158 protein-coding genes, 1 tRNA gene and 5 pseudogenes (2 of these 164 cut by a window edge) are annotated in these 230,686 nt (G+C 54.0%); 76 read left to right on the forward strand and 88 right to left on the reverse strand.

Annotation, left to right across the window (positions count from 1 at the left end; translation table 11 throughout):
- The 3 genes from FF011L_RS22425 to priA form a co-directional block, all read right to left on the reverse strand.
- Positions 1-2,144: the 5' portion of a DUF6797 domain-containing protein gene (locus tag FF011L_RS22425; protein ID WP_145354200.1), read on the reverse strand. Its footprint begins 1,114 nt before the window's first position; only the first 2,144 of its 3,258 coding nucleotides appear in the window; it begins with the start codon at positions 2,142-2,144; its stop codon lies off the left edge, out of view.
- Between the two features lie 643 nt (positions 2,145-2,787).
- Positions 2,788-4,368, reverse strand: coding sequence for an IS1182 family transposase (locus tag FF011L_RS22430; RefSeq protein WP_145351721.1), 1,581 nt, complete (start codon positions 4,366-4,368; stop codon positions 2,788-2,790).
- A 1,246-nt stretch (positions 4,369-5,614) separates the two neighbouring features.
- Positions 5,615-8,002, reverse strand: coding sequence for a replication restart helicase PriA (gene priA / locus FF011L_RS22435; RefSeq protein ID WP_391560893.1), 2,388 nt, complete (start codon positions 8,000-8,002; stop codon positions 5,615-5,617).
- 256 nt (positions 8,003-8,258) lie between these two features.
- Between priA and nadD the strand changes: the two genes are divergently transcribed.
- Positions 8,259-8,867 carry a nicotinate (nicotinamide) nucleotide adenylyltransferase gene (gene nadD, locus FF011L_RS22440; protein WP_145354202.1) on the forward strand — a complete coding sequence of 203 codons (609 nt, stop codon included), beginning with the start codon at positions 8,259-8,261 and terminating at the stop codon, positions 8,865-8,867.
- Positions 8,868-8,882: 15 nt separating this feature from the next.
- On the opposite strand, the gene dusB is transcribed toward nadD, so the two are convergent.
- Positions 8,883-9,947, reverse strand: a complete 1,065-nt coding sequence (gene dusB / locus FF011L_RS22445; protein WP_145354203.1) for a tRNA dihydrouridine synthase DusB — start codon at positions 9,945-9,947, stop codon at positions 8,883-8,885.
- 35 nt (positions 9,948-9,982) lie between these two features.
- Between dusB and FF011L_RS22450 the strand changes: the two genes are divergently transcribed.
- Positions 9,983-11,926, forward strand: coding sequence for a sulfatase family protein (locus FF011L_RS22450; protein ID WP_145354204.1), 1,944 nt, complete (start codon positions 9,983-9,985; stop codon positions 11,924-11,926).
- Positions 11,927-11,993: 67 nt separating this feature from the next.
- Positions 11,994-13,448: a sulfatase-like hydrolase/transferase gene (locus FF011L_RS22455; RefSeq protein ID WP_145354205.1), complete on the forward strand. Its 1,455-nt coding sequence runs from the start codon at positions 11,994-11,996 to the stop codon at positions 13,446-13,448.
- Between the two features lie 151 nt (positions 13,449-13,599).
- Here FF011L_RS22455 and FF011L_RS22460 read toward each other — a convergent pair whose 3' ends face one another.
- Positions 13,600-14,346 (reverse strand): sulfite exporter TauE/SafE family protein, encoded by a 747-nt coding sequence (locus tag FF011L_RS22460; RefSeq protein ID WP_145354206.1) that lies wholly within the window; start codon positions 14,344-14,346, stop codon positions 13,600-13,602.
- 297 nt (positions 14,347-14,643) lie between these two features.
- On the opposite strand from FF011L_RS22460, the gene FF011L_RS22465 reads away from it, so the two are divergent.
- From FF011L_RS22465 to FF011L_RS22480, 4 genes are all read left to right on the forward strand, one after another.
- Positions 14,644-15,078, forward strand: coding sequence for an AP2/ERF family transcription factor (locus FF011L_RS22465; RefSeq protein ID WP_145354207.1), 435 nt, complete (start codon positions 14,644-14,646; stop codon positions 15,076-15,078).
- An 854-nt stretch (positions 15,079-15,932) separates the two neighbouring features.
- A complete protein-coding gene (locus FF011L_RS22470; RefSeq protein WP_145354208.1) occupies positions 15,933-17,186 on the forward strand; it encodes an efflux RND transporter periplasmic adaptor subunit in 1,254 nt (417 codons plus the stop codon).
- Positions 17,187-17,275: 89 nt separating this feature from the next.
- Positions 17,276-20,713 (forward strand): efflux RND transporter permease subunit, encoded by a 3,438-nt coding sequence (locus tag FF011L_RS22475; protein ID WP_145354209.1) that lies wholly within the window; start codon positions 17,276-17,278, stop codon positions 20,711-20,713.
- 390 nt (positions 20,714-21,103) lie between these two features.
- Positions 21,104-22,888 carry a TolC family protein gene (locus FF011L_RS22480; protein ID WP_145354210.1) on the forward strand — a complete coding sequence of 595 codons (1,785 nt, stop codon included), beginning with the start codon at positions 21,104-21,106 and terminating at the stop codon, positions 22,886-22,888.
- Positions 22,889-23,042: 154 nt separating this feature from the next.
- Here FF011L_RS22480 and FF011L_RS22485 read toward each other — a convergent pair whose 3' ends face one another.
- Positions 23,043-24,596: a DUF7133 domain-containing protein gene (locus FF011L_RS22485; protein ID WP_246109569.1), complete on the reverse strand. Its 1,554-nt coding sequence runs from the start codon at positions 24,594-24,596 to the stop codon at positions 23,043-23,045.
- Entirely contained in the window at positions 24,590-27,004 is a 2,415-nt protein-coding gene (locus tag FF011L_RS22490; RefSeq protein ID WP_145354211.1) for a c-type cytochrome, read from the reverse strand. Before FF011L_RS22490 ends, FF011L_RS22485 begins: the two co-directional genes overlap by 7 nt.
- A gap of 235 nt (positions 27,005-27,239) precedes the next feature.
- On the opposite strand from FF011L_RS22490, the gene FF011L_RS22495 reads away from it, so the two are divergent.
- Entirely contained in the window at positions 27,240-28,760 is a 1,521-nt protein-coding gene (locus FF011L_RS22495) for an OprO/OprP family phosphate-selective porin (protein WP_246109570.1), read from the forward strand.
- A gap of 64 nt (positions 28,761-28,824) precedes the next feature.
- The gene (locus tag FF011L_RS22500) at positions 28,825-29,367 is read left to right on the forward strand and encodes a hypothetical protein (protein ID WP_145354213.1); all 543 of its coding nucleotides are present in this window, start codon (positions 28,825-28,827) and stop codon (positions 29,365-29,367) included.
- 204 nt (positions 29,368-29,571) lie between these two features.
- Here FF011L_RS22500 and FF011L_RS22505 read toward each other — a convergent pair whose 3' ends face one another.
- From FF011L_RS22505 to FF011L_RS22540, 8 genes are all read right to left on the reverse strand, one after another.
- Complete coding sequence (locus FF011L_RS22505) at positions 29,572-30,315, reverse strand: YebC/PmpR family DNA-binding transcriptional regulator (RefSeq protein ID WP_145354214.1); 744 nt, start codon at positions 30,313-30,315, stop codon at positions 29,572-29,574.
- Positions 30,316-30,692: 377 nt separating this feature from the next.
- Complete coding sequence (locus FF011L_RS22510) at positions 30,693-32,384, reverse strand: hypothetical protein (RefSeq protein ID WP_145354215.1); 1,692 nt, start codon at positions 32,382-32,384, stop codon at positions 30,693-30,695.
- Entirely contained in the window at positions 32,377-33,324 is a 948-nt protein-coding gene (locus FF011L_RS22515) for an ABC transporter ATP-binding protein (RefSeq protein WP_145354216.1), read from the reverse strand. The genes FF011L_RS22510 and FF011L_RS22515 overlap by 8 nt, the downstream gene beginning before the upstream one ends.
- Positions 33,321-33,713: a GntR family transcriptional regulator gene (locus FF011L_RS22520; protein ID WP_145354217.1), complete on the reverse strand. Its 393-nt coding sequence runs from the start codon at positions 33,711-33,713 to the stop codon at positions 33,321-33,323. Before FF011L_RS22520 ends, FF011L_RS22515 begins: the two co-directional genes overlap by 4 nt.
- A gap of 318 nt (positions 33,714-34,031) precedes the next feature.
- A complete protein-coding gene (locus FF011L_RS22525) occupies positions 34,032-34,409 on the reverse strand; it encodes a YidH family protein (RefSeq protein WP_145354218.1) in 378 nt (125 codons plus the stop codon).
- Positions 34,399-34,647, reverse strand: coding sequence for a hypothetical protein (locus tag FF011L_RS22530; protein ID WP_246109571.1), 249 nt, complete (start codon positions 34,645-34,647; stop codon positions 34,399-34,401). Before FF011L_RS22530 ends, FF011L_RS22525 begins: the two co-directional genes overlap by 11 nt.
- Positions 34,644-36,095 carry a YeiH family protein gene (locus FF011L_RS22535; RefSeq protein WP_145354219.1) on the reverse strand — a complete coding sequence of 484 codons (1,452 nt, stop codon included), beginning with the start codon at positions 36,093-36,095 and terminating at the stop codon, positions 34,644-34,646. Before FF011L_RS22535 ends, FF011L_RS22530 begins: the two co-directional genes overlap by 4 nt.
- 67 nt (positions 36,096-36,162) lie before the next feature.
- Complete coding sequence (locus tag FF011L_RS22540) at positions 36,163-36,675, reverse strand: MarR family winged helix-turn-helix transcriptional regulator (RefSeq protein ID WP_145354220.1); 513 nt, start codon at positions 36,673-36,675, stop codon at positions 36,163-36,165.
- A gap of 113 nt (positions 36,676-36,788) precedes the next feature.
- Here FF011L_RS22540 and FF011L_RS22545 point away from each other — a divergent pair, with 113 nt between their 5' ends.
- The 4 genes from FF011L_RS22545 (at position 36,789) to FF011L_RS22560 (ending at position 42,159) form a co-directional block, all read left to right on the forward strand.
- The gene (locus FF011L_RS22545) at positions 36,789-38,213 is read left to right on the forward strand and encodes an FAD/NAD(P)-binding protein (protein ID WP_145354221.1); all 1,425 of its coding nucleotides are present in this window, start codon (positions 36,789-36,791) and stop codon (positions 38,211-38,213) included.
- Positions 38,214-38,624: 411 nt separating this feature from the next.
- Positions 38,625-41,099, forward strand: a complete 2,475-nt coding sequence (locus FF011L_RS22550; RefSeq protein ID WP_145354222.1) for a peroxidase family protein — start codon at positions 38,625-38,627, stop codon at positions 41,097-41,099.
- 59 nt (positions 41,100-41,158) lie between these two features.
- Positions 41,159-41,377: a hypothetical protein gene (locus FF011L_RS22555; RefSeq protein ID WP_145354223.1), complete on the forward strand. Its 219-nt coding sequence runs from the start codon at positions 41,159-41,161 to the stop codon at positions 41,375-41,377.
- 176 nt (positions 41,378-41,553) lie between these two features.
- Positions 41,554-42,159, forward strand: a complete 606-nt coding sequence (locus FF011L_RS22560) for a hypothetical protein (protein WP_145354224.1) — start codon at positions 41,554-41,556, stop codon at positions 42,157-42,159.
- A gap of 96 nt (positions 42,160-42,255) precedes the next feature.
- On the opposite strand, the gene FF011L_RS22565 is transcribed toward FF011L_RS22560, so the two are convergent.
- The 3 genes from FF011L_RS22565 to FF011L_RS22575 form a co-directional block, all read right to left on the reverse strand.
- Complete coding sequence (locus FF011L_RS22565; RefSeq protein ID WP_145354225.1) at positions 42,256-44,889, reverse strand: serine/threonine-protein kinase; 2,634 nt, start codon at positions 44,887-44,889, stop codon at positions 42,256-42,258.
- A gap of 116 nt (positions 44,890-45,005) precedes the next feature.
- Positions 45,006-45,719: an EF-hand domain-containing protein gene (locus FF011L_RS22570; protein ID WP_145354226.1), complete on the reverse strand. Its 714-nt coding sequence runs from the start codon at positions 45,717-45,719 to the stop codon at positions 45,006-45,008.
- 119 nt (positions 45,720-45,838) lie between these two features.
- Complete coding sequence (locus FF011L_RS22575; RefSeq protein ID WP_246109572.1) at positions 45,839-46,450, reverse strand: sigma-70 family RNA polymerase sigma factor; 612 nt, start codon at positions 46,448-46,450, stop codon at positions 45,839-45,841.
- A 101-nt stretch (positions 46,451-46,551) separates the two neighbouring features.
- Between FF011L_RS22575 and FF011L_RS22580 the strand changes: the two genes are divergently transcribed.
- Complete coding sequence (locus FF011L_RS22580) at positions 46,552-49,374, forward strand: sulfatase-like hydrolase/transferase (RefSeq protein WP_246109573.1); 2,823 nt, start codon at positions 46,552-46,554, stop codon at positions 49,372-49,374.
- Positions 49,375-49,409: 35 nt separating this feature from the next.
- Here the strand turns inward: FF011L_RS22580 and FF011L_RS22585 are convergent, their stop codons facing one another.
- The 3 genes from FF011L_RS22585 to FF011L_RS22595 form a co-directional block, all read right to left on the reverse strand.
- Entirely contained in the window at positions 49,410-50,474 is a 1,065-nt protein-coding gene (locus tag FF011L_RS22585; protein ID WP_145354228.1) for a hypothetical protein, read from the reverse strand.
- A gap of 130 nt (positions 50,475-50,604) precedes the next feature.
- Positions 50,605-51,987, reverse strand: a complete 1,383-nt coding sequence (locus FF011L_RS22590; RefSeq protein WP_145354229.1) for a DUF1501 domain-containing protein — start codon at positions 51,985-51,987, stop codon at positions 50,605-50,607.
- Between the two features lie 3 nt (positions 51,988-51,990).
- Positions 51,991-54,486: a PSD1 and planctomycete cytochrome C domain-containing protein gene (locus tag FF011L_RS22595; protein WP_145354230.1), complete on the reverse strand. Its 2,496-nt coding sequence runs from the start codon at positions 54,484-54,486 to the stop codon at positions 51,991-51,993.
- A gap of 415 nt (positions 54,487-54,901) precedes the next feature.
- Here FF011L_RS22595 and FF011L_RS22600 point away from each other — a divergent pair, with 415 nt between their 5' ends.
- The gene (locus FF011L_RS22600; RefSeq protein ID WP_145354231.1) at positions 54,902-56,350 is read left to right on the forward strand and encodes a sulfatase-like hydrolase/transferase; all 1,449 of its coding nucleotides are present in this window, start codon (positions 54,902-54,904) and stop codon (positions 56,348-56,350) included.
- A gap of 476 nt (positions 56,351-56,826) precedes the next feature.
- Here the strand turns inward: FF011L_RS22600 and FF011L_RS22605 are convergent, their stop codons facing one another.
- Positions 56,827-59,994 carry a protein kinase domain-containing protein gene (locus FF011L_RS22605; RefSeq protein ID WP_218932815.1) on the reverse strand — a complete coding sequence of 1,056 codons (3,168 nt, stop codon included), beginning with the start codon at positions 59,992-59,994 and terminating at the stop codon, positions 56,827-56,829.
- Between the two features lie 145 nt (positions 59,995-60,139).
- On the opposite strand from FF011L_RS22605, the gene FF011L_RS22610 reads away from it, so the two are divergent.
- Positions 60,140-60,742 (forward strand): RNA polymerase sigma factor, encoded by a 603-nt coding sequence (locus FF011L_RS22610; RefSeq protein WP_145354233.1) that lies wholly within the window; start codon positions 60,140-60,142, stop codon positions 60,740-60,742.
- Positions 60,743-62,187: 1,445 nt separating this feature from the next.
- Here the strand turns inward: FF011L_RS22610 and pgm are convergent.
- From pgm to FF011L_RS22630, 4 genes are all read right to left on the reverse strand, one after another.
- Positions 62,188-63,831, reverse strand: coding sequence for a phosphoglucomutase (alpha-D-glucose-1,6-bisphosphate-dependent) (gene pgm / locus FF011L_RS22615; protein ID WP_145354234.1), 1,644 nt, complete (start codon positions 63,829-63,831; stop codon positions 62,188-62,190).
- A gap of 337 nt (positions 63,832-64,168) precedes the next feature.
- Complete coding sequence (locus tag FF011L_RS22620) at positions 64,169-65,500, reverse strand: outer membrane protein assembly factor BamB family protein (protein ID WP_145354235.1); 1,332 nt, start codon at positions 65,498-65,500, stop codon at positions 64,169-64,171.
- A gap of 153 nt (positions 65,501-65,653) precedes the next feature.
- Entirely contained in the window at positions 65,654-66,178 is a 525-nt protein-coding gene (locus tag FF011L_RS22625) for a DUF1579 domain-containing protein (protein ID WP_218932816.1), read from the reverse strand.
- 225 nt (positions 66,179-66,403) lie between these two features.
- Positions 66,404-67,657 carry an alpha/beta hydrolase gene (locus FF011L_RS22630; RefSeq protein ID WP_246109574.1) on the reverse strand — a complete coding sequence of 418 codons (1,254 nt, stop codon included), beginning with the start codon at positions 67,655-67,657 and terminating at the stop codon, positions 66,404-66,406.
- A 174-nt stretch (positions 67,658-67,831) separates the two neighbouring features.
- On the opposite strand from FF011L_RS22630, the gene FF011L_RS22635 reads away from it, so the two are divergent.
- Complete coding sequence (locus FF011L_RS22635) at positions 67,832-69,580, forward strand: DUF3472 domain-containing protein (protein ID WP_145354237.1); 1,749 nt, start codon at positions 67,832-67,834, stop codon at positions 69,578-69,580.
- Positions 69,581-69,887: 307 nt separating this feature from the next.
- Here FF011L_RS22635 and FF011L_RS22640 read toward each other — a convergent pair whose 3' ends face one another.
- From FF011L_RS22640 to FF011L_RS22655, 4 genes are all read right to left on the reverse strand, one after another.
- Positions 69,888-70,553, reverse strand: a complete 666-nt coding sequence (locus FF011L_RS22640; RefSeq protein ID WP_246109575.1) for a hypothetical protein — start codon at positions 70,551-70,553, stop codon at positions 69,888-69,890.
- A 214-nt stretch (positions 70,554-70,767) separates the two neighbouring features.
- Positions 70,768-72,165 (reverse strand): glutamate decarboxylase, encoded by a 1,398-nt coding sequence (locus FF011L_RS22645; protein ID WP_145354239.1) that lies wholly within the window; start codon positions 72,163-72,165, stop codon positions 70,768-70,770.
- 237 nt (positions 72,166-72,402) lie between these two features.
- Complete coding sequence (locus FF011L_RS22650) at positions 72,403-73,899, reverse strand: mannitol dehydrogenase family protein (protein ID WP_145354240.1); 1,497 nt, start codon at positions 73,897-73,899, stop codon at positions 72,403-72,405.
- Between the two features lie 186 nt (positions 73,900-74,085).
- The gene (locus FF011L_RS22655; protein ID WP_145354241.1) at positions 74,086-75,804 is read right to left on the reverse strand and encodes a purine-cytosine permease family protein; all 1,719 of its coding nucleotides are present in this window, start codon (positions 75,802-75,804) and stop codon (positions 74,086-74,088) included.
- A gap of 475 nt (positions 75,805-76,279) precedes the next feature.
- Between FF011L_RS22655 and FF011L_RS22660 the strand changes: the two genes are divergently transcribed.
- The 9 genes from FF011L_RS22660 (at position 76,280) to FF011L_RS22700 (ending at position 88,298) form a co-directional block, all read left to right on the forward strand.
- Positions 76,280-77,500 carry an FG-GAP-like repeat-containing protein gene (locus FF011L_RS22660; protein ID WP_246109576.1) on the forward strand — a complete coding sequence of 407 codons (1,221 nt, stop codon included), beginning with the start codon at positions 76,280-76,282 and terminating at the stop codon, positions 77,498-77,500.
- 167 nt (positions 77,501-77,667) lie between these two features.
- Entirely contained in the window at positions 77,668-77,862 is a 195-nt protein-coding gene (locus tag FF011L_RS26545) for a hypothetical protein (RefSeq protein WP_218932817.1), read from the forward strand.
- Positions 77,863-77,961: 99 nt separating this feature from the next.
- Positions 77,962-78,546: an EF-hand domain-containing protein gene (locus FF011L_RS22665; protein WP_145354243.1), complete on the forward strand. Its 585-nt coding sequence runs from the start codon at positions 77,962-77,964 to the stop codon at positions 78,544-78,546.
- Positions 78,547-79,343: 797 nt separating this feature from the next.
- A complete protein-coding gene (locus FF011L_RS26930; RefSeq protein ID WP_246109577.1) occupies positions 79,344-79,781 on the forward strand; it encodes a hypothetical protein in 438 nt (145 codons plus the stop codon).
- A 113-nt stretch (positions 79,782-79,894) separates the two neighbouring features.
- Positions 79,895-81,532 (forward strand): prenyltransferase/squalene oxidase repeat-containing protein, encoded by a 1,638-nt coding sequence (locus FF011L_RS22675; protein WP_246109578.1) that lies wholly within the window; start codon positions 79,895-79,897, stop codon positions 81,530-81,532.
- A gap of 274 nt (positions 81,533-81,806) precedes the next feature.
- Complete coding sequence (locus FF011L_RS22685) at positions 81,807-83,546, forward strand: matrixin family metalloprotease (protein WP_145354245.1); 1,740 nt, start codon at positions 81,807-81,809, stop codon at positions 83,544-83,546.
- 263 nt (positions 83,547-83,809) lie between these two features.
- Positions 83,810-84,463, forward strand: a complete 654-nt coding sequence (locus FF011L_RS22690; RefSeq protein ID WP_145354246.1) for a sigma-70 family RNA polymerase sigma factor — start codon at positions 83,810-83,812, stop codon at positions 84,461-84,463.
- Entirely contained in the window at positions 84,463-87,069 is a 2,607-nt protein-coding gene (locus FF011L_RS22695; protein WP_145354247.1) for a protein kinase domain-containing protein, read from the forward strand. Before FF011L_RS22690 ends, FF011L_RS22695 begins: the two co-directional genes overlap by 1 nt.
- Positions 87,066-88,298: a hypothetical protein gene (locus tag FF011L_RS22700; protein WP_145354248.1), complete on the forward strand. Its 1,233-nt coding sequence runs from the start codon at positions 87,066-87,068 to the stop codon at positions 88,296-88,298. Before FF011L_RS22695 ends, FF011L_RS22700 begins: the two co-directional genes overlap by 4 nt.
- Here FF011L_RS22700 and FF011L_RS22705 read toward each other — a convergent pair.
- Positions 88,293-89,681 (reverse strand): sulfatase family protein, encoded by a 1,389-nt coding sequence (locus tag FF011L_RS22705; protein ID WP_145354249.1) that lies wholly within the window; start codon positions 89,679-89,681, stop codon positions 88,293-88,295. The two genes, FF011L_RS22700 and FF011L_RS22705, sit on opposite strands and share 6 nt — an antisense overlap.
- Positions 89,682-89,760: 79 nt before the next feature.
- A complete protein-coding gene (locus tag FF011L_RS22710) occupies positions 89,761-91,233 on the reverse strand; it encodes a sulfatase family protein (RefSeq protein WP_145354250.1) in 1,473 nt (490 codons plus the stop codon).
- 664 nt (positions 91,234-91,897) lie between these two features.
- Between FF011L_RS22710 and FF011L_RS22715 the strand changes: the two genes are divergently transcribed.
- Both FF011L_RS22715 and FF011L_RS22720 read left to right on the forward strand, forming a co-directional pair.
- Positions 91,898-92,488: a histidine phosphatase family protein gene (locus FF011L_RS22715; RefSeq protein WP_145354251.1), complete on the forward strand. Its 591-nt coding sequence runs from the start codon at positions 91,898-91,900 to the stop codon at positions 92,486-92,488.
- Positions 92,489-92,833: 345 nt separating this feature from the next.
- Entirely contained in the window at positions 92,834-93,697 is an 864-nt protein-coding gene (locus FF011L_RS22720; protein WP_145354252.1) for a polysaccharide lyase, read from the forward strand.
- A gap of 102 nt (positions 93,698-93,799) precedes the next feature.
- Here FF011L_RS22720 and FF011L_RS22725 read toward each other — a convergent pair whose 3' ends face one another.
- From FF011L_RS22725 to FF011L_RS22735, 3 genes are all read right to left on the reverse strand, one after another.
- A complete protein-coding gene (locus tag FF011L_RS22725) occupies positions 93,800-94,921 on the reverse strand; it encodes an ABC transporter permease (protein WP_145354253.1) in 1,122 nt (373 codons plus the stop codon).
- The gene (gene rbbA, locus FF011L_RS22730) at positions 94,922-97,699 is read right to left on the reverse strand and encodes a ribosome-associated ATPase/putative transporter RbbA (protein WP_145354254.1); all 2,778 of its coding nucleotides are present in this window, start codon (positions 97,697-97,699) and stop codon (positions 94,922-94,924) included.
- Between the two features lie 73 nt (positions 97,700-97,772).
- Positions 97,773-98,777, reverse strand: coding sequence for an HlyD family secretion protein (locus FF011L_RS22735; protein WP_218932818.1), 1,005 nt, complete (start codon positions 98,775-98,777; stop codon positions 97,773-97,775).
- A gap of 407 nt (positions 98,778-99,184) precedes the next feature.
- Between FF011L_RS22735 and FF011L_RS22740 the strand changes: the two genes are divergently transcribed.
- The 3 genes from FF011L_RS22740 to ppk2 all read left to right on the forward strand — a co-directional run bounded on the left by FF011L_RS22740 (position 99,185) and on the right by ppk2 (position 102,676).
- On the forward strand, positions 99,185-100,231 hold the full coding sequence (locus FF011L_RS22740) for a dihydroorotate dehydrogenase-like protein (protein ID WP_145354256.1): 1,047 nt from the start codon (positions 99,185-99,187) through the stop codon (positions 100,229-100,231).
- 96 nt (positions 100,232-100,327) lie between these two features.
- Entirely contained in the window at positions 100,328-100,918 is a 591-nt protein-coding gene (locus FF011L_RS22745) for a hypothetical protein (protein WP_145354257.1), read from the forward strand.
- A 588-nt stretch (positions 100,919-101,506) separates the two neighbouring features.
- Positions 101,507-102,676: a polyphosphate kinase 2 gene (gene ppk2, locus FF011L_RS22750; RefSeq protein ID WP_145354258.1), complete on the forward strand. Its 1,170-nt coding sequence runs from the start codon at positions 101,507-101,509 to the stop codon at positions 102,674-102,676.
- Between the two features lie 657 nt (positions 102,677-103,333).
- Here ppk2 and FF011L_RS22755 read toward each other — a convergent pair.
- From FF011L_RS22755 to FF011L_RS22770, 4 genes are all read right to left on the reverse strand, one after another.
- The gene (locus FF011L_RS22755) at positions 103,334-104,893 is read right to left on the reverse strand and encodes a DUF1254 domain-containing protein (protein ID WP_218932819.1); all 1,560 of its coding nucleotides are present in this window, start codon (positions 104,891-104,893) and stop codon (positions 103,334-103,336) included.
- A gap of 72 nt (positions 104,894-104,965) precedes the next feature.
- Positions 104,966-106,009 (reverse strand): DUF1214 domain-containing protein, encoded by a 1,044-nt coding sequence (locus tag FF011L_RS22760; protein WP_145354259.1) that lies wholly within the window; start codon positions 106,007-106,009, stop codon positions 104,966-104,968.
- A 97-nt stretch (positions 106,010-106,106) separates the two neighbouring features.
- Positions 106,107-107,549, reverse strand: a complete 1,443-nt coding sequence (locus FF011L_RS22765; RefSeq protein ID WP_145354260.1) for a DUF1254 domain-containing protein — start codon at positions 107,547-107,549, stop codon at positions 106,107-106,109.
- Positions 107,550-107,649: 100 nt separating this feature from the next.
- A complete protein-coding gene (locus tag FF011L_RS22770) occupies positions 107,650-109,236 on the reverse strand; it encodes a DUF1254 domain-containing protein (RefSeq protein WP_246109579.1) in 1,587 nt (528 codons plus the stop codon).
- Between the two features lie 799 nt (positions 109,237-110,035).
- Here FF011L_RS22770 and FF011L_RS22775 point away from each other — a divergent pair.
- Together FF011L_RS22775 and FF011L_RS22780 are read left to right on the forward strand one after the other, a co-directional pair.
- Complete coding sequence (locus FF011L_RS22775; RefSeq protein WP_145354261.1) at positions 110,036-110,512, forward strand: LabA-like NYN domain-containing protein; 477 nt, start codon at positions 110,036-110,038, stop codon at positions 110,510-110,512.
- A gap of 318 nt (positions 110,513-110,830) precedes the next feature.
- Positions 110,831-112,147: an amidohydrolase family protein gene (locus FF011L_RS22780; RefSeq protein WP_218932821.1), complete on the forward strand. Its 1,317-nt coding sequence runs from the start codon at positions 110,831-110,833 to the stop codon at positions 112,145-112,147.
- Between the two features lie 37 nt (positions 112,148-112,184).
- Here FF011L_RS22780 and FF011L_RS22785 read toward each other — a convergent pair whose 3' ends face one another.
- The 4 genes from FF011L_RS22785 to FF011L_RS22795 all read right to left on the reverse strand — a co-directional run bounded on the left by FF011L_RS22785 (position 112,185) and on the right by FF011L_RS22795 (position 117,284).
- Positions 112,185-112,412, reverse strand: coding sequence for a hypothetical protein (locus tag FF011L_RS22785; RefSeq protein ID WP_145354263.1), 228 nt, complete (start codon positions 112,410-112,412; stop codon positions 112,185-112,187).
- Between the two features lie 1,184 nt (positions 112,413-113,596).
- Positions 113,597-114,454 (reverse strand): IS3 family transposase, encoded by an 858-nt coding sequence (locus FF011L_RS22790; protein WP_246109931.1) that lies wholly within the window; start codon positions 114,452-114,454, stop codon positions 113,597-113,599.
- A gap of 5 nt (positions 114,455-114,459) precedes the next feature.
- Positions 114,460-114,744 carry a transposase gene (locus FF011L_RS26935; RefSeq protein ID WP_246109524.1) on the reverse strand — a complete coding sequence of 95 codons (285 nt, stop codon included), beginning with the start codon at positions 114,742-114,744 and terminating at the stop codon, positions 114,460-114,462.
- 2,126 nt (positions 114,745-116,870) lie between these two features.
- Entirely contained in the window at positions 116,871-117,284 is a 414-nt protein-coding gene (locus FF011L_RS22795; RefSeq protein ID WP_145354264.1) for a hypothetical protein, read from the reverse strand.
- 720 nt (positions 117,285-118,004) lie between these two features.
- Between FF011L_RS22795 and FF011L_RS22800 the strand changes: the two genes are divergently transcribed.
- From FF011L_RS22800 to FF011L_RS22885, 17 genes are all read left to right on the forward strand, one after another.
- Positions 118,005-119,051: a polysaccharide biosynthesis/export family protein gene (locus tag FF011L_RS22800; RefSeq protein ID WP_145354265.1), complete on the forward strand. Its 1,047-nt coding sequence runs from the start codon at positions 118,005-118,007 to the stop codon at positions 119,049-119,051.
- A 72-nt stretch (positions 119,052-119,123) separates the two neighbouring features.
- Positions 119,124-119,588, forward strand: a complete 465-nt coding sequence (locus FF011L_RS22805) for a hypothetical protein (RefSeq protein WP_145354266.1) — start codon at positions 119,124-119,126, stop codon at positions 119,586-119,588.
- A gap of 773 nt (positions 119,589-120,361) precedes the next feature.
- A complete protein-coding gene (locus FF011L_RS22810; RefSeq protein WP_218932822.1) occupies positions 120,362-120,976 on the forward strand; it encodes a transcription termination/antitermination NusG family protein in 615 nt (204 codons plus the stop codon).
- A 161-nt stretch (positions 120,977-121,137) separates the two neighbouring features.
- Positions 121,138-121,950: a WecB/TagA/CpsF family glycosyltransferase gene (locus tag FF011L_RS22815; protein WP_246109580.1), complete on the forward strand. Its 813-nt coding sequence runs from the start codon at positions 121,138-121,140 to the stop codon at positions 121,948-121,950.
- A 680-nt stretch (positions 121,951-122,630) separates the two neighbouring features.
- Positions 122,631-123,434, forward strand: a complete 804-nt coding sequence (locus FF011L_RS22820) for a 2OG-Fe(II) oxygenase (RefSeq protein ID WP_218932823.1) — start codon at positions 122,631-122,633, stop codon at positions 123,432-123,434.
- 91 nt (positions 123,435-123,525) lie between these two features.
- Entirely contained in the window at positions 123,526-124,944 is a 1,419-nt protein-coding gene (locus FF011L_RS22825) for an oligosaccharide flippase family protein (RefSeq protein WP_261342577.1), read from the forward strand.
- A gap of 87 nt (positions 124,945-125,031) precedes the next feature.
- Positions 125,032-125,925, forward strand: a complete 894-nt coding sequence (locus FF011L_RS22830; RefSeq protein WP_246109945.1) for a sulfotransferase domain-containing protein — start codon at positions 125,032-125,034, stop codon at positions 125,923-125,925.
- Positions 125,918-126,679 (forward strand): sulfotransferase family protein, encoded by a 762-nt coding sequence (locus FF011L_RS22835; protein WP_145354271.1) that lies wholly within the window; start codon positions 125,918-125,920, stop codon positions 126,677-126,679. The genes FF011L_RS22830 and FF011L_RS22835 overlap by 8 nt, the downstream gene beginning before the upstream one ends.
- An 81-nt stretch (positions 126,680-126,760) precedes the next feature.
- Positions 126,761-128,095, forward strand: coding sequence for a hypothetical protein (locus FF011L_RS22840; RefSeq protein WP_145354272.1), 1,335 nt, complete (start codon positions 126,761-126,763; stop codon positions 128,093-128,095).
- Positions 128,096-128,211: 116 nt separating this feature from the next.
- Entirely contained in the window at positions 128,212-129,546 is a 1,335-nt protein-coding gene (locus FF011L_RS22845; protein ID WP_145354273.1) for a polysaccharide pyruvyl transferase family protein, read from the forward strand.
- Between the two features lie 59 nt (positions 129,547-129,605).
- Positions 129,606-130,655, forward strand: coding sequence for a glycosyltransferase family 2 protein (locus FF011L_RS22850; protein WP_145354274.1), 1,050 nt, complete (start codon positions 129,606-129,608; stop codon positions 130,653-130,655).
- A 28-nt stretch (positions 130,656-130,683) separates the two neighbouring features.
- Positions 130,684-131,583 carry a sulfotransferase domain-containing protein gene (locus FF011L_RS22855; RefSeq protein WP_145354275.1) on the forward strand — a complete coding sequence of 300 codons (900 nt, stop codon included), beginning with the start codon at positions 130,684-130,686 and terminating at the stop codon, positions 131,581-131,583.
- A 21-nt stretch (positions 131,584-131,604) separates the two neighbouring features.
- On the forward strand, positions 131,605-132,582 hold the full coding sequence (locus tag FF011L_RS22860) for a sulfotransferase family protein (RefSeq protein WP_145354276.1): 978 nt from the start codon (positions 131,605-131,607) through the stop codon (positions 132,580-132,582).
- Between the two features lie 670 nt (positions 132,583-133,252).
- Entirely contained in the window at positions 133,253-134,311 is a 1,059-nt protein-coding gene (locus FF011L_RS22870) for a glycosyltransferase (protein WP_145354278.1), read from the forward strand.
- On the forward strand, positions 134,301-135,389 hold the full coding sequence (locus FF011L_RS22875; RefSeq protein WP_145354279.1) for a Gfo/Idh/MocA family protein: 1,089 nt from the start codon (positions 134,301-134,303) through the stop codon (positions 135,387-135,389). The genes FF011L_RS22870 and FF011L_RS22875 overlap by 11 nt, the downstream gene beginning before the upstream one ends.
- Positions 135,386-136,393, forward strand: coding sequence for an NAD-dependent epimerase/dehydratase family protein (locus FF011L_RS22880; protein ID WP_145354280.1), 1,008 nt, complete (start codon positions 135,386-135,388; stop codon positions 136,391-136,393). Before FF011L_RS22875 ends, FF011L_RS22880 begins: the two co-directional genes overlap by 4 nt.
- A 214-nt stretch (positions 136,394-136,607) precedes the next feature.
- Positions 136,608-137,627: a glycosyltransferase family 4 protein gene (locus FF011L_RS22885; protein WP_218932825.1), complete on the forward strand. Its 1,020-nt coding sequence runs from the start codon at positions 136,608-136,610 to the stop codon at positions 137,625-137,627.
- Between the two features lie 396 nt (positions 137,628-138,023).
- Here the strand turns inward: FF011L_RS22885 and FF011L_RS26550 are convergent.
- Positions 138,024-138,268, reverse strand: a pseudogene (locus FF011L_RS26550) (integrase core domain-containing protein); the annotation flags it as partial.
- Positions 138,269-138,364: 96 nt separating this feature from the next.
- Positions 138,365-139,662 (reverse strand): annotated as a pseudogene (locus tag FF011L_RS22895) (IS256 family transposase).
- 992 nt (positions 139,663-140,654) lie between these two features.
- Here FF011L_RS22895 and FF011L_RS26940 point away from each other — a divergent pair.
- The 5 genes from FF011L_RS26940 to FF011L_RS22915 all read left to right on the forward strand — a co-directional run bounded on the left by FF011L_RS26940 (position 140,655) and on the right by FF011L_RS22915 (position 144,558).
- Positions 140,655-141,242, forward strand: a complete 588-nt coding sequence (locus FF011L_RS26940; RefSeq protein ID WP_246109582.1) for a hypothetical protein — start codon at positions 140,655-140,657, stop codon at positions 141,240-141,242.
- Complete coding sequence (locus FF011L_RS26945; protein WP_246109583.1) at positions 141,239-142,042, forward strand: IS4 family transposase; 804 nt, start codon at positions 141,239-141,241, stop codon at positions 142,040-142,042. The genes FF011L_RS26940 and FF011L_RS26945 overlap by 4 nt, the downstream gene beginning before the upstream one ends.
- 25 nt (positions 142,043-142,067) lie before the next feature.
- Positions 142,068-142,274, forward strand: a complete 207-nt coding sequence (locus FF011L_RS27300; RefSeq protein WP_391560945.1) for a glycosyltransferase — start codon at positions 142,068-142,070, stop codon at positions 142,272-142,274.
- Positions 142,275-142,419: 145 nt separating this feature from the next.
- Positions 142,420-143,586 carry a glycosyltransferase family 2 protein gene (locus tag FF011L_RS22910; protein WP_145354284.1) on the forward strand — a complete coding sequence of 389 codons (1,167 nt, stop codon included), beginning with the start codon at positions 142,420-142,422 and terminating at the stop codon, positions 143,584-143,586.
- 84 nt (positions 143,587-143,670) lie between these two features.
- On the forward strand, positions 143,671-144,558 hold the full coding sequence (locus FF011L_RS22915; RefSeq protein WP_145354285.1) for an SDR family oxidoreductase: 888 nt from the start codon (positions 143,671-143,673) through the stop codon (positions 144,556-144,558).
- Positions 144,559-144,955: 397 nt separating this feature from the next.
- Here FF011L_RS22915 and FF011L_RS26950 read toward each other — a convergent pair.
- Positions 144,956-146,290: pseudogene (locus FF011L_RS26950) on the reverse strand (ISAs1 family transposase).
- Between the two features lie 132 nt (positions 146,291-146,422).
- Here FF011L_RS26950 and FF011L_RS22930 point away from each other — a divergent pair.
- The 3 genes and pseudogenes from FF011L_RS22930 to rfbA all read left to right on the forward strand — a co-directional run bounded on the left by FF011L_RS22930 (position 146,423) and on the right by rfbA (position 149,048).
- Positions 146,423-147,553 (forward strand): annotated as a pseudogene (locus FF011L_RS22930) (ISAs1 family transposase).
- A 380-nt stretch (positions 147,554-147,933) separates the two neighbouring features.
- Positions 147,934-148,077: a DapH/DapD/GlmU-related protein gene (locus FF011L_RS27305; protein WP_391560946.1), complete on the forward strand. Its 144-nt coding sequence runs from the start codon at positions 147,934-147,936 to the stop codon at positions 148,075-148,077.
- Between the two features lie 98 nt (positions 148,078-148,175).
- Positions 148,176-149,048, forward strand: coding sequence for a glucose-1-phosphate thymidylyltransferase RfbA (rfbA, locus tag FF011L_RS22940; protein ID WP_145354288.1), 873 nt, complete (start codon positions 148,176-148,178; stop codon positions 149,046-149,048).
- Positions 149,049-149,284: 236 nt separating this feature from the next.
- Here rfbA and FF011L_RS22945 read toward each other — a convergent pair whose 3' ends face one another.
- Positions 149,285-150,502 carry a transposase gene (locus FF011L_RS22945; RefSeq protein WP_246109946.1) on the reverse strand — a complete coding sequence of 406 codons (1,218 nt, stop codon included), beginning with the start codon at positions 150,500-150,502 and terminating at the stop codon, positions 149,285-149,287.
- Between FF011L_RS22945 and FF011L_RS26960 the strand changes: the two genes are divergently transcribed.
- The 4 genes from FF011L_RS26960 to FF011L_RS22960 all read left to right on the forward strand — a co-directional run bounded on the left by FF011L_RS26960 (position 150,425) and on the right by FF011L_RS22960 (position 154,444).
- Positions 150,425-150,739, forward strand: a complete 315-nt coding sequence (locus FF011L_RS26960; protein WP_246109966.1) for a hypothetical protein — start codon at positions 150,425-150,427, stop codon at positions 150,737-150,739. The genes FF011L_RS22945 and FF011L_RS26960 overlap by 78 nt on opposite strands.
- 655 nt (positions 150,740-151,394) lie before the next feature.
- Positions 151,395-151,694, forward strand: a complete 300-nt coding sequence (locus FF011L_RS22950; protein WP_145354289.1) for a hypothetical protein — start codon at positions 151,395-151,397, stop codon at positions 151,692-151,694.
- Positions 151,691-152,896, forward strand: coding sequence for an IS1380 family transposase (locus FF011L_RS22955; protein ID WP_246109947.1), 1,206 nt, complete (start codon positions 151,691-151,693; stop codon positions 152,894-152,896). The genes FF011L_RS22950 and FF011L_RS22955 overlap by 4 nt, the downstream gene beginning before the upstream one ends.
- Positions 152,897-153,349: 453 nt before the next feature.
- Positions 153,350-154,444 (forward strand): acyltransferase family protein, encoded by a 1,095-nt coding sequence (locus tag FF011L_RS22960; protein ID WP_145354291.1) that lies wholly within the window; start codon positions 153,350-153,352, stop codon positions 154,442-154,444.
- A gap of 55 nt (positions 154,445-154,499) precedes the next feature.
- Here the strand turns inward: FF011L_RS22960 and FF011L_RS22965 are convergent, their stop codons facing one another.
- From FF011L_RS22965 to FF011L_RS23025, 14 genes and pseudogenes are all read right to left on the reverse strand, one after another.
- The gene (locus tag FF011L_RS22965; protein WP_315851719.1) at positions 154,500-155,231 is read right to left on the reverse strand and encodes an IS66 family transposase; all 732 of its coding nucleotides are present in this window, start codon (positions 155,229-155,231) and stop codon (positions 154,500-154,502) included.
- A complete protein-coding gene (locus tag FF011L_RS27115; RefSeq protein ID WP_261342553.1) occupies positions 155,232-155,366 on the reverse strand; it encodes a hypothetical protein in 135 nt (44 codons plus the stop codon). It lies immediately after the preceding gene.
- A 30-nt stretch (positions 155,367-155,396) separates the two neighbouring features.
- Positions 155,397-156,233 carry an IS3 family transposase gene (locus tag FF011L_RS22970; protein WP_391560947.1) on the reverse strand — a complete coding sequence of 279 codons (837 nt, stop codon included), beginning with the start codon at positions 156,231-156,233 and terminating at the stop codon, positions 155,397-155,399.
- Between the two features lie 42 nt (positions 156,234-156,275).
- Positions 156,276-156,568: pseudogene (locus FF011L_RS22975) on the reverse strand (transposase); the annotation flags it as partial.
- A gap of 204 nt (positions 156,569-156,772) precedes the next feature.
- Positions 156,773-160,384, reverse strand: coding sequence for a G8 domain-containing protein (locus tag FF011L_RS22980; protein ID WP_145354293.1), 3,612 nt, complete (start codon positions 160,382-160,384; stop codon positions 156,773-156,775).
- Positions 160,385-160,833: 449 nt separating this feature from the next.
- Positions 160,834-161,043 (reverse strand): hypothetical protein, encoded by a 210-nt coding sequence (locus tag FF011L_RS22985; protein ID WP_145354294.1) that lies wholly within the window; start codon positions 161,041-161,043, stop codon positions 160,834-160,836.
- 12 nt (positions 161,044-161,055) lie between these two features.
- A complete protein-coding gene (locus tag FF011L_RS22990; protein WP_145354295.1) occupies positions 161,056-161,598 on the reverse strand; it encodes a hypothetical protein in 543 nt (180 codons plus the stop codon).
- A gap of 100 nt (positions 161,599-161,698) precedes the next feature.
- Positions 161,699-162,103, reverse strand: a complete 405-nt coding sequence (locus FF011L_RS22995; RefSeq protein ID WP_145354296.1) for a hypothetical protein — start codon at positions 162,101-162,103, stop codon at positions 161,699-161,701.
- Between the two features lie 264 nt (positions 162,104-162,367).
- Complete coding sequence (locus FF011L_RS23000) at positions 162,368-164,629, reverse strand: hypothetical protein (protein WP_145354297.1); 2,262 nt, start codon at positions 164,627-164,629, stop codon at positions 162,368-162,370.
- A gap of 1,647 nt (positions 164,630-166,276) precedes the next feature.
- Complete coding sequence (locus FF011L_RS23005) at positions 166,277-166,939, reverse strand: exosortase-associated EpsI family protein (protein ID WP_145354298.1); 663 nt, start codon at positions 166,937-166,939, stop codon at positions 166,277-166,279.
- A 224-nt stretch (positions 166,940-167,163) separates the two neighbouring features.
- A complete protein-coding gene (gene xrt / locus FF011L_RS23010) occupies positions 167,164-172,746 on the reverse strand; it encodes an exosortase (protein ID WP_145354299.1) in 5,583 nt (1,860 codons plus the stop codon).
- A gap of 846 nt (positions 172,747-173,592) precedes the next feature.
- Positions 173,593-174,255, reverse strand: a complete 663-nt coding sequence (locus FF011L_RS23015; protein ID WP_145354300.1) for a hypothetical protein — start codon at positions 174,253-174,255, stop codon at positions 173,593-173,595.
- A 997-nt stretch (positions 174,256-175,252) separates the two neighbouring features.
- Positions 175,253-175,993 (reverse strand): sugar transferase, encoded by a 741-nt coding sequence (locus tag FF011L_RS23020; protein ID WP_145354301.1) that lies wholly within the window; start codon positions 175,991-175,993, stop codon positions 175,253-175,255.
- 1,279 nt (positions 175,994-177,272) lie between these two features.
- On the reverse strand, positions 177,273-178,043 hold the full coding sequence (locus FF011L_RS23025; RefSeq protein WP_145354302.1) for a hypothetical protein: 771 nt from the start codon (positions 178,041-178,043) through the stop codon (positions 177,273-177,275).
- Positions 178,044-179,000: 957 nt separating this feature from the next.
- Between FF011L_RS23025 and FF011L_RS23030 the strand changes: the two genes are divergently transcribed.
- Positions 179,001-180,329: a hypothetical protein gene (locus FF011L_RS23030; protein ID WP_246109584.1), complete on the forward strand. Its 1,329-nt coding sequence runs from the start codon at positions 179,001-179,003 to the stop codon at positions 180,327-180,329.
- Between the two features lie 29 nt (positions 180,330-180,358).
- Here the strand turns inward: FF011L_RS23030 and FF011L_RS23035 are convergent, their stop codons facing one another.
- The 4 genes from FF011L_RS23035 to FF011L_RS23050 form a co-directional block, all read right to left on the reverse strand.
- Complete coding sequence (locus FF011L_RS23035) at positions 180,359-182,494, reverse strand: CehA/McbA family metallohydrolase (protein ID WP_145354303.1); 2,136 nt, start codon at positions 182,492-182,494, stop codon at positions 180,359-180,361.
- Between the two features lie 45 nt (positions 182,495-182,539).
- Positions 182,540-183,712, reverse strand: a complete 1,173-nt coding sequence (locus tag FF011L_RS23040; RefSeq protein WP_145354304.1) for an FG-GAP repeat domain-containing protein — start codon at positions 183,710-183,712, stop codon at positions 182,540-182,542.
- A 455-nt stretch (positions 183,713-184,167) separates the two neighbouring features.
- The gene (locus tag FF011L_RS23045; protein ID WP_145354305.1) at positions 184,168-184,533 is read right to left on the reverse strand and encodes a hypothetical protein; all 366 of its coding nucleotides are present in this window, start codon (positions 184,531-184,533) and stop codon (positions 184,168-184,170) included.
- Positions 184,534-184,640: 107 nt separating this feature from the next.
- Positions 184,641-184,904, reverse strand: a complete 264-nt coding sequence (locus FF011L_RS23050; protein ID WP_145354306.1) for a hypothetical protein — start codon at positions 184,902-184,904, stop codon at positions 184,641-184,643.
- Positions 184,905-185,277: 373 nt separating this feature from the next.
- Here FF011L_RS23050 and FF011L_RS23055 point away from each other — a divergent pair, with 373 nt between their 5' ends.
- The 4 genes from FF011L_RS23055 to FF011L_RS23070 all read left to right on the forward strand — a co-directional run bounded on the left by FF011L_RS23055 (position 185,278) and on the right by FF011L_RS23070 (position 191,213).
- Positions 185,278-188,724: a response regulator gene (locus FF011L_RS23055; RefSeq protein ID WP_145354307.1), complete on the forward strand. Its 3,447-nt coding sequence runs from the start codon at positions 185,278-185,280 to the stop codon at positions 188,722-188,724.
- Between the two features lie 22 nt (positions 188,725-188,746).
- On the forward strand, positions 188,747-190,054 hold the full coding sequence (locus FF011L_RS23060) for a sensor histidine kinase (protein ID WP_218932828.1): 1,308 nt from the start codon (positions 188,747-188,749) through the stop codon (positions 190,052-190,054).
- Positions 190,055-190,357: 303 nt separating this feature from the next.
- Positions 190,358-190,555: a carbon storage regulator gene (locus tag FF011L_RS23065; protein WP_145354309.1), complete on the forward strand. Its 198-nt coding sequence runs from the start codon at positions 190,358-190,360 to the stop codon at positions 190,553-190,555.
- A 379-nt stretch (positions 190,556-190,934) separates the two neighbouring features.
- Positions 190,935-191,213 (forward strand): hypothetical protein, encoded by a 279-nt coding sequence (locus FF011L_RS23070; RefSeq protein ID WP_218932829.1) that lies wholly within the window; start codon positions 190,935-190,937, stop codon positions 191,211-191,213.
- 64 nt (positions 191,214-191,277) lie between these two features.
- Here FF011L_RS23070 and FF011L_RS23075 read toward each other — a convergent pair whose 3' ends face one another.
- The gene (locus FF011L_RS23075; protein WP_145354311.1) at positions 191,278-191,466 is read right to left on the reverse strand and encodes a hypothetical protein; all 189 of its coding nucleotides are present in this window, start codon (positions 191,464-191,466) and stop codon (positions 191,278-191,280) included.
- On the opposite strand from FF011L_RS23075, the gene FF011L_RS23080 reads away from it, so the two are divergent.
- On the forward strand, positions 191,465-191,689 hold the full coding sequence (locus tag FF011L_RS23080) for a hypothetical protein (RefSeq protein WP_145354312.1): 225 nt from the start codon (positions 191,465-191,467) through the stop codon (positions 191,687-191,689). The genes FF011L_RS23075 and FF011L_RS23080 overlap by 2 nt on opposite strands.
- Positions 191,690-192,030: 341 nt before the next feature.
- Entirely contained in the window at positions 192,031-194,412 is a 2,382-nt protein-coding gene (locus tag FF011L_RS23085; RefSeq protein ID WP_145354313.1) for an arylsulfatase, read from the forward strand.
- Between the two features lie 374 nt (positions 194,413-194,786).
- Here FF011L_RS23085 and FF011L_RS23090 read toward each other — a convergent pair whose 3' ends face one another.
- Genes FF011L_RS23090 through FF011L_RS26560 form a run of 3 tightly spaced genes read right to left on the reverse strand, consistent with a single transcriptional unit; the run spans position 194,787 to position 196,855 of the window.
- Positions 194,787-195,005 carry a hypothetical protein gene (locus tag FF011L_RS23090; RefSeq protein WP_145354314.1) on the reverse strand — a complete coding sequence of 73 codons (219 nt, stop codon included), beginning with the start codon at positions 195,003-195,005 and terminating at the stop codon, positions 194,787-194,789.
- Between the two features lie 36 nt (positions 195,006-195,041).
- Complete coding sequence (locus FF011L_RS23095; protein WP_145354315.1) at positions 195,042-196,550, reverse strand: sulfatase family protein; 1,509 nt, start codon at positions 196,548-196,550, stop codon at positions 195,042-195,044.
- Positions 196,547-196,855: a hypothetical protein gene (locus FF011L_RS26560; protein ID WP_218932830.1), complete on the reverse strand. Its 309-nt coding sequence runs from the start codon at positions 196,853-196,855 to the stop codon at positions 196,547-196,549. The genes FF011L_RS23095 and FF011L_RS26560 overlap by 4 nt, the downstream gene beginning before the upstream one ends.
- Before the next feature lie 406 nt (positions 196,856-197,261).
- On the opposite strand from FF011L_RS26560, the gene FF011L_RS26565 reads away from it, so the two are divergent.
- Positions 197,262-199,214 (forward strand): exo-alpha-sialidase, encoded by a 1,953-nt coding sequence (locus FF011L_RS26565; RefSeq protein WP_218932831.1) that lies wholly within the window; start codon positions 197,262-197,264, stop codon positions 199,212-199,214.
- Positions 199,215-199,551: 337 nt separating this feature from the next.
- Here the strand turns inward: FF011L_RS26565 and FF011L_RS23115 are convergent, their stop codons facing one another.
- From FF011L_RS23115 to FF011L_RS23125, 3 genes are read right to left on the reverse strand one after another with little or no spacing between them, the layout of a single operon-like run.
- Positions 199,552-199,890, reverse strand: coding sequence for a hypothetical protein (locus tag FF011L_RS23115; protein ID WP_145354316.1), 339 nt, complete (start codon positions 199,888-199,890; stop codon positions 199,552-199,554).
- Positions 199,859-201,277: a DUF1501 domain-containing protein gene (locus FF011L_RS23120; RefSeq protein ID WP_145354317.1), complete on the reverse strand. Its 1,419-nt coding sequence runs from the start codon at positions 201,275-201,277 to the stop codon at positions 199,859-199,861. The genes FF011L_RS23115 and FF011L_RS23120 overlap by 32 nt, the downstream gene beginning before the upstream one ends.
- Positions 201,274-204,381: a DUF1553 domain-containing protein gene (locus FF011L_RS23125; protein WP_145354318.1), complete on the reverse strand. Its 3,108-nt coding sequence runs from the start codon at positions 204,379-204,381 to the stop codon at positions 201,274-201,276. Before FF011L_RS23125 ends, FF011L_RS23120 begins: the two co-directional genes overlap by 4 nt.
- A gap of 213 nt (positions 204,382-204,594) precedes the next feature.
- On the opposite strand from FF011L_RS23125, the gene FF011L_RS23130 reads away from it, so the two are divergent.
- Both FF011L_RS23130 and FF011L_RS26570 read left to right on the forward strand, forming a co-directional pair.
- A complete protein-coding gene (locus FF011L_RS23130) occupies positions 204,595-205,947 on the forward strand; it encodes a sulfatase-like hydrolase/transferase (protein WP_145354319.1) in 1,353 nt (450 codons plus the stop codon).
- Entirely contained in the window at positions 205,948-206,088 is a 141-nt protein-coding gene (locus FF011L_RS26570) for a hypothetical protein (protein ID WP_218932832.1), read from the forward strand.
- Positions 206,089-206,117: 29 nt separating this feature from the next.
- Here FF011L_RS26570 and FF011L_RS23135 read toward each other — a convergent pair whose 3' ends face one another.
- From FF011L_RS23135 to ispH, 5 genes are all read right to left on the reverse strand, one after another.
- Positions 206,118-206,621, reverse strand: a complete 504-nt coding sequence (locus FF011L_RS23135; RefSeq protein ID WP_145354320.1) for a hypothetical protein — start codon at positions 206,619-206,621, stop codon at positions 206,118-206,120.
- Positions 206,622-206,673: 52 nt separating this feature from the next.
- Entirely contained in the window at positions 206,674-206,895 is a 222-nt protein-coding gene (locus FF011L_RS23140; RefSeq protein ID WP_145354321.1) for a carbon storage regulator, read from the reverse strand.
- 632 nt (positions 206,896-207,527) lie between these two features.
- Positions 207,528-207,601, reverse strand: a tRNA-Arg gene (locus tag FF011L_RS23145).
- A gap of 129 nt (positions 207,602-207,730) precedes the next feature.
- Positions 207,731-208,447, reverse strand: coding sequence for a 3-keto-disaccharide hydrolase (locus tag FF011L_RS23150; RefSeq protein ID WP_145354322.1), 717 nt, complete (start codon positions 208,445-208,447; stop codon positions 207,731-207,733).
- Positions 208,448-208,503: 56 nt separating this feature from the next.
- Entirely contained in the window at positions 208,504-209,436 is a 933-nt protein-coding gene (gene ispH / locus FF011L_RS23155) for a 4-hydroxy-3-methylbut-2-enyl diphosphate reductase (protein WP_145354323.1), read from the reverse strand.
- A gap of 116 nt (positions 209,437-209,552) precedes the next feature.
- Between ispH and hpnC the strand changes: the two genes are divergently transcribed.
- Genes hpnC through hpnE form a run of 3 tightly spaced genes read left to right on the forward strand, consistent with a single transcriptional unit; the run spans position 209,553 to position 212,792 of the window.
- The gene (gene hpnC / locus FF011L_RS23160) at positions 209,553-210,410 is read left to right on the forward strand and encodes a squalene synthase HpnC (protein ID WP_145354324.1); all 858 of its coding nucleotides are present in this window, start codon (positions 209,553-209,555) and stop codon (positions 210,408-210,410) included.
- Entirely contained in the window at positions 210,407-211,402 is a 996-nt protein-coding gene (locus tag FF011L_RS23165; RefSeq protein ID WP_246109585.1) for a phytoene/squalene synthase family protein, read from the forward strand. The genes hpnC and FF011L_RS23165 overlap by 4 nt, the downstream gene beginning before the upstream one ends.
- The gene (hpnE, locus tag FF011L_RS23170) at positions 211,395-212,792 is read left to right on the forward strand and encodes a hydroxysqualene dehydroxylase HpnE (RefSeq protein WP_218932833.1); all 1,398 of its coding nucleotides are present in this window, start codon (positions 211,395-211,397) and stop codon (positions 212,790-212,792) included. Before FF011L_RS23165 ends, hpnE begins: the two co-directional genes overlap by 8 nt.
- 664 nt (positions 212,793-213,456) lie before the next feature.
- Here hpnE and FF011L_RS23175 read toward each other — a convergent pair.
- The 4 genes from FF011L_RS23175 to FF011L_RS23190 all read right to left on the reverse strand — a co-directional run bounded on the left by FF011L_RS23175 (position 213,457) and on the right by FF011L_RS23190 (position 219,667).
- Entirely contained in the window at positions 213,457-213,963 is a 507-nt protein-coding gene (locus FF011L_RS23175; RefSeq protein ID WP_145354327.1) for a hypothetical protein, read from the reverse strand.
- A 1,058-nt stretch (positions 213,964-215,021) separates the two neighbouring features.
- On the reverse strand, positions 215,022-215,681 hold the full coding sequence (locus FF011L_RS23180) for a hypothetical protein (RefSeq protein ID WP_145354328.1): 660 nt from the start codon (positions 215,679-215,681) through the stop codon (positions 215,022-215,024).
- Positions 215,678-217,828 (reverse strand): serine/threonine-protein kinase, encoded by a 2,151-nt coding sequence (locus tag FF011L_RS23185; protein WP_218932834.1) that lies wholly within the window; start codon positions 217,826-217,828, stop codon positions 215,678-215,680. Before FF011L_RS23185 ends, FF011L_RS23180 begins: the two co-directional genes overlap by 4 nt.
- Before the next feature lie 249 nt (positions 217,829-218,077).
- Entirely contained in the window at positions 218,078-219,667 is a 1,590-nt protein-coding gene (locus tag FF011L_RS23190; protein WP_145354330.1) for a 2-isopropylmalate synthase, read from the reverse strand.
- A 421-nt stretch (positions 219,668-220,088) separates the two neighbouring features.
- On the opposite strand from FF011L_RS23190, the gene FF011L_RS23195 reads away from it, so the two are divergent.
- A complete protein-coding gene (locus tag FF011L_RS23195; protein WP_145354331.1) occupies positions 220,089-220,565 on the forward strand; it encodes a M50 family metallopeptidase in 477 nt (158 codons plus the stop codon).
- A gap of 133 nt (positions 220,566-220,698) precedes the next feature.
- Here the strand turns inward: FF011L_RS23195 and FF011L_RS23200 are convergent, their stop codons facing one another.
- The 7 genes from FF011L_RS23200 to FF011L_RS23230 form a co-directional block, all read right to left on the reverse strand.
- The gene (locus FF011L_RS23200; RefSeq protein WP_145354332.1) at positions 220,699-221,541 is read right to left on the reverse strand and encodes a hypothetical protein; all 843 of its coding nucleotides are present in this window, start codon (positions 221,539-221,541) and stop codon (positions 220,699-220,701) included.
- A 268-nt stretch (positions 221,542-221,809) separates the two neighbouring features.
- Positions 221,810-224,092, reverse strand: a complete 2,283-nt coding sequence (locus FF011L_RS23205) for a vWA domain-containing protein (RefSeq protein ID WP_145354333.1) — start codon at positions 224,090-224,092, stop codon at positions 221,810-221,812.
- On the reverse strand, positions 224,089-226,314 hold the full coding sequence (locus FF011L_RS23210; RefSeq protein WP_145354334.1) for a BatA domain-containing protein: 2,226 nt from the start codon (positions 226,312-226,314) through the stop codon (positions 224,089-224,091). Before FF011L_RS23210 ends, FF011L_RS23205 begins: the two co-directional genes overlap by 4 nt.
- Positions 226,307-227,212: a DUF58 domain-containing protein gene (locus FF011L_RS23215; protein ID WP_145354335.1), complete on the reverse strand. Its 906-nt coding sequence runs from the start codon at positions 227,210-227,212 to the stop codon at positions 226,307-226,309. The genes FF011L_RS23210 and FF011L_RS23215 overlap by 8 nt, the downstream gene beginning before the upstream one ends.
- On the reverse strand, positions 227,166-228,287 hold the full coding sequence (locus FF011L_RS23220; protein ID WP_218932835.1) for an AAA family ATPase: 1,122 nt from the start codon (positions 228,285-228,287) through the stop codon (positions 227,166-227,168). The genes FF011L_RS23215 and FF011L_RS23220 overlap by 47 nt, the downstream gene beginning before the upstream one ends.
- A gap of 46 nt (positions 228,288-228,333) precedes the next feature.
- Positions 228,334-230,595, reverse strand: coding sequence for an outer membrane protein assembly factor BamB family protein (locus FF011L_RS23225; protein WP_145354336.1), 2,262 nt, complete (start codon positions 230,593-230,595; stop codon positions 228,334-228,336).
- Positions 230,579-230,686, reverse strand: partial view of a DUF420 domain-containing protein gene (locus FF011L_RS23230; RefSeq protein WP_246109586.1) — the 3' end only. 360 nt of this gene lie beyond the right edge of the window; 108 of the gene's 468 nt are visible here — the last part of the coding sequence; its start codon lies beyond the right edge, outside the window — the gene reads right to left on this strand; it ends in the stop codon at positions 230,579-230,581. Before FF011L_RS23230 ends, FF011L_RS23225 begins: the two co-directional genes overlap by 17 nt.

Below are 230,686 nucleotides of genomic sequence, written 5' to 3' on the forward strand. Positions count from 1 at the left end.
TGCAACCGCGTGATCCGATCTTTACACGTCACGTAGACCTGGCCATCGACAACCTTCAGTCCCATCGGTTCGTACATCCCACCGGCAAAACGCTTCCACTTCAAATCAAGCAACTTCTCGTCGACTCCTGAAACAATCCAGACGTCGCCACCGTACGTGGCAATTGCCATCCGGCCATCGTCAAAGAAATCAACCGCCGAAGTCCGGAACCAAGTGTTCCATGGCGTCTCGCGAGGGATGGCAATCGTGTCTAAGGCGTACGCCCCTTTCTCCAGTCCCAAGGTCCCCGTGGTGTGCAAAACTTCCGGCCACAACAAGGGGCCTCCCTCTGCACAGGACTGAGGATCCACAATTTGGGAAGTCGAGGCATACGTGCTTAGCTGTCGCTGTACCGCTTCGAGGGCTTTTGCTCCTTGCCCACTCGATCGACAGATTTCGATCACTCGGGCTTCTGGGCTGGCAGGGATTTGCAACACGATTCGATTCTGTTCATCGATGGACCAGCCCATGCCTTCAACTTGGCCTAGGACCGTCGCCGCCGTCCAGGACTGCCAATTGCCTTCCTGCCGTTTGCCCAGCACGACTCCAAGGCTGCCCGCTGCCGATTCCAGCAGTTGATCATTTGCTTCCGGCACTTGGGCGACAGCCAACGTCAACGCTTTCCCTGGTTCCACTCGCATCGCATGGCGAATTCCAATGGTTTGCGGGAAATCAGCGATCGCGGGTTCAGCTGTCGGAAGTTCCCAGATCAAACGTCCATCGATCTCGTACCGCAATACAACCTGCTGTCCGAACAAAGAATGTCCGTGGTATCGCAGCCACTCTTTCGGCAACGGTCCGCGAGGCAACAAACCTTTTCGCGAATAATCAAAGGTCCCATCGTGCCCCCACTTCCATCCTGCCAATCCTTGGACCGATGTCCCTGCAGGATTCACGGTGCCTTCGCCACGCCCGCGAGCATGCTGGGTCTGACCGATTTCAACAAATCCACCTGACCAGAAATCGGCTTGGTCCATGCTGTGGGTATCGTAAGCGATTGTCTGATCCCCCAACTGAATCGACAACACGCTGGAAAAATCGCGTCGCAACTGAGACGCCAACGCGGGCCCAAAATCTCGTTCGACGTACGGAACTTCCGTGCCCAATTCCGTCCCTTTAGGCAACCCCGCCAAATACTCGGTGGTTACCTTTTCGTATTCGGAATTACTGGGCCGCATGAAAGCTTCCCGAATGTAATGGACTACCTGATAACGTTCCTTAGGAGTCAAGTGCCCCATCGGAGCCATCAAACCGTTCCCGCGGGTCAGTGTCATGAACATCCGGTAAGGATCCGCACCAAATTTCAACTTTTGAGTTCCAAACGCTCGTGCGGTGGGCAGCGACGGGGTATTTCCGTCCGCTCCATGACACTCCGCACAGTAGCCGTGATAGATCAAACTCCCTTCATTGAAGTCACGCGAACGAAGCCCTTTGACAATTCCAGCATGATCCAAATTCTGCGAATCATCTTTAACCAGCAAAGCTTCCGCAGAGGGTTTTAGGCGAGCCTCTGCCTCGGCACCACCGGCAGCAATAGCAGCGACATAAGCCACCAGATCCAAAAATTCAGATTGGTCGGCCAAGGTTCCAGCCAGCCCTTCAGGCATCATCGACTGAGTTGCCAACTGATGGTCTTCGATATCGTCCTGATCGATCCGAATCTCTTTCTGCAGATCTTTCGCGTCGCGGAGAACCAATTCGTCATCGTTTTCTCGAACGACCAATCCGCTCAACACATTGCCGTCACTGGTAACCACCACATTGGTCTCAAACCCTTTGGCAATTTTCTCAGAGGGTCGCAAAACCGCGTTGACCAAATATTCCAGCGAGGTGTCGGCAGGCAACGCCGAAAGCGAAGGTCCCAGCGGGGACCGGTTCTGATCGGAGGAATGACACTGCACACAGGCGGCGGCCGATTTGTAAAACAACAAGGCACCTCGTTCGGCGTCTCCGCGAAGCCGAACCTGTTCTGCTAGATACGGCACCTCCACCTGACGCAGTTGGGTATCCAACCCTTGCGGATGGCGTAAGGTCTCTGCAGCGCCTCCCAGCAAAGGGCAACTAGCGACCAGATAGAAAGCCAATTGACAAAATTTTCTCGACACTTGAATCACAACGAAAACCAGGCAGGAGGGGCAGTAACAGGTAGGACGCCCCCAGTTTAACCCAGATCAATCCCGACCCGAAGCGCGAGTCCAGAAGTATCACACAGCAGGTGGGGCAAGAACCCCCGTGACTGGGGCAATCGGAATTAAACCTCAGGTGGGAACCAGTTACCAGGCGAAGAAAGCCCGGAGGGCGACAGATACTTGCCGGCGGCGTCAGCCGCCGGAGCAAAAAAAGCGTCTGGCAAAGCCCAGCGGGCGACAGAATTTCCTCCCACCCAATTCTGTCGCCCGCTGGGCTAGACAATGCTCTCGCAGCGATCCGGCGGCTCGCGCCGCCGGCAAGTATTTGCCGCCCGCTGGGCTAAAAAGAACCTGCTCAAGCCCATGCCCCCTGCCGGACGGCTCGCGCCGTTCCGCTAAGAAGTAGAGGGGACGCCCCCTACCGGCCAGGCCTCAGTTACCAGAGCAAAAAAGCCCGGAGGGCGACAAATACTTGCCGGCGGCGTCACGGGCTGTTGATTTATTCATGTCGAATGGAGTTTCTGACAGCCTTCCCCCTTTCCCCCACGTTCGCTGACTGCGCAGCGATTCTAGGGAGAGAGCGACGCGGGTTGGAAGAATGACGGACGGGAAAAATGGGCTACGATGCCGGACACGCCAGCGGCGGATCGGGGTTGCTTTGGATGAGTGCCATCAAGAGGTCTAGGTTCAACGCGGTGGTCAGCCAATGCCATTGCTGACGCACCTTGGAGCGACCTCGCACCGAGAATTGACGGATCCCGAGGTGTTGCTTGATCACTGCGAAAGGACGCTCACCCGGATGACGGCGGCGAGCATATTTTTCCTGTGATGACTCCTCGGCCATCTTTTCGGCATGCTCGATCCGATCGGCTTCGTGCTCTGTGTGACGAATCTTGCGGCGGCCAGTTTTTGCGTCGACGCATTGTTCCAACAACAGGCAACCGCTGCACGACGGGGCGTCGGATTGGTAGTGGTGCCGAATCACTTGGCGGCCGTTTTCGGTTTCCGTCGTCTGACCAGTACGAGATAAAACTTCGCCCTGCGGACAGCGATAGAGATCCTCTGCGGGCACGAACACGAACGCTTCTTTGTCTAACTTGACAACTTTCTTGCCCCCCACGCGAACCGTCCTAGTGGGCAATTTGTCGTGCTCTTCGTTCGGCACCGGTTGGCTCAAGTCCTCGCGAATTGCTGGGTTATCTTGAGCCTTGTTTAAGCTGATCGGTGAGAACAAGTTCACGCCTCGCTCTTTGCAGCCGACGATATTCTCTCCGCTGCTCATTAAGCCATCAGCAAGCACCTCATCGATCGGAGCTGGGAGACCGAACCTTTCCTGCACCGCGTCGATCGACTGAAGCATGTCACGGTCTTCATGGTGCCCGAAGACGACGTCGGCATCGACCACGATCCCGCTGTCAATATCGACCGTGGCGGTGGGCGTGTAATTGGGAGCAAAGCCGCCCTCTTTGTTCGGAGCGACTCGGCTTTGTGGATCGGTAATGGGCAGCCGGGCTGGCTCTTTAAGTCCTCGAGCTTTGATCTCATCGAGTTCAGCGACCGCCGCGTCGACCTTTGCCTTGCGGGCAGCGATGTCCCGAAGCGACTCAGGCAAACGACCTCGGCACCGCTCGCCATACATTTCTGTCTGCTGGGCGTCGGTTTGACGAGCCTGTTCTTCAGCCTTGTCATAGAGTTCAGCAAGTTCTTGCTGTTGCTGCCGCAGTCGTTCGGGGGTGCGAGTTCCAGTGCGTCGATTATTCGCTCGCATTCGGGTCCCATCAAAGCCTAGGGCAGCCAGCGGCAGGTGCCCCATTTGCCGAGCGATCAGGACGATCTGAGTGAAGAGATCTTTGAGCGGCTCTTGATTGTCAACGCGAAAGTTGCAGATCGTGGTGTGATCGAGATTGGTGCCGTGAGCGAGCCAACGAAAATCCAAGCGCACAGTGATCGCTTCTTCGAGGTCTCGGGAGGAATGAGTGCGACGGAGGATCCCGTAGAGAATGACCGAAGCGACGATTCGGGGATGGATCGGCGGCCGCCCTCTCTGCAGTTTGTAACGCCGGGTCCAGGGACTCCAATTGATTCGGCCGAGTAAGTCGTCGAGCAACCGTACGCTATGATCGCGCGGGATGGCTTCATCAAGACGCTCAGGAAAAAGGATCGCCTGCTGCCGGTCCAGTGGTCGTTTCGCAAAACCCATAGAATGCTCGAAAAGAGAAGCCAAAAGTCTATCGCAAAACGCCAAAATCACTAAGTGGAAAAGAGAATAAATCAACAGCCCGGTCAGCCGCCGGAGCATAAAAAGCCGATGGCAAAGCCCAGCGGGCGACAGAATTTCCCCCACCCAATTCTGTCGCCCGCTGGGCTAGACGATGCTCTCGCAGCGATCCGGCGGCTCGCGCCGCCGACAGATATCTACCGCCCGCTGGGCTAAAAAGAACCTGCTCAAGCCCATGACATCTGCCGGACGGCTCGCGCCGTTCCGCTAAGAAGTAGAGGGGACGGCCCCTACCGGCCAGGCCTCAGTTACCAGAGCAAAAAAGCCCGGAGGGCGACAAATACTTGCCGGCGGCGTCAGCCGCCGGAGCATAAAAAGCCGATGGCAAAGCCCAGCGGGCGACAGAATTTCCCCCACCCAATTCTGTCGCCCGCTGGGCTAGACGATGCTCTCGCAGCGATCCGGCGGCTCGCGCCGCCGGCAAATATCTGCCGCCCGCTGGGCTAAAAAGACTTTGCTCAACCCCATTACATCTGCCGGACGGCTTGCGCCGTTCCGATAAGAAGTAGAGGGGACGGTTCCCGCCGGCCAGGCCCCAGTTACCAGAGCAAAAAAGCCCGGAGGGCGACAAATACTTGCCGGCGGCGTCAGCCGCCGGAGCATAAAAAGCCGATGGCAAAGCCCAGCGGGCGACAGAATTTCCCCCACCCAATTCTGTCGCCCAATGGGCTAGACAATGCTCTCGCAGCGATCCGGCGGCTCGCGCCGCCGGCAAATATCTGCCGCCCGCTGGGCTAAAAAGAACCTGCCCAAGCCCATGCCCCCTGCCGGACGGCTCGCGCCGTTCCGCTAAGAAGTAGAGGGGACGCCCCCTACCGGCCAGGCCTCAGTTACCAGAGCAAAAAAAAAAAGCCCGGAGGGCGACAAATACTTGCCGGCGGCGTCAGCCGCCGGAGCATAAAAAGCCGATGGCAAAGCCCAGCGGGCGACAGAATTTCCTCCCACCCAATTCTGTCGCCCGCTGGGCTAGACTATGCTCTCGCAGCGATCCGGCGGCTCGCGCCGCCGGCAAATATCTACCGCCCGCTGGGTTAAAAAGAACCTGCTCAAGCCCATGCCCCCTGCCGGACGGCTCGCGCCGTTCCGCTAACAAGTAGAGGGGACGGCCCCTGCCGGACGGCTTGCGCCGTTCCGATAAGAAGTAGAGGGGACGGTTCCCGCTGGCCCATTACAGCATGTCGATCGGATCGATATCGATGACGAACTGGATTTCGTCTTTTGAATTTGTTTTCAACATCGCGACCGCTCTTCGAATCGTTTCTCCTAACGATGTCGAATCTTTCGCCTGCAACAAGATATGAAAGCGGTACTTCCCACGGATCTTTGCGACGGGAGGCGGTGCAGGTCCCAAGATCCTCACTTCCGCGGCGAGTTTGTCTCGCGTTAATTCCAGTTTTTCTACGATCGTGTCGGCAAACGCTTCGGTCGTTTCTTCCACCGGTCCACGAATGATTATCCGCGCCACGCTACCGAGCGGTGGGTAATCATACTTCCTTCGCTGCAGCATTTCCGTTTCGGCGAATGTCTGATAGTCGTGATGGGACGCTGCCTGAATGGCCGGGTGCTCCGGTGAAAACGTCTGCACGACCACACGGCCTCCGCGATCCCCCCGCCCGGTCCTGCCGGCAACCTGAGTCACCAACTGAAACGTTCGTTCGGAAGCACGGAAATCGGGGAAATGCAACGCGCTGTCCGCGTTGATGACGCCCACCAGCAACACATTTGGAAAATCAAGTCCCTTGGCAATCATCTGGGTTCCCAACAGGATCTGCAGTTCGCCTTCACGGAAGGCTGCCAAGACTCGCTCATGGCTGCCGGGGCGCCGCATCGTATCGCTATCCATCCGAGCGATTTTGGCGCCAGGAAATCGAGCCTTCACCTCGACTTCTAATTTTTGGGTTCCCAGCCCGCTATAGCGGATCCCATCAAACCGACAGGCTGGACACCACGGAGGCGTAGGGATTTGGTAATCGCAGTAATGACAGACCGCCTTGCCGCCATCCCGGTGATGCGTCAACGGCATATCGCATTCGGGACACGCCACCACATGCCCGCAGGAAGGACACTGAATGGTGGTCGCGAACCCTCTTCGATTCAGCAGTAAAATGACCTGCCCATTTTCGGCCAGCGTTTCTTTGACCGCATTCTGCAAGGGACGGCTGATCGCTCCGCCGGTCCGCTCACCTGGAGTCCGCAAATCGACCAACTGCACGTGTGGCATCGGGCGGTCGGCAATACGTTGGTTCAACTGGATTAGAGTCGCGTGCCCCGTGTTGGTTGCGTGCCAGGTTTCCAATGAAGGCGTCGCACTCCCTAACACCAACGGGATTTTTTCGATCTGCGAGCGAACGTAGGCGACTCGGCGGGCATGGTATCGCGGGGCTTTATCCTGCTTGAACGATCCATCATGTTCCTCGTCCAGAACGATTAATCCCAAGCGTGGCAAGGGAGCAAAAATGGCGCTCCGTGCTCCCACCACCACTTGCACTTGGCCGCTGCGAATCCGCTGCCAATGATAATGCCTTTCCACGGCACTCATCTGCGAATGCAAAACCGCCACTTCGGCAAACCGATTCTGAAAACGGTGACGCGTTTGCGGAGTCAAACTGATCTCGGGCACAAGGACAATCGCTTGTTTGCCCTGAGCCACGGCGGCTTCGATCGAACGGATATAGACTTCCGTCTTTCCGCTGCCGGTGACTCCATGCAACACAAACGTATGCTGCTGATCCTTGTGAACCGCATCTCGAATCTGCTCGTACGCTTCCGCCTGCGGGCCGGTCAGATCAGGGATTTCTCCCTTTTGAAAATTTTTGCGGGACGGCGGTGGACCACTGGCCGTCAACACTCTTCGTGTCTCCGCCCGCAAGAACCCCTTCTTTCGCAGTTCCCGAATCGGTCCTTCCGTACACTCGGCAAGGTCCGCAATCTGCACCGCCGTCAACGGTTTATCGGAGATCAACAACTGGCGGATCGCCGACTGTTGTTTGACTGGCAACGCATCGACTTGTGCGTCATCCAAAGCCATCGCAGCGGGGGTAAAAAAGACCTGCTCCCTTGTCCCCGCCCCCGACCGCACCCCAGCGGGAATCAAAGCATCAAACACCTGCCCCGCGGGTGCCTGATAGTAGTGGCTCATCCAAAGAACCAGCTTGATCAAGCGGGCATCACACAGTGGGTCTTCATCGGTAACCGCCAGAATATCTTTTAACGCACGGGCCGGCAGTTCACTTTTTTCCACCCCGATACACCAGCCCACCACGGTTCGATTCCCACGCCCCAGTGGAACTCGAACCCGCAAACCTGGCTGCACGATCCCTTCCAGTGCGGGAGGAATTTTATAATGCAGTGGGCCGTAAGGGTTTTCCGAAAAAACGATCGCGGCCGCTTCAAAATCCTCCTCAGCTTCCAGTTCCCAGGGAGGCGGATCGGTTTCAAAAAGCTCCGCCTGGCGGCTCGGGTCGTCGGACGAGGATGAGGCCGCTGGCATGATCTCGCTGGGCCGCAGAGAGGAAGGGAATTCAGATTGTGGAAATGCAACGCTATCTGACAACATATCCGCCTCGGGGGAAACAAGTGAAGTCCCCCTGATTCTTCGCTCGCTAGCGGACACCTCTGGTCCTCGTTAATGTGGACTTAGCTGCGATCGGAAACTCCGTCCTACATTTCGCTCCTTTCGCGGAAGTGAAAGACGACACCTATTTCACGACCGTTCCTTAAGCCTAGATGCTCTTTGAAGCGGCGTGAACGCGCTTTGAAAAAGAGCAAAGGCTGAAAATACTTGTTCCTTTTCACGCAAAGTGACCACTGACATGCGAATCGGCCTCTTTGGCGGCTCTTTTGACCCGATACATTTAGGACACTTGCTGATCGCGGTGCATGCCTGGGAATCGTTGCGGCTAGATCAATTGCGGCTGGTGCCGGCCGCCCATTCGCCGCTAAAACCGACCGATTCGCATACCGCTGCAGAGCACCGACTAGAAATGCTTCGCTTGGCCGTCGGTGGCACGCCGTTCCTCGAAGTCGATGACCGAGAACTGAAGCGTGGGGGGACCAGCTACACGGTCGATACTTTGCAGTCGATTCACGATGAACAGCCGAAAGCGGACTTGGTCCTGATCATCGGATCCGATTCCCTCGCCTCCTTCCCGCGATGGCACCAACCGGAGCGTCTCTTACAACTAGCAACTCTGGCCGTTGTGGAACGAGGCGGCGAAGCGGAATCCGACTTCTCCGTCCTCAACGACTTCGCGGATTCGGCAACGATCGAAAAATCCCTACAGCATCGTGTTGCGATGCCTCAGATCGAAATTTCCAGCAGCGAGATCCGTCGCCGTGTTGCCGCGAAGCAGACCATCCGCTTTCAAACGCCCCGAGCCGTGGAAGCCTATATCGAAGCCCACAAGCTGTACACGAAGTGATGGTCCCGGTCTTGTTTAGGGCTGCGATTCAAGAGGAAAGAACTCGGTGACGATCGACTGGAACTCTGCTGGCGTACTCGCTTTGGCAACATGGGTCCGGAAGTGCCGTGCCCCTCGTTTCCCCTGCGCGTAACAGCAAGCGTACTTCCGCATTAACAAGGTCCCCTTCTCCGCCCCGAATCGCTCGACCACCAAATCGAAATGGCGGAGCATGCAATCTCGCTGCTCTTCCATCGAGGGATCTTCTGGAATGGGGTCGCCGCGGAGCGCCGCAGCGGCCTGGGCAAACAACCATGGCCTTCCCAAACATGCCCTGGCAATCATGACCCCATCGACGTTGTACTTCTGGAACGCGGTGACCACTTTCTCCGCAGAATCAAGGTCTCCATTGCCGATCAGCGGAATGTTTTTCAAATGAGATTTGATTTCCGAGATCCGTTCCCAATCGGCTGAACCTTTGAAAAAATCCTGAGCCGTCCGCCCGTGAACGGTCAAAGCCGCCGCACCTGCCTGTTCGACAACCGATGCGATTTCATTGCAATTGATGTTGTCGCGTGAACACCCCAAACGGATCTTCGCGGTCACCGGCGTCGGTGCACACGCTTCCACCAACTGCCGAATGATCTCGTGCATCCGGTCGGGATCACGCAGCAGGTAACTTCCGCTGTGGGCTTTCTCCGTCACCTGCCGCACGGGGCAACCGAAATTGATATCGACGACGCTGACGCGGTATTCGTCGACCAGCCGCTTGCCCACTTTGGCCATGACCTCCGGTTGGTTGTCCCAAATCTGGACCGCCAACGGACGCGGTTCGTCGGCGACGCCCCACAACCGATCGGGGTGCTCCGCTTCGTGCTCGTCCATCCAAACAAAACCGCGGGCATTGACCATTTCGGTCGCCTGCAGCCCCGAACCGCCATATTCCCTTACCATTTGCCGGAAGGCGGCATTCGTGAATCCGGCCATCGGAGCTTGTAGAATAGGAGGATCGACAACCACGTCGCCTATTTTCAGCGGTGGAGGCGGCAACGTCCGCACTCCGTCGTCTAGGTGTTGTTTTTCGTTTACTTGACTTGCCATTGGTTTGTGTACCGTTTCCCACAACAACGATTTTTATGATCACTCTTTTCTGCAATGCCAACCGCCCTGCCTGCATTCCTCATCGGCAAATCCATTCAGATCGGCTTCCCGGAAGCCGATTCTGGCCAGTCGGGACCGTGCAAACACTGATTTTTCTGCTATTGGGTCTCTCGGCCTCAGGCATCAAAGCTGCCGATCGTCCTAATGTGGTGTGGATTCTCTCCGAAGACAACTCCAAACACTACCTCCAGCTGTTCGATCCAGCCGGAACGGCCACCCCGAACATAGCCGCGATGGCAAAAGAGGGCGTCCTCTTCCAGCGAGCCTTTTCAAATGCGCCGGTGTGCTCCGTCGCTCGAACAACCCTGCTAACGGGTTGTTACGCTCCGCGAATCGGTACTCAGTACCATCGGCGATCCAAACTGGCCGCGATGCCAACGGACGTCCAGATGTTCCCAGCCTACCTCCGCTCGGCTGGCTACTACACCACCAACAACCGCAAAGAAGACTACAACGCAGTGAAGGCGGACAATGTCTGGGACGATTCGTCACGCAAAGCAAGTTGGAAAAACCGGCCCAGCACGGAGACACCATTTTTCCACATGCAAACCTTTGTTCAGTCGCACGAAGGCTCGCTCCACTTCAGCCGCCAAAAGATGGAATCCGAACCGACAAATCATGCGCCCAACAAAGTAACTCTCGCCCCTTACCACCCCGACACGAAAACCTTGCGGTACACCCACGCTCGCTACCTCGATCGGATTCAGGATATCGATCAATTGGTCGGTGACGTGATTCAACAGCTAGAAGCCGACGGGGTGCTGGAGGAGACCTTTGTTTTCTACTTTGGTGATCACGGAGGCGTCCTGCCACGGAGCAAAGGGTATCCGTACGAAGCGGGACTACATGTCCCTTTGGTTGTCCGGGTTCCCGAAAAGTTCAAGGACCTCTCTCCGTTGCCTCGATCCAGTCAAACCGACGGCTTTGTCGAGTTCGTTGATTTCGGCCCAACGGTTCTCGATTTGGCAGGGGTCGAAATCCCTAGCGGCGTCGATGGCATTCCGTTCATGGGCTCACAGACAACATCCGCTGAATTAGAACAACGCAACGAAGCGTTTGGCTACGCCGACCGCTTTGATGAAAAGTACGACATGATTCGTACCCTCCGCATCGGCGACTGGAAATACATCCGCAACTACGAATCCTTCCTGCCCGCTGGCCTGCAGAACAATTACCGTTACCGCATGTTGGCCTATCAGGAATGGCGCAGCCAGTACCGCCAGGGAACGCTGAATCCAAAGCAGCAGCAGTTCTACCAAGCCAAACCGCTGGAAGGATTGTACAACCTGCAAACCGACCCTCACGAAATCAACAACCTAGCTCAAGACCCGCAGTATCAAGAACGATTGGTAGCGATGCGTACGCGTTTGCAAGAACGGATGCAGGCGATGCCCGATTTAAGCCTGATCCCCGAAAGCCAACTTGTCGCCGAAGGACTCGACAATCCGGTCCAGTACGGGCAGAAAATGAAAAAGCGGATCGCCAAGTATTTACAAACCGTCGACCTGTGTTTATTGCCTATTGATCAAGCGGTACCAGAACTTCGACGTGCTTTATCCTCCAGCGATCCACTGGAACGCATGTGGGCCTGGACCGCCTGCTGCTGCATCGCCGACCAAGTAAGTGAACTGGAGTCCTTAGCCCACAAACAATCGACGCAGGACCCACACCGGTTAACCCGAATCCGTGCCACTCAATTCCTAGCAATCCTGGGAAAAACGGATCCACGACCAGCGATTTACAAAGAACTGGCCAGCACAAAATCGACGGTCGAAGCGTTAGAAATCCTCAACACTGCGGTCTATATCCAAGACCACCTGACTCCCGGATTGAAGATAGATCCGGAACAGTTACAGTTTTCCTTTGACGTCGACCCCAAAGGGGAAGTCGCCCGCCGCGTGCTGTACTTCAGCAACTAAAATGATTACCTCGCGTCCACCTGCAGTGTTCAGTTCCGTCGTTCCCACCAACCATAGAGCCCCCTCCATGCCCCGCCTCCGTGTCACGTTCAGTCTATTTTTCAGCATTGCCTTGGGAAGTCATTTGGCATCTGAATCCGCAACTCGATCCGATGCCGCCGAAACCGAGCGTCCGAACATTGTCCTAGTGATGGCAGACGACCAAGGCTGGGGGGACATGGGGTACAACGGGCATCCTGTCGTTAAGACACCTCATTTCGATCAAGCGGCATCGGAGGGACTGCGATTTGACCGGTTCTACGCCGCCGCTCCGGTCTGCTCGCCAACGCGAGCCAGCGTCATGACCGGGCGCAATCCAAACAGATCGGGCGTTTATAAGTGGGGGTACCCGTTGCGACCTCAGGAAACAACCATCGCCGAAAGACTTCAACAATCCGGTTATGCAACGGCACATTTTGGCAAATGGCATCTCGGTTCAGTACGGAACCAAAGCCCAGCGAACCCGGGCAAACACGGGTTCGATGCCTGGCTGAGCGCTCCCAACTTCTATGACAACGATCCGATCCTTTCCAAGGAAGGGACGGCCGAAAAGATTACAGGCGAAAGCTCGATCGTTGCAGCCGATGCCGCGATTGAATGGATGCGATCCCAGCCCAAAGAGAAACCTTTCTTTGCGGTTGTCTGGTTCGGATCGCCCCACAGCCCTCATCGTGCAGCGGACGAAGATCGTGCCCTCTATGCCGACCAACCTAAAAACCAACAAGACTTCCTCGGGGAAGTCACAGGAATGGACCGAGCCTTCGGAAAAATTCGCAATGAATTGTCGACGCTAGGTATCCGGGATAACACGATCCTCTGGTACTGCAGTGACAACGGCGCTCTACCCCGCGTCGGCAGCACCGGCGGGTTCCGTGGCAACAAAGGAAAAATCTACGAGGGAGGACTTTTGGTCCCCGCGATCTTGGAATGGCCTGCAAAAATCAAACACCCCGTTGCTACCGAGATGCGTTGCACGACCTGCGACATTTTCCCAACCCTCTTAGCGGTCGCGGGCGCGGAACCATCCCCCGCCAATGTCCCTCTCGACGGCATCAATCTGCTCCCCACATTCGCTGACCTTACTTTGAAAACAGAGCGACCAGAAACTCTCGAATTTTGGGATGTCAACAAAAAGGGAATTGGGACTCCTGCGGCAGAATGGATGGCGGAACTTTACGCTGCCCAACAACAAGGGAAGGACCTGCCGCCGCACCCGTCCAGTCAAGATGCCGCCAAGCTTCCATCCCCTGTCGAAACGATCGAAAGCCTAGGAGGGCATTCAGCGATCATTAGTGGCAACTGGAAACTGCACCGAATCGTCAAAGGTGATTCGGTTGAATGGGAACTATACGACCTGAAAACCGATCCGTATGAAAAGACCGACTTAATCGAAAAAGAATCCAGCCAGGCTGACGAACTAAAACCGAAGTTGATGGCTTGGATGGATTCTGTCATCGGCAGCCTCCGCGGCGACGATTACTAATCGAAGATCGGCCCCATTATCAAACGTCACGACGCTCTTCAGAGCGTCGACGATGCAGCCAGCCCACCGACTGGCGACGCAGATACGTTTGCCAGCGCCGCGACGCGGCATGCCAACGTGCTGGCACGTTGGCTGCTTTGGGCAGCGTGCCCTAGAAACCACCCGCAAACAGCAACTTCGTTCCGGTGGCGATCATCACGATTATTAAGAAGGCAAAAATAAGCCGATTGCCTCTTTTAATCGCGAGTTTGGCTCCCGCAATCCCGCCAAGCAAATTTCCTGATGCCATTGCCAGCCCTGGAGCCCACTCCACATACCCCGTGGCTACAAACAGCAGGACGGCGACGAGGGTCACCAAGAATCCAATCCAATTCTTGATAACGTTCGATGCCAACAAGTCACCGGTATTAAGAAAGCTCATTGCCAACAGCAACAAGATCCCCATACCTGCCTGAATAAAACCGACATAGACCCCAATCCCCATAAAAACCGGCCAAATCACTTTCGACGAAAGTTCCTTCTTGCGATCCGATTCAAGCAAACGTTTCGGATTCAATAGCAGCAGCACTGCCATTCCCAAAAACAGCATCCCAAAAACCGGTTGGAATGCCTCTCCGGGTAAATAGATCGCTAACCCGGCTCCGATTGGCACCCCCAAAATTGTTGGCGGCACCAAACGTCGGACCATCGCTGGATCGACCATCCCTTGTCGCTGGAACGTTGCAACCGCGGCCCCGCTGGACAGCAAAATCGCAACGCGGTTCGTCCCGTTTGCAATTTTCGGATCCAATCCGAATAGCATTAATGCGGGAAGGGTCAGAAACGAACCACCCCCTGCAATGGTATTAACAACCCCTGCCACAAAGCCAGCAGCTGCCAACATTAGATACCAGTGCATTTCCCAGTTCCCAAAGAGCTCATCAAATAAATGGTGTGAAGCATTAGCTGCAATACCGAACAAAGCGTTACTTCCGAGGGCGCAAACCACAGAAGTAAGTGAATAAAACTATCTGGGCGGCTTGAATTTACTAAATCGCCACGCATGTTAGACTACCTAGTTCAACGGCGACACCATCGCCGAACAGAGCTAGCCCCCTGACACTGGAGATTCTTCACTTGAAACGAAGCTGTCAGAGGATAACGAAGGGGCAGATTCGATTTTCTTACTTGCATTCACTCCACAGAAACAGCACTCATGCACGCCAACAGGAATATTACACGGATCGATCGAGTCCACAGCGGTGGCTACTTAGTCCGCGTCATGCGACGCAAAAAACTTCATTCTCAATTCTTCTCGGACCTTGATTACGGCGGAAAACGAAAAGCTCTCGCCGCGGCACGCGAACATCGCGATGACCTGGAATCCCGTCTGAAGAGTTTCTCCGCTAAAAAACTAGCTCAACAAACTCGCTCCAATAACACCTCCGGGATCGCTGGCGTTCGTTTAGTCGAAGAAACCGACCATCGCTGGGCTTCGAAACCAACCTACAAATACTGGGTTGCACAGTGGAGTCCATCCAAGGGCGTCCGCAAAACGAAACGATACTCGGTTGAAAAATATGGAAACGACGAAGCCTATCGCTTGGCGGTAAAAGCCCGCAAGAAAGGCGTTGCTTCGATGGAGTCCTAGCCCCCTAAAGGCGACTGCATTAAATAAACCGCCGCTGTTTGCCCACTCTCTCTCAGACGCAACAGCGGCGCGGCGCCCCCCGCCAGTGGCGAATCGCCGCCCCCTCGACCGACATTCCGCGATTCCGGCACCAGGATTTCGCGATCCGATGCATCACAGATGCTTTTCGGTCACTCCCCCCAGTCCCCATTCCTGGCCTTCGCCCCGTCAGTGATTCTTGCACCCGTTCGGGACTGCAAAACATGAGAGCGTTGGCTTCCCCGAAATAAGCCTCCGGGTACGTGCAATGACTTGGTGACGTATCGCCGGTATGTCTACGCGCTGTCGAGTACTATTTACGTGACTGCCGTATCGCGGTGGTTCCTGCGGCACGATTGCCACGACGCCATTAGTCGCGTCGCTGACTTGCAGACCCGCTCAGGAACGGTCACCCATACATTGCACGTCCCAAGAGGCTCCAAATTTCTGCAGGCCTACTTGGACGGTGTCGCTTTGCGTTCCGCAAAAGAAGCGTTGACCAGCACCACTCTCACGGGCGGCGGCATGCTATCCGATGCGCGACCAAATAAAAAAACTCTGGCAACGATTTTACGGCTGCAGAGAGCTCTCCTGAAAAGCCGTCACTCGCTTTGGCTCACTGTTTGCGTTTAGCAAATTCACGAACGGAGAGCCCCTGGCGAAGGCAAAACTTCTGACATCGTGGTTACCAACAGTTTCGCAATGTTTCGACAGTTCGCCCTCGCCGGTAACGTCCGTTTCCTGACCAATCAGCAACGCAACTCATTGCAGACTTCATGCAAACGACTGCAGGCAAGCGAGCTCCGACTCGCAAAGGATATTTAGGAACCCAATCCATGAAAACGCGCCCGCTTCCGTCGATCTTTCTGGCAGCCATTTGTCTGTCTTTCCCTGCCTGTGACCAAGTCGAACAATTCCGTGGCGGAGGGCTCCAAATCGAAGGAGAGCACGGCGGCATTGCAGAGGTAGCCGCACACGAAATCATCCATAGCGAATCGGAACACCACGCAGAGGCACACGGTGAAGGTCACGCAGAAGAAGGACATGGTGAAGGGGAACATGCCGGCGGCGAACACCATCCACAACACAAGGTCCTTGTCACCAGTCCGGTCGCCAAGGACGTGATCAGTACCCAGCGGTACGTCTGCCAAATCCACTCCCGACGTCACATTGAAATTCGTGCACTGGAAGGTGGTTACCTCGAACAAGTCCCCGTCAAAGAAGGGCAGTTCGTGCAGAAAGGGACTCTCATGTTTAAGATCCTGCCGATTCTGTATCAGGCGAAACTTGATTCGGACATCGCCGAGTCCCAAAGGGCCCAAATCGAATACAACAACACGGAAAAACTAGTCCAACAAAACGTTGTCTCTTCCCAGGAATTGGCGCTTGCGAGAGCAAAACTGGCTCAAGCCCAGGCGAAAGTAAAACTGGCTCAGGCAGAACTCGATTTTGCAAATGTGAAAGCCCCCTTCGATGGCATTATGGACCGTCTGCATGAACAGATCGGCAGCCTTGTTGAAGAGGGGGACATCCTCACGACCCTCTCGGACAATGAAGTCATGTGGGTTTACTTTAATGTCCCTGAGGCTCGATACCTTGAATACAAGGCGGCCCTGGATGCCTCCCCAGCCCACGCCGATATTCAAGTTGAATTGATCCTGGCGAACCACGACAAATTCCCACAGCATGGCGAAATTGGTGCCATCGAAGCGGACTTCAACAACGAAACAGGGAACATCGCCTTTCGAGCCGACTTCCCAAATCCCAATGCGCTGTTGCGACATGGTCAAACCGGCACGGTGCTGATCAATCGGCTGTTGAGAAACGCCATCGTCATCCCTCAGCGAGCGACGTTTGAAATCCTCGCCAAACGCTACGCCTACGTAGTCGATGCCGAGAACGTGGTCCACCAGCGAGAGATCGTGATCCAGACCGAAATGGACGACATCTTTGTCATCAAGGACGGCCTTCACGCTGGCGAAAGAATTGTTCTTGAGGGTCTTCGTCAAGTCCGCGATGGCGACAAAGTGAAATACGAATTCATCGATCCTTCCGTGGTTCTTAGCAATCTGAAACATAAAGCAGAATAAAAATCGCTTCGGTCGCAGAAGTCCTCGGAGTTCACTCCATGCCCTCCACCGAAGTCGATTGACTCCGGACACGACAACCTCACAAAACCATGTTTGAAAAATTCCTTCATAGGCCGGCACTGGCCATTGTCATCTCACTGCTCATTCTGTTTACGGGTGGATTGGCGATTAACGCTTTACCGATATCGCAATTCCCTTCGGTCGCTCCACCGAGTGTGCGGGTTTCGGTTTCCTACCCGGGTGCCAGTGCAAAAATTCTGATCGATTCGACGATGGTGATTCTGGAACAAGCCATCAACGGCGTCCCCAACATGCGGTACATGATGGGAGACGCAACCAGTGCCGGGGAAGGAACGATCCAGATCACCTTCGAACCAGGCACCGATCCGAACGTGGCGGTCATGAACGTCAATAACCGGGTCCAAATGGTCAAGAATAACCTCCCCCCGATTGTGGAACGGGAGGGGATCATCGTGATGCAGAACATGACCAGCATGCTGATGTATGTGAACATCTATAGCGAAGATCCGAATGTTGATCAAAACTTCTTATACAACTACGCGACGGTAAACGTCCTAAATGAGATCAAGCGGATTCCCGGTGTCGGCCGTGCCACCATCCTTGGCAACCGTTCTTATGCAATGCGGGTCGAACTGGACCTGGACCGTATGCGGGCCTACAAGGTGGATGCCGAAGATGTGATGAATGCTCTCGATGAACAGAGCATGATTGGTTCCCCTGGACGCCTTGGCCAGGCAACCGGGCAGACCTCGCAAACAATTGAGTACGTGCTGACCTGGATTGGACGCTACAAAACGCCAGAGGAATACGGCAAGATCATCCTGCGGGCGACTCCCGAAGGCGAAATCCTGCGTCTGGAGGATGTCGCAAAAGTGTCGCTGGGTTCATCGTTCTATGACCTCTACTCGGACATCGACGGGCTACCCTCTGCGGCGATTGTGCTTAAGCAGACCCCCGGTTCCAACGCTGCCGACGTGATCGAGAAGGTCAAAGAAAAGGTCGAACAGATCAAGCAAGAATCCTTTCCTCCGGGCATGGACTACGCCGTCACCTACGACGTGTCCAACTTCCTAGACGCTTCGATCGAAAAAGTGCTGCACACCCTATTCGAGGCCTTCATTTTGGTTTCGTTGGTGGTCTATCTGTTCCTCGGTGACTTCCGTAGCACGTTGATCCCTACCTTGGCGGTTCCCGTTTCATTGATCGGTACCTTCTTCTTCATGCTGATGTTTGGGATGTCGATCAACCTGATCACACTGTTCGCGTTGGTGCTTGCGATTGGGGTGGTGGTCGACGATGCGATCGTGGTGGTCGAAGCGGTCCACGAAAAAATGCACACGAAGCATTTAAATCCCTATCAAGCCACCCGAGAAGTCGTCCAGGAAATCAGTGGAGCCATTATTGCGATCACGTTAGTGATGACCGCCGTCTTCATTCCTGTGACTTTCATGACCGGGCCGGTGGGAGTCTTTTACCGTCAATTTGCACTCACCATGGCGATGTCTATCGTGATCTCGGGGATCGTCGCCCTGACGCTTACCCCGGTGCTGTGTGCGATGATTCTCAAGCCGCATACCGGTCACGAGAAACAACGTGGTCTGGTCGGTTTGGCAAACCGATCGATGAACCGAATCGCAGGCACATACGCCCCGATCTTGCGTGGCCTCCTATGCGTGCTGCTGGGGACCGCCGTAGGAGTCGGCGTTTACTATCTACTGCACAACGAATTCGTACACGAACTGGTTTCCGAACAGTTCCCTCTGACGGAACGACGGTCGCAGATCATCGCGGGCGTGTTTGCCCTGTTGGCAATCCTGTCTTTCCGAGCTTCCCTGTCGGGCAGCAACGGGAGTGCAAAGAAACGCAGTCCTCTGGGAATATTCTTGCACGTCTTTGACCGCGGAGTCGAAAAGGTCACCGGCGGTTACGCTGCGATCCTCAAGCGGATCATTTCGCGGCGAGTACTAACGATGGCGGTGATTGCTGCTTTCAGCTATGGAATCTTGGTCGTCAATCAGGTCCTTCCAACCGGATTCATTCCGCTGGAAGACCAAGGCATGATCTATGGAATCGTGCAGACGCCCCCCGGTTCGACCCTTGAATATACGAATTCAAAATGCCACGAACTGCAGGCCATCTGTGAGGGGATGGATGAAATCACTTCGGTATCGTCCATCGCCGGATACGAAGTTCTTACCGAAGGACGAGGATCGAATGCAGGGACCTGTATCATCAACCTGAAACCCTGGGCCGATCGTGAACTGACCTCTAAGCAAATCATTGAAGAGCTTGAGGAAAGAGGCACCGACATTGCTAATGTGAAACTGGAATTCTTTGAACCACCTGCGGTACCGGGGTTTGGTGCCGCCGGGGGTTTCTCGGTGAACTTGTTGGATAAAACCAATAGCGGAGACTACCAAGCCCTTGGTGAAGAGACCGACAAATTCATGGCGGCGTTGGGAAAACGAAAGGAACTGAAAGGCCTATTCACCTTCTTTGCCGCCAACTACCCGCAGTTCGAAGTCGTCATCGACAATGATGCGGCGATGCAAAAGGGAGTATCGATTCGCGACGCGATGGATAACCTCTCGATCGTGGTCGGTAGCACCTGGGAACAGGGGTTTGTTCGGTTTGGCCAGTTCTACAAAGTCTACGTGCAAGCGGCGCCCGAATTCCGCCGGTATCCCGAAGATCTTGACAACATGTTCGTCAAAAATGATCAAGACGAAATGGTCCCCTACTCGGCGTTCATGAAGATCGTCCCGAAGCAAGGGCTTAACGAAATCAGCCGCTACAACTTGTACCCGACCGCCCCCATCCAAGGAGCCCCCGCAGCCGGTTACAGCAGTGGTGAAGCGATCGCGGCCATCAAGGAAGTCGCCGCACAAACACTCCCTCAGGGATTTGACATCGACTGGCGAGGACTGGCCTACGACGAAGCCAAAGCAGGCAATACGGCGATCTATATCTTCCTGGTCGTTGTCGTCTTTGTGTACATGGTTTTAGTCGGCCAGTACGAAAGCTTTATCCTTCCATTGGCGGTCCTGACATCGTTGCCTGTCGGCCTGTTCGGATCTTTTTTATTCCTCAAGTCGATGGGATTGGCCAATGACGTCTACTGTCAAATTGGTTTGGTGATGCTGGTTGGCTTGCTAGGAAAGAATGCGATTCTGATCATCGAATTCGCAGTCCAACGCCATCATGAAGGATTGAGCATCATGGAGGCCGGAATCGAAGGGGGCAAACTTCGGTTCCGTCCTATCTTGATGACCTCATTCGCTTTCATCGCCGGGCTGATCCCACTGGTGCGAGCAACGGGTCCCGGAGCGATCGGCAACCGTACGATTGGCACAACCGCGGTTGGCGGGATGTTGATGGGGACCTTGGTCGGTGTCTTAGTGATCCCGGGCCTGTACTATCTGTTCGCCAAATTGGCGGATGGGCGTAGCTTGATCAAGGACCAACACGATGAACCACTAAGCGAACTGATGGAACGCGAACACTAGGCAACCACACGCTTCGCAAGAATGCCCACCAAAGCATCCCGACGTGACAAAGTCCCCCCAACATTCCAGACCCGCACCACTTGATCATCACATTAACCCGTTATTGACGAAACCTAAATACTCAATGCCATTAACAAGGAAGGATCCCGCTACCATGAACCACTACGCAAATTACCTATTCAGAAAATGGACATCGAAATACAGGAGAATTCGCCGAAAGCACGATAACCCATAAATCGCAATCTATGCTCAGAATACGTAAAAACCGCGTTCTCCATACAGCGAAGCTTACCGGTATTTGTCCGGTCGATTCCTTTTGAGCACGGTACTTCACAACATCAGTCGAACGTTGGCAGGATGCCGACAAACGCAAGCTCATCAGGGACGGATATGAGTACTCACTTCGTAGAATTTGCGAACCGAATTTCGGCCAATCGTGGCCAGGCGGCCATCCTTTTAGCAGGGGCTCTGCTCGCTGCAACCGGCTGCAAAACCCCACCGCTCCAGCAGGCGCAGCCGGGGCCCGTGATGCCGGAATCGTACAGTTCGCCAAGCTCCTTTACCAATCACTACGCCGACTTAAGCAGCGACGATACCGACCAAAGCGAACATGCTAGTAAGCCGGACATTAACGTTCCGGAAAACACGCACAGCAGCAACAAAGTCGTCCCCGCCAACGCCTCTCCAGCCGACGCGGCAGAGGAAGACATTAAATTCGCCAGCTTTATCCAGACGGCCACCGAATTGGATCTTCAGGAGCCAACCGCTCCTCAAGACGTCGTGCTGGAATCCGGCAGCATCACAACGGATGCCGCCCCGACAACCGTTACAACCCCGACGATCGTAAACAACCAATTCGAAAACTCGGCGACGATGTCGCGTTACGAATTCTTTAATGATCCCGACCTGCTTGGTTTGATCGATCAAGCACTTGTCGGCAATCAAGAACTGAAAATCCTGGCCCAGGAAGTACGGATTGCCTGCCTGGAAGTCCAGGCTCGGAGTGGTGAATACCGCCCGTTTGTTACGCTTGGAGCGAGAGCAGGCTTAGAAAAACCAGGACAGTACACACGTGCTGGAGCCGTCGAAGAACAGCTTGAAGTCGTCCCAGGAAGAGAATTCCCCGATCCCCTGCCCGACTTCCTCGTCGGCGCAGATGTCTCCTGGGAACTTGACATTTGGAAAGCCCTGCGGAACGCGCAAAGCGCCGCTGCGATGCGTTACCTCGGCACAAACGATGGACGAAACTATATCGTCACCCGTCTGGTAGCCGAAATCGCCGAAAACTACTACGAACTGTTAGCGTTGGACAACCAATTGGAAACATTGGGAAGGACTATCGAACTCCAGAAACAAAGCCTTGAAGTCGCCAACGCTAAAAAGCAAGCGGGCCGTGGCACCGAACTGGCCGTGCAACGTTTCCAAGCTGAAGTTCGCAAGAACGAAAGTGAACGACTGATCATTCAGCAGCAAATCATCGAAGCTGAAAACCGGATCAACTTTATCGTCGGTCGATACCCGCAACCCATCCAGCGTCCATCGTCGAATTACATTGACCTGAACCTGCAAACCTTGGCTGTCGGCATCCCATCACAGCTTCTTCAGAATCGTGCGGACATCAAACAAGCCGAACGAGAACTTGCCGCAGCCGGCCTGGATGTCAAAGTGGCTCGAGCCCGCTTCTACCCTTCCCTTTCGCTTACCGCCGGGGTTGGCTGGAACGCATTCAGCACCGGCTATCTGTTTAAGACTCCGGAATCGCTGATCTATGGTGTCGCCGGCGAACTGGTTGGCCCGTTGATTAACAAGCGAGCGATCAAGGCCTCCTACCTATCGGCCAATGCACGGCAGTTGCAAGCGATCTATGACTACCAACGCACGATCCTGGAAGCCCATATCGAAGTCGTGAACTACATGACCAAAGTGGACAACTACCGGCAAAGCATCGAAGTCAAAAAGCAGCAACTGGACGCGTTAGAAGCGTCGGTCGACAGTGCATCGAAACTGTTCCAAAGCGCCCGTGTCGAATACGTCGAAGTGCTGCTTGTGCAACGGGAATTCATGGAAGCCAAGATGGGATTGATCGAAACCAAACAGCAACAACTGAATGCAATCGTCAATGCCTACCAAGCACTCGGCGGAGGTGGCGGCGGGCTGCCAAGTTTTACTAACTAGACGTCCTTGCCTCGCACTCCTTTCGGGGAACGTGCAACTTTTAAAATTGCCGCACGCAGCAACTTAAAAGTAAAACAGAGACGCCGCGCGAATTGAACACGAACGGTTCGGGCGGCGTGCACAAGCGATTTATAAGAGTCTCACTTGCAAATCGCTATGGTTTGGGAATCTGATTGAGCGTGTAATAAGCCTGAGGGTGCAGCAACGTGTTGCCCTTCTGATCCTGAACGCCCGCTGCTTCCAAAGCATGCACGTAAAGGGGACGTAAGCCTTTCACGGTCAGGCGAACCGACATCGCGTCCTCGCTCACTTCCGCTTTCGCCACCTCCAGGTCCTGAACGTCGATTTCGTCGCTCCCATACGCTGCATGATACTGATAGGTATGGCTAGCGATTTTGTACGAGCCGATATCGGCCGCGGATTGACGGTCAACAGGCCGAGTAAAAACCAGTTCAAATCCATCTGGCTTGGCTCGCATTTCGAGGATTTCGAAAGGCGTTTTCCCACTCCATTTCATTCGCTGCAATCCGTAGGACGCCTCTCCCAGGCTGCTCCACCCGCGATTCGTTAACCCAAGAAAAACCGACCCATCGGTCCCCTGCTCCATTCGTAACACGGCCGAGGCACATCCTGAACGAAAGGGGAAACAAGCTCCTTGATACTCACCTTCGATCCGTTCGACGAAAACACGCTGAACACCCGCCAAGGTGAATTCACCGACAAATAATTGACCATGGAAAGGACCAAACTTTCCTTCGCTGCGGTCACACATAATGTCGGTTGCCGACTGCCCCATCCGTTTATAGGGAAACCAGACAACGGGAGGGACCAACGCGGGCATCTGCTGGACCGCGACAGGGAAAGGCACACCATTCGGCACTTTTGCAACATCCTTAAGTGGCGATTCCGGTTGCTCGGCGGATGCAAGTGCCTCGGCGTGATGAAAGAACGCTCCATCACGCATGTGGTGCAACGTATTGGTCGCCACCCAGTTCCCTTGCTGATCGGTATAAAACATGTCCCCCTCAAGGTTGCTGCCGATGCCCGAGGGAGAACGCATGCCCGCACAAACAGGCTCCCAGTCTCCGTTTGGAGAAATTCGAATTCCCCAACCGCGCCATATCCCCTGACGATATCCCAGTCGAGAATGCTGCACCGTATGATTCAGTTGATCGCCACGCAATCCGAGACCGATGTTCAAGGTTACCCATAGGTTCCCATTCGCATCCAATTTTGGTCCGTACGCGTATTCATGGTAGTGACCGGTAACACCCCACCCCTTGGCAACGGTTAAGTACTCGTCGGCGACATCATCCCCGTTGGTATCCGCCATTCGGGTCAGTTCGCTACGCTGCGCCGTATACAGCGCCCCTTGGTGCCACAACAGTCCGAGCGGTTCGTGCAATGCCGAAGCGAAGCGATGGTAGCGAACGTTGTTCGGCGGTTCGTCGTAGGCTCCATCGACCAGCCAAACCTCTCCCTTGCGAATCGATACCGCCAACCGCTGATTCGGCAGGACAGCGATCCCACTAACCTCCAGCGGCAACCCATCCGGTGCGGGCTTCCATAATTTTGATCGAGAATCGGTTGCGGTCTGTGACGTGGACACCGACAACAGCGGATAATAATCGGCTTCGGTTCCCTGACCGCATGCCAGCGTTAGCGCGCACAATTGGATGCATAAAAAACCGCTAATTCGAATTACCATTGGTATTTCCACTCCACTTGATTGATCCCGTCAGAACTTGTTTCCTTAACATCCCGCGCCTGTTTCAACGGAGCACCGTCGAAGCTTAATTCACCTTTTGGTGGTTCCGATGCCGCCGTCAAAGGACGCCACTGGATAACGCGGCGAATCCCATTTCCGTCAGGCTGAAAACGGTCACTAACTTCCCAGCCATGCCAGTGCGATAGGAAAGTCGGCACCCCATCGGAATCGATTCGGTACCCTGCAAATTGCGGTGCCGTCGCCTTTATTTCCTCGCCTTCGACCGGTTGCTTCCATTGCAAAGGATAAGGACCCTCAAGCGAGAACTCTTCTTTTCCCAGCGGTTTTGCCAGCGGTGCAAAGCGGACAAACCAGGTCCCCTCAGCATCCAAGAAAGAACCTCGCCAAAAGTAAGCGGGCTTACAAGCCTCCGCGTCATACGCAACGTGCACGCCCTCAGGAAATCCAACCGCAATCGCATGATTGCCGGCGCCTTCCAGAAAAGTTCGCAGCAAGATGGGACGCTCGGTCGGCACCAGTTCATAGTTCGCCGCTCGAGCCGCCTTGATCTTTTCAGGCAGTTCCTGCTTATCGATTGAATTCAGGTATGCCCACATTTCTTCGATCGCCCCGGACGGGACTTGGTTCGGAAAAAATTTCGGCATGCGAGTGCGCGGTTTTAGCTGTGCTGGATCGGTTAAAAACGCCTGGAACCAATCCTGATTCAATCGCCGTCCCGGATTTCCCAAATCGATTCCAACCACTCCTGGCAGCGCTTCGCCACGGACCGGATGACACTGCACACAACCTTGATCAAAGCGATTCCGCCCCGCTTCGGCCGACCATGCTTTCCCGGTTGGCGAATGGGTGTTCAAAACCGTTTCGGTTTCCGTGCTGTCGGATCCTTTAAAGACTTCGGGAATCGCAGCGGTAACCTCCGCTCCGAATACCGGCATCCGTATCTGAAGGTAAGGGCGGAGTTTGCCGGTATCCCCCCGCATCCGTTTTTTCATCCAGTCCAGCTTTAATTTGTAGCCCACGTGATCAAGCGGTGGAGGCAGGCGGCCTTCGTCTCCTAAATCGACATCGCCAACGGTCGCAAAACAAGAGCTTCGGTGCGACTCGATGCCACCGATTTCAGCCCGTTGATGGCAGGCGTAACAGTTCTGACGAAGCAGTTCAAAATGCAGACTTTCGCGAGCGATTTTTTGCGTATCGGATTCCGATTCGGCTGCCAAGCGATCTTTAGCAATCAAGGCGGCTTTTAACCCCGCCTCCTGCTCCGACTTCAGTGAATAGTGAGGCACCTGTGGCACATCGCCCTGCTGACACAGTACCGGGTCCCCTTCACTCCGTTGTCCAAGCGGCTTGGCAAGCGATTGTGTTGCAAGCGGGATCCCAGGAGCGTCATGGCACTGGTTGCAGTGCAATTTAGAAAACCATTCCTTCCCTTCTTGAATCGCTTCCTGTCGCTGACTTGCAGACCATCCAGTCCATGCATGCTGAATCGGCGCCGCTTGAATCGCTTCGGCAGGTCCATTTCGATGCAGATCCGCCTGCAGCAAAAAAGCCGCGATATCGGCTGCCTCGGTAACGGACAACTGAAAATGCGGCATCCTTCCGGCGGGGTGAGACGTCAACGGATTTAAGAGAAAACGGGTAAGCCCTTGGCGATCGTATTTCGCTCCCAGATCCGCGTGGGGAACGGAAGGAAGCTCCGGTTGCTCCGCTGCCAAACCAAGCTCTTCAAGCTCCTCGGGATCCAGTTCCGCTCGCAGCCTTTCCAATGCGGAATCGGCCGTCTCCTCTGCAGCAAACCCAGGCTCGGGCGTATGACACGCGACGCACCCAAAACGATGGTACCCTTCCCTGCCCCTGGCGACATCGCCGAGAGTCCAGAACTGGTACGGAACGGGACTGGCCCCTCCCGCTTTGACTTCCACAAACGGAGTTGCCGCATCGACCAAAAAGGCGGTGATGGCGTCGGCCACTCTTTGACGCTGCGACGGCGCGACTTGCCCCAACATGTCGGGCATGGTTGTCCCCGGTTTCACCGCATGAGGCGTCTGCAAGAATTCCGAAATCCAATCCGCCTGCAAGGCTCTTCCCGCTCGCAGCAAAGAGGGTCCCCGCTTACCGCTAGTCCCGCCCCCAAGATCCTCGCCATGACACTGCGTGCAGCTGAGTTCGCTCCACAGAATCTGCCCGGCAAGCGTGTCTGAATCCTCTTCAAGATGGTGCAGGCGTTCATAACCAATGACCACGGGAGACGGATCGATCTGATCTGCGGCAGCAGCATTACCGACCAGGCAAACCAGCGAGAGGTAAACGAGCCCGACGGACGTTAAACAAAATCTCGGGCGAGAGGCAAATCGATACAAAACAACTCCAATCCAATCAAAACTCAATAAAACGCAAATCATTTGCTCGAAAGCTAGATTTTACTATAGCTGCTGATCGCAACGATTATTCCGGCCGCAACGAATTTGCCACTCTTGATTGTTAAGGTTCCATTTGGATCCACTGGCAGGGTTGTGACGCTAATTCCTGCAACCGATAAAAAGTCAAAGAACAATCATTCGTCCCCGTGCAAGGATGCACCGCGGCGAACCTATTCTCCTCACATACCAACTGAGAGCAAGGATGCGCTACGCCTACTTCAAAGCGGCTGCCGTTCTGGCAGTTTTTTTCGGCTGCAGCCCTGCGTTTGCCGTTGACCCATTTATGCTCGTCGCCCCGCAGATGATCGAAGATGAATCGATCGTCGCGGATGCGGACACCGATTCGGATTCCGATGAAGAGCCCGATGCGTTTGCTCGAATCGCGGAACTTGAAAAGCAACTGGAATCGATGCAAGGCGACTGGAAAGATTTCCAGAAAGATCTCGCAGACGAATCCATAGCCAAAAAGAAAAAGCCCACGATGAAGATCGGTGGACGAATTCATGCCGATTACTGGGGATTCCCCGAATCCGACCCATTGGTCGATGAAATCGAAAGCGGCGCTGGCAATCCAGTACAAGATCCACAGGATCGCGTCCTTTTTCGTCGCCTGCGTTTAGAGATGTCAGGAACCGTTCCAAACAACATGCTCTGGAAAATGCAGCTGGATTTCAACAATCCGCAAACTCCCGAGATGAAAGACGCGTACCTTGGCTGGAGTAACCTTCCTAACAATCAAGTTCTATTGCTAGGGAATCAAAAGAGACCGCTGGGGCTGGACCACTTAAACAGCAGTCGCTTCAACATCTTCGCCGAACGCCCCATGGCCGTAGAAGCTTTTAATGAGGATGCTCGTCGTTTCGGTTTGGCCATGTATGGATATACCGACGACGAAGCAACGGGTTGGGCATACGGTGTCTACAACCTGGAAAACATCAACACCGATGGCCGCTTCATCGGCGACAACCTTCAACTGGGAGCCTACGGTCGATTGTGGGGCAGCCCTTGGTATGACGAAACAAGTGGCGGCCGCGGGTATTGGCACATGGCCGTCTCCGGAGGCATCGCGTCGCCCGATGGCGATGCCGCGTATGACGCGGACACCAACAACAACGACGGCCGCTTCAGGACACGTCCGTCAGCTCGCAGTAGCCAACGCTGGCTCGACACGGGCCGGATTCCGGGCATCAGCAGTTACGAAGTGATTGGCCTGGAATCGATCCTGAACATTGGCTCTTTGCAGATCACAGGGGAATACCTGTTCAATTCGCTCCAACGCGACGGAATCACTCCAGCAGCACTTCCAACCCTTGGGCCTTACGACGCAACAATCGATGACGATTTCTTCTTTCATGGCGGCTATATCTACGCCTCTTACTTCCTGACCGGAGAATTCAATCCTTACAAGCGAACCACGGGTACTCTCAATCGAGTCACACCGTTCGAGAATTTCTTCCTCGTGGATCGCTGCAACGGATGCCGCGGAAACGGCTGGGGAGCCCTGCAAGTGGCGCTTCGATATGACTACCTGGACCTGACCGATGGCGGCATCAACGGAGGCGTCGGGAACCTGGTGACCGCCGGCCTGAACTGGCACTGGACAGCGTACAGCAAACTACAAACAAACATGATCTGGGGAAGTATTGACGACAGCGGACTTGGGACAACGGCAACAAGTGGTGATTTTGCGATCTTCGGCACCCGCTTCATGATCGATTTCTAAATCATCCGCCTGTTCTCGATCTCTAAATACAACCACAAATCAAAAATCACAAGGAAGTCCAAACATGTACCGTATGCTTTCTACGATCGTGCTCGCCGCCGGTTTCTTGCTCACGCCAACGACAACTCAGGCAGGCCATTTTCACAAACAAAAATCGGCTGACTGCTGCTGTGTTTGCCAACAGAAAACTTGCAAATTGAACGTTGACGTCAAAGAGGTCGAAGAGACATGCTTTGAGGTTGAATGCGAAGATGTCTGTATCCCTCCAGTCCGTTTTTGGTGGGAATGTGGCCCATCCAAAAGATGCCCCAAGGTCCGCACGGTTGCCAAACTAGTCACCGAGAAGAAAACGAAAAAGGTTTGCGTTTACGACTGGGAAGTGGTCACGGTCTGCCGAAACTGCTACCAGAATCTACGCAAAGTCCGCTGCCATGAACTGGGGCTGAATCAAGATGCGACCCCAGAACAAATCGGTTTATCGATGCCCGAACCGGTCATTGATCCCAACACACCAACAAGTGACAGCGGGCTAGTAACGGTGAAAGTAACCGCTTACTCAGAACAAAAGAACGCCCCGAAGCCAGCAGAAGGCATCGCCAGCGAATGAGGCGATCTCTTGAAGCGAGGGATGCAGTGAAGAAAGATTGTGGCTTGTCGTCTATCGCTCCGCGAAAGCATGCATTCTGAGGAGCGTTCTTTCGCGGGGGACGTGCGAAAGGCGACATTCCGCCCGACAGTCGCGGCGGGCTTGTAACTGGAAGCTACAAGCTCGCGTGATCTCGCTAGGGTCTTATCTAGCTCCTGCCGCAGCCTATTCGTCGGCCATCATTTCGTCGGTGATGTTTAGATTGGTGCTTACGTTTTGCACATCATCATGATCATCCAATGCTTCCAACAAACGCAGCGCCTGCTTTGCGTCGCCCGGTTCAACATCGACCTGTGTCTGAGCGATCATCGTGACCTCGCTCACTTCCATTTCAAGCTCGGCTGCCTTGAACGCATCAAGCAAAGCTTGAAAACTGTCTGGTTCACAGGTGACCTGCAGTTTGTCGTCCATTGGCTGAACGTCTTCACCGCCATTTTCCAGCGCGATCATCGTCAATTCTTCTTCGTCACATTTTTCAGCGTCGAAGAGGAACAGGCCTTTACGATCAAATAGATAGGCAACGCAGCCGGTGCTTCCCAAGTTTCCGTTGTATTTCGAAAACAAGGATCGCATTTCCGGAGCCGTGCGATTGCGGTTGTCGGTCATGATTTCACAAAGCACGGCAACACCGCCGGGACCATAACCTTCGTACAACAACTCTTCGACAGGTCCCCCACCCAGTTCCCCGGTTCCACGTTTAATGGCCCGGGCAATGTTGTCTTTAGGCATACTGACCGCTTTGGCGTCGTCGATCGCCTTACGAAGCCGAATATTGCCATCGGGATCGCCTCCGCCCATCTGCGCGGAAACAATGATCGCCTTGCTCAATTTGCTCCAGACCTTCGCACGTTGGGTGTCGACCCGACTCTTGCGATGCTGGATATTCGCCCACTTTGAATGGCCTGCCATAAATTCGTATCAACTGAAAATAAGAAAAGGAAAAAGGTGCGGTGAGGCGCCCGATTGTGTATTAAACCCAGGGTTTCGGACCAGTCTTTCAGGGGGAGAACGGCAAAAGCCAATCCCCAAACCGTGTCGGCACGACGCTAGAACAACCAATTCTAACAGCCGTTTACCGATTGTTCCTGGTCTGATCCTCCTATTTTCGCCTCTAGCCTTGGCCAATGTCAACGTATCGACCGATTGCCGGGATATTGGCAGTCCGAACGATAACAATCCGTGTTCGACCACCCGCAGATAGGCGACCCCGCAGGACTTCGCCAAGCCAAATGGCAACTCCTCTTCTGTATGAAAAGGCCTATGCGGGCAAGCTTGTCCCGGCACCGTCACCGATAGCGGTTCAAGAAAACCGCGTACGGCAACATTAGAATCCGCCCCAACGGCACCAGACACAGAGTAACAAGCAAAACCGATCCCAAAAGGATCCGCTGGTCTGGTACCAGCATGAACAGCACTGCCGCCAACGCGACGGTTCCCATCGACCAAACCGAGAGGAACGCAAGCACCGTTCTCACTCGAAGCAAACGCTCCCGAACCACCAAAATCGCCGCGATTGTCGCAAAGACGCCTTTGCATACGACCACCAAAAGTATCAGAGCGGGTACCCAGGTGGCCCAATATTCGAAACTTGCCGTGGCGGTTTCCCAGTCGGCCTGACGCACGAACCAGCCAGCGACCACCGCGGCGGCGGCCAGCAAAATAAAGACCGGCAACACAAAGAATACTAACGCCAGTCGTGATCGCCCGGTTGCCGTCGGCCACGTGCAAGCCAAGCTTCGAGAAACGACCAACACGACGCAAGCGATGAAGCCAACGGCCCCCCAGCGGTAGGCTGCGAATTCGTTTCCTACGCCGGAATTCAGCCCATCCATCCACGACCTCAAAATGACTTGATTTGCTGGCCAGGCAAAAGCCAGCAAAAACGCAAGCGATACCAAGGCGGTGGCAAGAACGGCGCCCGCTACACTCGCAATCCCGCGAGCAAAACCGATCTCGGCACACGTCATAGGGCTGGCTGCCAAATAACTTGGCAACGAAGATCCCGACACTTTGGTCGGTTCCAACATGGCACTACTAGTCATTGTCGGAATTTGCGTCACCAGAAAAATCAAAAACAGGGCTGCACCGACGTGCAACGGCATCAGGGCAATCAAAACGAAAATCGCAACCAACACCCCGGTCAACGCCCAGTTTCCATCACCTGCCATTCCCCGCAGAAGATCATGGCGCACCAACCATCTCAACGGGCCATCGTCACTTCCTCGCTTGCCCGCCAACAGGCTCCGCCCCCCTCCCCAATCCCTCCAGGCAAGAAGACGACTCCCCTTCTTCTCAGGAATAATCCCGTCAGTGTTGGTGCGAGACAGAACGACGGACTGAAAGGCCAACCAGACTCCCCATACCAACAAAAAAAGCGCGAGTGCGAAGGTCCCGGTTTTGAAAGCGAACGGGTACTCCTTCAGCCACGGGATATCGGTCGATTTGTCAAAGTGTGCCGACATCACCAGCATCATCAGCAAATACCAACCGACAAAGGCAACGACCGCCAACGTGACGCGTCGCCACGGCCCTTCAAAGGGTCGCCAAATGACCACGGACACCCAAGCCCCGCCGGCAGCCAGACACAGCAGACCGGTACTAATCGGGAGCCAGATTCCGACCCCAATTCCAAAAAACAGGACCGCCAACAGATAAAGCAATCCGTTCCACACAAACCGAAGCGTCAGAGGAACCAATGCCAGCTTCCAACTGGCGATTGGCATGCGCAAAATCCAGTGACTATACCCACTCTTCCCCGCCATCAGGTCTTCGGTCTGGCTGAAATCAAAGACCCCCAATGAAAACGCAAAAACAGGAAAAGCTAACAAGCACAGCGTCCCGGTTGCATGCCGAGCTCCAAACACCCCTCCGACGACCATCGCAACAAGGGTGCTAAACAACAGCCATACGGCCATTCCGATCAATTGTTTTCGACTAGCGATAAACGCCAAACGCGTTAGTGCAATGGTTTCAGGCATGTTCGGGTTCCTCAACATCATTTAAGACATCCAATGAAGGACTGCGAAGCCCTTCGCTGGCTCGAGCGGTAAACCAACGCATCAGAGAGATCGGCCGCCGTTCGGTAATCGGCAGCCCTTCGATCATCCCCAAATCACCCGCGACCTGTTGGTCGACAACCGCCGACCATTCGTCTCCTGAAGATTTCCAGCCGATAACGCCTGCGATTTTTGGTGGGGAATCCCAATGCGACACCGGGCGGCAGCAGATTTCAACATACCGGTTTTCAAGTTTTTCCACGGTAGTCGATTCCACAATATGCCCCTCCGACATCATGGCAACGCTATCGCAGACACGATCGACCTCGTCCAGCAAATGGCTTGAAAAGAGAACCGTCCTTCCATCTTCGCTGACCGTCCGAATGATCGCTTCCAAAATGTCACTGCGAGCGATCGGATCCAGACCGCTGCTCGGTTCGTCCAAGATCAGCAACTCCGGTCGATGGGCAATCGCAACCAACAACCCGACCCGAGCCCGCTGCCCCTTGGACAGGTCCCGCAGCTTACTGCTGCGAGCCAATCCGAAAAGATCACATAGATGCGTGCCATACGCCTGATCCCATGACGGATACAACGCGCGAAAGAAATCAAGCGTATCCCCCACAGACAACCACTTCGGCAAGGTATCCTCTTCGGTCATATAGCCGATTCGTTTCATCAACGTCTCGGGTGAAAGGACCGGGTCTTGGCCAAGCACACGGACGCTTCCATGTTTGGCCTTCAACAATCCCATCAAGTGGCGGATCAAAGTGGTCTTACCAGCTCCATTCAGGCCAACCAATCCAAACACAGCACCTTTGGGTATTTCTAGATCAACCTCAAAAAGAGCCTGTTTACCACGAAAAGCACGCGAAAGCTTGCGAACCTGAACCGCTAGAATCTCCGCAGTCTGATCGTTCATGATTGCTCCTTAGGGTTAGCGAGTTCGCCATAACGCTTCTGCAACAGGTTTATTAGATCATCCCAATCGATATCCAATTGGCGAGCCGTAATGAGAAGACGGTCGATATCGGGCGAAAGCAATTTGCGTCGCTGAGCAAGACTGAATTGTCGCGGCAACTCAGCGACAAACGTCCCTGTGGTCCGTCGCTTCTCGATCAGCGACTCGTGCTCCAATTCGCGATAGGCTCTCGCCACCGTGTTCGGATTGACTCGCAAACTTTCCGCCAATCCACGTATCGTCGGCATTTCATCGCCAACTTTCAGCTGCCCTGAAACAATCCGAAAGCGGATCTGTTCCACGATCTGCTGATAGATCGGAAGACCTTCCGAAGAAATATGTAAAAGCATTTGACTGAACCCTTGTGTTAATCCAGTGATACAAGGGAACGAGAGTAGTGTCAAGAAGATTTTTTGTTTTCGCCGGGCAAAGCAGGCAGCCGGTTGCCACCGATCCGCAGAAAGGGTGTCGCCTTTCGCTCCGCGAAAGAACGCTCACAAAAAACAAACTTTCGCAGGGGACGCGAAAAGAATAAGTGACGATTTCCGGGTAGGTTGGAACTGTTTGTCTCCGCCGACCTCGCCTCGGTCGGTAGGCTCGGAGGGGCGAGGGAAGCCAGACTTTCGTCACTTATGAACTTCACGTCCCGGGCGAAAGGCGACACTCCCCTATCGGTTCAGAATCAACACGACCGCCAACAGTACTGCCGCCGCAGAGAGGATACTCAAGCAGGCGACGACCCACCGCGACAACGGATACCGCGTCGACTTCTGCCAGTGCTTGGCACCGCGGATGTATCCGCCCAAACCGACCAAGAAGGACATCGCTCCCATGACGACCAGAATGATCCCCAACCCTACCAGGGCCCATCTTGGCTGAGCTTCCGGCATCAATTTCGCGATCGCCAACCCAGTCGCCAGCGATGCTAACCCGGTGCGCAGCCAAGCGGAAAAAGTGCGTTCCTCCGCCATCAAGGTTCGATCAATTGCCGAATCGGCAGGCGTCTGTTCGGCGGATTCATCCAATCCCGGAGAACTATTTCCCACGGCGAAACTCCCTTGCTAATTGCTCGCTACGCTGGCGGGCTAGAATCTCTTCCATGACTTCAAGCTCGGTGTAATACATCGCACTGGGGTCGATTCCCTGATCGTCCAACCACTGCAAATGCTCGCGCATCGCGGGGCGCCGCGCGTACGCGGGCAGCACCACTAACCAGACGCACGCTACCGCGGCCGTCGCAGCCAATAGTGCCACCCACTTCTTTCCATTTCCTGAAAGGATCACGGAGCGATCGCCTCAGCAAAGACAACCTTAAACATCAACCAAGCCATGAAGAGTGTCAGACACAGATTTAACGACTGACCACAAATGTAAAGGATTAGCGGCTTGCCACCTTTCAACTGAGGCAACAATTGCTTGAAGTTCGTCTCCAATCCAATACTGACAAACGCCAAACAGAAGAACCATCCTCGCATTGTTTTCGTCGACCCTTTGATCATCGCATTGATCAATTCAGGCCCTCCGGCCAGGGTTGAATACAAAACGGAAAACAGGATGGACATCGCAACAAAACCGAGAACAAACTTGGGGAACCGGTACCATATTTCCGAAACGCCAACGCCGGGGGCATTCGCATCCCGTTCGACATACGTCACCCAGTAAATGGCGACACAAAACGCGGTCACTCCGATCAGAATATTCTGAATCATCTTGACCGTCGCGGCGACTTGCAGGGCTTCATCCCCAAGCGTTGCCCCAGCCGCCGCTACCGCTCCAGTGGAATCGATCGTTCCGCCCAACCATGCACCGCCCAAAATGGGGTCCATTCCAGTCGCACGAATGATCGCAGGCATTACGACCATCATGATGACCGTAAAGGAGAGCGACATACCAATGGCCAACGAGAGCTCTTCTTTTTTAGCCTTACAGGCACCAGCGGTGGCAATCGCTGCCGAAACTCCACAGACAGACATGTCCGCGGAAACCACCATGTTCAACGACTTGGAGGGGATCTTCAATACTTTTTGACCAAACAGATAGGTCGACACCAAAACAACCGGAGTGACCACCCAGGCGACAAAGATGCCGGGCAATCCCAATGCCAGCAGGCGGCTCATCAAAACTTCGGCCCCCAGCAGCACGAGCCCTGTTTTAATGAAGAATTCGGTCAAAATGGCGGGGCGTAAAAACGCCGGTGTTCCAACCGTATTGCTAATGATCAACCCGACCAATAACGCCCACAATGCGTACTCAAGGTTGTAAGCTTTGACGACCGACTGCCCCGCCAACAGATAGGCAAGGCCTGCTAAAGCAAACACGATCGGAAACGCTTTCAAAAAACCGATCGCCGACTTTCCGCGAATCTGCATGGCTCCGGCAAACAGGATCGCGATCGTGAGGAAAACACCCAAGATCCCGACTCCATTGCCACTCAGTGAATCCAACGGATTTTCCGTCCAGGATCCCGGCTTTGCCAAAAACGACTTAAGCGGACTGACGACCTCGACGGTTTCTCCGGCTTCCAAATTTCCGGCCAGCTCTGCCGGTTGTCCAACCCAGACGGCCGCAAACGCAACGATCAACAAAATCCCTGCGCACCAGATCGCCCACCAGTCTTCGCCGGTGCGCATGTCGACCCACAAACTGGTTCGCTCCGCTGGAACACTTACCGTCGCCTGATCGGGATCAACGGGAGAGGCATAAGGATCGGGATCTTGAGAATCAGAACTCATCGGAGGCAGGCTCTTCGAAAGGTAGGAAAGTGGGAAGGATACAACAGAAGATAGCAGTTTGACTTATTTACAGTCCAGAACTTCGCAAGGATTCCTCCTCCTTCTGCTTAGCGAGACAATGCATACTGTGCCGCACCAGTTGAAGCAATCGAATCAATTCTTTTTGGTCTTTTTGCGTTAAACCTTGCATGACATCCTCTTCTAGGTCACGCAATTGATCACTGGCTGGGACCACCAATTTTCGCCCTTGTTTCGTGATCGCAACATGGACGGTTCTGCGGTCGGCCTCGGAGCGTTCACGCGTCACCAACCCTCGTTTCAATAGACGATCGACCAAAGACGTCACCGCGGGAACCATCTGCACCAACCGATCACCGATCTCACCACAGGTGAGCGGCCGGTCTTCCATATCTAAGATCCGCAGCAAATTGTACTGCGAAAAAGTCAGGTCACGCTGACGGAAGAATCGTGACAACGTGTTATCTAACTGGTCCCCGGTGCGCACCAGACTGACAATCGCCTCTTGGGCCACACTCGCGAACGGCTGGCACCGATGCAATTCGTGACGAAGATTTTCCATTAAGAGAACTCAACGAATACAGATCAAAAAAACAGACCGAAGCAATTGCTCGATCGATATATTATCGATAAAGTATTTTCAGTTCAAGATATTTCCCGAGGAGAAATCACGAAGTGAAAACGACAGCCATCATCGGCGGCGGGTTTAGCGGCACGCTTGCGGCGATCAACCTTGTCCGGTTCGCACAGACTCCACAGCAGGTTGTCATCATCAACAGCGGTCGCCCCTTCGGCAGAGGGACTGCGTACGGCACCACGCGCCGCGAACATCTACTTAACGTCGCGTCCCGGAACATGTCGGCTTTCCCGGACCAACCCGAACATTTCTTTCATTGGCTGCGATCACGATGTGAATTCGATTCGATCCCCGATGACCAGCTTCGCGAAACGTTCATCCCCCGTCAGGTCTATGGCGACTACGTCCGCGGCATGGCGACGCACTACCTCGGCACACACGATCCCCGTTCCATTGTCACCTGCAAGGTTATTGAAGACACCGCGATCGATGTCCAGTCTCGCGGCGAAAACGGCGGGACGGTGATCCTGGAACAAGGATCCCCGATCGAAGCTGAATCGATCGTGCTGGCTACTGGCAATCAACCGCCTGCGGGCCTACCGGGTGCGCGCAAATTGTTAAACGACCGTCGCTACTGCGGGAACCCTTGGAAAGACTGGCACACCAACCTTCCCGCCGATGATCAACACATTGTTATTTTGGGAACGGGTTTAACCGCGGTCGATGTTATCGTCACTTTGCGTAACAAAGGCTGGGGCGGACGGATCACTGCGATTTCTCGCAATGGCATGTTGCCACAACGTCACTTTCGAGGAATCGAATGGCCCAGCATTGTGCCCGACGACGGACAGCACCGCTCGCTGGAGGAACTGTCGAAACTGGTGCGTCAGGATTGCGAACGACTACGCGGAATCAGTCAAAACCCAGCGATCACCGTCGATAAACTCCGCGGGCGAACTCAGCAACTTTGGAAGGGTCTCACGCTGCAGGAAAAGCAACGGTTTCTCAAAGACCACTCCGCTCACTGGAACGTGATTCGCCACCGGATCGCCGGCCCAATCCACGATGCAGTGACCGACGCGTTGGATTGCGGACAGCTGACGATTCTACCGGCGACCATTCAGTCGCTGACCGCTGAAGAAAATTCGATTGAGGTCCAAGTCATCACCTCCGAAGGAGAGTCCCAAACCGTGCACGGGGACATGATCATCAACTGCACAGGCCCCAAAGCTCGCTTCTCGGATTCAGGAATCCCGCTTTACCGCAATCTTTTTGACCACGGCCTTGCTCACCCGGATGCGATGGACATGGGGATTGCCGTCGACGATCATTTCGCGGTCCTTGATCAATCGGACATCCCTTCGAAATTCCTCTACGCGATCGGGCCCATCCTAAAAGGGACATTGTGGGAAACGATCGCGGTTCCAGAACTGCGGCAGCAAGCGATGCAAGTCGCACAAACGGTGCTGGAGCAAAAACCGATTACCATCGCCGAACCGGAGACGATCGAATACTGCATCTAACGCGCAAACCGATGGCGCGAGCCCAATGCTATCTATTTTCTTAGCGGAACGGCGCGAACCGTCCGGCAATCGCATAGAAAACACAAGGAATTTGCGGGTCGGCTTGTGCCGACCGGCAAGGAAATCCGCCCGCAGATGCCAATGTAGGTGACATTGGACGAGTGTCCGGACAATCAGGCGATCGTTTTTGCCCTGCTTCTAAAACGTCTAAACCTGACGAACCAATTCTCATGCCCAGCGATTTGCTGGGATGTGACGACGCTCCCCCCCCTTGCAGCATCTTTTTCTTGCGCAAGATCGTGACATTTCTTTGGCATTTGCCCCCCTTAGTAATGGCTCCCGAACGCGATGGCGCCTTGCCGTCGGCTTTGCGGCCCCCTCCTCTCCTTCTTCTCTACTTCGGGTGAAAACATGGCACGCTACTGGAATCATTGGATCGGACGCCCTAAATCGACCAAACGGGAAACTCGCAAACGGAGCGAAACTCGCCGGCGTCTTAAACCGGAAACACTCGAATCCAGGCAAATGTTGGCCGCAAATATTTTCCATAACGAACTGATTCCCGAAGACGTCAACGAAGACGGTATCGTCACCGCAGTCGATGCGTTGACGATCATCAACCAGATGAACCGCCAATCGCGTGGCACATCTGCTGCAGAAGGAGATGCACAATCCCAGCGGGACCGAGGCCAAATGACCGACGTCAATAACGATGGTCGTGATACGGCCATCGATGCCCTGATGGTCATTAATCGACTTAACCGAGACCGCAGGACCTCGAATGTGCCAACCGACCAGCCTAGTGATCCTGCGGAACAGCCGACCGAAAATCCCAGCACCGATTCCCCGGCAGAAGTGCGTTCGGTCGATGGGACTGGCAATAACTTAGAAAACCCAGAATATGGCTCGACCGGAGTCGAATTTTTGCGAATCGCCGACAATGACTACGCCGATGGAATTTCGGAACCAGCAGGCGAAGATCGTCCGAGTGCTCGCGAGATCAGCAACGCGCTTTCAACGGCGGATAGCGAAGGGACCACAAGTGACCGTGACATGACTTCATTTGTGTATGCCTGGGGTCAGTTCCTCGACCATGACATTACCCTGACGCTGACATCAAGTGACGAAGCCGATTTGTTCGAAATCGAAGTTCCCGAAGGCGACCCCTACTTCGATCCCTTTGGAACCGGTGAAGAAACGATCAGCTTAACGCGATCGTTGATCGCTGACGGCACGGGAACGTCCGTAGAAAATCCTGCTCAGCAAGAGAATGCGATCACCGCCTGGGTCGATGGGTCTCAGGTCTACGGCAGCGACCAAGAAACCTCGGACGCCCTTCGCGAATTCGTTGGCGGGCGGATGTTAATTACCGAAGAAGGTTTATTACCCACGGATGAAAATGGCAGTATTCTTGCCGGAGACATTCGCGCTGCCGAGAACCTCATTCTAACATCCATGCAAACCCTGTTCGTCCGCGAACACAACCGTCTGGCCGATGAAATTTCCGCAGCCAACCCAGACCTTTCAGACGAGGAAATCTACCAGCAGGCTCGTGAGATCGTGATCGCAGAACTGCAATCGATCACCTACAACGAGTACCTGCCTGCACTGCTGGGCGAAGATGCCTTATCCGAATACTCCGGTTACGATTCGAGCGTAAACCCAGGAATCGCCAATGAATTTTCTACCGCCGCATACCGTTTCGGACATTCGACGCTTAATGATGAATTCCGCCAGGTCGGCGATGATGGCCTAGACATTGACGAACCGATTTCACTTGCCGACGCATTCTTCGTACCTGACTTACTGGAAGAAACGGGCATCGAAGTTTTCCTAAAATCCGAAGCATCCACGCTGTCACAAGAGATTGATTTAGAGGTTGTCGACAGCCTTCGCAATTTCTTGTTCGGCCCTCCAGGAGCCGGCGGATTTGATTTGGCATCGCTAAATATTCAACGCGGACGCGATCACGGCTTAGCCGATTACAATTCGACGCGAGCAGCCTACGGACTGGATCCCGTCGAATCGTTCGCGGAGATCACCAGCGATGCTGAGGTTGCCGCGAAACTTGAAGCCCTTTACGGAGACGTCAACGATATCGATCTGTGGGTTGGTTTACTGGCCGAAGATCACACCGAAGACGGATCGCTGGGCGAAACGGCCACGGCGATCATCGCCGACCAATTCGAACGACTGCGTGATGGTGACCGGTTCTACTACGAAAACACGATGACAAACAGTGAGATTCGCGAGATCGAAAACAGTACGCTCGCCGAAATAATCACTCGCAACACGAACCTCACTTCCCTGCAGTCGAACGTATTCTTCTTCACGCCCGAGATCACTGGAACGGTGGTTGCCGAATCCGCAACATCGTCCACAGAGGAAACAACCGACCTCGCACCTACCGAAGAGGGGGAACTGGTTGCCTCCGAAGCGGAATCGACTGCGTTCGCCCAACAACAGGATTCACAACGCCTGCGTTCACAACAACAGGACTCACAACAGTCAGAGAACGAAAGTCTCGGAAATCAACGACTTGGGGATCAAGGTCCAGGGAACCAGCATCTTGGTAACCAGCGTCCTGGAGATCAGCATCCTGGGGATCGAAATGACAAACCGACTCCAGAAAAACGTGACGATCGAATCGTCGCAGCGGAGGGCATCGCGGTCGAATTGCTCGATAGCGATGGAAACGTGATCGACTCGACAGTCACCGACAGCGAAGGAAACTACGCCTTTGATTCGGTTACTCAATCGGGGGCCTACCAAGTTCGTATCGCAGATTCCGACGAATGGGACATTGCTGGAATCGGCACTTGGGATCTGATGATTTCCAACGGAGAAGAAAACCTGGGCGGAATCAACTTCCGTGTCGTGGTCTAACCGAATCGTCATCCCCGACGAACATTCAATCAAACTTCTTTTCGCTTAGATATAAGATCATGCAAAAAACAACCGCGGCGTTAACCGATACTATCCTTGGAGACTCGTTCACACTCGATTCCATTCTTGCTCCATTTGATTTTGGGGAAGCGATTTTCATGGAAAGTGTGACCGAGACCAACAACCAATCGATAGCAAAACATTCACGGCTACAGGTGCCCAAAACCCCCGACATTCAGCGGTCCCGTCCACATCGACTCCCTTGGCTCGGACTGTAAAGACATCTTCGTCGAAACAATCCCTTTTACTTGCGCACGCATCGAGGATGCGTGCAGCATTTTCTACACCGCAAGCATCTTCATCAACGAAAACCGTGGCCCCGCTTCGTGCCAGTCCACGCACTATTAAGAAAAGGCGTTATTCGCCTCCGCCTCATTTACGAAAAGGAATTCCAATGAACCCAATCACTTCAACGCAGGGCGGATCAAGTCCGTACGTGAACCAAGCCGCTAGCGGTAGTCAACGAGCCGGCGGGGGAGATCCCGCCGAACGGCTAGAAAAATCTCTCACCAGTTTCCTGACCGAACAAAAGGTATCCACCGAAGACCAAACCAAAATTCAAACGGAACTGAAAGATGCCGTCGCAGCCCTTGCGAACAGCACAAGCCTGACGCCACAAAAAGTAAAGGACGCACTCAGCGAAGTCCTCACCGAACACGGCATCGATGGTGACAGTTTCGTCAGCCAGCTCGGCACCCCGGCATCACAGGGTTCGCAAACCCAAAGCGGCCAGAGCTCCGCGAGCGGCGAAGGACCACGAGGCGGGGGTGGACCACGGCGTGCTGGCGGTCCACCACCGGGGGGCGGTCCACCGCCAACATCCGACGACACCGAAACGAGTGAAACGACCGAAACATCCGCAGCAAGCGAAATTGACGCATTGCTCGAATGGCTGGAAGAACAGAGCGGTACGAGCAGCACAAGTTCTAGCTCGCGCGTTGACACCTTTCCGGATTCGTTCATCAAACGTGGTGGCGGTAACCTGGATGCCACCACCTAATCCTTCGGAAACTCATATCGACTCGGCGAGAGCCCACCGCCGAGTCGCCCCCCGCTACGACGACCATGCCAATGGTTTCCGATCACCCTGCGCCGATTAGATATCGGGAAGTACCAATTCTTCGATCCGCTGACGCGTTTGCAGCACAAATGGCTGATCTTGGTCAGACGGAGCGATTGCATCGAGGTCGGCAGAGGCGTTTTCGATAGCCGCAAGCTTCCCTTCTGTATCCCCTTGAAGATCACCGATTTCGGCAACCGATCGGTACAATAAGGCTCGCCAACATCGGTGAGTCATATTTTCAGGCGACTCCTCCACCAACTGCGTTTGAATGCGCATCGCATTGTCTAGGTGCTCGGAGGCAAGCGATAGGTCTCCAGCGGAGCGAGCGATATTGGACAACTTGTGCCACACATGTACTTCGGCAACGGCGAAGAGCGTCGTGTCCGGGAATTGACGACGCAAAGGGGCAAGTTCGTCCAGCGATTCTCGCAGTCGCATCCGGGCTTCGTTCCGTTGACGAGGCGTCCGCACTTCACGCCGCAAATTCACCCCTGCCAAGGCTTCCACCAAACGAAAGCGGACGGCGGTATCGTCGGGCGTCGCATCTAGCTGGCGGCGAAAAATTTTGATCGCTTCCGCAAAATGATCTTGTTTGAGGCCCGGACGTTTGGCAAGCCGCGATTCTGCCAGGCGAACCTGAGCTCGCAGAACTTCAAGCAGACTACCCTGCCCCCTCGATTCCTGCACCGTTCCACCCTCTTCAGGCGTTTGGTGCAGTTGTTCCAATATTTCATGGGCAGCATTTAGATGTTCTCTCTGCTGTTGATGAGCCAATTGAACCGACGACGAATCAACACGGCGGCGCTGCGAAGCTGGAGCCCCCAGGGCCACATGAGCACGGGCTAGTTGCAACTGTGCTTCGCGGTCCGATGCGGGAACCTTCATCGCGGCGGTGATCGCTTCGAGGGAAGCGGCTTCGGATTCATCGAATCGCATCGCACTCGCGTTCGCTGCAGCCAATTCGTTGTACAAACTTGCCAACAGCCGTTGCTTTTCATTTTCAGGCAGTGCGGTCATCTCACTTCGCGTCAACAGAACCTGCAGACCGCGATCTAGCGAATCGATCGCAGCGGACGTCTGCCCCAATTGTTGCTGGATCAACGCCAACCGAATACTCGCCCGAATCATCTGCACGATCACATCGGGCCGGCTAGGCGATTGCTGCGAAAGCCGTTCATAAAGCGGCTGAATACTCTCAAGTACCTTCGCCGTATGCGGGGATGGATTCAAGCGGAGAATGGGCGAGCCCGAATTATCAAAGCCCGAATCGTCAAACCCCGTATCGCGGATTCCCGCCGAAGGGGCTGCCACAATATCGACGACGCCATCCAGCGACAGTAAAGCAACGTCTACCGTCTGCTCCGACTGGCGCAGCGCCTCGGCCGTCCGTTGATTCGCTTGCGAAACAATCACCCACCCCGCGGTCGACGCCAACGTTGCCAGGCTTAGCGATGCCAAAGCAATCCCCGCGGACGCTGCAATCCGCGGATTTCGACGGCACCACCGCAGACAACGCGACAGCGGCGAAATACGTCGAGCCTGAATCGGCTGATCCAGCAAGAAACGATTCAGATCGTCCCGCAGACTTGCAGCCGTTTGATATCGGAGCGAAGCCTCCGGATTCATCGCTTTGGAAACAATCGTTTCCAAATCTAACGGAACATCGGGGCGTAAAAGACGAACCGATTTAACACGGTGCTGGCGGACCGATTCCATTAACTGATGAGGATCCGAATCCACAAAGGCAGGCTCACCAGTCAACATCTCATAAAGCGTCAAACCCAGACTATAGATGTCGCTCCGCTCGTCGGACAAACCTTGAAAGCGTTCCGGAGCCATGTAGCGTGGACTGCCACTGAGCGCCTGCGTCATCGTCAGATCATCCTGCCGATTTCGGGCAAGACCAAAATCGGTGATTTGAGCCGTATCGTTTTCATCCAGCAGAATATTGGCCGGTTTTACGTCTCGATGTAACACGCCGCTATGGTGCGCATAATCAAGAGCATCGGCGATCTGCTTGGCAATCAGCGAAGCCCTCCGAAAATCAAACGAGGCACCCGCCTCCGTAATTTTCTTATCCAGCGTCTCTCCCTGGACCAGTTGCATGACAAGGTACGAGGTGCCGTCGGCTTCACCTGTCCCGAAAACGGGAACAATATTCGTATGGTGCATGGCAGCGGCCGTCTTCGCTTCGCGTTGAAAGCGCCGGAGGGCTGCATCATCCAACAAGCTTTGCTTGGGAAGCAATTTAACGGCCACCATCCGTCCAAGCGATTCTTGCATCGCTTCAAAGACGACCCCCATTCCCCCCCGTCCGATTTCTCGAATCAGGCGAAAATCACCCAACTGTTTGGGGGACCGCCCTGCGAGCGTCGCAGTACCATCGCCAGAAACCTGCTGGTCAATTTTGACTTTTTCAACCGACAACACCAGCGGAAACATTTTTTGAATCGCTGCGGCCAATTCGGGATGCCGGCGTACGTATTCGTCGATCGTAGGCCGGTCGCCATCGCGATACCTTGCCAAGAAATCACTAGCAAGGACATCCACGCTGGCGAAAGTATCATCGGGATCCGCATCAAGCATAAATAAAAACCGCCATACGATTTGCCCCATGAAAGTGGCATGGGTTTTCCAGCCCGCCAAAACCATCCGAAATCGGGCCACACTTCCCGTGGAAATCCTTACGCATGATTGTACTCCAACATGCCCCCACCGCCTGTAGGCCAATCGCCCAGTGGTCCGGTCCCGAAGCACTACCTGACGTTTCGCCGAGCAACGCTTTAGTTTCTCCCGGCGGGTCGCCGTCCCTGCGTTGGCGCATTTTTTCTTTCCACGGCTTCACCCTCTGGATTTAAACGGTTGCGACGAAACTGAGCTGCCAAGACCAGTCGTTCCGCTTGGTCTAGTGACCGATCCTTGTTGGCGTCCGCGATTTCAAAGGCCTCGTGCATATGAATGGGCAATTCATCCAGTCCAATCAGGTTGTCTTTGTTCTCGTCAAACTCAAGAAGGTCTTTGGCAAACGCCGCATCGGTTTGTGCCGAATCACCACGCCCTGGCCGTTGCCCTTGTCCTGGCCCCGAATCTTGCCCCGGCCGTTGCCCTGGACCTGGACGTTGTGCTTGACCTTGTCCCGGCCCTCGACTGCGACCATTCTGCATACCAGGACCGCCTCCGGGGTGAAGTTCCTCCGCCGTCAATTGACCATCTTGATTGCGATCCAGTTTGAGCAATGAACTGGATGCCTGGGCGATTTCGGACGCCGACAATTCGCCGTCGCCGTTGGTATCAAAGATTCGCAGCCAAGGAGGCGATTGCTGACTGCCAGCTTGGCCACCACGCGGCCCCCCCATTCCCGGCCGCTCGCCTCCCGGCCGTCCGAAACCCTGCCCCTGCCCCTGACCGGCTCGTCCTGGCGGCTGGGCATTGGCGGAAGGAGACAAAAAGCCAGCAGCAAATGCGAACAGAGCAATCGAAGCGAATACGATTTTCATGATGGGGGCTCGATGGTTTTAAGTAGGGGATGAGGCATCATTAGAAACCCCGATCCAACCGAACATCTACCGAAAAAATAAAAAAGGTTTTGCGATCGACCGGATTCTTTCCGGCAAGGCTATGAAATCTGCGACAGGACCCCACGTAACCGCTCCAGCGCCCGCATGTACCGAATGCTTGCCGCTTTCGGCTGGATGCCAAGTTCGACGGCAACCTCCTGATTCGTCAGCTCTTCGAAGTGCCGCAGCGCCAACACCTCTCGATCGATCTCATTCATCCCTTGCAGCGCTTCGTGGACCTGCCCAATCAGCTCTTGCTTCACCGCCGCTTGGCTGGGTGAAGTCAGGTGTGCGATAAAACGCTGCGAAAGACACATGGAAGTATTCTCCCATGATTTGGCGGCCGACGGATTCGATTCACGAAGCGTCGATCGTGATTGAGTCCCTAGATGCCTGCGATGAACGTCGCTAAGCGTTTGCCCGGCGACCAAACGTAGCCAAAGAAAAAACGAGGGAAAATCACCATCGATGAAATGTTGAAGCCGCTTTTCAGCGTCGATGTATACCTCTTGCAGCACATCATCCGCGTCGACACGGCCGCGAACCTGATCGCTTAAACGAAAGTGAATGATCTGCCAAAGCCGTGGGCGATGATGTACAAAAACTTCAGCGAATCGCGATGCATCGCCCGCTTTCAGTTGCTGCTGGAGGTCTTCGATCAAAGAATTCACAAAACGTTCTAGAAATTCGGTAGATGTTAGAGCTGCGCCGGGTTTACTTACATACACCCCCAACAACTCTTCGACCCCCATTGTATCGCAGGCTTATCCTCATGAAACCATTCTCTCTAATCGGTTCCTCGGCCCTGCTTGTGGCATTCGTTGCGATGGCCGGGCAAGCCAATGCCAACCAGAAAAAAGCGATCGAAGGTCGTTCTTCGATCCAACCGAATATTGTCGTTCTTCTGGCAGACGACCTGGGTTGGGGCGATGTCGGGTTCCATGGTGGATCCGCTGAAACACCCAACATCGATCGCCTGGCGGCAGAAGGTGTCACGCTAAATCGCTTCTATGCCTACCCTGCCTGCAGCCCTGCCCGTGCGGCCATGCTGACCGGCCGATTTCCACACCGGTACGGAATCAGCGGACCGGTCCGAGGGCGAGACGAAGGGTTGCCAACGACCGAACGATTGCTCCCCAAAGACTTTCAGCAAGCTGGCTACCAGACCAGCCTGATCGGCAAATGGCATCTCGGCAACGCATCCCAAGCGGGCACCCATCCAACCCAAAGAGGCTTCGACCACTTTTACGGTTTCACCGATGCGTTTGTCGACTACTTCCAACATACCGCGGCACGAGGTCAAGTCGATTGGCAGCGGAATGGCAAAACGGTCCACGAACCGGGATACTCAACCGATTTGTTAACCGCGGAAGCGGTCCAACAAATCAACGCTCGCGACAAACGCAAACCGTTTCTGATGTTCGTTTCGTTCAATGCACCCCACTCTCCGTTTCAGGCCCCCGAATCGCTCATCGCAAAATATTCCCATCGCCTAAACCAGCGAGAAGCAACCTACGCGGCAATGGTCGATTCGATGGACCAAGGGATCGGTCGCATCCTAAGTGCTCTGGACAAACAACAACTTCGCAACAACACGATCGTTGTCTTCACGTCGGATAACGGAGCCGCTCGAAACGGAACCAATGCTCCGTTTCGCGGGCAAAAACGTCAGGTCCTCGAAGGAGGGATTCACGTTCCCTTTGTTGTTCGCGCCCCCGGCAAACTGAATGCAGGATCGAAAAGCAATCAACTGGCAGCCATTCATGATCTATTGCCGACGCTCGCCGAGGCAGCAGGCGTACGAATCGTCGACCAGAAACCTCTCGATGGCATTAGCCTGTGGGGCAACCTGAAAGCGGAAACCGATCAGTCACGAACACTGGTCATCGCGGAGGAGGATTTTGCAATCATCCGCGATGACTGGAAATTGATCCAATCCGCATCGGGAGAGACGGAACTATATAACCTCCGCAACGATGCGACGGAATCCAACAACCAATCCAGTCAGCAACCGGCAATCGCCGCAAAACTGAAAAGCCAACTGTCTCAGTTTCAAAACCAAGTCGCCCGTGACCTTCCCGCAAACACTGGCTTTGTGCAAACCGCGGCAGTTGCCAACGCTCAAGCGACCGCGCTAACGTCCACGTCTGCAGGCGATCAGCAAGAGGGTGAATCACTGGCGACGGCGACACTTCGCGGCGATGTAACCTATGGCGTCCTTGGTGATCGTCGCGTCGAATCCAATGGATTTGGCATTCGCCTGCTCTCGGCCAAAGACACCGACGGAAATGGACAGTTCGCTGGCGAAGCGACTCTGCCCCAGGCGGTTGCCAACCCCGAACAGCGATGGTACCGCTACACGATTTCAGGCATGGCGCAAGATGACTTTCAAGTCGACGCTGACGAACTGTATCTAAAAGTCGAATTCTTCCAAAAGTCCGGAACCGATTCGTTAGACCTCATCAAGACACGGATCTATCCGCAAGTGCTCCGCGAACGAACCGACCTAAAGGACGAAGCGACAAACCGCAGCCTTGGGAACGGAACATGGCGAACGTATTCGATGGATTTCCGCACGCCGTTTGCTCAGGTCGATCAGCTAAAACTAAGCGTCGGATTTGCGAATGGCAAAGGGTCTGGCAGCCGTTCAGAATTCTGGGTCCGCAGCATGTCGATCGCTCCGATTCCCGTCCCCGCAAACTACCAGCCGCCGTCGTCCCCGTCGGGATTCCCTCAGCCCAACCCCAAGTCGCTTGTCTCGCTGGGTGGCCGCTGGTACTACAATCCGCAAGGCGGTGACCGCACCCCGCCGAAAATGTTTGACCACACCAACGCGGAACAATTGCTGTACAAATCAGGCCGATTTGAAGCTCCCTTTGCGGGCAACATGTCGTCATGGCTACGTGCCGGTTACTTGGACCTTGCTGGCAAACCTGTCGAAGAAGACCAAGAGAGACCGCAATCGCTGATCGTCACGTTCACTGACAAACACCTTGTGATGCGTAGTCGAAACTTGCCCAACCATCCGACGGCGACCTTTCCCGATCGCTGGCGATTGCTCGACGGCAACCCGTCCTACATCCAAGAGCAAGCCAACACATGGTACATCCCGCTAGAGCCGCGTCCTGCGACCGGAGCGATTGCGATGAACGCAAACAATTCGAACGAGGCACTACCCATGGGAGCCATCGGCGTCGCGACCAACGGCGTGATCTTTTTCAACCCGTTCGACCACATCAACGAAACCGACGCCGTCTGGCGACTAGACCGTTGCTGTGGCCATCCAAGCCCCCGAAACCAATACCACTACCACAAGTATCCGGTATGCGTCAAAACGCCATGGAGCGACGAAGGTGAAGATCACTCCAGCCTGATCGGCTTTGCTTTCGACGGATTCCCCGTCTATGGCCCCTACGAAGCGAAGGGTTTACTGGCCAAGGACGATACCCAAAACCGGTTGAATGATTTCAACCTGCATACCGACGATCAACGAGGACCTCACTACCACGTCACTCCCGGTCAGTTCCCGCACATCATCGGTGGGTACTGGGGAGAGGTGGAACCGCTTAACGGTCGACGCCGCAGCCGACCCTAACGAGTGTCGCAAGCAGCAAGAGACAAAGTAAATCCTTACTCTTTGCTCAGTTCTAAATCCGCAAGGTAAACCGCCGTGTACGGTTTACCTTTTTCGTCTTTCTCATGCGTGGAATACCAACTAACCAGCCCGCGACCATCTTTCAGTTCCACAAATCCGGGGTAGGAATTGTCTCCACCGCTGGGTAGCTGAGCGAAAGGAATCAGCGAATTTTCTTTTAGCCAATAGAGAGTTGTCTTAGGCCCCTTGTCCGTCGTTCGACGTCCGCCCACAAGAGTGTGAGGTCCCCATTTCGCCAGCAGCGGCCCACCGATGTGTTCCGGCAAATCGACTCTTGAAAACTCAAGATAAGGAGGGCGGGATCGTCCCAGCACAGCAATATTTGTGCGGCTTCGGCTGACCGACAACATGTTCCCATCCGGTTCGAAGAGGAACGCGGTTTCGTTACCACGATCTTCCTGAAACAGCGTGTGAAATCGCCAATTCAAGCCATCCTCACTTTGCAACATCGCCGATTCGACGATTGCAGTACCGCCGGCTCCCGTTTCGTCTTCGCTGTAATTTCGTTTCCGCCTTCCGCAAAGGTATGCCTTTCCGTCATGACTTGCCGCTCGCCAAATGTAATGACCATAGGTCCCTTCTAGTTGGTGCGGCTCGCTCCATTCCTGACCATCTTCGGTGAAGACGGCATAGCCAAGATGTTTGTTCAGGTCGTATTGATCGCGTGGCAGTTCGCCTTCGCCCGAATACCAGGTCCCGGTATAGATGAAAAGTTTGCCTTGAAACGCAAGGAAGTGAGGATCGCGAACGTCTCGTTTCTCAACCGAAAAACGGTGCTCCAGTTCCCAGGTTTTACCTTCGTCCGCACTGGACATCACGACCACCTTGGAGGTCGGAAAAACCATGTGACCATCGGGACAAGAGCGAAAGGTAAGCCAGATCTTATCTTTCCAGCGAATCAAATCGGTGAAAGCGTTGTGTTCCCCATTGTGGGAAACCTTGCGTACGTTTTGGACTTCGACGTCAGGCAACCGGTCTTCCGCAGTCGCCGACAGCGAAATCAACAGGCAAGCCGACAGAAAGCTGAACAAAATCTTCATGGGTAATCGCCCTCGTTGGTATGGCACGATGAAACGAGGACAAGTTTAACAAGCTCAGCGACGCTGTGCGTGGTTCGATTCTTGCTCGATGCCTTCCCCAATTACAGACGTGCGGCCTGGCGAGTGCTCCCTAAGCGATCAATTCGTGGACGACCTTCGCGGGTTCGACGCCTGTCAGCCGCATGCCCAGTCCCTGAAACGGAAAACTGAATCGGCTGGAATCGATTCCCAGCAGATGCAGCATCGTGGCGTGCAAGTCGCGGACATGAACCACATCCTGGACGGCGTTGTATCCCAGTTCATCGGTCTCTCCGTGACTGATTCCTCCCTTAACTCCGCCTCCGGCCATCCACATCGAAAATCCTTTGATGTGGTGATCACGGCCGGGACCTCCTTTGCCTTGGAACATTGGCGTCCGCCCGAATTCACCGCCCCAAATCACCAACGTATCCTCAAGCATCCCTCGCTCTTTCAGGTCGTTAATCAATGCGGCTGTCGGTTTGTCGGTCAGCCCGCAACAGATGTCCATGTACTTCTGCAAATCGCCATGGTGATCCCAGCCACGGTGGTAAAGCTGGATAAACCGCACGCCCCGCTCGGCCAGTCGGCGTGCCAGCAGGCAATTGGACGCGTAGGTACCGTCCCCTGGCTGGGCGCCATACGCATCCAGGACGTGTTGAGGTTCGCTGGAGATATCCATCAACCCCGGCACCGACGTCTGCATTCGGAACGCCATCTCGTAGGCCGAAAGCCGAGTATCGATATCGGGGTTGGCGACCTGGGCATTGCGTTGTTGGTCCAGTTTGCGAATCGCATCGACCAGCGCCGACTGCTGATTCGCAGAAACGCCCTTCGGATTGCTCACATAATCGACCGGATCGCCCGAAGAATTGAATTCCACTCCCTGGAAACGCCCCGGCAAGAACCCGGCGGACCATTGCCGCGACGCGATCGGTTGTGGGTTACGACCACCTTGACTGGTTAGCACCACAAAACCGGGTAGGTCCTCCGTTTCGGCCCCCAGTCCATATGTGACCCAGGACCCCATCGACGGCCGGCCGCTGATCGCGGTCCCTGTATTCATGAAAGTATGAGCCGGATCATGATTGATTTGCTCGGTCACCATCGAGCGAACGATCGCGATATCATCGGCGATCTTTGCCGTATGTGGCAGATAATCGCTGATCTGCTGACCACTGTTCCCGTAACGCTTGAAGTCAGCCAAGTGCCCCAGAACCTTCAGTGCCTGCCCCTGCAACTGAGCAATCGGCTGGCCTTTGGTGAAGGATTCCGGCATCGGTTTCCCATTCAACTCGTCCAGGGTCGGCTTGTAATCAAACGTCTCTAGATGCGACGGGCCTCCCGCCATGCAAAGAAAGATCACTCGTTTCGCTTTCGCAGCAAAATGAGGAATATCGTTCGAAATCGCACCAGAGGCGAGGGTTGATGCGGCAGCGGAACCGAGACTAATTCCCGTTTGGCCGAGGAAGGTTCGGCGGTTGAATGGATTCATGATCTAGTTCCGAGTAACCGTTTCGTTCAAGTTTAATAGCGCGCGACTAACGGCGGTCCAACTGGCAAGTTCGATTTTGTCCAAGCCATCCGGAATCGGCGCGATGCCGGTCTGCAACAGCAGGTCAGCAGTCGCTGGCTTGCTGACGTACTCTGCCTGCGTCGCTTCCAGAAGAGCCTTCAATACCACTCGCTCCTCTTCATCAGGGGATCGCGACAACACGACTCGGTAGGCAAAATCGATACGTGAGTCAGCCGATTCGCCTCCCTCGATCAGGATCCGTGCTCCTAAGACGCGTGCGGATTCAAGAAACGTTGGATCGTTCAGCAGCACTAGCGCCGCGTTGGGTGTGTTGGATCGCGGGCGTTGTGCAGTGCATTCCTCACGACTGGGAGCGTCCATCGCCTTTAACATCGGATGCAGGAACATGCGTTGCCAGTGCACGTACAACCCTCGACGCCACTGGTTCTGGTTCTCATGAGCCGCGTATTTGCGAGTCGGAAAGTTCAGGTGACGATAGTATCCTGCAGGCTGATACGGTTTGGCGCTTTCGCCTCCTTCTTCACTAATCAATAACCCTGAAACGGCCAAAGCGTTATCACGAATCAGCTCGGCAGGCAAACGATACCGTGATTGGCGAGCGACCAATTGGTTGTGTGGATCGCGTTCAAGCAATTCCGGAGACGCCACGGATGACTGCCGCCAAGCGTGACTTGTGACAATCAAGCGAACCAGTTTCTTCACATCCCAGCCACTCTCGTAAAAACTAACGGCAATCTGATCCAGTAGTTCCGGATTCGCGGGAGGTTCGCCCTGGCCGCCAAAATCAGCCAAGGACCGGGAAATACCGGTCCCAAAAAACAGGTACCAGAATCGATTCGCAAAGACTCTGGCCGTCAGCCCCCCTGCCCCATTTTCTGGATCGACCAGCCAGTTGGCCAAATCCAGTCGGTTGGCACGTTCGCCTGCGGTCGGAGTGACACGCCCCAGAAAACCTGGAACAGCAGGCAGCACCACATCGCCGGTTTCATCTTGCCAGTTACCGCGTGGCAACACCCGCATCACCCGTGGTTCTTCCGCCACGGTGATCATGGTTTGGCGTCCCTGCTTCTCTAAACTTCGGTGTTGCTTCCGCAGTTTTTGAAAAGCGTCCCGCTTCTCTTGCGACGCCAGTTGTGAAATCCGCTGTTCAAGATCCTTCTGTTCTGTGGCCAGCGTATCCTTGGCTTCTTTCGTTTTCGCAGCCTTGATGCGCGCCAGAAGTTTTTGCTGTGCAGACTCCAATGATTCAAGTTGCGTTTGCGTTTCTTCGTCGATCACCAACGCCATCTCTGCCTTCAGTCGAGCAAGTTCCTGCTGCTGTTCTAAGGAGTAGACAGAAATTTCGGGTGGCCGATTAGCAGGCAAAGTGTTCCCGCTAAAACCTCGGTCCGCGATATCTGCAAAGAAGGCTCCCAACGCGTAATGATCCTGGATGGTGTACGGGTCGTACTTGTGATCATGGCATTGAGCACACCCAACGGTCGCCCCCATCCAGACGGCTGAAACATTTCTGACACGGTCCGCATTATAGATCGCGTCGTACTCTTTCAGCTGCAAGCCACCTTCATGAGTCGTCTGAAGCAACCGGTTGTACCCCGAAGCGACTTTTTGGGCGGTCGATGGATTCGGTAGCAGGTCCCCAGCCAATTGCTCACGGGTGAACTGATCAAAAGGCATATTCGCGTTTAGGGCAGCAATCACCCAATCGCGGTAAGGCGAGATATTATGAGTCTGATCGCCATGGTACCCCACCGTATCGGCATATCGAACCAGGTCCAGCCAGTACATCGCCAAGCGTTCGCCAAAGTGAGGCGATTCCAGCAGTTCATCGACGATCGCCGTTAGCTCACGTTCTCCGTTGACAAACGCATCCACCTGCGCGGGCGTCGGAGGCAGCCCCGTCAGATCAAAATACAATCGGCGAATCAGCGTCACCGGATCGGCATCCGGCGCGGGCTGCAATCCCTCAGCCTCCAAGCGAGCCAAGACAAAATGATCGATCCAGTTTTCGGGCCAATCGGTATCGGATACTTCGGGAACCGGATGTCGTTCGGGAGGAACGTAGGCCCAAGGTTCCGAGTATTCCCCACCTTCGGCAATCCAACGTTTCAGCAGTTCGATTTCCGATGGCTTAAGCGATTTGTGTGAATCCAGCGGCGGCATCGGATCGTCCTGGTCAAGGATCCGCAGCACAAACTCACTCTCCTCCAAGTTCCCAGGAACAATCGCTGCGTAGCCGCCCAAATCGGCCAAGGCTCCCTCAGCGGTATCCAGTCGCAGATCCGCCTTGCGTTCATGGGCATCGGGACCATGGCAGAAAAAGCACTTATCCGAGAGGATCGGCCGAATGTCACGATTGAAATCGATGGCATTTTCGGCACCGCGAACGGAAGGAACACAAATTCCCCAGCCGATTGCAAAGAGTCCTAAAAGGGTAACGTCGATGAAGTTGCGCATTTTTACTCGGCTATCTGCGGTTCAAACGATCGGCATGAGTTTGAGTTTAAGTCTAATCGAATAGATTCGATACAGAGAAACGATCATTTTAGCTGCATCCACCGCGACAGTAGCGAGAACGGACGCTACTTTCGCGGTGGACGTGAAGTTTATCAGTGGGCGAAAGTTTGGCTCCCCTCGCCCTAAGCAAGCTCGTTGTAGCGGAAGAAACAATGGCGATTTCAATGCGTCATCCCTGCCTTTTTGTTTGATTTGGCGGAGCTTGTTTTGAGGGCGAGGGGAGCTAGGTTTTCTTTACTTATTACTTTCACGTCCCAAGCGAAAGGCGACACTTTCCCAGTAAAACAACCATAATAAAAAAACCACCCTCTCGATTCCGCTTTCTTCTCCATTCAAATCCCTGCAAAGAATCATCATGCCCCCTGCTCAGCCGACATCCCCGACGGCCGTTGTCCTATTAACGCTATCAGCCGTTTTGATGTCGGTGTCGGCGTTGGCGTCGGATCAGCCCAACATTGTCGTTCTGTTTGCGGATGATTTGGGCTATGGCGAACTTGGTTGCCAGGGCAATCCGGAAATCCCAACGCCTCACATTGATTCGATCGCCCACAATGGCGTTCGTTTCACCGACGGGTATGTCGCCGGGCCCAACTGCAGTCCCTCCCGAGCCGGCTTGCTAACCGGGCGAATCCCGACTCGTTTCGGTTACGAATTCAATCCGACGGGTGCCCTTAATGAGCGTCCGGGTTTTGGACTACCAACGGCAGAAATCACGATTGCAGAAGCGCTTCAGAATGCGGGGTATACCACCGGCCTGATCGGCAAGTGGCATCAAGGTGGCACCGCGGATTATCATCCCTTCCGGCATGGCTTTGACGAATTTTTTGGATTCCTCCAAGAGGGTCACTACTTCGTCCCACCTCCGTATGCCGGAGTGACAACGATGTTGCGCCGCAAAACGCTTCCCTATGGACAAACAGGTCGTTGGGTCGGAAACAAAGGCCTGATCTATACCGACCACATGGGCTACAACGAGCCCGATTACGATGCTGACAATCCGATCATCCGTGGCGGTCAGCCAGTTGTTGAAACGGAGTATTTGACCGACGCGCTGACCCGCGAGGCGGTCGACTTCATCGATCGTCATGATGACAAACCGTTCTTTCTTTACCTCTCCTACAACGCGGTCCATAGTCCTCTTCAAGGGTCCGACCGGTTCATGGAACAATTCGCTTCGATCGAAGACGATCACCGCCGCATTTTTGCCGCAATGTTAGCCAACCTAGATGAGAGTGTCGGTGCCGTCCTGAAGCGATTACAGGATTCGGGACTGGAAGAAAACACGATCGTTTTTTTCCTCAGCGACAATGGAGGCCCCACTCGCGAACTAACGTCTAGCAATCTGCCGCTGCGAGGATCAAAAGGCGACATGTATGAAGGGGCGCTCCGAGTCCCCTTTATGATGCAGTGGAAAGGAAAAATTCCCTCGGGGCAGGTTTACAGAAAACCGGTCAGCTCGTTTGACATCTATGCCACCGCCACAGCAAACATCGCCGCAGCCACCAAACCTAATCAGGTGGAGGGCGTCGACTTGATCCCCTACCTGACAGGTGAAGACGAGGGGACTCCACACAAGACCCTTTTCTGGCGTCAGGGAGGCAGATGCGGTCTCCGTCATGGCGACTGGAAATTGGTTCGCATGGGAGGAAGAAAATCGCCAAACGAAGCGAAGTGGGAACTCTATGATCTGGCGACGGATCTTACCGAGCAGAAAGATCTAGCCAGTTCCCACCCCGACCAGCTTAGCGAGTTAGTGAAAATCTGGGAGCAGATGAACCATGAAATGAGCGAACCGTTGTTCTGATTCAGTATCGCCTTCCGCTCCGCGACTTTATAAGTGGACGGTTTGACAGGGAGAAAAGGCCCCATGCCAGCTTGCCTGGCATGAAGCCAAGATTTGAAATTAGTTCGTACGGCTCCAAAAAAACACATCCGGTTCGGATTGCCGCTTTCAGCGGCAATCCGAACCGGATGCGACAACGTGGGGGGAACCACCTCAAATTTCAAACCTTGCGTTCCTGTCGGGCAAGCAGGCTGTCGATTTAATCGAGTCCGCAGAATCAGTGTCGCCTTTCGCTCCGCGAAAGTAGCGTTTACGGGCGCATACTTTCGCGGGGGACGTGAAAAGAATAAGTGACGATTTCCGAGCAGGTTGCTCCTGTTTGTTTCCGTCGGGCTTGTCCAGGGCAGTACGCGGGCCCGAAGGGTCGACGCTATAAACCATCACTAATAAAATGCACGTCCCCCCCAAAAGGCGACAAGCACTAAATCGAAATCTCGCTAATTGCCAATCACTTCGCCGCCGTCCCGCGTGATCAACTTTTGCAATTTGTCGTTATCGATCGGCTGCATGTCGTGCACGCTGCCGTCGGCCATCAGATAACGCAGGATGTCTCCCTCTAGCGATTCAACATTGGTTTCGGTCAGATCTTCAGGCTTGGTCCAAGGAACACCTTTTTTTGATTCGACCAGAAGGATCGTGCTTGCGAGACCATCGGTGAAATTTCTAAACGACTCGCCATGGGCGTTGCCGAGCGCTCCATGCTCCGTGGCGAATCCCAAAAAATGAGTCTGCCCGACCGGATCATCGTCTGGTGCAAAGGGGCTCTGATACACTTCCGGCATTTTTTCTACAAGCTTAATGTTATTCTCGCTGTCCCATGGTTCATTGAACCGATACTGCTCAAACAAATCTTGCTGCTCGACAAAAGGCAGAATGGCCACCCGCCAACTATACGGGAAAGTTGTATCTCCACTGATTGCTCTCGCTCCTTCACGCACGTTGGCACTACCGGGAAACTTCTGGTACACGTCATGGAAATTGTGAAAACCGATACCAATTTGCTTTAGTGAATACTGGCTAACCAATCGTCGATTGGCAAGCTCCTGATTCTCCAGTGCTTTGATCGCGTTGTCTTCCTCCATTTCGTCTAGTTTTTGACAAAAGTCCAGGCCAACAGAATGCGCGACCGAAAACACTCCAGACCGTACCAGTTCAAGCCTTTCATTATCTCCGGCAGGAAAATCCGACTGCCGGGTTAAGGTGACATGCGACGTACTACCCGGCTTGTGCAAGAGAAATGCGGGGCGAACTTTCAAAGGGAGTAACGACGGTTCAAAATAAAGTATCGCTTGGCCATCCTTGCTTTCCAAAAAACCAGCATGAGGCGCACTAAAAGAAAATTCAGATAGTGCAAACACTTCATTGACCTTGACCACTTGGCCATTAACCACTCCTTCCGTTGAGTTGAACGCATAGCCCCCCATCTGAATCACAGCAGAATTTTCCAAAACGTAATAGCGTCGATTACTAAAAACGATTAAGACGTCCTGCACTTCCTTACCGTTACTTAACAGCACATTCCAGGTTCCTCGAACAGAATACTGTGGCTTGGACGCTGCGTTGGTTCGATCTTCTGCAGTGATGCTGCGGTAAAACTTCAGAATTTCTACCGGCGTGAAGTCTCCAGATATTACACATGCACTGGTTATCGGGGAATTGATCACTGGAGCCATAACCACTGATCCATCGACAACCACAGCAAGTGACTTCCCAAGGTTATCACTGGTGAAGCGACGCATTCGAGGCGTCAAAGCGTCATCAAACGCCAGTTTGATTTCGGGCCTTGTCGCCACGGCGTCAGACTTCTGGTTTCCCAGACCCTGAGATGAAACCGAAGCCTTGACATGCCCACCGGTGCGTTCAAGACGTTGGTCCGCTTTAGGCGATGCCAAAGCGTATCGAATACCATTATGTTCACGAACAATCGGAGCTGTCGCTTGATCGGCAATCGGGATCCAATCACCGTGGTTAACCGAAACAATCATATGGATTGCTGACGGTGGCAGCCCCAACTGCGAGGTGGCAATCTCAAGTTCCTCTTCGGTCAAATCGTCCTTACGAAGCAAGATTCTGAATGCTAATCCAGCCGTGACTGGAGCGGAATCGCTGTTCAGCAATTGCGGGACGGCGTTTCTTTGACCGGCTTTTCCGATAGCCTCTACCACCGAACTGGTAGCGTCCGCCGACTTGGGATTCGTTTCAGCACCGGCCAACTCATCGGATTCCACGGCAATTTCGCTTCCCGGCGGAACGTCTATTTTGGCTTGAGTTCCATCTGGGTATTTGATCGTGATGATGACGCCAAACGCGATCCCGATTAGAAAGCCTAGAAAACCGGTGGCGACCGCGAAGGCAATCGGCACTCTGCGTCGTGTCGATTCCAACGCGGCATTTGCGATTGGGTATGAATCAATCAACGGCTCGCTCGCCGCTGAAAAACCGCTAGCGTGGGCACCGGCAATTAATTTCTGCAGATCACTTCCCTCCGTAAACTTCTCCAATTCCTCGGCGACCTGAACCGCCGATTGCGGACGTTTGGCTAAATCTTTCTGCAACATCGAATCGACCAGGGACACCAAGCCCTTGGGAACGTTTCCGGCTTGATCACTCAACCGCGGCGGCGGAGCGGAAACGTGGGCCGTCATTTTTGCGAATGGCGTTTGGTATTGGTCATCTGCAAACGGAGCTTGTCCGGTCAATAATTTCATCAACGTGCAGCCAAGCGAATAGATGTCGGCACGAACATCGACGCTACGACTGTCAGTCACCTGCTCGGGAGCCATGTAATCGGCCGTTCCCATCGCCTGCCCCGTGCCGGTGATTTCGACTCGATCAGGATCGCCATACTGAAAGCGTGCCAACCCCAAATCCAACAGTTTCACTTCACCGCTGCGGCTGAGCATCACATTGGAGGGCTTGATATCGCGGTGCACAAACCCTTGGTCATGCGTGTAGGCAAGCGCAACACAAACGACTCGCACGATTTCGCACGCGTCGGCTGTCGAGAGCGGACCGACAGCCTGAACCAGTCGGCCAAGATCCAGCCCGTCGATATATTCGGTCACCAGGACCGCCGTTCCCTCAATCTCGCGAGCATCATGTGCAGTAACAATGTTAGGGTGACTCAAACGGCCGATCGCGCGCATCTCCGCTTCAAAACGCTGGTGTACGCGTGCATCGCCCAGTCGATGCGTCGCCAACACTTTGAGGGCAACTTCGCGTCCCAGCTTTCGATGCCGCGCAAGGTAAACGCTTCCCATCCCTCCCGATCCGAGTGGCCGCACGATTTCGTACTCGCCAATTTCTTGCGGCAAGTTGGCGGCGATACCTGAACTGTCGCTAGACAAAGCGAGCGATCCGAGGGCCTTCACAACGGCGACCTGGCAATCAGGCTCTTCACCAAACGATGCTAACGGATCCGGTTTTCGCAAATCCACGATCAACGAATCCTCACCATCGTCGATCGTTTCCAGCTCAGACGTGCACGATTCGCACTGCGAAAGATGTTGATAAACCGCTTCGCTCGCCTCATCGGACAAACGTCCCAGCACAAACGCGTTAAGCTGGTCGGGAGGCGGACATTTCGTGGGGGCGGCGGTCATCATTGCATTTTCCCTTGGTGTAGGCGAAAGTGAAAGCACCCTCAACGAGAATGGATCCACCTGACAATAAGATGAACGCAAACGTCTGACACGAATTGCAAAATTTTCGAAAATGGAGCCCCGGCGGCTCGGGCGATCATTAAAAAACATGTCAAATCCCTCCGCGAATCGCCCCGATCATCCAACGCTATCCACGATGTGGATCGCGGATGCCAAACAGATGGAACCGCAAGCGTGGAGCCGATTAGTGACGGTCTTCGGACCGATCGTCTATCGATGGTGCCGAGTGGCCGGAGTCCCGGCGGGGGACGCACCAGACGTCGTACAAGAAGTGTTTACGTCGGTTGCTAGGGGCATCCAGAATTTTGAAAGGCAAAAATCTTCGGGCAGTTTCCGAAGTTGGCTGGCGACGATCACCCGCAGCCGGGCGACCGACTATTTTCGCCGAGCCGCAAAACAACAGCAGGCCGCTGGCGGAACCGAAGCGATGTATGCGTTGCAACAGCTTGCGGAGAACGTTGAATCGACGATCACGCCAACCAACGTCCAAAGCGATATCTCCAAGCAGTTGCTGCTACAGGTTCAAGCCGAGTTTGAATCGACCACCTGGGACGCCTTTTGGCAAACAACTATCGAAGGCAAATCGGCTTCAGAAGTCGCCGAAGCAACCGGCCTGTCACGAGCAAGCGTCTACCAAGCGAAATCGCGGATTCTTAAATCGCTGCGGAAGCGATTGGCGGAATCGTCTTAGCGTTTTCCGCATGAGACACGGCGTTCGCTTTTTTACCCGCAGCAGAATCTGCAAATCCAGGGTGAAGCAAAACACGCCGCAAATCGGCTGATAAATAATCGGAGCTAGGGGAAGTGCCACTTATCGGGGACGAATATCCGGCGGCTCACGCCGCCGGCAAGTATCTGTCGCCCTCCGGGCTAGCCAAGCTTTGGACTTGTGGAGATCGGTTTGGTCTTAGTCGGTGGAAACCCGTTGTCTGGGGCGACAAAGCTGATCGGACGCCGATAGAAACTGTCGGCTGGAACTCGGTTCGATCGTTTAGCCCGGAGGGCGGCAGATACTTGCCGGTGGTGTAAACCACCGGTTCGATGACGAAGCGAACCGTTAGCCCGGAGGGCGACAGAATCTGTAGAGCGCTGCGCCGGTGGCAGGTGTTCTGTCGCCCTCCGGGCTGAGAATACTCAAGCAGAATATCCGGCGGCTCACGCCGCCGGCAAGTATCTGTCGCCCTCCGGGCTAGCCAAGCTTTGGACTTGTGGAAATCGGTTTGGTCTTGGTCAGTGGAAACCCGTTGTATTGGGCGACAAAGCTGATCGGACGCCGTTAGAAACTGTCGGCTGGAACTCGGTTCGATCGTTTAGCCCGGAGGGCGGCAGATACTTGCCGGTGGTTTAAACCACCGGTTCGATGCCGAAGCGCACCGTTAGCCAGGAGGGCGGCAGAATCTGTAGAGCGCTGCGCCGGTGGCAGGTGTTCTGTCGCCCTCCGGGCTGAGAATACTCAAGCAGAATATCCGGCGGCTCACGCCGCCGGCAAGTATCTGTCGCCCTCCGGGCTAGCCAAGCTTTGGACTTGTGGAGATCGGTTTGGTCTTAGTCGGTGGAAACCCGTTGTCTGGGGCGACAAAGCTGATCGGACGCCGTTAGAAACTGTCGGCTGGAACTCGGTTCGATCGTTTAGCCCGGAGGGCGGCAGATACTTGCCGGTGGTTTAAACCACCGGTTCGATGCCGAAGCGCACCGTTAGCCCGGAGGGCGGCAGAATCTGTAGAGCGCTGCGCCGGTGGCAGATGTTCTGTCGCCCTCCGGGCTGAGAATACTCAAGCAGAATATCCGGCGGCTCACGCCGCCGGCAAGTATCTGCCGCCCTCCGGGCTAGCCAAGCTTTGGACTTGTGGAAATCGGTTTGGTCTTGGTCAGTGGAAACCCGTTGTATTGGGCGACAATCACTAAATCAACAAGCCAATCAGCGAGGGACAGCAATAACCGGTGCCGCTATCCCTCGCTTACGCAGCGGGTTGGGATTTTGGTCGCTTACCACACCACCACAAACCGCCACCTTATAAATCGCACGTCCCGAGAAACGAGGCTACACGTAACGCTTGTGGTCGCGGCTTTCGCGGGGACTTAAAATCATTTACTGGCAACGAACGGGGATACCGACCACACCGGCAGCGTTTTGTGTCAGCTACTCAGCGCATCATCGACGATCTGTTTGGCTTCGGTTTGAATCCTTGCCAAGTGCTCCGCCCCTACAAAACTTTCGGCGTAGATTTTGTAGATATCTTCGGTGCCGGAAGGGCGTGCAGCAAACCAACCGTTTTGCGTGACCACCTTCAGTCCTCCGATGGCTGCGTGGTTGCCCGGAGCCTCCGTCAGCCGTGCTTCGATTGCGTCGCCAGCCAATTCCTTGGAACGCACCGATTCAGGGCTTAACTCTTTTAGGGCATTCTTTTGAGCGGGCGTTGCCGGGGCATCGATTCGATCGTAGACGGGACTGCCAAATTTTTCGACCAACGCTTGATAATGCTCTCCTGGATCCTTGCCTGTTTTCGCCAGGATCTCAGCTGCCAACAAGTCCAGAATGATCCCATCCTTGTCGGTAGTCCAAGTCGTACCATCCTTCCGCAAGAAGGAAGCCCCAGCACTTTCTTCGCCTCCGAAACCAAGCGACCCATCCAACAACCCGTCAACGAACCACTTAAAGCCGACAGGGACCTCGCACAACGTACGCCCCAGATCTGCGGCCACGCGATCGATCATCGAACTGGAAACCAGCGTTTTGCCAACAGCAACATCAGCGCCCCATCCTGGGCGATTCTGAAACAGATACTGAATGGCGACGGCTAGGTAATGATTAGGATTCATCAGCCCCACTGACGGTGTCACAATCCCGTGCCGGTCGTAATCGGGATCATTCCCAAAGGCGATGTCAAACCGATCCTTCAGATCGATCAAACCTGCCATCGCAGAGGGCGAAGAACAATCCATCCGGACCTTTCCATCCTTATCGACCCGCATGAACGAAAAAGTTGGATCAATACGTCGATTAACAATTTCGATATTCAAACCGTATCGCTTTGCAATCGGTTCCCAGTAGGCGATCCCGGCTCCGCCCATCGGATCGACTCCGATTCGCAGGTTCGCATTCTTAATCGCATCCATATCGACGACGTTCTGCAGGTCTTCGACATACGGCGTGACGTAATCGTGCTTCTGCACAAACTCCGACGCCAAAGCTTCCGCGAAACCGATACGTTTCACATCGGCCAAACCATTGGCAAGAATCTCGTTCGCTCGGTTCTGGATAACCGTTGTGGTTGCGGAGTCGGCGGGCCCGCCATTGGTGGCGTTGTACTTGAATCCACCATCAGACGGCGGATTATGCGAAGGCGTGATCACAACTCCATCGGCCAATTCAATGCTGCGGCTTCGGTTGTGACCCAAGATCGCATGCGAAATGACAGGGGTCGGAGTATAACCACGATCGGCGTCGATCTTTGCGATGACGCCATTGGCGGCAAAAACTTCAAGAGCCGAAACAAATGCCGGCTCGGACAAGGCATGCGTATCCATCCCAAGGTACAAGGGACCGGTGATCCCCTGAGACTTGCGATACTCGCAGATCGCCTGAGAAATTGCGAGGATATGGTCTTCATTAAAACGACCAGTCTTCGACGTGCCACGGTGCCCCGAGGTACCAAATTCGACAGCTTGGGTTGAATTCTTCGGATCGGGTTTCAGAACGTAGTACGACGAAATCAACCGTGGAATGTTCTCGAGAAGCTCTAAAGGAACCGGTTGTCCAGCGAGTTCGTTCAGCGTCATATCTTGGTCTCGTTCTCTATATGCAAAAGGGTTGGGTCATTGCTCGGGGCATGTTACCACAATCCAGTGAATGGAGAGAATGACAGGGGGGGAGTGTCGCTTTTCGCTCAGCGACATGAACGTCCTCGCAACGCTACTTTCACGGGGGACGTCGATTGTTCTAGTGACGAATTGGAAGGTCGGTGGGCATAGGGAACCCCAACCCGCCGTGCAAACGACCAATCGATTCAGTGATTGTCGTCTTCCACTACCAACGGCATCGCTAAATGCCTCGTCCACTAAGATTTTTAACGGTGAGCGATTAGGTTGCGTTCAAACGGCGGATGACATTTTCAGGCTAAGATTCATTGGCGATGCAAAACAATTTCTCTTGACGCCCGGCCCCCTGCCCTACGCCCACTCGAAAAAGGATGGCGTCGCCCGCCACTGCCGGACTTGCGTAACAATCGTCACCGAGCCGATTCTTGGCTACCAGCTGATACTTTTCTGCACCGGCCTGGAACACATAATCGTTGCCCGACAAATCGGACACGTACACGTTTCCTCCGGCGATCACCGGCGAACTACTAAAATTCCCCCCAAGCCGTTTCTTCCAGTGCTGTTTGCCGTCGACGGCATCCCAGCAGTACGCAACTCCGTCGTCACTGACAGCGAAAAGGTTCTTTCCATCGGTGACCAGCGATGGTTCATAAAGACCGGTCCGATTGGACCAAATTTGCTTTCCTTTCCCGTCAACACAGATAGTTTCTTTTTCAGGATAGCCGCCCGAGGCATAGATACGATCCGCCGTCGCGATTGCAGTCCCACAAGTAGCTTCGGCGATACAAGGCGTCTCCCATAGCATTTCGCCCGTCGCAGGTGCGTAACTAGCCAACCGGTCACCACCGGAGATCACCACTTGATCGACGCCGTCCACCGTAACCAATGCGGGACTGGAATAACTACTGACATTCCCTCGAGACCGTCGCCAAGCGATTTCACCGGTGCGAACGTCCAAACCAACGAGGTACCCACCTCCGCTATTATCCGCCGCAATAATCACAAGAGACTTGTACAAAACGGGCGACGGCGCGTATCCGAACTTAGAAACGAACGCTCCAATATCGGTTTGCCAAAGGAGTTCACCCTCCATATCCAACGCCGTGGCCCACACATGATCGCTATTGAGGTGTGCGGTAACCAATCGAACTCCATCGGAAGCGATTGTTCCATTCGCATGGGTCGCCTTCCGATGAACGGCTCGAGCGGAAGGCAACCCGCCAGAATGCACGACCCTTTTCCAAAGTTCTCTGCCATCATTGCGATCGTATGCCAACACGAATTGCTCAGCAGGGGTTTCGGTTGCCGAGCCAATCACAACCAAATCGCCCACAACAATCGGACTACTGTGCCCGCGTCCCGGCACATCGGCTTGCCAGCGAACATTTGATTCAGCGTTCCACTCTGTTGGCAACGCCGACGTCGTCGCGGCATCTTCATTCGCCCGCCCACCCACACCGCCACGCCACTGCGGCCACGCAAGATCCAACTCTCCATCAACCGCAATCTCTTCAACGGTCACGCCACTATCATTGACCGAAACTTCGACCACCGGTGTTCGTTTGCCACAGCCAACGGTCGCCAGCCCAATAACAGTGATACCGCAGACAACGGAGAAGGATCGTTTCATAGACTTTCACTTAAATCCAACATCCCACCGCGAACCATGATGAGATCAAAAAGGAAAATGCTCGGCCGCGGAAACAGCCGGCCGAGCCGATACGATTCATTCTAACGGCGAATTCCCAAAATCCGCAGAGCACTACTTTTAGGGGTGGCAACACTACTTGGTTCGAGTGTATTTCATTTCAAAAATCTTGATCATTTCATCTCCGACGGCCATCTGCATGGTCATCCGATGTGTGCCGTCATCATTGTATTTTGTCGTGATGAGATGTTTTGCGGGCTGTCCGTCAACTCCTGGCCCTATCCCCTCAAGGGTCAACGTGTTGCTGGCTTTGTCATGTGTGCCGACCAGATCCATCTTTTTCGGTCCCAAAGAATCGAACCAGGTCCCGACATACTTTTTCGATTCTTGGTCGTACCCGTAAACACCATGCCCACTGAACTCCAACCCCATCATGTTCCCTTGAAAATTAGACAACAGCCAAAACTCGCCGAGCATGCGGTTGGTCTCTTTACCTTTGGAAACGGTCGGTTCGCCGGGACCTTGCCATGCTTTAATTTCGACGTCCCATGTTCCCGCATCGGCTTGAAGAAGCTCAAATTCAGGGCCGGGTTTCGGCAATTCGGTATCCTGCCCCAGCAATACGGGGGAAACGCAAAGAACCGTGGCCAGAAAAACCATTGCGGAACCTAGAAATTTCATACTCATCACCATGGATTGCAGAGAGTTGCGATACAGAAAAGAACCCGGTGAAACCACCGCGATCGAATTCAAATCGTAGTGCATCCTCCGCTGCATTGCCAAACGATTTCATCGTTCTGCAGTCCAAAAAAGCCGCATGTCGGCGTGCCCCCAAGAGAAGGGTGATGGCAAATCAAACCGCACGAGAAAAGGTTCAGCGAAAAATTACTTCTCGCCGACGGTGCTTTTCAGTTTAGCAATGAGAAATTCTTCCAGCGATTCATATTCGGTTTCCGCGGGCATATCCGGAGCGGTAACAACGCACTCCAGACCACGCGCCTTCATTGCCTCTTGCAACTTCAACCCCAGCAATACGTGATGCACCCAAATCGAAGACGCCGAATCTTTGGTGACTTTCACATTCGGGCGGCTATAGGTCATATAGACGCTGGCGGAGTCATCTTCTGAAAGATGATGGATCGGCGATGCGTCTTTCATCAAACGAAGGACGTCAGGCTCGTCCAGCTCGTCATTGGTTTTGACGCCCAAGAAAGCAGGGAGTGCACGATCCATCTCTAAGTCAGGAACGCCAAACCAATCTCGAAAAGTGTGCATGTCGTAAGTCGACTGGCCATTCATCGCGCCAGCCGCAACGATCCGAGTCGATTGCCGTGCGATGGGATCGTCGCTACTCGGATCGGCCAAGTCGTCATGGAAAGCCAGCCAAAGACTAATTCCCGCCCCGGCCGACCCTCCAAAGCAACCGATTTGGTCGGGCTGGATGTTCCATTCCGCTGCTCGATGACGGATCGTTTGCAGACCTCGCGCGGCGTCCTGCATCATGATTGGATACGGCCCAGAATCGGACAACCGATAATTCATCGAAGCAACCGCAATCCCCGCTTTATGAAAAGTCTGGATCGTTGAATTCTGTACCAGAGACTTATCGCCGCCACGAAAACCGCCGCCATGGATAAAGATCACAAGGGGGGTGGGCGCTTCCGCATCCGGAACAGGCCATAGGTCAAAACGTTGCAATTCGTGTTCGCCATACGCAACGTCAGGGACGGGAGCCTCCACCTTTAAGGCTCGATTTCTCTGCGAACGCGGAGCCTGATTTTCTCGACTAGCTGCCTGATGAGTTCGCAATTCCTGCCAACTCAACTCGCCATCTTTGTTGGTATCGGCATCAGGAAAGCGGTTTAGCAGCTGTTTCAGACGAGCTTTCCCTTCGGGGCTACTTCGTCGTTTTTCCATATGCCGGGCGATTTCACGGGCCGACAAAAGACCGTCCTCATTTGTGTCGGCTTCCGGAAATCGCTGCAACAATTCAGCTCGCCGACTCTCCGCGCCATCAAGCGAGCGGCCCGAGTCCTGACAGAATCCGGTTGCACAGAAGCAAAAACAAAGCAGACTCATGATGTAGTTTTTCATGTCTTTATTAACTCCGTCGAGCAAAATTTGTTTCGAAAGAGGCATAAAAAATATCGAAACCCGGTAGGCTACAGCGTAAACGAACTGCAAAGTTATGCAAAAGATCACTAGGTGAAAAAAGTTCCGATTCGTCACATCACCAGTCGGCCGAATTAAAGACGCACGTCACCCCCGCGTCCAACTGCGATACAAAAACCGAAGATCCCTGGATCCGTCATCATGCGAACCATCCTCCCATTAACCACGATCCTGCTGTTGACCAGCTTCTTTTCAGTGGGCTCAGCCGATCAAGAAAACCGGTTACCCAGAAAGGGCGTTGGTCAGTTGGGTGAACCCATTTTGTGGATCCCCGTGCCGAAGTCCCCCGATCAATTCTACATGGGGCAGCGTTCAGGCGACGGGCGGCTAATCCTAACGCCAAACGAAGCGTTCTTCCCAAACCTTGGACTGACCGCAAGCGGTCGTGGTTCCGTGGAAGACGTCGAGAACTTAAACGGCGGCAAATCACTCGCGACCATCAACAAATGGGATGCCGGGGACACCGCAGAATGGGGACTGTTTTTTGAAAATCCCGGCAAGTTGACCATCCGAGTCTGGATGTCCGCGACCAGCGAGCAAAGCAAATTCACTTTGCGGATTGGTGAAAAAGCAATGCCGATTGAAACCAAAATCTCCGGCGACAGTGCGACGTTCGTTGGCATGGCGACGTATACGATTCAGCAGCCAGGACAACAGACCCTGAAACTAACCTGCGACGATGCTTCACCCGGCTGCAATCTAGACTGGATTGAAATTTCCGGAACCGCAGCGACCAACGCTGCCGTCCTCCGGAAACGTTGGCGTCCCGCTGCCGCCCATACCAAATTCTCCAGCTCAACAGCGAAGGAGAACATCCGATTATGGGTGATGGAAATGGATGCGGTTCCAGGCGACCTGGGGTTCTACTCTCCGATCACAACACCGTTTGGGTATTACGGCCCGACGTGGAAAACGGATGGAACGGTGAACGCAGGTTTTAATTTTTCGCTTTGGTCCTTTGCACGTGGCAAACCGGAACCTCCGGTTCAACAGTTATCTCATTTACTAGGGATCGGAAATCGGCAAGCCACTTTTGGCGGGTTTGACCATGAAGGAACAGGAGTCAAGGTTCGTGACTGGGAACCGCTGGAAGGGCGTCAGGGACAACGGCAGGTGCTGGCGCTTCGTGTCGAACCCGGCGAGCAACATGACACGTACTACAGCTATTTTTACGAAGCAGATACGAAGCGTTGGCGTTTATTTGCCATCGGCAACAAATACAACAAATCGCAACCACTGAAGTCTCTCTGGGTTGGTAGTTTCGTCGAGGTTCCCGGGCCGCCCCATGTGCAGCGAACCGGGCCCTATGAACGAACGATGCGGTACCGCGGCTGGGTGATGGACACGACTGACCAATGGCATCCCCTGGATCAAATGCAAAACGGCAACGTTAATCGTCAGACCGGCCTAACTCACACCGATCGCGGGCTCACCAAAGAGGGTTGGTTTTACCTGCAGACCGGAGGATGGACGTTTCGCAGAGGATCGCCGGCCGCTCAAGTCAAACTGCCCGAGGCCCAGCAAGTTAAACGGCCAGACTATCTAACGGATCAAGACATTGCGTTTCTGAAGTCCGTCCCATCGGCGATTACGACAACGATCGTGAAACGGACTGCGAATCGGATCCAGGGTACTTTTCAGATTCGCAATCTAGGAACCGATGCGGAAGCAACCATTTTCTGGGGAACCGCCGAGGGGCTGACATTTGCTGACCGCTGGCAGAATCACAAACCTCTGGATGATCTTCATGAGGGAGAGAACCCATTCTCTATCGATTCGAATCAAAATGATCGGCCGGTGTTCGTGCGTCTGCTGTTGAGAAACAACGAAGGGCAGTTCTGGTCGCCTCAGACTCTAACGGCCAGCACTTCGCAAGAGCAGGAAAAATAGAATGAATTTGCCGGTCGGCTTTCTTAGCGGAACGGCGCGAGCCGTCCGGCCACCGCATAGAAAACAGAATGAATTTGCCGGACGGCTTGCGCCCAATGCCGTCGTCTTTCTTAGCGGAACGGCGCGAGCCGTCCGGCCACCGCATAGAAAACAGAATGAATTTGCCGGACGGCTTGCGCCGTTCCGCTAAGAATTGGGGCTGAGCGGAAGGGCATTCTACGGTGGGGGCTCCGTTATCGTTTTGCGGCGATGCAGGCCGGACGGCTTGCGCCGTTCCGCTAAGAAATGGAGGCGTTGATAGTCACGCTCAGCTAGATTCGGGTGATTCTTGTAGGGTCATCAGTGCACCTATGAAGAAACAGACCGCTCCTAATAAGGTGAATAAAGTCGCAAGCATCACGACGGTTTGATTTGGCAGCCCGGGCGGAACGAACGCAAAACAGGCCGAGATCATAAAGCTGATGCAACCTAGTAAGTTGATAAAATTCAGCCACCATGCCCAACTCCTTGGCCGAAATGCCCAATGGGCATGGCAGACTTCGACAAATGCTAGATAGCCGGACGCTAGAAACAAAATCGATCCAAAAAAATCAGGAGCCCAAACCACGACATCCTGCTGCAACCAGTCAAGCGACGTCAACATCGCATCGAACGTATTGAAATTAAAGAGGATCGTCCCCCCGAACTGCAATGCGCAGCTTAGCCAACCGATCTCATGAGGTCGCCAGCCAAACAGGACTCGCCGCCGGTTTGATGGTTCCGTCGCCGCATCCGCATTCGCGGCTTGAAAAAGCTGAAGCCCTGCAGCGAAGGTAAAAGGAATCGAACCTAAAAAATAGATTCCACCGATGTTTAATTCCTTCGCAAAGGATCCCGCCAATGATGGAAACAGCAACAGTAAACTTGCGAATGCGAAACAAACCGAACCAATCGCAAAAGCTCCACCGATCCATTGATTCAATCGTTGAGGCACCGCAATCGGTTGTGAGCCGTCACCGCACAACCTCGTTATAAATTTGCGATGCATCCGCGACGTCCAAACACGGACCCTTCCATCGGCATGATAAACACGCCGTGTTATGAACGGCCACGCGCCTGTCGCCTCAACGCAATCCTCTGAATCGTTTTGCACCGGTTTCCAGACTCCGAGTTACTTGAATGTCTATCGACACTCTTCAACAAAGTGATTAGTGATGGAACCCGGAAGCTTCATCAGCACTCATCGGCGTATGTACTGGATGCGATTTGTAATAATCGATCGCTCGTTTCATATCCTCAACAAGCAGAGAACCAAGATCACGGCTAACACCATGCCGGACCAAGATCCGTTGAATGGCAAGGTCTTCGCGTTTGGGCGGAAGCGAGTAGGCAGGAACCTGCCAGCCTCTGGCTCGCAGCCGATCAGCGAAATCGTAAAGGCTAAAACCTGGATCGACACCCTCTTTTAGTTTCCAGCAAAGTGCCGGAATCCCCGACGCCATGTCTCCGTCGTAGATCACGTCAAACGGGCCAAGTTTTGCCACTTCACCCGCAATGTATTTTGCCGTTTCATAACAAGCGGTGTGAATTTTTCGGTAGCCTTCATGCCCCAGACGCAAAAAATTGTAGTACTGGCAAACGATCTGGCCTCCGGGCCGCGAGAAATTCAATGCGATATCTCGCATATTTCCTCCCAGATAGTTGACCCAAAAAATCTCTTCCTCGGGCAGGTCCGCTTCCTCTCGCCAAATTGCCCAGCCAACGCCCAGGGGTGCCAACCCAAACTTATGCCCCGATGCGTTAATCGATTTGACACGCGGGATACGGAAATCCCAGACCAGATCCGGAGCACAAAACGGAGCAAGGAAACCGCCGCTGGCACCATCGACGTGCATCCGAATATCAAGCCCGGTACTTTCTTGCAACTGATCGAGTGCGTCGGCAATCTCTTTCACAGGTTCGTACTGGCAGGTAAACGTGACCCCCAGCGTGGGGACGACACCAATTGTGTTTTCATCGCATCGCCGAACCACCTCTTCAGCATTCAAGATCAAGCGATCGCCCTCCATCGGGACTTCGCGTAGTTCGATATCCCAGTAGCGTGCAAATTTGTGCCAGCAAACCTGTACCGGGCCGGTCACCAGATTGGGTTTATCGATCGACTTCCCGGCCGCTTTGCGTTTTGCCTCCCAAGCTCGTTTCATCGCCATACCGCCCAACATCGCTGCCTCACTAGAACCGGTTGTCGAACAACCGATAGTGTTGGCAGCGTCGGGCGAATTCCACAGGTCGGCAAGCATGTGAACGCAGCGACCTTCGATTTCGGCGGTCTGCGGATACTCATCCTTATCGACCATATTTTTGTCCATGCACTCGTCCATCAACTTGTGCACTTCGGGCTCTGCCCACGTCTGACAAAATGTCGCCAAATTTTGCCGTGAATTGCCATCCAGCATCAATTCATCGTGCACCGCTGAGTAGACGTCCCGCGGAGAGTGTTCCTGCAGCGGAAACTTGTACTTTGGCATCGAAACGGACATATCCGACGAAGCATAGATTTCATCGTCAACCAAATCGCGAATCGAATTTTTGTCGTGTAGAGGCATTGGTATATTCAACAAATACGGTGGTTAAGTTTGCCCTTGTTGCCGTCGGCAAAAAAAACGGGCGACAGCACAACCCTTTCATCGGCTCGCTGCCCTGTTTCCGTCATTCGTTTTCGCGTTCCACGTGCGGTGGTTTATTGCCAAATCGACCGCACCGCGTCCACAGAGACCGGATCCATAAAAGTTCGAACGATCACATGACACACGCTCCATCGCGTCTATCTAGCCAGCGAGCCACTATGTGTCGCTCTCAATAATCTCGCTCATCAGCGCTGAAACGTCTACATCGTTGGATAACTGAGCGACCAAGTCTGCATAGGTATTCGCAAACCTTTCGTTCATCGCCAAATCTCCAAACACGGATTTTAATTTCAAGAAGGACAGCGGGTCATCATGCGTTCGCTTGGCAGCGTCATGCAACGCCTGCTTAAGCTCGTCCACAATTTCCAATTCCCGACCATGTTGATCGACGCCTTTGTCACTATAAAAACACCACGCCGCAATCACCAGGGCGGCGTACTTAACACTTCCACCACGATCAAGATTTGCTTGAATGGTCGGAAGGAGAAAAACCGGAAGCTTGCTTGAACTTTCCAAACAGATTCGCGCAAGGCTGTCCTTGATGTTGGGGTTACCGAATCGCTCGATCAAGGTGTTTTTATACGCGTCCAGGTCAATCCCCTCCACAGCGTCCAGTGTCGGAGTCGCTTCCAAGTCCATAAATCGGCGCAAAAACTTCGCAAACAATTTATCCGAAACCGCTTCATCGATCGTTCCGAAACCGTAAATCGCCCCCAGGATCCCCAGGACGGAATGGCCTGCATTGAGAAGCCTAAGTTTCATCGTTTCATAGGGAGTGACATCGGGCACAAACTGAGCTCCGACCAATTCCCATTCAGGCCTCCCATCGGAGAATCGATCTTCGATCACCCATTGGCAGAATGGTTCGCACGTCACCGGCCATTCATCTAGCAGCCCCATCTTTTCATCAAGGTAGCGGATGTCTTCTGCGGTCGTCACAGGAGTAATTCTGTCGACCATCGCGTTCGGAAAACAAACTTCATTTTCAATCCAATCGGCCAACTCCGGATCCTGACGACGAGCAAAACCGAGCACCATCTTTCGCGTTAGATTTCCATTGTGCTGAATGTTATCACACGACTGAACGGTGAAAGCAGGGATGCCGTTGGCACGCCGCAGCCGAAGAGCGGCAGTCAGATAGCCAAACACAAGTCTGGGCGTCGTGGGATTCTGAAGGTCATGCTGTGCATCGGGATTCGAGAAATCAAAATCCCCGGTTTCAGTATCGACGTTGTAGCCCCCTTCGGTAATCGTCAGCGAAACAATCCGTATGTCGGGATTGGCCATTCGCTCGATAACCGCCGCAGGATCATCACACCCCATCATAAAACCGGTTAGCGATCCGATCACTCGATTTTCGATGTCCCCGGCGGGGTGCTTGGTGATCAACGTATAAAGAGAATCTTGTTTTTCCAGAACCGCCGCCATCTGCCGGTCCGCCTCTCTCAACCCCACTCCACAAATCCCCCATTCGGGAGTTTCCTGGATCTGCATCAACGCATCGGTGTAATAGGCCTCGTGAGAGCGATGAAACCCACCAACTCCGACATGCATGATCCCTGCCCTTCCCTCGGTTCGCTGGTACTCAGGGCGAGCTATTTCGGGGCTGAGCCGAACAAGGTTGTTTTGATTCAGCGAAACAGATTGACTCATCGAATGGTCCTGAAAACAATACGAATGCAAAGTGGTTAGGAGTTCACGCCGCAGTGACCGACGACCGCCCGACTGGAGGTCGTCGTTTGATGACGGGTTCTTCAAACGTCACGGTTTCACAATGGGCTAAAACGAAAGTGGATTGCGTAAATCCAGCGTCCTTCACTCTTCCGGCGAGAGCAAAGGTTAATGACTATTCAAAGCTTTCCGGCGGCGGAGCACCCAATAGGCTGACACGAAATAGCTAATCGTGAAGACGAATCCCCAAGTATAAAAAATTGCCGCATTGGCTTCGTAGACGCTCATATTGGGGCTGCCAAACATCACCTTCAAAGCCAGCACCAAAGTCAGGGTCAAACTGGTCCACGCCACCCCCTTCAGGACCTTTGAGGCCATCAAGTGATCCTTCACCGGTTCACCTTCGTCATGCGCCTGCTGCTTCTGAAACACTTGGATCGCTTCGGTTAGCTCTCGGTCAGCTTGTTCTTCATCCGGGTACTTTTCGGCTGCTCCGTATCGTTTAGCTAACAGGGTATAGACCACAATCGTGAATAGCCAGGTTGGCAGAAAGAGGTAGTAAAACGACATCACGTTCATTGCGTTTAGCCCAAATCCAAAAACCAATCCCGCTGCCCAAGACACGACCGCTGGCGTGCTGTGATCCAGTTTTCGATACTTGGCCCAATACCGCGTGAATCCGATGCGAGGAAACACAACGTGCTCGGCAAAAACAATGCCTCCGACGGGCACCACCAACAGTCCCGCGTAGGTCAACAGCGGAAGCATCTGCCCAAACACGAAGGGGAAACAAGCGATGACGACCGTGATACACCCAACGGTCAAAGTCACCGCGCCTCGTGAATGGTTGTGGAAGATCGCCTGAGCGGCCAGACCAGCACGATACAAATTCGCGTTCGCCGTCGTCCAACCTGCGACGATCACAATGACATATCCCGACAGCCCCAGTGCCCGATAAGCGACATCGCCCGGATCAAGTTCGACAATCGTCGACTTTAGCAGGACGGCAGTCCCGGCGCCCATAATCCCTGCTGCGATCCAGGCGACATAGTGCCCGAACAGCATTCCCGCACTGGTACACAGCCCGTAGATAGATTTTTTCGCATACCGCAAAAGCGCCATGTCGATCAACCCGAAGTGGGTAATCGTATTGGCCGCCCAGGCGAACCCGATCACTTCCAACAGCCCGATCCCCGGCTCGCCGCTGCTGTTCACTCCCGTCCAAATCGATTGGTCGCCGATCTTAATAAAATCAGCGAACGCCAAAAGCTGCGTCCGCCCCAGCACCGATTCCGCCAACGCTGGAAAGAGCACCAAGGCTCCGCTGGTAAACATAACCACCAGCCAGGGGCCACAGATGCTGGAGAACTCAGCCACCGCATTGAACCCATACATTGCGACAAAGACCACGATGATCCCAACCGAAAGCACCACGGCCACAAACGGTGCACTTGTGGGATACCACTGCAACTGCGCCGGAATGTCAAACAACAACCGGACCGCGGTACTCGATACCGTAATCATCGCAGCCGAAATGACCATAAAGATCAAAACGTTTGCCCAGTTGTAAAGTTTGGTCATCGAATCTCCCGCGATCTTATCCAGATACGTGTAGAGACTCAGGCGGGTCTGGACAGCAATCGGTGCGGTGATCAACGTCCAGCTAAGAATCGCAAGGACGTTGCCAATCAGCAGACCAATCAAAATGTCTTTGGTCGTCGCCCCTAACGCGACAAACGTCGCCCCAATCACGAACTCAGTCGCCGCCACATGCTCGCCAGCGTAAAGCCCCAGGAAGTGCGTCCAGCCATGCAGCCTGTGCTCGGGTATGGGCACCTGCTCCTGTTTCATACTGGCAATAGCCTGCCGGCTCGTATCGGAGCTCATGATTTGATTATCGGTAGTTTGGATTGAGCGGTGTTGCGAATAGCGTTTGATGAGTGTGAGCTATTGTAACTTGTTGTGGGCTGGGGGTTGGGTCGGGAGTTGGGAGTTGGGAGTTGGGAGTTGGGAGTCGGGAGTTGGGAGTTGGGAGTCGGGAGACAAGGAGGTGGGAGACAGAACCTTCATTCGTTGCGATGGAAAGTCACTTATTCTGACAGTTACTGCCCAGCTTCGCAAAAACACCAACTGAGCACTCCTTCACTCCTTCACTCCTTCACTCCTTCACTCCTTCACTCCTTCACTCCTTGTCTCCTTGTCTCCTTGTCTCCTTGTCTCCTTGTCTCCTTGTCTCCTTGTCTCCTTGTCTCCTTGTCTCCTCAAGTAAAGGATGATCGTTTCGTCGGACTTCCCTGCAGCGACAGTGCTAGGATGTCTTTCTATTGGTATCGATCCGACACCTACAATCGATAGGGTTTTGATGTTCCGACTTTTGGTGGTGAGCCTGTTTTGTGCTTTTATGGTGATTCCTCAAATGGGACGCTGCGAGGATGCAAACGACTGGAAGCAATTCGCCGGCGTTCAGGGACCGAGTGGTTGGCGCGTCAACGTGATCCAGCCGGACCCCAAAAACCATGGTCCCGATGGCTTTAATCACCATGACTGGGATGGTGACGGAGACCTGGATGTTTTTGTTAACTTCGAAGAGGGCGGGTACAGCCGCCTGTACTCCAATCCAGGCAAAGTGAAAATCCGGCAACCGTGGGTCGACTACGTTGAATTCCCCCCTCATGGCAAATGCGAAGACTCGGGCATCGGTGACTTGGACGATGATGGCGACATCGATTACGTCGCTAACGGCGGCCACGTCTACTTCAATCCAGGCAAACAGAAGCTAAAGGACTCCCAAAACTGGGTGCAGATGACTCTGTTTGAAAATGAGGCTCGAAATCCCGTCGTGGGCGATATTGATGGAGACGGTCTGGATGACCTGATTGTTGGTGCAAACGCCTGGTACAAACAGCCTGCAAATAACAAACAGGATGCAGCAGCCTGGAAACGTTACGAACTTGGCGAGGCCAAGTGGTCGATGAGCTGCATTCTTCATGACATCGACGGGGATGGAGACAAAGACATCCTTGTTCAGGAACGCAAAAAACAGGGAACTTTTTACTACGAAAATCCAGGAGTAGAAAAAATTACCGACCGTTGGCCGGTGAAAATAATCGATCCCGAAATTGGAGGGATGTTCATGGTGCTGGGCGATGTGAACGACGACGGAAGGCTCGATTTGGTCAAAGCTGCCGACAAAATTTGTATCTTTCTACGGACCAACAACCTGGGTCCTCCGATCTACAAGAAGATCGAAGTCGACTGCCCCGATCAGCCTGCTGGCGTCCGCGTCAAAGCGAAGCCCAAAGGGGTTGCCATTTTAGAACTCAACAACGATCGCCCCCATCGCGAGATCGTCATCATCCCCGAATACGAGGCACAACTGTGGTACCTCAGCTTCACCGGCGATGGCATGTCCCCTGAAAACTGGACCAGTACGTTGATGGACATGCCGTATCCGGAATCACGAAAAAAGATGGATAACGCCTTCCTTGTCGACCTTGACGGAGACGGCGACCTGGATATTGCAACGACCGAGGAGAACGGCGGATGGGGAATCATTTGGTTTGAAAACCCTGCAAACCACTAGATTCGCCGACATTTACCTAAACGCGGGCGGCTTCTGGAGCCCTCCCTTGTTGCAGAAAAAAGAAAGTCGCAAATTCGGTGGCGGTTCGTCTGCGAAACCGCAACCATTCTTTTAGCGGACGATCATCGGGACCGGACGCCTTGTTTTGTCGTCAGGAAATCCATGCCATGCGTTCGCCGTTTCTCTCTCGCCGCTCACTGCTGACCGTTGACGTGTCCCGCAGCGCCGAGGACTTGATCGATCGTGAACGGGTAGTAGGAAACTTTAACAAGGACGCCAATTCAAAAATCGGAGAATTCAACTGTAGCTTTAACATCGTGCTTCAACAAACGCCAACCGACTGCCCAAAGCGAAGTCGCTAATCGGCGTTTCCCGGTTCCCCCTCTTTTTTCTCTTTTGCTCCCATCAGCGCCATTCTAGCGACTGAAAATATCCACCACTTCTTCTCAGGATCCATGACCATGAACGCTCTGTCCAAACTACTCTGCTCAGCCGCCATGTTGACGTTCACCACAACCGCTTTCGCTCAGCCCCCCGGTGGTGGCCGTGGCGGACGCGGCCAAGGAGGCCCCTCACCGGTCGAACGCTTGATGACTTTGGACGTAAACGGCGACGGACAACTAACGGTCAACGAGGTAACCGACGCGCGCATGAAACCCATGCTAAACCGCGCGGATACCAATCAAGACGGAGCGGTCACCAAAGCAGAACTGACCGCCATGTTTGGCGGCCAATCGGCTGATGGACGTCCCGGCGGCCCCGGTGGTGCAGGTGGTGGTATGCGTGGCGGCCCCGGCGGAGGTGGACCACCCGAAATCGGTCAGATCATCCCATCGTTCTTGCAAGAACAGCTAGGACTGAGCGAAGAACAACAGTCGGCACTCGCCAAACTACAAGCAGAAGTCGACGCGCAATTGGCACTCATCCTGACCGCAGAACAGCAGCAGCAACTCAAGCAAGGTCCCGGAGGCCCAGGCGGACCTGGCGGACAACAGGGTGGTGGTCGAGAACGAGCAGGCCGTGGTCGTCCGCCCGCAGACAATTGATAATGAAGCTGCAAGTTGCATACACGTAGCTACCACTCAATGCCATCTACTTTCTTAGCGGAACGGCGCGAACCGTCCGGCAATCGCATAGAAAACACGAGGAATTTGCCGGTCGTCTTGCGCCGACCCGCTAGGAAATCCGCCCGCAGATGGCATTGAGCTACCGCCGTTAGACGGTGGACACAGAAAAGCAGTAAAACGACGCACTGGCAAGCTTCGTTACGGAGTTGGATCCGTCTTAAAACGTTTTGACTTTTGGGCAGGTTCGCTTCCGTTTGGGGCTTGTCCCGGCGAATCGGAAACGGGGAGCGACCTTGGACGACGGAAGCACTCCCGTGGCCTTTCCTCTGCAAATCACCTGATAAGATTTGCAGGGGAAAGGCCACGATCAAGGAGTAAATCCTGGTATAGGTAGCCGACCGCTGCGATCCTGTCGGGGCAAGCCCTAAGCGGAAATTGAGTCCGCAGAGGGTTTATCGCGTTCCCGCCCAACGCAGAAAACAGGTGGATGACGCATCGGGACGTGAAATTTGTAAGTGACGGTTTCCGAGCGGGAACCACCGTCTGGCGACGGCAACTACCGCAGCTACGCTCGCCGGAGCGTGGACGGACCGATAATACGTCACCAATTGATTTCACGTCCCCTTGCGTCCCATCGATTCTCTGTCGCACACCAATACTTGCGGATTATTCGTGACACTCTGTTGCGAAACTTCCCTACTTATAGAAGTGAGGCGATTCGGTCTTCCTGGCCACGTCGCCCGTCTTCTCTTCTCTGCTGCATTCGGAGGCGCAATATGCTCCACCCACGAAACCGTTTCTTTCTCTCTGCGGGCTTGCTGACCGCTGCCCTAATCTGCTGTGGCGAGGCGTCCGCACAGTGTAGCGGCGGAAAAGGAGGGGGAATGCGAACGGGTAGTCCGTCGTCGCTGGCCCCCAGTTCGCCCTACTCCCAATCCCCGCTTGCTTCGCGTGGTTATTCGCAGAACAACCTGATGGCGATGCAATACCAGCAACAAGCTTTGATGGTCCAGCGGCAACTCGCTTACCAGATGTACGCCAATGCCCAGCAGCAGCGGCTCGCGATGATGCAACGTGAGGCGAAGGCGCTTCCTTATCGGTTGGCCCGCGCGGAAGCCAAACGTGCGGCTCGAGCTGAAAGAATTGCTGCCCGGCTTCGGGAACAGGATCAAACGTCCGACGACTACACGCTGACATCCGTCAGCACGGACTGAAATTACGATTCTCAATCTTCTCTTCACCAGCCGCAGTCGCAATTACAATCGGTGCTCATCCAACGAGAACCGTCAGTTAATTCCCTGCGGCTGATTCTTATCGAGCCGCTCAAATGCACGTCTCTTCGCGATCCGTCGTAGTGCCTCCGCCCGCACCGCCCGTTGGCCGACCTCCCAAGGTTCGCTCGGACAAAAGCGGACAATCGATCGCGCGACGTTCTCAAAGCAACGTGCCCGAGCAGCCACGCTGGCGAATCGCACCTCCCTCCCCTACCCCTCAACCGGCAAGCGAAATCCCGAGCGAAGAGTGCAAAACGAGGTTCTATCATCCCGAAGCCATCAAAGCGCATCTGAAGGAATCCCCTCCGTGGTTGGTCAGCATGATGATCCACTTGGTGCTGTTACTGGCATTGGCTTTGATTTCGACGTCGTCCGGAGTTGTCGGACGGATTGAGCTTACGTTACGGCAAAGCAGTGCCCCGGTTACCACCGAGCTGATGGATTTTTCCATTGCCGCGATGGATTTGGACAACGCGCCGAGTGAGGAATCTTCCATCGAATTTCAAGAGGAGATCACCCCTGTTGAAATCGAAATCCCCGTCAATCTTACTTCGCTAAAATTCGACCTGGATTCGATTGCTCCACGCAAGCTGTCCCCCACCCCGCCGCCGACGGGAAAAGCATCCGCAACCAACATGTTTTCCGGCCGTACTGGACGGATGAAACAACAATTACTGCTAGAAGCCGGGGGGAACGCAGATACGGAAAATGCAGTCGCGATGGGGCTGGAATGGCTGAAACGCAACCAACTGAAAGATGGCAGCTGGTCCCTTCGCGGTCCTTACCAAGGAGGGGCTCGATCCGAAAACAACGTCGCGGCGACGGCGATGGCGATGCTTGCTTTCATGGGAGCGGGCAGCACGCACCGCGGGGGCGAATACGAGAAAGAGCTATGGAAGGCTGTTCGTTGGCTGGTTAAGAAACAAGACCGCCAAGGGTTCATGGCCTCCGCTGCCGCGGACCACGAGAAAATGTACTCTCAAGCTCAAGCAACCATCGCCTTGTGCGAACTGTATGCGATGACCGGCGACTCTTGGATTCGCCCCTACGCTCAACTCTCGTGCGACTTCGCCTGCCGCTCGCAGTCGACCGGTGGAGGCTGGAGATACCGGCCACGTTTTGATTCGGACACCTCCGTCACCGGCTGGTTCGTGATGGGTTTAAAGAGTGGTGAAGCGGGCGGACTAAAAATCGATCCCAAAGTCTTAAAACGCGTCGATGGGTACCTCGACTCGGTCAGCGCAGGCAGCAAGGACGACTACTACAACGTCGGCTATTCCTACATGATCGGCGATGCCCCCTCACCGTCGATGACCGCCGAAGGATTGCTCTGCCGTCAGTACATCGGCTGGGACCGAAATATGCGTGGAATGCGAAACGGCCTGGACACGCTGGTGAAAAACCATCCGATAAGCATGCGATCACAAGACGTCTACTACTGGTATTACGCAACCCAGGCGTTGCATCATTTTGGTGGTCCCCTATGGACCGAGTGGAACGACAAACTAAAAGTCGCGTTACCGGCGGCTCAACAAACCCGCGGGCCAGAAAAGGGAAGTTGGGCTCCCAACCAAGACGCGTGGGGCACGCATGCAGGCCGCCTATATACCACCTGCTTGTCGCTGTACTGCCTGGAAGTCTACTACCGGCACATGCCCATCTACGCCCCCGAAGAAATCAACGACGCATGAATCCCAACACCCCAATTCGTAACGCACGCCTTCAAAAGAAATAAGCAAAAGTAGACCTCAGAGAACAAAAACCGCACCCTCTTTCTCCATGTCTCCATGTCTCCATGTCTCCATGTCTCCATGTCTCCATGTCTCCATGTCTCCATGTCTCCGAAAAAAACGTTTCGTGACAATGTGACCTGCGAAGTTCCCTTGCCTACAGGGGAACGGTACTTCCACCACCAGGGCGTTTCAGACTGTCGTCTACTCCCATAACCTTCGCAGGAAATTAAGCATGCTCTTTTTCAGGTCCAGCAAATCTTGCCATCACCAGCCTAAAAAACGTCGTCGCTTGGCTGCCGAACCGTTGGAAGCTCGTCGCGTACTGGCCGCCAGCCTCGGATGGGATGGGCCGGGATTGGGTAGCACCGAATTGACCTACTACATTGGCAACAGCCCCGACTCGCTTTCACAAGCTGAAGCGACCGCTGCCATTGAAACGGCTTTAGCCGCCTGGTCTAGCGTCGCCGACATCACGTTCACTCCGACCAGCCAAGCCGGACTGCAAGATTCGATCGACATTTCGTTCACGAACATCGATGGCGTGGGTGGCACGCTTGCTCAGGCCTATTTCCCGGACGACATAAATCCAGCAAGGATCGCGGGCGACATTCAGTTCGATATCGCGGATGGCTGGGAAGTGGGCAACTCGCTGGGGAATCAGGCATTCGATCTTGTCTATGTTGCCGTGCACGAGATTGGACACTCGCTGGGCCTTGACCACACGGACACGCTTAGCAGCGTGCTGGCTCCGTACGTTTCACCAAGCCAGTCGTTCAGTAGTCTGTCGGCGGAGGACACGGAATCGATCCTAAATCTGTATGCCGCCGCGGATGGAGTGACCATTCCCGAAACTCCAACAGAAGAAACTCCAACAGAAGAAATTCCTGACGACCAAACCGCAACCAACGATTCGGATACCGATTCGTCAAGTGATTCCGATGAGGATCCGTTCCCACGTCGCCGCTGGAACCGCAGCGGCAATTGGCATCGCTGGGGAGGACGTTTGGATGCGGAGGCTCCCGAGTACAACTACGTCAATCCAACGGATGTCAACAGCGACGGCATCACCACCGCGCTGGATGCACTATCGATTATCAATCAACTCAATCGATCGTCCGCCGGGGTCAGCGAAGAAGGAGTCGATATTGAAAGACTATGCGACACCAACGGTGACGGAACGATTACGGCACTCGATGCGTTAACGGTCATCAACGCGTTAAACCGCAACTCTCTCGCGTCAGCGAACGCTAGCGAAGTTTATGACACTTCGGACCTCGACGACGATATCGACGCAACGGTTGAAGCAACGGTCGAAGCAACCGAGGTCGCTGATGACAACCTTGCCACCGATGACGAGCCCGAAGAGACCACCGAGGTTTCGGAGGATACCGATGGCCTAACAAACGAAACAGACGAAACAGACGACAATGAAGATCCAATCGATGATGGCGGCTTAGTCGACGAAACCGACAGTTCAGACACTGACCAGGAAGACTGCCATGAAGGAGAACATCTTCCATTGCATATCGCGCATGGCGGACTTTTGATCCAAAACGCAGAGATGCTGATCACCCGTTTTGATACCGACGACGACGCGGCTTTATCGGAGGCTGAGGTCTCCGAGCGTCTGTGGACCCGACTTAACGAACTAGACATCGACGCGGACGGTGATGGATTGGTGACCGCGTCCGAACTGGAAACAGCTGCCACGGCCGCTCGGCAAGAAGCGTTTGATGGGCAGGACGCCGACGGCGATGGGCAACTAACCGAATCCGAACTCAGCGAACGTTTCTGGGAGAAGATCTCCGATGCCGATAGCGACCTAGACGGGGGGGTCTCTTTCGACGAACTGGATGCATTTTTCGTTACTCAACAGGACCAATTTGCCGAAACGGGCGGTCGTTCACACCACCTTCGACACCAGCACCTGTCGGATGCGGTTTTCGCATTGATCGGCCGCCGAGGTCGATAAGTGGGCGATTTGACTGGATATCGCTTGGGCGATTCCACAGCGATGAAGCGTCCAACGATGTTTTCTCCAGATTAACCGGCGGATTTTGAAATCGGCCGCAACTATTTCATTAACGGCCTGTCGTTTTAGTGATTGTCGTCTTTCGCTCCGCGGAAGAACGTTGACCTAAAGCGACATTTGCGGAGCGGAAGACAACCATTTTTCTCCGCTTCCGATGAAAACGACAGCCCGATAAGCGAGTGCCCCACAGCAGGAAAATCGCCATGATCGCGACCGACTCATCTCATTCCAGCAATACCAACGATGCCGACGCCGATTTCCCGGCGCTTCTCGCCAGCGCCCGCTCGGGCAATCGTGAATCGCTTGGTCAATTACTGCAGTGGTACGCGAATTACCTAACGATCCTAGCCACCACCCAGTTGGATAGGCGTTTGCGTCGTCGCCTGAACCCTTCGGATATTGTCCAAGAAGCGATGCTGGCGGCTCATCAAGACTTCGCTGATTTTCGAGGCGAAAGCCAGGGCGAACTATTGTGCTGGCTGCGGACCATTTTGATTCACACGCTCCATCGCAGTTTCAAAAAACATGTAAAAGTCCAAAAGCGTGATATTCGCCGCGAAGTCTCCTTGGAAGCCGTAAGCAACCGACTGGAAGAATCGGCTGTGAACCTTGCCGCGATCCTGCCTGCACATGGACCGTCGCCAAGCACCCCGATGCGAACACGTGAACGCGGCGTGGAACTTGCCAACGCACTCAGCAAACTGAAACCCGCCTACCGTGAAGTCATCACGCTACGGGTTTTGCAAGGGCTGCCGTTCGAAGAGATCGCCCAGCGGATGGACCGAGGAAGCGGTGCGGTCCGAATGCTGTGGTTACGTGCGTTGGAATCATTCAAGACGACCGGAGACATTCACTAATGGTCGTAACGAATCCCTCGATCGTAGATGCCAGTATCGATGCCGAGCCCTCGTTGATTGCCGGATTGAGCCAAGATCAACAGGCCAGGCTGACGCAACAATTGGACGATTATCTGGTCAGCCTGGAAAGCGGACAACCGCTTGATCCGAAAGAACTAGCTCGCAAAAATCCAGATATCGCCAGCGTCTTTGAATCGTACTTGGAGAAACTGGATGCGTTGTACGGGGTCGCCGTTGGCTTCAATGATCCCAGCGCCCACGAAACACTAGACAAGATCACCTCCGGAAAAATGAAGCTGGGTGATTTCACCCTTTTAAGTGAAATTGGTCGTGGCGGGATGGGCGTGGTCTATGAAGCCACCCAAGAATCGCTGTCACGCCGGGTCGCGATCAAACTGCTACCGATCGCATCGCTGCTTGATTCCCAACAGATCGCACGTTTCAAGAACGAAGCACATGCAGCCGGATTGCTAAATCACCCGAACATTGTGCCGGTTCACAGTGTCGGCACCGAACGGGGATTGCATTTTTATGCGATGCAGCTGATCGATGGAACATCGATGGACGAGTGGGTCCAACGACATGCAGCAACCGTTCAATACCCTCGGGATTCGGGATCGTCAGCAGACCGTGCGCCACACGATGATTGGCGCACCACACTCGGCTGGATCATCGACGTCGCGCGCGCGTTGCATGCGGCCCATGAAACCGGCGTTATTCATCGGGACGTCAAACCGTCCAACCTGATGCTGGACAATCAAGGCAAAATTTGGATCACCGATTTTGGGTTGGCCCGATGCCAAACCGATTTAGCACTAACAAAGTCGGGCGACCTTGTCGGAACCATGCGTTACATGAGCCCCGAGCAAGCGAGGGGACAGCATGCAATGGTCGACGGACGCGCCGATGTCTATTCGCTTGCCGCCACTGCTTACGAATTGTTAACCCTGCGCACCGCTCACGACGGTGAAGACGCGCCTGCGATCATGAAAATGATCGCTGAACAGGAAGTGACTCCAGTGCGTCAACTGCGCAGCGATCTACCGCGAGACCTAGAAACGGTGATTACCAAAGCACTTGCGAAAAGCCGCGATGAACGTTACGAAACGGCAGACGCGTTTGCGGACGATCTTTCCCGCGTGCTCGCAGGCGAACCGACGATCGCTCGTCCGGCCACGCTGGTCGATCGTGCAAGCCGCTTCTCCGCAAAACATCGCTTAAGCGTTTTGTCCGCGATCTTGGTGGGGCTGCTTAGCCTAGTGGGTTTTGCGGCAAGTACCGCAATGATCGCTGCGGAAAAACAAGTTTCCGATGACAACGCCGCCCGTGCAACTCGCAATGAACAACTGGCTCGCGGCGCCGTCGATCGACTGGGGTCGCAGATGGCCGAACTGCTGGCCGACATTCCCTCCGCCGATCCTGTTCGGCGAACGCTTCTTAAAGAAACACTAAATTACTACAAAACCTTTGCAGCGGGTGCTGACAACGACCCTGCATTAAAAGAAGACCTTGCGATCACGTATGGGAAGATCGGTGCGTTGCAAAGCGAACTAGATGCAACCGATCAATCCCTTGACGCACTGCGCCGCAGCGAGTCCTTGTATGCTGAACTGGGCATAGAATCTGGCAGCACAGCGATCGCTTCTACGGGAAATGCCAATTCATTCGGCAGCAACAATAAACGGCGACTCGCTTGGTCAACCAGTCAAAACAACCTTGCCCAGGCCCTCAACGATACAGGGAACCTTGAGGAAGCTGCCAAGTACTTCGCGCGAGCCATCAAAACACAGCGAGTATTATTGGAATCCGACTCCACTGGGCAGGTGCGTCTAGCACTTGCTACCACATTGAATAATCTGGGGCTGTTACTTGCCGATTCGTTAGCGAACGACGAAGCGGAAAAACGTTATCTGGAAGCGATCTCTCTGCTGCAACCGACCGGCGAATCGCCTACAGACCTCGCGGCCAAACAACAACTTGCTGCAGTCTACGCGAACCTGAGCGGCCTACTGGCAAATATTTCGCCGGGGCGTGCAACGGAATACGCGCGTCAAGCACTGGCAGAACAAACGGGCGTTCTAAAAACGGATCCAAGCAATGCCAAACTTGCGACGCAAGTCATCGTGACCCTTAACACGCTTGGGGCTTCGCAGTCGTCCGCCGGTCATCCTACCGAAGCGATCGAAACGCTTTCCCGAGCGGTCGAAATCGGCAATCAATTAATGACACGCTGGCCCGACCAACCGACCTATCGGCGCGACCTGGTCATCAGCCTAAACCACCTTGGCTTGGCCCAATCCAAAACCGGGAACTTGCGGCAAGCAAGTACAACCTTTCACGCGGCACTAGTTCACGGCCGTCCGCTTGCTAAATCCTTCGCAACCGATGCCGAAACGCAGTCGATGTTAGGCGGCGTCCTAAACAACCTGGGCTTCATGCAACAACAACTTGGGGAACATGACGCCGCCGCAGCAACCTACGATGAAGCGATCGCCGCCCAAACGCTCGCCGTCCAGTTGGCACCTCAGGTCAAACGCTATCGCCAGTACCTCCGCAAACACAAAGAGAATCACCAAATGGTCTCCCATTCAGGAGCGGCATCATGAATGACATCCAATCTTCACGTGCGCTGCTGCTTGAACAACTTGAATCTCGCTGCATGTTAGCGGCCGGGGTATTTGAGCAGACCTTGGACCATCACGGCAGGCAACCCGCAAACACGCAAAACCGACCTGCGATCGTGGATGTCCAGGCGCGCGGAACGAACGATTCCTCAAACGGGCGACCAGACAACGACCTGCAACATGGCTTCCAACCCAATCGGGATGGCTCTCACAGCGAGGGACGCCCTGCGCACTTTTCTTCGGCGTCCGGCAGCGACACGAACAATCCGCAACAAATCCAAACTCCAATCCAGGTAACGATCACCCCGTCTGTTGTGAGCCCTGATTCGAATGCTTCCGCCACGCAGTCGGACTCTTTCAAGCAGCCGCAGGGTGGTGACACAACCTTTCTTGGTCCGAGCACTCCATCAACGGAGACGTCCTCTCCAGTCACATCCCTCGCGATAGCGCCAGGGGTGGAAACAAGCGGAGCTGAATCAACCGCCAACGATTCAAATCAAATCGTCGATGCGACCGGCCAAGCGACCGGTACCACAGCAGATACAAACGCTCCTGCATCCAACGTCCCGGTGACAGAGGAACTGCCGCAAGCCCTATCCGTCGTGCCATCTGAATCAAGGACAACCGAGCGATCGGAATTAGACACCTCCGCAGGCGGAATCATTGAATCGGTACCACTGCTCCGCCGCGAACTGCACTTAAACCCCGAATCGGACGAAGGTGAACCGTGGCGGGTCGATCCACAATCGCTTCAACGCTTGCAAGAGGTAACTCGCAAACTTGATGACTCGCTGGAAACGGAGAATCCTCCAGCCAACGACGCAGTCATTGCGGCCTGGTTCAACAACTCAACCGGCCTGATGGAGGTTGAAAGATACGGTGCGTTGGGCACACCAACGGATCTTTCCGATTCCATCGTCGATGTCGTCCTAAACGCAACCGTCGGGCTGCACCGCAGTGTCGACCTGATCGCCGTTACTCCGGATGCTTCAGAGATCCCCGACGATGTCCGGAGTGCGATTCTCGCAGCGATCGCCGCGGAGCAACAACCGATTCTTTCGGCGCCACTGAACACCCCCGGCTCTCTTCGTCTGTCGGCAATCGCCTATCCGGGTGCTGCCTTACTGGTCGCCGGAGCCGCATTGGCTGCTAGACGCAAACGTTCCAGCGGGAAAACAGAATCGACCACGGACACCCCTCCGCCGCTATAAATCATTCCTCAACTTGGAAAGGGCAGCTGCAGGCGGATCCGTGGGCAGCGTCTTTTTCCAAGCATGAATCTGCTGCGTCAGCTGTTGAACGACTTGTGAATGGGCATCCGCGACATTGGTCGTTTCGGTCCAGTCGTTTTCGATATCGTAAAGCTCCACGCGTCCCAATTTTTCGTTGATTAACAACTTCCATTTGCCGTCTCGCATGCCTTGATGAGGCCACGTTTCGGGATGTGCACGCGCCGGCGCCCATTCCCAGAAGATTGGACGCTCGCGTTGAAACGCTTCGCCCTTCAATGCAGGCACAATGTTTTCACCATCCTGCTGATAGTCGCTTGGCAACGGCTGTCCGGCGACCGCCAACAGCGATGGCAGTAAATCGACTGCCGTTAAAACCGAGGTGCGGTCGACGCCTCCGGCGGGAATCACCCCGGGCCAGCGAGCGATAAACGGAACGCGAACTCCCCCGGCGTAGAGCGATCGTTTCCGCCCTTTCAATTCCCCTTTTTCACCAACCGAATAGAACGAACCGAGTCCCGGTCCCGTCGAAGCATCGTCCTGTTCTTTCTTTTTCCCCGTTCTTTCCGGACCATTGTCGGACGAAAAGATCACCAACGTCTTTTCATCGATACCAGTTTCTTTCAGAGCGTCTAAAACGCTTCCCACGCCAGCATCGGCTTCCGCAACAACGGCCGCATACACTTGCTGCTGTTCATCAAGATGCTGAAATTGCTGCAAATATTTCGCTTGTGGATAGTGCGGGGTATGCGTTTCATGCAGCCACAAGTTGACAAAAAAAGGACGATCCTTGTGTCGTTTAACAAAGTCAATCGCACGTGAACAGGTTTCGGCCGTAGGCATTTGCTCCGCGGCTCGACTGGGCAAATTAAAAGCTCCGAATTCGTCGTACCCGTACTCGGGCGGCATCGGGCCATCGGGAATCTGGTCATTACAAAGATGCCATTTTCCGAAGTGGGCCGTTGCATAGCCTGCTTCCTTCAACATGCGAGGCAACATCGGAGCTTGTGGATCCAGCCAATCAGGCATGCCGGCACGCAGGTGATGAGCCATGGTTGAGAAGTGCTGATGGACGGAGTGCCTAGCAGGAAATTGACCTGTCATCACCGCGGTACGACTGGGTGAACAGACCGGATGATTGACCGTAAAGTTCTGGAAATCGATCCCCTCGGCTGCCATCTGATCAAGCCGTGGAGTTTTACAAAACGAACTGCCATGAATACCTAGATCGCCGTATCCCCAATCATCCGCAAAAACAAAAATGATATTAGGTCTGTCGACCGCACTAGCGTGCTCCATGCCGCAACACAAATGTGCCCCCCATACCAGCGATAGCGTCAGCATCCAGCATTTTGATCGATTCATAGCCTGAACTCATTTTCAAAAACATGGAAGAAGAAAAGAGGAATCAAAAGTGTCGCCTTTCGCTCCGGCTTCCATCGCTTTACGGCTTTGTCTTCTGGGGAAGATTCCGTTGGAAAAGCATGCCATAGCGTTGGTAGTCATTGTAATCGACTGCGTGCGTTTCCCACTTACGGAGCTCTTGATCGTATCGCTCTCGCATTTTCTCAAGAAGCGCCAACCGGGTCGGATCGCTGGCAAGATTGGTTAGTTCCAGCGGATCTTTTTGAAGATCAAACAACTCCTCGGTTGGCTGCATCCGTTCGTCACGGTACCACCAGTAAGTGTATTTATAACGCTGCGTCAGACAGCTCAAGCTTGTCGTTGGCTCTGGAGGAAAGACGTTGATAAATGCCAACTGATCATGCCCTCCCTGCTCTGGATTCGACAGCAACCCCAGCAAACTTTCCCCGTCCATATTGGCTGGAATAGGCAAGCCGGCCAATTCCAAGATGGTCGGAGCAAAATCGATATTGCCAGTCAGTCGATCACACCGAATCTGTTTTCCACAATTCGGGCTACGAGGATCGTAAATCATCAAAGGAACACGGGACGATTCCTCCATCGGTAGGACTTTAGAACCGTAACCATGCGAGCCACAGATATACCCATTGTCGCTGCTGTAGATCACCACGGTGTTGTCAGCAATCCCCTGCTTTGTCAATTCATCGCGGATCATCCCGACGGCCACATCGATGCCATAAACCTGTTGATGGTACTTTGCCATCTCGCCGTCGTAGTCGGAGTCGTAATTCCATTCGGTGAACCGAGGATACTGCCGGCCCTCTTTGCTTTGCGGAGACAAATGCGTTGCATATTCTCGGCCGAAATTGGCAGGCTTTGTGAACTTCTTACCGGCGTAGACAGCATCAAACCGCGGATCGGGGGTCGCCGGTTTGTGCGGAGCCTTGAAACTTATCGACAAGCAAAAGGGTTTGTTCTGCTTGACCGATTTACGAATAACCTCCTGCCCGAAAGCCCCGTAGGATAACGACGAATGCGGATACTCCGCGGCATACTTCTGCATCGATTTATTTTTGGCGGTTGCGTAATGCGTCTGGCCTGGTCCGCCGCCCCAAAAATCAAAATCAGATTCGCATATCCCCTTCCCTTTGACCACGATACCGAACTTACCTGCAAATCCAGACAGATACCCCGCTTCACGCAGTAATACGGGATACGTTTTCTCCCAAACATCGGCGTGCATATCGCCGTGCGTGAAGTTACACCCCGTCTTGTACTCATACATCCCCGTAAAGACATTTCCCCGACTAGCCATGCAAATCGCCGTGGTGTTGTAATGCTTGTCGAAGACCATCCCATCGCGAGCAATCTTATCCATGTTCGGCGTGATCGCATCCTTGTTGCCATAACATCCAACCGAATAAGTCGATTGATCATCCGCAAAAAGGAAAATAATATTCGGCCGGTCAGCAGCTGCGACAGATCGAACCGATCTCTCTGCAAGAGAGCCGATGGCGACTACCAACAGAAGAATTTTGGCATAGTGCATCATAAAAAACTTATTGGTGTCGAGGGTTCCGCTGAATCGGTCAAACGGTAAAAGCAGAGCGAATACAGACGCGAGAACAGGTTCGCAAGGACTGCATGCTACCCGAATTCCAGCAAAAAATACAATTTAACTCGGCTCTTCCCGATAAGCGTGCCAACAAAGGCTATTTCAACGTGCGGCAAAGACGTTCAACAATTTCAACAACGAATCAATTATTCCCTAGGCAATACGGAAGCCGCGAAGGACGCGAAATTTACTAGTGACGCATTGCCGGTCTGTCCACGCTCTGACGAGCGTAGCTGCCGTCGCCAGTCGGTGGGTCCCTCTCGGAAACCGTCACTTATAGATTTCGCGTTTCGAGCGACGGCATCCCCCACCGCGCATATGCGGGCAAGTGGTGTGCGGCTGAAGACCATACTCAACACAATCGAAGCCTTCCCGAAAAAGGTCGGCAACGAATCGTTCGTTCCGACCACAACAACGGCCCATACCTTGCCATTTGCACTTTGGCACCTGAGTTGCTTTACCTGAGTTGCTTTAGATGTTGCTTAAGAATCAAGAAACGCGTCGACAACGCTTATGAAATCCGAAAGTCGCGTGACATTTTCGGAATCCCAATCGACGAAACGCTCTTCGTCGCTTGCCCCGACAACAGCAGGAGTCAACGATGGCACTGAAAATTTTTATAATGCGACACGGGGAAACCGAGTGGTCGGTTTCTGGCAAACACACCGGACGGGTCGATATTCCGTTGACGGAAAATGGTGAACGCGAGGCACGCCAACTCGGCAAACGTCTTGCCTCCACCACGTTTGACCATGTCTTGGTCAGTCCACTGCAACGTGCTCGCCAAACTTGTGATCTAGCCGACTGCGGGGCGCGAGCCGAAACAGAACCAGATCTGATCGAATGGAACAACGGCGACTACGAAGGTCAAACGCACACCGACATCTTCAAGAAACGCCCCGACTGGAATCTATTTCGCGACGGTTGTCCCCATGGCGAATCCCCCGCAGACATCTCCGCACGAGCCGATCGGCTGATCAAGCGACTTGTCACGCTTGATGGCAATGTGGCGTTATTTTCACACAGCCATTTCGGCCGCGTGCTGGGTGTCCGCTGGATCGGCTTGCCCGTTCAAGCCGGCCAACACTTTATCCTGAACACCGCATCGCTAAGTGTGCTGTGTTACCAACACGAAAACGTTGCCGCCCCCGCGATCGAGAGCTGGAACAACCATGGGTCGTACGGAGAATAACGGTCCAATCTAAAACGCTACCAAAGTCGCAAGGCTGCATATTCCCAAAAACAACGCTGTCCAGCCTCCCAAATAGTGGCGATTTCTGCGACAGCGATCAATCGTTTTAGCAACGGCTTGGACATTCAAATCGACCATAAAACGATCGATCCAACACGTACTAAAGACCAGTGGCGTCCTGCACGGTTCTGCTCCACCCACGATTCTCCTCTTTCAACCTATCATCCCAAGCCCAACGGCCTAGGATAAGATATCTCAACGTGTACTTCATCGAAGAAAGCAATTCCCGCTCGGTACCCAATCATGCTGCGTGAAACCAGAACCGTCATCCTTCGCCTACTTATTATGACCACTTCGGCCTGGTCAATCGGCGTGACACGTGCGGATGAACCACAGACGAATCGCCCCAAACCGGCCGTCAACGATCGTACGTCAGGCGTCGATTCAGCGGATGCTAGTGGAACCATCATTTTCAAAAATGACTTCTCCAACGAAACGGTCGGAGACTACACAGATAACGATTTCAAATCCGACCGCGACTGGGGAAAAGTACGCTGGGCGAATCTCCATGACCGATCGGAAATCATCGACGATGATGGCAACAAAAAACTCAGGATGACCTTTCCGAAAGGAAAATTTGGGCATCGCGAAACGGGCGGCAACGCTGCCGTTTCGCTCGGGACGCACGACGAAATCTACCAGCGCGTGACCATCCGATTCGAACCTGGTTTCTCGTTTGTCAAAACCGGCAAGATCGTGGGTGTGGGAAGCAATGCTGGCTGGAGTGGTGGAAACGTGCCAGGAGAAGGTCAGGGTTATACGTCACGATTCATTTGGGATCGCAACCACGAAGCGGCAATGTATCTCTACCACATGGATCAACGCGGAAAATATGGCGATGTCCTGAATCTGGGTTTCAAATTTGAAACCGGCATCGACTACACGCTCACGCAACACATCAAAGTCAATACAGGCAGTGATAAAAACGGAATCCTGCAGGTATGGGCTAGCAAGGATGGCGGCCCACAACGGCTGGTGGTCGACCGAAACAATTTGCGATTTGGAACCGAGGGGCGAGGAAAAACAGAACTAATGTTTATCGCCCCATTCCACGGTGGTGGGGATTCCAGTTTTGCCGCTCAGCAGACCAGCTATCTAACACTGGATGACATTTCTGTTTCAACGACGAAGTTCAGCGATCTTCCATAGACGGCTGCAATGCGACATCGATTTTCGCATTCCTCGCACCCGCCAACCAGAATCCCCCTTCAGATCTCTGGCACTTGATTGCGATCCTGTGGGTGTGTTCGATCATCGGGTCGCCATCGACCGACGGAACAACGCCAGCGAAGATAAAAAGAACGCCAACGCGATCACGGCAACCGTCAGGAACGACGTCCAAACTAAATCGAATCCGGCACCGCGATAGACAACCGCCTGAGCGACGCTAACAAAGTGCCGTGAAGGAAGGAAGAAGGTGATCGCTTGCAACCATTCTGGCTGGCTTTCCACGGGGGTCATGCCGCCGGAAAGCATCTGCAAAACGACAATCGTCAGGATTACCAACATTGCGAACTGGGCCATGGTTCGCGAAATCGTTCCTAAAAAGATCCCCAAGGCGGTCGCGAAAAACAAATAGGTGACCGTCGCGGCCAGGAATAGCGAAATCGAACCCGCGATCGGAACCTCCAACAGTTGCCGAATCACGACTAAGATCGCGACGACTACCGCAATCAGGATCAACAAACTGTTGGCCCAGACCTTCGCCAAAGCGATATCAAGTGAGGTCAGGGGCATCACCAGTAAGTGTTCGATCGTGCCATGTTCCCGTTCGCGGATCAACGCTGCACCGGTCAGAATGATCGTCAACATTGAAATCTGATTGATCAGGCCCATCAGGCTGCCAAACCAAACGGGGTTACCGTTCGGATTGAACGCGCGTCGTGTGACCAATCGGATGGTCGTGGGGAAGTCGGCGTCGGTTCGGCTTTGGAACCGGCTAATTTCATCACTGAGAATCGACTGAATATAGCTGGCACCGATCCCGGCTTGGGCGACCGCCGTCGCGTCGATATTCAACTGCACCTCCGTCGGACGTCCTTGCACGACGTAGCGTTCAAAATTTGGCGGGATGTCCAGCACAAACATGAACCGACTGGCGTCCATCCCGTCGTCCACTTCACTAGCATCGATCGTCTCGGGCGTTTGAAACTGCGGAGCCAAGAACGCGTTCACGATTCTCGCCGACAGCGCCGACCGATCTTCGTCGACGATCCCGATCGATGCGTTATGGACGTCCGCAGATCCCGCCTTGGATTGAACGTACAAAGCCACAGTGAACGAATAGACCAAAAACACCAACAGGACTTTGTCACGCTGAAGTGAACGAAGCTCTTTGGTTCCCAGCCAGAAGATTTTGACAAGACGATTCATCTACGTTTCCTGCTTCTTCAGCGCCATCGCAGTCAATACCGTCAACACGGGAATGAATGCCAACAGCGACAGGAAATCCGGCATCAACTGGCTTGCTGTCAGCCCCTTCGTAAATGCCCCGACGCTGGCGTGCATGTAGTAGGTGGTGGGCCAAAACGTCCCCATCCAACGAGCCCCCCCTTCCAGCGTGGAAACCGGCTGCATCAATCCCGACAGACTGATCGACGGTAGGATGGTTACAACGGTCGTTACAAACACGGCCGCGACCTGGCTGCGTGTGAACGAAGATACCAACAATCCAATTCCCGTCGTCGCCGTCACGTATGCCAGCGCACAGAACGCCAACATCAGCCCACTTCCTTTAAGCGGCACGTTGAACAGGAAGATCGCCAGTAACGTCAGCAAGACAAAGTTTGTCATGCCGATCGCGATGTAAGGCAATTGCTTGCCGAGCAGAAATTCCAATCGCGACGTCGGCGTGACGTAAAAGTTGGTGATCGATCCGAGCTCCTTTTCCTTCACGACACTGGCAGCCATCAGGATCGCCGGAATCAACACCAACAGAATCGCGGGCACGCTAGGAACCATCGCGTTGATGCTCTCGAAGGTTGGGTTGTAGCGAAACCGTTGCTCAATCGACACGGCAGGAACGGACGAGGCATTCCCGTTTTCGATTGCCAAATCCTGCAGTACCCCCGCGTGAACGCCCTGCATGTATCCTTCGATCGTTGAAGCTCGGGACGGATTGGCACCGTCGATCCAAGCGGACACTTGCGGCATCGAACCACGTTTTAGTTCACGACCAAACTGAGGCGGAATTTCGATCGCTACGGTGATCTCGTTGTTCTCAAGCTTTCGCTGCATGTCGTCAAGGTCGAGGATTTCAGCCTGCTGATCGAAATAGCTGGAACCGATCAAAGCACTTGCGTAATCAAGGCTTTCGGGCGACCGATCTTGATCCAGCACCGCAAATTCAACCCGATTCACATCGCTCGTAATGCCAAACCCAAACACGAACATCAACAACACCGAACCGCCAAACGCGAACGCCAGCCGAACCGGATCACGAAGGATTTCAAGTGTCTCGCGATAGCTATAGGCAAGCATCCGCCGGACCCGAAAGAACTGGCGATCCGCTTTCGTGGCCCCTGATGCCAAAGGCAGGCCAGCCAGTTTTTCGCCAGGGGCGGCAGGGTGGACTTGACCTTCGTTCTTACTGTCGATCCGCTCCGTTTCCTCCCCGCGATTGTCATCCTGTTCGGCCGCCTGCATGTAATCAATAAACGCTTCCTCCAGCGTCGCAGCACCTTTGGATTCGACCAACGATTTCGGAGCCCCCGATGCCAACACCTTCCCTGCATTCATCAACGAAATGCGATCGCACCGCATCGCTTCGTTCATGAAATGGGTGGAAACAAAGATCGTCACCCCCGATTCGCGTGACAGCCGCACCAACAATCGCCAAAAGTTATCTCGGGCGATCGGATCAACGCCCGAAGTCGGTTCATCCAAGATCAACATTTCGGGTCGATGCAACACAGCGACGGCCAACGACAGACGCTGACGAACGCCCAGCGGCAGACTTGCCGCTAAGTCTTTATTGCGGCCCTCCAAACCGAACTCTTCGACAAGCTCTGCGATCCGGGACGTTCGTTCCCGGACCGGCACATCAAACAAACGCGCGTGCAGCCACAAATTTTGATCGACGGTCAGCTCGCCATAAAGCGAAAACGACTGCGACATGTACCCTACCCGTCTGCGAATTTCCATACTGCCAGCCTCGACCGACTCGCCAAACAGCTTTGCCGTTCCCTCGCTGGCGGGTAGCAGGCCGGTCAGCATTTTCATGGTCGTTGTCTTGCCACAGCCGTTGGAACCGAGAAACCCAAAAATCTCCCCTTTCTCGATTCGAAAGCTGACGTCGCTCACGGCCACGAAATCACCGAATCGCCGAGTCAGACCTTCTGCCTCGATCGCGACCTCGGTTCCGCCGGACGGCCGTTCCGGGATCACCAGCGGCTGGGCGTCGCCGCGAACGTCCTCAGGCAACAACTGCACAAACGCTGCTTCGAGTGAATCGGTATGCGTCTGCTGGCGGAGCTCCAGCGGTGTCCCGAACGCCAACACCTTGCCGCCGTGCATTGCCACCAACGAATCATACTGATCGGCCTCTTCCATGTACGCAGTCGAAACCAGCACACTCATCGAATCGGATTCGCCGCGAAGATCGTCGATCAATTTCCAGAACTGCTGCCGTGACAGCGGGTCCACGCCGGTGGTCGGTTCATCCAAGATTAACAAATCGGGCTCATGCAGCAGCGCACAGCACAAACCAAGCTTCTGCTTCATGCCACCGGATAGCTGCCCGGCTTGGCGATTGGGAAACGGATCCAGCCCCGTTGCCTCCAGCAAACGATCGATTCGGGCCCGTCGTTGGCGCGCGGGCAACGCGAATAGACGTCCAAAGAAATCAAGGTTTTGCATGACCGTTAGTTCGGCATACAGGTTCTTACCAAGCCCCTGAGGCATGTACGCGATTCGCGGGCAGACGGCATCACGATTCTTGCCCAGCCGCATATCCTGACCGAGCGTTTCGACGTGACCCGTTTGAATTTTTTTCGCACCGGCGACCAATCCCATCAACGTCGACTTGCCCACTCCATCAGGACCAATCAAACCGATCATCTCGCCCGCCGGCAGTTCCAGATGGATATCGTCGAGCGCGATTTTCCTCCCGTAGCGGTGACTCAGCGATTCGATTCGGATAACGTGGTTCATAACATGCTTGTGAATCGTCGAATAGAATCAGTGTCGCGGAGGAACGGTTGCAAAAACGTGTCGACTCATTTCGTTAAGGCGTCTCCGGCGGCACTTCGGGGAACGGCCGACCGAGGAAGTCCGGCCATTCGGCTTCGCTATTCACTTTCACATACGCCACACCACGAATGCCTGTTTTAATTCGCTCCAAGTAGGGTTTGACCCGTTCAGGCGGCAATTGCACTTTGACGCGAAACATCAACTTATCCCGTTCGTCCAACGTTTCGACTTGCTTCGGAGTGAATTGAGCCTCCGGAGAAACAAACGTCACCTTGGCTCTGGCCGCATATTCAGGAGCGACATCAAACACGACACGAGCCTCCGCACCGATCGGGGTTCGCACGGCCGCATCGGCGGGCAAATAGATTTCCATATAAATATCGGTTAGATCCAATATCGTCAGCACCTTGCCACCAGCGGAAAGCACTTCGCCAGTTTCCGCCAAGCGATACAACACGCGTCCTTGCACCGGTGAATACAGCACGGCATCATCTAACTGCGTTTCGATCTGTTTGACTTGAGCCTCCGCCGCCTTGACGGCAAACTGCTGCGTTCGCAAGGCCGCCTTTGTTGCTCCCAAATTTGCTTGAGCGACCGCCAGCGTGTTGACAGTGGTGTCGTACTCCGCCTCGGACATCGCGTTATTGCTTATCAGTTTTTCGGCTCGGCTGACTTGCTTCTTCGCCAAATCAACGTCACTTTCACTTTTGGCAATATTGGCCAACGCCTGGTCAACGGACTGCTCAACCTCAGCCAACCGAGCCTGCGACTGTGCGAGCGACGCGTCCAGTTCCGACGTGTCCATCCTTGCAATCACTTGGCCTGGCTGCACTAAATCCCCTTCGCGGACACTCACCTCCTCGATTCGCCCAGCAAACTTCGTCGAAATGTCCACCTGCACCGCTTCGATGCGTCCGTTGCCCGAAACAATGCCCTCCGGCAGCGGTTCGGGCTGCTGCGACAAATAAAACTGCCAGCCAAAGTAGCCAGTGACGCTTAAAGCGGCGAGGAAAGCGATCCAGCGTATTGTTTTTAGCATTTTCATTGTTTTGTCGTTGGAGTCCAAACAGCAGAGAGCAACTACTGGACCTTTGATCCGATATCCTCTGGAAGAACCAATAAGAATTTGAGTGGACGTTCTTGGAACCGAAATATTTTTCAGAAATACAGCATCCCCAATCCCATAGACCTGTCCAGTGAGGGACGTGCCGCCGGGACGAGAATGCAGCAGGAACCACCGTCTGGCGACGGCAACGACGTGAGTGCCGCTGCTACGCCGGCCAGAGCATGGACAGCCCCACAATACGGCACAAATAGATTTCACGTCCCGAGCGAAAGGCTACATTCAGTTCTCAGCAGCCATTGGAACAAGCTTTGCTTATCTTTCTCTTCCTATCGGAGATCCCTTGATACGGGACGCTTTCCCCATTCCAAAGACGGATGACGATGAGTGATCGATTAGCGACAAATTATTTGGGACTTGAACTTCGCAGCCCGGTGGTGGTGGGTGCTTGCCCACTGACGATGCAGCCTGAAACGGTACGGCAATTGGTCGACGCCGGCGCAGGAGCGGTCGTCCTCCCTTCGATGCTGCAGGAACAGATCATTCATCGCGACATGAAGCGTTCGGATCCGCTGAAGGCGATTTCACAAAGTGGTTACCAGCCTCAGCAGGATCAATACAACGGCGGAGCGGAGGCGTACCTGGAAACGATCCGAATGCTGACTTCGACAACCAAAGTTCCAATCGTCGCCAGCATCAACGGTTCGTCCACGGGCTCATGGATGGACTACGCCAAGGAAATTGAATCCTGCGGTGCGGCAGCGCTGGAAATGAATGTGCAGCCGATGATCGCGGCTCCGAGCGAAACTTCACAGCAAATCGAGGAAAAACTGTGCGAAATGGTGCACAGCGTCGCCGAACGCGTGACCATTCCGCTCGCAATCAAGTTAACCCAGCGTTACGCCAACCTCGCCTCCATCGCTCAGCAGATCAAAACCGCAGGGGCGAAAGGGATGATTCTATTTACGCATCAGCCACAATGGGATGTCAGCATTGATCGGATGCACTGGACGATCCGCTGGGAACTTTCGCCGGTTGATTCGCTGGGAACGATCTTAGAGGGCATCGTTCGTGCTCGCTTAGGGGCTGACGGCATGTCGATCGCAGCCAGCGGCGGCGTGCGAACGAGCGAAGATGCGATCAAGGCGATGATCGCAGGAGCGGATGTCGTGATGGTGACGTCTGAAATTTACCGCGAAGGGCCCGCTGCAATCGATAAAATCATCCATGGCATCGAACGGTTTGTGGACAATAGTCATTTCGATTCGTTGCGAGCCTTCCAAGCCGCTCGCCCTGAAATTGAACTAGGCCCGGAGCGTTTGATGCGACTGCAATATGTCGATCCGCTGACCCGATCAACAAACTATTTCGATCCGACGCCTGCGGTCTCAACGTCGACGGGCGATTCGTTTGGACATGAAGCAAGCTAGATTCGTCATGACCGCTTACCGCATCGATCGTGCCCCCAGGAAAGCGGTAGACGATTTAACAACAACTCGTGACACCAAACCGTGAAATCAAAATCAATGTCAAAACCCGAACCCGACTCCAAAGCATCCAATCCCGACGTTATCCAGTTTGCAAATTGCCTGAACGATATCGAACACCGGATCGTGAAACGATTGCGACAGGATGCTGAAACAACCGAGGGACGCGAGCAACTGATTCGCAGCACCGGCGCAGGCGACCCGCAATTGATCGAAGAACTTATCGATCTAAGCATCACCGCAGAAGGTTTGATCTCGCTCCGCTTATTCCCATTGGTTTTGGTTGCCTGGGCAGAAGACCGCGCAGATGGCCCCGAGCGAAAGACGGTGATGGAAGAAGCCCGCCGCATCGGCATCCGAGACGACTCAGTGCCATTTGTGTTGCTTGATCAGTGGATGACTCGCCAACCGCCGGGCATCACCGTCGACGCATGGAAACGGTCGCTGCGACTGGACTTCGCGAGGATGTCGCCACTTGCACAGCAGAAACTGATCCGCATGACCGAGAAACAGATGGTCGCCGTAGCCAAAGCATCCGGCGGCATTTTAGGGTTAGGCAAAGTGTCAAAAAAAGAACGCATCTTGATTGACCATTTAGTATCCACAATGGAAGAGCAGACCCACTCGTAACCACCTTCGCGCTCGCCACAAACCCCGCGGCTACCCGGGCTGCCGGTTTCGCAGCTGATTAGGGGCTTTGGCGCTGGCAGGTCCCTGTTTGCTTCCGCCGGGCTCATCCCGGTCAGTGCAACAACTGGCAGCTAACTCAATGCCCACCCGCACCCTAGCGGGATGTGAAGTTTATTAGTGGCAAATGATGTCCCCAGCGTGAAGACTGCAAAATTTTTGCAATCAATTATCGATGCGACAACGAACACCTGGCCCACCCGGACTGCCTCACGAATCCGCGTAGCCTTGTCTCTCCGAGACGAGGATTCCATAAGCACCAAGCCAACGAGTGTTCAACGATTTAGTCGCAACCATTTAGGGCACACGAAAGGGGAGCGTTGAACGGTCCCTCCGGAACGGCATTTGCGTTGATATCAAAAAGTTTTGAACCGCAGCTCCAAAGGGTATACTTGACCAATGTCTTGACATCGAGCGGAAGCGGCGCGCATAAAAGCACGGTTCGTGCAGATGAGCACATGCCGTCGTCTCGAATAGATCTCTTGATTCAAGTTTGCCTTCTCGTCGCACCGTCACCCAAAGCAATTGCAAATGCCATCATCGCCAGCTAAGCCATCGTCCAATGGCGAACCGACGAAACGAAAAAAGAAGTCCAAGGGTACACGAACGACCGCCGGCGGCGACACGCCTCCCGACCTAGCATCCGAAGGTATCGAAAAGTTTGTGGTCGATGAATCGATCGATGCGGCTCAACAATCCAAGATTACCGCTGTCCAAGACATCATTGCCAAGACTCCTCCGCATGACATAAGCACTTTGGCAAAAACGCTGGAAGTGATCATTGGCGGAGCTTCGGCGGAGGATGCAACCGTTCTTCGCAATGCGCTGCTAAAGCAGTCACCGTCGATGGGAAATCGTCGACATAGTGGGGCGGACGAATTGCTATCCGATAATTGGCGAGACGGCGGATATCCCTATCGCAACTTGATGTCGCGAAAATCCTACGAGAAACAGAAGTACCACCTACAAGTTGAATTGTTAAAACTGCAAGCGTGGGTGAGAAGTTCAAAACAGAAATTGGTCGTGCTATTTGAGGGCCGTGATGCGGCCGGAAAAGGGGGGACGATCAAACGGTTCATGGAACACCTTAACCCCCGTGGCGCGCGAGTCGTCGCACTGGAAAAGCCGACGGAGGTTGAGAGCGGACAGTGGTACTTCCAACGCTATGTCCAGCACCTACCGACCGCAGGTGAAATTACGATGTTCGACAGGTCGTGGTACAACCGTGCGGGCGTTGAAAGAGTGATGGGATTTTGCGAGCAGGATGAATACGCGGAATTCATGCGACAGGTGCCTGAGTTCGAACGCAACCTAGTTCGTAGCGGCGTTCACTTAGTCAAGTTTTGGTTCTCGGTCAGCAGCGAGGAACAACGGCGGCGATTCAAGGAACGAAAAGCTCACCCGCTAAAGCAATGGAAGTTGTCACCGGTTGACCTTGCGTCGCTGGACAAGTGGGACGATTACACGCGAGCCAAAGAAGCGATGTTCTTCTATTCGGACACGCATGACGCGCCGTGGACGGTCGTGAAATCGGACTGCAAAAAACGTGCACGACTGAACGCCATGCGATACGTCTTGCACACCATTCCATACGAGAACAAGGACCTGGACCAGATCGGTCCTGTCGATCCTCTGTTAGTCGGTCGAGCAAACATCGTTTACGAACAAGGTGAACGGCCAACGATTGAATCGTCTCGCTAACCAAAGGCCGGGTTTCTTTTTGCACCACCAGCGTGTGGCAAAGTGGGTGTAGCCAGTCAATCAGGACGCGACCGGCAAAAGGTTCCGCAGCTCCGCCTAACTCGCAGCTCCGCCTAGCCGTAGCTACGCCTCTCCGAGGCGGAGACCCAGCAAGCACGAGTCTCGGAGAGACTCTACTACGTGCCAGCGCAGCCATTTCACTCCGCCTAACCCTCGTAGCTCCGCCTCTCCGAGGCGGAGACCCCAGCAAGCACGAGTCTCGGAGAGACTCTACTACGTGCCAGCGCAGCCATTTCACTCCGCCTCCACCTCGTAGCTACGCCTCTCCGAGGCGGAGACCCCAACAAGCACGAGTCTCGGAGAGACTCTACTACGTGCCAGCGCAGCCATTTCGCTACGCCTCACCCTCGTAGCTACGCCTCTCCGAGGCGAAGACCCCAGCAAGCACGAGTCTCGGAGAGACTCTACTACGTGCCAGCGCAGCCATTTCACTCCGCCTCCACCTCGTAGCTACGCCTCTCCGAGGCGAAGACCCCAACAAGCACGAGTCTCGGAGAGACTCTACTACGTGCCAGCGCAGCCATTTCACTCCGCCTCACCCTCGTAGCTCCGCCTCTCCGAGGCGGAGACCCCAGCAAGCACTAATCTCGGAATGGGCTATTTAATGGCCTCTTCCAGTTCCTCGATGATGCCGCCTTCTCCAATCGGCTGGTTCACCGATTCAATTTCGCCGGGCCGCCACGTCTTTTTGAACCATGGCTCGAGCGGACCGTACATCCTTAGGATGCAGAACCAGCTTTTATCCGGGTTGGTGGCAAGCCAGTTGCCTTCTTTGCCCTCGGGGGCTTTCGGCCCAAAGTAGACGTCGTAGGAACCGTCCGCATTCTTCTTCATGCCTTTGGTCAAGCTGCCGACAGTGGGGAAAAGCTGGCTGGTCTGCAACTGGCAACGGGTCTGAGTGTCATAAATCGTAACGGCCCAGAAATTGTTCACCGGCACGTTCGGTGGCAGATGCAGCTTGTAGGTCTTCGAACCGTCGAAGGGTTGGTCTTTACTATCCAATACTCCCAAAGCGTAATCGGAACCTTCTCCCACATGAGGTGTCGCCATCGCAGGAGTCACCCCGCCAGCGTTGTAGTAAAAGAGCACTCTCGCATCGAGGTTCATCGCACCATCCGCTTGAAAGGAGGTGTTCTTATTTGCATAGGCGGTCACCCAATTACTGTTCGTACCAGGATAGATCTTCACTCCGGAGATACGCGTATCGTAAGTAATCGAACGCCCAGCGGCATTTCCTAGCAATGCCGCCTCGGTTAACAGCTTCTTCATTCGCGCGTCAGGATTGAAGGGCTGTCCCTTGACGATGCCGATGCTGGCCATGTATCCACGCACCTCTGGACCAACCGCATCGATCGGCTCGGCCTGAACGATGTTGTTCAAAATCTCGTAGTATTCCAAAGTGCTCGGGAAAATCGTACTAAACGATCGGCCGGACATATTGACCAGTTCTGTCGGTGCTGGATTCGCGGCATCCTTTAACGGATAAACTTTCAGTCCGGCTTTGAAGTTCTCAACGGCCGCCTCAAGCCCATCCTTGATCGAGCCGCGCAAGAAAAGGAAGTTCCGATTCGTGGGTGGCTTCAGGATGTAATATCCCTCGGGGATTTCGCCGGTGTAGCCAGGAGGAAGGACCAGGTATTTGCCACCCTTGCCCTTATCCGGACCGGTGACCCCCATGTTGCCGACGAATCGCTGCCAGGCATCATCAAGAAAGCCCAACATGCCCGGCGGGATTTCGATCACCGTCGGACCATCCTTTGCCAGATCGGTGGGCGCGTAGGCATACATTGTGGATGTATTGGAGGTGATGACCGGCGTCCGGGAATCCATCAACTGTTCCCAGATGGCGATCTTATTCGGCGCATCGGCCCCTTGCTCGGCCATCCCAGCAAGGACACTGTAGATGGACACCGCGCCGACGTTGTCAAGGTAAACCCCAAGGGCGCGCGAACGGGTCAAATAGTCATAGACACGATCGTTGGTATCGCCGATCGGCACACCATCGAAGAATTCCAGTTCGCCAGCAACCGTCTGGACTTTGTCCGGGATCGATGCCGCTTTCGTTTTTGCAGCTTCCCGGTCAGGGTCGTCCTGCCCGTAGGCGGTCGCCATGGTCAGCGCGCCGGTGAGTGCGAGGGTAATGATTTTTGTTTTCATTGGTCTGATCAAGTTATGGTTCGCGGGGAGTACTTTGTGAAGATGAAGTCGACTTCGTGACTAAGACAAAAATCACTCGCTTCTTTTCTTTGGCGGGCCCGGGAACGTCCAGCTGCCATCGATGATCGCCTGACTCGGTTCATACATGCGTACGGCGTAGTTCCAACCTTCCATGATCGGCAGACAGTTCTCTGTGGTCGTCGGGTCACCACCGAAGCGGATGGTGTAGGAACCGTCGCGGTTTGGCTTGGCGGTCAGGCTATTAAGACTGTAGGCGTTGTACTTGTTTTTCTGGAAGTATCCCTTTTCGTTGTAGAGACTGATCGACCAAAAGCCCTTGACCGGAACATCTTTGACCGTGATTTCATATTTGCCGACCGGTAGGTTCGGTTGCACATTGATATACTGAGCGTCCTTGTCCGGCAGTCCGCCCCAGGCAGATGCGGTGCCAATCATGAAGTGAACCGGGTTCACTTCGGCTTTGGAACCGAAGGTCTCCGTATAGCGTTTCAGTCCCTTGGCCAATTCAAGAATCGCATCAAGCGTCGCCTTGTAGCTGGCTTTGTCGTAGTTCGGCAAAACGAATGGTTCGTCGGATCCCGCGCTAATCTGAATCTGGTCCTGCAGTTTGTGGGCGATCGCCAGATCTGCGGTATCTTCCGGATTCGCAAGCGTGCGAATGACCACGCCTACATAAGGGGTTTCGAATTTCTCGATCGTTAACTCATGCGCCCCCGCACCGTAATAGACTTCATTCACATACCCGTCATTGTTGATCACCATCAACGACATATAGCGTTTGCCGCTATCGGGCATCGTGACCGTCGCACCTTTTGAAATATTAATAACGCCGATGCTGTAAAGCGTGTCCCGGTTCATCCGGATGACATTTTGCTTATCGATCGGCGTCGGCGTCCGATTGCTGTGGACCTGGTTGATGGCTGAAAGTTTAATGATTCCGGCAAATTCGAAATCGGTCTGAGCTTTATTAAAGTTGTCGACGTTGACAACAATGGGTGCCGCCGATTCGCCGGCTGGACCTGATTGTGCGCAAGCACTCGTCGTAATGAGTGCACCCAAGAATGCCAGTGTTAGAGCGTTAAATTTTGTTTTCATGGTCATTGATTTGAATAGGTTTCTGTTTGACATCAATTGCTGAATAGGCGGCTCGGACCAAGTGATCCGAGCCGCGTGGTTTCGAATCGAAAGGCGATTATTTGGATTTCACGATCCCCGGTGGCTGCCAACTACCTTTGCCCGGCGGGAGGACGGACGGGTCTTCGGTCGTCGGCCAGTAGAGCCGCATCACCAGATAGACAGTATCGTTTGGAGCGGGGAGCCAGTTGGCTTCCAAGTCGCCGCCAGGATTCTCTTTCTGAATGTAAAGGGTGAGAGACCCGTCCTCTCCCTTCTTCATATTGGGAATCATCGGTGAATTGATGAGGTAGCGATTGATCGGATTTTCGATCAGATACTGGGACTTGCCATCGTACATCGTGACCGACCAGAAGGCGTTCACCGGCGGGTACTGGCCCGCAGGGAAAGTGATGGTGTAGTTATTTTTACTGCAGTCGAGTGTTTCACCATTGCCATCCACGCGAGTCAGCGGGTAAACGGCCTCGGCGGCACTGTTTCCGTAAAGGCCCGCTTTGGCGGTACCCGAACGCATCAACCAGTCACCGTTGTAGTGAGCTTCGTCGCCAGGAAGAGATCCAATCTGCCAGCCATTGACGTTGGTCATACCGGAAGCCAAGTAAGTGCTAATTTTTTCGTCGCCAGACTTCATTCCTTCGACGATGGCTGTCTGGTGCTCGGGCGAAAGATCCTTCATATCGAAAGTCTTGTTCGGGCCGATACCGATGGTCGCAAGCTTGGCGCGGATGTCCTTGTCCATGTCCGTTTCGGGCACGTACTGAAGCGCCGCGTCAAGGTAGCTCCAAAAGTTCTCCTTAATGCCGGCCGTGGTCGCCGGACTGAAGTCAATTGCCGGGGCGGCGTCCGGTGCGGGTTGTTTAAGGAAGGCGGAAAGCGGCTCCACTTGGTAACCGTCCTGAACCTTGATCACGTTAGGCATGTCTTTCGGGTCAAAAAGCTGCGTGCGGTAAGCAACAAGGGAAAAGGGAGTGGTCGAAGTGAAGACCTTCTTAATGCCCGCGGGCTTTTCGCCTTTCCAGTCGGGCCCGACGACCATATAGCTGCCGGGATCGTTGCCAGTGGCGCGACTGCCGATGTAGCCGTAGTTATATGTATTGCCATCGCACATCATGACGGCGTAATAACGTTCCTTTTCGACCGCAGGAACGGTCAAGACGATCGGCTCGGCACGCAGGTCCAACCAAGCGAAGGAGTACGGCGTATCACTGTTCGGTGTGATGACCGCAGTATCCTTATAGGTGTAAACGCGAGGCTCGTTCTTGAGCTGATTGAACGGGGCCTTGAACTGGCTTCCCCCCTTGTCGACAGCATATTCATACATCACGGCATAGTTCATCACGATCGGCAGACCATAGATAAAACCTTCTTCGGCGAGATCTTTCGTTTCCTCGGGGGAGGGATGCGTCGATGAATCGGCGGTCTTAGTCTTCGTTTGGTCACACGCTGTAAAGGTCAGTGTGACGACTGCGAGCGCAGCGCAGGCGATAAGGTTTGGTTTCATGGTCACTAGGGTTTTTGAGGGAATTCCATTCGGCATTTGCATATTGAAACGCGGGCCAGATCGGTTGCACGGGCCCACGGAGAGCAGCATTTATGTTCCTTTACTTCTCGATTTCCTTTTCAATTTCTTCGATCAGACCACCTTCGCCAATCGGCTTGGCCATCGGTTCGATCTCACCAGGACGCCAGGTTTTCTCGATCCATGGTTCCAGCGGCCCGTACATCCGCAGGATCGTGAACCAGCTTTTGCCGGGGACAGTTTCCAGCCAATTGCTTTCTTTGCCCTCCGGAGCTCTCGGCCCGAAGTAGACATCGTAGGAACCGTCCTCATTTTTCTGGAAGCCTTCACTCTGGCTACCGACGGTCGGAAAAGTCTGACTGGTTTGCAGCAGAGAACGCGTTTGCGTGTCATAAATCGTGACCGCCCAAAAGTTATTGACGGGCACATTGGGCGGCAGGTGAAGCGTATAAGTTTTTGATCCGTCGAAGGCTTTCTTGTCCGCATCCAGATATGCCAGGGCATAATCGGATCCGGCCCCGGCATGGCTGGTCGCCATCGCAGGAGTGACGCCGGTCGCATTGAAGTAGAACAACGGTCGCGCATCCAGCCCCATCATCCCTTCGGATTCGAAAGAGGTGTTCTTGTTGGCGTAGGCCGTCGTCCAAGCGCTGTTGGTGTCGGGGTAGATGAAGACGCCGTCGATGCGTGGCTGATAGGTAATGGCGCGGGCGGTAGCGTTTCCAATGGTCGCCGCTTCGTTTAGCAACTTTTTCATACGGGCGTCGGGCTGGAAGGGTTTCCCCTTGACGATTCCGATGGCCGCCAGTTGACCGCGCAGTTCAGGGCCGATGGCATCAATAGGTTCAACCTGGACCAACGTATTAAGATCTTCAAAGAAGCTGAAGTCACGGGTGACGATGGTGCTATAGCTAGTGCCGGAAAAGTTAATGAACTCGGTCGCAGGAGGGTTACCAGCCTTCGCGAGCGGATAGATCCGCAGCTTCGATTTGATATTCTCTACGGCCGGTGCCAGACCGTGTGCGATCGATCCACGCAGAAACATCAAGTTGTTGTAAGTGGGAAGTTTGACGATGAAATAACCGTCCGGTTCGGGGCCACTGTAGTCCGGCGGGAGCAGCAGATATTTGCCCCCCTTCCCTTTGTCCGGGCCGATCACGCCCAAGTTATCGACAAAGCGAAACCATGCGTCATCCAGAAAACCCAGCATGCCAGGCGGGAGCTCGACAACCAGCGGTCCGTCCGATTTCAGATCGAGGTACGTGAGGGCATATAGGGTCGAGGTGTTGCCAGTCAGGTAGAGCGATTCAGGTTTCAAAAGTTGCTCGGTGATCGTGACCTTGTTGGACGCGTTCGCACCAATGCCCGCATTGCCCTTACGCATGGCATTAAGCGATGCGGCACCCTGATTATTTAGATAAACCTCGACAGCCCGCATCCGGTCCAGATTGTCATACAGTGTGTCGATCGTGGCGTCGTTCGGCACGCCGTCGAAGAACTCTAGATTTCCGATCGCTGTCTGGACTTTGTCAGGGATGGCGATCGATTCCAAAGTCTCTTTAGTGACTTGGGCGAACGCTGAACCGCTGCCAGCCAGGACCATCGCGCTGAGAACACCCCATGTCCGGAGCCATTTTTTGGATGCGTATTTTGTTGTGTTTTTTTTCATGAGACGACGGCCTGAGGTTTCGCTACAAATCGTGGCATTTACATTCGTTGACCGCTGATTGCATTGACCAGCTTGGTAAAGTAATAGCATTTATTATAGCGAGCGGTAATTTCTGCAGCGGAAAGCAAAGCCTAAAAACACGATTGTTTTCTTAACACAAACCACATTTCTCGAAGCGTTGTGATCCTTCAAAAAGCGCCCCCCCTAGCTGCCTTTAGTCCGCGACTTCGTTGCTTCAAGAACCGAAAGGGTTTCCAGTGTCCGTTATGTTCGGGGCGGGTACGCTAACGACAGTTATGCTGTTTTTCGCAGGACCGCGTAGTGGCCAGTGATGGATCTTTAATTTCTGGACCTGTCGGATTTACGCAATGCCTTTCCCCGTTCATTGCATTAATCAGATTGAAGCAATTGTGCCAGACAGTCCAGTTGGCCGGTTCAATTCCGTATCGATTTGCATTCCGCGGTGCAGGACCACCTGCAACCATTTGCCCCCCGTGCGATATCGCACAGCAAGCGACGCATCGCATACTCAATTTATAAAACAGCGCAACTAAAAAACGCACCTCCCTCTGAAACCTGGAGCAATTCGTTGCATCCCCACGTCCTGGTCGATCCCTACCCAGAAGCGTAAGCTCAATGCCATCTACTTCCTTAGCGGAACGGCGCCAGGAAAAACGCCCGCAGATGGCATTGCTCCTAAGCTGACGGGCAAATTCCAACCAACACCGCTAACACGAATCACTTGTGCAAGACGCTGAACGCCACTCATCAGGGGCGAACCGCATCGAAAGGGTTACCCATGGATCGAGTCGCGATTTTTGTGGACGTGCAGAACGTCTACTACACGGTCAAACAGAGCCGCGGATGTCACTTCAATTACCGCGTGTTCTGGGACCAAGTGACCGCCGGCCGAGAGGTCGTGTGCGCCTATGCGTACGCAATCGATCGCAAGGATCCGAAGCAGATTCAATTCCAGCAGATCCTCGAAACCATCGGCTTCACCGTCAAGCTCAAACCCTTCATCCAGCGAGCCGATGGATCGGCAAAGGGTGACTGGGACGTTGGCATCACCATCGACATGCTGGAACAGGCAAGCCAAATCGACGTGGCCGTACTCGCGTCCGGCGATGGCGACTTCGACCTAATCGTCAAGAAACTGCGTGATCCCCACGGCGTGATGGTCGAAGTGTACGGCGAAAAATCGCTCACTGCCGCCTCCTTGATCCAGGCCGCCAACCGGTACTTCCCCATCGAAGGGCCGCTATTACTGTCGTGATCGACCCGACGATTAACGACGCCCAGCGTGCAGCAGCTAAGGGGGACAGACAGTCCACGCGGAATCCTGCCTAGGATTCTCCCGAGACAATCCAGCCAACCACTCGGCGGACGCCACTGCTGACTTATAAGTTTCGCTGTAAAACAACGTTCAACCCTATAAGATTGCCCTCCTTGAATATCTGCCGGTGTTGGTCAATCCAGCCAGAAGCCGGTTGCCCAGTTATCCTACAATCGACATGCCAAGGGCAAACGATTTCCGCACCGCCAGCGATAACGATTGATGGCGGATCGACGCAAAATCAAACAAGGACCGACGATGGAACGAATATTACGATACGCAGCGGTGATGGCACTACTGACAACGTGCACGTTTGCAGTCTTTGCCGACGACAACATCTCGCAGGCGGAACATCGCGAGATCAACCAAATCGCGACGGCCCCCGAATCTCGCCTGATCGCAATCACGAATGCTCGCTTGATCGACGGCAATGGTGGACCTCCCATCGAGCACGCCTGCGTCATTGTACGAGGCGATAAAATTGTCTTTGCGGGGCCACAAACGGAGGCTCACATCCCAAAGGAAGCTGTCACGTTTGACGCAGACGGGAAGTCATTGTTACCCGGCCTGTTTGATTCGCACTTTCACTCCAGCAACTCGGCGGAGCGTCCGATCGAGTACGAACTAAACAACGGCATCACCTCGTTCCGAGACCCCGGGCACCCGTTCAAATTTTATCGCTGGTTAGAGGGCAACCAGTTAACGATCCCCCGCATCTTTCTCACCGGCGGTCATCTGGACGCCGCCCCTCCAGCATGGCCAAAGCAAGCCGTTGTCATCGAAACCTCAAGGCAAGCTGCCGAAGCCGTCGACGCTCATGTCACTCGCGGAGCTTCCGCGATCAAGATCTACATGCGATTGCCAGTGGAGCACATCGCGGCAGCGTGCGATGCAGCCGACCGGCACGGCGTTCCGGTCACCGCACACCTGGAATTAATCAGAGCCGACGCAGCAATCGAGGCCGGAGTCGACGGCATCGAACACATCACCTCATTCGGAACCACATTGGCGGATCCAAAGCAGGCGAGGATGTTTGAGGAAGTCGTCGGAAAGGATTCCAAAGCACGTCACGAGTGGCGGCCCCGGCTATGGAGCAATATTGAACTGGACAACAATCCAAGACTGCAGCCATTACTGGACCAGATCGTCCAGAGGGGTGTTTTCATCTCGCCAACGCTAGCCATCTTCGAAGCGCACGCCGGAGAGAAGGAGGCCACCCCCGTCACCATATCTGCCTACGCGAACATGTTTCGCTTCGTCCAGCTTTGCCATCAACAAGGAGCGAAGATAGTCGTTGGTTCACACACCTACGCGCCGTTTGCCGACAAAGGCAAAGCCTATCTACGAGAAGTAGAGCTTTTGGTCGAAGCAGGCATGACACCACAGGAAGTCATCACAGCCGCAACCAAAACAAACAGTCAGTTCTTCGGTGCGCAAGATCGCTTAGGCACAATCGAACCCGGCAAACTTGCAGACCTCATCGTGATAGACGGTTCCCCCGACAAAACAATTAGCGACCTAGATAATGTCACGCAAGTAATGCTAGGCGGCAATTGGATCGACCCGCAAAAATAACAAACCCCAATCTCAGCAAACGAAGACGTTCATCGACTCAGCACACGCATCGCCCCCAAACGTAGTAGCGCCGCCTAATCTGGTAGCGCCGCCTAATCTCGTAGCGCCGCCTCTCCTCGTAGCGCCGCCTAATCTCGTAGCGCCGCCTCTCCTCGTAGCGCCGCCTCTCCTCGTAGCGCCGCCTCTCCTCGTAGCTCCGCCTCTCCTCGTAGCTCCGCCTCTCCTCGTAGCTCCGCCTCTCCGAGGCGGAGACCTCAGCAAGCACGAGTCTCGGAGAGACTCTACTACGGGCCAGGGCAGCGATGTCACATCGGCTCACCCTCGTAGCTCCGCCTCTCCGAGGCGTGCGATATATAAATGAAGAAAGTCTGGCTCCCCTCGCCCTTAAGCGAGCTCTTTGGTGCGGAAGAAATCTCTGCTAGTTCATAGCGTGATCTCTGCCTCTTTGCTTGATTTAGTGGAGCTCGCTTGGGGGAGAGGGGCTGGGGGAGAGGGGGAGATTTCCAGGCGGCGATTTTGCAGCCAAGACGCGGTGAACACCTCGGATTTCAAGCGGTTATGCCACGCCTTGCCCAACGCTGTCGGCCCCTCTCCCCCAGCCCCTCTCCCCCAAAGCAAGCCTTTGAATCGTACTTAATTGCATTAGCTGGCGAACCGATGATCCGGTATCAAACCTGTTTTAGGCGAGCTTGTTTTGAGGGCGAGGGGAGCCAGACTTTCTTCACTTATTCTTTTCACGCCTCTCCGAGGCGGAGACCGTAACAAGCACGAGTCTCGGAGAGACTCTACTACGTGCCAGCGCAGCCATCTCACATCGGCTCACCCTCGTAGCTCCGCCTCTCCGAGGCGGAGACCTCAACAAGCACGAGTCTCGGAGAGACTCTACTACGTGCAAGCGCAGCCATTTCGCATCGGCTCACCCTCGTAGCTCCGCCCCTCCGGACGTGCGATATATAAATGAAGAAAGTCTGGCTCCCCTCGCCCCTAAGCGAGCTCTTTGGTGCGGAAGAAATCTCTGCTAGTTCATAGCGTGATCTCTGCCTCTTTGTTTGATTTAGTGGAGCTCGCTTGGGGGAGAGGGGCTGGGGGAGAGGGGGAGATTTCCAGGCGGCGATTTTGCAACGAAGACGCGGTTAACGCCTCGGATTCCAAGCGGTTATGCCACGCCTTGCCCAACGCTGTCGGCCCCTCTCCCCCAGCCCCTCTCCCCAAAAACAAGCCTTTGAATCGTACTTAATTGCATTAGCTGGCGAACCGATGATCCGGTATCAAACCTGTTTTAGGCGAGCTTGTTTTGAGGGCGAGGGGAGCCAGACTTTCTTCACTTATTCTTTTCACGCCTCTCCGAGGCGGAGACCCCAGCAAGCACGAGTCTCGGAGAGACTCTACTACGGGCCAGGGCAGCTGAGGTGGTGCCGGTTTTGGGGGCCACCGGGAAGCTTGCGCCGCTCATGCGGCGGCTTCGTACTGTGTCGGCGTGAGGTAGCCGAGAGATGAATGTCGGCGATCGGTGTTGTAGTACTGGATGTACTCAGTCAACTCGCGTTTTGCGATCGCCATACTCAGGTATTCGGCCATACCCATTTCAGTCTTGAGAGTTCCGAAGCATGATTCCATAAATGCATTGTCGTAGCAGTCGCCCGCACGACTCATGCTCTGTCGCATTGATGCACGAGAGAGAATTCCACGATACCGCTTTCCTGCATATTGGCCACCACGGTCAGTGTGGTGAATCAATCCTGCCGAAGGCTGCACAGCTCGAATCGATCGCTGAAGAGCTGTCACAGCGAGTTGTTCAGTCATGTCATCGCGGAAATCCCATCCAACAATCCGGCGTGAATAGCGATCCATCAGCGTGGCAAGATATCCAAAACCAATACCATCGACGGGAATGTACGTAATGTCGCCTACCCAAAGTTGACCAAAGGTGGTCGGTTCTAGCAGATCCAGCAAAAGGTTAGGACTGTACCCAAGCCGATGTCGACTTTCGGTGGTTCGCGGCTTAAACGATTTCGGCTGAATCGCGCGAAGTCCTGCATCTTCCATGAGTTTTGACACTCTGCGACGGCCGCAATGAATGTCCATTGTCTTCAGTTCCTCAACGATTCGACGGCTGCCATAGCGGCGTTTATGCTTTCGGAAGACCGCAGTGACGATCGGCAGTAACGCGGCATCAGACTCATCGCGCTCCGAGCCTCCGGAACGCTGCCAGGCTTGAAAGGAAGACCGATTGAGCGATAGGAAATCACAGACCTCTCGCTCGGATGCTATCTGCAGCTGGACAATCGACGCGGCAGCGGGATAGATTTCGGCTACTCGTTGCGGCCGAAAATGATTAACGCTTTTTTTAAGACGTCGCGCTCCCGCTCGACGCGACGCAACTGATTCTCCAGCTCTTTGACCCGATCATCCATCGCGTCGGCCACCGGGCCTGCGGCTGTCAACTGCTGCTGTTTCCACCGACGGACGATGGTTGGGCAGGTAATGCCCAGACGTTCTGCCACCGACTTTGCGGAGTGCCCATCGAGGAGCATTTGAACTGCCTCTCGCTTAAAGTCTTCATCGTAAACCCGTCGCGTTTTTGCTTTCTTGGCCATCCATGATCCCCAGGAGCTTGTGGTTGATAGTCATACCAAATTTTTAGCTTCCTGGTGGCCCCCAAAACCGGCACCACCTCAAGCGATCTCGCATCGGCTCACCCTCGTAGCTCCGCCTCTCCGAGACGTGCGATATATAAATGAAGAAAGTCTGGCTCCCCTCGCCCCTAAGCGAGCTCTTTGGTGCGGAAGAAATCTCTGCTAGTTCATAGCGTGATCTCTGCCTCTTTGCTTGATTTAGTGGAGCTCGCTTGGGGGAGAGGGGCTGGGGGAGAGGGGGAGATTTCCAGGCGGCGATTTTGCAGCCAAGACGCGGTGAACACCTCGGATTTCAAGCGGTTATGCCACGCCTTGCCCAACGCTGTCGGCCCCTCTCCCCCAGCCCCTCTCCCCAAAAACAAGCCTTTGAATCGTACTTAATTGCATTAGCTGGCGAACCGATGATCCGGTATCAAACCTGTTTTAGGCGAGCTTGTTTTGAGGGCGAGGGGAGCCAGACTTTCTTCACTTATTCTTTTCACGCCTCTCCGAGGCGGAGACCTCAGCATGCACGAGTCTCGGAGAGACTCTACTACGGGCCAGGGCAGCGATCTCGCGCCGGCTCACCCCCGTAGCTCCGCCTCTCCGGACGTGCGATATATAAATGAAGAAAGTCTGGCTCCCCTCGCCCCTAAGCGAGCTCTTTGGTGCGGAAGAAATCTCTGCTAGTTCATAGCGTGATCGCTGCCTCTTTGCTTGATTTAGTGGAGCTCGCTTGGGGGAGAGGGGCTGGGGGAGAGGGGGAGATTTCCAGGCGGCGATTTTGCAGCCAAAACGCGGTGAACGCCTCGAATTTCAAGCGGTTATGCCACGCCTTGCCCAACGCTGTCGGCCCCTCTCCCCCAGCCCCTCTCCCCCAAAACAAGCCTTTGAATCGTACTTAATTGCATTAGCTGGCGAACCGATGATCCGGTATCAAACCTGTTTTAGGCGAGCTTGTTTTGAGGGCGAGGGGAACCAGACTTTCTTCACTTATTCTTTTCACGCCTCTCCGAGGCGGAGACCCCAGCAAGCACGAGTCTCGGAGAGACTCTACTACGGGCCAGGGCAGCCATTTCGCATCGGCTCACCCCCGTAGCTCCGCCTCTCCGGACGTGCGATATATAAATGAAGAAAGTCTGGCTCCCCTCGCCCCTAAGCGAGCTCTTTGGTGCGGAAGAAATCTCTGCTAGTTCATAGCGTGATCTCTGCCTCTTTGCTTGATTTAGTGGAGCTTGCTTGGGGGAGAGGGGCTGGGGGAGAGGGGGAGATTTCCAGGCGGCGATTTTGCAGCCAAGACGCGGTGAACACTTCGGATTTCAAGCGGTTATGCCACGCCTTGCCCAACGCTGTCGGCCCCCCTCCCCCAGCCCCTCTCCCCCAAAACAAGCCTTTGAATCGTACTTAATTGCATTAGCTGGCGAACCGATGATCCGGTATCAAACCTGTTTTAGGCGAGCTTGTTTTGAGGGCGAGGGGAGCCAGACTTTCTTCACTTATTCTTTTCACGCCTCTCCGAGGCGGAGACCCCAGCATGCACGAGTCTCGGAGAGACTCTACTACGTGCCTGGGCAGCGATCTCGCATCGGCTCACCCTCGTAGCTCCGCCTCTCCGAGGCGGAGACCCCAGCAAGCACGAGTCTCGGAGAGACTCTACTACGTGCCTGGGCAGCGATCTCGCATCGCTCACCCTCGTAGCTCCGCCTCTCCGAGGCGGAGACCCCAACAAGCACGAGTCTCGGAGAGACTCTACTACGTGCCAGCGCAGCCATCTCGCATCGGCTCACTCTCGTAGCTCCGCCTCTCCGAGGCGGAGACCCCAGCAACCACGAGTCTCGGAGAGACTCTACTACGTGCCTGTGCAGCGATTTCACATCGGCTCACCCTCGTAGCTCCGCCTCTCCGAGGCGGAGACCCCAACAAGCACGAGTCTCGGAGAGACTCTACTACGTGCCTGGGCAGCGATCTCGCATCGCTCACCCCCGTAGCTCCGCCTCTCCGAGGCGGAGACCCCAGCAAGCACGAGTCTCGGAGAGACTCTACTACGTGCTACTCCACCGACCTGGAGGCCTAGCGATGCCTGAAACCACGGAAGGACAGCGTCGATATCAGCGACCGCGGCCTACGGATCTTGGGGCCGGATAATAATGCAGGAACTGCATGAAGCCGGCTTGATTCCCCGTCTCGAGGGCCTCTTCATTTCTGGCAGCACCACGCGACAGTTGCTGGATCTGCAGCGAACGGATTCGCTCGGTAGCTCGCACCTGAGAATTAAACTGTTGCTGATCCACCCGGGGACGCACCAAAGAAAAGTAATTCGGAATCGGACCCGAATTCGACTGCAGCAGACCAATATATGGCGACATGGTCGGAGTTGCCGGCTCATAACTCCGCTGTCTTGATCGCTGCTGAGCCTCCGCCGTCGTTGCCATCGCCACCGTCAATGCAGCGAACGCAAAGATTGCCGTATGCCTACGCAGTTTCGACAACGAGCCAACCGCCGACTGAATCACGAGCCACATTGTAAGGTTCCTTGAATTGCCGGGGATGAATTCGCTTCTGTTTATCGTAACACAATCGGCCATTTACCATGCGGAACTTGAGGTTTGCTTGCCATTCGGCCGAAACAGGTTCAGTTTTTACGACTTAGGTAAAATTTTCCGAATCGAACTGCCGTGCGACGCGTTTAGCGATAACGCAAAACGCAAACGCGTTAACCGCGGTCTGCCAACCAGCGTATGGGCGTTTCCAGCAAGCATAGTAAGAACTGGATACTATCCCTCAACGCGATCTACTTCCTTTCTTAGCGGAACGGCGAAGTCGCCCGGCAAGCGCACTGAAAACACAATGAACTTGCCGATCGGCTTGCCCCGCCCCACCAGGAAAACCGCCACAGATGGCATTGGGTTATCCCCCACCTCACCAACCAAAACGCTCGCTGCAAACAGCCATTCGAATCTTAAAATCCCCCCACCCAGACTGGTCACCACGGCGTAATCGTCTTAAATCCCCGCCTCTTTCTGAATTGGTTTGAAGCGGTCAGCACTCGATTGTCGATGGTTGGGGTTATTAGGGCCTTGCTGTTTCGTGGGCCGACCGAGCGTCTTGCAATTTGACAAGTGGCCAACCTTGCAGACCCCCTCCGACTCCGCCGTGCCAGCCCCGCTTGCACGGTTATCCACGAACGCTCCCATCGACGCAGTCGGGCCCAGAAACTTTAAGCTTACGACAGGAAAATCGTGATGATCCGGCACCTCCAGCACTATTTGCTCCTGACGATGATTCTGGGATCCCTAGGATGCCAGACGTTGCACCAGCACAAAAATACTCCTGTCATCGTTCAGCCGGCCGACGTTCCCAAAGAACTCTGTAAAGCGACCATTCCGGAATACGTGATTGAACCTCCGGACATCCTGACGATCGATGCGTTGCGGGTCCTGCCGAAGCAGCCATACGCCCTCCAGCCGCTTGATTCGATCTCCGTCCAAATCAACAAAAGCAACGGCGAACCGCTCTTCAACGCATCGGCGTCGATCGACCCTGCAGGCGAACTCCCACTGGGCCCCGAATTCGGTTCGGTGAAAGCGTCGGGAAAGACGATTGGCCAACTGCGAACTGAAATCAAACGCCTGGTCAACGAAACGTACTCGGAACCACTCGTTGGGGTCGACCTCGTGCAAATCGCCCTGCTCCAACAAATCGCTGGCGAACACATCGTAAGCCCCGATGGAAAGGTCAACCTTGGAGTCTACGGCCAAGTTCGCGTCGCTGGCATGTCCATCCCGGAATCAAAACAAGCCATTGAAGCTCACCTCTCCACCTACCTCGACAAACCGCAAATCGCGGTCGATATCTTCGGGTTCAACAGTAAATTTTATTACGTCATCTCCGAGGGTGGCGGGCTTGGCGATCAAGTAACCCGAATTCCCTTCACGGGGAACGAAACGGTGCTAGATGCGATCAGTAACGTCGAGGGCTTAAGTGCGGTCTCTTCGAAACAAATGTGGGTCGCCCGCCCCGGAAGAAATATGGACGGAGGCGAACAGGTTCTTCCGGTCGACTGGCAAGCCGTCTCGATGCGAGGCGACACAAGGACGAACTACCAGATCATGCCGGGCGACCGAGTATTCGTCGCCGAAGACAAACTTGTCGCCTTTGACAACCACTTCGCCAAACAGGTGGCACCCATCGAACGGATGGCAGGGGTGGTCTTGCTAGTGACGCAAGCCGCACAACGATTGGTTTACTTTGAACAAAGCGGTACCAACGGCGGAAATTCAGGCTTTTAACACCGCCTTCCCGAAGACAATTACACCGCCCAAGTTAAACATGGGTTAATGACCAAATACGGAACGGACGCCATGCGTAATCCAATCACGCCACCGAAACACGCTCGCCTCGCTTGCCGAATCATCACAAGCTGCTTGGCACTGATCACCGTTGGGATCGCCGGCTGCAACTGCTCCCTAAAGCGTCCGGCGCGATGTGGAATCGGAGACCAATGCAGTACGCTGGCCGTGGAGGATCCCTTTCCGCTGGATCAATGTGTACCACCAAAGCACGTCGATTCGGGGAACTACGGGTACGTTCGCCCCAGTTGGCGAGTCTTAGACGAACGCGTCTCCCCTTGCTGTGAATTTCACATGCAAAGCGAAGATTACCCAAGCCCATCAAGGTTGCCCCCAGTCGTGGAAGTGCTTCCACAACCGGAACCCATTCCAGACGGCGAACCGCGAAGCCTACGGACGCTACCACGAATAAATGATGGAGCCGCCATGTTGGCCGAAGGAATCGTGCGTCCCGTCAGTTATCTATTAGACCGATAACCACCCGCCACAAGCGGAAAGCCAAACGGACCGCGTCTCACCGCATCGTGACAGAAACGGCCGGCAAAACGGTCGCATGTGCGAAAGCGTCGGTTCACCTCGCGATTCGATCGTCCCGAACGTCCGTCTCCAATCCATCCAATGACCTAGCATGGAGACAAGACGTAAATGAGCGATCATTTCTAAACGGGCGGCGGTATTGCAATCAGCAAGCCCCAACACACTGCGTAAGCGGCTTGCCGATTTAGGGACTGTCGCCCTTCGCTCAGAACGTGAAATCTACGGGTGACCTATTGTCGGTCTGCCCACGCTCTGGCGAGCGCACCTACGTGACTGCCGCACCACTCCACGCAACCGCCCCCTCCCAAACCATTGCCCAAACCTTAGGCGTGCCTCTCATCCCAGTCCCCTTAGTGACCGATTCCCCCACTTTTCGCTTAAAAACTAAGGACGGGAACATGGCACCGCAATGCCTTGAAGGGCGTCCAATCCCCCCTCTCGGGCAACTTGGAAGTGTCATTTTATTAATTGCTTGTCAACCGATATGTAGGTGAGTAGACTCCAGTCCACCGCCGGGGGGCATTTCGGACCGACGGACGGATCTGACTTTTAAATAAAATCGCAGCGCAACTCGCTGTTGACATGGACGGAGTCTACCTAGGCAGGTGACGTTCAAGCGAACATTTCAGACTTAATAGTGGTTTAGACATTGGTGCAGCAGGGATCGTTTGTGCTTGGGGGCCAGCAAAATCGAACTTAGAGGAGCAGACCACTTGATCAGCCAAACAGACAACACGCCCTTCGACCCCACCGCCGACGGCTTTACCCCTGTCGTGGCGACGGGGAATCACGACTGGCCCCCCCCCAATCCCGAAGCCGATCTCGAGTGGTGGGTAATCCGAACGCGCAGCCGACAGGAAAAAGCGGTAGCCACGGCCCTTAAATCCCTTGGCCTGACCCATTTCCTGCCTCTGGTCAGCACGGAACGGCAATGGGGAAAACGCAAGGCGAAGATCGATGCTCCGTTGTTCCCCGGGTATCTTTTTCTGCAAGGCAGTCGAGACGACACATTTGCGGCCGACCGGACGCGACGGATCGCCAGCACCCTGAAGGTAGAGGACCAACTGGGGCTTCACGCCGAACTGGTTTGTCTACGAGAAGCGATCGGACGGGGAGCGGACTTCGACCCCTATCCGTACCTCAAACACGGCTACTACGCCGAGGTCAAAAGCGGCCCCTACAAAGGTCTTCGAGGTTGCATCGATCGCAAATCCCAACAGGGCCAACTGATCATCCAAGTCAACGTCCTCCAATCCGCCATGGCCCTAAACCTGGGCGGAGCTCTCCTAACCCCGCTAGGCGAATTCCCCGAAAAAGAATCGCTTTAATGTCGCCTTTCGCTCCGCAAAAATATCGCCCGCAAACAGCACCAGCCCAAAGCCACCGCCCCTCCTAGCGGAACGGCGCAAGCCGTCCGGCCCCGCGCAACGATTAACCTCGCGTACCACCACAACACCTCGCCTCCTTTCCCATCTCGCACACCAAACCCTTGACCGCAGAAACGAAATCGCCGTCCTGTTCGTCTGAATCCGATTCGGCAACGCTGCGTCATCGTTTATGGTCGATCGACATTGACGCGGTAACGATGAGCCAAGCCGTTCAGCGGATCGGAGACTGGATCAGCGAGGGGCAACCGACATGCCGTTTTGTTGTCACCCCCAACGTGGACCACATCGTACAGCTCTACCGGCAAAAAGAGCTCATCCCGCTTTACCGCCAAGCCAGCATGACACTCGCCGACGGTTGGCCGTTGGTCTCCATGTCGCGACTTTATGGCAAACCGCTACCCGAACGCGTCGCCGGCTCGGACTTACTCCCCGCCATCTGCGAAAAATCTCAATCAGACAACCGGCCAGTCAAGCTGTTTTTACTGGGTGGCAAACCGGGAGTCCCACAGCGAGCGGCCCAAGCGATCGCAAACCGTTGGCCGGTGGCGGAAGTGATCGGCAGCAGCAGCCCACCACTGGGCTTCGAGAACGATCCCGTTTTCAATCAAGAATTATGCAGCCAGATCAACCAAGCCGAGCCCGACATCCTGGTCGTAGGCCTGGGGTTCCCCAAGCAAGAATCGTGGATCCTCAATCACCGCGAACGACTGCGAACCCCAGTTGCGCTAGCCGTAGGCGGCACCATCGATTTCCTAGCCGGCGAACAAACCCGAGCTCCTAAGTGGACCCAAGCCATAAAAATGGAATGGCTGCATCGCCTGGCCACCAACCCCAGACGACTAGCCAAACGCTACGCTCTCGACGCGATCTACTTCCCCTGGATCTGCATCCGACAAGGCTGGCATGACGCATGAGCAAAAAGAGTAAAGCTATGGCGAAAACAGCCTCCCGCCGCCCCGGGGCTTGCCAATGACCAAACTACAAATTGCGTCTACAAACTACCGCAGCGCGGCGAAGGCAGCAGACAGCCTGCGATCGACTGAGAAGAAAACGATTAGCATCAACGAATGTGAAGTCACAGAACAGGAAAACGTGCCTAGCCCCCCCTTCAAACGGCGACCGAAAGCAATCAGTGACCGAAAGAAACAAAGGTGCATGCTCCTAGCCCAACTCCCACACAAGGCCTTTGGCACTACCGCGCCCATCACACGGACCGAGATCAGCGTACAGCTTTACCGAACAAATGCTGTTACTCCGGCAAATCACGGTAACGCTACAAGAATCTACGATTTAATGATTAAGTTTATGTAGAGAAGACTTCATTGTAGCCAGTTGCCTTGCGCACTCGGACGGCATGTCTCAACGACCAGCGCCTGACAACCTGACCGTATACAGTCAAGTGAAAAATTCGGAGCATTTCTGTCACAAGCAGATTCCAGACACATGCGGCTCCAGACAATAACAAATGCACAGCACGAGTTCCCCCAAGGCACGCCCTCAGGCGAGACCACCCCCAGCCCTGAAGAAACTCGATGCACGAATCTCCCAGCGTGACTTTCAGCACCCAGCTAAGAAAATAAGGAGCACATTGGACATGTCAAATTTTTTTGGTGAATACATTTCCGAAATTGATTTACAGAAACTTGCTACGCAGGCTAAATCTGCTCAACCCTTTCCACATTTCATGATTGACAATTTCCTTGTTGAAGAATTTGCAAATGAAATTGAAAATTCTTTCCCGCGTGCCGATGAGATCGCAAAGCGAGGGAAAAGCTTCAAAGCAGTCAATGAGCGAGGGAAGACCCAAGTAACTAATACAAATTTTTTTCCAGCCCCCCTAAAACGCCTGAATGAAATCTTAGCATCGAGTGAATGGCTCTGCCATCTTGAAGAAATAATGGGAATCGAAAATTTACTGGCGGACCCAGGGCTACTCGGTGGAGGGATCCACCAAACCGGCCCCAGGGGACACCTGGACGTTCACGTCGACTTCAATTTCCATCAGCAGCTCAAACTTCACCGCCGCCTTAACATCCTGATTTACTTCAACCGTGACTGGCAGGAGCCCTGGGGTGGCAATGTCGAACTATGGGACAAAGAAGTTAAAAACTGCATCCGTTCATTCTCTCCAATACTAAACCGCTGTGTCGTCTTTGCCACGAATGACATTAGTTTTCACGGCGTGACGCGAGTTGACTGCCCACCTGATGCAACCCGAAACTCGTACGCGGCATACTACTACACGAAGGAGCCCCCCCCGGAATGGACTGGCGTACCGCACTCAACCATATTCCGGGCAAGACCCAACGAACAGGTAAAGAGCAAGCTCCTAATGCCGCTAGAAAAAATGAAGCGAAAACTTGGCCGGCTAACTTCGCGATTGTTCCGACACGCCTAAGATCACACCTGCGAGCCCAACTGTCTGACTGCAACTACTACGGAAGCAAATGAACAGTACAAAAGACGGGAATGTTAGACATGGCGCCAGCATGCTGGCCCTGTCCAAAGGAATGATCGCGGCACTCCGCTTTGGCCGAAACCTGATTGCAGCCAGAATTCTCTTGCCTGAGGACTTTGGGATTGGGGCAACCTTCGCCATGCTGACTGCATTCATGGAGATGACGTCCAACCTAGGGCAGTCCCGCCAAATCGTTCAAAATCAACGCGGCGACTCTCCGGAATGGCAGGAAATGACTCACGCAGTGTCCGCCTACCGCGGCGTGATCCTTGCGGCCGGCACCTTTCTACTCGCCCCTATCTTCGCCCGCATATTTGGATTACCTGAAGCGACCTGGGCTTTTCGCTCTCTCTCTCTACTACCATTGCTTAACGGCCTTTTCCACTCAGACTGCTATCGCTTTCAAAGGAAAATGCGGTTTGGGCGACAAGTCTCTGTCGACCTAATCCCAGCTTTCGTGCTTACAATCTTGGTATACCCCATTTGCATCTGGAGAAAAGACTACTCTGCCTTGCTCGTGCTATCGCTGCTACATGAGTTGATTCGCGTTGCAATGTCTCATGTCGTCAGCGAGCGCCCCTACAGAATTAGGTGGCACCGCGATTACTTTTCGGTATTTTGCAAATTTGGTTGGCCACTACTCCTAAACGGGATCCTCCTGTTCGGCGTACTACAGGGGGACCGATTCGTGATCGGAGTACACTATGGGATGGAGTCACTGGGAGTTTACTCCGTCGCTCTGCTGCTCGCCATGTCACCAATCATGATGCTAGCAAGCGTTCACGGCCAACTGGTCCTTCCGAAGCTTTCCCGAGCACAAGACGACCCAAAGCAGTACCACCGCATCTACCGACTATCCGAAAAAGGCACCGCCGTAATCGCGATTTGCTTTGCCGTTTCTTTGACAATCTGCGGTCCTTGGCTTATCGCTGCCCTTTACGGACCAAAATATGCGTCGGGGGGGACTTTATTGATGGTGCTCGCACCAATGCTCGCAATCCGCCTAATGCGTGCATCACAATCGATTGCAACTCTCGCTGTCGGAGACACAAAACATCAGTTAATATGCAACATGGTGCGTAGCACAGAACTCATTCTTGCAATAGTGGTGGTGGTCGCCGACTGGGGAATCGTGTGGATAGCACTCGGAAGCTTGATCGGTGAGCTAGCAGCCTATTTACTCGGAGTCTGTCGGATGGATTCGAAATCGCTTGCCACAGCAAAACCATCATTGAAGTTGATAGGAATATTTGCAACAACCATTGCGATCAGCTGGATTCCGTTCTTTTCCGGCATCCAGCTTGACGCATATTCGATTCCCGTGTCGGTCATGACACTCGCCGTGCTCTTTCTCATCCTAGGTAAAATCAACTCAGACTTTAGGAACTTCAGTCGCGACCTAAGTACAATCCTGGGCCTCCGAGAAGCACCGCTCTTAGGTAACAACTGATACGCCGAATACGCTTCTCACTCGACAAAGGACCGCCCGAACGATCGTCCTCCAAAAGCTCGGAAACTAACTTTGAAAACTGATCAATTGACCACTGGCCTGCCTCACCCATGCCCCCGCACGTTCTTTGTACTAGGCGCCGCAAAGTGCGGAACTACATCACTCTGCGGCAGCCTTGCACAGCATCCTAACGTCTGTTTCTCCATCCCAAAGGAATTATCTTTTTTTGCGAGGGAAGACTGCTTCTGCAAAGGATTCGACTGGTACCACAGCCGCTTCACACCAACCCCGGACACCAAAATTTTGGGCGAGGGCTCAACTCAGTACACGCGATACCCAACTTATGCCAAGTCCATAAGTCGGATTCACGACTATCGTCCCGACGCCAAATTAATCTACATAGTGCGAAATCCATCGGAGGCACTTTACTCCTTTTATCTCCACAGAATGCGAGATGGGAACAGAATGCCCATTCGAGAGTTCATGAATGAATTGCCGGAGGCATTACATTCATGCAACTTTGCCGATCAAATCGAGAACGTCTGGCGCCACTTTCCGAGGAACCAGTTACTTGTACTTCGTTTTCAAGAAATGGTCGATGCCCCGAACGAAACGATTAGAAGGTGTTTTGAATTCTTAGAACTACCCATTCTCACATCCACGTCGCATCGCCTTAAAAACAACCGGACCGACTACCAGGCGAACAGGCAAGTTATGAAAATACTTAAAACAGTGAAGAACGTTCCCCTTGTTGGTCGCTCGCTTTCCTTAATGCCAAACGAGCTTCGAGCGGAAATCTACCAAAAGGTAGTGACGTCATGCATCGGAAAACGACTGGCAGCCGGTCACTTTAAACAATTAGACCCTTACGACAACTCACTGAAGACTGAATTGCAGTCACTTTTCAGGCCGAGCATCGATCGCCTCGAGCAAATACTTGGCTGGGACCTTACCGACTGGAAGGCGACTACACATGCGTAGCTCTCTATTTAACCTTTTCCGAAGAGGCAGGAAACCTGACTTTATCGTTGTCGGGGCCGCGAAGGCAGGCACAACAACTTTATTTGATTACCTGCGCCGAGACTCACGGGTTTTCCTTCCCGATCGCAAGGAACTGTTTTTCTTCAGCAAAGACTCAGTGTACGAGAAGGGAATCGGTTGGTACTGCGATCAATTTGCGACGGCGAGAGCGAGTCAACTCTGTGGCGAGATTACCCCCAGCTATACTGTTTGGCCAAGATATAGCGAAGCACTCCCTCGAATAAAGCGCCACTTGCCACGAGCACGACTCATCTACATCATGCGAAACCCGGTTGACCGAGCGTGGTCTCACTACCGCATGGTAAATGGCACAAGTTGGCCGCTAGGTGATCGCCCGCCCGACGACGAAGGCTTTGCGCAACCCAGCGAGTACATGACCCAAATTCGGCGGATCTTGGAGTTTTTCGATCGTGCGCAACTATTGCCACTACTGTTCGACGACTTAGTCCGCGATCCACAGTCGTGCTGCTCGGAAATCCAACGGTTCATTGGACTTGAGGAACGCAACCTTGTCAAAGGGAAAACCGTTCACGCAAACGCTGCTTCCGACCTCCTGGACAGCGGAAATGGCCACCATCGGACGGGTCGCATGCCATCGACTGAACTCCGGTTGCAGCTAAATCGCCGCTTTGAGCCAACCCTGCAAGACCTGGAATCTTTCTTAAATCGCGATCTGACGATGTGGCGATCCTAGATAAATAGCTCATTGAATTGCAAAGCCTGAATTACCTACCATGTCCATACCGATAACTCGACCACGCTTGACGGACACCCAATGCAACAACTGATACCAGTTGCGCTGATTGGCTGGGTACCAATAACGGCAATGCTCTTCGCAATTCTTCGCCCACACCAAGCAACTGCCGTTTCGATGGTTGCCGGTTGGTTACTATTGCCAGTTTGGGGCTATCCATTACCGGGACTTCCAGACTACTCGAAAACGACAGCCTCTGCTTTTGCCATCGCGATAGGCGTAATCATAAAGGCTCCTGGGCATATTTCCCGCATTCGACTAAGCGTTTACGATGCCCCAATAATACTTTGGACCCTATCTCCTATCGTCACGTCATCGCTAAACGGACTTGGGATATACGACGGAATTTCTTCATCAATCAGGGAATTGATTGTTTGGGGTCTCCCCTACTTTGCTGGAAAAATTTTTTTCCAAAACCAATTAGAGATACGATTCCTCAGCCAAACGATCATCATCAGTGGAGTCATATACAGTTTTTTTTGCCTGCTTGAGGTGCGATTAAGCCCGCAGCTAAACAACTGGGTGTACGGGTTTCATGTCAACGACTTCGTCCGCAACATCCGATATGAGGGGTATCGGCCAACTGTATTTATGGCTAACGGCTTGATGGTCGGAATGTGGATGATGGCGAGCACGATATTGGCGGCGGACATGGCTAACCTCCCTGCAGGTGAAAAAAGATCGTGGCGTCCCCATTGGTTAATTGTTAGCTACCTTTTTCTCGCGACTATCGCATGCAAAGCAACGGGTGCGTCACTGCTATTGATTGGGGGCATGCTAGTTCTCCTGCTGGTACGATGGACCGGTTTGCGTTTTTTCTTTATCGCCTTGGCCATGGTCCCTCCTATCTACATTAGTGCCCGACTATCAGGCACCGTTCCCCGCGAAGGAATAATCACATTAGCAGCTGCGATGACCAACGACGATCGCGCCCAGTCTCTTGAAGCTCGACTGATTCAAGAGGATTTATTTGGGAAAAAGGCCCTACAAAGACCCTTATTTGGGTGGGGAGGCTGGAAAAGGAGTTGGCCCGTCAGTGCTGACACAGGCAAAGAAATGACTCGTGGGGTCGATGGCTTTTGGACTATCGTTTTCGGTCAACGTGGACTGATCGGACTTGCGGCGTTTACGTCCCTGCACCTCTGGCCAACCATTGCGATTTGCTTTGGCGCACTTGGGAGACGGCTCCGAGAGCCAGAGCTTATTCCTCTCTCCTCATTCATGTTAATCCTCTCACTCGCGATGATTGACAACCTACTTAACGGGCTTTACAACCCGGTATTCCCACTTATTTCTGGCATGCTAATTGGCATCGCTCAACGACCAAAAATCGAGTTGTTCGCAGCGAGTAAATGACTGATTGTAAGTGCGTGGCAATTCAACGCGATTCCGCGATCACAGCATATCTCCGGCCAGGGAGTGCGTCCTTGACGTTTCACTAGTGAGCTTTCATCAATCCTAAGAGAACCAACTTGAAGTCTCAAATCGCAGCCAATCGTAAAACTATCGCATTGCTTGGCGGGAGCCAACATACATCGAACCTAGGTGTTAGTGCACTTGGACTGGCAGCTATCCAGGGCATTGAAGGCGCGTTTCCCGGCTGTCGTATTTTACTGCACGATTGGTCGATGCTTCACGACCAAACCCCAGGAGATCAAGAAAACACATCCCACGTGGAGTTACTCAGACTACACTCCAACGGTCCGGTCTGGGATCGCCGAAGCATTCTTAACTACAAGTGGTTATCGCGGGCCAGCAACAAGCTACCCAACCCGATTGGGGGTCAACTAACTAGGCTTAACAGAGCGATCTGCGACTTGAGAGAGAGCCACGCCGTTATTGACATTTCAGCGGGCGATTCGTTTTCAGACATCTATGGGACTCGGATTTTTGACACACAGATGAAACTCAAGGAACTTGTTCTAACACTAGGGATTCCCTTGGTGCTCGCGCCTCAGACCTACGGCCCCTTCAACGACAACGACTGTATCGAGCGAGCCAAGAACGTACTTCTGGGAGCGTCGCTAATCGTCACACGGGAAGCGGAAGGCCAAACGGAGCTCCGACGAACGTTTGGTGACGAAGTCGCCGACAAAGCTTCGATCCGTCCAGACATGGCATTGCTATTGCGCCCGAGGCACGTCCCCCCGAATCGGGAACCCGCGATCAGCACTGCTCGAAAAATTGTCGGAATCAATATATCGGGAATGCTGTTTTTTTCTACGCGAAATTTCGGGATATCGCTTGATTACAAAAAATTGATGAGTGACCTGATTCAATGGATCATCGAATCTTTTGACCATCGAGTAGTACTGTTTCCACACGTGCTCTCCGAAGAACCTGACCCTGGAGCGCTGCAGGCAGCCGGAACAACAGGCGAGGTCAACGACAGCGTCGCGTGTGCCACCCTAATGGACACACTTGGCCCAAAGTATGGCGACCGTTTGACGTGCATTGGCCATGGATACAATGCACCGGAAACGAAATTTCTTATCGGGCATAGTGATTTTTTTATCGGTGCAAGAATGCATGCCTGCGTTGCAGCCATCTCGCAGCGGATCCCGACCGTTACCTTGGCATATAGCAAAAAGGCGAAGGGCCTACTGAGTCTCATTGGCATTTCCGACACGGTTGTCGACCTCCGTGAAGCTGAGCAGCAAGCTGTTTTTTTGAAAATTCAACATCTATTCCATTCTCAGGCTTCCATTAAAGAAACCTTCAATTCGGCGATTCCCGACGCGACGGCGAGAGCTAATCATTTCTTCACTCAGGATCTTCACGCGTTGTTGCATGACCAATCAAACTAAAGTCTGTCTCGTTCAAATCTTTTCAATGTTAGATACCATCGTAATGAAGCGAAGTAGGCATGAGTACCGATTTCACCGGTGTTTATTTACCACCCAAAGTTGATTTTAAAAAACAAGTTCCTGAGAAAATCCGATCCGTCGGTGTTTCGATCGTGAACTACCGCACCGCTCCGCTATGCATTGACGCGATAAACTCACTCTTCCAAGTTGAAAACGAAGCTCCCCGCTTAAACATTGTGGTCGTGGATAGCGATTCAAATGATGGTTCGGCGGAACAACTGTACGAGGAAACGAAAAAACTCGCACACGATCAGCCAGTTACCCTCATCGCTCTCAAAGAAAATGTTGGGTTTGCTGCATCCAATAATATTGCAATCAAGAAACTGCTAGAGATTGACCCCACCATAGACGCACTCTGGCTACTTAACCCAGATACTGTCGTTCACACCGGGGCGCTACGGGCGCTAATTGAGGCAATGGGAGATTCGGATAAAATCGGGATCGTCGGAAGTCGACTCGAGCATCGGAATGGTGATCCGCAGCGGTCCGCATTTCGGTTTCCAGGGATACTAAGCGAATTCGAGCGAGGAGCGGCTCTTGCATTTTTCAGTCGGCTATTAAAACACTGGCAGGTTGCTCCCGAAATATGTAACACCGCATTCGAGACAGACTGGGTTGCAGGCGCGAGCATGCTAGTTCGACGCGACGTATTTGAAAAAATCGGGCAGTTCGACGAAGGATATTTCCTATATTACGAAGAAACCGATCTATGCCTCACCGCGGCCAGGGCAGGCTTCCAAAGCGTCTACCAGCCGAAAAGCCGAGTCATCCATCTTGTTGGAAGTTCCTCCGGAGTGACCTCCCAAAATCGTGACGAAAGGCGACTTCCTAAATATTGGTTCGACTCAAGGCAGCGATATTTTACGAAAAACTACGGCCACATCTACTCACTGCTTGTTGACATTTCTTGGGTTACCAGCCTTACCATCAGCCACCTACGTTCCTGGGCCTTGCTTAGGAAACCGAAAGGTCCAAAGATGGTGATTCGGTCCGTCATTACACACCGGATGCAGCCTCTCTTTCGGAAATGGCGCATAACCAAATGGTAATCCGGCGAAACAACAGAAAGGAAAAGCGATGCCTCTTCCCAACCTCCTAATCATTGGGGCGATGAAGGCCGCAACAACCTCGTTGTATCAGCTTCTTGAAACACATGAGGAGATTTGGTTTCCAAGCGAAAAGGAGCCCCACTACTTCACCAGCAAGGAGTACGGCCAGAATTCTGCGTTCAATAAGTACAAGATGCTGTTTGACGACGCTCCCATCCAGGTAAAGTACATCGGCGAAGCATCGACGGGTTATTCGAAGATGCCTGCCTTGGGGCCAACCGCTTCTCGAATAGCGAACGATTTAGGAAATCCCAAAATCATCTATTCGCTCCGCGATCCTATATCAAGAATCATAAGCAATTTCAGACATTCTAAGCTCTGTGGTGCCTATATGCCAACTTTACCGTTTTCCAAAGCGCTCGACGAGGACCCAATTCTGCTACAAGCGAGCTGTTATGCTCGGCAGATCATGGAGTATGAAAACATCTTCGGACCTGACGCAATGTTTTTAATCACAACTGACAAAATCCAGACAGATATATCAAGCGTATTAGCTGGCCTTGGGGCCTACCTGGACATTGACCTTAACGAGGCCAAGCTGCAAAAAATCAACCAGAAAAACTCTCACGAGCAGTTGGCAAAATCTCTTTGGATTGAACGAGTTTTTTCACGCGACATAGCAGGCTATGCCCGAAGAGCAATTCCGCAGGGCCTTAAGAGCACGCTTAAGTCACTGGCTCCTGTACACCGCGTTGAATTCGCTATTACTCCGAACGATATAGAACGATGTATGGCGATACTTGGCCCAGATCTCCAGCAATTACTCGATATAGCTGGCGAAGAGATTCGGGGATGGCCATGTGTTCGCTACCTTCTCAAAGACCCTGGATTCGATGCTGAGTCGCTCTCGCAAATATTTTCAACCTAAAACGTGATCGAATTGAGACCAATGTCAGAAACGGAACAACCACTTGCCTTTATTGCCGAATCGTCGCGGATTGAGCGTCCGATTATTTTAGTAGGCTGCGTCAGATCGGGCACAACGTTGCTCCGGCTGATGCTGGATAGTCACCCGGAGATCGCGTTTCATTTCGAATTCGAGTTTGCGGTAGAACGAATTAGCCCCGACGGAATCTTTCCGCCGCTCGACCTTTATCGCGACCATCTTAATTCAAATCGAATTTTTCAGCTTTGCAATTACGATATCGATAAGAACCTATCTTACAAAGATTTAATAAATTCGTTTCTCCTGCAAAAGAAGCAAAACAAGCGATTTGTCGGGGCAACGATTCATAAATACTTAGACCGCATTCCTTACTTGTTCGAGGATGCTAGGTACATTCACCTTGTCCGCGATCCGCGGGACGTTGCTAGATCGATCGTCGCAATGGGCTGGGCGGGCACCAGCTTTACTGCGACTAAAATGTGGTTAGAAACGGAAAGACATTGGGACCTGCTTCGAAAACACATTCCGGATCATGACGTTATCGATGTTCGCTATGAAGATTTGCTAGAAGCCCCAAAGGCACACCTGGCAAAAATCTGTCACTGGGCAGGGGTCGAGTATAGCCCACGAATGCTCGACTACCCGACGAACAGCAGCTATGGAAAACCCGATTCGCGATTGGCGCACCAGTGGAAATCAAAGGCGAGATCAGTAGAGATTCGCCAAAGTGAGGCAGCTGCCGGCGATGCGTTGATCCAAAGGTCTTATGAACCCAGCGGCGAAGATGCCCTGTCCGTAGGGGCATGGCGACGCTGCATGTACGCTGCGACCGACTGGCAATGGCGGTTGCGATTTCGTATTCGACGCTATGGAATTGGCCTTTACGCTGCGGATCTGCTTGCCCGTAAACTACGAATTCATTCGATACGACAGATGACCCGCATTAGGATTGATGACCTGGACAACGCTGCGATGAGATAACATACGTCACCCGAACTTTAAATCCCCTCAGCTTTCATGCCCCCTCCCCTACCCGCCGGCGACAAGAACAAGAATCCGCCAGACATTGGTTTCCTTGCGTTACTTCGCGAAGACAAAAGAACCCACTATGACTCAATCTGGGAACAAGGATTCTGGGCGATTGCGGTACACCGGTTCGGTAATTGGAGAATGGATTTCAAATATCGCATTGCTAGATTCCCCCTATCCATCGCATATAAAGTCCTCAACAAAGCTGTCGAATGGTTCTGCGGCATCAGCCTTCCCTACACGGTACTTGTGGGTCGCCGTGTACGAATATGGCATCATGGCGGAATGATTTTGCATGGGCGAGAGATTGGTGACGACTGCCAAATACGACAGTGCACCACCCTAGGTGTTGCACGGGCGCACGACAACCTTGCATTGCCATCCATAGGGACTGCAGTTGATATTGGCTGCAACGTTTGCATCCTTGGCAACGTAAGAATTGGTGATCGCGCCGTGATCGGCGCTGGCGCAGTCGTACTTAACGATGTCCCTGCTGACCATATAGCAGTGGGGGTCCCAGCTCGCAACTTCCCGAACCGGGACCAATACGACACTGCTCCTACCGGGACTGAGACGCAAAACAAATGAATCTGTTCACTTTCGCCAACGGCTATTACACCTCATGACGAAAACGTCATCCGCCCCCATCAAGATCGCTGCAGTTGCAATCGGTCGCAACGAAGGGAATCGTCTACGTCAATGCCTTGCAAGTCTATATGGCCGATGTGAATGCATTGTGTACGTCGACTCAGGATCAACGGACGAAAGCGTCGAGGTTGCCAAATCGCTAGGGGCAGTCCTCGTATTACTAGAATCTGAAAGTCGATTCACCGCTGCGCGCGCTAGAAACGCCGGCTGGAAAAAACTCATCACTTTACATCCCGATCTCGACTACATTCAATTTGTGGACGGCGACTGCGTGGTCGCCGCCGATTGGCTTACAATTGGTGCTTCTGCCCTGAGTGCGGATTCCAAAATCGCGGTGGTCTGCGGAAGACGCCGCGAAAAACATCCTGAAGCCTCGCTTTACAATCGCTTGATGGATTTGGAATGGAACGCGCCTGCAGGGTACGTTAAGTCGTGCGGCGGGGATTCCTTAGTTCGCCTTAGTGCGTTGACTGATGTCGATGGATTTAACGACACGGTCCTGGCAGGTGAAGAGCCCGAACTATGTCAGCGTCTGCGGAACCGGGGCTGGTCGATTCTCCAGCTTGATGCCGAGATGACGTCTCACGATGCGGCCATGCTTCAGCTTTCCTCCTGGTTTCGAAGATGCATTCGAAGCGGATACGGATCCCTAGATGTGTATCACAGGCTCGGTGTAGTGGGATTCCGAAACGAAATCCGCAGTGCCATATTTTGGAGTGTAGGCTGGATCGCTCTATCGATGTGCTTAATGCTCATAGGATTCCGAATCTCCTCATGGACTGGACTCGGCTGGGGTGGGCTTGCGGCGTTTTGCATTTGGTCTTCTCAGACGCTGAAAATCGCATTCAACGGGCACACTCGCGGCCTCAACTGGAAAGACAGTTTGGGATACGGAATAATTACAATGCTCGGAAAACCAGCTTCAGCCTGGGGCCAAGCGACATTGATCGTCGACAAAGTTCGGGGCGTTCAAAAGCGACAAATTTTCTATAAAGCTTCTCCCAGCCAACGAAACGAAAAAGATGCTAAATGATATTGCGTCCCCGCGGCTTAAATCCGCAATCGTTGGAGCGGGAAACATTTCAGTCCAACATATAAATGCCCTCCAGTCACAGGGCTTATCAAAAATAGTTGGGGTCTGCGATCTCTCCAAATCGTTGGCAATGTCGTCTGCGGAGAAGTTTTCGATCCCGAAGTCGTATACTAATTTCGAGAAGATGCTTGTCGACACGAAGCCAGATGTCGTTCACATTACCACTCCACCCGCGTCGCACTTTACTCTTGCCAAGATGGCACTGGAAAATGGAGCACATATTATTGTTGAAAAACCAATTACTTTAGCGATGGCTAAAACACAGGAATTGCTTGGGATTGCAGATCAAAAATCGCGATTTATTGTTGAAGACTATAATTATCTATTTAGCGAGACAATTCAAAAACTTCAGAAGCTAGTGCGAGAAGATCAAATGGGTCGTATCGTCCATATTGAAATTAAGATTTGCCTGCCAGTCGCCGACGCGGGAAGCCCATTTGTGGACCAGAACATTGGGCACTGGGTACAGCGTACTAAAGGCGGGGTGGTCGCCGATTTTGCAACACACATGTGCTACTTGACCCACTCTTTCATCGGACCGGTACAAGGCGTCAAAACCAGCTTTCGCAAGACATTGGAAAACACTCCACTCCCGTCGGACGAATTTCGGGCTTCGATCGATACTGCTGAAGGCACCGCAAACCTTTTTTTTAGTTCCTCGACCAAACCAGACACGTTTCTGGTTAAGTTATGGGGTACCCGCGGTGTCGCCGAAGCACATCTGTTTGAGCCGCGATTTATATCTGAGTTGACTCATGGTCGATCCGGTCCGTTAGTTCCGCTCCGTAATGGGATAAGGATGGGAATTCAGTCGATCGGGGGAGCTTTTTCAGGTTTAGGCAGAAAGTTAAACGGGGGACCAGGGAGCTACGACGGGCTCTGGGAGTTACTGCGGCGGACGTATGCGTGCCTTCAGGAATCGAAACCAATGCCGGTCACACACCAGGAAATTCTCGAAGTCAATCAAATGGTGCACGCTGTCCTTGAGCAAGCGAATGACGAGGCAAAGTTAATTTGAGACTTCTAATAACTGGCGCCAATGGGTTCCTCGGTCGAAAAACTGTCGAAGCCGCGCTTCATGCGGGGCATCGGGTGCGGGCTTTGGTTCGACCTGCTTCGAGTACAGACTCGCTTCCTGCCAATAGCAACCTGGAAGTAGTGCGTGTCGACCTACGTACCGCACACGAACTCCCAGCAATTTTATCAGAAATCGATGCCGTTATTCATCTGGCAGCTGGAGTTGTCGGCGCGGACATGGATCGGTTTGTCGCAACAGTTGTAACAACGGAAAATCTACTGAAAGCGGTAAAGCTTTCGAAAATCCAAAAGTTTGTGCACATAAGCAGTTTTTCCGTATACAACTTCGGAGAAGCCCGCAAAGTTTTGACTGAAGACTCACCAGTGCTTGACCAATCATCGGGACTATATTCTCGCGACGGATACGCGATCGCAAAGGTATGGCAGGAACGAATCATACGAGAGGCCCACGCAGTAGGGGACTGGGACCTTTGCGTGATTCGTCCCGGATTCATTTGGGGCAAAGGGAATTTAGACTTGGCGGGGTTGGGCTTCGCAGTGGGGCCCATTTTCTTCCGTGTTAGCGGCGGCAAACACCTGCCGCTGACCTATGTCGAAAACGCCGCGACGGCGATTATAAAGGCGGCGGAACGCAAAGAGTCCGGCGGGACGACCCTCAATCTGATCGATAGTCCTGGAGAGAGCGGGCGAGCCTACCTGACTGCGCAACGAAGGGCAGCCAGCGCCCCGCAGTTCATCATCCCGCTACCTTACTTCATCGGCATCTCGGCTGCTCGCCTAGCCAAATTTGGTAGCTGGCTATTTTTCGGAAAGGATGGCAAACTGCCCGGCATCCTTATTGCTTCAAGGTTCGAGGCTAGATTCAAACCACTCCGATTTCCAAATGACAGAATTCGACAGACCCTGAACTGGGCGCCCGCAGTTACCTTCGAGGCGGCCCTCAGGAAAGCATTCCGCGAAGAGACGAACGATGGACTCAGCTGACACGAAACTGATGAAGGAGGCCGTGACAGAAGGCCGCAAATCAGTCGCGTACCTTACAAGTGAGTACGGTCGCGCTGGAGATACGTTTATTCGCCGGGAAGTCAATGAGCTCCGACGAATTGGAATTCGTGTCGACACATACAGTATCCGAAGGAGCAAAGACCAAGCCATTTCGGAGGACATTTCGCAAGCGCAAGATTCTACGACCTATATCTTGGAACAACCGTCGTGGGTGCTCTTTGCCGCATTCTTGGCAGCAGCGGTAGTGATGCCACTTCGTGTCGTCTCGGCTTTCCGAACCGCAATGCGTACTCGATCTGCCGGAATGCGGAGCCTTGTGTGGCACCTCTTCTATATCGTGGAGGCGTCTTTTCTCGCACGAAGCCTCCAAAGCAAGGGGATTACGCATATCCACAATCACATCGCGGAGAACTCAGCAACAGTCGCGATGCTGGCTTGTGAGATCGGCGGGCTGACGTACAGCATGACCGTACACGGTCCGCATGAGTTTTACGTCGCCAGCCAAATTGCCTTCCCAGAGAAATTGGCACGAGCAAAATTTGTCGCATGCATCTCCCACTTTTGCAAGAGCCAGTGCATGGCCTGGAGTTCACCAGCAGACTGGGATCACTTTCACCTTGTTCGCTGTGCCCTCGACGACGCCTATTTCGCGAGCAGCACCCCCGTCCCCCGCAGCCACATTCGATTCCTGTCCGTGGGACGACTATGCCCAGAGAAAGGTTTCGTGCTAATGGTAAGAGCTGTCGCAGAATTGAAAAAAATGGGCGTATCAGTTTCACTCACTATTGTTGGAGATGGCCCCTCGCGCCGCGACATCGAAGAGGAAATCAATCGCCACCAACTCTCCAAGAGTGTCCAATTAGTCGGATGGAAAAGCAACGACGAAGTGAGATCGATGCTATGTAAATCGGCTGTTTTCGTCCTTCCGAGCTTTGCTGAAGGGCTTCCAGTCGTAATCATGGAAGCCTTCGCGTCAGGCTGTGCTGTTATTGCAACGCGGATTGCAGGTATTCCCGAACTTGTCTTCGACGGCAAGAACGGATGGATCGTAGAGCCAGGAGATGTCCGATCGCTTACAAAAGCCATGCAGGAAGCAAGCACAACGTCTTCGAGTGAACTCCTTGCCATGGGCATGGCAGGCCGTCGCAAGGTGCAGGAATCGCACAATATCACTCACGAGGTGGCCGTACTTGCAAGTCTTTTAAGGCAATAACAGCGACTACAGCACGCAACCTTAACAGCACCGGACGTTCACGAGTAAAGACAGGCGGCCGGTCTACTGTAGGGACGTGCAGTTAGTCTTTTGCGCATAGGAGTGGCCGACGTGGCAAGGCACTTGAGTGATTTCCGCGATGCGTTTTTCACCATACATAGCTTTCTACGTTACTAGCAATCACACGAAGAAGCAACGAGAAGTTCCATTTGCTCGCGATCAACTTTCTTCATTCCCCACTTCGCTAGATGACAGGAAGCGTCCCCATAATTGCTGAAAGTTGAAAGACGGTCTCCCTAAGAGCAGACTCTGCTCCCAGGGATGGGATGCCCCCATTTTCTATACCAGGCGTTATGAAAGATTAGGTTAGGAAACAGGGACAGGTGATTCGCAGTGCTCCGATGGAACCAGATAGCCGAGCGAACAGTGCGGGCGTAATATGTTGAAGTCGCCCCGCCAAGCTCGCGATTTTATTCGTGCGTCGTCTTCATCGATTAAGTACGCTTGGTGCAGATACTCGTCTTGCAGACGCCGTTCTGTCAAGGAGAGCCAGGGTCGATGCAAAGGATTTCGACGCCGATCGTTGCCAGCCATTGCTTGATTGCCGGGGATATCCGATTTCTTGTTGAAACTCTTGATGGTCTCTCTTGTAAAACGTAGGTGGATGTGCCTGAGCTTGCAAGAAGATTCCCCCATCCCAGCTTCGCCGCAGGCGAAGCTGGGATGGGGGAAAGACGTTAGGTAGGCGATACCTCCGGTCGCCCTAAGGCCACGACAAGCAACGGAAGTGAAGCATGGCCGGTGATTCTACGGAACCCTTTCTCGGCCTCCAATAACGCATGCGAAAGCCACCGACTTGCTTGATCGGTTTCGACCCGAAAACACGTCACACGCCCCAGTCTGCGACGCGTGTTCAAGAACGAGTTCTGAATCGCGTTAGTGCTCAAAAGTGAACGGTGAAGCGTGTTGAGGACGTTCAAGCGATGCAAAGCCAGCAGGTCATCACCGGCTTCGTGCAGGCACCGGTACGCCTCGGCGCTTATCGGTTCCAAGAACTTTTTGAGCTCGCCGAAGATTTCCTCGGCAGCTTCGGTTCCCTGAACGCGGCGAAGGCGAGTGAATAGACGCGAAAGTTCGCCCCAATGACGCTTGGAAAGTTTTCCTTTGATATTGCGTTCTTTGTGAACCAAACAACGCTGGATGACAGCGTCAGAAAAGAACTCAACGACCGCACCGCGAAGGGCATCGCTGCCATCAAGAACCACGTACAAGCGGTGGTCGCAAGGGAAGCCGCGATTGACGATTCGGGCCATCAGTTCACGCGAAACTTCAAGGCTTTCACTACTGCCCAACGCAAAATCCAAGACGTGCTTGCGGCCTTCGCTGTCGATTCCCAGTGCCACTACAGCGGCCTGATCTCTGCTCAAATGGATGCCGTCAAGCATCAACGCACACCATGTGATCGAGTTCAGGTCCTTCCCTCGCATCTGCTCAATGAACCTGTTGCCAGCGTCCTGCCAAAGTCGCGAAACGTTAGACTTTTTACACCAGCAGAATTCGGCTTGAACTTTTCAACGCCACGGGAACTGACACCCGAGACGATCGCTTGTACGATCTGTGCCTGTAACTGCCGGGGATCTTTGGCAACACGGTAGATGCTTAGTTCAACCAAGCGACTGGAGCCCTCACCGGACTTCTGTCGCACTCGCGACCGGACAACTTCTTCGCGTTCGCCCTCTTACAACACACGCCCTGAGCTTGAGCCGGCACGACAGACATCGCTGGACGTGGGGTCGTGCTCGGAACCGCACAACTCCGTGACTTCTGCGGCCACGACTTCACAGACCATTTCCCGCACGTGACCTCTTCGGAAATCGCGAAAGATCTGCCCGCTTTCTGAAGCTGAAACTTGCCCGAGTGATTCTAAAAGATTAACTTCATTCATGATGGCCTCCCCGTCGGTTGCAGCCGACGAAAATTGGAAAGTTGCGGAGAGCAGAGACTGCTCTCCGGGAGACCATCTTTCAACAATTATTTGGACGCTTCCGATTTTGCAATATGGAAACAAAGGGGCGACAAGTGTCACGAGACTCCACCTAATGCAAAGTCTTTCGTTCGCAGGTGGACATACTTAACCACTTTTTCATTACCGGCTCTTGTCATCCCGAACATTTTTCATACTCAAGACCCAATGGCCACGTGGACTCATATATTCGTTGGGGAGCGAGGCATTGCGGAAAATCTAACGTGGATTTTTCTACTGCTGTCGTCTGTTGTGCTGATCACAGGAGTGATCAGAAGAAAACAATACACATTGGAAAGCATTCCACTACTTTTTGCACTCATGTATTTCGTGGCAGCAGGCGAAGAAGCCAGTTGGGGACAACATTGGCTGAAGTTTTCGACACCCGAAATTCTGATGGATATCAATAGCCAAAAAGAACTAAACCTTCACAACATATACTCCTTGCTTGGGTTTATCTGTATGAGCATTACTGTTTCTTGCACCTTTTAATTTATCCTACACTCTTGCGTTATTTCCAAGACGTGCGGTACCTTTCCGACCGAATCCAAGCCCCCTGAACTCCAATCGTTTTTCAGTATTTCTACCGATTTCAGCTGTAATCACCGTGGCATGGACTCCGCGAATAGGGGTCGGCCACGTACTGGAAGCCGCCGAAGCGATTGTGGCACTCACTTTTTTAGGGACTGCCATTTATGCGAATTTCATGCTAGCTGCAACGAGGATTTAGCCCGCTAGTTGAGTGAACATGCTTGAGCTCACGTGCGTTTTTGGAACGTCAATTGAACATAAGATCGATGTTTAATCTCGAAATGAAACCATGCGCGAATGGCACGGGCATAAGCGACGAGCCACTACCGGTAGTGACTGAGGTCATTTGCTATCCCTGCTGGCAGTGCCAGCAAATAGTGGCAGCATTTAATGTGCCAGATATTAGCTGAAACGCACGACGAGACTCCGCTTAAATGGCGTTGTTAACTCAGCCCTTTAATGGAGACCTCGCCGTGCAAGACCAATGTAACGACTCCGCTGCCGAAGTTCAAAGCAAACTCCGCTGTGCCTCGTCTTTGGTGCTGGACCTACTGCTGCCGCAGGCTGAAGTCAGCCGCATCTGTCGTGAGCTTGGATATTCATTTCGAGACCGTCTCTTCAACCCGATGGTTGTTGTGTGGATGTTTGTCTCGCAAGTTCTTTCAGCCGATCACAGTTGCCAGCAGGCCGTCACTCGCTTCAACGCATGGCGTGTCGCTAGAGGGCTTGCTCGAGTCAGTAGTGAGACCACTTCATATCGCAAAGCACGTGGCAAGCTTCCCGAACAACTCTTTGAACGATTGTTGGCCTGGACTTCAAAACGATGTGACGAAGCGACGAACGGAGCGTGGCTTTTCAAGGGCCGGCTTGTGGAGATGGTTGACGGTTGGACCGTGACGATGGCGGACACTAAAGAGAATCAGCAGCAGTATCCGCAGATGAAGAGTCAGAAGCCGGGATGCGGTTTCCCGATCGCAAGAATGATTGGGGTGTTCTCTTTAGCAACGGGCTCCATTCAATTCAATGTGTTGGCTCCCTATCGAAGGAAAGCAAACTGGTGAGACATCCTTGTCTGCGAACGATTATCGACCGCATTTTACCGGGCCGAATCCTGCTGGCCGACCGCTACTACGCGACCTTCTGGTTGTTGGCACTAGGAGAAACTCGTGGTATTGATTTAGTCGCTCGCGCCCATCATCTAAGGAGGATTGATTTTCGCAAAGGGCTGAAGCTTGGCTACTTGGATCAACTGGTTATCTATCGAAAACCGGCTCGCCCAAAATGGATGAAACAAGAAGAGTACGACAGCATTTCGACCATGATCTTTGTTCGACATTTGAAGTACAAAGTCCAGCAGAAGGGATTCCGGACCCGAGAGATCACGTTGGCGACGACGTTGCTGGATGCTGAAATCTACACTGCTGAAGAACTTGCTGAACTGTATCGCAGGAGGTGGCAAGTGGAACTGCACATCCGCAGCTTGAAGACGCAAATGCAGATGGAACACCTCCGCTGCAAAAGCCCTCAAATGGTTCGCAAAGAAATCCACTGCCATATGATTGGGTTCAACCTAGTTCGCGCGGCGATGCTCGCATCCGCATTGAAGTTCCAATTGTGTCCAACGCGACTGAGCTTTACCGGCGCGATGCAGGCGTTGGAGGAATTCGCGGCTTGCTTGCGTCTGCATTCCACGAACCGCACACAGCAGTGGGACAACTTGCTTGAGACGATCTCTGAGTTAGCGGTAGGGGACCGGCCAGGGCGTCAAGAAAAACGCGAACTCAAACGCAGACAAAAAAATTATAGACTCATGACTGCCCCGCGAAACCCAAACCGAAACCGTTATGCTACAGCAGCTTAGGAACTATGCCCGTGCCATTCGGACCATGCGCCTTTTACCGTGGCGAAGCAGCAACACAATTTTTCATTTGCGTATTTCGTTTAAGATTTTTGTTCTACCAAGCTTCGCCGAAGGGCTGCCGGTGGTTGTCATAGAAAACTTGGCCGTCGGCACGCCAGTAGCTACAACTCATACTGCAGGAATTCTAGAATCAGGGCTCCCGATCCAAAACGGCTGGCTGAGATCGGATTGATCGGACGAACTGGTGTAAACGGGCAGCACAACATTTTAAAAAGGAGACTTCGAAATTTGCAGACTTGTTCCGAAAGAGCTTTACTGAGGATAGTGAGCGGCAAGAAAGACATGGATCGCCCTTATGCATTTGGATTCGTTCGACGATGATTATATTTTATTTTTTATTAGTGATCGCTTTGATAGATGGGTTACTCCTGGGCGTGCTTGCTATTGAATTATGGACCGCGTTTTTGCCTACGCGGCGATTGAGACGTGGGGAGAGATTGGATGTCGCCGTTATCGTCCCGGCTCATAACGAAAGTGACGGCATCACTCGCACGCTGGAATCCCTAAAGCAGCAATCTCTGCCTACCGATCGCCTTCTTGTTGTCGCCGACAATTGCACCGATGATACTGCCGATTGCGCTAGAGCGACCGGGGTCGAGGTTATCGAAAGATTTAAGGATACAGCGCGAGGCAAGGGATACGCCATCGATTTTGGGATCCAACACTTGCGAGTACGTCCACCGGCGGTGGTCGTCATTTGTGACGCTGACTGCACTTTAGAACCGGGCAGTCTTGACAGTCTTGCGAGCCAGGTAAGCTGGACTGGCAGTCCGGCGCAAGCGCTCTACCTCATGCGGCAACCAAAGATTCCCGGCCCCGAATCCTCCGTATCTGCGTTTGCGTTTTTAATTAAAAATTGGGTGCGACCACGAGCGTTAGATCGAGCGGGTCTTCCGGTCATGCTGACCGGTTCGGGCATGGCATTTCCGTGGTCAGCGATTGCCACCATCGATGTTGCCTCCGGCGAAATTGTGGAAGATCTCGCGATTGGCCTGAAATTGACCCGTCGTCGATTGGGACCGAAATTCTGTGAATCAGCCGTTGTGTGGAGTGAACTGCCGGCCAATCCAGAAGCCGTCGTCGCGCAGCGTACGCGATGGGAGCACGGTTACCTAGCGACGATTTTTCGAGACGTCCCGAAGTTGGTTCGCGATTTTTTTAAGTCTGGCCGGATAACATTGCTGGCGGTTGCCCTCGATTTATCCGTTCCTCCGCTCGCACTGCTCGTGCTTGTGTCAGCACTCGTAGCATCGCTTACCCTCATTTATGGACTAGCGACCAATTTATGGCAACCATTTTTGCTTGTCGTTCTTCCGGGCTTGTCAGCCGCACTGGGGTTAATGGCTGCGTGGTACGGTTTCGCCCGCACACAGCTTCCCGCAAAACTCGTACTTTCTATTCCGTTGTATGTTTTAAAAAAGCTTAATATTTACCGGCGTTTTGTTACAAAACGTCAACAAGACTGGGTACGCACTCAGCGCTGACGCGCCATGCGCATGATCTCACACAAGAAAAGAACGAGATAATGCCACCCTGCTAATTCTCGTTTTATTAAGGAATTTTCATAGATGCGAATCGTTTTATTAGGTAGCAGCGGCTACGTAGGTTCTGAATTTCGAACGCAAATTGCAGCTCGCAATGGAGAACTTGTTTCGATAGGGCGAAGCGACTGCAACGTCTATGACGCAAAACAACTGTCGAAACACCTACATAGACTATCAGCAGATGCGCTGATCAATTGTGCCGGCTACACCGGCAAACCGAATGTCGATGCGTGTGAACTTGACAAGACAAATTGCTTGGCGGGCAATGCCGTACTGCCGGGCGTGATCGCAGAAGTTTGCGCGAACCTAGACATCCCCTGGGGGCATGTTTCCTCGGGCTGCATTTACACCGGCAGACGCGAGGATGGCGACGGATTTTCCGAAGCAGATCCTCCGAATTTTTCATTCCGGCAAGACAACTGCAGTTTCTACTCCGGCACAAAGGCACTTGGTGAAGAAATGCTGGTCGATGCTCCCAAGTGTTTTGTATGGCGGTTGCGTATACCCTTTTCCAACGTGGACGGACCACGAAATTATCTCACAAAGGTTATGCGATACAACAGGCTACTTCAGGCTGAAAACAGCCTATCAAATCTCTCCGATTTCGTTTCGGCGGCCCTGGATTGCTTTGAGAATAAAGTACCCTACGGCATCTATAATTTGACCAACCCGGGGAGCGTGACCACACGACAAGTGGTGCAGTGGATTCAAGAAAGCGGCGTCTGTGACAAGGAATTTGAATTCTTTGAGAACGAAGAGGACTTCATGGCAAAGGCCGCTTCAACACCGCGCTCAAACTGTGTGCTCGATAGCAGCAAGGCAGTGGCAGCCGGACTGAGCCTGCCGCCAGTCGATGAATCAGTAAAAGCGGCGCTGCAGGCGTGGATCTCAGAGTCGACCGCAAATGCTTAATCACCTTTCTTGACACTGAACAAGACAACTCTTAGCCGGGCGTTACTCGCTTTAGTGGTCGATGCTTTCGCCGATGACGTCGATAATGTGTCGCGACTATAATCGAAATCAGCCAGATATTACGGGAATGAAACAGGAAGCTCAACCGCACCTCCAAAGCAGCCATCCGTGAGAGGGTTAAATGGTTTCATCGAGAAGAACTTGCACGGATAAACGCCTTGTGACGCGAAGGCGGCACAAGGTGGAGATGCACTCGCGTCGTTTCGCGATAAAACATTTATGGCCAAGGAAACCAAATGCAGCATGACGGTGACAGCGTTAAGGCATGGCACGGCCATCGCATCAAAATTCAGGTTAAGTATTCGCAGGTGGGTTGTCTGGGCAGGGCCGACGCACACTAAGTCGTTGGTATTCCAAGGACTTTGGCAAGGAAGTTGGGATTCCAGCCGGCCATTCGGCGACGCATGGCGATGCTTTCTTTGTCGTCGACCTGCTTTAGTAGGCTGATTGCGAAACGTTTTAGCCAAGCGAGGTTGTTCGCTAGGGTGCGATTTCGAACGCTACTGTCATCGTCTCGGAAGGTTATGTCCAAGCACCAATGAAGCGTGTTCTCGATTCTCCAGTGGCCGCGGACGCTTGCAGCGAATCGCTTCACTCCAAGCTTTAATGAACTGATGTAGTAACGAACGTCCGATGTCCATTTTTCGCCGCACTCACTCATCCGAATAACCACGCCAATTGTTCACATCCCCTACCACTGGTCCTTGCCCGCCAAGCCTTCGGGAACAGGCAGGTGATAGTAGACAAGCTCATCTTCACGGCCATGCCCTTTGAGCCGTTCGACATGCTTGCGAGCAGTGACCTCTGCGAAGTCATTTTCCATGTGCTTGACGATGTACTCTATTACCGCGTTGTGCAAATTTCCTTGATTGCCCTTCAACGCCAATACGTAGTCGCCTTTCCCGTCGATGATCTTAGCGGCGATATTCTTTTGACAGTCCGCAGCGTCAATGGTGACTACCGATTTCTCAATGTCGATTTGGTCGAGGAGCTCAGGAATCGCAGTGATTTTATTCGATTTCTCTTTGGTCACCAACTGCCCCAAACTGATCCCTCGTTTGACTGCCCAAGCGCTGACAAGGAACAGCAGCCCCAGTCCACCAGAGCGGTCATGGCTGCGGCGAAGGGCTTTTCCATCAATCGCAACGATGTCCAGCTCATCATCGGTTCGCTGGCCAGAGAGACGTTTAATCCAGCGTTCAAAACAAGCTTGAAATGCAGATGGCTTGAGCGTCATCAAGACACGGCCGATCGTATCGTGGGACGGAACGCCCGATGGCAATTCCAGTCGCTCCTTCAGCCAAGCCTCGTTACTCTTGGCCCAAACACCAAACACCAAACACCAAACACCAAACACCAAACACCAAACACCAAACACCAAACACCAAACACCAAACACCAAACACCAAACACCAAACACCAATCGCCAATCGCCAATCGCCAATCGCCAATCGCCAATCGCCATAGGCTCTTCGGCGCCGGCGATAACTGCCATAATGCTAATTACGATAATGTCGCCGAGCAGGTGACGCTGGTTAATATACGAACGCGGATCAAGCAGTTCGGCAAAGTCTTTGAGGATTTCTTCAACATAGATATCAGTCGCTTTCTTCTTGGCCAAGTCACCGCATCCGATCGTCGTTTGGAAAACAAAGTTAACGACACGAATCATTGCGGATCCAACTCGACCGCGCTACCCCCAGATTGCCTAAAATGCGTGTCGGCCCTGGTTGTCTGGGGGAAGGACGTCAGCGAAAGATTTGTCTAGACGGATTGAACCATTTTTTCCAGAACGGATTTGCCGATGTCCAGCAAGCAGGTGCTAGCGTTTCAGGAATGTTTCGAGGTTGTTGACGCCCCACATGTCGAGAAACGCTGCGACCATCCTCTTGATTCGATTTTGTTTTTAGTTGTGTCTGCGGTGATTTCCGGTGCCGATGGTCTGTCGACATCGAAGACTTTGGAAATGAAAAAAGGAGTGGTTGGAGAAGTTTATCAAACTTCCGCACGGCATACCCTCGCATGACACCATCGGGCGGATCCTGTCGCTACTCAAGCCCGCTCAATTTCAACAAGCGTTGATGGACTGGATCGGTCGGCTCCGAAGTGAGCACAGCACTGACGGCCCGATCGTCGTTCCCATCGACGGAAAGACCGCACGAGGCTCCTACACCGATGCTGAAAAGTCGAATGCGTTGCACATTGACAGTGCATGGGCAACGGACCACGGCATTACGCTTGGGCAGGTCACCGTGGATTCGAAGTCCAATGAAATTACAGCGATTCCTCAGTTGCGCGACATGATGGACCTTCGCAATACTATAATTACGCTCGACGCGTTTGGCTGCCAAAAATCCATTGCAAAGAAGATTACCGATGGGGCGGGGACTACACCTTCGTCCTGAAAGTTAAACACCCGACTTTCATGAAGGCGGGTGAAAAGGTGTTTTTGGATACCTACGAAGAGGGCTTGGTTGAGCAAGGTTTTCGTTCCAAAGTCGTAAACGAGAAAGGAGACGGCCGCGTCGAAGAACGAAGTTATATCGTCGCTCCAATCCCGGTGGATCTGCGGGACTTAGTGAAAGACTGGCCTGGTATCAAAAGCATCGGTCAGGCCATTACCATGGTCACGAAGGGCGATAAGCAGACTGCGGAAGTGCGTTATTACATCAGCAGTCGACGCGCGAAAGTTTCCGAATTTGCCAATTCGGTTCGCAAGCACTGGGGCATCGAGAGCATGCACTGGATATTGGATGTGGTGTTCAATGAAGACGGCAGCCTTATTCGAACGGGCAACGCGACGTAGAACATGAGCTTCGTTCGACGTTTCGTCACGAGCCTACTCAAACAGGACACTTCGCGTTCCAACTTGAAGGGCAAACGGAAACGCGTTGGCTGGAACACTGAGTTCCTTGAAAAACTAATGTCTGGCTGATATTTTGATGCGATGACCGTGCAAGGAATGGGCAGGTGAAAGCCAATGGAGATGTTGGAGAGCTGACCTTGCTCGGTTTAAGAAGCACGGTTACTCAGGCTGGAGCTCCGAAGGTTTTCGGGCACTCTCCATTTACCGTTTGCAGTGAGGACTAATGAAACGTCAACCTAAAATCATTTGGTTGCCGCTTCGTTTAATAGTGGCTTTCACGACGAAGTTACTAACCAGTGTCACACACATCAGTTTACCCAAAGAAGCCTCTATCGGAGGCGGACTTCTGATTCCGCACCTTGGTCCCATCCAAGTGAACCCTGACGCCAAAATCGGATTTGACTGTGCGATCCATCATGTGGTGACGATCGGCGATCGAAAGCCCGGTAATTGGGGACCATGTCATGATCGGCTGTCACGCCTGCATCCTAGGGGGAATCCAGATCGGAAACAACGCAAAGATCGGTGCAGGCGCTGTTGTGATTAGAGACGTTCGGCCTGGAGGCACCGTCGTGGGGCCAGCGGCGAACTAGACTTTAGCCACGTGTTCAAGATTGCACTCTGCCGCATCAGCGAGCAAAGTGCTCTCCAACCCATTATCTTTATTTCGTCAGACCGAAAGATCTCTAATATGACTCGCAAAGGCATCATCCTAGCAGGAGGCACCGGCAGTCGACTGCATCCGGTTACGCTGGCGGTCAGCAAGCAATTGCTGCCGATCTACGACAAGCCGATGATTTACTATCCACTATCTACGCTCATGTTGTCGGGAATACGTGAGATTCTGGTCATATCGACGCCGCATGATTTGCCCGGATTCCAACGATTATTAGGGGACGGTTCCCAGTGGGGCCTGTCCCTAACTTACGCCGAACAACCCAGCCCAGACGGTTTGGCACAGGCCTTCATTATCGGGCGCGACTTTATTGGCAGCGATTCGGTAACCTTAGTCCTGGGCGATAATATTTTCTACGGGCAGGGCTTTCGAAATATATTGGCCGCAGCCGGGCAAAAAAAGGATGGGGCGACGATATTTGGCTATCGAGTTACCGATCCGGAGAGGTACGGGATCGTCGAGTTTGACCAAGCAGGCAAAGCCATCTCCCTTGAGGAGAAGCCCGCCAAACCAAAATCGCGATACGCAGTCCCTGGGCTTTATTTCTACGACAATCAAGTGGTCGACATTGCTGCAAACCTGCAGCCATCGTCCCGAGGTGAACTGGAAATTACCGACGTCAACAAAGAATACTTGCAAACGGGAACACTTAATGTCAAAGTCTTTTCGCGAGGGTTTGCCTGGCTAGACACGGGGACACGCGATTCCCTCCTGGACGCCTGCAATTTCGTGGCTGCGATTGAAAAGCGGCAGGGCCTGAAGATCGCTTGCCCCGAAGAGATTGCTCAAGCAATGGGATTCATTGACCGCTCCCAGCTTGCAACGCTGGGCAAAGGCATGCAAAACGAATACGGGGATTATCTCCGGGGGATCGCAAGTGGCGATTAGCGCCGGCAAGTCATACGCTCGCAATCTCCAGTAGATTTACGCCAGAGCGCTTGAGTAACTTCAATTAGCGTACTGCAAAGATGAGATATCCTCTTACTTTCCGCCGTCGGAAGCTAAATGCCCATAATTGAGCCCGCATTACTGACCAGCAGCGGGAGCGGTGTCGGATTTGGTCGTTTCGTGCTGACTGTCTCGTCGCATCTTCGTTTGTCCATCAATTTGATCATCGGCGTACATCAGCCCCCTCCCCAAAATTGTTTTTCGCTGCGACGGGCGCTGCTAGCCGCGAAAGACTTCGCGGCAGAAGGCGTGGCCCGGCGGCGGCCAGAAGCCGTCCTGCTGACACGCGACTGGCGGTGGCACTTGCCTTTCAAGCGATCGGTCAGATGAGACCACAGGGGCACCGCCGAATCGGCGATCCACACGACAAGTCGACGAGAATGCTTGATCATCTCCCCACCAACCTTCAGAACGAATGGCACGAACCGGCGCATGTCCCAACACCCGCCCACACTGTCTTCGAGTTCATTGCGACAGATCGTGTTGAGGTTAAATGCTAGTAATGCCAGAAGCATCGTCGCTTCATTGGCCTTAAACGCTTGCGAAGACAAGTGAACGCCTATCGATTCACTAAACTTGCCCAAACGATCCTCGAACGCCCCTCGCTTGCGGTAAAAGCAAAGCAGTTCTTCGCCGCTGCGCGAGGAGTACGGCCAGTTCGTATCCAAGAAGAACCAACAAGGCATCGGGTTCAACTGGCCGGTCGTCGCGCCCGGCTTGTCGACCACCACGAGGATTAATCGCTGTGCCTGTTCCCATATGTCAACTTGGTAAGACCCCAGTTCGACGGTGTACTCATAACCGCCCCCTGGCGGACGCACTGCTGGACGAGACAGATGCAACGCAGCCAACTTATCAAGCTTCGAGTTCCCCTTTAAACGCCCTACAAAAAGCCTGCCGTTGGGAGCCAATGCGTCCATCACACTGCCAATCGTGTACCCCGCATCGCGTCGGTAATCGACGTACTGTGCGACGGTGTGAGCCTTCGCATCGGTCTTGTCGACGAAGCGTTTTATGCCGTTGGCGGTGTGGACCTGCCCTTGCGGAAGAGTTGCGTGAATGAATCCGCTACCCAGCCGATTTCCCTCCCGTGCGCTGCTGTAGTCACCGCCCACGCTCAGTGAAGCGACCAGCGAATGATAGACTGCTTTTCGGTAGTAGCCGTTGCATTGAGCTCCGTGTTGCTTGGAGTGAACCTCAGTGGGAAAGCTATCGATGTCGACGGTCGTGATGCGAACACGGCGTCCCCCGGAGGCGACGACATGACGCTCGACGCTTTGGGCCAAACCGTCTCGAAGGGCTTCGAGGTTGCCGGCATGTTCGGTCAAGATGCTGATCAAGCGAAACTGCGTGAGTTGGCAGGCGAGTCGTTGGTGGACGACGCCGTCGCCGATGCGATTCCAGACCGCCTTGCGAAACGCTGGGGCATGGGTAAGTCGGTCCACGTCGTCTTGGGGGAGCACCCGATGGCCATCGCAAAGACCTGTCCACGGATCAATTCATCGATTTGGTATTGGATGCGGTCCGGCCAACGAGAATCGCGGATGTCCTTGGCGATTGTGTCAAAAAGCCCGAGTCGATCCTCGGCCTCTCACAGCAAAATCACGCGGGCACTGGAAGTGATCCGGTAGTCAGTTGCTTGAAATTTGACGGAGCGATTGAACTGGGGCTCGAAAAGGTTATCTTGGTGTTCACCCATCGCGTGTTTCTGCCTTGCGTTTAAGTTGGTTGTGGTTAACCGTTAAAAGTAGCGGATCACCCGATGGTTTCTACCGCAAGGAAGCTCTTAGTGAATAATGCGGGTTAATCACTTACCACAGTTTCGGATATGACCTAAAACCTAATAACTTCGAAACCACTATTATTCCGCGAAAAAACAAATCGACCTAGACGCAACACGCCGTCGGATGCATACAAAACTGGCGGTATATTTACGAACACTGGTTCGCCCTTAGCGCCGGTGGCATTGCCCCAGGCAAGACGCCAGCTGCCGCGCTCCCCGCCTCTCCGACCGCTGAACACTCAGCTGGCAATGACACAGCGATCAATTTAGCAAACCCTTTCCCAAAAGCCTCATTCCTGGCAATAGCCGATCTGTATCGGCGAGGCGACAAAGCACTAGTCCTTAATCAAGCGAAGTTTAACTCGAAAAAGGTGTAAAAAACTCGAACCCCTCGGCGATTTACGTGTAAATTGGCGGTTACCAAGACATCAAGTCACGCACGCAAACAAGAGTTTCGAGTGAACGTCAAATTACGCCGAAAAGCTAGAACACGCAAGCGAAAAATGTTACGAAGGATCGCCAAAGAAAATTGGTCCGTTTCATCGCCGATGATTCAGCCTCAGAGTATTAAGTACGAACTGGCTGACAAGCAGCAAGCCATCACCGCCGGAGGTTTCGGAACGATGCTTCAGTTGACTAAGCAGCTCGAGCTTCGCAGAAAGATCAACCAAGCGATACCGTTGTTCAAGTTTCATCTGCCCTACGACGAAGCCGATCATGTCCTGAACATCTCGATGAACCTGTTGCCGGTGGCAGTTGCCTTGAACATCTTGAAGACCGACGTTGCGACGAAGCCTATCTGAATGCCATTGGTGCCGAGAGGATTCCTGACCCGACTACCGCTGGTGACTCCTGTCGCAGATTCAGCGATGTCAACATCCTGCAGCTAATGAACGCCTTCAATCGAATTCGACAGCGTGTATGGAAACAGCAACCCGACAAGTTCTTCGACTGTGCGATCATCGAAGCAGACGGTATGCAAGTGGAAACGTCTGCAGAAAAGAAACATGGCATCGGCATCAACTACAAAGGCCAGTGGGGTTACCATCCGCTGGTCGTAACTTTGGCCAATACGCGAGAACCATTGTTCATTGTCAACCGCAGCGGCAATCGGCCCAGCCATGAACACTCAGGGTTCTTCTTCGACCTAGCGGTCGAGAGATGTCGCGAGGCGGGCTATCGCAAAGTGGTTCTGCGTGGCGATACCGACTTCTCACTAACGGAAAACTTCGATCGTTGGGATAACGATGGCGTGGAGTTCGTATTCGGTGTCGACGCCATGCCCAACCTCGTGAAGATCGCCGAAAGCGCTGAGAAATCAGCGTGGAAGCCGATGCAGCGTCGGCGTGAGCAGAAACGGCCTGCGGCAAAGCCGCGAGCGAAACGGCCTCGCTACAATGAGAAAATCGTTGTCGAGAATGGCTATCTCAACAAGAAACTCGTGAGCGAACAAATCGCGGAGTTCGAGTACCAACTGGACAAATGTGATCGCTGCTATCGTGTTGTTGTACTGAAGAAAGAGGTCCATCAAACGCGAGGACAATTGCGTTTATTTGACCACGAAGAGCCGGTGTACTTCTTTTACATTACGAACGCGTCCAAGCAGAGCAAGCCGACTCGTCAAGTTGTGACCGATGCCAACGCCCGATGCAATCAAGAGAACAACATCTCACAACTGAAGCAATGTGCGTTGACGGCTCCGCTCGACAACCTGACGAGCAACTGGGCTTACATGGTGATCGCTTCATTAGCTTGGAACCTCAAGGTGTGGTTAGCCTTGATGATCGATCCGAGTGGGCGTAAAGATCAGAAGATCGAACAAGCCAAGACGAAGGCAAAGTTGATCTCGATGGACTTCTCAACGTTCCGGGATCGAATCTTGATGGCTCCCGCACAGATAATCCGGCGCAGTCGCAGCGTGGTGTTCCGCCTGCTCACCTATCGACAATCGATCGACACGCTACTGTTGATTGAATCGGCCGCTCGCCGTCCGATTCAATGTTGACGTCGACATCATACGAAGTCAGTGTCTGAATGCACCGGTACCGCCGCAACGTCTAACCATAAAAACAAACCGATGAACACAACCATTAACACCAGACACCGCCAGCATCGCTGGACGGCTCTCGCCTGCGCCCGCATCAGGTGCCAATACGACCCCGAAAATCAACCGATCTTCGCTTGATTAAGGACTAGTTTTCGACCAAAAGAACATAGCCTATTGGGACGACGACCACCTCACCGCGTACAGGGAATCCCTTGCCTTAGATCGCCTATCCAAGGCAATCAACAACATTCTCCTGGATCATTCATCCACTACTCAGTAGTATCTTTCTGAAGTTACCTATAAAGACTTGCTCGGGTTGCCCACCCTATGTCATAGTGCACAGATCGGCTTCGTCCCCATCACCCACCAAGCCCGCCTGCATCGAACTCCCACACAGAACACGGTCACCCTATGAACTCAATGCATATTCCTCGCCGCTTCTTGTTTGTCGATGGCTTACGCGGCGTGGCAGCGACATGGGTTGTACTATTCCACGCCTATAAAGGCGGGCACCTACCGAACCTGGCGGCAACATTGCCCGACTGGTTGTTAATCTTCTTATTCCAGTGGGGAAAATTCGGAGTTGCAATTTTTTTCGTACTTAGTGGATTCGTAATTGCGCACTCGCTACGCGACGCGGCGGTGACGCCTGGGTACCTCGTCCGATTTATGGCACGCCGATCTATTCGTTTGGACCCACCATATTTCGCATCAATCATCTTGGTACTTGCGTTGGCATTTGTATCGGCGAAAGTGAAGCATGAAGAAATAATCCTGCCGAAACCACAGGTCGTTGCTGCACATTTGGTTTATCTTCAGGACTTGCTCGGAATGGAGCAGATTAGTGATGTGTTCTGGACTCTATGCTATGAAATTCAATTCTATTTAGTTCTCTGCATTTTACTGGGATTAAGTCAATTTTTTGGAAGGAAGGGACGTGCGATCGTTTTCATACCTGCCGCGATTGTCTCATTAATCTGGGGATTGGGGATCATCACACAGAATCCAATCCAAGGCCTATTTGTCAACCTTTGGTACGGATTTCTTCTCGGCGTGTTCAGCTACTGGGCCTGGGCGAAAAAAATACCCAAAGCTTGGTTTACTACATACGCGGCAGTGATTCTCGCAAGTGCCGTTTATCGCGTTGATAAATTCGCGATTGTTTGCGTTAGTACGGCGACATTACTGTTCATCTGCGGTGAAACGAATCGCATGGAACATTGGTTGAAATGGCGTTGGATTCAATTTTTTGGATTGGTTTCGTACAGTCTGTATCTCATTCACAATCCTATCACTGGCGCTAGTTTCTTTTTATTAAAGAAGAAGATTCCGGCGACAACGGCAAACGAATACTTGATGCTTTGTATTGCAGTTGGCATCTGCTTGGCAACTGCGTTTGTGATGTGGTTTGTTGTCGAACGCCCATTTATTAAACTTTCGCGCCATGTGAAATTACAGCCAAGAAATCGGGCTTGCCAAGACGAAATCATCGCTTCGAAATCGTAACTGTTCACGGGTGACGCGCACGCCGAGCCCGTCAGTTTGAGAACGTGGGTTGATTCTATCCGGTGGGCAGCAGTGGTGGAGGCCGTTCGCCACGAAAGAAACATTCAAGCGATGTCCGCAGTACATCCAACAGCGATTTGCCCTGATGCGAGCAAGTCGCCAACACCGTCCCAATGCGTTCGAGCCAACGTTGCCCGCCTTCGCTCTTGCTGCCCTGAGTCACTTTGCGATCAATTACCACAAACCGAATCGCCTGTTCGGCAACGTTGTTTGTCGGTTCCAGCCCAGGTGTCGTTAGAAATTTCAAATAGCTGTCGCCGTCATTGGCGAATCGGGCCGAGAGGTTGCGAGCTTTTTTGTCTTCCGGAACGCGGAACCGAGCTCGCGTGAGCACCTCCATCGCCGCATCCTCCAGTTCGCCGTCGAAGCGATTCCCCAAATCCTCACGCCGATGGATGACTCCGAACATGTCCCGGATCGCATCGAGCAGCCGACTCGCCCAACCGTGGGTACGGTCTATCAAATGTTCTTTAAGAAAACGCAATTCCCGAATCAGGTGGGCGAAGCAGAATTGAATACTGCAATCGGTCAGTCCGCGGTACTTGTGGTACGCACTGAAGTAATCGCAACCGATGATCCCGTTGAACTCTTCTCCGAGAACATCCAGCAATACACCGCTGCCGCGAGACGGATCGATCTTGAAAACGGTGAAGTCGCTTCCGCGGAAGCACCATGTCCACATTCGCTTGCCGCTGTCGCGGTGCCCGGTCTCGTCGATGTTCAGGATTCAGTCGGCTTTCAATTTCCCGAACAGATCTTCGTAGAGCGGCGAGATGGCCTGACTGACTTTGTTGATGACCTTGGACAACAGACCTCGAGAGAGCTTCAAATCGTAGACATCGCGAAGGTGGGATGCCCCCATTTTCTGTACCAAGCGTTATGAAAGATTGGATTAGGAAACAGGGACAGGTGATTCGCAGTGCTGCTGAAGTGAGGCCGTAGGCCGAACGGAAGCAGCACTGCGAATCGCGAACTCCGATGGAGTCAGGTAGCCGAGCGAACTGTGTGGGCGGAATGTGTTGAAGTCGTCCCGCCAAGCTCGCGATTTTATTCGCGCGTCGTCTTCATCGATCAAGTGCGTCTGGTGCAGATACTCGTCTCGCAGGCGACTGTTGAAACTCTCGCAGACGCCGTTCTGCCAGGGAGAGCCAGGTTCGATGTAAAGGATTTCGACACCGATCGTTGCTAGCCATTGCTTGATTGCCGTTGAAATGAACTCTGGGCCGTTGTCGCAACGAAGTCGTTTTGGAACGCCATGCATTGCAAACAGTTCAGCCAGCGTGTCAATCGCATCTTCGCTCGTGATACTGCGTCCAACTTTGATGCTCAGGCACTGACGTGTGTACTCGTCGACAATGTTCAGGAAACGAATTGCCCGTCCATTAAGAGTCGACGATTGAACGAAGTCCCACGTCCAAACGTCGTGAATGAAAGACGCCGCTTGAACATCGCACGCATTGCCACGAACACCCGTAGCACGCTTTTTACGCCGTTTTCGTGGCACCTTCAAGCCAGCAGCTCTCCAAAGTCGGTACATCTTCTTCATGTTCAATGTCTCACCTTCACGGCGCAGAAGTTGGCAGATACGTCGATAAGCGAAACGCGGGCGTTGCCGAACGAATTCAAGAATTCGCTTCGTCAGTCGCTGGTCTTCATCCTTGGGTTTCCCCTCAAATCGCTGACTCGACCGCGGTTGGTCGAGCACCCGGCAGGCACGTCGCTCCGATATTGAGAATTTCTCTTGAAGCTCGATGACTGCATCGCGGCGAGATTGAGGGGTTGTTAGTTTCCCTTGGTGATTTCCTTGAGCATCGAGATGTCCAGCGCTTGGTCGGCAACGATCTTCTTGAGGCGATTGTTTTCTTCCTCAAGTGTCTTCAGACGCTTGGCTTCTTCGCTCTTCATCCCGCCGTACTGAGCTCGCCAGCGGCTCAGTGTCGCTTCACTGACCTCGAGGGATTGCAGCACTTCGCCAACGCTTTTGCCTGCCGCCAACATCGAGTCGGCGTCGCGTAGCTTCTTAATGATCTGTTCAGGTGAATGTCGTCGTCGTTTCTTGCTCATGAAAAATCCTTTACCGAAATTGGTTCTAGACTTTCATAGCACCTGGATCAGGTTTTGGGGAGCATTCCAGCGAGCTAACCAAGTCGGGAACCATGAACAAGAGCCTGAACACTGGAGGGGAGGACCGCTAAATGGAAAAGCGCTTTTCACCCCGCGAGTCCTCATGCAATCGCCCTGGAGCCTGACCGCCCGCCCTATGTGACATTACAGCTCCAGAAATGGCAAGTGTTCTTCCGTATCAGACTCGGAGAAATAGATGTCTTCGAGATGGCCTCTTGGCATTGGCAGTAACTCCGCCGGTGCAGGTTGCTCAGGGCCCACAATTGGCGTTGCGAACGCAAGCACATCGCGAGGCGTCTGGAGGGGTATCGGCTCCTCGTCATTATCGAAGGCGTGCGTATTGCCACTCAAGGACAAGGCAGGGAGCGGCACCGACATCGCAAAGTCGCTGGTTAACGAAAAATTATCAAGCGCGAAATAGTCACCCTGCTCGTAGTTGTAGTACAAGTACTCTACAACGATGACAAGGTACTCAAAGCCCTCGGCACCCAGATCAATATCGAACGTCTGTGTTTGCCAATCAGCGCTATCCGTCGGCCCCATGTCGACGTCAACTAACGCTGTGAACTCAGGGGCTGCCATGGCGTATATTGGCGATGGTGCGAAATTGGCAAGATCCCACTGGCCATTGATACCGAACAAACTCACTTGCAGGTGATTGGTCCGATAGTCAACGTTAGTGTTCATGATATCGAAAGAGAACGTCTGTTGGCCACGATGCACGTACTGGTTTCGGACCACCTGGCCTAGCCTGCCCAGTTGATGCTGAGGAGTGGCTATTTCGGCAAAACCTGCAGGATTACGTTGCATGTCGCGGGCAATCCATCCCTCGCCTCGCCGATTGCTGGCCAAGCCATAGAATCCTCCACTAAACGCATCCGTCGCAGAGAAGTCACCGTCAAGCCATGGATTGCTGTAGGGATTCGCGGTTGCCGTGACAAGCTGAGTGATTGTCGAATTGGCGCCATCATCATCCCATACCTTCAATCCGATACTGTACTCACCCACGGCGGCGAAGTTGTGGATTAGAGATTGGCCGTACGCATCATCATATTGCCCATCGCCATCCAAATCCCAAGCATACGCGGCAATACCGTCGTCTGTATCGATGACTCTAGGGCCAGGGTCTAAGTCACGCGAATTGGCCGCGTCCAAAACCACGGAGATCCCTTCTCCATTCGTGAATTCAAACGCCGCAATCGGGGCCACGTTCTCTTCAGCGGTTAGCGTATTGAACGTAGACGATTCGTCCAGGACAAAAAGGTCTGAAAATTGATCCGTAACCCGGTCAGCCCGTTGGCTGCTATTGTGCAAGAAGGCGTACTCAACATTCGATATCGCGGCATTGCGCAGTTCACTTGTCGCGTATGGAACCAACCCGGTAATTTCTGAATAATGCGGACTGAAGACCTGGAATCCGTATTCGAAACCCTCTATCCGCAAACCATCAAACAGAATGTTATTGGCGTCGCCTTGATTATGGCTGACGCCAATGCCTGACGCGTTATTAGCTTGCGACGCCCACTCCATGTGCACCGGGTTATCAAGGTCGCCCACGATCAAGCCATTTAAAAAATCAAAGCGAGTGGAATAGAAGTTCTGCACGCCACTTTGCACGTTCCATATTTGGTAGTTCTCGATCGTGGAGCGAAAATCATGTGCTGTCCACGTCCCGAAAGTAAATACCCCTTCCATATCCTGACTGTCGCGATTATGCAGCCAAGTATGGATGCCACGGAAGCCGTTATAAGAAACCAAGCCGTCTATTCCCCGCGTCGGAACGTTGTTCGGCGTTATGACCGTGTGCCCGGCGTCAATAAAGGCTTGCCGCACCAGTGGGTCGGCAATGTTCTCGACTGAGACCAGTGATTTCTTGGCCAGTCCGTCAGTGTTGTGAACGAGATCAAAACCGGCCCCGTTCGTGCTGGCAGCAACATTATCTTCCAAGCGGATACCAAAGCCGCCGCCCTGTACCCAGTAGCCGCTACCAACGAAGCCCAGGTCGAACCGGGGACCGCGAAGCGTTTTAAACAAGACATTATCGTCAAAATTGTTGACCAAGTCGCCCGTGATCTTAACGACCAAATTATCGCGCCAGACCCCCAGTTCGTTCCCCTCTTCAGCCACGATCCCTGCTCCAACAACGTCGAACACGACATTGTTTTCTAATACCGCATGGCTGTCGTGCTGCACAATGCCCCAGCCAGGCGTCCCCCACACGACATTGCCGGTAATCTGCGCGGCATTGCCATTAAGATCATTTGCCCCCATTCGGTGCAGATGCAGGCCGTAACGACCGCGAGTATTTGTTCCTGTTCCCGGAGTCCCGTCGAAATTGCCTACCGCGATTGGGTCGTCCACTACCAGCCGCTTGTCTGATCGCCCTAGGTCACGAAACTGTGCGTGATGCACTTCGGCATTCGTGTTGTGCATTAACATGAAGTGGCCACGTTCCTGGGTGTCCACCGATGGGTCACTTGAACGGACAACCACGTTGCGTGTCAGGTTTGCCACATGAATGGATAGCTCACTGGCATCAAACGTGTCGCCGTCGGGCCGCTCGTGCTTCCACAGCAACGTGATTAGCCCCTGATCCATTGCCGACTGGTTGGTCACGTTATTGAAGAAAACGCGAACTCGGCCATCGACGACGTCGAAACTGGTAATTTCAAGGAGTTCATCACCAAATCTGGAGTTGTCGGCATCCGCTGCAACGATGGCATCCGCGTCCGCTCCTAGCCCCAGCAACGACGCGTCAACTTCCGTTCCGACCAACAACAAGGTGTCGCCAACTTGCCAACCAACGGGTGAAGTCGCGTCAGCAAGCTCAATGTAGGCATCCCCGGCAAGGGCGTCGCCCAGCAGTGTGGTGTGCTCAACTTTTTCGGCGCCGTAAATGTTCGTTTGGCCATGACTGATAACCCCACGCCCAATCAAGGTCGGGTCTTCGACTTGGCTTAATGGCCCGCCCGATGTATCAATCAAAATCTGAGCCGTCACATCGGAATGAACGGATTCGTCTTGGGTTCCTATATTGAGAATCGACAGGGGATCCGTGGCGAGCGTTTCGACAACCAGTTGTGTGTTGACATCTGGCCGAAACGTTAACACGCCATCAACACGAAGCCACTCTAAAGCGGCGTCGCTGTGGACGTCGTAAACGACCTCGACCGTATTGTGAATCAGCACGCGATCGCCCTCACCAGGCACGACACCTGTCGACCATGTCTCAGCGTCCGACCACAGCCCAGCCTGGACCGCCACGTTGGTCGTATCGTTGCTGTCGATCAGGGTGAAAAGTGCCTGGTGCTCGGCCGCGCGGACATGATCATCATGCATACCGTGCACGGGTGACCTTGCAGTCAGACGTACGGTGGCAGTGGAATCCAGCCCAGCCGGATTACGCACAACGTAATCGAACGACATGGGCAGCAGAGAATCATCCGGCGTAAAGAAAACCAACCCCTGTCTTAATTCAGCTGTGCCGCCGCTGATATTCGAAATGCCAACGATACTCAGAGGCAATCCCTCTGGGTCGCGGTCATTACCCAACATTTGCGAAGGGATGACAACCGCAGTTTCAGCGAAGTTAACCTTTACGCTGTCATCTTCTGATTCCGGTGCGAGATCCTCAGTGCCACCTGCCTCACCTTCTGGCACGATGCTCGTCCACGATGAAATGTCTGACGAGATGTTGCCCTGCGCGTCGCAATACTGGCCAACGACCACCGCCATCAACCGGCGTTGCTCTAGCATTTCAACGGATGGCTTCCAATTGACTTTAGTCAGCTTTCTGTGCGAATATCTCAATTTGCTTCAGCCTTGCATCTAGAATCAAACTGCCATTAGGGCGCCAAATTCATTACACGCTATCACGCGGAAACAGAAAAGGATAGCGATCAGACGACTAGGTAGCACCTACCTCCAAAATGAAGCCACGAGGGGACGGTTCCACCCCCTTACCTCAACAGCGGCAGATTCCGCACTGACCTGTCGCCTAAATAAAACGGTGTCCTGGACTGCGAAACCAACACCAACATCGCCAAAGCCGGCAGCTAAGGGCTTGAGCGCCCCGCGACATGAAAAACGATTACAACCGTCGACTAGTGGGGGGACTTCGATTTACCTACCGGTGCAATCGAATCTCGAGATAGGTATCTAGCCTGTCAAATCCTGAACGACAGACTGGAAAATTGTCCCGCCTATTAAGGCGACGTCTCAAGTCGCCGCAAAACCGGCCTGACGCTGAACTGCGATTCCCAGAACGCTGCGACGGCGGGTGAACAGTAGCGACGGTCCGCCTCAATGGCGACTGGAAAGCTTACTTTCACGCTGCGTTCTTTGTGGACCAAACAACGCTGGATGCCAGCGACAAAAAAGAAGTCATGAGCCTTCCCTCCTGAAGGGCCATCCATGATTTTCAACAATTACTGCAACGCTTCCCCCAGGCTGGCGTTGGCTAAAGCCCGCTTGCCCCCTTTCCCAGGCAGAACTGCAGCCATCACTATGATCCAGGCTAACAGCAGCAACTCGATCCACCAATGAATGCGTAGCCCGCAAAAAGTAGTGACCAACCACAGATCTATATCGTGATGGCTAGCCGCTCTGACAACGCAAAAAACAAGTAAGGCCAACAAAGGCCCCGCCTGCGATGCTGCACGCGGGGACCGAATGTACAGAGCCGCCGCACCGCACACTGCATGAACGCCAACTATTAGAACCCCGCCAGACTGGTAATTCCTCCGCAGAACATACCACCCCGAAACCTTCGCTACCTGACGAACCACTTCGACGAAATCGTGGTTCCACCACCAAAGGCGATCAGATGCTAATACTAAGAGAAGCAGCATCCCTCCCAATGCGGCAAACGTTGCTCCGACCGACCTGTGACGCACAAACCAAATCGCTGCAGCCAACAGATAAACGGCGACGGTCAACCATTGGGCGGTCGAGGTGGTAATCAAAAGCATCGAACCAGCCGAACGTGACAGTGATAGCCAATGTGAGCCCCGCATGAGGAAACCAAGAGCCGCGACGGCCCTTAACGTGCTTTGTCTCTAATTTGCCTGACTAGCCATACGACGTTCCACTGCGACTCAGCGAGCCATAATGCAACGTCGCAGCTGTCAGAACCAATAAAATCCCAAGGACTTCCAAGGGCCAAATAGACTCCGGCCCGATCAAACTCATGTGACGAGTGACACTCCCTCCAGCTCTCAGAAGATAGTAGCACATTAGGCAGCCTACTCCACAAGCAAGCCAACGCGACTTAGGTGTCGAATTGCGTCCCCAGCGACCAAGCGCCACCAACGCCAGCAATGCCATGGCACCAACAACAGCCAGAAATACCACTTTGAGCGGCAGACGATATTCGCGAATTCCAACCTCCAGTGCAAGCAACTTAAGCGTCTTCAGCAAGTAAGTCTGCAGGTCGGCAATCTTGTTTACACCAAATAGCAAAAGCACAACGCTCAACAGCGTCCAAAAACGCTGGGCAGTAGGTCGCTGCCGTGTACCGTCCCAAAAACCTGTGCAACGCAATGCGGATGCCGATGAGACCATGTACAAGCCGCACATCCCCCACTCTAAATAGAACATGTCTATGGAAAACCTCTATTCCAAGAGGATCAAGAAGCATGATTCCTCCTCCCTGTGATGACTGCCGGTTCCCTCCCGCCGGTTTACCGCATGCGACTGGTCGCTCCAGTTCAGGTTATGCGCCACGCGAAGATTCCCTTCTCAAGTCGGAATTTCAGCGATCCCCATGATCGGGTTGCGACTGGCGACTAGGTCTTCGATGATTCGATGTGCCCGGGGCGTCAGGGAGCCACGTTTGGGAGCTACAAAAAGAGTGCCATCACATCGCGACGCCAGCATCTGCACATCGGCCACGTGCTTGGCCGCTGGCCCGCTAAGCAGCACCATCGAGTATTCGTTGCGATACTTGTCTAACAACTTCGTCATCAATGGCGAAGCAAATGCCTCGACGGGCAGTTCTCCTTCGCCCAACTCGAGCCGATCGATTCCGTCTTCTCCGTGAAAGACCAGCACGTCATCGGGTGACTTAGTGGCTCCCGCAAGGGCCATCGCGAGTCCGAATCGGCCCCCATCGGCACTTTCTTCAGATACCGACAGAATCTCGCCGTCCTCAGTCACGACTTCTGCCGGCACGCCCAACTGATCGCTGTCAAGTTCCGGTCGCTGATTCCCATTGACCGGGGAAGCAACTAAATGAGGAACCGAATTAATTTCATGACGGCCGCGCGGGCTAGCGAGCAGGCCTTTTCGGTTTTCAGCAATCGGTTCCAAATTGATCACCAGAACTCGTTCCTCACGCGCTGCCAAACATTTTGCGACGGTCGTCGTCAAATCGGCGGTGCCAACATGGTCCGCTAGACTGCTGAACAGCACTACCGATCCACGTGAGGTTCGCGCTGCCTGTTGGATTCGCAGCGCCAGCAAACGGAGTTCAGGGTCATTCGCTTCCAATTGACGATTCGGAATCGACTTTCCAATCAATTCGTGAGTGGCCAACATCGAAATTCCGAATTGCTTACTCAGCCGCTGCGAGGGCGTCGAGGGTGGGCGAATGATGTCAAACATCAGCAAAGGCATGCCTAACACAACCCCAATCCCACCGAAGACAAGGACAAACAACTTCTTTTGATTCCCATCCGGAATGGCCGTTTCAGGAGATGCGACAACCAACTGCTCGTAAACCGGCGTCTCCAGAGCCTGCATGTCGGTAACCCAACTGACTGCATTGGTGATCTCCTCAACGCTCCGTTCGGCCCGCTCGATCTGCGCTGTCAGTTCAAGGATCTCTGGAGTGTTCTCAAAATCCATCTCGTCGGCGATCGCCATCCCAGCACGCTGATCGATGGCGCTGGACAAATCCTGACGCTCGGCTTCCAGTTTTCGAGGAAGCAGGATCAACTGATTCCGCAGTTTATACATATCATCGTCGATACGCGTCGCTTGCTCGATATCGCGTTCCGAGATAGACACCTCGCGGCCGGCGATCTTTGACAATTCACCGAGAGTCGCATACAGCTCTTCCGACGAAGTTATTTCTTTGCCTTGAAGCTTATCCAGGCGGGCAAGCAATGCATCGATTTCGCGGGCCTGAGCGGACTTGTCCGCGTACTCACTTTTCCGGGTGGTCAATTCTTCGCGGACGGTTTCCAAGGGTTCTTCAGCCGCCTTGGCCAACAATTCTTGCTGGTCTTTGCTTAGCACGTCACGCAGCCTCTGCGCGTCTTCTAATTCGTCTTCTAATTTGGCGACATGCTCGCGTTTTCGACTAACCAGCTCGGTAACCTCCTCGTAGGCCAGTTCCGCCCCACGATCCTTTGCGAATCGCGTCTTCAGGGCGCTGAGCCGGTCGGCCTTTGCCTGCCGCTTGGAAGCGGCCTCTGCTTCCGCTTCTCCTACCAGGCTACTGAAATACCGAAGCGAGTCCGCGAGCGATTGCTTTCGTTCACTAAGCGACAAGGCAATCGCGTCCTGGACAACTTGGTTCGCAACTGCCGCCGCTTCAGCCGCGGCTGCACGCGACATCTGGACGGTGATGACCTTGGTACTGCGGTCATATTTATGCTCGACCAACTGCTCTTTGCCTGTAGGGTCGGGCACAATCCCGTAATCCTCTTGCAATGCCGCAACGACCTGTGGATGACTTAGGTATCCCGCAAAATCTTCGATAGCCGGCGGCACATAGTAGGCTTTTCCCGGCGGAAACGGGAGCGTCTGGGCACGCACCTGCGTGTAGGCGGTGTAAACGTAACTTCCATATTCCTTGGCGACGAAATACCCCGCCCCACCGGCGATCGCAGTGATGAGCAAGTAGTACCACCAACGTCGTTTCAGGGATCCGATTAGGTGCTTGGCAGCTTCGCTGGATTGCTCTGAATCTTCGGCAACATTCTGGACAGCCGACGGACTATGCGGATTGGCTAGGAACAGCTGGTCTGAATCGGGTGTCGAATCCATCGCATTCATCAATTTCAATACCTTTGTCGAACGGCTGGTAACCTAGCAGGAAAAAATGGTAATGCGTGGCCCTTAAAGGGCGCCGTCGATCGCGAAGGTCTTCCGCCGGGTCTTTAAGACACTCGATGTTCCGGAACCGCAGGCGAACCATGTTCCACTAGCTTGCCAAGCGAAAGGAGAGAGTCGATTCGATGTCCGGTGAGGTTCATCGAAGGCGTTCCCAGGTTTTACCGCTTTCATTATAGGCCGCATCGTAAATATTCCTAGCGAAAATGCCGTCCTTCGGTATGTCGCGTGTTATTTGGGCGCGGCGGCATGGCGACTGGAACAATGCAGCGCGGTGGAGACACCCGAAGGGCGACCATGACCACCTTGCCATGCATCCCTTACTTTCGCGGATGCGGTGCCCCCTGCCCTGCTGCGTCTACGGATGTGAAACGGAAGCGAGTGGAGTCCATTGCGATGTGGCGGAGTTTTTGGGGATGCGGCCAGACGGCCCGGCATTTAGGGAGTTCGATTCATTGGGCCCGCCGGCTGTCGAAATTTCAACCGGCTGCGTAACGGACTGTTGATTTGATCGAAAGCCTTGCGGGCGCATGAAAGCCCAGAGGGCGACAGACAAGGATGGTTCTGTCGCCCGCTGGGCTTTCCTTTTCGCGACAACCACTCCGGCGGCTTGCACCGCCGGCAAGTATCTGCCGCCCTCCGGGCTAAGGAAACCTAGCGGGCGCATGAAAGCCCAGAGGGCGACAGACAAGGGTGGTTCTGTCGCACGCTGGGCTTTTCTTTTCGCGATAACCACTCCGGCGACTCACGCCGACGGCAAGTATCTGCCGCCCTCCGGGCTATGGAAATCTTGCGTGCGTGCGCATTAAAACGCAGAGGGCGACAGGCAAGGGTGGTTCTGTCGCCCGCTGGGCTTTCCTTTTCGCGATAATTACTCCGGCGGCTGACGCCGCCGGCAAGTATCTGCCGCCCTCCGGGCTATGGAAACCTTGCGTGCGAATGATAGCCCAGAGGGCGACAGACAAGGATGGTTCTGTCGCCCGCTGGGCTTTCCTTTTTCGCGATAACCACTCCGGCGGCTGACGCCGACGGCAAGTATCTGCCACCCTCCGGGCTACGGAAGGAAGCCTTGCGTGCGAATGAAAGCCTAGAGGGCGACAGACAAGGATGATTCTGTCGCCCGCTGGGCTTTCCTTTTCGCGATAACCACTCCGGCGGCTCACGCCGACGGCAAGTATCTGCCGCCCTCCGGGCTATGGAAACCTTGCGAGCGCATGAAAGCCCAGCGGGCGACAGACAAGGATGATTCTGTCGCCCGCTGGGCTTTCCTTTTTCGCGATAACCACTCCGGCCGCTGACGCCGACGGCAAATATCTGCCGCCCTCCGGGCTATGGAAACCTAGCGGGCACATGAAAGCCCAGAGGGCGACAGACAAGGATGATTCTGTCGCCCTCTGGGCTTTCCTTTTCGCGTTACCCACTCCGGCGGCTGACGCCGCCGGCAAGTATCTGCCGCCCTCCGGGCTACGTGTTCACTCGGCCCACGGTAGACCCGTTAACTGCTGCAACCCCTTCGGAACCACCGTCTGGCGACGGTAGCTACGTGGCTGATGTTGCTCATCTGGGTAGCGAATGGTATTTCGAACTGCGTTAGAGGGGAGAATTGCTTGGGATCTTTGCGAGCCGCAATTGATTTGCCAAAAATTCTAAGTAACTGTCGATGTCTTTGGTCGCCGTAGGACTGGCGATCCTGGTGTTCTCCACCATCAACTGGACTTTTAATAGATAACGGGCTCGACCAAGCTGGTTGGTGATGCCACTTTTTGCTGGGGACACCCATTGATCCCCCATCCAAAAAGCCCAGGTTGCGACACCGTGCGGCACGTCGCCAAACCCTGGAAATTCGATTTCTACCGCGCGAAATTCACCAAGGCCTGGATCCGTCATCTCTGCGACCAAGGTATCCCCGCGGACCTCACAACCTTGTGCGGCGTAGCAGACCTCGGGGTTGTGGTAGAGCTGTTCGCCCGTTTCGCTCAGCATCAAAAGGACAAGGATCCGCTGCCCCGCAGGCGATGTGACTTGCAGGGACCAATTGTCAACCAACTCCAGACGCTGCTTCCAGTCCTCGTCGAATTCGTAGCCGTGATCTGCCCCTTCCCAACCATCAGGGACCAACGAAACCTTTTCTAGCTCCGCCGAAAGGGTTCCGTAATCTACCGGGGTGCGGTTCGATAACGCGTATTTAAAACCGGCGGGGCCGATGGTCAGCACAGCAAAGCCAATCAGGGCGATCACGTTTAGAATTTTCATCGGTTCGTTGTCAATCGTGGAAGGTCTTTAGATCGCTGAAGCGTTGCGATGTTGCGTGAGGTATGGGTTCTTCATAATCCGCTGCGGCAGCCTCTTGGCGATTTAGTATTGTCGGCTTTCGCTCAGCGAAAGGATTTTTGTTTTCGGGCCGGAGGGCTCGCGCCCTTCCGCTAAGCATTTAGGTTCGTGATCAATCCTCAGCGGAAGCATGCTGCGTTATTCGGTTAGTCGTTGGACTTCACATACTTCTCCACCATGGTCGCGTACATTTCTTTGTCGGAGGCAGTTTGCAGACCGCTTCCCACGCGTGCATCGCGGGCCATCTGAAATAGCCGCGATGCCTCTTCAGGCTGCTTGAGTTTGTCCGCCAGGACGGCTCGGTGCATCAATACGCCTGCCGTGAAATCCGATTGAAGCTGTGACTCCAATTCTGCGGCCAATTCCAAGTCGTCACCCAACAATGCGATGATCAACTTTGAATCGACAAGGTCCTCGCTGTCGGGCTGAAGTTCGATCGCCTGGTCGATCAGTGCAATCGCTTCATCGAAACCGGTTGGTTGTTCCGCCAACAGAAGCGCCAGCGAATTCATCACCCCCGAATTCTCTGGTGATTTGGCAAGGGTCGCTCGATAATATTCCTCGGCGTTTTTACCTCGACCGCCCAGGAACAGAGCATCCCCAATCAATTGTGTTATTCCATCAAAAGTTGGTCCTTCTGCACTGGCATTGGCGATCAACCAATCGCATAGCGCCTGTGACGTTGAACGCTCTTCGATCGATCTTAACGTCGCCGCTGCCGCGGCCACCGCTAAAAATTTCGCATCCACGCCTGACTGCTTAAAACCTTCCAGAGCCAACGCGATCGCATCCTGCCGCTTTGCCAAAGCCAGCCCGAAAATGCACTGGACGACCAGTTCATTGCGAGTGGCTTGATCGGTGTTCGCCAAGAAAACCTGACGGTACTCCTGCAGAATTTCTTCATCGGATTGCATCGGCTGCAATGGCGCCGCAGCAGTTGCTTCCCCATCGCGATCCCCCGCATCCGTGTTGGCGAACTGCTGATTCCACTGAAGACGTAACCGCAGCCAACGTGCAGCCTCAGCACGATGCCCCGCAAGTTCTGAAAGATAACGATCCGCGATGGGTCGATACTGCCCGGACGCTGCGTAGGTTGAAATCCAAAATTCAAGAAATTTTACAAGTCGATCTGCCGTCGGAATCTCCAGACGAAGGGCCTCGCGATAGGTATTGAACGCGTACAAATCCCTTCCCTGCGCCGCATAGACCTGCGCCAGCAACGTCGCATCTTCGGGACGGCGTGGGCTGATGCTTTCCAGTAGGCTGGCCGCTTCTGCCAGATCTTCAAGGGCTTGGCCGGTGATCGGTTCGACGCTGCTTACCGCAGCACTTTCGCTGTCGGTCTGATCCGCGGAGCCTTCAAGCGAAACAGGCCGCGTCGAAATAAGGTTTCGCTGAATCCCATCGTTGCGATTGGCCGCTCGGTTCCCATTTTCTGGTTCGGTCGTCGCGCGGCGAAACAGCAACCGTGCTTGTAATCGCTTACTCGCATCGTCAATGGTTTCAGCGCGCCCCATCTCCGCTGCGTGCAATGCGATGGCTTCGTCGATCGCCCCGGGGCTATCTTTGGTAAGCAACAAGTTAAGCAACAGATTTGTGGCAGCGACTTGATACTCACTGTCCATCTGGACCAATTCCAGACATAGCTTTTGGGCCAATTCGGGTCGCCGAGGGGCAAAAAATTCCGCCGCCGCCAAACGCACGGTTGCCTGAATTTGCGGCGTCTGGTCCTGAACCAAGTCCAAACAATCTTCAAACACCTGACCAGCACGCGCGTCTTCCCCGGTGCGAGCGTACAACTGGGCAAGCACAAAATTTCTCTGCAGTGCAGGGATCTCCAATTGCTTCGATAGGGTCGCCAACCTTTCGAGTGCACGGTCCCGTTGACCGCGACCTTCCGCTTCAAGCCGAAAAATAGCAATCCAAGACCCCAACTCCCCCGGTGCTTCGGCGATCGAACGCTCAAGAACCGCCTCCGCTTCTGACAATAGAAGATCAACCGGTTCGGCATCCTCCCCATCCTTCAGATTTGCCCGCCGACTGATCGCAACCAGCGATAGGGTTTGCCCCAATCGAGTCAAATTTTCCGGCGTGGGGTCATCCTCAGCCCAGCGACGCGCGAGATCCAATACGTACTCACTGCGATCTCTTTGCACGAACTGAGGCATGGTGCTGTCGAACAGACTGGTGGATTGTGGCACCAGTTGATCGATTTCATCAATGATTTCCACCGCACGGGCCGACTGCCCCGTTTGATTCAATGCATTCAAAAACTGACTGGCCAGGGCGGCATCCCGCAAACCGACATTCCACGCCGATTCGAATGCGGTGAGTGCTTGTTGCCAGCGGCCCAACCGTGCCGCTAAACGACCACGAAGCATCAGCGTCTGGGGCCAATCGGGCAGCAATTGTTCCAACTGCTGAATCAGCTGAGTGGCCTCTGCGACTTGCTGCTCACTTTCAGCGTTACGAAGCAGTCGCGCCGCCAACGTGGCGCGCCAGTAGGTTCCTTCCTCTCCCTCAATCGATCGAAGGTTTTTCTCAACTTTGATCAATTCTTCGTCAAGACGCAGGTCTTCAAACAGCTGAGCGGCCAACTTTTGAACCGCAAGGTCATCGCGATAGTTCTGCGCCAGCAAAATTCCCCGCTCCAAGCCTTCATCAACCATCCCCCGGCGAAAGCACCCTAAAAGGATTTGAGTCCGAGCGGCCCTAAGGTCCTCGTCTGACAGCCCATCCTGATTTTCGTCAACAATCCGCATCGCTTCGGGGAACTGCTCGAATCGATCTAACAGATTCACCCGCAGTGCCAACACTTCACCCGCAGTGGCTCCGGCGGCCTCGTAAAGTCTTGTCTCCACTTGAGCGGCAGCAAAATCGCCCGCAAGCTGATGGACCAAAGCACTGCTGTAATGCAATCCCGGTAAATCGGGCGTCTGTTCGATCTGTTTTCGAAGGACCTGCAGGGCATCGTCATACCGTTCCTCGATGACGTAAGTTTCGGCCTGTAACGCCGCAGCGATATCGAGAGCGGCTCCTCGCTGTGCGGCCACACGAATCATCGAACGAACTTCTGCTAAATCACCCTGCGATGGTGCGACGCGTTTGTCCTGCATCAGCACGCGGGCAATCGCCAGGTAGACCCCCGGTTCCTGGCGCCCGATGACCGCAGCCGCCTGCTGGTATTGTGCAAGCGCCGCCGCACTGTTACCTGCCAGTTCGTAAGCCTGTGCCGCATTCAGGTGCCAAATCGGAGATTCCGGATCAAAACGTCCCCCTTCCTGAAAAGCGGCTGCCGCAGCGGCATCCTGATTCAGGGTTCGATAGAGGCTTCCCAGTTGAAACTGAGCGCGCGCATACAAGGCAGCAAAGTTTCGTCGTTGCGACAGAATCGATTGCTGACTGCATGCTTCCGACAACATTTTCGCCGCCTCGCGATACTCCTGCCGCTGTGAAAGCCCCGCGGCATGTGCGGAGGCTAGCATCAATTCGATCTGACCTCGCTGGGCAGCTGCAATCTTTGGCAGCATCGCCTCTAACGGTCGAAGCAGTGTTTCCGCCTCCCCTTCTTTTCCACTACTGATATAGGCTGTTGCCAAAGGCAGGATGAGGGCTAGCTCCTGTGTCCCACAAGCTTCCAGTCCCTTGGTAAACAACGCGATCCGTTCTTCATTTGCATCTTGCGGCAACAGACTGCCAAGCAAGACATACGCATTGAAATTGGAAGGAACCAGTTCGAGCGATTTTTCAAAATAGACTCTCGCTTGATCGGGGGCATTATTCGCTGCGGCCCTCTGCCCCGCCAACAGATAGATACCGGCCTGGACACGTTCGCGACGGAGAGCCCCCGCCATCTGACTGTCGATACTTTTGACCAATGGCGAGTAGTCTGTTTCGTCCGCGAAGAAAGGAGCATCGGCAATTACTGAATCCTTGGAATGTTCCGCGGCCAACGCAAGTGCACGCGTGACGGCACGGTCAAGCGACGCTTCCGCAGCATCCAAAGCTTCTGTAGTGGCATTTTCTAGCTGCAAATCCTGCAAAAGGATGATGCGATAAAATTGCAATTCGGGGGACTGGGGATGATTTGGGATTGCATTATCAATCACCTCAAACGCTTTCCCTTCCCCCGCGCCCAAAAGTTTTCTCCAGGGCTGCTCCTCGGTGAGAGTCGAAGCGCCCAACGGATAGACGGCTGTTTGTTTGTCCTGGCGTCCCTGGCTGCCGAGTGCCATTGCCTGCTCTTTTGATGCGAGACTGGGGTCCAATTTCAACAGTGCCGCAATCTGCCACAGGTGTGGCAAATGCGAGGGATCTTCCTTCCAGTTCTCCTGGCATGCAGCAAACAACTGCCCAGCATCGGCGCCACCTGCCGAGTACTGAAGTAATTGACTGGCCGCGTAGGTTTGCAAACGCATGCACAGTGTGCGCGGTTTGCCCTCAAGAACCGGCTTGAATTCGGTGGTTCGCTCCAACAACAACTGCCAAGCACCAAGATCACTCAGCAGCGCCAGCGATTCAAGAACATCCTGCTCTCGAGTGGGGTCCTCACGCCAAGCCAGCTCGTGCAGGCGTGCGGCTCGCATGCTCTGGTCTTCGCCCAGTTTACGATGCAGGAACGCGAACTCCGAAATCGTTGCGGCATCGGTTGGGTTAATTGACAGGTACCGCTGCATCAAATCGACCGCCGTTCGCAAATCGGCTTCATCCTCGCCGTCACTCAAAGAACGTGCTTCGACCAACAGCAATCCGATCGCTTTATCCTGCTGGTATTGATGGGTGTAATAGCCGCCCACCAAAAACAACAGAACGGCTGCCGTAGCCCATGTCCCAACCATTAACCAACGCTCGGATCGATCCGCAACCCAAGACTTCATCCGATCAAACGTTGAATCGATCAAAAAGAAAATGGTCGCCCCGGCCGGAATCATCAGCAGCCCCGCCCAATCGTGGGTAAAGCCTCGAGCCACGTCGCCGCTTACGTATCGAAACAACAACCCGGTGATCGCAATTCGTAAAACATTGACCAGGACGGCCACCAAGGGCGCCAAAACCATCGACGCGGCGAACCGCCGCAGTCCGTACCCCATGTATAGGGACCATGCCATTGCGACCGCTAACATGCCGTGAAACATGCGCAGCCCAGCACACGCCCGCTCGACATCCAGCACTTCATCGCCAAGCAAAATGGTCGTTCCCGCCACAACCGCGGGCTGACCGAGCATTTGCAACAACCAGCCACCTCCGGTGGCGGCGATCACCTGAAGCGGATATCCAGCAGCCGTCTGGACTTGGCCCGGAAGCGGAGCAAGAAAGAACAGGAACGCAATCGGCGGCGCGGCCCAGCGGAACAATTTCATCCCACCAAGCAGCCAAACCGCGCCCGCTACCCACAAAGGAAGCGACCAAAGATCTAACCAGGGGCGGACATAAAGGTCCCCATAAATCCGCATTCCGGCCGCCACGGCCAGCAGAATGAGTCCGCGGAGGTCCATCCGGCCGAACCCGGGAAAGGATTTTCGGCGCAAGAAGAGCAAAAACGCGGCAATCGGGGCGACCAAAAACCCGTGCTGCTGATCGGGCTGGGCAATCCAATCACTCGATGCGGCGATAACGCTGGTCGCGTAAGCGAATACACCCAGCGCAACGATCCATAAAGCTTTTGTTCGCCAGCCAGAAGAATTCGGGTTATCGAAGTCGGTTGTCGATGTGGTGGATGCTGAAGGCATGCAAATAAACGTTAGCTGTCGGTTTTATGTGAGGAGCAACAGAGGGACCGGGGGTCCCTTCCCGGCATTAGGCTGAGCTGCTGTAAAATGCTTTTATGCTGCGTCATCCGCCTATAAGACCAGGCGAATGGCCAACAGAGACCGTATACCTCTGCAGGACCATGCCGACAATATTAACCAAGAAGACAAAAATTGGTATTCCATAGGGAAAAATTGAACGAAAGCTTTGGCCGATCAGGTAGGCAGCAGGGATCGCGTCGGCTATGCCCAATGTTTGGAACTTACAGCGAAAGAGGCTGTTAACGCCGGGCGGGCGAGAGCTCTGACTTCAAAAAACACGTAAAAATTGCCCCCGTGGTTCGCACGGGGCGAACCGTTTTTAGCAATGGCACTGCTTGGCATTGCTTAATACTGGCACCTTTTAAACTCGGTTTTAAAACGATTACTTGCAATGATACGCAGCCCCCGCGGAAGACTCTTCCCGTGGCGGTGCCGCCTTTCGCTCCGCGTAAGTTGCGTCCACAAACGCTACTTTCGCGGAGCGAAAGGCGACACTATTTCAGGCAAATCAGCGGGGCGGACACTTTGGATCGCGATCGTTTCTTAGCAGGCACAATCGGCACAACGACGAAGTCCCCTCACTTTAACGTTCACGCTGCTTAAATGAACTCAAGAATCGGGGCACTTCCTACGAACTTCATCGATTCAATTACGAGCGGTCTTCGCAGGTGTGCCTGCAACACAGGATGGGCGCGCAAAAAAATCCCCACCGTAAAAACAGCGGGGATTTCAGATGAAACATCCATGAACACCTAAGAGCCGGAGGGGGGACTTCCGGCCACCGAATTAGGCGATCTGTGCACGCTTGCGACGGCGAGCTGCAACAACGCAACCAAGGCCACAGGCTGCCCAAATCGCTAGAGAAGCAGGCTCAGGAACCGCGGTCATCACATAAAAGCTGTCAGGACCAGTTGGATTCGATCCGATGCGGACATCGCCAGACACTGTATTGCCATTGAATTCGACCTCATCAGGGTTACCTGAATTGTAATCAAGAATCTCCGTTCCTCCGTTACCACTCCCGCCCAACAAGACGGGCAAACCTAATTGCAATTCAAATTCCTTCAACACATCATAAGTGAGCGTCTTCGTACCAAGACTAAATGCATTACTCGCAACCAAACCGAGAACTTTCGTACCAAATGACGCACCGAACTCGCCGGTTGGATTGCTAGCGGTATTGGAGTTGACATCTACACGGTAAAGCCGAAAAGCACCGGAGAAGGTCTCAGTATACGTCGCGGACTGACTCGCTATAATCGTTCCACTATCATTAGCGGAAGTCTTTAAAGCAAACGTACCACCGCCGTCATCCACTAAAGCATTTACGGTGACCGTCGTTGGGGCAAATTCCCCGACGCTTGTCACAGTCGTGTTAAAACCCGCAAATGCAGGAACTGCAATAACGGTGCATAACATTGCAACGCCAAATCGCAAAAAACTTCTCATATCCATTCACCTTTCAAGTGAGAGGAGGAACCAAAAACTTTCGCACCCGTCGCACGACACACTGCCTGCGGAACACAAAGTACGGTAACGACATCTCGTCGATATCTGCTCAACGAGCCTGTTGTTTTATAAACGCGATGAGACATCCCAACGCTCGGCAAAAACGAAAAAACCCCAGTGCCTATACAGGACACCAGGGTCAAATTCGCTTGAATTGAATTGCTGAATGCGCAGCTGCTGCCGCTAGCCATTTCCGTCGCACAACCGCGAATCAAACGACGCGTCGCTGCGGATGACTTCCGCCCTGACAAACCTGCAAACTGCCCATGCTGCGAAGAGCCACTCCCAGCCAACGAACAACTACGGGAACCTTCGCCACACTCGGATTCTTTATCCTGCGATCCGCCACAAGGCAGACCAGCGACCAACATTTCGCGGCATGGCACTTCCTGCGGCTCTTCCGGGGAACTGGCTGCCAACAAGCTTAGATCCCAAGAAAACGCCGGGACTTCCAGGTTGCCTAGTGAAAGAGCGTCAATCGCCTCTGACCAATTCAGAACAACGGAATCCAACAAAAGCGGTTCCTGCGAGTTTTTTTCACGGCACGCACTCAAAACTAACGTAGAGTTGTGCAAGCCAAGTTGAAAATCATCCGACGCCGAAGCGACGATCGCACCCCGACCAACTTCCTGAACCTGCTGATTCAGCAAATGACCGTGATTTAAATAGGGACTCGTGAATCCAGCATTCGCAGTCGCTACGAAAGCAAAAGTGATGCAAATCCCAAGCAGGGGCGCAACGCCACGTATCAGCTGAAAGTCGCTAACACGATTGGAAGGCCGCCGAAACATGAATTGCTTATCTTTTCAAAAATTGGAGGTTACAGGGCGGGTGCCCTTCATCAGGTACTTTTACGCTTACACAACTCCGCTAGGTCGATCATCCTCTACAGTCGCCAACCATGCAAACCACAAGATCTTGCGTCCTAGGCTAACACTCAGTGAGCACCACTACCCTTCAGAAGTGCTGGAAAGGTCTTGGTAATCACGATCAGATCAGTGAGCGACGAAGCATCTTCAATGTAACGACGATCCAGCGAAACCATTTGCTTGAACGGAATTTCGCCACGCCCCATAATCTGCCAGTAGCAAGTCAGCCCCGGCTTGACCATCAACCTCACATGATCCTCTGCGTCATAAAGGTCAACTTCCCGAGGAAGCGGTGGACGCGGTCCAACAATGGTCATGTCGCCGCGAAGCACATTAATCAACTGAGGAAACTCATCAACACTATACTTGCGAAGCAACCGACCACAACGCAACATTCGCGGGTCATTCTTAACTTTTAGCGTTCGCTGGTCATCGTGATGGTTCAGCGCGGCAACCTCAGCCAGACGCGACTCGGCGTTCTTGACCATGGTCCTGACTTTCAGAATCGTAAATTCGTCGCCATTCAGGCCGACCCGTTTTTGACGGAAGATTACCGGCCCACCGTCTTCAAACCATACCGCAACCATCGCGGCAAGCATAAACGGCCCGAGGACCACCAATCCGCAAAGCGCCCCGACAACGTCGACGACCCGTTTCGTCAGCCGATAGGTCCTTGACTGCAGCGCGGCACAGTCAATCGAAAACTCGTCTAGGGAACATCGCCCCTCACTATACGAAGACTCGCTATCGCGATCATATGAGGCAATTTCAAGAGTACCAAGTTCAATGGTAGCAGCGTCAGTGCTCATGCATTTGGTCCTATGAGTTGCAAAGCCCTGGCAAAATACCTTAGGCGGGTGCCTGGCTAATGCCAAACAAGGTATTCCAAGCCACCAATTTGGAGGCCGCTAGGGACATGACTCGGCGAGGTGATTTCTAAAAAACTAACGTGTTGCGATTCTGCCCCTCGCACGTCCGTCACCCCTGGTACGGGTTTCCGCAGTTCCAGGATGTGTCCGACTTGTGACGATGCTAACCATCAAACGGGCGAATGCAAGTCTAATTAGGGGGGTGACAGGAATTGTAGGGGCAGCCCCCCCCACCAAAGCACCGCAAGACACCGCTAACAACACAACAAGGGCGTTTCACTTACCGCAAAACGAATTGGAATATTATTCATTTTATTATTTGAGTACGCATTCCCACTGCGACAAATAGACACGCGGCCAAGCCGACACTTCCCTGGGCACCAGTCGCCCTCTTTCGTCCACAAGCGTTAAACACCTAGTATTTAAGCGGATAGAGAACACCGACCGAAAGATCGCCGCGCCCTATCGCAGCGATTGACTGGCCAATACTCCTGACGAACTTTCTGAATCGAACCCAAAATTCTTGCCAGAATGCCAAACTTTTGAAGGAATATTAAATTCCTTTGTCAGCAAAGCATTCCAGCCGACGTGAGAGCCTGTCATTAACTGACCGCACCCCCCCAAAGAGGCTGTTCTGGAAATCTACCAAACAACGGATTCCAACAGAGGGGTTTCTCTTTGTCGCTACCAACGGCGAAACTTCCACGGCCGCAGGTGCCAGATGACGCCTAAATCCGCTCGGACAGGGGCGTCCATCAAGACTGAAGCGCAGAGATGCTAGAGCCGACTTATCAACAAGCCTGCGAAACCAGAACTGCCAGATGCGTTCCATCGCAATTTCTAAGGCGTCCGATGTGACAACGAAGGGCTCCCAAGGAAGCATCATCCCCCAACAAGCAACCTGCGGTCGCCCCACTCCCCTGGATGAGAATCCGAGCCCTCTCCCTGCTGAAAAACATTAAGGGAAAGCTAATTTCCCGAAACGAAAGGGGCACCTGACGGCCCAAATAGCATGGGTGGACGAGATGGAGGGAACGGTGCGGCAAGAAAGAGAACCGCAATCGAATGCCCGGCGCCGATAGCAAAGAACGCGATCCAGCGAAATCTAATTACCCACGTGACCGCTGCCATTTAGATTGGAAGCGGAGGGTAGCCTTTCGTTCCGCGACAGTAGCTTTGAGTAGACTTTCTTTCGCGGGGGATGCGAAAGGCGACAATACTAAATCGCCAGCGTGGTATGGGAGCGGCGACGACGCCACCCTGCAATACCGGCTACGCAGCCCAAAACACTCCAAACGACTGCAGAAAACGGCTCGGGGACCGCCGATAGATTACTAGGAACCGGAGGCGACATCCCTATTTGACTTTGCCCGCGATTCGTGGTGTAAATCCGAAGCGGCACACCATTGTTTGTCAAAGCGCCTAGCCAGTCATTCGACATCCGACGGATCGATCTCTGATTTTCAGCTTGGAAATTCCCATTCGTGACATCGTATCTGCTGGACCTTCCTGACGTGTCGTAAACGATCTCCCAAACGGCAAGCTGAAACGCTGCCGCGGTCGCGCCATTCGTGACGCGGTCATAGAAGTTGTAGAACAAGCTACCGAGGGCGGTTAGTTGCCTTCCGCATAGGAAGGAAGCGCCACTGCCAAACTGGCTGACCGCAACGTCCTGGACTTGATATCGAGTGCCGCTAATGGCGGGTTCGGGCAACGCGATGCAAAATGACGAAAACACGGACCCAACCGCACTTTTCGCCGCATTGGTGGACTCCGTGACCTTCCACTTCAGTTCATCAACGTAGACATTCGTCCGGCCGTGGCCTGCAAGCTTCACTTTGACGGCTTCGCGTCCATTCCCTTGGAATCTTGTTCCTTCAAAATCGGCTTTGATACCAAATCCAGCCAGAACAGGACTCGCCTGAGCAAACAAAATGCCCAAAACAATTGCTTGAAAAGCAACCCAGCGGCAAAGTCGTATGTCATTCATATTCACTGAGATTGCACTCTTATTTCAATGTGATTTGCTCTTCTCTGCCGGCTGCATCACCAAAAGGCATCTACCGCCAGGCAGCCTAGGTTAATTAGGGCACCTATAACGGTCAAGCAAGATGCGCAGGCAAAACCACTAAATGACCTGCGGTTTCCCGAGCGGATTATCGCAAGACGATCCGGCAAGCTCGCTGTGTCTTCAATGCGGTTGCCGGACGTGCGATAAATAGGTTGCGAGTGTGACAGGGAGAAAAGGCCCCATGCCAGCCTGCCTGGCAGGAAGCCAAGATTTGAAATTTGATTAATAGCAGCGGTGCCGCATCAGCTCACCCTCGTAGCTCCGCCTCTCCGAGGCGGAGACCCCAGCAAGCACGAGTCTCGGAGAGACTCTACTACGTGCCAGGGCAGCGGTGCCGCATCGGCTCACCCCTGTAGCTCCGCCTCTCCGAGGCGGAGACCTCAGCAAGCACGAGTCTCGGAGAGACTCTACTACGGGCTGCTCCACCGCCCCGAATGACAATGCCTGGAACCACGAAAGGACATCAGCGACCGCGGCCTACGGATCTTGGGGCCGGATAATAATGCAGGAACTGCATGAAGCCGACTTGATTCCCCGTCTCGAGGGCCTCTTCATTTCTCGCAGCACTACGCGACAGATGCTGGATCTGCAGCGAACGAACTCGCTCGGTAGCTCGCACCTGAGAATTAAACTGTTGCTGATCCAACCGCGGACGCACCAAAGAAAAGCAATTCGGAATCGAACCCGAGTTCGACTGCAGCAGACCAATATAAGGCGACATAGTCGGAGTTGCCGACTCATAAATCCGCTGTCGCGATCGCTGCTAAGCCTCCGCCGTCGTTGCCATCGCTTGGAATTCCATCGGTATACTTACTGGTTACGACTCATACCGACCACGCATTCCAATCGAGTTGAAAGGACATCATGCTCCGCCTTATGTCTCGACGTTCACTGTGCTTATTCGTTTTCTTGGCTAGTTTGATTTGCCTGTGCTGCGATTCAGATGCTGGGGAAACAGACTCAACCAAGCGAGTCACAGACGCCTCAGCCGCTTGGCAGAAAAAGGCCGTCGAATATGCTCGTATTATGTCGCGGGTGAAATGGACGCCGGTTGCCGACGGCATGCCGATGAGAAGAGGCGCTTTTGAAGCTGGGACCGAATACACCGGAGTTCCCTATTCGAGCGTCAAACACGTAGGCCGATATATCGGGTTTGATATTTTCCTGAAGACATTCTTGGCCGCCGTCGAAAATCCTCAAAGCGTGCTTTACACCGAGAACCTCCGGGGTGAAGTCACGAATGCGGAGTGCTACTACGGAAACGTCTGCTCCTCGTACACCAGCTATGCATTGCAATGCGGAATCTGGTATGTCAGCCGCGTTCACGGTCCGCCATACCGTAACGGCGTCAGCTTGGTCCAATCCCAGTCAGCACAGGCCACCCAAGTGGGCGACATCATTTTTACTCCACCCCGCCCCGGATCCCACATCGAAATCGTGACGGAAGTCACCAGCGACCCGGATGGCAAAGTAACGCATGTTCGCGTCGAAGAGAGTTGGCCTCGGACCACCAGGAATACGAATCGTACCGCCGCCAAATTCAATTCTCATATCGCTTCGCGAAACAGAAAACTGTACCGAATCACCGACCTGGATGCCTGGCGCGAAGGGAACCGAGCCGAGTCGTTCCTGTTTCCGAATTACGCGGAAGATTCTGCGCCCCCGACAATTAACCGCGTCCTGCTTCTCGACCGCGGGGACTGGGTTCCCTACCAGAAAGGTCAGGCGGTGAAGTTCAACGTGATGGATCGCGATGCACAGGGTGTCAAAACCCTTGTCATCAAACGAGGAGAATCCGTTGTCGAAGAAATCGACCGCCCGGGCAAAGGGATCATTGAACGAGTCTTTCCAACCTGCGGCGACTACACCGCGCACTGTGTCATGCAGGACGATTCCCTAAGCCAAGCCTGCGAGTTTTCGGTTTGCGATCTGGACTTCCAGTTGCCTGCTGAGGAAATTGCCGCGGGTAAATCGTGGGATTTGGAATTCTCTTCTGACAACATGAACATCATCATCGCGTACTTCCGAAGCGACGCAAACAGTTACGCTCAGCCAATGGTCTTCCTTTCCGATGAAGACCGTAAGAATGGAAAGGTTGTGATTAGCGCGGACCTGATCCAAGACAAAGGCAAGGCGGAAGTTTGGCTGATTGGCGAAAACAAATACGGAAGACTGAAAATCCGAAAAGAGTTTTCCGTTAAGTAGCGAGAAATCCAACGAAAAGAAGTGGACGTTTACTCCACCCGAGCGAATTGATTCCTGCGCCAAGCGGTTACGTATGCCATAAATCCTCGTTTCGTCGCAGCGGATGCACTCGACAGCAAATCGCGGTCGAGCAATTCCATCGGCGGCGTTCCCGCGGCATGCAGAAACAGCGCCGTTTGAATCGCAACGGCTTCGTCGAACGATTCCAGCGCCGTGACATTCGCAGGCAACCGGTCACCAAACTTGTCAACGATTCGATTGGCGTAGTCGTGAGCACTCTGCCACTGACCGTCGCCGTCCGCATCAACATGAATCGCACCACTACAACCAATTGTCCTCGAGATCCAGACTGGCGAATCCGGTTGATAGGGCTTGGCCGTTTTCCAGTGAAGGCCATCTATTCCCGGCCCCGTCGCAACAGCGACCAGATGGACATCGTGGACTGGCCGCGGCAGTTCGATGGTCGTGCGATAGATCTGGCCGGTGGGGAAGTCACTTCGCTTACGGGAATCGATCGGCAATTCTTTGACCAGCACTCCGTTTGCGAATAGCTGTAGCGCATCCGCACTCACCCAGTCCGGGCCACGCACCGTGATATCGGCTTTGATGTTATCTTCGGAAACCGTGATTTGATCCCCTGACTGAGCGATGTCATTGACACGCATCTCCGTGATCAATCCATAGCTGACCATGACTTTTCCAGTTAAGAACGCATCGACCGCCGCGTCAACGTCGATGTTGTCAGGGCGTGAATCATCGCAGCGGATGTACGTTCGACCCTGACCGACGATGTAACGAGAAACATCGTGTGAGTCGCTGCTGCCAACCGGTGTGATGCGTCGGCCACGATTCAGCAACGTCATCCAGTCTCTGATCAATTGAAGCGGATCTATTTTCGTCGCTCCCGAGTTAACAACTTCCATCGCGTTAAAACCGACGTGCCAGTCGTCCAGCATCTCCCCTGCAGCCTCATTGAAGTGTTTTGGGCCGAACGGCTTCGTCCCATTGTGAACATCTCGGGCGTGGTTAAGGATTGCAACGCGAACGCCGGGCGTTTTAAAAATGCCTTCGAATGTCGACTTCCAATCGGCGTGTTGATGAGGCGGTAGGGGTGCACCGCTATCAACGGGAAAGATGTTGATGTGTGCCGTCTTGGTGGTGACCTCATTGCCGATCACCGGTGTAAAAAACTGCCTCACATTCGCTTCGCGCGAACTCGGTTCGTAATCGATGTGGCGGTTATGATCGGTTGCGATAGGAAGTTCAATGCCTTCACCTGCCAGCGTCACCATTCGCTCCGCCACAGTGGCATCCCCATGTCTTGAATGGGTGAATGTATGGACGTGTGTGTCACAGGCGACCCAGCCCGACGTGTTGACCGTTCGATGAATGGACAGCGAGACTTCCGCCTGATCTCCCTCAGCCAATTCAATTTCCGCTCGCGCGATCGAGTATTCAGGGCCTCGCCCCGCGATAAGTTCATAAGTCCCCGCCGGCAGTTCGATATTTGCATCGCCGGTTGACGTGTAAACCGTTCCGGGACGAATCGCAAGATGATCACTGGACCCCGTCCCAATGCTGACCATTGCGCCATCTTCATCGAGAATGGTAATGCGACCGGGCGAAGGTTTGCCGTCATCGAGCAACTGAATACGAAGCCCCGACTGCGACAGCGCGCCGGATCGTGGCAGATCAAGCAGCGTGATTTCGCCAACACGAATATCATCAGAGGCTTTATGATTACCAATCGGCTGGACAACGATCGTATTCTTCGCCTTCAGGACGCCAGCATCGACGCTGAAATAGACGACCATGTCGTTTTCGTCTCTCGTCAGCCGTCCCAACCGGTTGTCGTTTAAGACGACTTCCCAACCTTCCTTCACATCTTGTTGACGCAGACGGAGCGACCGATCCGAATCATTAGGGGCGGCGTTAAACGACTGGATCAATTTGCGCTGCGGAGCGTTTTCAGGAAACGAGTCCCATTCACCTTCATCGCCGCTACGCAGATGGTGAAGTTCGGATGCGATTCCCTGTGACTTCGGCATGCAAACGACAATGATCGCCGCCACCATTCCGGCGGCCTTTAAAACATTCTTCGACAGTCCGTAGACCTGCCATACATGCCGTGACGACGAGACGAGCAATAGGAATCGCATTGGCATGAATTTTGTTCGAGTGTTCTATTTGCCAGTTTTTGCAGGGTGATTTTACTGGCTGGCGGGACCCGACTTTACCGGGTTGGGGTTTTCGAACCAGACGACGTTTTGGCTCCTTTGTCCAGCGACAAGAATGTCTTTGTCACCATCCCCGTCAAGATCGGTAATCATCGTGTCGTAGGCCATCTGATCGCGACTAAGAACGTGGCGAGTGAAGCGGCCCTTGCCATCGTTCTCATACCACGCGGCGATTTTCGAGTCATAGCCGACGGTGCTGAGGTCGATATCTCCGTCACCGTCGATGTCACCAACATCCGTGGAATGAGGCGAGGCAATTTCGTCGTCGATGACGTGCATGGTCCAATCGGGGGCTTCGAACCAGATCACACCGACACCGTGTCCGCGAGTGGCCAGAACATCGATTTTGCCGTCACCGTTGACGTCGGCCGGAGACGCATGCGTGGCGCCGATTTGCTCACCCGCACCTGGCAACAATTCTCGATCCCAAGGTTCAGCTGGATTTTCTGGGGCGTAAAAAATGGCAAAGTAATTGCCGTCAGCAAAGGGCTTTCCTTTTGCGCCCAAGGTCAAATCGGGACGCCCATCGCCGTTGATGTCGGCGAAATCAAAGTAGTGGCTGCCACCCACCGCCGTACCTTTGGCGATGGGAATGATGGTCCAGTTCATCGATGCGTTTTCAGATACAGACGGTTTCAGCCAGCAAATGGAACCCGACCATTTTCCCTCCCCCTCAGTGAAGTCGTTCGCAATCAGATCCATTTTGCCGTCGCGATCAATATCATAAGAGCGGATGCAATGGACACCAAGAATTTCATCGGTGATCGGATGCACGTTCCAATTTGTCGTTGTGGCATTTTCATTGGGGCACTCAAGCCAAAAAAGGCCGCGGACATACGAACCAACAAAGTCAAGATCTCCGTCCCCGTCAACGTCATGCATAACACAGTGAATGCACTGAGCCTTAAGCCTGGGATCGACGACAGCCAAGACATGTTTCGTCTGGTAGTCCGGCCCAAGGTACATGAAAACCTGGCCGGCGGCGGAAAAGAGGATCTCCTGAGTACCGTCGCCGTCATAGTCGCTGGCAGTGGCGGAGTTGACATGAGCCCCAGAGAAGATTTCGTGGCGAGGCCAACCGGCCTCTTCGGCCACCACGATCGTGCCGACCAGAAGTGAGAAAGCGATAAAAACTGAGGACTTCATCAAATTGGATCCGGTTCTTTAGGTCGTCATGATTCGGTTTTCTCTTGCTGCACATCCTTCGTCTGGAAGATTCCGAAGATGTGCATAAGATCCGTAGCACCTCATCATAAGCAGAGTTCCTCAGCGGGGCGCGAGAATACGTCCAGAACCCGATCCGCTCAGCGATGTTTTTCGACCAGGTCGATCGAATTCTGACCGAGCCAACTTGATTTAAGAAAGGACAGCGTCGCCCCATCGGCGTGCGATTTATAAGTCGGGAGTAAAGTCGCAGGCAGCCGAAATCCCAACCCGCTGCGTAAGCGAGGGACAACAAAACCTGCACGCTATCCCTCGCTTACGCAGCGGGTTGGGATTTTTCGGAAGTGGCCACTTTTTCATTTCCCGTCCCCTACCCCGCTTACGCGGCTCCAGATGTGCTGGAGCACGCGAACATTTGAGCGTTCAGCCAAATTCGATTACCAACCGATTCGGATGCCGGACCCGTAGCCGATCCCACCACGACCAACACCGATGGAGATACCACCGCCTCCGTATCCGCGGTAGCCGCCGTATCCATAGGGCGATCGTCCCAGACCGTCGTAGCCATATCCGCGGTACCCCGAACGGTAGCTGCCGGAGTAAGGCAAGCGATTGTAGCTTCGATAGCCAACACCAACGCGTGGGGCGGCGTAGTAACGCGGTGCCACGTAGTAGGGTCGGACGGGAGCGTTGTAGACTCGCGCGCGGCGTAAGGCTCCGCGGCCGCCAAATGCACTTGCGGGAACTTCCATCGCGACGACGCTACTTAATAGAATCGCTGCAAACATGAATTTTCGAAACATAATCTTTCCTTTGGTCCTTAATTGAAATAGATAGCAAACGCGATCCGCACAACCTACACAGTCGCAAATATCGTACCGAGCCAACGGGGCATTTTCGCGGCCCGAATTCAACGTGAGACGCCTTCGCCCGGGCCTGCGTAAAAAACATGTAAAAGGCGATGATCGATCGGAGTGACCAGCAATCCTGCGGTAAAAAGGAAAACGAGTCCGCAGTAGAGGGCGTCGCAGACAGCAGAATTTGCCTCCTCGGTTTCCGGATCACCAACCGAGCCCATCGCACTAAACAACATCGCAGCGTTGACGAAAGCCTCGGGCCAGCTTTGTTGCTCGAAGTAGCGATAGCCAACCATCCCGATCGCTAGAGAGAACATTCCGAGTAGCAGGGCAATGAATCCAAACTTCCCCATCCGCCATTAGAACACGGCGTGAGGAAGAGGCGAATCGTGCGACCGCTCCAACGTTTGTTTTCGTCTGGAAAAATTCATTTGCGCAAGGCTAAGTCGATGGGAGGATTTGCCGGTAGGATCGAAGCAAGTATAGCGGCAAGCATCAATGAGCGGACTGTGCATAACCCAATCGTTTCTTGCTTGACCACGTCCTGCTGTCGGGGCAATCACCGATCCACTAAGATAGAAATTCTTCCACTTCATCAAACGCATTCTTTCCAAGATCGAATCCGATCCCGTTTGAAAGATGGGGCGAATGGTTGAGCATTTAAAACAGATCTGAACAGGAAAGATAGGCATGTCGATTTCCATCCTCCTTGTCGATGATCATGCAATGTTCCGTAAGGGACTTCGCATGTTGTTGAACGAGGAAGAAGACATTGACGTCATTGGCGAGGCGGAGGATGGGGAGGAAGCCATCAAAGTCGCAATCGAGCTTTCGCCAGATGTCATCGTCATGGACATCACGATGCCCAACGTCGACGGCATCGAGGCCACGCAAAGGATCGTTTCGAAGCTTCCGCATGTGAAGGTCATCCCGCTATCGATCCACTCCGGAAAACGATTCGTCGAGAACATGCTGCGGGCCGGGGCCGCTGGTTATCTGTTGAAGGAAAGTGCTCCCGAAGAGTTGGTAAACGCAATTCGCTCAGTGCATCAGGGGGACATTTGTTTGAGTTCGGCGATCTCGGGCGTTGTGGTTTCCGAGTACGTGCGACTACTGAGCCAGCCGAACAGCGGGGATGATCGCGGCGAACTGAGCGAAGACGAAGGTTTGTTATTGCGATTGATCGCGGAAGGTCACTCGGTCAAGGAGATCGCGGCAACGCTTGGTAGTAGCGCTCGGTCCGTACAATCCAGACGAAAGCTTTTGATCAGCAAGGTCGGCGTCAGCAACGTTGCCGAGCTGACCGAATATGCACGTGCTAATCAGTGGGCAGAAGGAAAAGCTCAGGTCAATGTCGGCGCGTCGCAGAATGCCAACGGCGCCGTCCCAACGGCATCGATCCTGGGCACCAAATTCCATCAACCGAATGTCTCAAGGGATTTCGTATCTCGAAGGCGTCTGCTAGACAAGCTTGACCAAAGCTGCGAACTGCCGCTGACACTGATCTCAGCGCCGGCCGGATACGGGAAGAGCAGCCTGATGGCGGACTGGCTGGCAAGTCATCATGAACGCTGTGCCGCATGGTTATCGCTGAGCGAAAGCGACAGTGATCTGAGGACTTTCGTCAGGTATCTGGTCGCCGCTGTCGAAGGACAATTTCCCAATGCTTGCCACGAAACGAATACAATACTTCAAGCTTCGCAATTGCCTCCCTGCTGCGAGATGGCAGACACGCTGAACAATGATTTGGACGTGATCGAGGAACCCCTTGTTCTGGTGCTGGATGATTACCATCTGGTTTCGGATCCGGACGTTCATGAGTTGCTCGAAAACCTCCTCCTGCACCCGCCACGCCCATTGCATTTGGTGCTGATCACGCGGCACGATCCGCCGCTGTCACTGGCGGCACTCCGCGCCAACGGTTGGTTGACTGAAATCCGCCAAGAGGATCTGCGTTTCTCCAGGCTGGAGGTGCAATCGGTTTTGGAGAAAATGACCGGCGCGACACTCAGCGACATAGCGCTGACGCACCTGGAATCAGAGCTGGAGGGATGGATCGTCGGAGTGTACCTAGTGGGGCTGCTGTTGCGCAATCAACCCGATCCTGAGGAGTTCATCGCAGGTTTGAAAAGAGGCTCGCAGCAAATCCAGGACTATTTATCCGAGGAAGTCATTTCGTCCCAACCGTCAACGGTCCGGGATCGTTTGCTGAAGGTTTCAATGGTGGAACGGTTTTGTGCCCCGCTCGTCGAAGCCCTCTGCGATCTCGACGATGGCACAGACGCGCAGTCGACGGGAAAGGACTTCATCGAGGAGATCCGACGAGCCAACCTATTCGTCATCCCACTGGACTTGCACGGCGAGTGGTTTCGATTTCACCACCTATTCCAGTACCTGCTGCAAGGACAGTTCGAACGCAGTACCAGCAGAGCTGACATCGCTGCACTCCATTTGAGGGCGAGCAAGTGGTTTGAAGCTGAGGAGCTGATCGACGACGCTATCGAACATTCGCTGGTGATAGGCGATACGAAACGAGCGGCAGAGATCGTCGAACGGCATGCACGCACCATGATGAACGAGGACAATTGGTATGTCGTGGAGAAGTGGCTCGCCCGACTGCCTGACGCACAGGTGATGAAGCGTCCGGAGCTGTTACTGGCCCGCGCATGGAGGCACTATTACCGCCTCAATTTCGCCGCGATCCCTCCGATTCTGAAGCGGGTCGATGCGCTAATGGAAAATAGCTTGGAGAGTCGAAAGTTGTCAGCTGAGGTTGCATTTTTTCGCGCATTTTTCGAATTCTTTCAGGGCGAAGGCGAAAAAAGCCTGAAGCACATCCACTACGCTCTGAAGCACACCCCGCTGACCGATCACGAGGTCCGTGCAGAATCCGAGACTTTTCTTGGACTGGCGGGGCAGATGCAAGGGGAACGTGCTCGAGTCACTGAAACGATAACCGAGTGGCTTGCGGATTCGTCGTCTCTCAACCTTAGCCCAATCCGCGAAACCCACCTCCTGGCGACCTTAAGTTTTATGTCCTTCATTGCCAGTGATCCAATGGGATCAGCGGGATACTTGATGAGAATGCGCGTGGTCGGCACGGCAAACGAGCTGGAATATCCACTGGCGTGGTGCGATTATCTGGAAGGCATCTTTCACCTTCGCCGCGGCGAGGTGGACCTGGCGATCGGTTTGCTGGAGGAAGCAACGAAACGGAAGTATTCCCAACACGCCCGAGCCGCTGTCGATGCACTCGTCGCTTTAGCGATCGCGTACCAACGACAAGGACAAACAAAAAAATCGGATGCAACCTGCCAGGCTCTTAACGAATTCGTCAGCAACCTTGGTCCGCTCTTCCAGCCTCTCGCAGACGCCTGTGCGATTCGTCTGGCCATTATGCGGGGGCAATCCAACGTTTTACAGAGATGGCTAAGTCTGTCTTCGCCGCCTATCGAGGTAATGTTGTTTTGGTTCGAAATTCCATGCATTACCTATTGCCGTGCCCTGGTCGCCGAAGGCTCGTCGGCCAGCCTCCACACAGCACAGGAGAGGCTGAGCGAGTATGCTGCGGCGAATGAGACCCAACACAATGCGTGTCAATTGATCGAAGTGCTCTGTCTTCAGGCCGTGACCGAAGAAAAGCTTGGCAATACGAAGCGGGCGATCCAATACCTACAGCAAGCTGTGACACTGGCGCAGCCGGGCGGATTCGTTTTCCCGTTTGTGGAGCTCGGGGCGCCGATAGCCGATCTGCTTCGGGGATTGCAAATGAAAGAGGTCGCCGTCGAGTTTATCGATCGGCTACATGCGGCTTTTTCCGATTCGGAAACCGAAGTGGAACCCAAAGTGTCCGGTATCGAACGGACTTCTCCCGCCGACCAATCGCCCTCTCGATCGCTCCCCAAACCGACGCACCAAATCGATGGAGTTGCGATCGATGCGCTCACCCTTCGTGAACTGGAAACGCTCGAACTTTTGGCCCAGCGGCTGTACGACAAAGAAATCGCCAAAGCCATGTCGATCTCGGTTTGGACCGTGAAAAGTCATGTCAAGCACATCTATGAAAAGCTTCACGTCAACAACCGACGTCAAGCAATCCTCCAAGCGGAGGAACTGGGATTGCTCCAGGGAAAGTAAGCAATGTTCACAGGCCCCCATGATGCATATCTCGATCCTTCTTTTACGACACGTGGCGGCCTACCTGTTGTTTCTCGCCGTTGTGCTTGCGGCCGCGGGTAGCAGGTCCGGATTACAGAGCGGCGACGTGGTCAAATGGGTCATCATCGTAGCCGGGGCGGAGATCCTGATCTCCCTGCTTTTCGTCAGACGAAACCGGCTGCATTGGCGGTCCGTGTTGGGCCTGCGGGGAGCGGATCAGGAGACGACCGAGCGGAAGCGGGCCGAAAATGCGTTAGCAGAAAGCGAGCGACTTTTTCGTGCCACGTTCGAACAGGCAGCCGTTGGAATCGCTCATGTCGCACCCGACGGCAGCTTCCGACGGATCAATCAACGTTTTTGCGACATCATCGGTTACTCACAAGAGGAGATGCTGTCAGGAAACTTCCAAGGCATCACCCACCCGGACGATCTTGAGGACGACGTCGGGCAGGTGGCGCAATTGCTTCGCGGCAACATTAATACCTACTCGCTCGAAAAGCGATATATCCGAAAAGAGGGTGACTTGGTTTGGGCCAGTCTCACGGTGTCGCTGGTTCGCAACGATGCCGGTGCCCCCGAATGGTTCGTGTCCGTCATCCAAGACATTAGCGAACGCAAACACGTGGAGCAGGAGCTTTCTGCATACCGCGAACGACTGAAGGAATTGGCGTCCCAATTAACGGTCACCGAAGAGCGTGAGCGGCAGCGTCTTGCCACGGACCTGCACGACCATGTTTGCCAAACACTCGCTTTGATGCGTCTGCAACTAGCGACCCTGCGCAAGCGTATCACGGATCCCGAAGCGACCAGCCGATTGGACGAATTCTCGGCTTCGCTGCTTCAGGCCAATCAGGATACGCGACACCTGATGTTCGAGCTTAGTTCTCCTACGCTGCATGAATTGGGATTGGCCGTTGCAATCGCTGAGTGGCTAGAGGAGGAAATCGAGAAGCGACATGGGCTCAAGACAGAATTCCAGAACATCGGCTTCACGCAGCATCTGGATGCAGACCTGCGTGCCGTTCTCTTTCGCAATGTCCGTGAACTACTGACAAACATCGTCAAACACGCCCAAGCTCAAAACGTGCACGTGACCCTACAACAGAGCGGAACCACCGTCCGTCTGGTCGTCCAGGATGATGGCATTGGATTTGACCCGAATCACGCGATTGCGGACAAACGAGAACATCCTGGCTTCGGTTTGTTCAGCATCCAGGAGCGAATGGTCGACATGGGAGGATCGATGGACGTAGCCTCGGCCCCAGGGGAAGGTTGCACCGTCACTCTGACGCTTCCCGTGACCAATTAGGCGAATCTCCCTCATTTATCACTCGTTGTGAGTGATGTGCTGTCCTTTCGAATCCCCCACAATTAGCACTTAAGAGACAGGATTCATAGTCCTTTGTGGAAGTCGACGAAATGCCAAGCGAATCAGGACAATCCACAGCAGGTCACGGTGCTGACCGGTCAAGTATAGGATCAGGCCGCCCCGAGCGGCGTGCTTAACACCCTGCACCAATTGCACACGAAAATCTTGTCGGTGGACAGTGAGCCTTGTCACCAACTGGAAGAACATCCCTAAAAGGCCGTATCCGAGCAAAGGAGAGCTTTCATGTTGGTCTTATCACGGAAAGAGAACGAGTCCATCGTCATTAACGGAAACATCAAAATTGTCGTGGCAGGAATCCAGGGAGGCAGAGTTACCATTGGAATTCAAGCTCCGCGAAACGTGGCAATTCTTCGCCAGGAGATCGCCACGAAACCGTTGCGGCTACCAACGGAACACGCTCAACAGGAAGAACGAACATAAGACCGCCTTTTGGGAAGGCGCGTCAAGCATTTCTTTAAGAAACGGCAGGTGAAGAATCGCCGCGAAGCTGTGCAGAACGCGAAAGAAATTGGTTTGGTTAATGGGCGAGTAAACGGTTTCCTGCGCGTGCCGAAAATTCCCAAGCCACCTCGCCCTTCGGCAGAGGTCGCGGCCAGAGTCGCCGGAGCGGGCGAGATTGATTGTCACAATGTTCCAGTGTGACGCCAAGAAATCCCTCTCCCGGGCGCAGTTCGCTCTCCGCCACAGCGTCTCCCTCGTTTATCCCTCGTTGTGAGCGATGTTCTTTCGCAGGGGCTGCCAGATAATTGGGCTAAGACAGCACCGGGGAAATGCAATCCGTGGAGGCGAATGCAAACGAATGGTGGACGAGAAGAAATGGCCGCAGATTCAGTCAGGTCAGCCTGCCTGTTATCGAATCGTCGTCGAAGGACGGTTGGACGCCCCATGGTCTGGCCGATTAGGCGGAATGCAAATCGTGGCAAGCTCCTCGGAAGACCAGTCGCCCGTCACGACGTTGAGTGGGCAAGTCCAAGATCAGGCAGCCCTGATGGGAGTGCTCAACAGCCTTTACCAGATGCGTTACAAGATCCTTTCCGTCAACGGTGAGCCATGCGATGGCACAAACGAGAAGCATTAATTCAACACTTAAAAAATCCGGTAAAAGCATGCACAAAAAGAGCCATTTCACTGCGCCGGGGATCCTAGCGTCCGCGGAGGTGTCGGCTAAGCCAACAGAGCAGGATGGACGTGCGGAAATCGAACAAGATTTTGAAAGCGTCGCTGCCGGGCCACTGCTTCAGATGAGAGTCCACTGCGAACCCTTGAAGATCGATAAGGCGAAACAGTGGATTGAGAGTGGTGGAGATCAAGAACGGGAGGAATGCAACCATGGAATTTCTTGGTGTCTTTGCGATCGTCATTCTCTCGGTTCTGGACCTAACGCTGATTGGCGTTTGGGCCTTGCTGGGAATGATGCCCGGTCGGATTGCCCGCGGACGCACCTGTTCTTCAATGACAAGGCGACCAAGCCCACGGGAATTGATTTACATATTAGCCGCAAACCGATCTTTGCAGGCGGAAATGCACGCACCGGTGGCGACATCGGCATGTTGACGTATTGCCACAGCAACACTCTGCCGTCATTTCAATTGCTCGTCAATCACGATGATGACAAACGTGAATTCGCGAATTCGCATATACCGAAAAAGAGAACGCTTCGCTCAAGCAGGCGAAGTCGCAGGGATGCAGCGTCGTCAACATGAAGTCGGATTGGAAGACCATATTTTAAAAGATTAAGTATTGGGCGGGAAAAGCATGGCTCGATCACGATTGGCAACCGGGCGAAATCGAGCTGATGAAGTAGTGCAAGAAAACCACTGTCAAGAAGTCGAGAGAGAGGCACGTCGTCTTACCAAAATGACGAATAACACTTTTTTTCACAGGGAACGAACAAGATGAAAAAGCAATTCTTCCTACCCATTCTGTCCATCGCAGTATTGCTGGTTTGCAATAACCAGTCTGCGATGGCGCAAGATGGTGCACCGTTCAAAATGGACAGAACGGTTCTGCCCATTCAGCCACCGACCTATGCACCGATTGAGGTGTTGGACGCCCGAGATGCCCAAAAGCCTCCGATGTTCCAGATCAAACCACCAGAGGACGCTCCCAACGTCGTCATCGTCTTGATTGATGACATTGGCTTTGGCGCGACCAGTACGTTTGGTGGAGCCATCGAAACACCGACCTTTGATCGCCTGGCAAACAACGGATTGCGTTTCAACCATTTCCACACGACCGCTCTATGTTCGCCCACACGAGCCTCGTTGCTTTCCGGTCGGAATCATCACGAAGTCAACGTTGGCTGCGTGATGGAAATCGCCACGGGGTTTCCTGGCAACCAGGGCGAACGATCGAACGACGCGAAATACTTTGCGGAAACACTACGACACAACGGGTACAGCACCGCTGCATTCGGAAAGTGGCACGAAACACCGACATGGGAAGTCTCGGTTTCCGGACCGTATTTCCGCTGGCCAACGCATTCTGGTTTTGACAAGTTCTACGGCTTTATTGGCGGCGAAACCAATCAGTGGGATCCTGTGATTTTTGACGGGGTCACGAAAGTTCAGAAGAAAGACGATCCCGACTATCACTTCACCGCGGACATGACCAACGAAGCCATCAATTGGATGAAGTTTCAACAGGCGATGACGCCAGAAAAACCGTTCTTTATTTACTACGCACCGGGAGCCGTGCACGCGCCGCACCACGCACCGAAAGAGTGGATCGAGAAGTATGACGGGAAATTCGATTCCGGTTGGCTCAAGTATCGCGAAGAGACGCTTGCTCGCCAAAAAGCGATGGGCATCGTTCCCCCAAATGCGAAGCTCGCACCGATGCCAACGGATATCAAGGATTGGGAAAAACTGAGCGACAAGGAACGTGAACTATTTGCGCTGCAAATGGAAGCGTTTGCCGGTTTCACCGAGCACACTGACAACCAAGTCGGGCGACTGGTCGATGCGATTGACGATATTGGAGCATTGGACAATACGCTGTTCATCTACATCATGGGCGACAACGGCTCGAGTGGCGAAGGCGGCCTGGAAGGGACCTACAACGAGCTGGTTCACCTGAACGGCATCTTTGATGCGGAGACCGTCGACAGCATGCTGGCTCGCGCCGACGACTGGGGTGGCCCGAACTCGTTTCCTCACTTTTCTGCGGCATGGGCGGTAGCAACGGACGCACCGTTTACCTGGACCAAGCAAATGGCCGCCGACTTTGGTGGCACGCGTAATGGAATGGTCATGCATTGGCCAAAAGGATTTAAGTCCAAGGGTGAGATTCGTTCGCAGTGGCACCACGTCAACGATGTTGCGGCGACCGTTTTGGAAGCGGCGAAACTGCCACAGCCAACGATGGTCAATGGCATTAAACAGAAGCCACTCTCTGGAGTGAGCATGTTGTATGCAACGGATGATGCAAACGCCAAAGATCGACATACGACTCAGTACTTTGAGATGTTTGCCAACCGGGCGATCTATCACGAAGGTTGGTTGGCCCGCGCCGTTCATCGCGCTCCATGGAATAACGAGCCATTCCACACTTTGCAGACTGACGTCTGGGATCTCTACGACACCACGGAAGATTTCAGCCTAACGAACAATCTGGCCGAAACGCATCCTGAAAAACTGAAAAAGATGAAGGAACTGTTCAAGAAGGAGGCGATTGCCAACAGCGTCTATCCTTTGGATGACCGAGCTTATGAACGCTTCAACGCTGCCATCGCTGGCCGTCCGGACTTGATGGGTGACAGAACCAGCCTGACCCTCGGCCATGGCATGACGGGTATTCTCGAAAACACGTTCATCAACGAGAAGAATTCGTCCAAAACCATCGTTGCCAACGTGGATCTAAAAGGCAGTGACCGAGGTGTGATTCTTTGCCAGGGCGGTAAGTTTGGGGGCTGGGCTTTGTACATGGATCAAGGCAAGCCTGCGTACACCTACAACTGGTTTGGATTGAAGAGTTACACCGTCGCATCCACCAAAGCGATTGATAAAGACAAGGCCGAGATCAAATTGGTCTTTGAATATGAGGGAGGCGGAACCGGCAAAGGAGGCCAGGCCACTCTCTTGGTGGATGGCGAAAAAGTCGCCGAAGGCCGGATCGACAAGACGCAGCCCGCGCTTTACTCAGCCGATGAAACAGCCGATGTCGGCATCGATGAATCGACACCTGTGGCGGACAAGGTCTTTAAGGATGTTGAGGATTCGAAGTTCACCGGTCGCGTGAACGACGTCACGATTAGCATCCCAGCGAAGAAGAAGTAGAAAATGTGAACGATGCATGAGGGGCATGGACCATGCCCCTTGTGCACCTGTTGGCGAGGTTGGCAATGGCGATCAGGCCGTGAAATGGTTCGAGGATCGTTGGAAGGTGTACCCATTGGCCACGGGATCTCGCGAGTGGCAGGCAAAGGGTCAGCCTATCTGGGCAGTTACTAGGATGCCGAAGGCAATGCCTTGATGGGCGGCAACCATTACAGGCTTCACGTCGGCCTTCCGCGGTCAAGCTTCTGAATGTGGACAGGACAGACAAACAAGCAGTCGCTCGGTTTGAACGCGAGGTGCAACGGACAAGCCAATTGACGCATCCGAATCCCAACGAATAGGAAGCTCACCTTTCGCCGCCAGGGCTGTAGCCGTCAAAAACGACCTAGCAATTCCAGTTTTTCGGGAATCACAAACTTGCCACACAGAAGCCAGAAGCCATGGTCGAATAAATCCGGAATATTGTTACCACGGAATCGACTGAGGTTGCGAAAAGAATACTCCCCCGTCATGGATAGCCCGCGGTACTTAATCGCGCGGCGTAGTCGTTCGCCCACGTTATCGTTTTCGAAGAAACTGAAGGCTTGCCGCACCCGGTTTGTCCTCGCGTTCTTTGAGGTAGGAAGCTTTCATTTTTTCGCTCCCAGGACTTGCTTAAGCGATGCAGCAATCGTCGGGTCAACAAACGCGGGATCGTTTGTTTTGGTGCCATATTCTTGCAACGCCTTGCCAAGACGCTCGGCCACCCCTTCGGTACCTGGACGTCGGAAGAAGTTCAGAAGTTCGTCTGGATCTAGCTTTGCATCAAATAGCCAGGGAACATCGCTGGTCGACAACACCAACTTGTAGCGGTCGTCGATTGCAGCGACCCAATTGGTTTTGATGCCACTACTTCGCAGAAACGTGATTGGCGGGTTCGCAGGGTCGATCGGCGAATTCGAGTTACCGGCAAGCTCGGCGGATAAGTCGCGTCCTTGATCGGCGGCGTTGCCATCGCGTCCGAGCAACCCCATCACGGTCGGCGTCAAGTCGACGGTACCAACTGGCTGGGTGTAAACCTTGCCTGCCGCGATCCGCCGCGGAAAGCGAATCAACATTGGGACTCGGGCGGAGCCTTCGTAGGGATTCCCCTTGTTCAAGCGGTCGTGTTCATAGCAAAGATCGCCGTGATCACTTGTCATGATCACAAGGGTATTTTCCAGTAGATTGGCCTCGTCCATTCGCTCCAACAGTTTTCCAACGTTGTCGTCGATGCACTGAACCATACCAAAATACTTTGACATATCCTTACCGCGAAAAATCTCGTGTTTCCCCTTGCCTCCCAACCACTTGGGCGACGGAATCCCGGTCTGAAAAGTTCTCGGGGCAGCAAACCTTAAGTCATCAAAGCGATGATCATAGGGAGCGCGTACACTGTTGGGACCGTGCGGATCGGGATAGCTAATGACTGCGAGAAAAGGATCGTGTTGGGTTTTGTCGGTGACGTAATCAATCGCACGATCCGTCAGCCAATCGGTCGCAAAGGTTGTCTGGTCGGCACCATCGACGCTGTAACTCGGTTCCCCGTTTTTCCTCGCCCCTACCAATGCCTTGCCGTTTTCGATGACCAGTTTTTTCCAGTGGCCTCGATTGAACATATATTTCTTAAACTGAAATCCACCGTCCACCTTCGGTTCCCACTCAGGTTTGCCCTTACCGCCCAAATGCCACTTACCAAAGAAACCCGTTCGATAGCCGGCATCGTTCAGGCGGTCTGCGAGCGTCGGAATCGAACGATCCAACACCAGATCATTTTGAGGAACTCCGGTGTTATGAGGGTACCGACCTGTGATCATCGCGGCTCGGCAGGGAGAACAGACAGGCGAAGTCGCATAGGCTCGCGTGCAGATCACTCCTTCCTTCGCAATCCGATCAAGATGCGGTGTCGGCACCACGACGTCCGGTCCCCACATTTCGGCTTGTTCGCGCGGCATCCGCTCGCGATAACAACCAAGCGTACGAAAATTGTGCTCGTCGGTAATGATTAAGAGAACATTTGGCGGGCTATCCGTCGCACCGCGGGCCAAGCTTGGAATTAACACCAGTACCAGCGTTAAGAGAGCTTGTTTCGCAAATAGGTGGCGGTTGAATTGGCTCATGGGATGTCCTGTTTTGCACAACGAAGAGGGAGATGGACGTTGAGGGAGTGTTTCTTAGCTTTGGTCACTTCGGCGGCACCGAACAACACAACGGGGACTCCATTTTCCAGCCAAAGCTGCGGGCGTTCCAGGCAGGGAGGGATGTGGAAAGAATAAGTGACAATTTCCGAGTGGGATTGAAGGTCAGCCACACGACAAGTGCCGTCGTGACAAGAATGCTGCGGGAACCACCGTCTGGCGACGTTAGCGACGGCCATGATGGTAGTAACGCTCGCCAGATCGTAGACAATCCGACAATATCGCATCAATAGATTTCACGCCCCGACGCCAAACTCGTTGAAATCATCCCCACCATTATAGCCTTGCCTCCGTTGGCCCACGGTCGGCAGCGGGCACGATTCAGGGAAAACACCAGCCACGATAACAATGGTGTTGGGCTAAGCTGTAAAGGCAGAAACTGCGACGACACAAAGTGCGAATGTCGATATCAACTCCAATCGCTTCTTCATTCGATTTTTTCATAGCCGGAGATCGATTATTATGAGATGGACAAGACCGGGCATACCAGAAGGACCGCACCTCGCCCGATCCCGTCGCATTACGAATGGAAAGCCGTTCCCAAAGGCATCGCCCTCAAAACGGGCGACCCGCGAAAGCGCTTCCAAAGCTTCTGGAACAATGATCTAACAAACCAACGAAAGCTCTCAGACGATGAAACCGACTCTCACGCTTCTTAGCGTTCTGCTGTTTGCACCACTGGCAGCGCTGCACGCTGCCGACCCCGTGCCACTCTGGGACGAACGCGTGCCTTTACTGAAGACGGCCGAATTGCCGATGCTAGAGGACGTGCGTTTCTCCGTGATCAAGCCCTACGAATTTAAAAGCGATGGCTACCGATTCCTCCACGGCGTGGGACTCTGTTTTCATAAGGGGCGGCTCTACGCCTCGTTTGGGCACAATCAAGGCGGCGAAAACACCGATACCGAGGAAGCTCGGTTTTGCGTGAGCGACGATGAAGGCAAAACATGGAGCGAAGTGCGCACGATCGACTCGGGCGAGGGACCGGTCGGGGTGAGTCATGGCGCATTCCTTTCGCACAACGGAACGCTTTGGGCTTTTCAGGGAGCCTACACCGGAACGATGAGCGGCGTTCATACACGAGCCTATGTCCTCGATGAGGCGGGCAATCAGTGGCAGGCCAAAGGCACCGTGATCGAAGACGGTTTCTGGCCAATGCAGGAGCCTCAGAAGATGGACGACGGCAACTGGATCATGGCCGGACTGAAGGTCGGCGACGGCAACCCGGCCATCGTCGCCATCAGTCATGGCGATGACTTTACCAAATGGGATGCCGTCCCAATCCCACACAGCAAAGGCCTCAAGATGTGGGGCGAATCGACTGTCATCGTCAGCGGCAATCAGATCACCAATATTTCTCGCTACGGTGACAAAGCAGTAGCACTTGTCGCGACCAGCAACGACTACGGCCGCACCTGGAGTGAGATGCGTCCCAGCAACTTGCCGATGACCACCAGCAAACCGGCCGCTGGTATGTTGAGCAACGGTCAGCGATACCTCGTCTGCACCACCACCGCGGACAGTGGCAAGCGACGTTCGCCCTTGACGATCGCGGTCAGCAAACCAGGCGAGCCCCTGTTCAGCAAAGTGTTCGTCATCCGCCACGCCGAATTCCTCGATGGCCCCGGCGAATCGCATCCGAAAGCCGCACTCTCTTATCCGTATGCGATTGAGCACGAAGGAAGTCTCTACATCGGCTATTCAAACAGTGGTGACAAGTCGACGCGCGTCGGTACAGGCCGCCAGCTTTGGAATAACAACAGCGCCGAAGTCGCCGTCATCCCGATTAACCAATTGCTTGCCGACGAAGGGTCCCTTTCTCAGACGGAGCCGACCAACGCCAAAGAAGCGGCGATGCAGAAGGCTCGCGAAGAAGCGGAACTGGAGAAGAAGTATCAAGCTTGGGTTTCAAAATTGACGCCCGCGCATCAAGCATGGGAGAAAACGCTGCAGGCGGAGCTTGGCAATTTCTATCTACCGATCCACAAGCGAGAGAAGGTTGCCGGGACGGCGAACGCCTGGGATTTCGTCGAAGACGATCCGGCGTTGCCACGAGTGCTTCTTATTGGCGATTCGGTTTCACGCGCCTACACGCAAACGGTCCAAAAAGAACTTGCAGGGATCGCAAACGTTCATCGAGCTCCAGCCAACTGCGGGCCAACGTCCACCGGGCTGAAGAAGATGGACGTGTGGCTGGGCGATGGCAAGTGGGACGTCATCCACTTCAATTTCGGAATCCACGATCGTGCGACACCGCTGGCGGATTACACGACGCGGCTTCAGCAGCTTATCGAACGAATGAAACAGACCGGGGCAACGCTGGTTTGGGCGAGTACAACACCGATACCCGACATCGCCGGCAAATACACCGCGGAGTCGATTGTCGAACGGAACGCAGCGGCCGCTGCAGTGATGCAGCAAAACGCGGTCGCCATTGATGATCTCTTCACAGCGATCACACCACGGCTGGCCGAATTACAAAAACCCAATGACGTACATTTCTCTGGGGCAGGAAATGAATTTCTTGGTGAGCAGGTAGCGGCATACCTCAAGTCTATCCCGATGGTGTCGGAGCCAAGGCAGTAACGCTGTCGATTTAGTGTTTGTCGCCTTTCGCTCGGGACGTGCGATTTATCAGTTGGCGGTTTCCTATCGGAATGCAGCGGTTTAGCAGGAGACCAATATCCCAACCCGCTGCATAAGTTTTGAAGACCGCCATATGGTTGCGCTATTGAGGTGATCGCTGTGCTCAACCGTCCTGATTTCCCTTCTGTTGCTGATGATTCAAATCATTCGGCTATTCCGGTACCTTTTTAGCCCCAAGCATCGAGAGTTCCGTTTCCGGGCTCGCCCTGGCGGGCTCACAACTGGCAGCTACCCTCTTGTGCGATCGAAATGCGGTTCTCCGCCAGCCCCGAATCGCCTAGGCGATTCGGGGCTGGCGGAGAAGGATTGAGTGGGGGCAGGCATTGAAGTAGCTGCCAGTTGTTGTACCGACCAGGACAAGCCCGGCGGAAACAAACAAGAACCATTTTGCTCGGAAACCATCAGCAATAAATTTCGCGTCCCGAGCGAACGGCGACACTGATTCTGCGGGCTCGGTTAAATCGACAGCTTGGTAAGCAAGGAAAAAAGTGATCTTGTCACTCTCCTTGCTCACGCGTCGAATTACCAAAAGCCAATGCCCTACGTAAAAACGCAACATGAGCTTCTGGGTGACCGTCACTCGATTAAGCGATGATGTCCTTGATGACGTGTCCATAGTCCTGATCCAGGCGTTTGTAACCTGGGACTTCCAAGCGGCGTGGGTCGATGCCCATCAGGTGGTTGATCGTGGCGTGGACGTCGGTCACGTAGTGAGGGTCTTCGACGGCGTGAAAACCTAATTCATCCGTGGCGCCGTGAACGATCCCCCCTTTCAACCCGCCGCCAGCCATCCAGACACTGAAGCCAAACGGATGGTGGTCTCTGCCGTCGGCGCCCTGGGATCCTGGCGTGCGTCCGAATTCGGTTGCGAACACAACGATCGTATCTTCTAGTAGGCCTCGCTGCTTCAAATCCTTCAGCAAACCTGCGGTGGGCAAGTCAACCTGCTGAGAGAGTTTCGCGTGTCCTTTCTTTAAACCCGAATGATTATCCCACGCACCGGCCGCTCCGTCACCGTGCATGATCTGAATGAACCGGACACCACGTTCTGAGAAACGGCGAGCCGCCAGCAACTGTTGACCAAATTCCTTCGTCTCCGCTTGATCCAGTCCATAGAGCTTTCGCGTTTCCGCCGATTCGCTCGCGAAATCCAGGACGTCTGGCACAGCGGTCTGCATCCGGTACGCCAGTTCGTAAGATTTGATCCGCGCTTCCAATCCTGAATCTCCAGGAAACTGCTCGGCGGCAAGTCGGTTCAACCCGTTGGTGAAGTTCAAACTCCTGAGCTGCTCGTCCGTGCTCATTCCGCCATACGGGCTGGCGTAGTCAAGCGGATTGGCTGGATCGATTTTCAAGTTCACCGCATCGTACGCTGGGCCCAAGTAGTGCCCGTCCCGCTTGTCAAAGAAACGCGGCCCGATGTTGATGAATTGAGGCAGGTTGTCGCTGAGTGAACCAAGACCGTAATTGATCCACGCGCCGATGGTCGGTGAACGCGGGTCCAACATGTGTCGACCAGAATGGAATTGGACCTGGGCACCATGATTATTGTCGGTTGTCCACATCGAACGAATGAAGGCGATGTCGTCTGCACAAGAACCGATGTGCGGAAACCAATCGCTGATCTCAATGCCCGATTGCCCATACTTTTTGAAATCCGTCTGCAACGGATAGATGGTGTTGCGGCTTTGGCCGTTGGCATCATCCACGACGACAACACGCAAGTCCTTCGAATGCTTCGGGTCCAGGACATCCGCGTAAGGTGTGTCGCTGATCGATTTGCCTGCAAACTGATTCAAAGCAGGCTTCGGATCGAAACTCTCCATGTGACTAACGCCACCACGCATGAACAGCCAGATCACACGTTTCGCTTTGGGCTGAAAATGCGGTCGGCCATCGGGCGTGGAATGCTGGTCGGCAGCAACGATCCCATTCAATGCCAAGGCGCCGAAACCAAGGCCAGACCGAAGCAGATACTGTCGACGTGAAACGGAGTGGGTCATCGGATCACCTGGAAATCGTTGTGATTCAGCAGAGCGTGAATGAAGCGAACTCGGTCTTTACTTTCTGCCAGAAAAGCAAGACAGGCTTCTATTTCGTTGGCCGAGGGGGGACGTGCAAGGATTAACAGAAAGGCCTCTTGAGCAAAATCCGCGTCGGTTAGGCCTGTATCAAATTGCGAATGGATTTCGCCAGCCGCTTCGATCGCGTCACGGCTGTTCATCATCGCCAGAGCCTGTCCGGGGACGATACTCTCGCTGCGACGGTAGCACCCCAACACATCGGCATCGTCAAACGTTGATAGGAATTTGTCCCGACCTTCGCGAGAATGCACCAGATAAAGGCTACGGCGACGGACGCTTGGAGCCGGCGGGAGCGGAGGACCGCCTAGCGTCGGATCAAGTTTGCCGGCCAAGTGCAGCAGGCTATCTCGGATCGCCTGCGATTCCATCCTGCGATTGTTCATACGCCAGTAGTAGCGGTTCTCTGAATCGCTGGCCAGCGTCTCCGGGTCGGCAGCGAGGTTCGATGAACTACGTTGCCAAGCCTTGGAGGTGAGAATCATTCGGTGCAGATGCTTCATGCTCCAGCCGGATTCGATCAACTCGACAGCAAGATAATCCAGCAGATCTTGATGCAACGGTCGGGGTGCCCGCCTGCCGAAGTCAAAGACCGAATCGACCAACGGGGTTCCAAAGTGACGCATCCAGATGTGGTTAACGGCGACCCGTGCGGTCAGCGGATTGTCGCGATGCGTGATCCAACGGGCAAGTGAGGTTCGACGCCCCGTACTGGTTTTCGGATAGACCGGGGCGAACTGAGAAACATTGTCTGTCTTTTTGTTCAATGCCCGTTCACTGCCTCGCAGCGGTACGTGCTCTGGCAGTTTCCCAGCAGCCAACGCGGCTTTTGCCGCGTCTCTTCGCTTGGTTGCGCCGGCTTGCTTGGCTGCATCCGCTTTCAGCAGATCGACTTCCGCTTTCGCCAACTGCGTCTGAAGCTGCAGTCGACCGGACTGTTCCAACAAGGTTTCTGCGGAGGATGATTCGGAATCGCCCGATTTGAACAGTGCGTTATCGACGGCGATGCTTGCCTTTAGTGCTTCTAATTCCAATTCAGCCAAAGTCTGTTGAGCCTGCGCCAGCTTCAGTGCCTGCTCGGAATCAATCGCCGTAGGTTGAACCTTCGTTTGCTTCAAAACAGTATCAGAGGGCAACGGTTTGACGTCGATCGCGTAGAAATCGGCCGCCGCATCAAATGCGAACAATTCGATGGCTCCGGCACGTCGTTGCGGTAACCGGTAAGCAAACAGAAAATCTCCATCCAGTGAAACATTGATCAGATCTTCTCTGACTTGAATGTTCAGCGAATACTCCTGATGCAACTGGATCGCGCGATCGGCTTTGGCATTTCGGGGATAGACCGTTTTACCCGACAACGTGTGAGAGAGCTGGACCTTCGATCCGTCGTCAACGGCACTGGCATAAACGGTGTGAGCATTCTGATCGTTACCGTCGACATCAAAACGAATCCCTGTCGATTTCCATCGTTTGCCGCCCGTCGTTTGAAATTTCAAAGTCAAATCAAAGTCACGGGGATGATTCGCCTTGCTCTTCAAATAGGTTCTATCCGTTGTCGGCTGCGTTTGCGAAAGCAAACCGCCTTGATAACGCCAGCCATTCCCAATGGTCTCCCAAATGTCTGGACGAGCCTTTTTGAAATCATCACTCAACGGTTTGCCAACCACGTCGGCGGCCTTTTCAGCAGGCTTGGTTTCCGCTTCTAGTTTGATTTTCGCGAGTGCTTTACGAGCTTGTTCAACGTTTGCTTCGGCTTGCGCTAGTCGATCCGTTTGCACGTAGCTTCGGACCCCCGGCGCCCAAGCCTCTACTGGCAGTTCAACGGACGTTGGGTTCTCTACAAAATTTGCCAAGAATCCCGGCGGTCCCGGCGGAATTGGGTTGTCCTTGTCCGGCTGCGTGGGGTCGCCACGAAGGTGAAGGTAAGTGGGAGCATCCAACGTGTCATCGTAGACTCGCGGAAGCCCGTTCTTGGCGTAATTCGTTTCACCTGGCAACGCGTCAAGGCGAACATGGTGCGGCTCGAACACCGCGCGGAAACGATAGTAGTCCTCGTGACTGATCGGATCGTATTTATGGTCGTGACATTTGGCGCAGTTCATCGTCAGACCGAGAAACGCTTTGCCGGTATGTTCGATCGTGTCATCCAGCCATGTGGTGCGATTGAACAAATAGTAGTTACGGGCCAGGAACCCCGTTGCGACAACTGCCTTCGGATCTCCGGGCGCAAGCTCATCGCCGGCAAGCATCTCCCTTACCATCGAATCGTAGCCTTTGTCTTCATTCAACGATTCAATGATCCAATCACGCCAATGCCAAAGATGCTTTTGGCTGTTGCGCAGTTGTGCGCCAAGCCCGTACCAGTCGCTGTAACGCCAGACGTCCATCCAGTGTCGGCCCCAACGTTCGCCGTACTGGGGACTGCTGAGCAACGAATCGAGAATTTCGTCAAGCGGTTCTTCTGACAGCAACTGCTCTGTGGTTGGCGGCAAGCCGGTGACATCAAGGTAAAGTCGCCTCAGCAGCAGACTTCTTACGGCAGGCTGCTGTGGCTTCAATCCGTTTGCCGTTTGTTTTGCCGTCAGAAAGGCATCAATCGGATTGGCTTCATCCACCGCGGGCAAAGGTGGGCGTTCGATCTTCTGAAACGCCCAATGCTGCGTCGGATCGGCTTCGGCTTGCTCATGTTCGGGCGCCGGTGCCCCTGCGGCCAGCCACTTCTTGATCCTATCGATCTGGGTTGGCGTCAACGCTTCGGCTTCGGGCGGCATCCGATAATCATCATCCGCTGAAGTCAGACGGCTGATCAATTCGTCATCTAAGATGCCATGCTCGCTCATTGCGATAGCGGTATCCAAACGCAATCCGGAATCCTGTTTCAATGCACCATGACAGGCAAAACACCGCTCTTTCAGCAGCGGCTTGATTTCGTTGACATACAGATCGACGCCTGATTCTTGCCCCTGCGCGAACGCTGACAGTAAAACCAGGGTGAAGAGAGAAAGGATCTTCGCAAAGGCATTCATTGCTGGTCGCAGCTCCAATCCAAAATCGGTTATCAAAATTAGGTTTGCCACCCCCAACGACGTGCGGACTTTGCTGCAACCGAGCACTCCCTAAGTTACAAGCCCTCTTACGATTCCCTATGATACACGGGATTTCCGGGGGAAGCATACGCGGTTTACAAGCAAATTCACTTATAGGAATTTCGGAGGCTCCAGCGGAGTAAGATAGTTGGCATGAAAAATCCATCTACAAACTTGTTGTTTTTCGCCTTGGTTTGCTTCAACGTTGCGAACGCAAGCGAATCGACGCCGCCCAATATTCTGTTTATCTTTGCGGATGACATCGGACAGGAGGTACTGGAGTGCTACGGCGGTCAGTCCTACAAGACTCCGCACCTGAATGAGCTAGCCAAGACAGGGATGAAGTTCACCCATGCTTCAAGTATGCCAGTGTGCCATCCTTCACGATTAACCTTGATGTCCGGCAGGTATCCGTTTCGCCATGGCAGGGTGAACTGGGGAGACTATCCCAAAGAAGCCGAAGCCCACACTTTTTCAAACTATCTAAAGCAGGCCGGATACAGAACGGGCATTGCCGGCAAATGGCAGCTTTGTTTGTTGGGCGACGATCCACTGCATCCACGGCGAATGGGCTTTGACCACTGGGATCTATTCGGCTGGCATGAAGGGCCCCGGTACTACGAACCGATGATTTATCAAAACGGAAAGGTGCGAACGGATACCCTGGGGCACTATGGTCCGGACCTGTATGTGCGTAGCATCATTGATTTTATGAAGAGGAACCGCGAGCAGCCCTTCTTAGCGTATTACTCAATGGCCGTAGCCCACGAAGTGACCGATGACCTGACGCCTCCTGTGCCACATGGCCCGCATGGTCGCTACGACAACTATGCCGAAATGGTCGCCGAGACCGATCGCAATGTCGGTCGCCTGATGGCAGCGTTGAATGCCTTGGGGCTGAGAGAAAAGACACTGATCTTATTCGTCGCTGACAATGGAACACCGCCCGAGATCATCATTCGTGCCGAGGGGAACGAACTGATTAAGATCCCTGTTGTCTCGCGACGCAACGGTCAGGATGTTCCCGGCGGAAAGAAGCAACTGACCGACGCGGGGACCAATGTACCAATGATCGCCAACTGGCCAGGCACGATCAAACCTGGGCAGGTCGTTGATGATCTGGTGGACTTCAGTGATTTCTTGCCCACGTTCATGGACTTGGCGGGACATACATTGCCCGCTGACCTGCAGCTTGATGGCGTCAGTTTCGCGAATCGGTTGCGAGGCACAGGTGCTTCGCCCCGCTCATTCACGTACTGTGAAGAAGCCGTCTTGCCGAAGCCGGGCGGAGTGGAACCCGACGGCGAAAGTTCGGGCCTGAAGTGGGTCCGCAACCAAGACTGGAAACTCTACAACGACGGGCGTCTTTTCCACATGGCAGAAGATCCGCTCGAGCAGTATCCGTTTTCGGTTTCAGCAGACAAAGCCGAGCAAGCCCGAATCCGAAAGCAGCTGGAAAAGGTCTTCGCGGACCTGGGCTTATCGACGCCAAGTCAATCGAATTGATTGCAGTTCCCAGAAAATATTTTCAGTTTTGATTCAGGCAATCGCGAAGAGAAACAACAAGCAATCAACGACAACAAGGGAAGTGCCATTGATTGGCGCCGGATTATCGATTTCCGAATCGGTTCGGATCGCGTGGTCTGAAATGAATTGCGTCGTCCCTCTAACTGCAGTCACTTAACGTCGATTGCGGCTTCCCGACCGACACTATCAACTGGATTAGGCCGAGGTCCTGCATGAACCCAGAGCACAATTCCAGCAACCAATGCCTGAATCGTTGGCCAGTCAACGGCTCCTGCCAACACGAAACCGCAGCGTTGCCAGGTGTAGGGGCGGATGAACTCGTTTGCGGTTGGCCGCCAAACAATCCACTGCCACATCACCACGGCCAAAACTCCAGCGAAGCCGCCGATCGCCAGCAGCGCGCCAAGTCTTGAAATCGTTTTACGACTCCAGCCGAGACGCCAGGGCAGAAAAAACAGAGGCGGCCAGATCGCTGCAATCCAGGCCAGATGCATGGCGACCAACGCATCGGTACTCGGCCCACAGCCCCACGGCCCGCAAATCGAGTGATCATCGGCGAGCACCAAGCTGGGGATCGCAAGCGCTGCAAGAATGCCACCAGCCCAAAGCAACGAACCCATCACCAATTCTCTGAACCCAAAGACTGTTTTCATTGCTGCCATCTCGTTCGAGTTTCACCAACCGATTCACGAGTGCGACGCGATACTAAGCAACGGTTTTGACGGGGCCGGCTTTGACGCCGCCCTCTGGCCGAAGCCGAGAGCCAATCTCAGCCCAAACTTCTTCGCGATGGATGGCGACCGTATTCGCCGCAGCGATGCCCAAGAGGACGCGGTTACCATCAATCCTCAACACCTCAAGCGCAGCGACTTCCCCGGCGAAACTGACAACAATCCGTTGCCCCTGCTTTCTTGACAAGACTAGCATTCTTCAATCTCCGTATTGGACAGGATTGTTTCGACCACACACCGTCGTGGTCATGTCTTATCAATTTACGTGCAACGTCAGCAGAGTTCTGTGCGATTGAAAACCGTTCGGCAATTCGCCGGTAAGATTCTTTTCTACTCCACCATCGGCGTTTAGCTTTTCCATCCCGTCCACTCCCTCTTGGCAAACCGGACGCTGCCGAAAGTGAGAACCGATTAACGAGTCCGCAGAATCACGTCGTCGTCGCCACTCGGGCGTGGAGTCTGCGACCGGGGCAGTACAGCGAGGCAACGGCTTGAAGCGTTGTCCTGATCGGAGCGAAGTTGGGATGCAACGCTACCCTAGTCATGTTTGCGACGCCTGGATGGGGCATTCCAGCAAGGTTGCGGCCAAGCACGGCCAAGCACTATTTGCAGGTGACGGATGCGCACTGGAAGCGGGCATCTACCAAGATCCTGGACTCAGATCACCAGACAGATGGGCCGGCGGGCGGCGTTGCCAGAAAAAGACGGCGGTGTCACCGACCGTGCCATCTCTGCCGTTGCTGGGGCCAACAGATCGGCCCGCGCACAAAAAAACCCAGCGATTCCTTATTAGAAATGGCTGGGCATGATTCTGGAGTACCTGCAAAGTACCCCCGAAGGGATTCGAACCCCTAACATCTGGTTCCGAAGACCAGTGCTCTATCCAGTTGAGCTACGGAGGCGTGGTGGTGACGATCGGTGAGGACCGTCACGACACCCCTAGAAGATAACGAATTTCTCTTTCTGTGCCAGGGCCGTTTCAGCAGGTTTCTTGATCGTTTTTTGCACTGGCTCTGGCGGGCTTCGCTGCGTTATTCCAGCTCGCGGACTTTGATGTTCCGGTAGGAAACGACGTCGCCGTGATCTTGCAGGCAAATGTGCCCTTTGCCGGCCTCGCCGAAACCTTTCCACTTAACGAATTTGCTGGCTGCGACTCGCTTGTTCCAATCTTCGCTGCCGACGACAAAATCATAATATTTCTGGCCATTCATGGTGACCGAACTGCCTGCTGGATCGATGCGGATCAACAGATGATTCCACTCGCCGGCTGGTTTGGTGGCGTCCAGGATCTTGGCGTCGGCTCCGCTGCCAACTTTCTTTGGCTGGTACAGCTGATAAAGCCAACCTGCCAATTGGGGATCGTGGCCAGCTTGATTGTCCTGAACCTGGATTTCCGGGCCGGTAAAATAGGGAGCTCCGTCGGTTTCCTGGACGTGGAACATGATCCCGCTGTTCCCTTCCGGCGAGATTTTGTACTCGATCGATAGCTCAAACGCTCCGTACTGCTCTTTGCTAATCAGATCGCCAGCCCCTTTATCCTTGCGAACCAGAGCTCCGTCTTCGACTTTCCAGCCGTCAGAAACCTTGTCTTTTTTGTAGTTCCGCCAGTGATCGGTCGATTCTCCATCGAAGAGAACGGTCCATTCCGAGTCGCTTTTCGATTCCGTCTTAGGTTCGGCGGCCACTAACGGCGTGGCGACGAATAGGCTGGACAGCCCCAAAAAGCCGATTGATGCAAACCATTTCATTTCGGTAAAACCCTTGTAGATAGATCACTTAGTTGAATTCCAGCGTCAATTCTAATTCACTTGGCCAAGCTACGGAGAGGTCTAGGCAAAGGAAAATGGACGTTTTCTTCGCGGATGGTCTGAGTCTGGATGGTCGCCTGAAAATTCTCTTCCAGCCAATCCAGCGTCTGTTTGACGACCAATTCCGGAGCACTTGCCCCGGCGGTGACCAGCACCGTCATGTCCTGCTGGAACATGTCCGCTCGCAGATCTTCGGGCCCATCCACTAAATAGGCAGGTTTCCCTTCGGCTCCCCCTAATTCACGCAAACGCTGGCTATTGCTGCTGTTTTGGCTGCCCAACACGATAATGGCGTCCGCTTGCTTGGCCAGCGCCGCGACCGCTTCTTGGCGATTCTGGGTGGCGTAGCAGATATCCTCCTTGGGAGGATGCTGAATGCTTGGAAAACGTTCGCGAAGCCGACTGATGATTCGTCCGGCGTCGTCGACACTGAGCGTGGTTTGCGTCAAAAACGCCAATTTGGATTCGTCGCTGACTTCCAATCGGTCCACATCCGCTTCATCTTCGACCAACACAATCGCTTCGGGAGCCTCTCCCATGGTTCCGATCACTTCATCGTGGCCTTCGTGCCCAATCAGAACGATCGTATATCCGGCTTTGGCGTACTTGATCGCTTCCAGGTGAACTTTTGTAACGAGCGGGCAAGTTGCGTCGATCGCCTGCAAATCCCGGTCTTTGGCGGCCTGACGGATCGCTGGAGAAACCCCGTGGGCAGAGAAAAGGACGGTCGAACCGGTGGGGACTTCGTCTAAGTGGTTTACAAAAACGGCCCCCTTATCCCGAAACGTGCGGACCACAAACTGATTGTGGACAATTTCGTGGTAGACATAGACCGGAGGCCCAAAGGCCTGCAGGCTCAATTCCAGGCTCTCCACGGCCATATTGACTCCCGCACAAAATCCGCGTGGGGCTGCAAGGATGATTTTCATTTCAACTGGGGGTCGTTAGAAAGAGTGGGAGAGTACGCAACGCTGGTCGTCCCTATAGGATAACCGTAAAGAGGTCGTTTCGACCAACCCTTAAACCACAAATCCTTCCCGACTGCATGCCTGAGAGACTCCAGCTAGCCCAAGCCGAATGCCGCAGGATTGCTCGTGGGCATTACGAGAATTTTGTGGTGGGGAGCCTGTTTCTCCCCCGTTCGATTCGGCAAGATTTTTACAATGTCTACGCTTTCTGCAGGACGGCTGACGACCTCGCCGATGAGTCAGGGTCTCCCAAAATTGCACTGAAACGGCTGAACGCCCTGCAGATCGATTTACAAGAGTGCTTTGATGAGAACGGAACCCCTGAGGGAATCCTGCTGGCGCTTCGTGATACGATTACCCGACACACCCTCCCCTCGCAACCTTTTTTTGATTTACTCGATGCGTTCCAGCAGGACCAGCGGGTGAGCGAATACATGACGTTTGATAGCCTTTTAAATTATTGTCAGCGGAGCGCTAATCCGGTCGGCCGAATAGTCCTGCGTTTGGCGGGACTCGATTCGCCCAAACTGGATCAGCTGTCGGACTCGATATGCACGGGCCTGCAATTGGCGAATTTCTGGCAAGACGTCCGCCGAGATCTTGCGATCGGACGAATCTACATTCCGCTTGAAGACCGCAACCGGTTTGGCGTCACCGAAGCCGATTTGTCGGAACCGACCGCCAGCGCCAAGGTTCGCGAACTGATCGCTTACGAAGTCGCACGGACGGAAACCTTCTTCGCTCAAGGCATGCCGCTTGCCCAGCAAGTCCCTCGCTGGCTTGCCCGCGACATTCGATTGTTTGCACATGGCGGGTTGGCGACCCTGCATGCCATTGGCAAACAGAATTACGACGTCCTTCGCCGTCGACCAAAGGTCTCTCGCTGGCGACAGGCTCAGCTTGCCTGTGCAGCGCTCGGGGGCCGGCTATCGTGAATGCCACCGTATCGGTTCGCGATAGCTATCGCTACGCGACCAAAATCGCCAAGGGAGCGTCCAGTAATTTCTATCGATCGTTTTGGCTTTTGCCTCGTCGCAAACGTTCCGCGATGCATGCGTTGTATGCGTTTGCCCGGATCACCGACGACTTGGGCGACTGCTCCGCACGTCCAGACACCCGTCGCCAGTGGTTGAATTGGTGGCGAAAAACAACCGAACTGGCACTACAACAAGATCATTCAACCGGCTCGATACCGATGCCGGAAGAGCCTCCCATCGACGGCGCCCCGACCACTTTCCAACCGCGTCTTCGTCATCATGCGTCTCACCTACTGCCAGCGCTAGCCGACACGGCGCAGCGGTTTTCGATTCCTTCGCAGCACCTTCTGGAAATTATCGACGGGGTCTTAGCCGATCAGCAGAAAACTCGATTCGATACGTTCGAGCAACTGGAACACTACTGTTATTTAGTCGCTTCGGCCGTCGGGTTATGCTGCCTTTCGATCTGGGAGTTTAAAGAACCGCTTCCTAAATCGGCTGCGATTGATTGCGGAGTTGCATTTCAGTTGACCAACATCCTTCGCGACATCCGCGAGGATGCTGGGCGCGGACGTATCTACCTTCCCCGTCAACACTGGGAACGTCACGGACTGTGCGAAGACGACTTGTTGGACATACGCGGCGATGATCGTCTGCGATGTCTGGTGATCGAAGAATCGGAGCGAGCCGCCAAATTGTTTCAGAGTGGCTGGGAAGTCTGGGACCACATCCATCCTGACGGGCAAGCGATGTTCAGCATGATGTGGCGTACCTATCGGCGCCTGCTTTCCAGGATCGAAGAAGATCCCGGCAGCGTAGCGAATCGCCGAGTCCGGTTAAGCACCTCGGACCGATTTGAACTGATGGCTCACCATTTTGTCCCACCATTGTTTAAGCGACTTCCGGTACCACCGTGGAACCAAATCGCGACGGAGAGCCAAGGTGAGTAAGCGTCCCGTGGTGGCCATCGTCGGTGGCGGGCTGGCGGGTCTGTCGGCAGCATGGGCACTAAGCGAATTCCCCGTCGACGTGAAATTACTGGAAGCAAGATCCGTCGTGGGAGGGCGCGCCGGTTCGTATACAGACTCGACCAACGGCGGAGAAGTCGATTACTGCCAGCATGTCGCGATGGGTTGTTGCACGAATTTTTTGTGGTGGATGCAAGAGACAGACCTGCTGCAACATTTTCAACAAGCTTCGGCATTAACGTTTCTCGCTGCAGACGTCCCTTCCAGCATTCTCCAATCTTCCCGATGGTTGCCGGCGCCGCTGCATTCGCTTCCCGCTTTCGCTCGAGCCCATTTTCTCAGCCGAGCACAAAAGATTGAAATTGCGAGAGGCCTCTGGCGTTTGATGCGACGCAGCTCAAGATCTCGCGAAACCACGTCGATGCAGCAATGGCTACGTACGGCGGGCCAGTCGGAGGAGACCATCGAACGTTTTTGGGAAATCATCATTGTCAGTGCGTTGGGAGAATCGACGCAGCGGGTCTCGGTCGATGCCGCCCGCAAGGTTCTGGTCGACGGGTTTCTAGGGCATCGAGAAGCGGGAGATGTTTGGATACCGCAATGCTCTTTGTCCGATCTATTCGGGCGCAAGTTGGCGGACAAATTGCTGCAGCGTGGCGTCTCGGTTGAATGTGGAAGTCCCGTCAAGAATCTCGAGTGCAACCACAATACCTGCGTCGACATCCAGACATCCGAATCTTCAATCCAAGCGGACCAAGCGATCATCGCGGTCCCCTGGCACGGGCTGTCGCGATTGCTTCCGCCACAAAGCAACATCCTGCCCGCTGCAAAGCTGCAGGCGATCCATGCTCTCCCCAGCTCACCGATCAGCGGAGTCCATCTTTGGTTCGATCGTGCGATCACAAACAAGCAACACTGCGTGCTGGTAGGAGGCCTAGCACAGTGGTTGTTTCGCCCGGCGTTTGGCAATGAATCCGAACATTATTATCAAGTCGTGATCAGTGCTTCCCGGGATGTTCGAGCGATGCCACGCGACAAATGTATCGAGCAAATTTTGGCAGAAATAGAAACACATTTTCCCGACGCAACAAACGCGAAGCTTCTTCGCAGCAAGACGATCACCGACCGGCAAGCCGTCTTTTCAATGCGTCCCGAGATCGAAACGATCCGCCCGCACGTTCAAACACAACACCCGAGTGTGCAACTTGCCGGAGATTACACGGCGACCGATTGGCCCGCAACAATGGAGGGAGCCGTCCTGAGCGGCTTTCGAGCCGCAGACCAAGTCTTGCAGGGATTGGGGTTAGGTCGTTTCGCAGAACAACCACCGCTGCCAAGAAATTTGTTAACCAAGTGGGTTATACGCGAATAAGTCACAAGCGAAATCCTAGCGGTAGGGCGCGAGCCCTCCGGCCCGTCCACAAACCCCGGCTGCAAAAGGCCGGACGGCTTGCGCCGTACCGCTAAGAAGGTGAAGCAAATCCTAGCGGAAGGGCGCGAGCCCTCCGGCCCGTTGATAGATCCCAACCGCAAAAGGCCGGACGGTTTGCGCCGTGCCGCTAAGAAGGTGAAGCAAATCCTAGCGGAAGGGCGCGAGCCCTCCGGCCCGTCGATAGATCCCAACTGCAAAAGGCCGGACGGCTTGCGCCGTACCGCTAAGAAGGTGAAGCAAATCCTAGCGGAAGGGCGCGAGCCCTCCGGCCCGTCGATAGATCCCAACCGCAAAAGGCCGGACGGCTTGCGCCGTGCCGCTAAGAAGGTGAAGCAAAATCCTAGCGGAAGGGCGCGAGCCCTCCGGCCCGTCCACAGCCCCCAACCGCAAAAGGCCGGACGGCTTGCGCCGTACCGCTAAGAATGTGAAGCAAATCCTAGCGGAAGGGCGCGAGCCCTCCGGCCCGTCGATAGATCCCAACTGCAAAAGGCCGGACGGCTTGCGCCGTGCCGCTAAGAAGGTGAAGCAAAATCTTAGCGGTAGGGCGCGAGCCCTCCGGCCCGCTGACAAACCCCAACTGCAAAAGGCCGGACGGCTTGCGCCGTCAAAAATTTGCTTTTGAACCGCCAATATCTTGCGCATCTCTGGTGTAACGAATTGCGGCGTCCAGGGACTCTTCGTCAAAGACGTATCTCACGCTTCCTCTTCGAGTCCACCAGTGTTCGCGAACGTGACCTTCCATCCCAAATTCCGATCGCTGATCTTCTTTCAACTTACGCTTCGCCCAAGACTTGAACTGATCACGGACAACCTCTCCCTTATACAAAGATGCCGTGACGACGACATGACAATGATTCGATCGACAATTAACCTCATGAAGCATCCAGCCGCGAATTTTGCAATGTTTGCAAACAACCGAATTTACAGCATTTCGCTGCAGATCGTCGAGCCATACGATCGACTCGCTCAACTGATCGCGGCACCAATCCTCCAATTGCGGCCGCGGAATCATCTCTCCCTTGTGCCATTTGGTCCAGCCCCGTGAATCGCCTGGAAGAAAGGTTCCGTAACACGTCCATGTAATGAAATAGGCAAGCAAGTCTTTGTTCATCGACAGGTTCTACGCAGCTTATAAAGTGTGAGTAAAATTCAACCGAAGCACTAAAGGACGTTAATCGCCCTACGACGAGTCGTTTTATTATAGCGTCACGGTGGGGAGTAGTGTGGTCTCCAGTGCATTGAGAAACTTGCATGCAAAAGGCCGGACGGCTTGCGCCGTGCCGCTAATAAGGTGAAGCAAATCCTAGCGGAAGGGCGCGAGCCGTCCGGCCCGTCGATAGATCCCAACTGCAAAAGGCCGGACGGCTTGCGCCGTACCGCTAAGAAGGTGAAGCAAATCTTAGCGGTAGGGCGCGAGCCCTCCGGCCCGTCGATAGACCCCAACTGCAAAAGGCCGGACGGCTTGCGCCGTGCCGCTAAGAATGTGAAGCAAATCTTAGCGGTAGGGCGAGAGCCGTCCGGCCCGTCGATAGACCCCAACTGCAAAAGGCCGGACGGCTTGCGCCGTGCCGCTAAGAAGGTGAAGCAAATCTTAGCGGAAGGGCGCGAGCCCTCCGGCCCGTCGATAGACCCAAACTGCAAAAGGCCGGACGGCTTGCGCCGTGCCGCTAAGAATGTGAAGCAAATCCTAGCGGAAGGGCGCGAGCCCTTCGGCCCGTCGATAGATCCCAACTGCAAAAGGCCGGACGGCTTGCGCCGTGCCGCTAAGAAGGTGAAGCAAATCTTAGCGGAAGGGCGCGAGCCCTCCGGCCCGTCGATAGACCCCAACTGCAAAAGGCCGGACGGCTTGCGCCGTGCCGCTAAGAAGGTGGAAGCAAATCTTAGCGGAAGGGCGCGAGCCCTCCGGCCCGTCGATAGATCCCAACCGCAAAAGGCCGGACGGCTTGCGCCGTGCCGCTAAGAATGTGAAGCAAATCCTAGCGGAAGGGCGCGAGCCCTCCGGCCCGTCGATAGACCCAAACTGCAAAAGGCCGGACGGCTTGCGCCGTGCCGCTAAGAAGGTGAAGCAAATCCTAGCGGAAGGGCGCGAGCCCTCCGGCCCGTCCACAAACCCCAGCTGCAAAAGGCCGGACGGCTTGCGCCGTTCCGCTAAGAAGGTGAAGCAAACGCTTACGTTAGCTTTAACGATTTTTGTTCGGCTTGGATGTTTTCGGTGGTTGGATGCGAGAGGGTACTTGCGATTTCGGCGACGACGATTCCGGCAAAATAGTTGCGGCTGGAAACCAGCATTGCGGGGATCTTGTTTGCGTCGACAGTCTGCTTAGCTACGGCACTGACTCGCACTGCCAACATTGTCTCATTGGCGTTCGGATTTGCTTGGACAGCGCGCAGGAGCGTGTAGTCCAAATCTTCGGGATGTTTATGCTGATGCTGTTCCAACCGTCGCCAGGCAAGTTCCAACAGCCCGCGTCTCCAATGTCCCCTCCAAGCTGTCGATTGCGCTGCGAAAACATCCCAGTTGACGTCTGGATGGATCTGGTCGGCGGGTAATCGCTGCAAGGAAACATTGAGTGCGGAACGGAGCCCTACGATCAAATAGTCTCGCAGCCGACCGGGGCGAGCGTTCCCATAACCTTTGCTAACCAAGTGCTGCAAGAACAAAGTAAGCGTACGATCAGCGAGCGGTTCGGCCCCCACCGCTTCGATCAACATCGCTCGCATCGGCGACAAATAACGGATCACAAACCCCGCGGCGTTGCTCGCTTCGGACCATGGCTGCGAATCCCGCAACATCCCCTGAGTCCCAGCGGTTTCTTTTGAATCACTCACAGGGACTCCGCCTCCAGCTTCAAGGCCAATGCAGGGGCTTTTTCGGGATCGGATTCCTTCGCCACAAATTGCAGCGGTTTGCTAGGTGTGTGTGCCGCGACGAACACCAAGGTAAGAAAGTCGCCTGCACTGCGAACCGCGTCATCCAATTCGGCACCAAACAAACGGACCGAGTCGACTTGGCCGCTCAAAACGCCTCCCGTGTTATCCCCTTTAGACGTCCCCAAAAAATCAAGCTCACCGAATCCATCGACCATGGAAGCGTTTTCTAAATCCAATCGCCCCTCACCGCTTTCTTTCCAATCGTCCGCAATCCGATCACGCACCGCATAGGCGCGAACGGCGAACATCTCTTGAGGCGAAGGCTCGGCCAGCGTTAGGGTCAGCACGACATGCCGCATCCTCTTTTCAAGACCTTCGATCCGGCGCAGATCAAACTTCAAAAAAATCAATTGTTGTTTATCGGCTGAATCGTCAGCGGTCCCAGCGAGAATCAACGATTTCGCGACTCCCAAATCCTTTTCCGATTTTTTACCCACCGTGGTATCGGCTCCATCGCCCGTCCAGGTTCGGACAATTTCATAACCGTCCAGCGGCTCGCTGCGGAGATTGGGAACCAATCGCAGAGGCAGAGCAACCTCGTGAATAACCGAACCTCGTGGTGTTTCCAGTGCGACGATCGCTTGGTACAGGCCGACGGGAATGGTTGCGGTTTCAAAATGGATCGTACAAGACGTTTTCTTACCCGGCTGTGGGAGCTGACTTGGTCGACGGCGCAGCGGCATCGCATATCCGTCACGGCGGATTCCATTTTGCGAAGCCAAATAGAGCTGGCAGGCGACCAAGGTAGGTCGATCGGCGTACAGTCGGACTGGGTCGTCTTCCCTGCCGACCGCTTGATTCACAATATCGAAGGTCACTTCGCCAAGGTCTCCGACTCCGATCTCTGTTTCTAAAAGCCGTGCCTGCTGGAGTTGCAAAGCGGCCAATTGACCTGGCAACAGGGGAGGCAATGATTTTGGAGCCGCCACAGCCGAGGACCTGCCTTGATTGTCCGTCGCAGGAATATCGACAGCAGGATAAAGCACCTTCAACCCCAGAATCACCAGCAATACCGTCAGAAAGGATCCACCGATAATGGAGAGCGCAACTGGCGAAGCTAACCACTTAAGCGGGACCCGCTCGGGACGCGACTTGGCACGGTTTAGGGAGGAGCCCGTTTTAGTGATTTCCGAATCGGTCACAATCCGGAGGGCAGCTTGGCTTTCGGAAAGAAGAGATTCCTGCACAGCAAGAAGCTCCTGCTTTAATTCCGCTGCCGAAGCAGGACGATCGCGCGCCTCCTTAGACAACATCCTTTCAATCAATTCCGCCAAGGGGAGCGGAATGTTTGGATTGAAATCGAGCGGCGAGGGAGTTTGATGGGCGATGATTGCGATCAACATCATCGGGACGACCTTCTCTTCAAAAGGCAACCGTCCTGTACACAATTCAAACAGCACCACTCCCAGCGAATACAGGTCGCTGCGATCGTCCAACCTTTCGTTACGTGCCTGTTCAGGCGAAAGATAACCTGGCGTCCCGACGACGCTCCCTCGGCCGGTCAATTGAGCGGCAGGGGCTCCGGCAAGGGCGAGACCAAAATCGAGAATTTTGGGGCGTCCACTAGGCACTTCCAGCCAAATGTTCGCCGGCTTGATATCCCGATGAATGATCCCACGGGCATGAGCGGCCGCCAAGCCATCGCATAGCTGGCAAGCCAGCTGAATCAATTCCGAAGGAGAAAATTTCGGCTTGGAGGCGTTACGATCCTCAAGCGATTCCCCTTCCAGAAGCTCCATCGCCATGAAAGGAGTTTGATTGTGCTGGCCAACTTCATAGATCCTGACGACATAATCGCTATCGATCGCCGCCATTGCTCGGGCTTCATCCAAGAAACGGTGGCGACTATTGGGAGTCGCAGCGAACCGTTCATTCATGACTTTCAGGGCAATATCACGCTGCAGACGCGTATCCTGAGCCAAAAAGACTCGCCCCATACCACCGCTGCCGATAATACTCAGCACACGATATGGCCCTAAACGCCCTAGCTCGCCGGTTTGACGCGGCGGTTCTAGAAAATCGTTTTTCGAAGATGCGTCAGCCATAGCGTCAATCTTAACTAGAAGATCGCACTGTCGCATTGGGGGGTCCCAAACATCCCCTGCCAAGGGAAGACGCTAATTTTGAGACGTACGATGAAGGTTGGAGCCAAAAATTCTAGCGGTAGGACGCGAGCCCTCCGGCCCGTCGATAGAACCCAACTGCAAAAGGCCGGACGGCTTGCGCCGTTCCGCTAAGAAGGTGGAAGCAAAATCTTAGCGGCAGGGCGCGAGCCCTCCGGCCCGTTGACGGCATTAAGATGCTGCCTGGGCTGCGATTCGGTTGACCGCGTTCAGGATCGCCAGAATCGTTGCTTCGACGGTGTCGGTGCTGACACCGATCCCTCGATAAAGTTCTCCTTGGTACTCCACTTCGACGCGAACTTCCCCTTGAGCGTCTCGCCCGAGCGTCGCACTGTGGACTCGGAAGTTTTTGCAAACCGTTTCGATTCCGGTGATTCGCTCGACAGCCCAAAATGCGGCGTCGATCGGGCCATCCCCTTCTTCAACGGTCTCGGTAAATTCGTCCTCGCCACTTCGCAGCGTGACGGTCACCATCGGCTTTCGGTTACGGCCACTGGTGACTTCAAAATCGGTTAACGACCAATGAGCTTCGACTCGGTCACTGATCTCGCTTCCGATCAATGCCACGATATCTCCGTCGTAGATTTCTTTCTTTTTGTCCGCCAGTTTTTTGAATTCAGCGAACACGGACTGCAACTGTTCGCCGGTCAGCTGAAACCCTAACTGGCGAGCTCGATCGGCAAGCGCGGCTCGCCCACTGTGCTTGCCCAAGACCAAGTCTGTTTTTGCGAACCCGACTTCTTCGGGGGACATGATTTCGTAAGTACTTCGTTCCTTCAGCATCCCATCTTGGTGGATCCCTGATTCGTGCGCAAACGCATTTCGTCCCACGATCGCCTTATTTCGCTGCACCACAATTCCGGTGGTGGCACTTACCAAGCGACTGGTAGGGACCAAACGTTTGGTGTCGATATTGGTTGTGAAATGGTAGTAATCACTACGCGTCCGAAGTGCCATCACCACCTCTTCCAAGGCGGCATTCCCTGCTCGTTCACCGATACCGTTGATCGTACATTCGATCTGCCCTGCCCCGGCTTCCACAGCTGCCAGTGAATTGGCGACCGCCATCCCCAGGTCATCATGGCAATGCGTACTGATCACCGCTTTGTCGATGTTGGGAACTCGATCCCGCAGCATTCGAATCCGAGCAAAGACTTCGCCGGGTGTCGCGTAGCCGACGGTATCGGGGATATTGACGGTCGTTGCCCCGGCGTCGATGGCCGCTTCAACGACTCGGCAAAGGAAATCGTGTTCGGTCCGGCAGGCATCCTCGGGTGAGAATTCCACGTCATCACAAACAGCCGCAGCCCGGCGGACTCCTGAGACGGCTCGCTCGACGATCTCATCGGGCGTCATCCGAAGTTTGAATTCGCGATGAATCGCACTGGTCGCCAGAAACACATGAATCCGTGCTTGAGGTGCGTGCTTAAGGGCCTCCCAAGCTCGATCGATATCTTTGTCGCTACAGCGGGCCAACCCACAGACCGTCACACCGCGAACGGTTGCCGCGATCTGCTTGACCGCTTCAAAATCGCCCGGCGAGGCAATCGGAAACCCCGCTTCGATGACGTCGACGCCCAGATCAGCCAGCGCCTGAGCGACTTCCAGTTTTTCGCTCAGGTTCATGCTTGCCCCTGGGGACTGCTCACCATCACGAAGCGTGGTATCAAAGATACGCACGGGGCGAGGCTCGGATGCCGGGTTACCTGAACCAGACTGTCCCGTTTGAGGCCGATTTGAATCGGGCGTGTCCGTCGACATAAGAATTCTCCTGAACAATTAAAAACTAGTAGTAGCGAAAAGATACGAAAAAACCCCGAAGTCCGCAGGAAGCGGGCTTCGGGGTTTTGTGAAAAACTTGATTTAGGTCGCCGATCCGGCTATCCAAACCCCTAGCACGCTCCTCCTAAGAGGATCCGATGGAGGACTAGCAGGTTTAGCAGCAGGTGCTGAGACATTATTTCAATTCGGCGAACGATCGAAATCCGCGTTTTTTAGGTTCGCAGATTGTTGGTTATTAAATTCGCGGACCACAAATGGTTGCTAAATCGCTTCCAATGTTGATACGATTGCGTGGCCTTCGTCTAAGAGAAGGTAAGCGGGCCCTGAAAGAAAGTCAAGCGATATTCTTACGCGGGACGCCCACCTCCCTTTCATCACTGCGGATCGCTCAGGCAAGAACATGGAAGAATGGACCGCCTATCACGAAGCTGGCCATGCACTGATGGCAACTCTGCTGGGAGGCTCTGTTCACCACGTGACCATCGAGCCCGACAATGACGACGGTCCCGCTCGGTATGGAGACACATTGGTATCGTGGCCCGGTTTCCGTGACTCAAAAACCTTGCTGCAAGCGGAGATCCTGGTGTTGCTGTCCGGCCCCATCGCCGAGATGCTTTACCGTGGTGAACCGCTGCATCCCGGATTTGTTCCTGAGTGGGCGGAGGACTGGCGTCAGGCGTGGGAGCGAGCCGGCACCTTTGTCGCCGAACCGCAGCGGCGTCTTCGGCAAATGGAACAGTGGCTAAAGCAGCTGTACCAGGAATTTGATCGTCCGCCATTTTGGGCGGCCGTCGCAGCCTTGGCCGACGAATTGCTCGCGCATGAAACGCTCGACCAAGAAATGGTCGAAGAAACGGTAGCCCAGTGGAGTTTTTGAAGCGACGAAAGAGTGTCGCCTTTCGCTCCGCGAAAGAACGCGTGCAGGCGTTAGATTTAATCGAGATGAGGTCGTGCCGGAAAGTTCGCGTCCTTCCGCTAAGAATTTGAGTTCGTGATTACCTGTCAGACACTCAGGCGGTCACGCCATTTTCGGCGAGATTCGCTTGCAGCTTGCTCCAGAACGTGGTGTCACGTTGGTACTGCTCCGGATCGATCTGGTTTTTGAATGCGTCTAGATAGCCGAGCATATCCTCGGTGATTCCGAAATACGAAAAACCGTCCTCTTCCATTGGGTTGCGAAACTCGGGGTCGCCCGGCTCATAGTGATGGGAGTAGGCGCCCGATTCGTCGAAAACGAAATTGGCCGTCAACAGCGGCATCTTCATTTGCAATTGATAGTGAGCCTGTTCGCCCCAGCTCATGCCGTCGGTCGTTTCGTACCATGCATCCGCGACGGGCTGCGGAGTCCTACTGTCGGGAAATCGAATCCCGTACCCTTTCCCGGACTGGGTCAAACCGTCTCCGTTCAGATCGACTTGTGCTGCGCGCGGAATTAAAAGGTTCAACGCCCCTTCATCGCTCAAGCCTTGCACATCGATTGGATCGCCAAGCCGCTGAATGTCCTGTACGACCTGCAAATCGTCGCTGGACAGCCTCGCTAAAAATGATTTGGGATCCAGATAAGCCCCTTCGCGATAGGCCTGATTTAAAACCTCGCCATACTTCTGCTTTAAATCCTGCGGCGATTCCAGCGTTCGGTAACTCCCCTGCATCGTTACCGAAAACCAGTCATCCCAAGCCGTCTGAACCTGCTGATCCGTTGCGACATCAGGGTCGACAGGCTGCGAAGTACGATACCCGGCGTGCCCCGATTCAGCCAACACCTGACTGAACACATCCTGCAAACTTTGGTCGGCGGCTCGCTGCCTTTGTTGCTGAGTCTGAAATCCCTCAGGCAGTCCTAAAATCTCCATATCAACAACTCAACGATCTGGACTGAAAGCTCAACAGAACTACGGAAATACCCCAATCACTTGCTTTCTATTCCATCGGAACCTCCCACCCCTATCTTCAGAAAAACCAGCAATCCCAAAGAAGGAGGCCCTCGATCGCCGCTGTCACAGACGAAGCCGTTTCTTTGGTTGCGTTACCCAGACCATCGGCGTCGCACAGACCGCAACGGCTAGCCTGGTTTTGGACACATGCAAATTCATTTTGCCCCAAAAACCTTAATCGATTGATTTAGGCTGAAGATTTTGAGAACAAACGCTTCGGATTAAAATTCGTCCGCAGAATCCACTCCGCCGCCAATGAAGTAAAAAGCAACAAAGCGACCAGCGGATGATTCCACAGCGGGGTCGCCGGCAGAGGCTGCAAGCGGACGGGAGGGAGTGCTGGAATGGCCGCTTGCAATTGTTTTGCGAAGCGAGCGTTTGGTTCTAAAAAAGTTCCACCAGAACGCTCCGCAGCCACCTGCATCGCGGCGAAGTCGCTATTCAAGCGAATCTTCTCCAGCGGCGTCACATCGACGACAAAACGATCTTCCAGCGGAGCGCCGGAGGCGATCAATGGTTCGATCAAAATGGCCTGGTAACTTCCCGCCGGCAGATCCACCGCCGCCGCTCGATACTCTCCTGGCCCGACGGAATCCAATTCAATCATCTGCTCATGATCGCCGCTTCGCAGCAGCACTTTCACGACTTGCGGATCACCTTGAATTTTCGCTCGCAACGGAACCGTTTCACCGACGGCAAACCGGTCACCCTCGACTTCTAATTCCCATGGACTATTCGAAGCCTGCCGTTTTCCACGAGCGAGTTCACGGATCGCTTGCAACCAATAGCGTTCATGCAAATTGCCGGTACCGTCAAACGACTGCAGCCGAAACGTCTCATCGGTCAACTGCAAACGAACCTGACCGGCACCCGCAAACTGAGTCACCACAATTGGTAACGCTTCCGCATCATCGGATTCCCAAAGCACTTTACCAAGCGGCCTTACCTGACGGGCAGCCCAAACGGCGGACAGCATTGGCAACGGCACATCCCCTGACTCACTTAACCGCAACGACGAGGTATTTTTTCCCAGCGGAGTCCAACGAATCGACTTCATCCCCTGCGTGGAACGAGGCGTTTCAACACTTTGCAAATCAACAGGAACCATCGATTGCAACGGCGTCCCCTTTAGTTCTGCTGGCAAATGCCGAGGTCCCGCAACAATGATCAAACCGACCCCATCCTCCTGAACCGCCAACGCAAGTTGTTTCAGAAAGATATCTCCCAAGAGAGAAAGCGCCGCATCGCTAAGGATCACCGCGTCCATCTGCTTCAAAGCCTCCCGCCCCACCGGCGGAAGGATTTCCGCCGTTTGATCCTGACGTGCGTATTCAGGATCTCCGCTCTGCAGCACCGACGTCAGTTCGATCAAAGGTTTGCTTGAATCGGCTTGGTTCCGCACCCGTTCCAGCAAGTGCTTTAGATATCGAAATTCATAGCTAGGCCGGTCCTGAACCAACAACACTTTTAATGGCTGATCGCGTATATCGACACGAATCACTCGCTCGTTATTGGCCCGTTCGATTTCAGTCGCCTGTGGCACAACCACGACTTTCCACATAGCCTCTTTCGGTTGATCCGCAACAAACGTAAGCTCCACCGCATGCATGCTTTCTCCATCGGCAACACGGATCGTTTGACGATCACGCACTTCACCGGTCGATTCATCCTGAAGCTGCACTTCCACTTCTTGGCCCGCCTTCAGCCCGGTTGTTCGCACCATCGCCTGCACGGTGACGCGATCCCCCATCAAGGCCCAGGCACCATGAATCACGTCTTCGATCGCCAAATCCAATCGGACTTCAGTCTTCCCCAGTCCAACCATCACAAGTGGTATTTGCTGGATTGCCGCTTGATCCGCAGCGGCTTGTAAGGTTTTGCCGTCGGTAACGATCCCATCTGAAATCAACACGATCGCCGCCGTTCGTTGACCAGCCTGCAACGCGACCGTTTCCAGTAGCCAATTTCCAAGTGGGCTGCGTGGATACTCTTCCAAATCCGCTAATTCCTCCGCTAGTTCTTGCGGATCGTTTAGATCAATCGAGCCATTCCAGCCTTCAATTCGAACCTGATAACTCTCTTGCAGCAGAGACAAGACATTCTGGTCATCCAGCAAAATATCGGAAGCTTGCTGAAGACGGGAAAGTGCGTCGCTCCCCGCGGAAGTTGATACGTCAGCAGGAGCCTGCATGCTCCCGGAATGATCCAGCAGTAGAACAACTTCCGCTGGCTGGGTTTCATACCTTGCCAAAGCAAACCCGCTCAACATGGCCAGCAGCATCAGCAAGGAGAAAGCGCGGAGAAAAATCATCAGGAAGCGGGGACCAAGGCCCGGCGCATTCTTCCAATAGGAAAGAACGGCGACAGCAACCAAAAGAATCGCCAACAGGCCGACAACCCAAATCGGCAGCGGCCAGTACGCTTGCCACGTGCTCCCATTCCAAGACCAAGTTTGAAGATCCGCGATCATGGAGATCCCTTCATTGCAAATCGGCTGACCAACGATTCGGTGACCAACAATCCCAGCGCCACAAAAAGCAGGCTGCGAAACCAGTCCCCGACCCCATCGATCGATTCCCCTTGGGCCTCCTTTTCACCACGCGCGACCTTTGACGTTTGTTCCTCCGTCGATTCGTCTTGCTCGCTGCCAAGACGCCGCAGCGAATCCCTTTCGCTTTGCGTCAGTTTTCTCAAATCGCCCTCACGGGGATCAACATTCACCGCAATCAACTGCTCGGTCTGATCGGCATATTCCAGGCGGTAAATTCCAGGCGATTCCAGTTTCCCGGCCGTCCAACCAGTTTGCCCTGTCTGCGAAAGCGGAGTAACATCCAGTACACGTTTAACCGTTTGCTGCGCTCCACTTATCCCCGGTTCAAGAAGCGTTACCGTCTGTGGTCGATCCCGACGCCCCGCAATGGCGTGCGTCAGCGATTGCCCAACTTGAAGTTCAGTCGATCTCCTAGCCGGCACCGTCGCCCACGCGGACAGTTCTTGTACCAAAGGGACCAGACTTGGCCACGCGACTAATAAATTCCAGGGTGCAGGGTCGTCATTCGAAGCGGCGACCATCGGCGCGGTCGTCACCACAAGCGTTCGAGAAACCTTCGTGTCTACCGTATCACCAAGGTCCGCCGCAACCCGCTGATCGCGATCGATGGCAATCACCAGAGGAGCACTTTGTTTCCCGATCCCCAGGGCGACTTCTCCTTGCTGGGCTTCGATTTTCCAGTAACGGAAAACAGGCGTCGAGAGCAGCCCCGACTGCGGGAACGGAGCAAACGGCGCCGCGATGGGATGCCGGTACCCTCGCGGATCAATGGGATAAACCGCTTCGGAAGAGGGCTCCTGCAAGCGGAACGGAAGCTCTGACGCGGTGTACCCTTCCGGACTAGCATTCATTCCTAACCACCAGATGATTCCCGACCTAGCCGTAACCATTCGGTCGATCGCTGTCTGCATAGCGGCATCAACAACCACAAGATCGCACATCATCAGTAAATCGGCTGAGCGGGGCTTAGCATCGTTCGCCATGGACTGAAACCGTTCGGAAGTCAGCTGCTGGATTTCCCACTGACCTTCGGTTCCTGCCTGCAATGCAGCGGCAACAAATCGCGTTCGATTCGCTGGCCCCACACAATAAACCAACAACGGTTTGGTCGGTTGCCGAACCAACCAACGTTCATTGTCGACGAACAGAGAATCCTCCACCAACTGAGCATGCACAACCGAAGGTCCTGCCGCCGCCGGAATCGCAACTTCCGCAAACGAGTCCCCCGGCGTGTTCATCGCCAAACTGGTGGCATAGGTATCGTTTCCATCGACGGAAATCGAAACGGGGATTGCTGCCGAGAGCGGTTCGTCCGCGGTGGCAGTGACCGTCAAACGATTCGCGGCCACCGCATCCAGCGAACGCAGTCTTACATTCACCGTCGTCTGCGGTTGGCCATCGGTGACATCGATGACTTCCACCGATCCAATATCCGACTGCAGATCCTGCCAGCGAGCCCCGATGCTACCGCTCGTCGCTGGCTGCCACGTCTGCTGCTGCCCATCACTGAAGAAGTACGCCTGAAGGTTGTTCACTTGGTCGTCGGGAACCGAGCGTTCCAGAACCGCCAACATCGCTGGCAGAGAAGCGGGAGTCATCGCGGGTTGCATCCGCTCCAATTCTCGAACCACACGATCGACGTCCGCAGAAGGCTTCGGAACCATCGCCAAAGGAGACTCTTGCATTGCGAAGAGCATCAATGTGTCGCCGGGCAGCGTTTCTCGGCAAACTTCCGCTGCCCGCTCTTTCGCAACTTGAAACCGGGTTTTTCCATCAGGCAACTGCGTGAACATTGAATAGGAAGTATCCAGCACAATCACCCTTAAGACGGCCGGTCGATTCTTGGTTGCCAACGTTTGTTGGAATATTGGATTTGCCAGCGCCACAGCAATCATCAACACCGCCAAGACCCGAATCAGCAGGAGCAACCACTGCCACAAGCGAACACTGCGGGAGCGTTTTTGCATCGCCGCCAAAAGAAACTGCATCGCTGGCCAATCGACCGTTCGCAGCCGCCGTCGATTCAGCAAGTGCAAGACAATGGGAACTCCAGCGACCATCCCCCACAGCAGCATCCCACCTGCGACAAACGGCCCAATCGCAAAAAGCGTTGGCAGGAAAATCCCCGCGGCACTATCCATAGTACTGATTCAACCTCGCAGCCAACATGGATCCGATCGGTTGATCTGTCGTCAGAGCGAGGAAAGGCGTTTCGGTTTGCTCGCACACCTGCTCAATCGACTGACAAAATTCTTGCATCGCTTCGTGGTACGCTTCCGCAAACGCCTCGGGCTGCAGATCGACCGGCGGTTCCCCTTCCATTCCTTGAAACCGCGTCATCCCGTGCACCGACAATTCTTTCTCTTCTGGATGCAGGACTTGAATAACAAACAAATCGTGTCCCGCCGCTCGCACGTACCGGACGGCCGTTTCGATCGCTTGCGGGGAATCCAAAAGATCACTGATCAGGACAACAATTCCCGGGCGGGTCAAACGAGCCAGCGCCTGCTGAACTTGCTGACCGACATGGTCATCGCCCTCAACCTGACAACGGGCAAGGACGTCAACCATTCCTTGCACCTGTGGTTCTCCATTGCTCAGCGGCAGATCGATTCCGTTGCCACCCAGGAAGGTCAAAGAGCATTGATCCTGCGCGGTAAGCGTGATGAACCCAAGAGAAGCGGCGACGCGTGCCGCGTAGTCAAATTTGCTTTGGGCATCCCCGGAAGGCTGAAGACCGGCGAATGCCATACTACCCGACGCATCCAGCATCAGATGGCAGACCAAGGCGGTTTCGTCTTCACGATTTTGCAGAAAGAAGCGATCGGTTCGAGCGTAGACTTTCCAGTCCACACTTCGCAGATCGTCCCCTAAGACGTACGGACGATGCTCCGCGAATTCGACGCTATGCCCATGCCTGGAACTGCGGTGCACCCCTGTCAGCGCCCCGCCGTCAAACGGGCGCAGCCGACGAAGTCCGGAACCGGAAAGTTCAGCGAGCGTCTGCGGATCGAAAAACTTTTTCCAATTCGGATCCATGAAGATCGCTTTTCTCTTGTTGGTCGATAGCGTCTAGCAATTCGTCAATCAAGGCGTCCGCAGACAAACCTTCCGCTCGAGCGGCAAAATTCAATCGCATTCGATGTCGCAAGACAGGCTTCGCAATCGATCGAATATCTTCGCGTTCCACCATCATCCGGCCATCAAGTGCGGCTTTTGCTTTGGCCCCTAGCACCAAGTACTGACTACCGCGTGGCCCGGCGCCCCACTGGACGAACTGGTCGACGCGTTGTGAAACGGGAAGCGTTTTTGTGCCGCCGTCGGCTGCCGAAGTGTCGGCAGGCCGTGACAGACGTGCCAACCGCGTCGCGTATCGTGCAACGCTTGCGGCGACCGGAACGCGCCGTACAGTCTGGATCAATTCAACCAATTCGTCCGCATTCAAAACCGGCTGGATCGACTCCTGCCCATCCCCCGTCGTCCGCATCACCACCGCCAATTCGTCATCTTCACTCATGTGACGAATCCGAATATCAAACATGAATCGATCCAGCTGAGCCTCTGGGAGCGGGTAGGTCCCCTCTTGCTCGATCGGGTTCTGGGTCGCCAGCACAAAAAACGGATTCGGCAGCGCATGCCGCTGTCCGGCTGCCGTCACCTGTTTTTCCTGCATCGCTTCCAAGAGGGCCGCCTGAGTTTTCGGCGGAGTTCGATTGATTTCATCAGCCAGCACGATATTAGCAAAGACCGGTCCTTCAATGAATCGAAAATGACGTTCGCCGCTTGCCCGATCCTCCTGCATCACTTCCGTTCCCGTGATATCGGCGGGCATCAGGTCGGGAGTGAACTGGATACGGCTGAACTGCAACTGCAGGACTTCGGAAAGACTGTGAACCAACAATGTCTTTGCCAATCCGGGAACGCCAACCAGCAAACAGTGGCCCCCGGAAAACAAGGCGATCAAGACCTGTTCAATCACCTCTTCCTGACCAACAATCCGTCGGTGCAGTTGTTCGGTCATCAGCCGCTTAATTTCACCAAGCCGAACGAGACGTGAAGCATCATCGGCTGCAAGCGAAGCCACGGAATCGGTAGAAGTAGGATTGGCATTCATGTCTACTAGTGTCGCTGACCCGTGAGCCGGTGGCAATGACCTAACGTCATTTGAGAACAACGATCGCTTCGGGGGTACTGTTTAAAATCCACCCGTCCGACTCGCTCAGATCGCCACCTCGCCGACCAAAAGGGCGTAGCGAAATCCGATCGACCATCCGCGGAATCGCCGTCCCACGATCATTTTCGTCAACGGCCCCCGGAAACACATAAATGGACTCGGACGTCGGCCAGTAAACAAAACCATCCACAAGGATTCCGGTCCCCACCCCGGCAGGCGAATCGATTCCGCCCCCCACTTGATCCACATCCCCTTCAGGAAAACTAGACAACACATCCCCGGAGAGCGCCTTCAACCAAATCAATTGCTGCCCCCCCAGTACCCACTGGCCCGCAACTTGGCCGATCACATGCGTGATATCGTCCCCGACTCCTGCCGCCGTTGCCCACCGCAGTTGCCCGTCGGCAGCATTCAATCCGACCACACGATCCATATCGACGCCAGCGACGATCACTTCACCTCCAACGACTCCCAACGCCGAATCGGACTTTACCGCCGCCGGCCGCTGCCGAGGAAAACCGCCAGAATCCAATTCCGCAAGCGGATGCCGAACACTCCACTGCAACCGTCCGTCTGCGACTGAAACGGATGCGGTCACCCCTTCGGCGTGGATCACCAACCGGTCTTCGGCCAAAACCAAGGGAATCGTTTCCACGGCAATTTGTTCCTTAACCAACCGTTGCATCACAAACGGTGGACTGGCCCACAAAATGTTTCCAGTGGGAAGATCGTAGCATTGCAGCGTGATCGATTGAGCTGCCCCATCGGTACTTCGCACCGCGATAAAACAGCGATCGCCCAACAGAACCGGACGGCTGGCAAAAACGTAATCGTCAGGCAACCGAACGGGATAACCGCCCTGCAACGCCCCTTCGCGATACCGATCCAAAACCACCAACTGACTGGCTGTTCGCTGGCTGCGATACGCTTGCTGACCGACATACCGTGAACCGAAACTTCCCACCAGCCAACGTCCTCCCGCGACCAAATCGAAACGTGGCATCCCAGACAAGGGAAGCCCGGCAGGCCAAAGCAACGTATCGGTGTTGGTCGCAACATGGATCGCCTCGGTCCCGATACCCGACGGCCAGGGCTGGCCAGTCTGTAGCGAACGGGCAAAGACCTCTGATCCCGAATGAATAAAAGCGACACCATCGACGATCGCGGGGAAAGAACGAACGCTCACCTTTTCATTCACTCCGGCAGCGAGCGGCGGCAGACTGTTTTTGTCAACGTTTTGCAGATACCGTGCAGATCCCTGCAGGACTCGCTGATGTTTCTCTCCCGGTGCACCATCGACGACCGCCGACCACTCAGGTTCCGCACTCGCGACTTTCAACGAATCCGCTTCCTGATCCCCGGAAACTTCATCTGCAGCAACCTGGACGATCCGTTCCAGTTCGACAACCAATATGTCGGCACCGCGAGCGCGATAGGCTGCAATCAAACGGTCGCCAACTTGGCGAAGCGGAATCGAAGAATTGCGATAACATCCCAAAGGCAACCCTTTGCGGTTCTGAACCTGCTGTACTAAAGAATCGATCACCGAAAAAGGGAGCGGAGTCTTCGGATCGCGTCTGAGTGTCGCCAGCAGCGTATTCCAATCAGTCGCTGATACCGCAGCCGATTCCGGCGAAGATACGCCGGCAGGAACGGGAGACCGAGGTTGCCAGAAAGGATCGATACGAACCAGATGATCGATCGCCGACTGCAACCGCCCTGCCCGCAGGTCTAAATCGGCCAACGACAGCAGGACATCATCGCCATACGAAGTCGAAAAATACCGGCGGGAGACTTCAAGCAACGCCTTGCGAGCTTCCTCCGGTTCAACAACCTGGACCGCACGTTCCCACTCCGATTTTGCGACTCGATCAAAACGCTGGCGGTACAGTTGCAGCGTCTCGGGGTACTTCAGCCCCAACCGGAGCAAACGATCATGAACGGCGAGTTCAGCAGGCTGATAGTTTTCGGCAATGAGGTCCGCATCTGTGCGAAGACTGTCCGGGACCCGCATTAGGCGTCCGTCGGTCGAATCCAACATTTGGACCGCCAAATCGACCGCCGCGTCCGCTTCTCCGGCGATAATCAACTGATCCAGCTGATTGAACGACAACCGCTGTGCCGGTTCAATCTCATACAGTCGCTGCGACTGTGCAAACAAACTCAGGTTGCCACCGACCCAAAAACAGACAACCAGGGTCATCACCCCGAATCGCTGAATCGATCGTACTCTACTGAGGCGGAACATAGATTTGATATAGCATTAGATAGACAACGACCCCTGAAATGGAAACGTACAACCAAATCGGGAACGCCCAGCGGACAAGCCGTCGATGAGC

The sequence above is a fragment of the Roseimaritima multifibrata genome, from assembly GCF_007741495.1.
In the GTDB taxonomy this organism is placed as follows: Bacteria; Planctomycetota; Planctomycetia; order Pirellulales; family Pirellulaceae; genus Roseimaritima; species Roseimaritima multifibrata.

Excerpts from the sequence above, each read along its gene's own strand:
- FF011L_RS22430 (WP_145351721.1), bottom strand. The coding sequence starts at position 4,368 with ATGGGTTTTGCGAAACGACCACTGGACCGGCAGCAGGCGATCCTTTTT.
- priA (WP_391560893.1), bottom strand. The coding sequence starts at position 8,002 with ATGTTGTCAGATAGCGTTGCATTTCCACAATCTGAATTCCCTTCCTCT.
- nadD (WP_145354202.1), top strand. The coding sequence starts at position 8,259 with ATGCGAATCGGCCTCTTTGGCGGCTCTTTTGACCCGATACATTTAGGA.
- dusB (WP_145354203.1), bottom strand. The coding sequence starts at position 9,947 with ATGGCAAGTCAAGTAAACGAAAAACAACACCTAGACGACGGAGTGCGG.
- FF011L_RS22450 (WP_145354204.1), top strand. The coding sequence starts at position 9,983 with ATGATCACTCTTTTCTGCAATGCCAACCGCCCTGCCTGCATTCCTCAT.
- FF011L_RS22455 (WP_145354205.1), top strand. The coding sequence starts at position 11,994 with ATGCCCCGCCTCCGTGTCACGTTCAGTCTATTTTTCAGCATTGCCTTG.
- FF011L_RS22460 (WP_145354206.1), bottom strand. The coding sequence starts at position 14,346 with ATGCACTGGTATCTAATGTTGGCAGCTGCTGGCTTTGTGGCAGGGGTT.
- FF011L_RS22465 (WP_145354207.1), top strand. The coding sequence starts at position 14,644 with ATGCACGCCAACAGGAATATTACACGGATCGATCGAGTCCACAGCGGT.
- FF011L_RS22470 (WP_145354208.1), top strand. The coding sequence starts at position 15,933 with ATGAAAACGCGCCCGCTTCCGTCGATCTTTCTGGCAGCCATTTGTCTG.
- FF011L_RS22475 (WP_145354209.1), top strand. The coding sequence starts at position 17,276 with ATGTTTGAAAAATTCCTTCATAGGCCGGCACTGGCCATTGTCATCTCA.
- FF011L_RS22480 (WP_145354210.1), top strand. The coding sequence starts at position 21,104 with ATGAGTACTCACTTCGTAGAATTTGCGAACCGAATTTCGGCCAATCGT.
- FF011L_RS22485 (WP_246109569.1), bottom strand. The coding sequence starts at position 24,596 with ATGGTAATTCGAATTAGCGGTTTTTTATGCATCCAATTGTGCGCGCTA.
- FF011L_RS22495 (WP_246109570.1), top strand. The coding sequence starts at position 27,240 with ATGCGCTACGCCTACTTCAAAGCGGCTGCCGTTCTGGCAGTTTTTTTC.
- FF011L_RS22500 (WP_145354213.1), top strand. The coding sequence starts at position 28,825 with ATGTACCGTATGCTTTCTACGATCGTGCTCGCCGCCGGTTTCTTGCTC.
- FF011L_RS22505 (WP_145354214.1), bottom strand. The coding sequence starts at position 30,315 with ATGGCAGGCCATTCAAAGTGGGCGAATATCCAGCATCGCAAGAGTCGG.
- FF011L_RS22510 (WP_145354215.1), bottom strand. The coding sequence starts at position 32,384 with ATGCCTGAAACCATTGCACTAACGCGTTTGGCGTTTATCGCTAGTCGA.
- FF011L_RS22515 (WP_145354216.1), bottom strand. The coding sequence starts at position 33,324 with ATGAACGATCAGACTGCGGAGATTCTAGCGGTTCAGGTTCGCAAGCTT.
- FF011L_RS22520 (WP_145354217.1), bottom strand. The coding sequence starts at position 33,713 with ATGCTTTTACATATTTCTTCGGAAGGTCTTCCGATCTATCAGCAGATC.
- FF011L_RS22535 (WP_145354219.1), bottom strand. The coding sequence starts at position 36,095 with ATGAGTTCTGATTCTCAAGATCCCGATCCTTATGCCTCTCCCGTTGAT.
- FF011L_RS22540 (WP_145354220.1), bottom strand. The coding sequence starts at position 36,675 with ATGGAAAATCTTCGTCACGAATTGCATCGGTGCCAGCCGTTCGCGAGT.
- FF011L_RS22550 (WP_145354222.1), top strand. The coding sequence starts at position 38,625 with ATGGCACGCTACTGGAATCATTGGATCGGACGCCCTAAATCGACCAAA.
- FF011L_RS22555 (WP_145354223.1), top strand. The coding sequence starts at position 41,159 with ATGCAAAAAACAACCGCGGCGTTAACCGATACTATCCTTGGAGACTCG.
- FF011L_RS22560 (WP_145354224.1), top strand. The coding sequence starts at position 41,554 with ATGAACCCAATCACTTCAACGCAGGGCGGATCAAGTCCGTACGTGAAC.
- FF011L_RS22570 (WP_145354226.1), bottom strand. The coding sequence starts at position 45,719 with ATGAAAATCGTATTCGCTTCGATTGCTCTGTTCGCATTTGCTGCTGGC.
- FF011L_RS22580 (WP_246109573.1), top strand. The coding sequence starts at position 46,552 with ATGAAACCATTCTCTCTAATCGGTTCCTCGGCCCTGCTTGTGGCATTC.
- FF011L_RS22585 (WP_145354228.1), bottom strand. The coding sequence starts at position 50,474 with ATGAAGATTTTGTTCAGCTTTCTGTCGGCTTGCCTGTTGATTTCGCTG.
- FF011L_RS22590 (WP_145354229.1), bottom strand. The coding sequence starts at position 51,987 with ATGAATCCATTCAACCGCCGAACCTTCCTCGGCCAAACGGGAATTAGT.
- FF011L_RS22595 (WP_145354230.1), bottom strand. The coding sequence starts at position 54,486 with ATGCGCAACTTCATCGACGTTACCCTTTTAGGACTCTTTGCAATCGGC.
- FF011L_RS22600 (WP_145354231.1), top strand. The coding sequence starts at position 54,902 with ATGCCCCCTGCTCAGCCGACATCCCCGACGGCCGTTGTCCTATTAACG.
- FF011L_RS22605 (WP_218932815.1), bottom strand. The coding sequence starts at position 59,994 with ATGATGACCGCCGCCCCCACGAAATGTCCGCCTCCCGACCAGCTTAAC.
- FF011L_RS22610 (WP_145354233.1), top strand. The coding sequence starts at position 60,140 with ATGTCAAATCCCTCCGCGAATCGCCCCGATCATCCAACGCTATCCACG.
- pgm (WP_145354234.1), bottom strand. The coding sequence starts at position 63,831 with ATGACGCTGAACGAACTCGCTGGACAACCGGTTCCTTTAGAGCTTCTC.
- FF011L_RS22620 (WP_145354235.1), bottom strand. The coding sequence starts at position 65,500 with ATGAAACGATCCTTCTCCGTTGTCTGCGGTATCACTGTTATTGGGCTG.
- FF011L_RS22625 (WP_218932816.1), bottom strand. The coding sequence starts at position 66,178 with ATGGTTTTTCTGGCCACGGTTCTTTGCGTTTCCCCCGTATTGCTGGGG.
- FF011L_RS22630 (WP_246109574.1), bottom strand. The coding sequence starts at position 67,657 with ATGCCTCTTTCGAAACAAATTTTGCTCGACGGAGTTAATAAAGACATG.
- FF011L_RS22635 (WP_145354237.1), top strand. The coding sequence starts at position 67,832 with ATGCGAACCATCCTCCCATTAACCACGATCCTGCTGTTGACCAGCTTC.
- FF011L_RS22645 (WP_145354239.1), bottom strand. The coding sequence starts at position 72,165 with ATGCCTCTACACGACAAAAATTCGATTCGCGATTTGGTTGACGATGAA.
- FF011L_RS22650 (WP_145354240.1), bottom strand. The coding sequence starts at position 73,899 with ATGAGTCAATCTGTTTCGCTGAATCAAAACAACCTTGTTCGGCTCAGC.
- FF011L_RS22655 (WP_145354241.1), bottom strand. The coding sequence starts at position 75,804 with ATGAGCTCCGATACGAGCCGGCAGGCTATTGCCAGTATGAAACAGGAG.
- FF011L_RS22660 (WP_246109576.1), top strand. The coding sequence starts at position 76,280 with ATGTTCCGACTTTTGGTGGTGAGCCTGTTTTGTGCTTTTATGGTGATT.
- FF011L_RS26545 (WP_218932817.1), top strand. The coding sequence starts at position 77,668 with ATGCGTTCGCCGTTTCTCTCTCGCCGCTCACTGCTGACCGTTGACGTG.
- FF011L_RS22665 (WP_145354243.1), top strand. The coding sequence starts at position 77,962 with ATGAACGCTCTGTCCAAACTACTCTGCTCAGCCGCCATGTTGACGTTC.
- FF011L_RS26930 (WP_246109577.1), top strand. The coding sequence starts at position 79,344 with ATGCTCCACCCACGAAACCGTTTCTTTCTCTCTGCGGGCTTGCTGACC.
- FF011L_RS22675 (WP_246109578.1), top strand. The coding sequence starts at position 79,895 with ATGCACGTCTCTTCGCGATCCGTCGTAGTGCCTCCGCCCGCACCGCCC.
- FF011L_RS22685 (WP_145354245.1), top strand. The coding sequence starts at position 81,807 with ATGCTCTTTTTCAGGTCCAGCAAATCTTGCCATCACCAGCCTAAAAAA.
- FF011L_RS22690 (WP_145354246.1), top strand. The coding sequence starts at position 83,810 with ATGATCGCGACCGACTCATCTCATTCCAGCAATACCAACGATGCCGAC.
- FF011L_RS22695 (WP_145354247.1), top strand. The coding sequence starts at position 84,463 with ATGGTCGTAACGAATCCCTCGATCGTAGATGCCAGTATCGATGCCGAG.
- FF011L_RS22700 (WP_145354248.1), top strand. The coding sequence starts at position 87,066 with ATGAATGACATCCAATCTTCACGTGCGCTGCTGCTTGAACAACTTGAA.
- FF011L_RS22705 (WP_145354249.1), bottom strand. The coding sequence starts at position 89,681 with ATGAATCGATCAAAATGCTGGATGCTGACGCTATCGCTGGTATGGGGG.
- FF011L_RS22710 (WP_145354250.1), bottom strand. The coding sequence starts at position 91,233 with ATGATGCACTATGCCAAAATTCTTCTGTTGGTAGTCGCCATCGGCTCT.
- FF011L_RS22715 (WP_145354251.1), top strand. The coding sequence starts at position 91,898 with ATGGCACTGAAAATTTTTATAATGCGACACGGGGAAACCGAGTGGTCG.
- FF011L_RS22720 (WP_145354252.1), top strand. The coding sequence starts at position 92,834 with ATGACCACTTCGGCCTGGTCAATCGGCGTGACACGTGCGGATGAACCA.
- FF011L_RS22725 (WP_145354253.1), bottom strand. The coding sequence starts at position 94,921 with ATGAATCGTCTTGTCAAAATCTTCTGGCTGGGAACCAAAGAGCTTCGT.
- rbbA (WP_145354254.1), bottom strand. The coding sequence starts at position 97,699 with ATGAACCACGTTATCCGAATCGAATCGCTGAGTCACCGCTACGGGAGG.
- FF011L_RS22735 (WP_218932818.1), bottom strand. The coding sequence starts at position 98,777 with ATGCTAAAAACAATACGCTGGATCGCTTTCCTCGCCGCTTTAAGCGTC.
- FF011L_RS22740 (WP_145354256.1), top strand. The coding sequence starts at position 99,185 with ATGAGTGATCGATTAGCGACAAATTATTTGGGACTTGAACTTCGCAGC.
- FF011L_RS22745 (WP_145354257.1), top strand. The coding sequence starts at position 100,328 with ATGTCAAAACCCGAACCCGACTCCAAAGCATCCAATCCCGACGTTATC.
- ppk2 (WP_145354258.1), top strand. The coding sequence starts at position 101,507 with ATGCCATCATCGCCAGCTAAGCCATCGTCCAATGGCGAACCGACGAAA.
- FF011L_RS22755 (WP_218932819.1), bottom strand. The coding sequence starts at position 104,893 with ATGAAAACAAAAATCATTACCCTCGCACTCACCGGCGCGCTGACCATG.
- FF011L_RS22760 (WP_145354259.1), bottom strand. The coding sequence starts at position 106,009 with ATGAAAACAAAATTTAACGCTCTAACACTGGCATTCTTGGGTGCACTC.
- FF011L_RS22765 (WP_145354260.1), bottom strand. The coding sequence starts at position 107,549 with ATGAAACCAAACCTTATCGCCTGCGCTGCGCTCGCAGTCGTCACACTG.
- FF011L_RS22770 (WP_246109579.1), bottom strand. The coding sequence starts at position 109,236 with ATGAAAAAAAACACAACAAAATACGCATCCAAAAAATGGCTCCGGACA.
- FF011L_RS22775 (WP_145354261.1), top strand. The coding sequence starts at position 110,036 with ATGGATCGAGTCGCGATTTTTGTGGACGTGCAGAACGTCTACTACACG.
- FF011L_RS22780 (WP_218932821.1), top strand. The coding sequence starts at position 110,831 with ATGGAACGAATATTACGATACGCAGCGGTGATGGCACTACTGACAACG.
- FF011L_RS26935 (WP_246109524.1), bottom strand. The coding sequence starts at position 114,744 with ATGGCCAAGAAAGCAAAAACGCGACGGGTTTACGATGAAGACTTTAAG.
- FF011L_RS22795 (WP_145354264.1), bottom strand. The coding sequence starts at position 117,284 with ATGTGGCTCGTGATTCAGTCGGCGGTTGGCTCGTTGTCGAAACTGCGT.
- FF011L_RS22800 (WP_145354265.1), top strand. The coding sequence starts at position 118,005 with ATGATCCGGCACCTCCAGCACTATTTGCTCCTGACGATGATTCTGGGA.
- FF011L_RS22805 (WP_145354266.1), top strand. The coding sequence starts at position 119,124 with ATGCGTAATCCAATCACGCCACCGAAACACGCTCGCCTCGCTTGCCGA.
- FF011L_RS22820 (WP_218932823.1), top strand. The coding sequence starts at position 122,631 with ATGTCAAATTTTTTTGGTGAATACATTTCCGAAATTGATTTACAGAAA.
- FF011L_RS22825 (WP_261342577.1), top strand. The coding sequence starts at position 123,526 with ATGCTGGCCCTGTCCAAAGGAATGATCGCGGCACTCCGCTTTGGCCGA.
- FF011L_RS22835 (WP_145354271.1), top strand. The coding sequence starts at position 125,918 with ATGCGTAGCTCTCTATTTAACCTTTTCCGAAGAGGCAGGAAACCTGAC.
- FF011L_RS22840 (WP_145354272.1), top strand. The coding sequence starts at position 126,761 with ATGCAACAACTGATACCAGTTGCGCTGATTGGCTGGGTACCAATAACG.
- FF011L_RS22850 (WP_145354274.1), top strand. The coding sequence starts at position 129,606 with ATGAGTACCGATTTCACCGGTGTTTATTTACCACCCAAAGTTGATTTT.
- FF011L_RS22855 (WP_145354275.1), top strand. The coding sequence starts at position 130,684 with ATGCCTCTTCCCAACCTCCTAATCATTGGGGCGATGAAGGCCGCAACA.
- FF011L_RS22860 (WP_145354276.1), top strand. The coding sequence starts at position 131,605 with ATGTCAGAAACGGAACAACCACTTGCCTTTATTGCCGAATCGTCGCGG.
- FF011L_RS22870 (WP_145354278.1), top strand. The coding sequence starts at position 133,253 with ATGACGAAAACGTCATCCGCCCCCATCAAGATCGCTGCAGTTGCAATC.
- FF011L_RS22875 (WP_145354279.1), top strand. The coding sequence starts at position 134,301 with ATGCTAAATGATATTGCGTCCCCGCGGCTTAAATCCGCAATCGTTGGA.
- FF011L_RS27300 (WP_391560945.1), top strand. The coding sequence starts at position 142,068 with ATGCGCCTTTTACCGTGGCGAAGCAGCAACACAATTTTTCATTTGCGT.
- FF011L_RS22910 (WP_145354284.1), top strand. The coding sequence starts at position 142,420 with ATGATTATATTTTATTTTTTATTAGTGATCGCTTTGATAGATGGGTTA.
- FF011L_RS22915 (WP_145354285.1), top strand. The coding sequence starts at position 143,671 with ATGCGAATCGTTTTATTAGGTAGCAGCGGCTACGTAGGTTCTGAATTT.
- rfbA (WP_145354288.1), top strand. The coding sequence starts at position 148,176 with ATGACTCGCAAAGGCATCATCCTAGCAGGAGGCACCGGCAGTCGACTG.
- FF011L_RS26960 (WP_246109966.1), top strand. The coding sequence starts at position 150,425 with ATGTTCGGTCAAGATGCTGATCAAGCGAAACTGCGTGAGTTGGCAGGC.
- FF011L_RS22950 (WP_145354289.1), top strand. The coding sequence starts at position 151,395 with ATGTTACGAAGGATCGCCAAAGAAAATTGGTCCGTTTCATCGCCGATG.
- FF011L_RS22960 (WP_145354291.1), top strand. The coding sequence starts at position 153,350 with ATGAACTCAATGCATATTCCTCGCCGCTTCTTGTTTGTCGATGGCTTA.
- FF011L_RS27115 (WP_261342553.1), bottom strand. The coding sequence starts at position 155,366 with ATGGGGGCATCCCACCTTCGCGATGTCTACGATTTGAAGCTCTCTCGA.
- FF011L_RS22980 (WP_145354293.1), bottom strand. The coding sequence starts at position 160,384 with ATGCTAGAGCAACGCCGGTTGATGGCGGTGGTCGTTGGCCAGTATTGC.
- FF011L_RS22985 (WP_145354294.1), bottom strand. The coding sequence starts at position 161,043 with ATGGATGGCCCTTCAGGAGGGAAGGCTCATGACTTCTTTTTTGTCGCT.
- FF011L_RS22990 (WP_145354295.1), bottom strand. The coding sequence starts at position 161,598 with ATGCTTTTGATTACCACCTCGACCGCCCAATGGTTGACCGTCGCCGTT.
- FF011L_RS23000 (WP_145354297.1), bottom strand. The coding sequence starts at position 164,629 with ATGAATGCGATGGATTCGACACCCGATTCAGACCAGCTGTTCCTAGCC.
- FF011L_RS23005 (WP_145354298.1), bottom strand. The coding sequence starts at position 166,939 with ATGAAAATTCTAAACGTGATCGCCCTGATTGGCTTTGCTGTGCTGACC.
- xrt (WP_145354299.1), bottom strand. The coding sequence starts at position 172,746 with ATGCCTTCAGCATCCACCACATCGACAACCGACTTCGATAACCCGAAT.
- FF011L_RS23015 (WP_145354300.1), bottom strand. The coding sequence starts at position 174,255 with ATGAGAAGTTTTTTGCGATTTGGCGTTGCAATGTTATGCACCGTTATT.
- FF011L_RS23020 (WP_145354301.1), bottom strand. The coding sequence starts at position 175,993 with ATGAGCACTGACGCTGCTACCATTGAACTTGGTACTCTTGAAATTGCC.
- FF011L_RS23025 (WP_145354302.1), bottom strand. The coding sequence starts at position 178,043 with ATGAATGACATACGACTTTGCCGCTGGGTTGCTTTTCAAGCAATTGTT.
- FF011L_RS23030 (WP_246109584.1), top strand. The coding sequence starts at position 179,001 with ATGTCTCGACGTTCACTGTGCTTATTCGTTTTCTTGGCTAGTTTGATT.
- FF011L_RS23035 (WP_145354303.1), bottom strand. The coding sequence starts at position 182,494 with ATGCCAATGCGATTCCTATTGCTCGTCTCGTCGTCACGGCATGTATGG.
- FF011L_RS23040 (WP_145354304.1), bottom strand. The coding sequence starts at position 183,712 with ATGAAGTCCTCAGTTTTTATCGCTTTCTCACTTCTGGTCGGCACGATC.
- FF011L_RS23045 (WP_145354305.1), bottom strand. The coding sequence starts at position 184,533 with ATGTTTCGAAAATTCATGTTTGCAGCGATTCTATTAAGTAGCGTCGTC.
- FF011L_RS23050 (WP_145354306.1), bottom strand. The coding sequence starts at position 184,904 with ATGTTCTCTCTAGCGATCGGGATGGTTGGCTATCGCTACTTCGAGCAA.
- FF011L_RS23055 (WP_145354307.1), top strand. The coding sequence starts at position 185,278 with ATGTCGATTTCCATCCTCCTTGTCGATGATCATGCAATGTTCCGTAAG.
- FF011L_RS23060 (WP_218932828.1), top strand. The coding sequence starts at position 188,747 with ATGCATATCTCGATCCTTCTTTTACGACACGTGGCGGCCTACCTGTTG.
- FF011L_RS23065 (WP_145354309.1), top strand. The coding sequence starts at position 190,358 with ATGTTGGTCTTATCACGGAAAGAGAACGAGTCCATCGTCATTAACGGA.
- FF011L_RS23070 (WP_218932829.1), top strand. The coding sequence starts at position 190,935 with ATGGTGGACGAGAAGAAATGGCCGCAGATTCAGTCAGGTCAGCCTGCC.
- FF011L_RS23080 (WP_145354312.1), top strand. The coding sequence starts at position 191,465 with ATGGAATTTCTTGGTGTCTTTGCGATCGTCATTCTCTCGGTTCTGGAC.
- FF011L_RS23075 (WP_145354311.1), bottom strand. The coding sequence starts at position 191,466 with ATGGTTGCATTCCTCCCGTTCTTGATCTCCACCACTCTCAATCCACTG.
- FF011L_RS23085 (WP_145354313.1), top strand. The coding sequence starts at position 192,031 with ATGAAAAAGCAATTCTTCCTACCCATTCTGTCCATCGCAGTATTGCTG.
- FF011L_RS23095 (WP_145354315.1), bottom strand. The coding sequence starts at position 196,550 with ATGAGCCAATTCAACCGCCACCTATTTGCGAAACAAGCTCTCTTAACG.
- FF011L_RS26560 (WP_218932830.1), bottom strand. The coding sequence starts at position 196,855 with ATGCGATATTGTCGGATTGTCTACGATCTGGCGAGCGTTACTACCATC.
- FF011L_RS26565 (WP_218932831.1), top strand. The coding sequence starts at position 197,262 with ATGAAACCGACTCTCACGCTTCTTAGCGTTCTGCTGTTTGCACCACTG.
- FF011L_RS23115 (WP_145354316.1), bottom strand. The coding sequence starts at position 199,890 with ATGGACACGTCATCAAGGACATCATCGCTTAATCGAGTGACGGTCACC.
- FF011L_RS23120 (WP_145354317.1), bottom strand. The coding sequence starts at position 201,277 with ATGACCCACTCCGTTTCACGTCGACAGTATCTGCTTCGGTCTGGCCTT.
- FF011L_RS23125 (WP_145354318.1), bottom strand. The coding sequence starts at position 204,381 with ATGAATGCCTTTGCGAAGATCCTTTCTCTCTTCACCCTGGTTTTACTG.
- FF011L_RS23130 (WP_145354319.1), top strand. The coding sequence starts at position 204,595 with ATGAAAAATCCATCTACAAACTTGTTGTTTTTCGCCTTGGTTTGCTTC.
- FF011L_RS23135 (WP_145354320.1), bottom strand. The coding sequence starts at position 206,621 with ATGAAAACAGTCTTTGGGTTCAGAGAATTGGTGATGGGTTCGTTGCTT.
- FF011L_RS23140 (WP_145354321.1), bottom strand. The coding sequence starts at position 206,895 with ATGCTAGTCTTGTCAAGAAAGCAGGGGCAACGGATTGTTGTCAGTTTC.
- FF011L_RS23150 (WP_145354322.1), bottom strand. The coding sequence starts at position 208,447 with ATGAAATGGTTTGCATCAATCGGCTTTTTGGGGCTGTCCAGCCTATTC.
- ispH (WP_145354323.1), bottom strand. The coding sequence starts at position 209,436 with ATGAAAATCATCCTTGCAGCCCCACGCGGATTTTGTGCGGGAGTCAAT.
- hpnC (WP_145354324.1), top strand. The coding sequence starts at position 209,553 with ATGCCTGAGAGACTCCAGCTAGCCCAAGCCGAATGCCGCAGGATTGCT.
- FF011L_RS23175 (WP_145354327.1), bottom strand. The coding sequence starts at position 213,963 with ATGAACAAAGACTTGCTTGCCTATTTCATTACATGGACGTGTTACGGA.
- FF011L_RS23185 (WP_218932834.1), bottom strand. The coding sequence starts at position 217,828 with ATGGCTGACGCATCTTCGAAAAACGATTTTCTAGAACCGCCGCGTCAA.
- FF011L_RS23190 (WP_145354330.1), bottom strand. The coding sequence starts at position 219,667 with ATGTCGACGGACACGCCCGATTCAAATCGGCCTCAAACGGGACAGTCT.
- FF011L_RS23195 (WP_145354331.1), top strand. The coding sequence starts at position 220,089 with ATGGAAGAATGGACCGCCTATCACGAAGCTGGCCATGCACTGATGGCA.
- FF011L_RS23200 (WP_145354332.1), bottom strand. The coding sequence starts at position 221,541 with ATGGAGATTTTAGGACTGCCTGAGGGATTTCAGACTCAGCAACAAAGG.
- FF011L_RS23205 (WP_145354333.1), bottom strand. The coding sequence starts at position 224,092 with ATGATCGCGGATCTTCAAACTTGGTCTTGGAATGGGAGCACGTGGCAA.
- FF011L_RS23210 (WP_145354334.1), bottom strand. The coding sequence starts at position 226,314 with ATGGATAGTGCCGCGGGGATTTTCCTGCCAACGCTTTTTGCGATTGGG.
- FF011L_RS23215 (WP_145354335.1), bottom strand. The coding sequence starts at position 227,212 with ATGGATCCGAATTGGAAAAAGTTTTTCGATCCGCAGACGCTCGCTGAA.
- FF011L_RS23220 (WP_218932835.1), bottom strand. The coding sequence starts at position 228,287 with ATGAATGCCAATCCTACTTCTACCGATTCCGTGGCTTCGCTTGCAGCC.
- FF011L_RS23225 (WP_145354336.1), bottom strand. The coding sequence starts at position 230,595 with ATGTTCCGCCTCAGTAGAGTACGATCGATTCAGCGATTCGGGGTGATG.